Genomic DNA, 205,257 nt, shown 5'->3' on the forward strand with positions numbered 1-205,257 from the left:
TAGTTCAAATATAGCTTCGCCCGATCCTCGTCCAGGGTGTCCAGCGCGGCGAGCATGGCCTGCAGCGCCGGTCCGATCTCGGGCCGTTCGGCGTGCGCGGTGGCCGACAGGACGGCCAACTCGGGACAGGCACGCGCCCGCTCCGGATCGGTGATCAGCGGGATGCGACCTGGATGAACGGCCAGCGGAGTGATCGTCCCGCTGGGGCCCAGCTCGATCGCCTGCTCACACCAGCGGGCCACCGCAGGATCCGGGCAGATGACCATCAGGGCGGTAGGGCACTCCAGCCGGGCCCTGAGCACCGCTGAGTACACGGGCCAACTGAACCGCTTACGCGCGTCGCGGCGGTTCTGCACCTCGACGATCAGCGCAAGCTGCGCTCCTCCTGCCGTGTCGCGCAGCACCACGACAGAATCGGCGCGGAACTCCACCGGGGCCAGTTGAGTGCAGTCCACCGCCTCCACCGCGACGGTGGCGAATGAGGGCGGCTGGACACCGGCGGCGTCCCGCAGCAGTTCCACCGCGGTCATCGGCTGGTTGTGGATCAGCTCGATGGGCATCTCATGGTCGACTCCTGGCATGGAACGTAAAGTTACTTCATGTATTCGCTCAACTACAGAGAGTTCGCAGAATTTCGAGGAGTGGGACCCGGCGATCGGCGGAAAGGTGCCCGGCGGGCGTTACCGCGAGCAGCCCTCACCCACTAGGCTGACGGGACACCGGTGACCCCGCGCGGGAGAGTGTCCTGGCATCCTGTCAGGGCCCCTGAAGGAGCAAGCCCTCCCCGCGAACCTCTCAAGGCAAAGGACCGTGCGGGCCAGGTGTCCTCTGGAAAGCAGGCCTGCAGGCCTCGCCGAAGGTGAAAGTCCGGCAAAGGACGGGCGAAGCTCTCAGGCACCGATGACAGAGGGGGAGGATGCCCAATAGTCCGACGCAGCATCCGTCCTCCTGAGGTGCATCATGTCCCGGTCCACTCCGTTGCACGAGGTCCACGAGGCCCTCGGCGCCACCCTGACGGACTTCGCGGGCTGGCTCATGCCCCTGCGCTACGGCAGCGAGTCGGTCGAGCACAACGCGGTCCGCACGGCCGCCGGACTCTTCGACCTCTCCCACATGGGAGAGATCTTCGTCACCGGCCCCCAGGCGGGCGAGGCCCTCGACCACGCCCTCGTCGGCTGGCTCAGCGCGCTGGACACCGGGCGGGCCCGCTACACCATGATCGTCGACGGTGACGGTCACGTCCTCGACGACCTCATCGTCTACCGGCTCGCGCCCGAGGAGTTCCTCGTCGTCGCCAACGCCGCCAACTACCCCATGGTCGCGCGGGAGCTGACCGAGCGTGCCGGCGCGTACGACGCGCGGGTGGAGGACCGGTCCGAGTCCTTCGCGCTCGTCGCGGTCCAAGGCCCGAACAGCGCCGAGATCCTGGCCAAGCTCACCGAGGCCGACCTCGACGGGCTCAAGTACTACGCCGGCCTCCCCGCGACCGTCGCCGGGTTCGAGGCCCTGATCGCCCGCACGGGCTACACCGGCGAGGACGGCTTCGAGCTGTTCGTCCGCAACGAGGACGCCGTGCCGCTGTGGAACGCGCTGTCCGAGGCGGGCGCCGGGCTCGGGCTCCGCCCCGCCGGCCTGTCCGCCCGCGACACCCTCCGCCTCGAGGCGGGCATGCCCCTCTACGGCAACGAGCTGACCGCGGAGCAGACGCCGTTCGACGCCGGGCTCGGCCGGGTGGTGCGCCTGGACAAGCCGGGCGACTTCGTCGGCCGCGCGGCCCTCGCCGTACGCGCGGCCCAGGACCAGGAGGCCGGCCCCGGTGCGGACACCCGCCGCCTCGTCGGGCTCGTCGCGCGCGGACGCAGGGTCCCCCGGCACGGCTACCCCGTCACCCGTGACGGCGTGGTCGTGGGCGAGGTGACCAGCGGCGCGCCCTCGCAGTCGCTGGGAAAGCCGATCGCCATGGCGTACGTCTCGCGCGGCGCCGTGGAAGCGGGCGGCCTGGCCGTGGACATTCGTGGCAGTCATGAACCGGTCGACGTCGTTGACCTGCCTTTTTACAGGAGGAGCAAGTGAGCAGCATTCCCGAAGACCTGAGCTACACCAAGGAGCACGAGTGGGTGGCCGGGCTCGATGACGGCCGCACCGTGACGGTGGGCGTCACCGCGTACGCCGCCGAGCAGCTCGGCGACGTGGTCTACGTCCAGGTGCCCGAGGTCGGCGCCGCGGTCACCGCCGGAGACGCCGTGGGCGAGGTCGAGTCCACCAAGTCCGTGAGCGACATCTTCGCGCCGGTCACCGGTGAGATCGTGGAGGTCAACGCGGCCGTCGTCGACGACCCCTCGCTGGTCAACTCCGACCCGTACGGCGAGGGCTGGCTGTTCCGCGTGCAGATCGGCGAGGAGCCGGAGGACCTGCTCACCTCCGCCGAGTACACCTCGCTCACCACCGCCGAGTCCTGACCACTTCTTCCAAGGACGACGACCAGTGGCTATCAGCGTTTTCGACCTGTTCAAGGTGGGAATCGGGCCGTCCAGCTCGCACACGGGCGGCCCGATGGCCGCGGCGCACCGGTTCGCCCGCGGCCTGCACGCGGAGGGGCTGCTGGAGAAGGTCACCGAGGTCCGGGTGATCCTCTACGGGTCGCTCGGGCTGACGGGGAAGGGACACGGCAGCGACAAGGCCGTGCTGCTCGGCCTGTCCGGGGAGAAGCCGGAGCTCGTCGACGTCGACCGCGTCGACGGGATGCTCGAGGCCATGCGGTCGAGCGGCACCGTCCGGCTGTACGGCTCGCACGAGGTGCCCTTCGTGGTGGGCGACCACCTGGTGTTCGAGCGGAAGCTGTCGCTCCCCCACCACCCGAACGGCATGCGCTTCACGGCGTTCTCCGAGGGCACCGTCGTGCGGGAGAAGGTCTACTACTCGGTCGGCGGCGGGTTCGTGGTTGACGAGAACGCCACCGGCGCCGACCGGATCAAGCCGGACGACACGGTCCTGCCGTATCCGTTCACGACGGCCGCGGAGCTGCTCGCCCACTGCGCGGACACCGGCCTGTCGGTGTCCGGGCTGATGATGGAGAACGAGAAGGCCTTCGGCCGTACGCCGGAGGAGATCCGCCGGCAGTTGCTCCACCTGTGGTCGGTCATGGTCGAGTGCGTACGGCGGGGCACCCACAGCGAGGGCGTCCTGCCCGGCGGCCTGAAGGTCAAGCGCCGGGCGAACCAGCTCCACCGCAGGCTCCAGAGCGAGAACGACAGCGACCCCCTGCGCGCCATGGACTGGGTGACGCTGTTCGCCCTCGCCGTCAACGAGGAGAACGCGGCGGGCGGCCGGATCGTCACGGCCCCCACGAACGGCGCGGCGGGTATCATCCCGGCCGTCCTGTCGTACTACACGAGGTTCATCCCGGGGGCGGACGACGACGGGGTGGTCCGCTTCCTGCTGACCGCCGGAGCCATGGGCGTGCTGTTCAAGGAGAACGCCTCGATCTCCGGCGCCGAGGTGGGCTGCCAGGGCGAGGTCGGCTCGGCCTGCTCGATGGCGGCCGCGGGGCTCACCGAGGTGCTTGGCGGCACCCCCGAGCAGGTGGAGAACGCCGCCGAGATCGGCATCGAGCACAACCTGGGGCTGACCTGCGACCCGATCGGCGGCCTCGTGCAGATCCCCTGCATCGAGCGCAACGCGGTCGCCTCGATCAAGGCGATCGCCGCGGCCAGGATCGCGCTGCGGGGCGACGGCCGTCACTTCGTGGCGCTGGACAAGGCCATCAAGACCATGCGGGACACCGGCAGGGACATGCTCGACAAGTACAAGGAGACCTCACGCGGCGGCCTGGCCGTCAACGTGATCGAATGCTGAACGTCAGCGCCGGCGGACGTGAAGCCGAACGAGCGTGGGGATGTCCTCGCGGTCGACCGCCCCGCGCACGCGCGGGATCACCTCGCCTTCGAGGCGTCCGATCACCTCGTGCAGGTCGGCGCGGGGAAGCAGGGACACCAGAACGCGCATCCGCTTGTCGCGGACCAGCCTGACCTGGATCCTCCCGATGCCTTCTATGCCCTTCAGCGCGACGCCCAGCATCGCCGTCCCCGATCCCGAACGGCTCCCGCAGCGCCCCCACCCGAGGGCGACCGCGAGCCAGCGCGTGACGATCAGGGCGATCAGGATGGCGGTGGCCGCGGCCGGCGGCCGCGCCCAGGCGTTGTTCACGAAGAACGACAGGTCGATGATCCGTGCACCGAGGTGATCGGCCCGGGCGGCCAGCACGCCGACGCCCGCCGCCGCCATGACCAGCCCGACGATGCCGAGGCCGATCCGGTTCCCCATGTAGGCGCGCATCCTCAGCCTCTCCTCCTCCTGCGCAGCCGTACGACGACCTCGTGACGGCACTGCGCTCCGAGGCCGGAAAGCTGGTCCCCCACGGCCGCGCCGACCTCGCGCAGCAGTTCGCCCGCGCCCTTGGCCTCGGTGACGACCACGACCTCGATCTGGTCGCGCAACATCCGCACGCGGGCGCGCTGAACGCCCTCGACCGTCTGGGCCGCGACCGCGAGGGTCCTGCTCAGGCCGGCGCGGGTCAGTCCCATCACCAGAAGCGGGTCCTCGGACTCCAGGGGCACCAGGCGGGGCCGCCCGGGTAGTACGGCGAGGGCCAGCAGGCCCACACCGCAAACGATCATCATGGCGGCCGTGCCGGGGACGGCGGGATCCGCGAAGGTCGTCGACAGCAGGCGATGGAGCGGCGGCCACAGGACGGGCGAGCCGAAGATCGTCGCGATGATCTCGACGGCCAGCGCCCACGCGCCCACGGAGAGCACCGCGGCCACCACGATCCCCATGGGCGTGCGGCCGGGCCGCAGCGCCCGGACCGCGTTGCGGCGTACGGCACGGCGGCTGTCGCCCCTGGCCGACGCGCCCGCGAAGATCTCCTGCACGACGCTCATCAGACGGTCACCTCTGGCCAGCACAGCGTGCGATCCGATCTGTAGTCACCTGTTCAGGGGTACACGGCGGAAGGCGCCCGCGAGCCGATCACCCGCCATCTTGCGCGATCATGGCCACAGGGCATCGGAATCTTTGCCGCAGCGCCAGTTAACGTGAGCGGCACTCATTTAATTTGCGCCTATTCGTACTAGGCTGCGGACATGGACGACCGACAGCGTCTTGACCAGGCCACGTCGGGCCTGCACCCGCCCTTCGCGGTGGTCGACCTCGACGCGCTGCGGTCCAACGGCGCCGACATGGTCCGCCGGGCCAACGGCAAGCCGATCCGTGTCGCCAGCAAGTCGATTCGCAGCCGGGCGATCCTCGAACGCGTCCTCGCCATGGACGGCTTCGCCGGCATCATGGCGTTCACGCTTCCCGAGGCGCTCTGGCTCGTGTCCCGCGGCCTGCGCGACGTGCTCGTGGCGTATCCGTCCGTGGACACGGGCGCGCTGCGCGCGCTCGGCTCCGACCCCCAGGCCGCCGGAGAGGTCACCGTGATGGTCGACTCGCCGGACCACCTGGATCTGATCGAGAGCCTCCACCTTCCTCACCAGATCCGGATATGTCTTGATATGGACGCGGCGTTCGTCGCGTTCGGCGGGAAACTGCGCGTGGGCGCTCTCCGCTCCCCCGTCCGCGAGCCCGGCCAGGCGGCCAGGATCGCCGAGGACATCGCCGCCCGCCCGGGGATGCGCCTGGTGGGCCTCATGGCGTACGAGGCGCAGATCGCCGGGGTCGGCGACCGGGTCCCCGGCGCGTACGGGCGGGTCGTGCGGTGGATGCAGGCCAGATCCGGCCAGGAGCTCGCCGTCAGGCGCGGCAAGGTCGTCCAGGCGGTACAGCAGGTCACGGATCTGGAGTTCGTCAACGGCGGGGGCACGGGCAGCATCGAGCGGACGACGGCGGAGGACGCGATCACCGAGGTGGCGGCCGGCTCCGGCTTCTTCCATCCGCGGCTGTTCGACTTCTACCGGAGCTTCAGCGGGCGGCCGGCGGCGTTGTTCGCCCTGCCGGTGGTGCGCAAGCCGTCCCCGGGCGTCGCGACGGTGCTCGGCGGCGGTTATCCGGCCTCGGGCCCGTCAGGGGCGAACCGGTTACCCCACCCCCATCTGCCGGCCGGGCTGAGGTACGACTCCAACGAGGGGGCGGGCGAAGTCCAGACCCCTCTGGTCGGTGACGCGGCCTACGACCTGCGGATCGGCGACCGCGTCTGGTTCCGGCACGCCAAGGCCGGCGAGCTGTGCGAACGCTTCGCCGGCCTGCATCTGATCGAAGGCGACCGATTGGTCGAGGAAGTCCCCACCTATCGAGGAGAAGGCCAGACCTTCCTCTAGCCCCTCCCCCGCGTGATCATGCACAGGTTCGTGAGGATGCCGCGCGACCTGGCCCTTCTCTCTTCGTGATCATGCACAGATTCGGGCGCGACCCCTGCGACCAGCGCCGCGCCAGTTCGTGATCATGCAAAAGGGGTGGCACCCCCGCACGCCACCCCCCGCGCGGCAGCGGACGTGATTGCCTGATCACGAACGATGTCCTGCCAGGTCATCGGTCACGCCGAAGAATCCGTGCATGATCACAACTCGCGTTCGCCCAGGTCACGGCCTCAATCCACGAATCCGTGCATGATCACGCCCGGGGTTTGGGGTGGCCAGTGGGCCTCTCCACGAACCTGTGCATGATCACACCCAAGGTTGGGTGGGTCAGCGGGTGCGACGGCGCATGAGGATGATGGCGGCCCCCACGACGAGGACGGCGCCGATTCCGATCAGCACCGGGGCCATGGACTGCGCCGGTGCGTACCGTCCCTCCCCCTCCATCTCGGTGTCGGACCGCGTCGTCGGACCCCCAACGAGATCCCCGATCGACGACACCAGGTGCTCCGCGTTGGCCTTGACCTTGGCGACGCCGCGCTCGGCCACCCGTTTCGGGCTCACCCGGTCCGCGATGGCGTCGACCGTGCGAGCCAGTTCGGCCCGGGTGCGCTCGATCTCTCGTTCCAGCGCATCGGGATCGGTGTCAGCCATGCGATCCCCTCCTGTGGTTTCCGTAGGTGATCAGTCTGCCAGGTCCGGTACGCACCCCGCACAACGGCCGAACCGGTAGTTTGGTTGGCGCTTGTCCGCACAACGACGCGGGTCACCCTCACGGAGGTATCAATGAGCAGGCTCGAGGTCGGCGACGCCGCACCCGAATTCACCCTCGATGACGACCAGGGCAACGCGGTGTCGCTCACGTCGTTCCGTGGCAAGCGCGTCATCCTCTACTTCTACCCAGCGGCGATGACTCCAGGCTGCACCAAGCAGGCCTGCGACTTCCGCGACAATCTGGGCTCGCTGACCGCCCAGGGCTTCGTCGTCCTCGGTGTCTCCAAGGACAAGCCCGCCAAGCTCCAGCAGTTCCGCGAGCGCGACGGGCTCACGTTCCCGCTCCTGTCCGACGTCGATCTCGACGTGCACAAGGCGTACGACGCCTACGGCGAGAAGACGAACTACGGCAAGACGATCATGGGTGTCATCCGCTCGACCTTCGTCATCGACGCCGACGGCAAGATCGAGAAGGCGCTCTACAACGTGAAGGCGACCGGCCACGTCGCCCGGCTGGTCAAGGAGCTCGGCATCGCCTGACCCGTACGGTCACACCGCCTGAGGCCCCCGCAAAACGGGCGGCCTCCGGCGGTATCCAGCCTGTACGATGGGCGGCGCCTGCCTGTGATGTCACAGGGACCGCACCGCCGTTCACGGTGCGCAGAACAGACCAAGGGGCCGTAGTCCAACGGCAGAGACAGCGGCTTTAGGTGCCGTCCAGCGTGGGTTCGAATCCCACCGGCCCCACTGTGTGACCGGTGGACGCGGTCACGAACCCGGAGCGGCGCACTGCAGTCCCGCGTCGGTCCAGCGGCAGTTTTGCGGCAGATCGCCGGACTGCTGGTCCTGCCCGAAGCGCGGCCCGCCCTGGCCGTCTCGCGGGAACCGGCGCTGACCCTGGTCGGGGTCGGACCACACGACTCCGTAGCGCTGGTCGTGGAACCGGTGCCAGAGAGTGTCGCCGACCAGGACGACGCCCCCGCCGAACAGGGCTCCCACCACCGCGCAGACCACGCCGACGATCACGAGTCGGCCGGAGTCCGTGCGTCGCGGCCGAGGGGCGCCCGTGGGTCCCGTCGGCTGCGCCGGTGGACCAGGAACACCAGGCCCGCCGGCAACACCAGGCCCGCCGGGCCCCGGAGCGGGACGCCAGCCCGGAGCATTCCAGCCGGCGCCTCCGGGCCCGAACGCGTATCGCCGTGGGGATGATTGGCCGGCGGAGCCTACTCCGGGCCCTGCAGCAGGTCCGGAGCGTGACTCCGCCGTGGACTGGTGGGGAGCCGCCTCGGCAGGAAGCGGTGTGGTGCCCTCTCCCGGCCCCGGAACGCGCGACTCATCCTCAGCATCGCGCGGCCCTCCATGTTGATCCGCCATCACAGATCTCCTGTCCGCCCCGACCGAGGCGCTCCCGGGGATAATGATGGTCCTCATTTCGTAAAGGCGGCGTAAGGCCCGTCCTCGCATGTGCGACCTGAGTCGTACGCCCGGATCACTCCGAAGGCGGAACACCGCTGAGCAGCCACTACGTATGGTTGAAACCGTGTTCGGCAGACCACGCGCCTGGGCCCGGCGTCACCCCGTACTGATCGACTCCGTCACCATCTCACCGGTGGTCCTGTTCTGCCTGGCCACGGTCCCGAATTTCAGCGACGCCCAGTGGCTGGGCGGCTCCCGCGTCGGGATGCCGGCGGGGGTGTTCCTGACGCTCGCGCTCCTCGCGCCGCTCATGTTGCGCAGGAAGTACCCCCGCGAGGTGTTCGCGGCCGTCGCCCTGATGAGCTTCGGCCAATGGCTGGGCGGCCTGTCCGAGCTCCCGGCGAACATCGCCGTCCTGGTCGCGATGTACGGCGTGGCCGCCCGATGCACAGCCGCCTGGGCCGTCGCGGCCGGCCTGGTGGCCGAACTCGGGCTGGCGCTCGCGCAGACCCGTTACGGCCGGTTCGACCCGAACGCCTTCGCCTCCATGTCGGTGTTCGTCATCGCCATCTGGATCACCGGGATCTACGCGAACACCCGGCGGCGATACGTCGAGGGCCTGGTGGAGCGTGCCGAACGCGCGGAGCGAGAGCGGGACCAGCAGGCGCAGATCGCCGCGGCCGCCGAGCGCACCCGCATCGCCAGGGAGTTGCACGACGTCGTCGCGCACAACGTCAGCGTGATGGTCGTCCAGGCGGACGGCGCGGGCTACGCCATCGACAGCGACCCGGAGCAGGCCCGCCGTGCCGTACAGGCGATCTCGGCGACGGGGCGCACGGCGCTCGCGGAGATGCGCCGCCTGGTGGGGGTGCTCAGGCAGGAGGGGGACCACAGACAGGAGTACGCTCCGCAACCGGGCGTGGCACAACTCGGCGACCTGATCAAGCAGGTCGGCGACTCCGGGTTGCCGATCGACTTCACCGTCTCCGGGGTGCCGCAGGCGCTGCCGGAGGGAGAACAGCTGGTGATCTACCGGATCGTCCAGGAGGCGCTGACGAACACCCTCAAACACGGAGGCCCGGGTGCGCGCGCCATGGTCGACATGACGTACGGCAGGGGCGAGGTCCTGCTGCGGATCTCCGACGACGGCAGGGGCGCGGCCGCGATCGCGCCGGACGGCGGGCACGGACTGGTCGGCATGCGGGAGCGGGCGGCGATGTACGGCGGGAGCATCGACGCGGGCCCGAAGGTGGGCGGCGGCTTCCAGGTGCTCGCGCGGATCCCGACCGGAGTGACGGTATGACGGACAGGAAGCGGCGGCGATGATCCGAGTGATGCTGGTCGACGACCAGGAACTGGTGCGCACGGGATTCCGGATGGTGCTCGGGGCGCAACCCGACATCGAGGTCGTGGGCGAGGCCGCGGACGGCGCCTCGGCCGTCGAGATGTTGCGCACGCTCGAGGCCGACGTGGTGTTGATGGACGTCCGGATGCCCCGTATGGACGGCGTGGAGGCGGCCAGGCTCATCTGCGCGTCCCCCAGTTCGCCCAAGGTGCTCATGCTGACGACCTTCGACCTGGACGAGTACGCCTTCGAGGCCATCAAGGCGGGCGTCTCGGGCTTCCTGCTCAAGGACGTGCCGCCGCCCGAGCTGATCAGCGCCATCCGCTCCGTCAACGCCGGCGACGCGGTGATCGCCCCCAGCACGACCAGGCGCCTGCTCGACCGCGTCGCCGTGCACCTGCCGGTCGGCGAGGCGCTCAGACGGCAGGACGACACCCTGACGGCGCGGGAGCGTGAAGTCCTGTACCACGTGGCCCTGGGGCTGTCGAACGCGGAGATCGCCCAGCAGTTGCGCCTGGCGGAGGCGACGGTGAAGACCCACCTCGGCCGGATCCTGGCCAAACTGAGCCTGCGTGACCGTGCCCAGGCCGTCGTCTACGCGTACGAGAGCGGGCTCGTCACGCCGGATCGTACCCAGGGCTGACTCGGGACTACATCAGAAATCGCAGACGGGCCCTACGGACCCACGGCAAGCGGAACAGAAAGCCCTTCGCACGGCAGAGGTACGCGCATGATCACGTACCTAGGGTTTTCCGTATGACCACAATCACGAGTTTCCGGAGCGCCGTGACCGCGCAGGGGCTCACCAAGGTATACGGCTCAGGCGACGCGGCCGTGCACGCCCTACGCGGCATCGACGTCGAGTTCGCCACCCGGGCGTTCACCGCGATCATGGGCCCGTCGGGCTCCGGCAAGTCCACGCTGATGCACTGCCTCGCCGGGCTCGACTCGGTTACGGACGGCCACGTCTCCATCGGCGACGTCGAGATCACCCGGCTGAACGACAAGCGGCTCACGATGTTGCGGCGCGAACGTGTCGGCTTCATCTTCCAGGCGTTCAATCTGCTGCCCACCCTGACCGCCGAGCAGAACATCCTGCTGCCGCTGCAGATCGCCGGACGGCAGCCCGACCAGGCGCTGTTCGACCGTGTGATCGACACGGTCGGCCTCCGCGACCGGTTGCGGCACAAGCCGAGCCAGCTGTCCGGCGGCCAGCAGCAGCGCGTCGCCGTCGCCCGGGCGCTCATCAGCAAGCCTGAAGTGATCTTCGCGGACGAGCCGACGGGCAACCTCGACTCGCGCAGCGGCGCGGAGGTGTTGTCGTTCCTCCGCACGTCGGTGCGGGAGCTCGGGCAGACGATCGTGATGGTGACCCACGACCCGGTCGCCGCGTCGTACGCCGACAGGGTCGTGTTCCTCCGCGACGGCCTGCTGGTGCGCGAGCTCGAGCAGCCGACGCCGCAGACCGTGCTCGACACGCTCGTGGCGCTGGAGGCCTGAGCCGTGTTCAGGACCACCATCGCGGGCCTGCTGGCGCACCGGCTCCGGCTGCTGCTCACCTCGCTGGCCATCATCCTCGGCGTGGGCTTCATCGCCGGGACCTTCGTGCTCACCGACACGATCGACGCCGGCTTCAGCCAGTCCTTCACCGCCGCCGCCGACAAGATCGACGTCGCGGTCCTCGCGAAAGACGAGGAGAACCCGCTTCCCCCGAGCCTGCTCGCCAAGGTGGGATCAGTCGCCGGCGTCAAGGACGCGCAGCCCGTCGTGTCCGGCGAGGCGGCCCTCATCGGCAAGGACGGCAAGACCATCGGTGAACTCGTCACCGCCGGGGTGGCCTTCCCCTCGTACCGGATGGACCTGACCAGCGGCAGTGCGCCGGTGTCGGACGGCGAGGCCGTGGTCGACACGAACACGGCCAAGACGGAGGGCTTCCGGATCGGGGACACCATCGCCGTCCTCGACGACAAGAACGCCCGGCACGAGTTCCGGCTCGTCGGCACCTTCGACGTCGGCGTCGACCAGTCCCTCGCCGCCCGCGGCGCGGTCGCCTACACCCCCGCGACCGCGATGCGGATGACGGGAGCGAAGGGCTACGCCGAGATCGACGTCACCACCGCGGGCCCGTCCAGGGAGAGCCTCCGTACGGCGATCGCCGCGGTCGCGGGGTCCGGCGCCACGGTCCAGACCGGGGAGGAACTCGCCTCCGACCTGGCGGCCTCCAACGGCGCTAGCACCGAGTACCTGAAGATCGGCCTGCTGCTGTTCGGCGTCGTCGCCCTGCTGGTCGCGGGCCTGGTGATCTACAACACCTTCGGGATCCTGGTTGCCCAGCGCATGCGCGAGCTCGCGTTGCTGCGATGCATCGGGGCGACCCGGCGTCAGGTCTTCGGATCGATCGTGCTGGAGTCGACCATCGTCGGGCTGGTCTCGTCGGTCCTCGGCCTGGGCGCCGGGCTCGGCATGGGAGGGCTCGCCGTGTTCCTCCTGAACACCTTCAGCCCTGACGTGGAGGTCCCCACGGGCACCGTGACGCTGTCGCCGCAGACCATCGTCATCGGCCTGGCCACCGGTCTGATCATGACCGTGGTCGCGGCCCTGCTCCCGGCTCGCCAGGCCACCAAGGTCGCGCCCGTCGCCGCCCTGCGCACGCAGACCGAGGAGCACACCTTCCGCACCGGCGTCGTGCGGATCGTCTTCGCCGTGATTTTCGGGCTGGCCGCCGCGGGACTGACCTACATGGGCGTGACCGCGAAGCCGGACGAGTCGGCGCTCATGACCGTCATGGCCGGCGGCATACTGGCCTTCTTCTCCGTGCTGATCCTCGGGCCGGTGCTCGTCACACCACTGAGCGGGCTGGCGGGCTGGCTGCCCGGACGGCTGTTCGGGGTGCCGGGCCGTCTGGCCACGGAGAACTCACGACGCAACCCGAAGCGGTCGGCCACCACCACGATCGCCCTCACCATCGGCGTCACGCTGATGACGTTCATGGCCGTCCTCACCGCGACCATGCGGGCCACCGCCGACCAGGAGCTCGATTCGCAGTTCGTCGCCGACTACCGGGTCGCCGCGCAGACCGGCGACGTCCCCCACGCGGTCGCGGAGGCGCTGCGCGGACACCCGGAGCTGGCCACCGTCGCGGAGTTCAGGGAGGCCGAGGGCAGGCTCGACGACAAGGACTATCCCATCGGAACGGTGACGTCGTCGGTTCTCGAGTCCACCATGCGGCCGAAGGCGACGTCGGGCTCCACTGACGGCTTCAAGCCGGGGACGGTCATGATCGCCGACTACGTGGCCGAGCACCTCAAGATCAAGGTGGGCGACGACGTCAGAATCGGGACCGAGAAGGACGCCACCCCGCTTCGCGTGGTCGCCATCCTCGACTCGGAGTCGCTGCTGCCGTCGATCACCGTGCCGGAGCAGTTCTTCGCCGAGCGCTTCGGAAAGGTGGACGACAACCAGATCCTGATCATCGCGGCCGACGGCGCCGATCAGGACAAGGCGCGGGCGATCGTGGACAACGCGGCCCAGCCGTACCCGGCGGTGAAGGTCACCAGCTCCACCGAGATCCGCGATCAGTTCGACGACGCGATCGGCGGGATCCTGTCGGTCATCACCGGTCTGCTCGGCCTCGCGATCGTCATCTCGCTGCTGGGCATCGCGAACACGTTGTCGTTGTCGGTTCACGAACGGACGCGTGAGTCGGCGCTGCTGCGCGCCCTCGGCCTGAAGCGCGGGCAACTGCGGGGCATGCTCACGATCGAGGCGCTGATCCTCGGTCTCGTCGGCGCCCTCGTCGGCACCGTCCTCGGAATCGTCTACGGCTGGGCCGCGACGGAGACGATCGCGGAGTCGGTGAGCTTCCAGCTGCCCGTCGGACAGATCCTGTTGTTCATCGCGGCGTCCGGACTGGCGGGAGTGCTGGCGGCCGTGCTCCCCGCCCGGCGGGCCGCGCGCACGTCCATCGTGGGCTCCCTCGCGAGCGACTGAGCCGTCACCTGGCCGATCACCCGCAGGTGGTCACGAAGGCGGGAGGGCGGCGCGCCACTGCTCGGCCACATCGTCGGGGCCGAGCAGTGGCCGTATCGCGATCGCGCCCGTCGTCCCGTCGATGACGAGGCAGCCGCCCCCGACTGTCTCGGGGGGAACGCTCGGGTCCTCGGGCCTGTCGTCCGAAATCCAGGCGACGTAGCCGCCGTCGAAGGCGAGCAACTCCACCTCGGCGCAGCGATCTCCGAAATAGTCTTCCGCCAGTTCCCGCGCCTGATCGGGCGAGACCATCAAAGACGTTGCCCCTCCCGGTCGATGACCACGCAGAAGACCCCGGTGACGGCCTCGTACGGTGGTTCGACCGCCATGTGACCCCGCTGCGCGTCGATCCACAGGACCTCGTCCCGGCAGTTCACGGCGTTCCATGCGTGACTCCCACCGCCCGGCCAGCGGGTGATGAGCATCGCGCTCGCCCCGTGACCTCCGAAGACCAGCCGTTGCGCGATCGCCACGTAGGCGCGGCGGCCGTGCCCGACATATTCGAACCGATGGCCGAGCCACTGCTCGGCGCGGGCGACTCCCCCCGTCTCACCGGTCAGGAGCGGCTTTCCCCCCGCGTCGAACTCCGGGTGACGGCGTGCGGCCACGACAGGTTCGCCGTGCCAGGTCGACACGACGGCCAGCGCGCAGTCGACGGCGTTCGTCGACCTGAACGGGTCCTCCGACGGCCCTTCCGCGTTGATCAGGCGTATCCAGGTGCCCCGGGGGTCGGGAAATCGCCCGCTGACCGCGTGGACCAGGCTCTCCCGGGCGAGGATCTCCTCGGTTCCCGGCCTCGCCTCCGCCAGCCCTCCCGGCTTGCCGTACGGGCGCGTCGCCTCCAGCCGCGACGGCCTGCGGGGACCGTCGAACCAGTCAGGCCCGGGGTCGGTGCCCGCGCCGTTGCTGAATCGGGCGCCGCCCGATCCCCGCGCGAAGCCCTGCACTTGTGCGGCGCCCTGCTCCTGCCTGAGACCGTCCTGCTGAGGCGGTGACGCGCTTGCGGCCTGCACATCGGCCCGCGCCTCCACCGACGCCGCGGACTGTGCCGTGGTGTCCGCCGCCCCCTGCAGTATGGCGTGCGCCGCGGACTGAACCGGGAGCTGCACTGCGGCCTGAACCGGGGCCTGAACCGGGGACTCGACCGGGAACTGGGCAGGCGACTCGACCGGGGGGTGCACCGCGGCCTGGGCGTCGGCGTGCACCTCGGGCTGGTCGGGCTGAACCACGGGCTGAACCGAGGGTTGCGTCGCCGGCTGCGCTTCGGGCTGTGTGGCGGGCTGTGTCATCTGCTGCGTTTCGGGCTGTGCCACCTGCTGCGCTTCAGGCTGAGCAAAGGACTGTGCCGCGTGCCGTGCTTCAGGCTCAACCGAGGGCTGCGCCACGGACTGCGCTTCAGGTTGTGCCGCGGCCTCCGCTGCGGAAGGTGCGGCGGCCTGCGCTGTGGTGTGCGGCCCCGTCTGCCTGGCGGCCCCGTCGATCATCTCCCCGGCCGAATCGGCCGCGTGGACCTCCGGTTCCGTGGTGTCGGCGGCGCCGTCGACGTCCGGCGCTGAGCCGGTGACACCCTCGGTCACCTCCGTGACCACCGCGTCGCCCTCGCCCTGACCGTCGTTCGGGCCGTCGTTCCGGCTGTCGCAGCCGCCGTGTTCCGGCATCTCGTTCGAGCCGTTCGGCGTGCCGCCCAGCGGCGTGCCTGGCGTTGCCTTCACCCTGCCGTTGCGTGCGCCCTTCGCCAATCCGTTGAGCAAGCCGCTCAGCAGCCCGTTCGACGTGCCGTTGGACATGCCGTTGGACATGCCGTTGGACATGCCGTTGCACATCGCGTGCGACGTTCCGTTCGACGACCCGGCGGCGAGGCCGTTCATCAGGCCGGCCGCCGGGCTGTCCGCCATGGCGTTGGACGGACCGGTCACCGGACCGTTCGGCAGGGCCGTCGCGCGTGCCTGCGCGTGGCGGCTCTCCTGGCCTCGGCCGTCCACGCGGAGGTCGTCCGGGTGCCGGTCGTCCCGGTGCCGGTCGTCCCGGTGCCGGTCGTCCCGGTGCCGGTCGTCCGGGGACGCGGGAGTATCCGCGGCCTTCTCGTAATCACGCCACCTACGCCCGTCGGCGCTCACGATCGGGTTGTAGACGCCGGTCGGCAACCGCCACCGGGCATGCCTGCGAGCCATCTCCTGAGTCACGTGCTGCGGCCCCCTCCCTGACACGTAATCAGGGTGCCGATGCTAGAGGCGGCCTCACTCTCGTCACAGTGGCTTTCCCAAGTCCAGACGGATCGCCGACGGCCCTCACCGGGTTTCGCCCGAGTACGTCCAGGTTCAGCTGACCTGAATGCTGATGGCGTGGTGACCACTCGCCCCGTCGGGGGCGGGCGGCGCGTAGTCCGGCGTCTGCGTGTAACCGCTCGCGTCGGTCGCCCGCACCGCGATGACCCGCTCTCCCGGGGTAAGGGGCACCTCGATCGACCACTGCCTCCACGTGTCCGGGCCGTTCACCTCGGCGAGCTTCGCCTCACGCCATTCGCCCCCGTCGATCTGGACCTCGACCGCGGAGATCCCCTTGTGCTGGGCCCAGGCGACTCCGGCGATCGTGGTCGGGCCCGGGGGGACGACGTCGCCGTCTCGCGGGACGTCGATCCGGGACTGCGTCTTGATCGGGCCAAGCGGCGCCCAGCCCCGCGGCGTCCAGTAGGCCTCGTCCTCGTCGAACCGCGTCACCTTGATCTCGGTGATCCACTTGGTGGCGGACACGTATCCGTACAGCCCCGGGACGACCTGGCGGACGGGGAACCCGTGCGCGGCCGGCAGCACCTCCCCGTTCATCGCGACGGCGAGCAGCGCGTCCCTTCCGTCCATGACGACGTCGACGGGGGTGCCGCAGGTGAAACCGTCCTGCGAGACGCTCAGCAGCATGTCGGCCTGCGAGCTGATCCCCACGTCGCGGAGCACGTCGGCCAGTCGCGTGCCGAGCCAGCGGGCGTTGCCCACGTACGGCCCGCCGACGTCGTTGGACACGCAGGTCAGCGTGACGTCCGCCTCCATCAGCGGTCGCCTGAGCAGATCGTCGAAGGTGAGCTCGACCGGCTTGTCGACCAGCCCGTGAATCTTCAGCGTCCAGTCGGCGGGATCGACCGAGGGCACGACCAGGGCGGTGTCCACCCGGTAGAAGTCGCGGTTGGGCGTGACGAAGGGCGACAGGCCCCTGATGCGCAGATCCGCCCCCGCCGGGATCGCCTTGGCCGTGACCGCGGGCCGCGGCAGCGTCTTCGCGACGGTCCGCCTGGCGACGTCCACGTCCCTGGAGGACGCGAGAAGGCGCCCGCCGAACCCGGCGACTCCGGCGACTCCCACCCCGACGGCCACACCGGTCAGCAGACGCCGGCGGTCGAACGTGTAGAGGTCGTCACCCGCCCGCATCACCGGCGGCTTCTCGGCCGGCCGTGCGATCGGCTCGGCGCCGCCCGTTTCCCCCTCGTCCGCTGGACCGGCCTCGGCCTCGGGACCGGTCGTCCCCGCCGGCGTTCCCTCCGCGACCGGATACTCCTCCGGGAGGTCGTCCCAGCCGTCGCGCGCCACCCGGCGGAACAGCAGGGACAGCGCCCACGACCCGGCGCCCACGCCGAGCAGGGACGGCAGGATGTCGAACGGCCCAGAGTCGGGCCGGGTGGCCGCGGCCCCGGCGCCGATGAGGCCGAACACCAGCAGCCCCGTCATGCCGTACCCGATCCGCCGGCGGGAGAGCACGCCGAGGCCGGCGGCGATCAGCGCGAGCACCACGACGATGCCGGTGATCAGAACCAGCTTGTCGTTGGACCCGAAGTTCCTGATCGCCCAGTCCTTGAGCCCGGCCGGGGTCTGGTCGACCACCGCGCCGCCGACCGCGATCACCGGCGAGGCGCTCGCGTTGGTCAGTCCGGCCGCAAGCTGGGCCACGCCGAGTGCGACCGCTCCCGCGACGACCCCGATCACGGCCGCCACCCACCGAGGCAGGCGAGAGCCGCCGTCGTCCATCTTCACAGGGGAACGCTACGCCCCGCCCGCGCCGGCAGGTCTTACGGGTGGATTACAGAACGATCGACTCGATGACCGGCACGAGCGCCCGGAAGGCCCGGCCCCGGTGGCTGATCGCGTCCTTCTCCCCGGCGGACATCTCCGCGGTGGTACGGCTCTCGCCGTCCGGAACGAAGATCGGGTCATAGCCGAAGCCGTTGGCGCCCCTCGGCTCACGGATGACGTGGCCGTGCATGGCACCCTCGACCACGTGCTCCTCGCCCGAAGGCAGCGCGAGCGCGGCCGTACAGGCGAAGTGCCCCTGGCGGCGGCCGTCGGGGACGTCCGAGATCTGCGCCAGGAGCAGCCGCAGGTTGGCGAGGTCGTCCCCGTGGGAGCCCGACCAGCGGGCGGAGAAGATCCCCGGCATGCCGTTCAGCGCGTCTACGCAGAGCCCGGAGTCGTCGGCGATCGCGGGCAACCCGCTCTCGGACGCGACGGCGTGCGCCTTGAGCAGCGCGTTCTCGGCGAACGTCAGCCCTGTCTCGGCCACGTCCGCGATGTGCGGGAAGTCCTCGAGCCCTACGAGCTCGATCTGCAGGCCGGACTCCTCCAGGATCCTGCGCAGCTCCACGATCTTGCCGGCGTTCCTGGTCGCCAGGACCACCTTGTTCATCCCGCCGCCGCTCACTCGCTCGCCGCTCACTCGCTCGCCTTCGCGAGCGCCTCGGCCTGGAGGCGGGTCAGCTCGGCGCATCCGCCGGCGGCCAGGTCGAGCAGGCCGTTCAGCATCGCCCGGTCGAAGGGCGCGCCCTCGGCGGTGCCCTGCACCTCGACGAAGTCGCCGCCGCCGGTCATCACCACGTTCATGTCGGTCTCGGCCTTGACGTCCTCGGTGTAGCAGAGGTCGAGCATGGGCTCCGTGCCGATGACGCCCACGGAGACCGCGGCGACCGACGTGACCAGCGGGTCTCCCGGGCACATCTTGCGCTTGCGCATCCAGGCGACGGCGTCGGCGAGCGCGACGTAGGCCCCGGTGATCGCGGCCGTCCGCGTTCCGCCGTCGGCCTGCAACACGTCGCAGTCGAGGATGACCGAGTTCTCCCCCAGCGCCTTGTAGTCGACGCAGGCCCGCAACGAGCGGCCGATCAGGCGTGAGATCTCGTGGGTCCGGCCGCCGATCTTGCCGCGGACCGACTCACGGTCTCCCCGCGTGTTGGTCGCGCGGGGCAACATCGCGTATTCGGCCGTCACCCAGCCGAGGCCGCTGCCCTTGCGCCATCGGGGCACTCCGGGCTCCACGGAGGCGGCGCACAGCACCCGTGTGCCGCCGAACTCGACGAGCACGGAACCCTCGGCGTGGGCGAGCCAGTTCCGGGTGATGGTCACGGGGCGAAGCTGATCGGGACGACGTCCGTCTGAACGAGCCATAGGGGTCACCCTAGGTCATAGACGGCGCCGCTCCGAGCCAGCTCCGTCGGACCGGCGAAACCGCCGCGCGACGCGTCGGCCAGCACCCTCTCCTGGTCGTTCCAGGGGACGAGGTGGGTGAGGACGAGGCTGCGCGCCTCGGCGCGGGCGGCGTGCTCGGCCGCCTGCCGTCCGCTGAGATGCAGGCCGGGCTTGAGATCGGGGCCGTCGATGAAGGAGGCCTCGCACAGCAGCACGTCGACGCCGCGAGCCAGCTGGACGAGCTCGGCGGACTCGCCGGTGTCGGCGGAGTAGGCCACCGATCTGCCGCCGTAGGTGACGCGGAAGCCGTAGGTCTCGACCGGATGGTTCATCAGCGCGGCGGTGACCTCGAAGGGACCGATCTCCCGCGTACCGGGCGAGAGCCGCGCGAAGTCGAAGGACTTCTCCATGACCGGCTCGTCGGGCATGGCATAGGCCGCGTTGAGCCGCTGGGACGCCGCCGCCGGAGCGTGGACGGGCACCCTCGGCAGCGGCCCGTCGGGCGAGTAGGTGCGCACGACGTGGTAGGAGCACATGTCCAGGCAGTGGTCCGCGTGCAGGTGCGACAGGCAGATCGCGTCGACGTCGTAGAGCCCCAGATGGCGCTGCAGCGCGCCGAGGGAGCCGTTGCCGAAGTCGAGGAGCAGCCGGAAGCCCTCGGCCTCCAGCAGATAGCACGACGAAGGGCTGTCCGGGCCGGGGAAGCTGCCCGAGCACCCGATGATCGTCAACTTCACGCCGACCTCCCCATGTCGGACTCGTCCCCGACCGGCGCGAGCTCGACCGCCTGGATCTCCGGGCCGAGGAACCGCTGACCCAGCTCCTCGAACAGGACGGTGTCGCCCGTGGCCGCGAAGCGATGACGGGGTTCGCCCGCCCCGTTGGCGAGTCCCCGGTCGTGCAGGACACGGTAGACGTCCTTGGCGGTCTCCTCGGCGCTCGACACGAGGGTGACCGCGTCTCCCGCCACATAGGACAGGGCGCCTGTGAGCAGCGGGTAGTGCGTGCAGCCCAGGATGAGGGTGTCGCATCCCGCGTCCTGGATGGGTTTCAGATACCCGCGGATGACGTCGATGAGCTCATCGCTCATCGTCTCGCCCCGCTCGACGAACTCCACGAGGAGCGGAGCCGCGACCCCCACGAGTTCGACGTGCGGCGCGGCGGCGAAGGCGTCGTGGTAGGCCATCGATTCGATCGTGGCCCGCGTGCCGATCACGCCGACTCTGCCGTTCCTGGTGGCCCGCACGGCCCGTCGGGTGGCGGGCTGGATCACCTCGACGACCGGCACCCGGTATCGCTCCCTGGCGTCCCTGAGCACGGCGGCGGTGGCGCTGTTGCAGGCGATCACCAGCATCTTCACATCGTGCTCGACCAGGTGGTCCATGACCTCGAGCGCATACCGCCGGACTTCGGCGATGCTCTTCGGCCCGTACGGCTGCCGCGCCGTGTCGGCCACGTAGAAGATCGATTCGTGGGGCAGTTGGTCGAGGATGGACCGGGCGACGGTCAGTCCGCCGACGCCGCTGTCGAAAATCCCGATCGCCCCGCTGTTGTCCGGCACGCTTCCCAAGGTTAGGGGATCATGCACGGCCACTCACGGTAAGAATCCTCACAACCCCCGATCCCTTGGCGTGATCATGCAGAGATTCGGCGGCGCCACCGCCGACCTGCGACTCCCCCGCCCGTGATCATGCACAGGTTCGAGAAAAGCGTCTCGACCAGCGGAAACGCACATCGTGATCATGTGCAGGTTCGAGAAAATCGCCCGGACCAGCGGAAACACCCGCCGTGATCATGCACCGAGGCGCGAATCCCGCACGGAGGGGGTCAGCCTCGTCCGACCCGCGCGAGCTGGCGAGACTGGGCCACGAGGCGGCCGGCCGAGTCCCACACCTCGACGTCCTCGTCGAACCAGCCTTCGCTGATCAGCCTTCCGCTGCCCAGCAGGGTCAGCCACCCGGGGGCGGGAAGCGCGCGCAGATGCCACGTCAGCTCCACCGTGGGCGCCCACCCCCTCGCTCCCGCCGAGAACACCACCGGCGGCAGCGCGTCGACGGCGAGGGCGAGCACGAACGGGTCGGGGTCCTGCGGCTCGGCCAGCCGGAAATAGGCCCGCGACTCCGGCCGTCCCGTCGGCTCTCCAGCGAGCCATCCGATGGTCGGCGGATCGAATCGCAACTCCATCTGCGCGTTCAGGTTCATGTTCGATTCCGGCTTGGGATCCGGAAGTTGCACACATTCGGACAAATCAGGCATGCGATTGGCGGGCTCGCCCGTCCATTCCGGGGTGGCGGCCGGGTCCAGCGTCGCCGTCGTCACCAGGGTGTCGATGAAAGGCCTGCCGTCCTGCACCAGCGTCGCCCGGGTCATCGTGGCCGTCCTGCCCGACTTGAGGCGTTCGATCTTCACCGTGGCCGGTCCTGGGCTCGCGGCCCGCAGAAACTGGGCACTCGTCGACACCGGATGCTCATGCGGCGACTCGTCCACCACGGCACGCAGGACGGCCGCCAGCAGGTACCCGCCGTTCAGCGGCCCGCCGATCGAATAGCCGCCGTCGAGACACACGTCATAAGTCGCGTCGTCGACCCGGATCGCCTGCGTCGCCTCATCGAACTTGGTCACAACGCTCCTCGCACGAAAGCCTCAACCGAACCTTGTTCTAGTGAGTACTTTAGCGGAGGTCCACGCCTTGTCACGAATATGTGACGCAATCAACTTATTGACCGGCTTTTCTCTATTTGACCGGCATAATTACGTAGATCATCTAAAAGTACATACGGGGCGTGAACTATGTCTGCCGATACTCCTCCGGGCGCTTCATTCCCGGAGAATCCGGACCCTGACCGGACCATCGAACACCGGACGCCGCAACCATGGCAGGCGGCCACGAACGATGCGCACACCCAGCAGTTGCCGTACGGCGCGGCCGAGGAACTCGGGTTCAACGTTCCGGGCGGGACCGAAGACGCTCCGGCCAAGCGCGGCCGCGGCTGGCTGATCGCGGCCATCTCGGCCCTGTTCGTCCTCATACTCGGAGGCGGCGGCGTTTGGGCGTTCTCGCAGCTGAACGGTGGGGGAACGCAGCCGCAGGACGTGCTGCCCGGCAACGCCATCGCCTACCTCCGGCTGGACCTCGACCCCGCGGCCAACCAGAAGGTGGCCCTGCTGGCCATCGGCAGGAAGTTCCCGGGGATCAGGGACTCCCTCAGCGACGACGACCCGCGCAAGGCCCTCTTCGAGGCCATCAAGGGCGACTCCCCCGACCTGGCGAAGGTCGACTACGCCAAGGACGTCGAGCCGTGGCTCGGCGACCGTGCCGGCCTGGCCGTACTGCCTCCCGCAGGGGACGGCAAAGATCCCGACATCGCGGTTGCCGTACAAGTGAAGGACGAGGCCGCGGCGCGGGACGGCATCGCCAAACTCGGCGCCGAGGACGAGTTCGGGCTCGCGTTCCGCGACGGTTACGCGATCCTGGCCAAGACGCAGGCGGCGGCCGACGGGTACGCCAAGGCGGCGACGCTGGCGCAGAACGCCGAGTTCGGCGGTGACACCGCTGCCGTCGGCGAGCCCGGCGTGATGTCGTTCTGGATGAATCTCGGCAAGCTGGCCGCCATGTCGGGCGCCGAGGCCCAAGGCCTCAACGCGTCGACGCTGGAGTCGATCAAGGACACGCGCTTCGCCGGCGCCCTCCGGTTCGACGACGACTACGCCGAACTGGCGGCGATCACCAGGGGCGGACAGCCCACCCAGATCGACGCGCAGCCGGTCAAGATCGCGGAGCTGCCCGCCTCGACCGTGGGCGCCGTGTCGTTGTCGGGCCTCGGAGACGGCTTCGCCAAGCAGTGGCCGACGATCCAGCAGGCGGCCCAGGCGAACCCCGACGGCCAGGTCTTCACCAAGAGCCTCGAGCAGTTCCAGCAGCTCTACGGCCTCTCGATCCCGGACGACGTCGTCACGCTGCTCGGCAAGAGCCTCACGATCGCGCTCGACCAGGAGGGATTGGACGGGCAGCAGCCGAACGTCGGCGCGGTCCTCACGACAGACCCGGTCAAGGCGCAGGGGATCGTGACCAAGCTGGAGGGGATCCTCGCCGGCTCCGGCGCCCCGCTGCGACTCGCCACGAAGCCCGGCGACGGGCAGCTCGTGGTGGCCAGCTCACCGGAGTACGCGGACAAACTGAGCACGAAGGGCACCCTCGGTGACAGCGAGTCCTTCAAGCTGGCCGTCCCCGAGGCCGACAAGGCGACCTACGCCATGTACGTCGACCTCGACAAGCTCGAGCCGCTCTACCTCGGCGGCATGAAGGACGACGAGAAGGCCAACGTGCAGGTGCTTCGCGCGGCCGGGCTGAGCGGGAGCTACGCGGGGAGCACGGAGATGACCCTGCGCGTCCTGTTCAACTGATCGTCCGGCTGACGTTCAGCCGACCCGGAAAGCCCGCGACCCCGGTATGTGATCCGATCACATACCGGGGTCGTCCGTTTTCGTGAGCCTGTGCATGATCACGAACAACGTAAGCGCAGGCCGGCGCCCACTTTGCCGAATCCGCGCATGATCACGCCCGGTGAAAGGCCAGGTCAAGAGCCGTTTCACCGAAGGTGTGCATGATCACGCCCAGAGTTGGCCGTCGAGGCGGTCTTCCGCCTCGTCGAGAGTGCCCTCGTAGGCCCCGGTGGACAGGTACTTCCAGCCCCCGTCGGCGACGATGAAGACGATGTCCGCCCGCTCCCCCGCCTGTACGGCCTTGCGCGCCAGCCCGAGCGCGGCGTGCAGCGCACACCCCGTCGAGATGCCCGCGAAGATGCCCTCGACGGCCAGCAGTTCCCGGGTCCGGCGCAGCGCGTCGGCCGACGTCACCGAGTAACGGGTGGTCAGCACGGTCTCGTCGTAAAGCTCGGGGATGAAGCCCTCGTCCACGTTGCGAAGGCCGTAGACCAGCTCGCCGTACCGCGGCTCGGCGGCGACGATCTGCACCCCGGGGGCGTGCTCGCGCAGGTAGCGCCCGACGCCCATCAACGTGCCCGTGGTGCCGAGCCCGGCCACGAAGTGGGTCACCGTCGGCAGGTCCTCGAGGACCTCCGGGCCGGTGGTCTCGTAGTGGGACCGCCAGTTCGCCGGGTTGCCGTACTGGTAGAGCATCACCCAGTCGGGATGCTCCGCGGCCAGGCCCTTGGCGACCCGGACGGCCTCGTTAGACCCCCCCGCCGCCGGCGAGGAGATGATCTCCGCGCCGTACATGCGCAGGAGCTGCCGGCGCTCCTCCGAGGTGTTCTCCGGCATGACGCAGATGAGCCGGTAGCCCTTGAGCCGGGCCGACATCGCGAGGGAGATGCCGGTGTTGCCCGACGTGGGCTCGAGAATCGTGCACCCGGGCGTGAGCAGGCCGTCCTTCTCCGCCTGCTCGATCATCCAGAGGGCGGGACGGTCCTTGATCGACCCGGTGGGGTTCCGGTCCTCGAGCTTGGCCCAGATCCGCACGTCGTCGGACGGCGAGAGCCGGGGCAACCCGACGAGCGGCGTGCGCCCCACCGAGTCGATCAGCGAGTCGAAGCGCATCGCACGCGGCCTCTAGCGAGCGCCGCCGGCGACGGCGGGCAGCACCGTCACGGTGTCGCCGTCGGCGACCGGCGTGCCGAGCCCGCCGAGGAAGCGGACGTCCTCGTCGTTCAGGTAGACGTTGACGAAGCGGCGCAGGCCGGCGTCGTCCACCAGGCGCTCTCTGAGGCCCGGGTGGCGTGCCTCCAGGTCGCCGATCAGATCGGCGAGCGTGGCGCCCGTGGCGTCCACGGCCTTGGCGCCGCCCGTGTAGCTACGCAGGATGGTCGGAATGCGAACCTCGATGGCCATCGCGGCTCAGTCTCCTTGATCAGTGGTCGTCGTCATGATGCTGGACACCCACCTGATTGGAACATGGTCAGGCGGGACGGGATTCCGTCCCTGGGACGGAGATTGTCAGCGACAGTCGTAGACGACGACGGAGGGGGTGTGCGCGAAGAGAAACCTCTGCAGGGCAGCGAGGGACGACGCGGTGCGGATGTCGTCACGAGGCATGGGAGAAGTCTATCCGTAGGCCTCGACGATCTTCACGTCCTCCTCGGTCACGACGCCGTCGAGGATCCGGTAGGAGCGGAACTGCGGCTCCTCGGAGGCAGTGGAGACCAGGACGTAGTGGGCGTCCGGCTCGGAGGCGTAGCTGACGTCCGTACGCGAGGGGTAGGCCTCGGTCGCGGTGTGCGAGTGGTAGATCACCACCGGCACCTCGTCGCGGTCGTCCATGTCGCGCCAGACCCGGAACTGCTCGTGGGAGTCGAACCGGTAGAAGGTCGGGGAACGCTCGGCGTTCTCCATCCGGATGAACCGCTCGGGGCGGTCGGACCCCTCCGGCCCGGCCACGACCCCGCAGGCCTCGTCCGGGTGGTCCTCGCGCGCGTGAGCGACGATGGCGTCGACCAGCTCACGTGAAATCGTCAGCATGCGGGAAAACTACCAAAGGGCCCGGACAAGGGTGTCCTGCAGGTAGGTCAGCCAGTCGTAGGTCACGAACGCCGGATAACGCGGGTCGTCCTCGGACATGCCCGCGATCTCCTCGTGGACCTCCTCGGTCACCTCGAGCCGGACGCCGAGCGCGAGGCGCACGTCGTTGATCGCTCGCAGCCAGGCCTGGGCCTGCTCGGCGGTGAGCTGCACCGTCCCCGGCTCCACCGTCTCCAGCAGGGTCGCGGCGTCGGCCCGCTTGCCGTCGCGCAGCGTCGCCTCTGTGTACCGGCGGAACTCCCCCGCCGCCTTGTCGTCCTCCGCGTACGCCGCGGGGAACAGCCGGGCCAGCACCGGATCGGACGGCGCCTCCGCGGATCCGATGCCCAGGGCCCGCTCGATGGGGTCGTCGCCCGTCTCCCCCGGCTCAACCAGGTCGAGGATCTGGGAGACCAATGCGACGAGCAGGGAGACCTCGCCGGCGTCGAGCCTCACGGACACGCCCTTGCCCGATGCCCTGAAACCCGTGCTCATCGGCCCGGCTCCCGCCCGTTCGAATCGCCTGTCACGTCAGGAGTCCTGCTGCACGGTGGCCCACAGGCCGTAGGAGTGCAGGATCTGGACGTCCCGCTCCATCTCTTCGCGGGCGCCGCTGGCGACCACGGCCCTGCCCTTGTGGTGGACGTCCATCATCAGCTTCTCCGCCTTCTCCCGCGGGTAGCCGAACACCGCTTGAAAGACGTATGTGACATATGACATTAAATTGACCGGGTCGTTCCAGACGATCGTCAGCCAGGGCACGTCAGGCCGCACGTCCGACGACGGACGCTCGACCTCGGCCGGAGCGGTGCTACCCACAGGACCATCCTGCACCACGCCGGTCGTAGTCTTCGACACGTGCGGACGACCGTGGGCTCTGCCCTGCTGACCGATCAGTACGAGCTGACGATGCTCCAGGCCGCCCTTGCCGATGGCGCGGCGCATCGGCGGGCGGTCTTCGAGGTGTTCGCCCGGCGGCTGCCCGGAGGGCGCCGATACGGGGTGGTTTCCGGGATGGGACGCTTCCTCGACACGCTGGAGGAGTTCCGGTTCGAGGAATCCGATCTCGACTTCCTCCGCTCGGCGCGCATCGTCGACGAGCCGACTCTGGCGTTTCTCGCCGATTACCGGTTCTCCGGAAATGTGTACGGCTATCGCGAGGGCGAGGCCTACTTCCCCGGTTCGCCGATCATGGTGGTGGAGAGCACGTTCGCCGAGGCGGTGCTCCTGGAGACCGTCGTCCTGTCGATCCTCAACCACGACTGCGCGATCGCGTCCGCCGCTTCGCGGATGGCCCACGCGGCCGGCGACCGGCCGCTGATCGAGATGGGCTCCCGCCGCACCCACGAGCTCGCCGCCGTCGCCGCGGCCAGATCGGCCTATCTGTGCGGCTTCGGGTCGACCTCCAACCTCCGGGCGGGCCAGATGTACGGCGTGCCGACGGCGGGAACCGCGGCCCACGCGTTCATCCTGCTCCACGACTCGGAGGAGGACGCCTTCCGCGCCCAGCTCCAGTCCCTCGGGTTGGGCACGACCCTGCTGGTCGACACCTACGACGTGGCGAAGGCCGTACGCACCGCCGTGGAGCTCGCGGGATCCGACCTCGGCGCCGTCCGGATCGACTCGGGCGACCTGGCGGCGGCGGCCCTGGACGTGCGTCGGGCGCTCGACGCCTACGGTGCGGAGAACACCAGGATCATCGTGACCGGCGACCTGGACGAGTTCTCGATCGCCGCCCTGGCCGCCGCTCCGGTCGACGGATACGGCGTGGGCACCGCCCTGGTAACCGGATCCGGCTGCCCGACGGCCAATCTCGTCTACAAGCTGGTCGCCCGGGAGGACGCCTCCGGCAGGCTGCAGCCGGTCGCCAAGCGGTCCGTCGGCAAGCCGAGCAAGGGTGGCCGCAAGTGGGCCTACCGGGCGACGGCCGCGGGCACGGCCACCGCGGAGATCGTCACGTGTGCGCCGGCCGAGTCCGGCGGGCGCCCGCTGCTGGCCGAGCTGGTCAGGGAGGGCAAAGTGGTCGGCCGGGAGCCCCTGGAGGCCGCCCGCGATCGGCATCGTGCCACGCTGGCCGAGCTGCCTCTCGCCGCCCACAGCCTCTCGCCCGGCGACCCCGCCGTCCCCACTGTCTTCAACTGATCACATCGAGGCCGGCGCGTGATCGTTCGCGCCGGCGCCCCTCCCTCGTCGTGAGGAGACCGAATGAGAACCGCGCTCGTCGTCGTGGACGTCCAGAACGACTTCTGCGAGGGCGGCAGCCTCGCCGTCAACGGCGGGGCCGAGGTGGCCGCCGCGATCACCCGGCACACGCGGGAACACGCGTACGACCACGTCGTGGCCACCGGCGACCGGCACATCGACCCGGGAAGCCACTTCTCCGCCAAGCCCGACTACGTGGGCACCTGGCCGGCCCACTGCGTCGCGGGCACCCCAGGAGCCGACTTCCATCCCGCCTTCGACACCGCGGTCGTGGAGGCGGTCTTCAGCAAGGGAGCACACGAGGGCGCCTACAGCGGGTTCGAGGGCACCGACCCGTCAGGCGTGGGCCTGCGCGAATGGCTCACCCGGCACGACGTGGAGGCCCTGGACGTCGTCGGGATCGCCACCGATCACTGTGTCAGGGCGACCGCGCTCGACGGCGTGCGCGACGGCTTCACCGTGCGGGTCCTGCTCGACCTGACGGCCGGAGTCGCCCGCGACACTACCGAACGGGCCCTGAGGGAGCTCTCAGAGGCCGGAGTGGAGCTCGTCGGCTCGCCTGTGGTGCGGCCTTGACCGCCGGCTGCACCGTCGGCCGCGCGGGATCGCCTCCGCTCCCCTGACCGGCCCAGACGTCCCACGCCCCGCCGACACTCCGGTAATGGGACCTTCAATGCCTTCACCACGATGCGTCATGGGTGTATTACGGAGAGCGACGTCTCCTCGTGATTGGCATCCTCGATGTTCGCGTTCGTGCTCGGCCTGTCCTGGCTCATCCTGACCCCGGTGTGCGTCTGGCTGCTCTTCGGCCGCGGCCACCGCGGGCCCGCCCGTGCGGCGGCCGCTCTCACCCTCGCGGGGTTGCAGGGGGGAACGCTGCTCATGGGTTTCCTCGAGGAGCCTCCCCCGTCGCTGGTGACGGTGCCGCTCGCCCGCCCGGCCGGCTCCCCGTCCCATGCCGTCTCTCGTGACTCCGCCGCCACGCCCCGGCCGTCGCACAGCGCAGGTTCCTGCCCCGTCCGCGCGCTCGCCCCCGAGTCCGTACGGCTCACGCGAAGCGGGACCGATGTCGACGGCATGACGGTCTACTGGGACGCCGCCCCCCATGAGTGCGGGACGGCCTCGGTGGCCCTGCGGCCCGTCGGCCGGCGATTGCGGATCTGGCTGGAGGAGGGCGCTGCCGACCACCACAAGGGGGCGCGTACGCTCCCCGTCACCGTGGCGGACGGCCAGGCGTCGCTGGACCTGCCGCTCAGCCCGCCGCTGCGCCTGCGCACGCACTACGTGGCCATCGACGCCCGGACCGGCCATCGCATCCCGCTGAAGCCCGGGACAGCCGCGCCGGCCGGGGCATGACAGACAGCCGGACATGTCAGACGGCCGGACCTAGCGGCGGCCAGGCATGACGGCAGCCGTTGGACCGCCGGTCCCATGCGACTGCGGCGGCCGGGCCCTGCGCGGGCCCGGCCCACGGCTCACTTGCGCTGGGTGGCCCACTTGCGGATCATCGCGATGCGTTCGCGAATCTGCTCCGCGGAGGCCTGGGCGATCGCCGGCCCCCCACAGGACCGGCGCAGCTCGGCGTGGATCACGCCGTGCGGCTGACCGGTGCGATGGTTCCACGCCCCCACAAGCCCGTTGAGCTCCTTGCGCAGCTCGTGCATGAGCTCATGCGGGGCGAGCGCGGGTTCGGAATCTTCTGCGGGCTTCACCTTGCGCTTGGCCGCCTGCTGGTCGGCCTGCCGCTTGCGCAGCAGTGACGCGACCTGGTCCGGCTCCAGCAGCCCGGGAAGGCCGATGAAGTCCTCCTCCTCCGGAGAGCCCGGCGCCGCGGCGGTCCCGAACTCGCCGCCGTCGAACAGGACCCGGTCGAAGGTGGCCGACGCCTCCAGCGTCTGGAAGGGCAGCTCGTCCCCCAGCGCGTCAGGTTGCTTCTTCTCCTGTTGTGCCTGCTCGAGGAGCAGGTCGTCGAGCCCGTCCTCGTCGCGGCGGCGGCCCAGCACGTGATCGCGCTCGGCCTCCATCTCGGAGGCGAGGCCCATGAGGAGGGGCACCGAGGGCAGGAAGACCGAGGCGGTCTCCCCACGTTTGCGCGCCCGGACGAATCGGCCCACCGCCTGGGCGAAGAACAGCGGGGTCGAAATGCTCGTGGCGTAGACGCCCACGGCGAGCCGCGGGATGTCGACGCCCTCGGAGACCATCCGGACCGCGACCAGCCAGCGCGCCTCGGAGCCGGCGAAGTCCTTGATCTTCTTGGATGCGCCTGGGTCGTCGGAGAGCACGACCTGGGCGCCTTCTCCGGTGACGGTCCTGATGTGCCGGGCGTAGGCGCGGGCCGACTCGTGATCGGACGCGATGACCAGGCCGCCCGCGTCGGGCATGCCGCGCCTTACCTCGGTGAGCCGCCGGTCGGCCGCATGGATGACCTGACGGATCCAGTCGCCCTTGGGATCGAGCGCGGCCCGCCAGGCCTGGGAGAGCTGGTCCTTGGTGAGGGGGGTGCCGAGCGTGGCCGTGATCTCGTCACCGGCCCGCGTGCGCCACTTCATCTCGCCCGAGTAGGCCAGGAAGATGACGGGCCGGACGACGCCGTCGGCCAGGGCGGGACCGTACCCGTAGGAGTAGTCGGAGGCACTCCGCATGGCGCCCTCGGCGTCCTCGACGTAGGACACGAAGGGGATCGGGCTGTCGTCGGACCGGAAAGGCGTGCCGGTCAGGCCCAGCCGCCGGGTCGCGGGCTCGAACGCCTCCCGGACGCCGTCGCCCCACGACTTGGCGTCGCCCGCGTGGTGGATCTCGTCGAAGATGACGAGCGTCTTGCGCGCCTCCGTGCGCGCCCGGTGGAGGGCGGGATGCATCGAGACCTGCGCGTAGGTGATGGCGACGCCGATGTAGTCGCGCGAGGTCGCGCCCTGGCTGTTCTTGAACTCGGGGTCGATGCCGATGCCGACCCTGGCCGCGGCGTCGGCCCACTGCCGCTTCAGGTGCTCGGTGGGCGTGACGATCGTGACGGCCTTGATGATCCCGCGGGTGAGCAGCTCGCTGGCGATCCGCAGCGCGTACGTCGTCTTGCCGGCTCCCGGCGTCGCGACCGTGAGGAAGTCTCTCGGCTCACGTTGGAGGTAGAGGTCGAAGGCCTCCTGCTGCCAGGCACGCAGCTTGGTGGCGGTGCCCCAGGCGGCGCGATCAGGGTAGGAGGGGGAGAGATGGGACGCGGCCGAAACGCTCAACGACGCCTCCCCGCGCTCAGGACAATGATGTTTCTATCGGTTCGCTCCCTCACAGTGACCTCAGGGTAGTGGGACCCACCGACAAGACGTGCCGAGCCGACGAGATTCGAGCCACCTCCCGCCTCCTGTGGTATGGGCATCCGCGCAGATCAGTGCACGCCCGCCATGACCGTCTCGATGTCCGCACGTGAGCGGGGATCGTCGGGGTGGGCGAGGCCGAGCAGCACGGTGCTCTTGCCGTCCGGACGGGTGAGCAAGGTCACTCTCATGAAGGCCGGCTGGTTCACGACGTCCCGATACTCCGCCCGGACCGCCCGCGTGTGGCCGGGCCGTCCGCCGATCGTGACGTCGCGGTCGTCGACCACCGTGACCTCGTCGCCGTGGAGCAGCAGCTTGGCGTAGAGGTCGCTCAGATCGCGGACCGCCGGGGCGAGGCCGGCCGGGTCCACGTGAACCTCCGGCCTGGCCATGACCGTCGCCAGGTCGCCCCGGGCGGCCACCGAGGTGAAGCCGGTCACCGGCGCGACCATGCCCTCGCTCCACTCGGACGGCAGCGAGTAGGAGACCCCCGCCAGTGGGTCGGCGACCATCGTCGGAGGCGCGGCCTCGCCACGACTGAGGATCACGAACACCGCCGCGGCGATGACGGCGGCGGCCGCGGCCACTGCGGCCCCCGCGACGAGAAGGCGGTGGAGCCACCGTGGAAGGCGGCGCGGCGGTTCGACGGGCGTGCCGTACCAGACGGCCGAAGGCGGGAGGTCGTCGTCAGGCGCGGGTTCGGCCCCGCCGGACGCAGACGCGGAACCCCCGGCCACGGGTACGGCGCCGCCGGACGCGGGCGCGGGGCCTCCGGGCGCGGGTCCGGGCGTGTGCGCGTCGTCGGCGGGCGGCCAGACACGGCGCGTCCACTGATCGTTCACGAGGCCTCCCGGAGCCGGGCCCGTGTGCGACCGATCCGGCGAACCGCAGATCGATCACGAGCGACCCGCGTCGCCATGAGCACTGCTGTGGCAGTTACTCACAGACAGGGTGGCACGTCAACGAAAATCCGGGCATTGCTATCGGATCTAGGCAAGCGAGACAGCCGGCCGGCGATACAGATCCCACATCTGGCGCATCCGCGCCGCCTGACCCGCGGTGAAGTTGGTCATGCAGCGATCCTGCGCGTAGTCCATGAAGTTGTGCACGGGATCCTGGCCCGGCTCGGTGCAGGTGTCCTTGCCGGCCGGGCAGCCGGTGGTCGGGTACGCCTCGGGCGGGGTGTCGTCGACCGAGTCCCCCGGGGCGGCGCAGCCGTTCTCGAAGGTGTGCAGCAGGCCGAGCCAGTGGCCGATCTCGTGGACGGCGGTGAACCCCTTGTCGAAGTCGCGCAACGGGCCTCCCGGCACGCTGCGCCAGTCGATGACCACGCCGTCCAGGGCCGGCTCGCCCTGGTACCAGTAGGGGTAGGTCGCGTACCCGAGGACGAGCTCCCCGAGCTGCGCGATGTAGAGGTTGAGCGTCTCGGGGCCGCCGACCCGCAGCTTGGTCTTGATGGCCGCCTCGTTGCCCAGCGGGTCGCGGAACCACTCCTTGCTGACCGTGTGGGTGATGCCGGCGAGCACGAAGCGCACCCCGGTGTCGACCCCGCCGAGCCTGCCCCCGTAAGCGGCGTTGAGTGTGTCCACCTGGCGCCGTACACCGGCGTCCGGCAGGCCGAGCGCACCGTCCTTGATCACGTGCACCCACAACGGCACGTTGATCTCGCCGGTGACCGGCACCCGGCGGCGCTCACCGGACTCCGCGAGCCGCCGCCGCACGTCGGCGGACATCCGCGCGATCTCCTCCGGCCCCGGCTCGCGCGGCTCGACCGCGTGCGTGAGGCCCCCGAGCCCGGGCCGCAGGGCCATGTCTCGAGAGGACTCCACGTCTCGAGCGGGCTCCGCGACCTCGCACTCAGCCGCAGACCAGGCCTCGGCCCGCTGCGGCCGACTGTCGGCGCGGGCTCCGGCCAGGGGACCGCCACCCAGCGTGAACAGGCATGCCATGAGGACGGCTGTCGCACACCGGGCCATCCGCTCCCCCGATCTTGCTGGTCAGGAGCTTGACGTTAGCCGTCCCGGGGGCGATCACTTCGCTTCGACACTCAGTCGTCGGAAGGTTTGCCCTTCGGCAGTCCCTCGTAGATCTCCTTGCATTCCGGACAGACCGGATACTTCTTGGGATCCCGGCTGGGCACCCACACCTTGCCGCAGAGAGCCCGGACCGGTGCGCCCGTCACATAGCTCTCGGTGATCTTGTTCTTGTCGGCGTAGTGCGAGAAGCGCTCGTGGTCGCCGTCGCCGTGCGACACGCGCGGCGTGACATCGCTCTCGGGAAGAATTTTCGTGCTGGTCACGAATACCGAGTCTACTGAGCGGAATGAGGCCTGACGCCGGGCCCGCGGCGGCGATCCGGTGACGGCTTCGCGGAGATCCCTGCGCGGCGCCTGCGCGTGCGGACCCGGAAACGAATGCGGCTCCCTCCCCTGACGGGGTGGGAGCCGCGCACGGAGATGATGCCGTCAGCCCACGTGGACGGGGGCGCCCTCCGTCTTGCGCCCCGCCCTGACGAACAGCGCCAGGATCGCGGCGATCACGGCCACGACCGTGCTCACGACGAAGCCGAGGTGCAGTCCGTCCATGAACGACAGGTGCGAGGCGTTGGTGATGACGCTCGCGACCGGCCCGGTGAGCCCGGGAGGTGCCATGCCGACCGACGCGAGCGACTTGAGGCCCTCCAGCTGGTCGGGAGGCAGGCCCGCGGCCGCCTGACCGAGATAGCCGGGCAGGACGCTCGACACCTTGGCCGCCACGATGGCGCCGAGCACGGCCGTGCCCAGGGCGCCGCCGACCTGCATCGCGGAGTTCTGCACGCCGCCCGCGACACCGCTGAGCTCCTCGGGCGCGTTGCCCACGATGATCTCAGTGGCTCCCACGAACACCGGGGACAGGCCGAAGGCCAGCAGCACGAAGGGGATCGCGCTGTCCATGAACTGCGCCTCGACGCTGAGCCGCGACATCAGGAACATGGCGAAGGCCGTGATCAGCATGCCGCCCGCGATGGTGACGCGGGGTCCCAGCTTGCCGATGAGGATTCCGGCGATGGGGGAGGCGACGATCATGCCGGCGCTCATGGGCAACATCCGCAGGCCCGACTCGAGCGGGGTGAGCCCGTGCACGCCCTGGAAGAAGAACGTGAGGAAGAACATCGCCCCGAACATCGAGAACGCCATAAGGATCATCAGGCCGGTGCCGATGGAGACCGAGACGTTGCGGAACAGGCTGAGCGGCAGCAGGGGCTCGTTCGCGCGCGCCTGCCAGAACAGGAACACCGCGCCGACGACGACGGCCGCCGCGAGGAAGGCGATGGTCCGAGCGTCGCCCCAGCCCCACTCGGGCGCCTTGATGATGGACCAGACCAGCGAGAACATCGCGATCGACAGGAGCACCACACCGAGCCAGTCGATCCTGGACAGCGTCTTCACCCTGCCGTTCCTGAGGACCCACAGGCCGAACGCCATCGCCGCCACGCCGACGGGCACGTTGATGAAGAAGACCGACTGCCAGCTCACGCGCTCGACGAGCAGGCCGCCGACGATCGGGCCGCCCGCGCTGGACAGGCCGATGATGGCGCCCCAGGCGCCCATCGCCATGTTCAGCCGCTCACCGGGGAAGGCGAGCCGCAGGAGGGCGAGCGCGGCCGGCTGGAGCAGCGCGCCGAACAGGCCCTGCAGGACGCGGAAGGCGATCAGCATCCCGATCGAGGAGGTCAGGCCGATCGCCAGCGAGGTCAGGGCGAATCCCGCGACGCCGATGAGGAATATCCTCTTGTGGCCGAACAGGTCGCCGAGCTTTCCTGCGGTGATGAGGAAGACCGCCAGCGCGAGCAGGTAGCCACTGGTGATCCATTGCAGGTCCGACAGCGACGCCCCGAGTTCGACGCCGATGACCGGGTTAGCGATCGCGACGACCGTGCCGTCGAGCATCACCATGATGACGCCGAGCGAGACGGCGAGCAGCGTCAGCCACGGATGGGCCTCTCCATCGCCGTCACGCGTATCTGGTGGTACGGCTACTGCTTGAGCCATGAATGGGTCCCCCTTGGAAAGGCCGAGGATCTAGTCTCAGGCAACAGGCGTAATTTATGTCACCTCATGACAGATGACAAATCGTTTTATCCGACATACGGTGACATCTGACAGCATGTGAACTACCAGTTTCGAGCAGGTGACAACCGTGGGTCTGCGCGAGCGCAAGAAGGTGCAGACGCGAAACGCCCTGATCGACGCGGCTCTCGAGCTCTTCCTCACGCGGGGCTACGAGGCCACGACGATCGACCAGATCGCGGCACGTGTCGACGTGTCGCCCCGCACGTTCTTCCGGTACTTCTCCTCGAAGGAGGACGTCGCGCTGTCCGCGCCCGCCGACAGCCAGGACATCTTCCTGGCCGCGCTCGCGGCCCGCCCGGAGACCGAGTCTCCGTACACGGCGCTCAGCCAGGCGATGCGCACCATGGTCGCCACGCTGCGGGGCAAGGAGCCCGAGGACGCCGCACGGTTCATGAAGGCGCGGCAACTCGTGGAGGAGACGCCGGCGCTGCTGGCCGGCCAGATGCGCCTGCTCATGGAGAACGAGCAGCGGCTCGTCGCCGAGGTCGCCCGCAGACAGGGAACGGATTCCGGAGACCTGCTGCCGCAGTTCGTCGTCTCGGTCTTCACCGGCCTCGGAATGATCTGCTATCACAGCGGGACGCAGGGGCTCGACGTGATGGCCGAGCGCCTCGACGACGTGCTGACGCTGGCCGACCGGTCCCTGCGGCCGGGCTGGGACCTGGCGACGGCGGACACCTCGCCCTCCGCGACGGACTGAGCCGAGCGATTGAGTCGAGAAGCCGAGCCGGCCGACTGAGCCGATCGACTCGGTCGTCCGGCCGAGAGCCTCAGTTCAGCTGGGGGTCCTCGGGGAACGTGGCGACGAGGGCGAGATCACCCTGCTGCCGCCGCAGCACGGACCGCCACAGCGTGCCCGGATCGGAGTTGAAGGTGTCGCCCGGCTCCGAGTCCACGACGTACCAGGCGCCTTCCTCCAGCTCCGCCTCCAGTTGACCGCCCGTCCAGCCCGCGTACCCGGCGAAGATCCGCATCTGCGAGATCTCCCCCGCCAGGATCTCGGGCGGCGCGTCGAGGTCGACCGTGCCCAGGCGGGACGTCGTGGACCTGCCCTGCAGTTGCAACCTCCGCCAGCCAAGCGGCTCCTCGCCGCTCAGCACGGCCGCCAGGGCGAGTGCGCTGTCGGTCTGTACCGGCCCTCCCTCGAAGAGCACCGGCGGGCCGGAGACCAGGGGGTCCCACGAGGGAAGGACCTGCGTCACCGCGACCTCGCTCGGCCTGTTGATGACCACCCCGAGCGTGCCGCCGTCGTCGTCGTGCTCCAGGACGAGGACGACACTTCGCCGGAAGTTGGGGTCCTCGAGCAGAGGCGTCGCCACGAGCAGCCGGCCGACGTAGATCGCTTCCGCCATACCTCCCATCATGAAGGAGGAATGCCGATTAGTGCACGCCACCCCCGATTCCACCTCGGACGTCACCGACCGTACGGCGGGGGTCGCCACCGGTGGCCGGCGATCAGGCCTCGGTGAACCCCCGCGCCTTGCCGCCGGCCGACTCGCGCACGGCCGCCGCGACCGCGTTGGCCACGTCCGGGTGGAAGACGCTGGGGATGATGTAGTTCGGTCCGAGCTCCTCGCTGGTCACGACCGCGGCGAGCGCCTTGGCCGCCGCCAGCAGCATCTCCTGGGTGACACCGTTGGCCTGCGCGTCGAGCAGCCCGCGGAAGACCCCGGGGAAGGACAGGACGTTGTTGATCTGGTTCGGGTAGTCGGACCGGCCGGTGGCCACCACGGCCGCGTGCTCGCGGGCGTCGTCGGGCGACACCTCAGGCTCGGGGTTGGCCAGCGCGAAGACCACCGCGCCCTCCGCCATCGCGGCGATGTCGTCGGCGTTGAGGATGCCCGGCGCCGACACCCCGATGAAGACGTCGGCGCCCTTGACCGCGCCGCGCAGGTCGCCCGCGTATCCGTCCGCGTTGGTGTGCTCGGCGATCCAGCGCAGCGAGTCGTCCAGGTCGTCGCGCCCGAGATGGACCGCGCCCAGGTAGTCGCACACGACCACGTTGCGGGCACCCGCGGCCAGCAGCAGCCGGAGCACGGCGGTGCCGGCCGCGCCCGCGCCCGCCAGCGCGATCCGGACGTCCTCGATCTCCTTGCGCACGACCTTCAGCGCGTTCGTCAGGGCCGCGAGCACCACGATCGCGGTGCCGTGCTGGTCATCGTGGAAGACGGGGATGTCGAGCAGTTCGCGCAGCCTGCGCTCCACCTCGAAGCAGCGCGGCGCCGAGATGTCCTCGAGGTTGATGCCGCCGAACCCCGGAGCGATCACCTGGACGGTCCGCACGATCTCGTCGACGTCCTGGGTGTCGAGGCAGATCGGCCAGGCGTCGATGCCGGCGAAGCGCTTGAACAGCGCGGCCTTGCCCTCCATCACCGGGAGCGCGGCGGCCGGGCCGATGTTGCCGAGGCCGAGGACGGCCGAGCCGTCGGTGACGACCGCGACGGAGTTGCGTTTGATCGTCAGGCGGCGGGCGTCCTCCGGGTTGCGCGCGATGGCCAGGCTGACGCGCGCCACACCCGGCGTGTACGCCATGGACAGCTCGTCGCGGTTGCGCAGCGGGACCTTCGACTGCATCTCGATCTTGCCGCCGAGGTGCATGAGGAACGTGCGGTCGGACACCTTGTGGATGGTGACCCCTTCGACCGCGCCCAGGCTGTCCACGATCGCCTGGGCGTGATCGGTGTCCTTCGCGGCGCAGGTGACGTCGATGCGAAGCTTCTCGTGGCCGGCGTTGGTCACGTCGAGGGCGGTCACCACCCCGCCGGCGTTCTCCACCGCGTGGGTGAGCAGGCTCACGGCCTTGCCCCCCGCAGGAACCTCAAGACGAACGGTGATCGAGTAGGAAACGCTCGGCACGGTGGCCACGGCAATCCGCTCCTTTGCGGGGGTGTCTCCTTGCCGTACGCGCTCGGTGCGGGCGTGTCGCCGGCTTGCCCGGCTGCCGCATCCGGCTCGACGGCATCGTGGATGTATTCCATCGTGCCATCCCCCGAAGGGTGATTCAGCCCACAGAGGAGGCTGCGGCCACGATGAGCTCCACGCACACGGACACCGGGATGACGGTGCTGTCCAGAACCATGTGGTACAGCCCGGGGTCGGCGGGGTCGCACCGGTAGAACTGCCGGACGTACGCCTTCCGCACCCGGTCGTTGTCGTTGACGATCCGCTTGGCCTCCTGCTCCGGGATGCCGGAGTACGCGGCCGTCTGCAGCACACGCCGCCGCAGCGGGCCGTCCAGCCGTACGTGGAGGGCGCCCGGATGATCGGCGAGCACGATCGCGCCGGCCCGCCCGAGGATCACGCCGCCGTGGACCCGGGCGGTCTCACGGATGACCCGCTCCGTGCGGGCCGCGAACTCGTCCGGCGTCAGCGGCATCCCCGCGGGGACGTAGAGCTCCACTCCCCCGAGAGTCACCGTCGGCAGCCGCATCATGCCGGTCAGGAGCCTGCCGAGGCCGCTCTCCGCCCGGTCGTCGTGCGCCAGCGCCTCCTCGAGCGTCACGCCGAGCTCACGGGCGACGGCGTCGGGGATGGCCCGGTCGACGAAAGGCACGCCCAGGCGCTCGGCCACCGCCGGCCCGATGACGCTGCCGCCCGTGCCGTACGTCGCGGAGATGGTGACGACTCGCACGTCCCTCCTCCTCTGCCCGCGCGGCGGGCGGGCGACCTGTCAGGCGGGCCCTCGGAACGCGGGGCGTCAGAACAGCGCGTTGGCGAGGTTCCGCCGCGCCTTGGAGACCGAAGGGTCCTCTGCGGGCAGCGCGTCGAACAGGGCGAGCAGGTGACGCCTGGCCTTGTCACGGTCGGCGCCGCTCGTGCGCCGGACGAGCGCGACGAGCCGGTCGAAGGCGTCGTCCACCTTTCCGTCGAGCGTCTCGAGATCGGCCGCCTGGATGTGCGCGTCGACGTCCGCGGGGTCTGCGGAAGCCCGGCGGATGACGTCGGCCGCGTCGAGGTCCTGGGTCCGGCGCAACAGGCCCACCCCGGCGAGGCCGATCCTGGCGGCCTCGTCGTCCGGCGACTTCGCCCGCAGGCGCTCGTAGGCCACGGCCGCCGCGTCGAGATCGCCCTTGTCCATGGCCTCGTCGGCGGCGAGGAGATCGGGGTCGATCCGCTCGGGCTCGCCCTCCTCCTGCGCCGGGGCGGGCTCGGCCAGCTCGACGCCGAGCTGCTCGAAGACCTGCGCCAGCGCCTGCCTCAGCTGCGACTCCGGCAGCGGCCCCTCGAAGAGCGGCATGAGCTGACCCTGCACCGCCAGGTAGACGGTGGGGATCGCCCGCATCCGCAGAGCCTGGGCGAGGTCGGGGCTGGCCTCCACGTCGACGCGGGCGAGCAGCCACGCTCCGCCTGCCTCCGCGGCCAGCTTCTCCAGCGTGTAGCTGAACTGCTGAACCTGTTCCGCCCGCGGCACCGTCGCCTCGATGATCACCGGGACGCTCATCGAGCGCTCCACGACATCGGCGTTGAAGGTGGCCGAGGTCGCCTCGATCACGTCCGTGGTCGCTCCTGGCCCTTCGGCCTCGCGCCGTGCCTGCGCTTCCAGAGCCTGCTTGCGCGCACCGAGGTCCACGGCGCCGTACAGGGATCCGGGTCGAGAGAAGTCCGCTGCCATACCCCCAATCCTGCCGTACGCGCGTGCCTGATCCGTGCCAACCCCGTCTCCTGGGCCTCTCATCCGGACAGCGGGGGTGTCCCCCCTGCACCGCGGTCAGCCGACCGGGCGCTGGATCGGCTGCCTCTCGGTCCGGTAGATGAGGGTGGTCTCCAGGTGGACGATCTCGGGGCGCACCAGGATCCGCTCGAGGATCATGCGGTGGAGGTGGTCGGCGTCGGGCACCGCGACGTGCACCAGAAAGTCCTCGGCCCCCGCCACGTGGAACAGCGCGATGGTCTCGGGGAGGCCGAGCACGAAGGCCCGCAGCGGGTCGACGAGCTGGCTGGTGTGCGGCCGGACGCGCAACGCGAGCAGGGCCTGGAGGGGCCGTCCCAGAGCCTTGGTGTCCACCTCGGCGCGGAAACCGGTGATCAGCCCTCGCCTGCGCAGGCCGCGCACCCGTTCCAGCGCCGTGGAGGGCGCGACGCCCACCCGTTCCGCGAGGTCCTTGTTGGGCAGGCGCGCGTCGTTCTGCAACTCCTCCAGAATGGCCCGGTCGATCGAATCCAGTTCGATGCTCATGGACAATCTCGCTTCTGAATTCGGCGCCTATGGCGTTCAGTCGTCCGAAGTGGTCATCATCCTGCCATGCAGCCGAACATGACGTGGGACGTGAAGGAGTTCACCCGGGCCGCCGAGGTCACTGTGGACGAACTGGCCGCCTATGTGGACCAGAGCCAGCGGGGCACGGCACCGGTGCTGCGCCGCCGCCCGCCCCGCGAACTGGCGGACGAGCTGGAGTTGGCGCGGTGGATCAGCGAAGGAGGCATGACGCCCGACGACTTCCGGCGCTTCCTCGGCGTCTATCTGCGCGAGGGCACCCGGCTGCACCACTCGGCCTACCTCGGCCACCAGAGCGCCGTTCCCGACTTCCCCGCCGCGCTGGCCGACTTCGTCCACGGCGCCACCAACAACCCGATGGCGATCTACGAGATGGGCGCGTCGGCCGCGACGGTCGAGTTCGAGGTGGTCCGCTGGATGCTCGCCAAGGTCGGATTCGGCGCCGGAGGCGGCGGCGTGCTCACGCATGGGGGCTCCCTGGCCAACCTGACCGCGATGCTCGCCGCACGCGCCGCCGCAGCGCCGGACGCCTGGACCGAGGGCGTCCCGAGAGACCTCGTCCTGCTGGCGGCCCCGTCTGCGCACTACTCGATCACCCGTGCCGCCGCGATCCTCGGCCTGGGCGAGCGCGCGGTCGTGCCGCTGGAGGTGGACGGCCTCGGCAGGATCGACGCCGCCCGCCTGCCGGCCGTACTGGACGGGGTGCGCCGGTCGGGACGGCGCCCGATGGCCCTGGTCGCCGGCGCGTGCGCCACCGGCACCGGCCTGTACGACGATCTGCGGGCGATCGGGGAATTCTGCGCGGTGAACGACGTCTGGTACCACGTCGACGGCGCGCACGGGGCCTCGGCCCTGCTCAGCGACGCGCACCGGCATCTGCTCGACGGAATCGAGCTGGCCGACTCGGTGATCTGGGACGCCCACAAGATGTTGCGGACCTCGAGCCTGGCGGCCGCCGTGCTCGTGCGCAGGGAACCCGACCTGGACGCGGCCTTCCAGCAGCAGGCCAGTTACCTGTTCTACGGCGACCAGGGGTTCGACCTGGCCGGCAGGGCCGTCGAGTGCACCAAGGCCGAGCTCGGCCTGAAGATCTTCCTCAACCTCGCGTGGCGGGGCGAGCGGGGCATGGGCGAGTACGTGGCCCGGCAGTACGAGACGGCCCACCGGTTCTGGGAACTGGCCAGGAACCGGCCCGGTTTCGAGTTCCCCTACGAGCCGGAGAGCAACATCGTCTGCTTCCGGTACGGCACGGCCGACCAGGCCGCCATCCGTGAACGGCTGATGGACGACGGCACGTTCCACCTCACCTCAGCCGAGATCGGCGGCGTCCGCCACCTCCGGGTGACCGTGATGGCCCCCGCCACCGACGACCGAACCCTGGATTCCCTCCTCCACCACGTCACCACCCTCCCCTCGGCGTGACCAACCCCCTTCCCCGCGACCGCACCCCCTTCCGCGTGATCATGCACAGATTCGGCGAGGCGGTCGCCGACCTGCGCCGCCACCGCCCGTGATCATGCACAGGCTCGCGGACGTGACCCGTGACCTGGCCCGACCCAGTTGGTGATCATGCACGGATTCGCTCGCATGCCGTACAACCTCGCGAAACCTTCCTCGCGATCATGCACAAGTTCGCGGACATGCCGCCCGACCTGCAGGAATCCCTCCCGCGATCATGCAATCGACACGACCGTGCATGGTCACGAAGTCGAGCCCTGCAGGCCAGACGGTCATTCACAGAAGCCGTGCATGATCACGAACCGGGGAACCGCAGGCCGGCCGCGCAATGCACGAACCTGTGCATGATCACGGGAGGGGTTCGGGCAGCCCATCGCGCAGATCCCCGCACCTGTGCATGATCACAAACATGGTTCGCCCAGCTCACGAAGCACGTCCGCGAGCCTGTGCATGATCACGGGCCGGGGGGCGGGGGTTAGAAGCGGGCGGGTTCTGAGTAGGTGCCCCATTCGTCGCGGAGGGCGTCGCAGATCTCCCCCAACGTCGCCTCGGCCCGGGCGGCCTCCAGCATGGGAGGGATCATGTTCTCGCTCGTCCGCGCGGCGGCGACCAGCCTCGCCAGAGCCGCGTCTACGGCGGCCTGGTCCCTGGCGGCCCGGCGCGCGGCCAGGACCCGCCGCTGCTCGACCTCGACCTCGTGACTGATCCGGAGGATCTCCAGGGGTTCCTCGACCGTCGCGGTGTGGCAGTTCACCCCGACGATCCGCTTGTCCCCCTTCTCCAGCTTCCGCTGGTAGTCGAAGGCCGCCTCGGCGATCTCGGACATGAACCAGCCGTCCTCGATTCCCCGGAGGATTCCCGAGGTCATCGTCCCGTCGGATCCCATCTCGCGGATTCTCGTGAAGATGTCCTCCGCCTCGGCCTCCAGCCTGTCGGTCAGCGCCTCGACGTACCAGGAGCCGCCCAGGGGGTCGACGACGTTGACGACCTCGGTCTCCTCCATGATGACCTGCTGCGTCCTGAGCGCGATCTCGGCGGCCTTCGCCGACGGCAGGGCGAGCACCTCGTCCAGGGCGTTGGTGTGCAGGGAGTTGGTCCCGCCGAGCACCGCCGCCAGCGCCTCCACGGCCGTCCTGACGATGTTGTTGTCCGGCTGCTGCGCCGTCAGCGAGACGCCCGCGGTCTGGGTGTGGAAGCGCAGCCACTGGGCCTTCTCGGTCCGCGCGCCGTACACATCGCGCATCCAGCGCGCCCAGATCCGCCGGGCGGCCCTGAACTTGGCGATCTCCTCGAAGAAGTCGATGTGCGCGTCGAAGAAGAACGACAGGCCCGGCGCGAAGGCGTCGACGTCGAGCCCGCGGGACAGGCCGAGTTCGACGTAGCCGAACCCGTCCGCCAGGGTGAAGGCGAGCTCCTGAGCGGCCGTGGACCCGGCCTCCCGGATGTGGTAGCCGGAGACCGACAACGGCTTGTACGCGGGGATCTCGGCGGCGCAGAACTCCATGAGGTCGCCGATCAGGCGCAGATGGGGCTCGGGGGCGAACAGCCACTCCTTCTGCGCGATGTACTCCTTGAAGATGTCCGTCTGGAGGGTCCCGTTCAGCTTGCCCGTCGGGACGCCCTGCCTCTCGGCCGCGACGACGTACATGCAGAAGATCGGTACGGCCGGCCCGCTGATGGTCATCGAGGTGGTGACCTCGCCGAGCGGGATGCCGTCGAACAGCTGGTCCATGTCGAGCGCCGAGTCGATGGCGACGCCGCAGTGCCCCACCTCTCCGAGGGAGTGCGCGTCGTCGGAGTCGCGGCCCATCAGCGTCGGCATGTCGAAGGCGACCGACAGGCCTCCCCCGCCGGCGCCGAGGATCATCTTGTAGCGCTCGTTGGTCTGCTGGGCGTTGCCGAACCCGGCGAACTGCCGGATCGTCCACGGCCGTCCCCGGTAGCCCGTCGGGTGGAGGCCCCGGGTGAACGGGAACTCGCCGGGCCAGCCGATGCGCGCGAACCGAGGATCACTGGTTGTGGGTCCGTAAACGGGGTCGACCTCCAGGCCGGAAAGGGTGCGGAACTCCCCCGCCCGCTTGTATGCGGCGTCGTACCGCGCCTGCCAGCGGGCCCGGCCGGCCTCGATGTCGGCGTCGCGCGCGTCCTTCGGGTCCATACGACCTCCAAAGTGTCGGATCCCAAAGAAATACTAGGACGTCCTACTACCCATCTCCAACGCCACGGCACCTCCATACGGAGCGTGACCTGACCATTCCATTTCGCATGCCGTCATGTCACACGTTGGTCGCAAATTCCAACGGATCTTTGACAAACAGGTGAAATCTTCAACCATGGTCAGGGCCCTCTCAAAGTCCACACGGAGGTGGATGTGAAGCGCGTCATAGTCGTCGTCGCAGCGACCGCGGTCGTCGCGACGACCTTGACGGCCCCGGCACAGGCGGTCGAAACCACGCGATCCGCTGCCGCGGCCCAAAAGGCCACGACCGAATACGTCGTTCTGTACAAGGAAGGCGCCAGCGCCGCACAAGCCCAGAATACGATCGAGGCGGCGGGCGGCAAGCTCGTCAAGGTCAACTCCGAGGTCGGCGTCGCCACGGTCAGCACCACCAACGCCGGCTTCGTCGGTGCGATCAAGAACAACGCGGCCATCGGTGGCGTCGCGCGCAACCGCACGATCGGCAGCGTGCCCGCCGACTCGGCGGCAGCGCGGAAGGTCGCCCAGACCAGGGCGGTCGAGCGGGAGGGCCGCGGTCACGGCTCCTCGGGCGACCGGCACAAGAGCACCAAGGACGAGCCGCTGTCCGACCTGCAGTGGGACATGAAGCAGATCCAGGCGGACAAGGCTCACAAGTACGAGCAGGGCGACAAGGGCGTCCTCGTCGGCGTCCTGGACACGGGCATCGACGCCTCACACCCCGACATCGCCCCGAACTTCAACAAGAAGCTGAGCAGGAACTTCACCGTCGACCTCCCGGCGGACGCCAACGGCACCGTGATCGACGGCCCGTGCGCGAGCGACCCGGACGGCTCCTGCAACGACCCCAACGACGTGGACGAGGACGGGCACGGCACGCACGTCGCCTCCTCGATCGCCTCGCCGATCAACGGCCTCGGCACTTCGGGCGTCGCGCCCAAGGTCTCCCTGGTCAACCTGCGGGCCGGTCAGGACTCGGGCTACTTCTTCGTCCAGCCCACCATCGACGCCCTCACGTACGCGGGCGACGTCGGCGTCGACGTGGTCAACATGAGCTACTACATCGACCCGTGGCTGTTCAACTGCGCCAACAACCCCGCCGACTCGCCCGACGAGCAGTTGGAGCAGCGGACGATCGTCTCGGCGGTCCAGCGGGCGCTGAACTACGCGCACAACCGCGGCGTCACCCTGATCTCGGCGGCGGGCAACGGCGCGACCGACTACACCAAGACGATCAGCGACGCCTCCAGCCCGGACTTCGCGTCCTTCCCCGGCCAGGCGGCGCGCACCCGTACGATCCCGCCGAGCTGCGTCTCCATGCCGAGTGAGGGCCAGCACGTGATCTCGGTGTCGTCGACCGGCATCAGCACCCGCAAGTCGTACTACTCCGACTACGGCAACGGCTACATCGACGTGGCCTCGCCCGGCGGCGACGCCTACGACACCCCCGGCAACACCCGGGACATCACCAAGGCGACCCTGTCGGCCTACCCCAAGTCCCTCGCCGTCGCCAACGGCGAGATCGACGCGAACGGGAACCCGACGGTCGACTACGTGGTCAAGGACTGCAAGGGCAAGGTCTGCGCCTACTACCAGTACCTCCAGGGCACCTCGATGGCCTCCCCCCGGGCGGTCGGCGTCGCGGCTCTGATCGTCAGCAAGTACGGCCACCGCGACCACCGGCACGGCGGCCTGACGCTCGACCCTGACGTCGTCGAGAAGGTCCTCAAGGGAACCGCCACGGAGAAGGCCTGCCCCAAGCCTGCGGCCTTCACCTACACCCGGATCCTCCCGACCGGGCAGACCGTGACCGCCACTCACACCTGTGAGGGCACGCTGGACAACAACGGCTTCTACGGCAGGGGCATCGTCAACGCCCTCCACGCCGTGGGCCGCTAAAGGCACGATCTCCGCACGACACTCGACGGCCACCGCTCCCCAGCGGTGGCCGTCCCCGTTTCAGGACGTCTTCCGGCGTGTGACAACGGCTCCGCTCAGGCGGCGGTGTCGACGTCGGGAAGCCGCTGCGAGGCGATGCCCAGGAGCAGTTCGGCGGCGCCGGCCGGTCGGCTGCCCCGCGCCCATACCGCGCGCAGCCGCCGATTCAGGTTCACCCCGGCCACCGGAACCTCCCGTACGCGGCCCTCGGCGAGGTCCTCCCGCACAGTGATCACGCTGAGCACCGCCGGTCCGACGCCCGCGGCCACCGCCGCACGCATCGCCGCGTTCGAATCCAGAACCATCAACGGCCGCGCCGGTTCGACGTCGATGCCGGCGAGGATGCGCTCCAGCGTCTCCCGGGTGCCGGATCCCGGCTCGCGGACGATGAGCGGTGTGCGGGCGAGCTCGGCCGGCTCGATCGGCCGGCGTCGCCGCACCCACGGATGATCCGGCGCGACCACGACGACCAGCCGGTCGGCGCCCACCTGCCGGGAGCAGAGTCCCGGCGGAACCGTGGGCGCCTCGATGAACCCGACGCCGATCTGGCCGCCGGCGGCCAACGCGGCCGCCTGCTCGGAGTTGGTCACCCTGAGGCTGACGCGGACGTCCGGCGACCGCTGCCGCAGAGCGCCGATCCACCGTGGCACGAAGTGCTCAGCCAGCGTCATGCTGGAGGCCAGCCGCAGGTCGTCGTCCTGGTCGGCGCGCAGCGCGGCCACCCCGGCCATCAGCGATTCCATCTCGGACAACACCCGGTCGGACCACTGGCACACCGCCTTGCCCTCCGTGGTGAGCGCCGAACCGCGGCTGCTCCGGTCCACCAGCGTCAGGCCCAGCCGCCGCTCCAGCATGGTCAGCCGCTTGCTCGCGGCCGGCTGGCTGATTCTCATCCGCTCGGCGGCCTGCCCGAGGCTGCCCAACTCCGCCACGAGGGTCAACAGCCGGAGGCTCTCCAAATCCGGCGGCGTCCCGCCCATAACCGCAGATTATTACGTCATTCCGGATTGACGGGTACCGGCCTGAAGCATCCCTGGCCAGGATCGTCGTGATGGCCTGTCCACCGGTTCCATACCGGGCGTGAGACCTGCGCCGACCGCCTCCTGTAGAGGCGGAACAGGGTCGACGAATATCCGGATCCAGGAAAAGCCGACTGCCGCCATCGATATCGGGCCCCTCGACGGCCACTTTCTTCCCGGCTGAACCATTCATAGAAAGCGAGCGACATGTCCCACCACCTCGATTCACCGATCGCCCGCAAGGACCCGCGCCTGGACATCACCGATCTCTACGTCTTCCGAGGAGAGCGCGGCACCGTCTTCGTGACGAACCACAGTCACTCGCTCGCCGGTGACGACGTCCCCCGGGGCCTGCATCCGGAGGGCACGTACGAGTTCAAGATCGACGTGGGCGGCGATGCCGTCGAGGATCTGACCTACCGCTTCACCTTCGGCGATCGCGACGAACAGGGAACGCAGGCGTACCAGGTGCGACGCCTCGCCGGCCCCGAGGCGCGCGACGCCTCCGCCGCCGGGACGCCGATCGCCCAGGGCCGTACCGGTGAGACCGTGGACCTCGACGGCGGCGGCCGGGCATGGGTGGGCGAGGCCGGTGACCCGTTCTGGATCGAGCCTGACGTCCTGCACGCGGTCGGCAAGGCGTTCCACGAAGGCACCACGGTCGATCTCTCCGGCTGGGACCCCGCGGAGGCGAAGAACGCGTTCGCCGGGCACACGGTCTACTCGATCGTGCTGGAGATCGCCGACGAGGAACTGCTGCCGGCGGCAGGACCGGACCGCAGGGTGGGCGTGTGGGGCCTGGCGTCCCTCGCCACAGACGCGGGAGGTCGGCGGCCGGTCAACCGGGCCGGCCTACCCATGATCCATCCGCTGTTCACCCAGTTCGACGAGGACCTCGGCGACAGGCTGAACACCAACCTGCCGGCCGAGGATCTGGAGATCCACGGCGCCACGGTCGCCGCCATGGTGTCCGGCGTGGTGCGGGCGTACGGCACCGCCGAGGATCCGGAGGACTACGCGCGGGCCGTCGTCTACAAGATCTTCCCCAATGTCCTGCCCTACACCATCGGCACCCCCGCGTCCTTCGGGTTCGCCGGGTGGAACGGCCGCTCACTCACCGACAACGCACCGGACGTCATGTTCTCCTTCGCCTGCGACATCCCGGTGACCATCGGCATCACCAGGCGGTCCGTCACGTCCGAGCCGACGCGAACCTTCCCCTACGTGCCGCCGGCGCCCTGACTCAGCCCCGCTGAGGGCGAACACGGACCCAGCCGTCACGCGAGGGGCGCCGCCCTGCCTGGACAAGGTCGGGTACGGAGCCCAGCCGTCACACGAGGGGCGCGGCCGGGATCTGGACTGAGGAGTGAGCGGGGAGCGAGGAACGAGCGACCCCGAACGACGAGGGAAGACCCGGCCTAAAGGGCGCCCCGAGCACGCGCGAGCGAAGCGAGCGCAATCAAATACAGCGAGCGCAATCAAACGCTGAAGTCGCCGGCCGCGACTCGGAGCGTCTTCAGCAGGTCGAACATCTCGCCAAGCTCGTCGTCGCCGTACATGCCCATGCCGAAGCCGGCCTCCATGAGGTCGGCGGTCGCCCGGGTCACCGCGTCGCGGCCCGCGTCGGTGATGTGGGCGAGGACGCCGCGGCCGTCCTTGGGGTTGCGCATCCGCTTGACCAGGCCGGCCTTCTCCAGCCGGTCGACGGTGTTCGTCACGCTGGTCGGGTGGACCATGAGACGTTCGCCGATCTTGGACAGGGGCAGGGCGCCCGCGCGGCTGAACGTGAGCAGCACCAGTGCCTCATAGCGGGCGAAGGTCAGGTCGTACGGCTTCAGCAGCGTGTCCAGCTGCGCCAGCAGGATCTGGTGGGCTCGCATGATCGACGTCACGGCGGCCATGGCGGACGACGGGCCGAACTTCTCGCGCCAGGTCTCCGCGGCGCGCTCGATCGGGTCGAACGGCAGGTTCAGCGGCCGGGAACCGCTGACCGGGAGCTGGCTTGAACTGGGCGGAAGGGACACAGCGATATACGGTATCGCGACGGCTTTCGTGATCGGCCCGCGCACGTAGCGTAACTGAATTCATTCCTTGACCCCAGAACTCCCTCCCTCAGGGTCACGCTCCGTTATGGTTGCCACGTCAAAAGGTGAGGCGGCGGCAAACCCGGTGGCCCGGGGAGCCCGGTCTGCTAGCGCAGGCTGTGGCGAGGCCGATGGAAGACCAGCGCCGGGGGGAACGGCGCGGTCCCACGCCCCGCTCACACAGGCACGGGGGGTGCTTGATGGGCAGCATGCCTGTCCCGGCGCGTAGCGCGCGCCGTATATCGACGAAGGCGTGGCCGGGGGCCGCGCTGGACCGTGGGTAACCACAGAGGCGTTTCACGCGAGGAGCTCAAGCACGGCACGGTCGTCACGGTGACCGTGTTGCTGGCGCTCGGGCTCGTCGTCGCGTGGAGCGCCTTGATACCCGGCTTCATGAGCTGGGACGACATCGTGATGGCGGTCATCGGCTCGCTCCGGCTCACGGGCCCGGTGGCCGCGGCTTTCGCGGCGTGGGTGGCGGTGCGCAAGCATCGCGCCAGCAGCGGCAAGGCCGTCACTCCGTGGCGGGCCGTCAAGGCCCCGCTCGCGATCCTCGTCGTCGTGACCGGCTCGTTCGCCACCACGGTCCTGGTGCTCGGGCTGCGTGCCGGTCTGGGCGAGCAACCGGGACGCCTGGTGCCCAGCGGCCTGGCGATGTGCGTCGCCTCGCTGGCTCTTTATGTGGTCGTGGGCTGGATCGTCGGCTGGTTGCTCCCCCTCATCGCCACGCCGGCGATCGCGGGTCTCGGCACCTATGTGCTGTTCACCTGGCTGGCCGGCAATTTCACCTGGGCCGACAGGCTCGCGCCCTCGACGCGGGAGCCGTACGACCTGTTCGAGGGGATGAGCACGACCGCGTTCACCGACCAGACGTTGTGGCTGCTCGGCCTGAGTACCGCGTTGCTGCTCGGCTGGGTGGCGCTCGTCACCGGGCGGATGCTCGCGCTCGCCGCCGCGGTGATCGCCGTCATGGCCGCGGGGACGGGTGCCGCCCGGCTGGTCACCGAGCCCCAGACCGTGGCGGCGAGCGAGCGCCTGGTCTACAGCTGCCAGGAGTGGCCGATCACGGTGTGTGTGCATCCCGCGATGCGTGCGGGTCTCACCGAGCTGGTGAGCTCGTTCACGACGATCGCGGCCAGGCTGGCGGGGACTCCGGCGGCGTTCAACCGGGTCGAGCAGCACTCCCCCGATGACGGCGACCAGGCGTACCCCGGGGTGGCCTTCATCCACATCGACGACCTGAACGACGGGTACGCCGACCGCGCCGCGGGCGAGTTCCTCGACCGGCTGGCCAAGCCGTGCCCGGGGACGGTGACCGCGGGCTATCGGGCGATCGTGATCTCGTGGCTCCGCAACGAGCCCCTCTCGGCGGGGCCGCTGCCCGAGCATCGGTACGCCGCGGTGTGGTTCTCCGAGCTGACCGAGACCCAGCGGCGCGACTGGCTGCGCATGTTCTATTCGGACTTCGTCTCGTGCGGGCTGCAGAGCAGGCACTTCGGCGGCGGCGCGAGGCAGGCGGACCCGAACATGACCGGGTACCCGGTCCACGACGACGCCCACTTCGCGCCCGTGTACCCCGTCGCGCCCAGCCCCGGCGGCTACCCGTCCCTTGCGCCCGTCGTGCCCTCGCCGTCCGGGCCGGCCGGGCAGGTCCCCGGCGGCGTACCCGCTCCGGTCGGAATCCCCGGAACGGGTACGGGGACGACGCCCGGGCCGGTCCCGGGATCCGGCGGCGGCACGGGGCAGGGCACCGGGCCGGACGGCGGAGCGGGCTCCGGAACCGGCGGCGGCGCCTCTCCCGAGCCCGGAGCCTCCCAGGGCCCGGGAACCGGCTCCGGGACCGTTCCCGACGCTCCAGGCAGCCCCGGCCCGGAGCAGGACCCGCCCCGGCGTGACGGCGGCGAGACGACGGGCACCCAGCCCGGCGAGGGCACGGGCACGGAGGGGGCCGGCCGGGATGGGGGCCAGGATTCGCGCCGGGGCACCGACTTCCGCCCGGGCCAGGAGCGCCTCCCGGGTGACCGCACCGCGCTGTCACCCGTGGGCGCCTCGGACGGCTTTCGCGGGCACCGCCATCATCACGATTTCCAGTGGTGAACCGGCCGTGCCAACCGTTTCCCAGGCGACCCAGGCGGCGATCACGTGGATGTGAGATCGGGAGAATAAGGGGAAGATGTCCTCCCGTGGACCGTCAGACCCGACCCCTCCCCACGCCGGACACCGACGAACCCGTCCCCCGGCGCCCACGTAGAGGCTGGCGACTGCTCGCCGGCTTCCTTTTCGTCATCCTCCTGGTCGTCGTGGGTGCACGCCTGACCTGGTCGTGGCTGAACCCGCTCGGGGAGGAGACCATCGACCGCAGCAGCCCGGTGCTGCTGAAGTCGATCCAGAATCTCAGCCGATACGAGGCCGCCACGGGCAACTTCCAGGTCATCGTGGACCTGGAGAAGGACGCCAACTTCCTGCCCGACGCCATAAAGGGAACCAGGACGCTGTTCGTGGGCGTGGGCGGTGTGGACGCCTACGTCGACTTCTCCGGGCTCTCCAAGGACGCGATCACCGTCTCTCCCGACGGCAAGACCGTGACAGTACGGCTGCCGCACGCCCAGTTGGAGAAACCGAACCTGGACAACCAGAAGTCCTATGTGTTCGCCCAGCAACGGGGCCTGTTCGACCGGGTGTCGGACTTCCTGTCCGCCTCGCCGGCGAACCAGCAGGAGCTGTACGTGCTGGCCGAGCAGAAGATCGCCGAGACCGCGGCCTCGAGCGACCTGCGCAACCGGGCCGACCAGAACACCAAGGCGACGCTGGAGGGCATGCTGAAGGCCCTCGGCTTCACGACCGTGGTCATCGAGTACAGCGGCGAGCCGTGACCCCCATGACCCCCCGGGCTCCGCGGGTCCCCTCCCCCGTCCGCGGGGAGGGGGACCACCCGGCCTGAGGGGGTCAGCCGAGCGCGGCGATGAGGTCGTCCGCGGCGGAGTAGGGATCGACGGCGCCCGCGAGCAGGCGCTCGGCGAGCCCGTCGAGCCGGTCCGTGTGCGGATCGGCGAGCCGGGACCTTATCTGCGCGAGCGCGATGGCCTCGATCTCGTCTCTGGCGCGGGCCAGCCTCCGGCGGCGGAACTCTCCTGACTCCTCCAGGTGGGCGGCGTGCTTGTCGAGGGCGGCGAGCAACTCCTCGGCGCCCTCGCCCTTCGCCGCCACCGTGGGCACGATGGGCGGCCGCCACGGCGCGGTCGCGAGCGCGACCATGTTCCGCAGGTCGCGCAGCGTCGCCTGGAGGCCGTCGCGGTCGGCCTTGTTGACGACGAACACGTCGGCGACCTCGAGGATCCCCGCCTTCGCCGCCTGGATGCCGTCGCCCATCCCCGGAGCCAGCAGCACGAGCGTCGTGTCGGCCAGGCGGGCGACGTCGACCTCGGCCTGGCCGACTCCCACGGTCTCGACGAGGATGACGTCGCATCCTGCCGCGTCGAGGACGCGCAGCGCCTGCGGCGTCGCCCACGCCAGCCCGCCGAGGTGCCCTCTGCTGGCCATGCTGCGGATGAAGACGTCGGGGTCGGTCGCGTGCTCCTGCATCCGGACGCGGTCGCCGAGCAGCGCGCCGCCGGTGAAGGGGCTCGAGGGGTCGACGGCGAGCACGCCGACCCGGCTGCCGCGGGCGCGGAAGGCCCGGATGAGCATGCCCGTCGTCGTCGACTTCCCGACGCCGGGCGCGCCCGTCAGGCCGATCACCCTCGCGCTGTACGGCTTGCGCGTCCCGGTCGCGAGCTCGGCCATGACCTCGCGGAGCGTCGCGGCACGTTCGGGTGCCCTCACGGCGTTCTCGACCAGGGAGAGCAGCCTGGCCACCGCGCGCGGCCGGCCGCGTCGCGCGTCGGCGGCGAGCTCGCGGACGTCCACGGTCAGCTTCCGTCGCGACCGGAGGGGACCCGGATGATCAGGGCGTCGCCCTGGCCTCCGCCGCCGCACAGGCCCGCGGCGCCCAGGCCGCCGCCGCGGCGCCTGAGCTCGTGCGCGAGCGTCAGCACGATGCGCGCGCCGGAGGCGCCGATCGGGTGGCCCAGGGCGATGCCGCCGCCGTTGACGTTGACCTTGTCGAGCGGGATGTCCAGTTCCTTCGCCGACTGGAGCACCACCTGGGCGAACGCCTCGTTGATCTCGACCAGGTCGAGATCGCCCGTCGTCACCCCCTGCTTGCCGAGAGCCTGCTTGATCGCGTTGGCGGGCTGGGACTGGAGCGAGTTGTCCGGTCCGGCCACGTTCCCGTGCGCGCCGATCTCGGCGAGCCAGTCGAGACCGAGCTCCTCGGCCCGGGTACGGGACATGACCACGACGGCCACGGCGCCGTCGGAGATCTGCGAGGCCGACCCCGCGGTGATCGTGCCGTCCTTCGTGAACGCTGGGCGCAGCCGGGACAGGCCCTCCACGGTGGTGTCGGGGCGGATGCCCTCGTCCGCGGAGAACAGGACCGGATCTCCCTTCCGCTGCGGCAGGGAGACGGGGACGATCTCGTCGTCGAACAGGCCGTTCTTGGTCGCCTGGGCGGCGAGCTGATGCGACCGGGCGGAGAACTCGTCCTGCTCCTGGCGTGTCAGGCCGAGCCGCGCGTTGTGGTGCTCGGTCGACTCCCCCATCGCGACCTGGTCGTAGGCGTCGGTGAGGCCGTCGTGCGCCATCGAGTCGACGATGGCCGCGTCGCCGTACTTCACGCCCTTGCGCAGACCCGGCAGCAGGTGGGGCGCGTTGGTCATCGACTCCATGCCGCCGGCGACGACGATGTCGAACTCCCCCGCCCGGATGAGCTGGTCGGCCAAGGCGATGGCGTCGAGGCCCGACAGGCACACCTTGTTGATGGTGAGCGAGGGGACCGTCATGGGTATGCCCGCCTTCACGGCGGCCTGCCGCGAAGGAATCTGACCGGCCCCGGCCTGGAGAACCTGCCCCATGATCACGTACTGCACCTGGTCGGGAGCCACCCCCGCACGCGACAGGGCGGCTTCGATGGCGATGCCGCCGAGGTCGGCGGCGGAAAGGTCGGCGAGCGAGCCCAGGAGCCTTCCGGTGGGCGTGCGAGCTCCGGCGACGATGACGGAACCAGACATTCGAGGGGCCTCCATCACGAGATCAGGGCGACGGTGCCACCATACCCAGCAGGCACCGGTCGACTGCGAGAGCGCCCACCGCCGAACGACACACGAAACGGAGTCCGGAAATGCTGCTCAGGATCGATCATGTGGGAATCGCCTGCCACAATCTGAGCGAGAAGATCGAATTCTACGAGTCGGTGTTCGGCCTGACCGTCGTGAGCCGGGAGATCAACGAGGAGCAGGGCGTCCGGGAGGCCATGCTGCATGTGGCGGACGGCGATCAGGGCGCCTCCTACGTGCAACTGCTGGAGCCGCTCCACCCCGACACCGCGGTGGGCAAGTTCCTGGCCAAGCGCGGAGAGGGTGTGCACCATGTGGGATACGGAGTGACCGACATCACCAAAGCCCTCGAGGAAATCTCCGCGAAAGGTGTTCGTTTGGTCGACGAAAGGCCGCGGCACGGATCGATGGGGGCCTCCATCGCCTTTCTCCACCCGAAAGACATCGGAGGGGTGCTCACCGAACTGGTGGAGACATCCCGCCGTTGATCCAAACGTAAGAAACGTTCATACGTAACAAGTAGCGCAGAAAGTCGGAGAGGGCCGCCAAGGCAGCGGTGGCGGAGTACGCTGGCGTACCACCGGAGGTGGATGCCCGTGGGCTCCCCGCCTCGGATGTCCGAACCCCCCGTCCGGCCCGTGTAGCCGTCTCGACAACCAGGATCGAGCCTCATGCAGTCCGACATCGACGCCCAGCTCAATAATTTCTTCGAAGACGCCCCTTCTCGGGAATTCGACGTGGTGCTCAGGGGCTATGACCGGCACCAGGTCCACGACCACTTGAAGACGCTCGACACCGAGCTGCGTCAGGCGAGGGAGCAGGTTTCAGGTCTGCAGCGCGACCTGTCCGACTCGCAGCGGCAGCTACAGGAGCAGGAGCGCCCGACCTACTCCGGCCTCGGCGCCCGCATCGAGCAGTTGCTGCGCCTTGCCGAGGAGCAGGCCACCGAGCTCGTGCAGGCGGCCAGGTCCGAGGCGAACGAGATCAAGGCCGCGGCGCGGGTGGACGCAGCCGACCTGCGCGCCGCCGCGGAGAACGAGGCCGCCGAGAAGCGTGCCCTCGCCAACCGCGAGGCCGAGGACATGCGGGGCAACGCCGAGCGCGACGCCGAGGAGATCCGCTCCACCGCCAAGCGCGAGTCCGACGAGCTGACCTCCACGACCGAGCGTGAGGTCGCCAAGCTGCGCGCCACCGCCGACCACGAGGTCGCGGAGAAGCGCGCCGACGCCGAGCGTGAGATCGCCAAGCTGCGCACCACGACCGAGCGTGAGGTCGCCCAGCTCCGCGCGTCCACCAAGCGTGAGCGCGACGAGGTGCTGACCACGGCCAAGCGCCAGGCCGACGAGATGCGCGCCCAGGCGCAGCGTGTGCTCGAGGAGTCCGAGGCCAAGCGGGCCCAGGACGAGGCCGAGTTCGAGATCCAGCTCGCCGCCCGCCGCGAGGACGCCGAGCGGCAGGAGGCCGAGCGGCACGCCACCGCCCAGGCCAACACGCAGAAGCTGGTCGCCGAGGCCGAGCAGCGGGCCGCGACCGCCGAGCAGCGGGCCACCAAGGCCACGCAGCAGGCCGACCAGACCCGCCGCGAGGCGGACACGCACGCCAAGCAGCTGCTGGCGAACGCCCGCAAGAACGCCGACCAGCTCGTCGCCGAGGCGAAGTCGAGCGCCGACTCGATCGTCACCGACGCCAAGAACGAGGCGGAGCGGACGCGGACCTCGATGCAGCGGCAGGTCGACGAGCTCACGCGTCAGCGCGACAGCATCACCAGCCACCTCGCCCAGCTGCGCCAGCTGCTCGGCGGCGCGGCGCTGCCGGGCATGGAGCCCGAGCCCGCTCCGGTCGCGGCTGCTCCGCCGAAGCCGGCCCTGTCGGCCGCGCCCCCGGTCAGCGAGAAGCCGGCCGCGCCGGCGCCCAAGCCGGTCGAGCCCGCCCCCAAGGCGGACGACGACGCCGAATGGTGGCAGGAGTAAAGGTCGGCGCTTTCGGGGAGTAGGCGACGGCTATCACGAAAGGGGCCCGGCGGGATCGTTCCCGCCGGGCCCCTTTCGTGTGCACACCAGTCGGCCTGGCTCCCCGCGGCCGAGCGCCACGCTCAGCGGAGCGACCGGACGAACTCCGCGACGACCGCGTTGAAGGCCTCAGGCTGTTCGATCGCGGACAGGTGCCCGGCCTTCTCTATGACCGTCAGCTTCGCCTCTGGGACGGCCTGAGCCATCGCCTCGGCGTCGGAGGGCGGGGACAGCTCGTCCTCGTCGCCCACGACGACCAGGACCGGCACGTTCAGGGCTCGCAGCGTCTCGAAGGAGTCCGGCCGCCCGGCCATCGCACGCTGGGCCCAGGCCACCGCCCGCGGCGGGGCCGCCTGCACCAGGCCGCGGACCCGTCCGACGACCATGCCCCTGCGCTGTTTGGTGGTCGTGCCGAGCAGGGTCGGCAGGACGTCCTCCAGCAGCACTCCCGCGCCGCCGTTGAGCACCGCGGCGGCGATCCTCTCCCGGTTGGCCCGAGCGGCCTCGGTGTCCGCGCTCGCCTTCGTGTCGGCGAATATCGCGCCCGTCAGCCGGTCAGGATGACGACGGCACAGGGCCATCGTGACGTAACCGCCCATCGACAGGCCGCCGACGACCGCCCGGTCGATGCCTTCGTCGTCGAGCAGCCGGACCACGTCGTCGGCCATCGCGTCGACGGAGGGGTCCTCCTCACCCAGGACGGAACCGCCGAAGCCGCGAAGATCCGGGGTTATCACCCGGCATTCGGAGGCCAGTGCCTCCCGCTGCGCGAGCCACATCGCCGATGAGAGCGGGAAGGCGTGGAGCAGCACGAGGGGGATGCCCCTCCCAGCTGATCGCGAGTAAAGCTGCATCACGTCAAGGTAACCCGCGATCGGCCGCTTGCCATCCTCCCCGCACCGAATCACCCTCAGTGCGATCAGAATCCGGCGGGGAAGTCCGGCGAATCAGACGGCGGTGGGGAGCGGGGCCGCCGACGGGTTGACGCGCTTGACGATCTCGTTCAGCACGATCCGGACGTACGGCTCGCCGACCCACAGGTGCTTGGCGCCCTCGACCCCGACGACCTCGGCCTGGGGAACGCGGCTGAAGCGCTGCTCGGCCTCCTCTGGACGCAGGTAGTCGTCGAACTCGGGCACCAGCGCGACCAGGGGCCGGCCGAATTCCGCCCAGGCGTCGAGGTCGGCGTCTGTGGCCCGGCGGAGCGGGGGCGACAAGAGGATCGCCCCCTGGACGAGGGGGTCACGCCCCCATTTCAGGGCCAACTCGGTGCCGAACGACCAGCCGACCAGCCAGGGACGCGGCAGGTCGTGGAAGTCCGCGTACTCCAGCGCCGCGGCCACGTCGAACCGCTCGCCCTCCCCCTCGTCGAACGCCCCCTGGGACGTGCCGCGATCGGAGGTCGTCCCGCGGGTGTTGAAGCGCAGAACGGCCAGGTCGGCGAGGGCCGGCAGCCGATAGGACGCCTTACGCAGGACGTGGCTGTCCATCATGCCGCCGTGCGTCGGAAGGGGGTGCAGGCATATCAGGGTGGCGGCGGGCGAGCCGCCCTCCGGCAGCGCGAGTTCTCCCACCAGCGTCAGACCGTCGGCCGTGTTCAGCTCGATGTCCTCCCGCTTGGCGGGCAGGACCGTCGACGCCCTGATGTCCATCCCAACCCCTCCAGCGTGATCATGCACAAGTTCTCCCACAGTATCCCCGACCACCCATTCCTCCCGCCGTGATCATGCACAGCCTCGGCGCCGTCCCGCCTGACCTGGCCACCCACCCTCCGTGATCATGCACGGATTCGGAGACATCCCCGCCGACCAGGGCGTATGCCGTACGTGATCATGCACGTGCCTTCAATAGCGATTGCGCCCGGGACCTCGATTCGCCCGGTTCCTCCAGCAGGCCGTGTGCCAGTGCCGCCGCTCCTCCTCGCCTCCGGGCCAGGCGGGCCAGCTCACGATGTGCGGCACGCCGGACCGGATCTCCTGCTCGCAGCCGGGACACCGGTAGGCCTTACCGAGGGCCGGGCCGGACACGTTCCGCACCACCCAGTCGCCGTCCGGCGCGGTCTCCACCCGGTCCACGCCGGGCACCGACTCGATCGGCCGTCCGGCCCCACGGCCGTCGGGGCGCTCGAACGGCCCGCGGCGGCGGGCACGACGGGGGCTCAAGGCGACAGTCCTCCTCGGGGGGGCGGGTCCTGCGAGAGATCACCTGACACACGACAAAACGGCATATCCCCCCACATTGTTTCAGGCCCCCGGTCAGCGCGCGTACGAGCGGAATCCCGGCACGCCGGCCGTCACGAGCTGGTCGAGCAGCGGAGCCGGGGCGAACGACGGCTCTCTGTACTCGGCGTAGAGCGCGCGCAGGCCGTCCCTGACCCTCTCCAGCCCGATGGCGTCGAGCATCTCGAACGGCCCGGCGGGATGACCGCAGCCCAGCCTCATCGCGTCGTCGATCTCCGCCGCCGTCGCATAGCCCGAGTCCAGCATGCGGACCGCGTCGTTGAGATAGGGGTACAGCAGCGCGTCGACGACCATCTCGGCCCGGTCACCGCACCGCACCGGCGTTCGCGTGAGCACGGTCACCAGATCCTGTACGGCTACCGCGACCTCCTCGGACGTCAGGACGGTCGAGGCCACCTCGGCCACCCGGTCCCCGACCAGATGCAGGCCGACGAGCCGTTCGGGATGCGGGAGCCGTACGGCGAGTTCGACGACGGGCCGGTCGGAGAGCGCGACGACCACGTCGGCGTCGGCCACCGGAGTGAGATCGGATCTCTCCGCGACCGTCGCCTTGAACCCGGCGGCGTCGAGGTCGGCGACCAGGCGGGCCACCTCGGGCCCGCTGCCGACGATGCCCACCATCGACACCGGGGCCCTGGGGCCGGACTCCGGCACCGTGGGCGTGCCGTCGGCGTAGGAGTAGAAGCCCCGTCCCGTCTTCCGGCCGAGCAACCCCGCCGTGACGAACTCGCGCAACACGGGGGCCGGCGCGTGGCGGCGGTCCCTGCTCTCGCGGAACAACACCTCACACACCTCGTACGACGTGTCGAGACCGATGAGGTCCAGCAGCGCGAAGGGGCCCATGGGCAGGCCGAGGCCCAGCTTCATCGCCGCGTCGATGTCGTCGCGGGAGGCGAGTCCCGATTCGAGCAGGCCGCACGCGTGGTTGAGATAGCCGAGCAGCAGCCGGTTGACCACGAACCCCGCCCGGTCCCCGACCGTCACGGGGGTCTTGCCGAGCCGCCTGGCGAGGCCGGCGATCTCGCCGGCGAGGCCCTCCCCGGTCACGACGGTGCTGATCACCTCGACCAGCCTCATGACCGGCGCCGGGTTGAAGAAGTGCATGCCGACCACCTGCGCGGGGCGGGAGGTGGTGGCGGCGATGGCGGTCACGGAGAGGGAGGAGGTGTTGGTGGCGAGCACGGCGGACGGCTTGCAGACGCGGTCGAGATCCGCGAACAGCCCCCGCTTGAACTCCATGATCTCGGGGATCGCCTCGACGACGAGGTCGGCGTCCGCCAGGTCCTCCCGGGACGTGGTGACGGTGATCCGGCCGAGGAGGGCGGACTGCTGCTCGGCGGTCATCCTGTCCCTCGCGACGGCCCTGGCCGTGGAGGTCTCCAGGTGCCCGCGGCCCCTCTCGAGGGCCGCCTCGTCCGCCTCGACGCCGATCACGCTCATCTCCGCACGGGCGAACACCTCCGCGATGCCCGCACCCATGGTCCCGAGCCCGACCACACCGACCGTCTCGAACGTCCGAGTCATGCAGCCAGTTTCCCAGAGTGCCTCGTCACGGCCTCAGGCCCGGTAGGGTTGGCGCCCATGCGGCTGGTCATCGCGCGGTGCAGCGTCGACTACGTGGGACGGCTGACGGCCCATCTTCCGATGGCGCCGCGGCTCATCCTGATCAAGGCGGACAGTTCGGTGTCCATTCATGCGGACGACCGGGCCTTCAAGCCACTCAACTGGATGAATCCGCCGTGCAAGATCCGCGAGGAGGACATCGACGGATCGCTCACGTGGTCGGTGATCCACGGCAAGACCGGCGAGAAGCTCGTGCTGACGATCGAGGAGATCCTCCACGACTCGAGTCACGAGCTCGGCATCGATCCCGGCCTGCAGAAGGACGGCGTCGAGGCCCATCTCCAGGAGTTGCTGGCCGAGCACATCACCACGCTCGGGGACGGCTGGACGCTGGTGCGCCGCGAGTACATGACGGCGATCGGCCCGGTCGACATCCTCTGCCGCGACCACCTCGGCGGCAGCGTCGCCGTCGAGATCAAACGCCGCGGCGACATCGACGGCGTCGAGCAGCTCACCCGTTATCTGGAACTGCTCAACCGGGATCCCCGGCTGGCGCCGGTCAAGGGCATCTTCGCCGCCCAGGAGATCAAGCCCCAGGCCAGGGTGCTCGCGGCGGACCGGGGCATCGACTGCGTCATCCTCGACTACGACGGCCTTCGGGGCATCGAACCGGAGAACCCCACTCTCTTCTGAACGCCCGGCCGGAGGGGTTATCGTTGGGGCGGCGTCGATCCAACGCCCAACCTCCTTCGACCCTCCCCGGCAGGGCCGCCTCGTGGAGCAAAGGGGACTCGCTCCTCGGATCGCTGGTCATTCACCCGCCACAGGGTTCCTCGCCGGGGGTCGAGCCTGTGTGGTGCCGAGGGTCCGATGACAGCGAACAAGCACTTCAAGCGTCGTGTCCGAGAACGCGCCCGCCGTACGGGCGAGTCCTACACCGCTGCTCTGAGGAACCTTCGGCGCATCGACGCCGAGGAGCGGCAGATGGAATGGCAGCGCATCGAGAAGGCCGAGTACGGCTATGCCGTGCACGTCCCGGACGACTGGGACGAGCGGCCGCCCAACCTGAAGAACAGCCCCTGGGAGACCGCCCGCTTCGGGCAGCCGTCCGACCGCAGGCACAGCATGATCGTCTTTCGGGGGCCGGGACGGCCCGGCATGACCCCGGCCGACGTCGCCGAGCTCGTCCAGGGCACCCTGGCGGCCTCCGGCTTCGGCGACTTCGTCATCTCTGACGCCGACCTGTCCGGGCGGCGGGCCGCCCGGCTCGACTGCGCCAGGCACGACGCGGGCCGGGTGTGGGCGGTCCGCGAGTACTTCGTCGTCGATGACGGGGTGCGTTTCTGCCTGGGCCTCGGGTCGTCCGTGCCGGACGAGGACGACGCCCTGTTCACGGCCATGGCGGAACGGTTCGAGATCCTCGGCGCCTGACCGTCCTCAGCTCCCGGCCGGCGGCTCCCTCGCCTGCCGGGAGCGCCTTCCCTCGTACGGAGGAGTGGCGATTCATCCTCTTTGGGGGTGACGGGACGGCCGTAGATCAACCAATCTGTAGGCATGACACACGCCATTCAGGTGCGCGGGCTGACGAAGCGCTACAGCGGCGTCGAGGCGGTCGCCGGAATCGACCTGGAGATCGAACAGGGCGAGGTGTTCGCCATCCTCGGTCCCAACGGAGCGGGCAAGTCCACGACGGTCGAGATCCTCGAGGGCTACCGCAAGCGGGACTCCGGAGAGGTGAGCGTGCTCGGCGCCGACCCCGGACGGCCCACCCGGCAATGGCGCTCCCGGATCGGCATCGTCCTGCAGACGAACGAGGACGCCCCCGAACTGACCGTCCGCGAGATCATGCGGCTGTACGCGACGTACTATCCGTCGCCCCGCGACCCGGACGACGTCATCGAGATGGTGGGGCTCACAGAGAGCGCCCACAAGCGTGTCCGTCAACTCTCCGGCGGCCAGCGGCGACGGGTCGACGTGGCGCTCGGCGTCGTCGGCAGACCTGAGTTGCTGTTCCTCGACGAGCCGACCACGGGTTTCGACCCCGAGTCCCGGCGGCGCTTCTGGGACCTGATCTCGGGCCTGGCGCACGACGGCACCACGATCGTGCTGACCACCCACTACCTCGAGGAGGCCGAGACGCTGGCCGACCGCGTCGCGGTGATCGCCCAGGGGAAGATCGTCGCATTGGGCGATCCGGCGACCCTGGGCGGCCGGGCGACGGCCAAGGCCCGGGTGAGCTGGGCGGGCGGCTCGACAGAGACGGACACCCCGACGAAGACCGTGCTGGAGCTCAGTGAGCGCTTCGAGGGCGAGATCCCCGAACTCGCCGTCGTACGCCCGTCGCTGGAGGACATCTACCTCCGCCTGATCGAGCCCTCCTGATCCGGCCCGTCGACCGCCGGCACGGGCCGGCGAACGGACATCATCCCCACCACGCGATCGAGGCCCCCCATGGCTGAAACAGTCGAAACCACTGGCACGCCCCCTGCAGCCGTCGTCTCCGCACCGATGCCGTCTACCGTCAGGGTGGGCGTCGCCAGGGCGGTCGTGGAGACGAAGATGTTCTTCCGGGAGAAGGACGCGGTCGTGTTCACGTTCGCCTTCCCGATCGTCCTGCTCGTCCTGTTCGGCTCCATCTTCGCCGGAGATCTGGAAGGCACCGGCGTCACCGTCTCCCAGCTCTACACGGCGGGCCTGATCGGCGCGGGCGTCATGGGCGCCGGCTTCCAGAGCCTCGGGATCGGCATCGCGACCGAGCGTCAGGACGGCACGCTCAAGCGACTGGCGGGCACGCCGATGCCGCCCAGCGCCTATTTCTTCGGCAAGGTCCTCGTCGTTCTGATCATCGCGCTCCTCGAAGTGGTCATCCTCCTGGCCATCGGCGTCACGATGTACGACCTCGACCTGCCCTCCGAGGTATCGAAGTGGGTGACGTTCACCTGGGTGTTCGTGCTGGGCGTCTCGGGCTCGGCGCTGCTCGGCATCGCGGCCAGCAGCCTGCCGAGGTCGGCCAAGAGCGCCGCCGCCGTGATCAGCATGCCCTTCGTGGTCCTGCAGTTCATCTCCGGGGTGTTCATCCCCTTCACGGCGATGCCCCCGTGGCTGACGAACATCGCGTCGGTCTTCCCGCTCAAGTGGATGTGCCAGGGCTTCCGCTCGGTCTTCCTCGGTGACGGCGGAGCCGCCCTGGAAGCGGCCAAGTCCTACGAACTGGATCGTGTCGCCCTGGTCCTCACCGCCTGGCTGATCGGAGGCGTCGTGTTGTGCCTGACGACGTTCCGCTGGAAGAACCGCCGCGACGGTTGATCGCGAGCGCCGGGCCCACCTGACCCGCCCGATGAAGGCCACCACGATGTGTGGTCGGGGCGACGCGGACCGGTCACGACAGAGTGACCGGTTTATCCGGATGTCAAGCCTTCTGGCCTCCTCGGCATATACGGAAAGTGCCCGTTTCATGGCACTTCCGCATAAAGGATCTTGCCTTCATAATGGGGGATTCCGGGGGGTATGACGGCGCGAGGTGGAACATTGACGGGACGTGACTACCGCGGCATGTCCGCCGCGGAGCGGCTCGCCGACCGTAGGGAACGGCTGATATCGGCGGCCTACACCCTCTTCGCCCACCCGGGGTTCCACGCCACGACCATCGAGAAGCTGTGCACCACCGCGCGCATCTCCAACCGGGCCTTCTACGAGTGCTTCTCCAGCCGCGAAGATCTGATGCACGCGGTCTACTACCGCTGCGTGGAGGAGACACTCACCTCGGTCAACCAGGCCATCGACAAGGCCCCGCCGACGTTGGACGAGCGGATCGTCGCCGGCATCGCCGAGTACGTCAGATTCGTCACCAGGGACGTCCGGCGTGCCCGTGTCATGCACCTGGAGGTGCGCCGGGCCGGAAACGTCCTGACCGCCGCCCGCCAGCACACGGTGAAGGCGTTCTCGGAGATCATCGAAGGGGTGGTCCAGGACGTGCCGCGGCGCCACCCCCTCGACACGCACCTGCTGGCCCTCGGCCTGATCGGAGCGATCACGGAGTTGCTGATCGAGTGGGTGCTCGCCGACCCCGCCCCGCCCACCGACAAGGTGATCGACGCCGCCGTGCACATCTTCCGCTGCGCCTTTGCCGCGTGAGCGATCCCGGCGTGGACCTGGTTACGCTGAACCACATGACGCGAGCCGATGACGACAAGCCGGTCGTGCTGTCGAAGATCTACACCCGGACGGGTGACGACGGGACGACCACTCTCGGCGACATGAGCCGGACCAGCAAGACCGACCCTCGCCTCGCCGCCTACGCCGACGTCGAGGAGGCCAACGCCGCCATCGGCGTCGCCATCTCCGTCGGCGCCGCCTTCCCCGGCGTCCGCGGCCTCCCGGACGACGTCGTCATGGTCCTGACCCGGGTGCAGAACGAACTCTTCGACGTGGGGGCCGACCTCTGCACGCCGGTGACGGAGAACCCGGAGTTCCCCCCGCTGCGCGTGGAGGAGACCTACATCGCGTGGCTGGAGGAGCAGTGCGACCGGTTCAACGCGTCGCTGAAGCCGTTGCGCAGTTTCGTCCTGCCCGGAGGCGCCCCCGCCACCGCGTTCCTCCACGTCGCCCGCACGGTCGTACGGCGTGCGGAACGGACGACCTGGTCGGCGCTCGAGGCGCACGACGACGTCAACCCGCTGGCCGCCAAGTACCTGAACCGGCTCTCCGACCTGCTGTTCATCCTCTGCCGGTTCGTCGCGGCCGGCGACGAGATCCTCTGGAAGCCCGGGGGCAGCGTTTGATTACTGTGTTTGATTGCGCTCGCTCCGCTCGCGCGTGCTCCGGGCGCCCTGCTTACTTGCCTCGCCTCCGGCTCGGCGGGCTCGGGGCGCCCTAGAGGCGGCGTCTTCCCTCGTCGTTCGGGGTCGCTCGTTCCTCGCTCCCCGCTCACTCCTCAGTCCAGACACCGCCGCGCCCCTCGCGTGACGGTCGCGCACCGCAGGTCAGTCTCCGTTCACTCGTGACGTCCAGGGGCACGAGCAAGGACGCGGGAACCCATGTCGACCATGAGCAACATGGAACGCGAGGGACGCGGCCGGGATCTGGACTGAGGAACGCCCGCAGCGAGGAACGAGTGAGGACGTGACGAGGGTTGCGTTCATGGCGCGCCTCCGGCACGACCCAGCGGCCTAAAGGGCGCCCCGAGCCCGCCGAGCCGAAGGCGAGGCAATCAAGCGCAGAGCCATTTATACGGCGTCGAGGTGGGCGCTGGGTGGGGCCGACTCCAGCCAGGCGAGGAAGCCGGTCAGCGCGTCCTCACTCATGGCGAGCGAGAGCGGACCCCGTTCGGCTGAGCACACGACCGCCCAGTACCCGGCCGGGCCTTCGCCGGACGCCAGCCGCCTTCTGCTGGAAACAGTGAGGCCGCGCCTCGCAATCGCGTGGCGCGGCCTCAGTCGCAGTCCGATGAAGGGGATCCAGTGGAGTTCTCCCCCGACGTAGCGGGCTACTCCGATTTGCCAGGCCCGGTCCCCCAGGCGTACTCGACAGACGACACTGCCCCGGCTCCGAGCCAGGGCGATGCCGCGAAACAGCAGGAGTGCGGCCACAGCACAGACGCTCACAAGAATCGTCAGCGCCGCCATCGCCGCCCCCCTTACAAGATCAGACCTCTTCGCCGGCCGCACGCAGCCGGGCGGCGGCACGCTTGGCTTCCAGCCGTGCGTCCGCGTCTTCCTGATCGGCCTCGATCGACGCCTGAGCACGCTGCAGGGCGTCCTTGGCGGCCGCGACATCGACCTCCGAGCCCAGCTCGGCGGCCTCCGCCAGCACCGACACGTCGTTGTCCGCGACGGAGAGGAAGCCACCGTGCACGGCCGCGACGAGGTCGGACTCGCTGTCGCGCTTGACGCGGAGCACCCCGCCCTCGACGAGGACGCCGAGAACCGGAGCGTGTCCCGGCATAATACCGATCTCGCCGTCGACGGTCTTGGCAATCACCATGTCGGCTTCGCCCGACCAGATTTCACGTTCCGGCGATACGACGCCTACGCGAAGCTTTGCCACTTCTCAGCTCCTCCTTCCAAGGAGACACGAGACGCCGGTACGGCAGGCCGTACCGGCGTCCCGGGCGACTAGCGCTCGAGTTCCTTCGCCTTGGCGATGGCCTGCTCGATGCCGCCGACCATGAAGAACGCCTGCTCGGGCAGGTGGTCGTACTCACCCGCGCACAGGCCCTTGAAGGAGGCGATGGTCTCGTCCAGCGGGACGAACTCGCCGGGCTGCCCGGTGAACGCCTCGGCGGCGTACATCGGGTGGGACAGGAAACGCTCGATCCGGCGGGCCCGCTGAACGGTGACCTTGTCCTCTTCGGAGAGCTCGTCGATACCGAGGATCGCGATGATGTCCTGCAGTTCCTTGTACTTCTGCAGGATCCGCTTGGTCTCCTGGGCCACCGCGTAGTGCTCCTCCCCGATGACCACGGGGTCGAGGATGCGCGAGGAGGAGTCGAGCGGGTCCACCGCGGGGTAGATGCCCTTCTCCGAGATGGGCCGCGAGAGCACGGTCTGCGCGTCGAGGTGCGCGAACGCGTTGTGCGGCGCCGGGTCGGTGATGTCGTCGGCGGGAACGTAGATCGCCTGCATCGAGGTGATCGAGTGTCCACGCGTCGAGGTGATGCGCTCCTGCAGCACACCCATCTCGTCGGCCAGGGTGGGCTGGTAACCCACCGCGGACGGCATGCGGCCGAGGAGGGTGGAGACCTCCGAGCCCGCCTGGGTGAACCGGAAGATGTTGTCGATGAACAGAAGCACGTCCTGCTTCTGCACGTCGCGGAAGTACTCCGCCATCGTCAGCGCGGACAGCGCGACGCGAAGACGCGTGCCCGGAGGCTCGTCCATCTGGCCGAAGACGAGCGCGGTGTCCTTGAGGACGTTCGCCTCCTCCATCTCCAGCCAGAGGTCGTTGCCCTCACGGGTACGCTCGCCGACGCCCGCGAACACCGAGGTGCCCGAGAACTTCAGCGCGACTCGGCGGATCATCTCCTGGATGAGGACGGTCTTGCCGACGCCCGCGCCGCCGAACAGGCCGATCTTGCCACCCTTGACGTACGGCGTGAGCAGGTCGATGACCTTGATGCCCGTGGGCAGCATCTCCGTACGCGCCTCGAGCTGGTCGAACGGCGGCGACGGACGGTGGATGCCCCACTTCTCGTTGACCTCGAGCGAGGCCTTGGGCACGTCGAGCGGCTCGCCCAGGGCGTTCCACACGTGGCCCTTGACGATGTCGCCCACCGGCACCGAGATCGGCGCCCCGGTGTCGGTGACGGCCGCGCCGCGCACGACGCCGTCGGTCGGCTGCATCGAGATGGCCCGGACCATGTTGTCGCCCAGGTGCTGGGCGACCTCGAGGGTCAGGGTCTTGGTCTCCTCGCCGAGGGTGACGTCAACGGTGAGGGCGTTGTAGATGTCCGGCATGTCTTCGACGGAGAACTCCACGTCGACGACAGGACCGGTGACGCGGGCGACACGGCCCACGCTGGTCTCAACAGTCTGTGCGGTCATATCACTCTTTCCCCGCTGCGGCGTCAGCGAGCGCGTTCGCGCCACCGACGATCTCGCTGATTTCCTGGGTGATCTCGGCCTGGCGAGCCTGGTTCATCTGGCGGGTGAACACGGAGATGAGCTCGTTGGCGTTGTCGGTCGCGGACTTCATCGCCCGGCGCCGGGCGGCGTGCTCGGAGGCAGCCGACTGGAGCAGCGCGTTGAAGATCCGCGATTCGATGTAGCGCGGCAGAAGGGAGTCGAGCACGTCACCAGCCGTGGGCTCGAACTCGTAGTACGGCATCACGGTCTCCGGCGTCGCCTCGGTCTCCTCGACCTCCAGCGGCAGGATCCGCTTGACGACGACCTCCTGCGTCAACATCGAGACGAACTCGGTGTAGACGACGTGGATCTCGTCGATGCCGTCGGCCTCCTTGAAGGAGGAGATGAGCGCGTCGGCGATCTCCTTGGCGTGGCCGTACGACGGGTTGTCGGAGAACCCGTCCCACTCGCCGGACATCTCGCGGCTGCGGAACCGGTGCCACGTGATGCCCTTGCGGCCCACCACGAAGGGCTTCACCTCGAGGCCGCGCCCGGACAGGTGCGCCTTCAGCGCCTCCGCCTCACGCAGCACGTTGGCGTTGAAGCCGCCGCAGAACCCCCGGTCACTCGTCACGATGAGCACGCCGGCCGTGGCCGGCTGCTCCTTCGCGACGGTCAGCGGGTGGTCCACGCTGGAGGTGTTCGACAGGACCGCCGACACCGCATGCGTGATCTCACGCTCGTACGGCACGGCCGCGTGCATCCGCTGCTGCGCCTTGACGATGCGCGACGAGGCGATCAGCTCCTGCGCGCGGGTGATCTTCGCCGTGGACTTGACCGACTTGATCCTCCGCCGCAGCAGTCTCAGCTGGGCACCCATACGCTACTTCTTCTCGGTCGGGCGGACGTGCTTGACGATCTTCTCCTGACGAACCTCGTCCGCCGCGAGCGCCTCAACCGGGACGTCCTTGACCAGGAGCTCGCCGCTCGAGGTCGTGAAGCCCTTCTTGAACTCGCCGATCGCGTCCTTGAGCGTCGTGACCGTGTCGTCGGACAGGTCCTTCGTCTCACGGATGCCGTCGAGCACACCCTTGTGCTGGCTGGACAGGTAGTCGATGAACTCGGTCTCGAAGCGCCGGATGTCCTCGATCGGCACGTCGTCGAGCTCGCCGGTCGTGCCGGACCACACCGAGACGACCTGCTTCTCGACGGCGAACGGGCTGTACTGAGCCTGCTTGAGCAGCTCGACCAGCCGGCTGCCCCGCTCCAGCTGAGCGCGGGACGCCGCGTCCAGGTCGGAGGCGAAGGCCGCGAAGGCCTCGAGGTCGCGGTACTGCGACAGCGACAGACGCAGCGTGCCGGCGACCTTGCGCATCGCCTTGATCTGCGCCGAACCACCGACTCGGGAAACCGAGACACCGACGTTGATGGCGGGGCGGACGCCCGCGTTGAACAGGTCGGTCTCCAGGAAGCACTGACCGTCGGTGATGGAGATCACGTTGGTCGGGATGAACGCGGAGACGTCGTTGCCCTTCGTCTCGACGATCGGCAGACCGGTCATGGACCCGCCGCCCATGTCGTCGGAGAGCTTGGCGCAGCGCTCCAGCAGACGCGAGTGCAAGTAGAAGACGTCACCGGGGAACGCCTCACGGCCCGGCGGGCGGCGCAGCAGCAGGGACACCGAACGGTAGGCGTCCGCCTGCTTCGTGAGGTCGTCGAAGATGATGAGCACGTGCTTGCCCTGGTACATCCAGTGCTGCCCGATGGCGGAACCGGTGTAGGGGGCGACGTACTTGAAGCCGGCCGGGTCGGACGCGGGGGCGGCGACGATGGTGGTGTACTCCATCGCCCCCTGCTCCTCGAGGCGACCCTTGACCTGCGCGATCGTGGAACCCTTCTGGCCGACCGCGACGTAGATGCAGCGGACCTGCTTCTCCGGGTCGCCGGAGAGCCAGTTCTCCTTCTGGTTCAGGATGGTGTCCACGGCGATCGCGGTCTTGCCGGTGCCGCGGTCACCGATGATCAGCTGACGCTGACCGCGGCCGATCGGCGTCATGGCGTCGATCGCCTTGAGGCCGGTCTGCAGCGGCTGCTTCACGGGCTGGCGCTGGACCACGGAGGGGGCCTGCAGCTCGAGGGCACGACGGCCCTCGGCCTCGATGGCGCCCTTGCCGTCCAGCGGGTTGCCCAGGGGGTCGACGACGCGCCCCAGGAAGTTGTCACCGACGGGGACCGACAGGATCTCGCCGGTGCGGCGAACCTGCTGCCCCTCCTCGATCTTGCTGAAGTCACCCAGGACGACCACACCGATGTCCCGGACGTCCAGGTTCAGCGCCAGGCCACGCGTGCCGTCCTCGAACTCGACCAGCTCGTTGGCCATCGCCGAGGGCAGGCCGGAGACATGGGCGATGCCGTCGCCTGCGTCGGCGACGGTCCCGATCTCCTCGCGCGCGGCACCTTCCGGCTCGTACGCCTGGACGAAGCGCTCAAGCGCGTCCCGGATCTCGTCCGGCCGGATCGTAAGCTCCGCCATCTCTCTTTCGTCTCCCTATTCGCCTCAGCCGGCCAACCGGCGGCGGACTTCTTCGATACGTCCAGCGATGGTGGTGTCGATGAGGTCGTCTCCGATCTTGACGGAGAACCCTCCGAGCACCTCCGGGTCCACCTCGACGTTCAGGTGGACGTCGCGCCCGTACGTGGCTCGCAACGAGGCGGCGAGCCGCTGCTTTTGCGCCTCGGACAGCGGGACGGCACTGCGAACGACGCCGACCAGGCGCTCGCGCGTCCTGGCGACGATCCAGCCGAACTCCTCCAGGCCCGTCTCCAGGCTACGTCCCCGCGGGTGCACGACCAGTTGCGTCACCAGACGGAGAGTGGAGGGCGCGACCTTGCCGCCGATGAGACCGGCGAGCAGCTCCTGCTTGCGCTCCCCCGGGATCGCGGCGTCGACCAGCGCGCGCCGCAGCTCGGGGTTGGCCGACAGGATCCGCCCGAAGCGGAACAGTTCGTCCTCGACGTCGTCGAGCTTGCCCGCCGACTCGGCCTCGGCCGCGGCGGCGGTGACACCGACACGCTCGACGGCGTCTGCCACGTCGCCGGACCGCGACCACTTGGCGCGGACCGCGGCGACGGCGACCTCAAGAGCGGCCTCGACGACCTTCCCCTGGAGCAGGCCACGGACGGCCTGCTCCTTCTGCTCGGCGGGACGCGCCGGGTCGGAGAGGTTCCGCCGGAGCCCGTGCTCCCGATCGAGCAGATCGGCGACGGCGAACAGCTCCTCGGCCAGTCCGCCGAGGTCGGCGGACGCCGCGACGGCGTTGAACCGCTCCTCGACCTCCGCCAACGCGGTCCTGCTCAGACCCCTCATCTGTCACTCACCGCTTCTCGTCCGGCCACGCCGGAGACGCGCTCCGACGAGGCGAAGCACACCGAACCGGCTCGGCCCGACATCAGCGGACCGCTTCCGGACGGGCCTCGAGCTCCTCGAGGAACCGGTCGATCGTGCGGCGCTGACGGGCCTCGTCCTCCAGCGACTCACCGACGATGCGGCCGGCGAGTTCGACCGACAACCGGCCGATCTCGGCACGCAGCTGGGCGACCGCGTGCTGGCGGTCGGCCTCGATCTGCGCGTGGGCGGCCTCGACAAGGCGGCGTGCCTCGGCCTGGGCCTCCTCACGGAGCTCGGCCTTGATCTGGGCGCCCTGCTCGCGCGCCTCTTCACGCAGCCGGGCCGCCTCCTGGCGGGCCTCCGCCAGCTGGGTCCGGTACTGCTCCAGGGTCTGCTGAGCTTCGGCCTGAAGGTCCTCCGCCTTCTTGATCCCGCCCTCGATCACCTCGGTCCGCTCAGCCAGTGTCTTCTGGATGCGCGGGGTGAGGATCTTGCCGACGACGAGGAAGACGACGAGGAAGGCGAAGCTGCCGACGACCAGCTCGGCGGCATGCGGAAGCAGCGGGTTCTGCGCTTCCTCAGCCGCTAGGAGCGAAGCTGCCAAAGTCATGGGTGCAGCCTTCCGTCAGAGTGTTACGTCAGCCGTAGATGAAGGGCGCGACGAGGCCGATGAGGGCCAGCGCCTCGGTCAGAACGAAGCCCAGCAGCATGTTCTGCCGGATGAGGCCGTACGCCTCGGGCTGGCGCGCGATGGCCTGCACGCCCTGACCGAAGATGATGCCCACGCCGATGCCGGGGCCGATGGCGGCAAGACCGTAACCGATGGCGCCGATGTTGCCGGAGACCTCAGCGAGAACGCTCATTGCTGTTTTCCTTTACTGGTCGGCCGGTGAGTCCTTCACCGGTCTGGACTACGTCAGTGTGGGTTCTCAGTGATCCGAGTGCAGCGAGCCGCCGATGTACATCGCGGCGAGCAACGTGAACAGGAACGCCTGCAGGAACTGGATGAACATCTCGAAGCCGGTCATGGCGATGGTCATGACCACGCCCAGGACGCCGAGCCCGGCGCCGAGGGGGGTGAGCTTCTCGAAGAGGAACCAGAATCCGACGGTGCTGAAGAAGGCCAGGATGAGGTGGCCGGCGAACATGTTCGCGAAGAGTCGGACGGCGTGCGTGAACGGCGCGATGATCAGGTTCGACATGAACTCGATCGGGGCCAGCAGCACGTAGATCGGCTTGGGCAGTCCCGGCGGGAACATCATGTTCTTGAAGTAGCCGCCCAGGCCCTGGTGCTTGATGCCGAGGTAGATCTTGATCACGTAGATCGTGGCGGCGAACACCGCGGGGAACGCGATGTGCGACGCGATCGGGATCTGGATCAGCGGGATGACGCCGAAGAAGTTCCACAGCAGGATGAGGAAGAACAGGCTGAGGAGCAGCGGCATCCAGCGCTCGGCGTCCTTGCCGAGGAACGGCCTGGCCACCTCGTCACGGACGAACTCGTAGCCCTTCTCGCCGATGTTCTGCATGCCCCGGGGCACGAGCTTCGGCTTGGCGAAGGCGCTCCAGGCGAAGGCGCACACCAGGAGGGCGCCGACGACGGCGAACACCGCCGGCTTGGTCAGCCAGTCGGGCGCTCCGGCGTACAGCGGGGGGAAGTCGAAGATCGACGGCCCCGGTGCCTGGAAGTCGTCGGCAAGGACAATTGAGGGGGTCACGTGACCACCTCGATTACCTGCTCGGACTGATTCGTCCGAGTCATGCCATGGTTGTTCGTCCGCTCGCTACGCTCGCGCACGGGCGTTCCCTTCAACGTGATTGATCAACAGAAGAGCGTGGGAAGCCGGCAGCTTTCAGCGGCCGTACTTCAGGTACACGAGGTAGACCCCGAGCACCGCGCCGAGAATGACACCTATGGGGATGAACGCGTGCACATCGGTCCACCGGCTCAGCAACCAGCCGAGGCCGCCCCATACCAGGATCCCTGACAGCACGTAGCTGGGGATCGACCAGGCGGCGTCGGCGAAGTCGCGGCCGTCGCTCTCGGGCGTGCGCTCCTGTTCGCTCATCGCGCGCACGACGATAGCAGGAGGCGGGGGGACTAGTCATATCGGGCTGACCCGCAAGCTTGATCATCTCGGGCCCCGGCCGGGAACCTCGGCTCCGGGCTCGACGTACAGCAATTTCAGCTTCATGAATCCGCGCATCTCACCGATGGTCCACGTCAGCGTGCACGCGATGACGCTGAGAGCGAACACCCGGGAGTTGAACGCGGTGGTTCCCTCGAAGGCCGTCAGCATCGCCATGATCGCAAGCACCTTGACCACGTATCCCACGACCGCCGCGGCCATCATGGCCATGGGTGAGACCCGGCCGGCCCAGGAGACCACGATCAGACCGACGGTGAAGAAGACCGCGACCAGAGCAAGCCCGATGCCGGCGCCCAGCGCCCCCTTGACTCCGGTCAGGATCGCCGCCAGAACGAGGGCGACGAGACCTACCACGAGGGTCGGCACGGCGGCGCCCTTGAGCACGCGCACGTCGTTGGCCTGCATCGGAACTCCATGGTCGATTGTCAAACGAGCGATTGCTACCTATAAGGACGCGATAAGGTGCGTCCTGTTAGTGAAAGCTATCACAAGCTCCGCGCCGCTGCCTTTACCAGCCCTTTCAGGAGACTGTGCCAGTGGTCACGTTGGCCGGGCGGGCAGGCGGCTGAGCAGGTGACTGGTGCTGAGCCGGAGGCTGGTTCGGAATCCGGGGCCTGCCCGCGACCAGCACGTCCGCCGGAGGCGAGATCCGGGACTGGTTGGGGATCCGGCCCCCGGACTGCGGATAGGGATGGGCCCGGACCGGCCCCGCCGGCTCGGCCGCGTCCGCGACGACGGGGACGAGCGGGACCACGATCTGCGTGGCCGCCTTCCGCTGGCGGAACTCCTCCCGCTGGCGCCGCCACCGGGGCAGCCCCATCAGCACGAGCACGCCGACCGCGAACAAGATCGTGAGCGGGAACACGATGAGCGGGACGCCGCCGATCGACAGGCCGACGATGGTGGAGGCGAACAGGAACGTCCACGCGTACATGATCAGAACGCTGCGGCGCTGCGAGTGCCCGATGTCGAGCAGCCGGTGGTGCAGGTGGCCGCGGTCGGGCGCGAAGGGCGACCGGCCGGCGGAGGTGCGGCGGACGACCGCGAGGATCAGGTCCGTCAGGGGCAGCACCATCACCGCGACCGGCAGGATCAGCGGCAGCATGACGGGGAACTTGTTGATCCCGACCGCTTGCGGCTCGACCGACGAGGTGATGGTGATCAGCGACGTCGCCAGGAGCAGGCCGATCAGCATCGACCCGGTGTCACCCATGAATATCTTGGCCGGGTTGAAGTTGTGCGGCAGGAAGCCCAGGCACATCCCGATCAGGATGGCGGCGATCGCGGCCGTCATGTTGATCCGGGAGCCGCCGCTCATCTGGGAGAGCGCGATGGAGTAGGCGAAGGTGGCCATGGCGGCGATGCCCACGATGCCGGCCGCCAGGCCGTCGAGGCCGTCGACGAAGTTCACGGCGTTGATGACGATGACCACGATCATGATCGTGATGACCGTGCGGAGCGTGGTGTCCAGGCCGGTGGATCCCCCGAGGAACTGGGGAAGCGGAAGCCACGGGAGGTACATGCCGAAATACACGAGCAGGCCGCCGGCCCCGATCTGACCGCCGAGCTTGACCAGCGAGTCCATCCCCAGCCAGTCGTCCAGGAATCCGGTGACGACGATCAGTCCGCCTGCCGCGAGCAGGGCCGTGGTCGTCTGCCCGTTCAGGCCGTGGGCGAAGGCGTCGCCGACGTAGGGCAGATGGTTGGCCATCAGCAGCCCCGCGACCAGCCCGCCGAACATCGCCAGGCCGCCCAGCCGCGGTGTCGGCACCTTGTGCACGTCTCGTTCTCGCACTTCAGGGGCCGCGCCGATGCGCACGGCGAAGACTCTGACCGGGGGCACGAGCAGGAAGGTGACCGCTGCCGCCACGAGCGCCAAGAGGAGATATTCGCGCACGGACCTAGTTTCCTGTATGGGCGAACCGTATGTGACGAGAAATCAGCACAGACCGCCTCATTCCTCACGGGGATATGTCGGATGTGTGGCGGTCAACACCTTTACCCGTTGGAGCACCGACGTTACCGCACCGGAGTCGAGGACGGCGCGGGCGACGAGAGACGCGATCTCTTTCATTTCGCCTACGCCCATCCCCTGGGTGGTCACGCACGGCGTGCCGATCCTGATCCCCGAGGTCACGGTGGGCGGCTCGGGGTCGTAGGGGATCACGTTGCGGTTGAGCGTGATCCCGGCGAGCGCGCAGCGGCGCTCGGCCTCGGCACCGCTCACCCCCAGGTCACGCAGGTCGATGAGGGCGAGATGGGTGTCCGTGCCGCCGGACACCGGCCGCATCCCCTCGGCCGCGAGCCCCTCGGTCAGCGCGGCCGCGTTCTCGACGGTCCTGGCCGCGTAGCGCTTGAATTCCGGCCGCAGCGCCTCGCCGAAGGCCACCGCCTTGGCCGCGATCACGTGCATGAGCGGCCCGCCCTGCGTGAACGGGAACACCGCGCGGTCGATCCGCTCCGCCAGCTCCTCCGTGCAGAGCAGCCCGCCTCCGCGCGGCCCGCGAAGCGTCTTGTGGGTCGTGAAGGTCACGACGTCCGCGTACGGCACGGCGGACGGGACCGCCTCCCCCGCCATCAGGCCGATCGTGTGAGCGGCGTCGACGAACAGCCACGCGCCGATCTCGTCGGCGATCCCGCGGAACACCGAATAGTCGATCAGCCGGGGATACGACGTGGCGCCACAGATGATCATCTTGGGGTTGTGCCGGATCGCAAGCTCGCGGACCTCGTCGTGGTCGATGAGCTCCGTGTCGCGGCGCACGCCGTAGGAGACGACATCGAACCACCGGCCGGAGAAGTTGACGTGGGAACCGTGCGTGAGGTGCCCGCCGTGCTGGAGTGCCATCGCCAGGACCGTGTCCCCCGGCTGGAGCAGCGCCGCGTACGCCGCGAGGTTCGCCGAGGCGCCGCTGTGTGGCTGGACGTTGGCGTGATCGGCCTTGAACAGCGCCTTCGCCCGGTCGACGGCCAGGGTCTCGGCCCGGTCGACCACCTCGCACCCGCCGTAGTACCTGCGACCCGGATAGCCCTCGGCGTACTTGTCCGTGAGGGTCGACCCGAGCGCCGCCATCACCGCGCCGGAGGTGAGGTTCTCACTCGCGATCAGTTGGAGACCGCCGCGCAGTCTGTCCACCTCGTCCAGCAGGACCTGGGCGATCTCTGGATCCTCCCGCGCCAGCTGGGAGAAATCCGGCCCGTAGAACGGCTCCGACTTGTCCATTGAAATCCGCCCGCATACCGGGGACGACACTCCTCTCAATGTAGACCCCGCGTCGCCGCCGGGCCCTCGACGAGCGGTCCTTTGCCCAAGCTGTAGGCAAGGGAGATCAGGAGAATGCGTGTGGAGCCCCCGCTCCGCCTGGGACCCAGCGGGGGGTGTCGGCGGCCTCGTCGCTGATCGCGATGAGCACCGCCTGGCGGTACATGCCCAATCGGCCGCGCCATTCGGCCAGGTCGCGGACGTAACGCTCCGCGACGGGCGCGTCCCAGACGTCCCTGCTCCTGGCCTGCTCGTACGGCCGGTCCAGCGCGCCCGTCAGCCGGTCCATCAGCGGGACCACCTGCAGCCACAGGTCGACGAGTCGCTGGTACTCCGGGTTGAAGACCCACGCGGTCGGCTGGCCGCCGGGGCTGAGCAGGTCGGTCCCCGACGGGGCAGGCGGCAGTTCGCCGGGCTGTAGCGGAACGGGTGCGGGCGGGTCGACATACGTCACGATCGCGCCTCCCATGCGCTCTGGCCCACGGGCGCCTTCACAGCCTGCCGTCCCAGGGACGTCCCTGCCCGTCCGCCGGTCCAGGAGAGCGGTGGCGGCCGCCTCCGTAGGAGCCTCCCTGCCCCTCCTGCCCGTACGGCTCCGGCCGGGAGTGCCTTCCAGTCGGCTGGAGCGGGTCGCCGGGCTGCTCCGCCTGAGCTCCGGCGCATCCCTCCGGCAGGGGTCGGTCACCGTGGGACGCGGCCGTCCCCGGCGCCCACCGGCCGCCCTCCGGAGGCGTCGCTTCTGGCAAGGTCACGCCCGGGATCTGGAACGGCGCGGTCTCGCGGCGGCGGTCGACCACGACCCACAACGTGTCGTCACCCGACCGGCCGGTGGGATAGGAGACCACGTCGACGGGCTGGACCGCGGACGGAAGCGGGATGTCCTGCCAGATCCCGGCGGCGGCCGACATCCGGGGATCCGCTCCCGCCGGGGCCGGCCGGCCGAGGTCCCCCGGAACGTCCAGCGCGCCGTCGGGCACAGGTGAGCCCAGCACCAGGTACGGCTCACGCGTGGCGGCCGGAGGCCGTGCGGCGGCCGAGGGGTCGAACGCGGCGGCCGCTCCCAGGTCCGCCACCGCCGCCGCGTCCGCTGCGACCGCCCCGGACCGGGGATCGGCGGGATAGGGCGCGCCGGGCCCTCCGGGCGTTCCCGCCCGATCCGGCGAGACGGGCCTGTGGAAGCGAGGGTCGTGGGTCGCGTCACCGTGTGGGGACCTGCCCGGGCCTGTATGGGGCCTACGGCGGTGTTTCCCAGGATCTGAGACACGACCATGCGGGGTGCCGCTCAAGCCGCTCTGAGCGCCGTCGTGCTCGCCAGGCCGGGAATCCTGGGGCAGGCAGCCTCCGGGCTTCGCCTCCCCCGGCTTGGCGTCACCCGGCTTCAGGTCTCCCGGCTTCAGGTCTCCCGGCTTCAGGTCTCCCGGCTTGGCTTCGCCGGGCTTCAAATCTCCCGGCTTGGAATCGACCGGTTTCTGGTCTCCCGGCTTGGAGTCACCCGGCTTCGCATCCCCTGGCTGCGCACCGCCGCGGACGCCGTCACCTGGGGACCCCAGCCTCGTGGGGTCGCGCTTCGGCTTCGGCCTGGCCGGCTCCCGTCCGGCCGGAGGACGCGTGACATGCCCGGAGCCCGGGCCCCTGTCCTTCGCACTCTCCTTCTCACGGGGGCCGTCATCGGTGACGACCCGCCGCGGCGCGGGCGTGGAGACGACCGTCATCAGGGACTCGTGGCCGCCCTGCCGCCGCTGTCTCTCTTGCTTCTCGAGGAGCGCCAGACGGTCGGTGACGTCCTTCACCATCCCCCTGCACGCGTCGGCCACCTCCGACGGATGGTGCGTGGCCTGAACGGCGACACCGGCTCCGCGGGTCAGCTGCGCGATCCGCGCGTCGAGCGTGTCCAGCCGCTTCGCGGCCCGCTGGAGACCTGCCAGCATCTCGCGGACGAGCTTCGGATCCATCCCATCGAGCTTGGCCATGGGCATGCCTCCGCAGAGATATCGGCAGAGATATCGGCGCACCTCACGGTAGCCCGGAAGGACCCCTCACCCCATGGTCGATAGCCAGACGGCATGATTCGCCCGCGGAACGGCTCCCTCGGGGAGCACGGCGTAAAGGCGGGGTGCCCCCCGCCTTCCGTCCCATGAACTGAACGCTCAGTCCTCTGTGGCGAGATATCCGACGACGCCGCGGAGCTTGTCCGCCGGGATCGCCCCCTTGCGGAGAATCCGGGGCACCGCGGTGGTGAGGTCGAGGATCGTCGACGGCACGTTGTCCGCACACGGTCCGCCGTCGAGATAGACGGAGACCGAGTCGCCGAGTTGCTCCTCGGCCTCGGCGGCGGTGGTCGCAGGCGGGGCGCCCGACCGGTTCGCGCTGGAGACCGCCATCGGCCCTGTCTCCTTCAGGAGGTCGAGGGCGACGGGGTGCAGCGGCATGCGGACGGCGACCGTCCCCTTGGTGTCGCCGAGGTCCCACGACAACGACCGGTTGGCCCGCAGGATGAGCGTCAACGGGCCGGGCCAGAAGGCGTCGGCGAGATCCTGACCGTAGGTGCCGAGGCTCTCCACCAGGGCGTTCGCCGCCCGGACGGTGCCGACGAGCACGGGAACGGGCATGTCCCTTCCGCGTCCCTTGGCCTCCAGGAGGGCGTTCACCGCGGAATGGGTGAAGGCGTCGGCGCCGATGCCGTAGACGGTGTCGGTGGGCATGACCACGAGCTCGCCCCGCCGTACGACCGAGGCGGCGTCGATCAGCCCCGAGACCCGTTCACCCTGATTGGCACAGTCATACCGTCGACTCACATGCCTATCCTGCCACGTGCCACGCCCCACTCCTTCCCCGGCGATCACATCCGGGGAGGATCGGGTCAGTCCTGGTTGAGGCGGGCGGTGACGAAGCGGTCGCGGCCGGTCAGGTCCTGGCGGAGCCGGACGTCGCGCCAGCCGTTGTCCTCGGAGAACAGCCAGTACACCGAGTTCCCCTGCTCGTCGGCGTGCTCGACCGCCACGAAGCCCCCCGGCCGCAGCAGCCGCCTGGCCGTCCGCTCGACTGCCCTGACCTCGTCGAGGCCGTCGTCTCCCGATCCGTACAGAGCACGGGACGGGTCGTAGTCGCGCACCTCGGGATCACGCGGGACCGCGCCCGGCGGGATGTACGGCGGATTGGAGATCACCAGGTCGACCCGCCCGTCGAGCTCGGGCAGGCAGTCGGCGAGGTCCTCAGGGTGGAGCGAGGTCCTGCCCTGGCCGTGCTCGAGGATGTTCTTCTTGGCCCAGACGTACGCCACGGGGTCGATCTCGACGGCGTGCACCTGCGCGAGCGCGACCTCCTGGGCGATCGACAGCGCGATCGCCCCCGATCCGGTGCCGAGATCGACGACGATCGGCGAGGTGACGTCCATCTCCCGCAGGCGGTCGATGGCCCAGCCCGCCACGACCTCGGTCTCCGGCCGGGGCACGAAGACCCCCGGGCCGACCTCGAGCGACAGGTAACGGAAGTAGGCGCGGCCGGTGATGTGCTGGAGCGGCTCCCTGGCCTCCCTGCGGGCGATGCCCTCCCAGAAGAGCGCGTCGAAGTCCGCGTCCTTCACCATGTGCAGCTTCCCCCGCGACACACCGTGCACGAAAGCCGCGATCTCCTCGGCGTCAGTGCGCGGTGACGGAACGCCCGCCTCGGCGAGCCGGGCGGTGGCGTGGGCGATCTCGTCGAACAGGAAGGTCATGGTCTCTTACGGCGTGGGCTCACGGGCGGGTGGGAACGAGACGCCTTACGACGAATGAGCGGCGAGCTTCTCCGACAGTTCGGCGTCCAGCAATGCCTGTATCACCGCGTCGAGCTCGCCGTCCAGCACTTGGTCGAGGTTGTACGCCTTGAAGCCGACTCGATGATCGGAGATGCGGTTCTCCGGGAAGTTGTAGGTCCTGATGCGCTCGGACCGGTCGACCGTGCGCACCTGGGACTTGCGTTCCGCCATGGCGGCGGCCTCGGCCTCCTCCTGGGCCATGGCGAGCAGCCGGGCGCGCAGGATGCGCAGCGCCGACTCCTTGTTCTGGAGCTGGCTCTTCTCGTTCTGGCAGGAGACGACCACACCGGTCGGCAGGTGCGTGATCCGGACGGCGGAGTCGGTGGTGTTGACGCTCTGACCACCGGGTCCGCTGGACCTGAAGACGTCGATCCGCAGGTCGTTCGCGTCGATCTGGACGTCGACGTCCTCGGCCTCGGGGTAGACGAGCACCCCGGCGGCCGACGTGTGGATGCGGCCCTGCGACTCGGTCACCGGCACCCGCTGGACTCGATGGACGCCGCCCTCGAACTTGAGCCGGGACCAGACGCCCTCCCTGCCCTTGATCGCGACCGTGACGTCCTTGTAGCCCCCCAGATCGGAGTGCTGGGCGTCGATGACCTCGGTCTTGTATCCGGCCCGTTCCGCGTACCTCAGGTACATCCGCAGGAGGTCCCCGGCGAACAGCGCGGACTCCTGCCCGCCCTCACCCGCCTTGATCTCCATGATGATGTCCTTGTCGTCGTTCGGGTCGCGCGGGACGAGGAGGTGGGTCAGCTTCTCCTCCAGAACCGGGATGCGGCTCTCGAGCTCGGCGGCCTCCTCCGCGAAGGCCGGGTCCTCAGCCGCCAGCTCACGGGCCGCGGTCAGGTCCTCCCGGACGCCCTCGAGCTCGCGGTAGGTCGCCACGATGGGAGTCAGGACCGCGTAGCGCTTCCCGTACGTCCTGGCCTTCGCCTGGTCGGCGTGCACGGCGGGATCGGCGAGCCGCTGCTCCAGGTCCGCGTACTCACTGATGATCTCATCGAGGTTCACCGCACACTCCTTCACTCAGAAAATCGCCCGTAATCGCCAAGGACGCCGGCTCCGGCGCACTCATGATCGACAGAGCGCGCCCGAACCGGCGTCCTGAAAGAGCTACTTGCTCTGAGCCTTCTTCCCGAACCGGGCCTCGAACCGCGCCACCCGGCCACCGGTGTCCAGGATCTTCTGCTTGCCCGTGTAGAACGGGTGGCAGGCCGAGCAGACGTCGGCGTGGATCACGCCGCTCTTCGCGGTGCTGCGCGTGGTGAAGGAGTTCCCGCAGGCGCACGTCACCTGGGTGAGCACGTACTCGGGGTGGATGTCGGGCTTCATGTCTGTTTCCTAACGCTCAGTGCGGTCGCCGGGTCGCTTCTGCCGTCGGACGGCTTGCGCGCATCGGCACACTCATGTGCGCGCGGCGGGAACCGGTACCGCTGCGGTTCGGGTTCCAGTGTGCCAGATCCTGCAACCTTCCCAGGCCATCGGCTATTCCTCGCGCACTTGCCTGTCATGACGACGCCCTGGGCGGCGGGCCGCCCAGGGCGTCGATCATGTGAGAACTAGTCGCGGTCGTTGCTGACCGTGGTCTTCTGGACCTGGAGCAGGAACTCGGCGTTCGACTTGGTCTCCTTCATCTTCTCGAGAAGGAGTTCCAGAGCCTGCTGCATGTCCAGGGCGTGCAGCACCCGCCGCAGCTTCCAGACGATCGACAGCTCGTCCTTGGCCATCAGGATCTCCTCCTTGCGGGTGCCGGACGCGTCGACGTCCACCGCGGGGAAGATGCGCTTGTCGGCCAGGGACCGGTTGAGCTTGAGCTCCATGTTGCCGGTGCCCTTGAACTCCTCGAAGATGACCTCGTCCATCTTGGACCCGGTCTCGACGAGGGCGGTGGCGAGGATCGTCAGCGAGCCGCCGTTCTCGATGTTGCGGGCGGCGCCGAAGAACCGCTTCGGCGGGTAGAGCGCCGTGGAGTCGACACCACCGGACAGGATGCGGCCGCTCGCGGGAGCCGCGAGGTTGTAGGCGCGGCCCAGACGGGTGATCGAGTCGAGCAGGACGACCACGTCGTGGCCGAGCTCGACCAGGCGCTTGGCCCGCTCGATGGCGAGTTCGGCGACCGTGGTGTGGTCCTCGGCCGGGCGGTCGAAGGTCGAGTGGATGACCTCGCCCTTGACCGACCGCTGCATGTCGGTGACCTCTTCAGGACGCTCGTCGACGAGAACGACCATCAGGTGGCACTCGGGGTTGTTGCGGGTGATCGCGTTGGCGATCGACTGCAGCACCATCGTCTTACCGGCCTTCGGCGGCGAGACGATCAGACCACGCTGGCCCTTGCCGATCGGCGAGACGAGATCGATGATCCGGGTGGTCAGGACGTTCGGCTCGGTCTCCAGGCGCAGGCGCTCCTGCGGGTAGAGCGGCGTCAGCTTGTTGAAGTCGGGCCGCTGCCGTGCCTGCTCGGGGTCCATTCCGTTGACCGTGTCGAGCCGGACGAGCGCGTTGAACTTCTCGCGCCGCTCCCCGTCACGCGGCTGACGGACCGCGCCGGTGACGACGTCACCCTTGCGAAGGCCGTTGCGGCGGATCTGGGCGAGCGAGACGTAGACGTCGTTGGATCCCGGCAGGTAGCCGCTCGTCCGAACGAACGCGTAGTTGTCGAGGATGTCGAGGATTCCCGCGATCGGGATCAGGACGTCGTCCTCGCTGATCACAGGCTCGTTGCCGTCGAAACGGTCGCGCCCGCGGCGGTTGCGCTCGCGGAAACGCCCACGGCGGCCACGGGGGTCGTCGCCCTGCTGGTCACCGCGGTCACCGCGGTCCCCACGGCTCTGGTCGCCGCGGTCCCCACGGGTCTGGTCGCCACGCTCTCCGCGGCCCTGCTGGTCACGACCGGGCTGGTCGCCACGACCCTGCTGGTCGCGGTCACGACCACGGCCCTGGCCTTCACCGGCGTCCGCGGCGCGCTGGTCGCCACGCCCGTCGCGGCCGTCACGGCCGTCACGGTCGCCTCTGCGGTCGCCGCGCTCCCCGCGGTCCCGGTTGCGACGCTCACGGCGGTCGCCCCGCTCGCCACGACCCTCACGGACCTCGCCCTGGGCGGCGTCGGCCTGCGGGTCGGCGGCGGAGGCCGCGTTCAGAGTCTCGGCCGGAGCGATGGCGGCCGGAGCGCTGTCCACGCGCTCCGCCGGCACCCGGTCCTCACGCGCCACGACGGCGGGAGCGGCCCCGAGGTCACCGGCCGGAGCCGCGGCGGGCTCGGCGGCGGACGCGGTGGAGCGGGAACGTTCCCGGCGACCGCGAGTGGGACGCTCGGCCGTGGCGGCGGTCTCCGCCGGCGCCTTGGCCTCGGCGGCGGTCTCCCCCGAGCCGCCCTGCTTCTCCTGGATGGCTGCGATGAGCTGGCTCTTTCGCATCCTGCCCGTCCCGCTGATGCCGAGACCGCTGGCCATGGCCTGCAGTTCGGGAAGCACCATGCCTGCCAGGCCGGTGCCGGAGCGACGACGCTGTCGGGCCGGGGCGGTGCTGGGGGTGTCGCCGGCGGCCTGGCCGTCGGAGAGGAGTTCGGTGGTGTCGCTCAACTAAAGGTCCTTCCCAGGGGTCGGGCGCCAGACTTTTGCGTCCATGCGTCCCGGTGGTGCGACCCGGCGGGACAGACCGGGTCGGAAATTCGCGAATCTCATGTGTCCATGACCCTCGGGACTCGCGAGCGGTAGGTGCCCGGGGATCAGCCCCCGGGTCGTAGCCACCGACCAGGTGTCTTGGTGGAACGAACTCGCATGTCTCCGAGAAGGCCGCCTCTGGTCACGCCACCCGAAGGTGTGCCGACTGGAGGAAACGGTTTCAGGGAAATCGCCCTGCCCGCGTCGAAGGACGCGAAGCGAAGTGCAGCGATGTGCGAATGACAAGCACGCACCCAACACGGGGGCACCTGGTGCGGCTATCAGCCGCACATCACCAGCGCGCACAGCTATTCCCTGAAGGTCGAAGAGGCATCAGCGTGTCTCGGGAAACAGAACGCCCGCACCAACCGTGTCGACGTTCATTGGCTGGATTAGCCACTCCGTACCCACTTCTGACGCGATCAAATCCTGCGTATCCCGTGTCGCAAACACAAGGACTGTCGGGCCCGCTCCCGAGACCACGGCGGGCAGGCCCGCCGCTCGGAGCCGGCGCACCAGATCCGCGGTCCGCGGCATCGCGGGCGCCCGGTAATCCTGGTGCAGCCGATCCTCGGTGGCGGCCATGAGCAGGCCGGGCTCCGGCGTCTGTGTCAACGCCGCGACCAGCAGCGCCGCCCGTCCCGCGTTCGCCGCCGCGTCGGAGTGCGGGACGTCCTTCGGAAGCAGCCCCCTGGCCTCCTCGGTGGACAGGCGGAAACCGGGGATCAGCGCCACGGGCCGCACATCCTCGTGCGGTTTCAGTTTGACCATATGCGCAGGTCCGAGGTGATCCGACCAGGCGATCGTCAGACCGCCGGCCAGGCAGGGGGCCACGTTGTCCGGATGGCCTTCGAGCTCCGTTGCGAGTGCGAACACGTCGGCGTCCGTCAGCTCGCCGGGCCCCGTCGCCCCCGCGTCTCGCGGGCCCGCCGTACCGGCGAGGGCCCGGGCCGCGAGGATTCCCGCGCAGATCGCGGCCGAGGAGGACCCGAGGCCGCGGGCGTGCGGGATGCGGTTGAGACAGCGGAGCCGGATTCCCGCAGGCTGGACGGCGCCCATGCGGTCGAACGCGACGCGCATCGCCCTGACGATGAGGTGACCCTCACCCAGGTCCAGTTCGTCTGCGCCCTCACCCTCGACCTGGACGTGCACGCCCGCGTCGGCGAGCAGCGTCGCCTCGACCGCGTCGTGCAGGTCGAGCGCGAGACCGAGGCTGTCGAAGCCGGGACCGAGATTGGCGCTGGTCGCCGGGACGCGAACGACGACGCCGGGGCGGTCGTTGTCAGTTGTCATTCATCACCTGAACCCGCTGTGCATGATCACGAACAATATCCTGGCTGGCCGGACCGACATTTCGCGAATCCGCGCACGATCACGCCCGATTCGCGCAGGGCGTACGGCGCGACCACTCTGATGACGGGCGTCAGGCCAGCTCGAGAGCGGAAGCGGCCGCGAAGGCGTCGACGGGGATCGTCACCGGCGCCGGCGCACCGGAGATCGCCCAGTCGGGGTCCTTGAGCCCGTTGCCGGTCACCGTGCACACCACGCGCTGCCCGGGAACGAGCATCCCCTGCTCGTTGGCCTGCAGCAGGCCCGCCACGCTCGCGGCCGAGGCGAGCTCCACGAACACGCCCTCCTCCTGGGCCAGAAGCTTGTAGGCGGCGGCGATCTGGCGGTCGGTGACGGACTGGATGGCCCCGCTCGACTCGTCGCGCGCGGCCTCGGCGAGCCGCCACGACGCCGGGTTGCCGATCCTGATGGCGGTGGCGATCGTGTGCGGATGCGTGACCGGGGCTCCGATGACCAGGGGCGCCGCGCCGCTGGCCTGGAATCCCAGCATTCTGGGCCGCTTGGTGGCGATGCCCTCTTCCGCGTACTCCTTGTAGCCCATCCAGTAGGCCGAGATGTTGCCCGCGTTGCCTACGGGGATGCAGTGCACGTCCGGCGCGTCGCCGAGTTCGTCCACGATCTCGAAGGCGGCGGTCTTCTGGCCTTGGAGCCGGTGCGGATTGACCGAGTTCACCAGGGCGATCGGATAGTTCTCCGCCAGCTTCCTGGTCATCTCCAGGCAGTCGTCGAACGAGCCCTCCACCTGGAGCAGCTTGGCGCCGTGCACCAGGGCCTGGGCCAGCTTGCCCATCGCGATCTTCCCGCGCGGAACCAGGACGGCGCAGGTCAGGCCGGCCCGTACGGCGTAGGCGGCGGCGGAGGCGCTGGTGTTGCCCGTCGAGGCGCAGATGACCGCCTTGGCGCCCTCCTCGAGCGCCTTGCTGATCGCCACGGTCATGCCGCGGTCCTTGAAGCTGCCCGTCGGGTTGAGACCCTCGACCTTGAGATGGACGTCGCATCCGGTCAGCTGGGAGACGCGCCGGGCCGGCACGAGAGGCGTTCCGCCCTCGAAGAGGGTGACCACCGGCGTCGTCTCCGACACCGGAAGCCGGTCACGGTACTCCTCGATGAGGCCACGCCAAGCCCTGGACATGATTACTCCCTTCACGCGCCGCATACGCGTGCAACCTGGGGTATTGGCCACCGAGTCTACGGGCTTCCGCTCGCCATGTGGGAAGAATTGTCCAAGTACTGGACAGGGCCGGAACCGCCCAGGTCTCTCCACCACACTCAGCGGGTGAGGCCCCAGGAGCGCCGCTCCATGAATCGACGGCCGCGCCCGCCACCGCCCCCGGGAGCGACATCGCCGTCATCAAGGGCCTTGCGCCGGGCACTCAGAGTCGATACATGGCCAAAGTCCCGTTGTGCGCCGCCTCGCCCGAAAAGGTGGGCTTTGCCGTTATTCGCCGCACATTCCTGGTTCCAGTTTGCCAGGCGAGGTCGAGATCAGGCCCCGGGCCCTCGTAGATCATTAGGGTGACCGCGCGATGAGGGGTCGCGCCATCGACGTACCGGCGGGAGCCGGCGGGGAAATCGGCCCGCCGGCTCCCGCCGCCGCCCTACTCCTGTCCGTCACCCGCCTGCTTGCCGTGCGACTGGTCACGAAGCAGGCTCCGAATACGGCGGAGGCCGCTTCGCGTGATGCGAGTGAGGCCATGGCCCTGCTTGAGCGCGGTGACCTGCTTGCGCAGGGCACCGACCTCGCGGCGAAGCTGCACCGCCTGGGTCCGCCAGCGCTTCGCCTCTTCACGGGCCTCGGTGACCTTGCCCTTGAGCCCTTCGGCCTCCTTGGTCAGCCTGGCCAGTTCCTTGGTCAGCCTGGCCACCTCACCCTGCAGAACCGATCTTTCCTGCTGCTGGCGATAGGTGGTCCTGCGATCGTCCGGGACAGTCGCGTCGACCGCCGGTAGCAGTCCGTAGGACTCCGGGTCCACCCACATCGACCCGTAGATCTCGGTCACGACCCCGTCGAGATCCTCCCCGTCCTCCGCCAGCATCTCGGCACGGGCGAAGGCCGCCGTCCGCTCCATGCGGGCGGCGACGATCCCGTCCGGCTGCTCGGCCAGGAAAACGGACACCAGGCCGAGGCCGCGCTCCGTCATCAGATCGGTCAGCTGGGCCAGGCCGTCCTCACCGGGGACCCAGCCCGAGGGCAGGCGCAGCACGAAAGGCGCCAGGCCCGGGCGTCCGCCGAGTCGCACCCGGGGTTCGGCGGCGTAGTGGCGGCGAACCAGCGCGAGGTCGCCGGGCGGCGTACCGCGCTCGTCTTCCAGTTCGTCCCACGGTCCCCTCAGGACGACCGACACGTCGGGGATCGTCCCCGCCAGGACAGCGTCGACCACCGTCCGGACGTCCTCGTAGGAGGCGCCGGTCACGTCCGTCTCCACCTCGACGTACGGCACGAGCCACTGCCGGTTCGGATGGGTCCGCAGCGAACGGTGGTGCGGGACGTGGTCGGGAACGGACTCCTGGCCGTCACGCCCGCCGGACGTCTCCTGCCGCCTCGTTGAGGACCCCAGGCGATAGGCCGTGGCGACGGGCTCGGGAACGAACACCGCTCCGGCCTCGGACAGCCGGTATCCCATCGCGGTGTCCAGGCCCAGGACGAATCCTCCGTCCGCTGAGCCGACAGCCTTGAGCAACATGGCGTCGACCGACGTCGACTCCCCCGTATAGAGCCGGAAGGCGTCGTGCGCGGCCGAACGAAGACCGTCGGTGCGCTCGACCAGGTCCACCACCCACGCGTCCGGTTCCGCGGGCTCGAACAACTTCGCCCGGTCGCCCGCCATGGCCACCTCGGGCGGCGCGGGCGACGCCGCCGTGGAGCGCAGGTCACCTGTGACGGCGAGGTAGGGGGCGAGGTGGTGCCAGCGCATGTGCGCCTCGATCGCCACCCGGTCCAGCACCACGTCGGAGTCGAGCCAGTGGACGACGTCGCCCCTGGCGGCCCGCAGCCCCGCGTCGCGCGCGCCGGCCAGGCCCCGGGTCTCACAGACGATCAGCCGGGTGTTCACATGGCGGATCTCCGGCAGGCGCACCGGCGGCTCGCTGCCGTCGCCGACGACGACGACCTCGACCAGTTCGGCCGGATAGCTCTGATCGGCCAGACCCGCGAGCGTGAGGTCGAGCTTCTCCTGACCGTCGCAGGCGGGAACGACGACACTCACCCGCATGTCGGGCGTCCACGCACCGATCTCGGGCGGCGTGAGGACCGAGTAGTCGTTCCCACGGATCCGGGGAATCACAGGAGTCACTCGCGGCGGCACAGCGGGCGCACCGGGGAGTCTCGGGAGGCGGTTCACGAACCCTCCAGGATCCGAGTCGGACGGAATCCGCGCCACTGATTGGCCGAGCCTCGGATGAACTCGGAGAGCGGTGGCTGCCAGGTGTGCTGTGCTGTCGCGGACCGCCGGACCAGAAGGCCCATCCCGTGGGTCCGGTAGATGGTGCCGCCTGCCGCCTCGACCGCCCGGAGCAACCGGGTGTCACCCCCTTGGGGCACCGGCTGGAAACCGCCGATCTCCTGGAATGTGGCACGCTCCAGCATCAGGGTCGCGCCCGACACGAGGTCGGCCATGATCTCCGTGCGCCAGCGGCCCCTGCGGACCGTGATGTCCAGCGGTTCGAGGTAGTAGTACTCGGTGGGCATGCCGACCACGTCGGCCCCCGAATACTCCTTGGCGAGCAGCAGGTCCGACAGATGGTCCGGGCTGTACCAGTCGTCGTCATCCCATTTCGCGATGTAGCGGCCACTGGCCCGCTCGACCGCGGCGTTGATCACATCGCCGAACACGGTCTCTCTCCCGAGCTCCACGACCTGGATCGGGAAGGGGAAGTCCCGTGCCTCCTGCCGTACGACCTCTGCGGGAAAGCCGTGAGCGGCGTAGACGACTTCCATGTCGACATGCCGCTGGCGGGCCAGCTGCGCCAGCGTGAAGGCCGTCAGCGCCGGCCTTCTGCTCGCCGCGATGACGCTGACCAGGCCGCGTTCACTCGTGTTGATCGAGCGCAGGAGCCCGTGGCGGCGCAGCCGCAGGCTGTGCTCTTCTCGCCGGAGGTCGGCCAGCGACGCGCCGGTGCTGTCGATCTCAGGCTCGAGCCATCGGGTGTCGGTGACGAGGTCCCTCAGCTCCGGATCGATCCAGTCGGGCGCCGCGGCCGAGTGCACCGGCACTCCGGCCGCTGCGAGCTGGTGAATGACGTCCAAGGAGGCGATGGAATGGGGCCATTCAATTCGAACTCCCCGAAGATCACGCAAACCGGCCACGTTCTCCTCGGTGAGCCCATCGGGGACGGGCGTTCCGGCGATGACCCACCGGCTCCCGTCCCAGCGGGCCTCCGCCATGTCCGCGCTCGGGGCGCGGACGAAGCCCTTAGGGCTGATCATGAAACCTCCACCGTCCATCACCTGCATGGCGCTCAATAAGAACCGCATTCTGGCATAGCGGGTCCAACCACACCCCGCCGACAACATGCACGAAACAGCGCGAACTCGTAGGGGTCGCGGGGCGGCCACGCAAGCCTGAAGGGTTGGGCGCTGCCGCTCGACCCTCCAGAGGGCCGCCGCCGCAGCGGAGGAGGTGCCGGTGTCGCTCATGGCGACACAGATGTCCACGCCGCCAGGCGATTTACCGATTTCCCCTAGCTTCTCCCGCTCGTCTCCGCAGGCACTACCATTCCGGGGCATCCGGACACAGCAAGATCCGCCCCGGGAAGCACCGGGGGCGGCGAGGCCTCGGGGGGACGGAGAGACAGATGCTCGGGAAGATCCGATCAAGCCGGCTCAGAGCGCTGCTGGGAGTGGGCGGCCTGCTGGGAGCGAGCGGGATCGGCTGGGCCGCGCACGGAATGACGAGTCCCCCGCCGTCACCGGTCCCCCAGATCACGGCACACACCCCGGCGAAGCCCGTCACAGTCGTCACACTGGGATTCGACGACGCGTATGCCGATCAGATGCAGGCGCTGCCGCTCCTGCGTGAGAAGCGGTTGTCCGCCACCTTCTACGTCATCAGCGGCGTGATCGGCCGAAAGGGGGTCATGACGTGGAAGCAGGTCGCCCAGGTGGCCGCGGCCGGCCACGAGATCGGCGGGCACACCGTCGACCACCACCGGCTGAAGGGCCTGAGCGTGGCGCGACTCCGCCATGAGATCTGCGACGACCGCGTCACCCTCTTCAAGAAGGGCTACAAGCCGGTCTCGTTCGCCTACCCGCTGGGATCGTACGACGACAACGCCGCGGCGACCGTCCTCAAGTGCGGGTACAACAACGGGCGACTGACCAGCGGTCTCTACGGCAAGGGACCGTTCAGCGAGACCCTCCCGCCGGCGAACCCCTCCTTGATCAGGACGCGCAGCGCCGGCACCGCACCCGAGGACGTGGTCGCGAACATCGAGGCCGGCATCAAGGATGCGCAGGCGCACGGCGGCGGCTGGTACAACATCGTCCTTCACCACATCTGCGACACCTGCCGCACGGACTCGATCTCGCGTGCCGACTTCATCAAGCTGCTGGCGTGGTTGCGCCAGAGCGTCGACGACGGCTCGATCATGATGCGGACGGCGGGGCAGGTCGTGGGCGGCCCGGTGCGCCCGCCGATCAGCGCGGCTGCGCTGACGGCGCAGAGCGCGCACTAGCGGACGGCGGGGCACGTCGCGCCGAACCGCCCGCGCACGTCCGGCACGCCGACGGGCACGGCCGGCCGGCCTCTGACGGCAGGCACGTTCCCCACGTCATCGAAGATCGGAAATCGACGCCAAGACGGCCTGATCATCGACTCGACGAGGAGAATTCGCGGACGCTAAGGTTGCCGTACCATTCGCCCGTTTTCGGCGTAATGGAGGACTTATACGTCGAGATTTCGCCGTCTGGCGCGTTTCGACCTCGCCACTTCAGGGGCCATAAAATGCAGATCGACGCAGTGTCGCGGGAGAGTGCTCTAACGATCTCCATAACTCCCGACGCCGAGGATCCGATCGCGGTCGACGGCAAACCCAAGCTGAGCCGCCGGTCGATGACCGCCCAGCTCCCCGAGGGTTGGTCGCTCGACTCGATCCACCCGGATCTGCTGGCCCTGGTCGCCCTGCTCACCGTCCGGCCGTGGATCCACAGCCGCCTCCAGCTGACCTGGGCGGTCAGCGCGCATTTCGCCGACACCCTCCGGCGAACGATGAAGATCGAAGTGGGCCCGGTGTCGGCCGAAGTGCAACCTCGCAACCACCCTCTGCGCGGCGTGCCCGGCCTGGCGTTCAGCGGAGGGGTCGACTCGATGGCCGCCGCGGCGGTCATGCCGTCCAACACGATCTTCTACTTCAACGAGCGGACCAACCCGCCGGGAAGCGGCCCGTCGCTCTACAACATGCGTCCCGCCCTGCACGCGTGCGCGGGCATGGCCGCGATGGGCCGCACGGTCCGCCGCGTGCCCTGCAACGTGGAACACGTGCGCAACCCGCTCGGCGTCCCCGTCGATCTCGCCAACTCCATCCCGGCCATCCTCATGGCCGACGTCGACAACCTCGACGCCATCGGCTGGGGGACGATCGCGGAGTCCTCGTACCGGACCGGCTCCCACGGCTGGATCGACTACGCCAAGCGGGACATCTTCACGAACTGGTGCGCGGTCTTCGATGCGGCGGGCCTGTACTTCTTCAACGCCGTCGCCGGGGTGAGCGAGGTCGGGACGAGCACGATCGTGCGATCGTCTCCCGGCGGGGAACTGGCACAGTCGTGCATCCGCGGCGAGATCGGCCTGCCGTGCACCAAATGCTGGAAGTGCGTCAGGAAGACGCTGGTGGACTCCGCGATCATCGGTGCGTGGCCTTCGGAAAGGTGGCTTCTTGAGTCGCTGCCCTCCCCCGAGCCCATGCGGTTCCTGACCAAGATCCCGATCAAGCATGAGTGCGTCCTGACGTTCGCCCTCGGCCGCTACAAGGGCTCCGCGCCGCAGTTGCGCGCCCTGAAGTCGCGTGTACGCGCCGACAAGCTGGACGTGGAGTGGCTCAGCAGGCACTACATCCCCGCCCTGGACCTGGTCCCCCATCACTACCGGATCGGTGTGCGCGCCTCAATCGAGAAGTACCTGCCGCCCATGACCGCTGCGGACGAGGCCGCGTTCCGCGGCTGGACGATGGACGAGGTCGAGAACTCGCCGTCCTTCGTGGAGCTGGCCGCCAATTTCGAGAACCTCACGAAGTCGGCCGCCGAAGCGCACAAGAAGAAGGCGAAGGCCTGAGCAACCGGGAGGAGCGCTTCCCGGGAAAGAGAACGGGTGACACCCCGCTGGGGGTGTCACCCGTTTACTTAGGGCCGGTCACTTCCTTGAGCCGGTCACTGACGTGGCGGCTGCGGCTCACGAAGGAGGCCGTGGAGGCGGCGCGTGAGACGCCCGATGCCACGGGCGCGCTTGAGCGCGTTCACCTGCTTCTTGAGGCTACCGATCTCGCGGCGGAACTCGACCGCGGTGGAACGCCACCGCTTCGACTCGTCCCGCCACTCTGCGACCTTGCTCTTGAGCAGCTCGTTTTCCTTGATGAGGCGCTGCGCCTCCGCGTTGGAGGGATTGGACACCTCGCCCCGTGCGCGGTAGGCGGTCCGGCGTTCGACCGGGCGCTTCGCCTCGGCGGTCGGCAGGAATTCGAAGGTCTCCCTGAACACCTGCATCGACCCGAAGACGTCGCCCACGATCGCGTCGAGGTCCTCGCCCTCCCTCGCCATCATCCGGGCGCGGGCGAAGGCGGCGGTGCGCTCGAGGCGGGCCATGACGCCCCCCTCCAGCAACCCGGACAGCAGCACCGACAGCAGGCCGAGCGGGCGCTCCACCATCAAGTGGAGCAGCTCGGCCAGGGTGTCCTCGCCGGGGACCCAGCCCGCGGGCAGGCGAAGGACATACGGCGCCCGGCCGGAGCGTCCGCCGATCTGCACCCTCGAGTCGTAGGCGTAGTGGCCACGGATGAGCATCAGGTCGAGGCGGGGATCCTTGAGCGGCGAACGGCGCTCGGGTTCACGATCGAGCTCCTCCCACGGGCCCAGCAGGACCACCGACACGTCCGGAACCGTGCTCCCGAGGATGCCGTCGACGGAGGCGCGGACGTCCTCGTAGGAGGCGTCGGTCGCGTCGATCTCCACCTCGACGTACGGCACGTCCCACTGCCGGTTCGGATGGGTTCGCAACCACCGGTAGTGCGGGACACGGTCGACGATGAACGCCTGACTGACCCGGCTGATCGAGGTGCCCTCGCGCATCCGCATCGTCGGCCCCAGGTGGTAGCCGATGGACCGGGGCTCGGGGATGAAGACCGCTCCGGCCTCGAAGAGGCGGTAGCCCATCTCGGTGTCCTGGCCGAGGATCAGCCCCTCGTCCATGGGACCGGCCGCCTTGATCAACCTGGCGTTGACCGACGTGGAGCCCCCGACGTGCAGCCGGAACGCGCCGTGGTCGGAGGACCGGAGTTTGTCGGTGCTGTCGACGAGTTTCACGATCCACGCGTGCGGCTCGGTGGGCTCGAACAACTTCGCCCGGTCGTCGATCGCGATCACGTCCGCCGGGACCGGCAGCTCCACCGTCGTGAACCGCAGGTAGCTGGTGACCGACAGGTACGGCGCGAGGTGGTGCCAGCGCATGTGCGCCTCGATCGCCACCCGGTCCAGCACCACGTCGGAGTCGAGCCAGTGGATGACGTCGCCCGTGGCGGCCCGCAGACCCGCGTTGCGCGCGTTGGCCCTGCCCGGGGTCGCACAGACGATCAACCGGGTGTTCGGATGGCGGATCTCCGGCAGGCGAAGCGGCGGCTCGCTGCCGTTGTCGACGACGATGACCTCGATCAGGTGCGCCGGGTAGCTCTGGTCGGCCAGGCCCGCCAGCGTCAGGTCGAGCTTCTCGTGACCGTTGTAGGCGGGAACGATCACGCTCACCCGCATGCTGGGCGTCCACTCACCGATCTCGGGCGGCGTGAGGGCCGAGTAGTCGTTCCAGCGGACCCTGGGAATCGCAGGAGTCGCATTCGACGCCGCAGCCGGGCTCATGGCCGGCTCGCCGGGAGGTAGCGGGGGGCGATTCACGAACCCTCCAGGATTCGAGTCGGGCGGATACCGCGTAGCCGATCGGCCGAGCACCGGTCCCGGGCGGCCTGTGCGACCCCGGCTTCCGCGACCGCCGTCTCCGCGCTCCACGCGCGGAGGAAGCCCATGGGGCCGGTCATGCCACCTCCACTGTGCACCACTGTCGAAATGCGGCTAACGAGAACCGCATTCTGGCACAGCACAGACAGAAAGCGCTCTTCGCCCCATTTGTCAGCGAATTGCTACGGAGTGTCGTCTCCCTCGACGCGCATGACGCTGGCCACCGCGCGCACGATGTCGAGATCCTGGAGGTCTTCGATCGTCGCCGACAGGGCGGCGTCATTGGCCCGATGGGTCACCAGGACGAGTTGGGCGTCGTCGCCCCTGCCCTCCTGCCGCACCGTCTGGATCGAGACGTCGTGGGTCGAGAAGACCTCGGCGACCTGGGCGAGCACACCGGGCTTGTCCGCCACGTCCAGGGAGACGTGGTAGCGCGTGATGGTGTCTCCCATCGGATGGACCTTCAGGTCGGCGTACGTCGACTCCTCGGGCCCGCGGGTCCCCGCGATGCGGTTGCGCGCGACCGCCACGATGTCACCGAGGACCGCGGAGGCCGTGGGAGCCCCGCCGGCGCCCGCGCCGTAGAACATCAGCCTGCCCGCGGACTGGGCCTCCACGAACACCGCGTTGTACGCCTCCCGGACGCCCGCGAGGGGATGCGTCCTCGGGATCATCGCGGGGTGCACCCGGACGCCGATCGAGCCGCCGTCGTCGGAGCGCGCGCAGATGGCCAGGAGCTTGATGACGTATCCCATGCCCTTGGCCGAGGCCACGTCGGCGGCGGTGATCTCCGTGATGCCCTCACGGTGCACGTCCGCGGCCGTCACGCGGCTGTGGAAGCCGATGCCCGCGAGGATGGCGGCCTTGGCCGCGGCGTCGAAGCCCTCCACGTCGGCGGTCGGGTCCGCCTCCGCGTACCCGAGCGCCTGGGCCTCCTCGAGGGCGTCGGTGAACGAGGCCCCCGTGGAGTCCATCTTGTCGAGGATGTAGTTGGTCGTGCCGTTCACGATGCCGAGCACACGGTGGACGTGGTCGCCGGCCATCGACTCGCGCAGCGGGCGCAGCAGCGGGATCGCCCCCGCGACGCTCGCCTCGAAGTACAGGTCGGCGCCGTTCTCCCTGGCCGCGGCGTGGATGGTCGCGCCGTCCTCGGCCAGCAGGGCCTTGTTGGCGGTCACCACGGACTTGCCGTGGGACATCGCGGCGAGGATCAGCGATCTGGCCGGCTCGATCCCGCCGATCACCTCGACGACGATGTCGACGTCGTCGCGGGTCACCAGCGCTTCGGCGTCGGTCGTGAGCAGCGCGGGGTCGATCTCCGTGTCCCGCCTGCGGCCCAGCCGCCGCACGGCGACGCCCGCCAGTTCCAGGGGGGCGCCGATCCGCGCGGCCAGGTCGTCGGCCTGCTCGCCCAGCAGCCGCACGACCTGCGATCCGACGACACCACAACCCAGCAGCGCCACCCTCAGCGCCGGTTTGCCGTCAGTCACGAGCCCTCCTCGTCTCGCCGCCGCGTGGTCCCGCGCCGATTCCGGTCACAGCTGCCCCCGCAACAGATCTTCCTCGGTCTCCCCGCGCACGATCACACGGGACCGGCCCCCCGACACCGCGACCACCGCGGGCTTCGGTAGGTAGTTGTAGTTGTTCGCGAGCGAGCGGCAGTAGGCGCCGGTGGCCGCCACCGCGACCAGGTCGCCCGGCGCGATGTCCTGAGGCATCCACAGGTCACGGACGATCATGTCGCCGCTCTCGCAGTGCTTGCCGACCAGGCGGGACAACATCGGCCCGGCCGCGGTGCCGCGCGAGGCGAGGACGGCCGTGTAGTCCGCGCCGTAGAGCGCCGTCCTGATGTTGTCGCTCATTCCGCCGTCGACGCTGACGTAGGTGCGCAGCCCCTCGACGTCCTTGACCGTGCCGACCTCGTAGAGCGTCACACCGGCGAGGCCGGCGATCGCGCGGCCAGGCTCGACCGTCAACCTGGGCACGGGCAGCCCCGCCGCCTGGCAGGTCTTGCTGACGATCTCCTGCAGGCTGTCGGCGATGACCTTGATGTCCGGCGCCTCGTCGCCCTCGACGTAGGGGATGCCGTAGCCGCCGCCCAGGTCGAGCTCCGGCAGGATCACTCCGTGCTCGTCCCTGATGTCGACGAGCAAGGCGGCCAGGCGCCGGGCCGCGACCTCGAAACCCGCGGTGTCGGTGATCTGCGATCCGATGTGCGAGTGCAGGCCGACGAGCTCGAGCTGCGGCAGGGCGAGGATGCGCCGGACGGCCTCCGCGGCCGCCCCGCTGCTCAGCGACAGGCCGAACTTCTGGTCGTCGTGTGCGGTCGCGATGAACTCGTGGGTGTGCGCCTCCACGCCCACCGTCACCCGGATCATGGCCTTGGGCCGCCGGCCGTGCCGTTCCGCGAGGTAGCCGAGCCGGGCGATCTCCTCGAAGGAGTCGACCACGATGTGGCCCACGCCCACCTCGACGGCGCGATCGAGCTCGGCGAGCGACTTGTTGTTGCCGTGCATCGTGATGCGCTCGGGCGGGAACCCGACGCTGAGCGCGACCGCGAGCTCGCCGGCGCTGCACACGTCGAGGCCCAGGCCCTCCTGGTCGATCCAGCGCGCGACCTCGCGGCACAGGAACGCCTTGCCCGCGTAGTGGACGTCGCCGTCGTGGAAGGCGGCCCTGTGGTCGCGGCAACGGGAGCGGAAATCCTCTTCGTCGATCACGTAGAGAGGCGTGCCGTACTCTTTCGCCAGGTCCCGGACGTCCACACCGCCGATCGTGATCACACCGCCGGTGCGGCCGGACGTTCGCGGCCAGATCGCGGGGTCGAGGGCGTTGAGGTCGGCCGGCGCGTGCGGAGGACGCTCCTCAGGCAGCACCTCGGCATGCCTGTCACCGGCGGGATGGGCGAATCGACTCACCCGAACGAGGCTATCCGACCCCGCCGCCCCTATGAGACGGGCGCCCATGTGGCGAGACAGACTCACGGGACGCTCCAGGAGCATCCATCACAATTTGCTCGGCAGCTCACCGTAAAGATCCCGCAGGACGGCCTGGACGGCTCTCGCCAGCCAGAACCGGGCGGTGTGCACCTCTTCCGCGGGGCGGTCGCCGGCCGGGACGGCGGGAGCGTGTTCGTGCGCGTCGTGATAGGTCAGGGCCAGCCGCTCACCATAGGCCTCCCACGCCGGCTCGCGGCCAGCCGTACGGCTGGGCAGTTCGGCGAGGACGCGCAGCACGGCCCGGTCCCGGGGATCGTCCAGCGCCTCGGGGCGGAAGCTCTCCCCGGGGACGCCCAGGTCACGGGCCCACCTCAGTACGGCGGCCGCGCGCGCGTGCGCGAACCGGACGACGAAGCCCGGGTTCTCCCACGTCCTGGGGAGGTCCGGCAGACCGGGAAGGGGGATGCGCGGGATTCCCGGGGATCCGGCCGTCACGATCTCGCGGGCGATCTCACCGGGGACGGCCAGCACGATCTCCAGGAAGGCGTTGGGCCGGATCCGCACACCGGCGACGCCGGCCTGCCCGCACAGCCGCTCGGCGATCTCCTCGGCGGCGTCCCGCGGCGGGCGTCCCCGGGCGGCCTTGAGCGCGGCCGCGGAGACGACGACGGCCTCGTGGTCCCACGACCCCTGAGGCACGGGCGGCGCCCCCAGAAGCGGGCCGAGCCGGGCGGGTGTCACGCCGCTCACCCTAGGCCTCGTGAGTCGCCGCGGCACATTCCCGCGATCGCACCCGGTGATCATTCGAAAGCAGGTAAAAAGTTCCCCTTACCAGGAAGTAAGCAATTACGGTCAGACGTTAAGCAGTGGTAGGTTTGAGTCAAATAAGGCCAAACAAGACGGCGTGAGCTTCAAGGCTCGGGCGTGATCTGGCCGCACGCCCCATTCTTTTCCTCAAGTGAGACCAGATGAACGCTGCTTCGACATGCCCGGAGCCGGCTGTGCCGGCGTCCGCGTCCGAAATGGCCGGCGACCTGACGCCGGACACCCAGATCATCATGACCGGAGATCTCATGCCGGTGGAAGAAATCACGGAATACACGGAGCAGGACCCGCACTGGTACAAGCAGGCGGTCTTCTACGAAGTGCTGGTTCGCGGTTTCAAGGACTCCAACGGAGACGGGACCGGCGATCTGCGGGGGCTGATCGAGAAACTCGACTACCTCCAGTGGCTGGGAATCGACTGCATCTGGCTGCTTCCGCTGTACGACTCGCCCCTGCGCGACGGCGGCTACGACATCGCCGACTACTTCAAGGTCCTCCCGGAGTTCGGCGACCTGGGCGACTTCGTCGAGTTGATCGAGCAGGCGCACGCGCGCGGCCTGCGGGTCATCACCGACCTGGTCATGAACCACACCAGCGACAGGCACCCGTGGTTCCAGGCGTCCCGGCAGGACCCCGAGGGTCCTTACGGCGACTTCTACGTCTGGTCCGACGACCCCACGAAGTACGGCGACGCGCCGGTCATCTTCATCGGGGCAGAGGAGTCGAACTGGACCTACGACCCGGTTCGCGGCCAGTACTACTGGCACCGGTTCTTCCACCACCAGCCGGACCTGAACTACGACAACCCGGCCGTCCAGGACGCGATGATGGCGGTCATCCGGTTCTGGCTCGACCTCGGCGTCGACGGCTTCCGGCTCGACGCCGTGCCGTACCTCTTCGAGCGTGAGGGCACGTCGTGCTCCGGCCTGCCCGAGACGCACGAGTACCTGCGGAAGGTCCGGGCGGAGGTCGACCGGCTCTACCCCGACCGCGTCCTGCTCGCCGAGGCGAACGGCTGGCCCGAGGACGTGGTCGAGTACTTCGGCGACCCCACGACCGGCGGCGACGAGTGCCACATGGCGTTCCACTTCCCGCTGATGCCGCGCATCTTCATGGCGGTGCGCCGGCAGAGCAGGGAGCCGATCTCGGAGATCATGTCCCGCACGCCGAAGCTGCCCGAGAGCGGTCAGTGGGGCATCTTCCTGCGCAACCACGACGAGCTGACGCTCGAGAGCGTGACGGAGGAAGAGCGCGACTACATGCACGCCGAGTACGCCAAGGATCCGCGGATGCGGGCCTACCTCGGCATCCGGCGCAGGCTCGCCCCTCTGCTCGACAACGACAGGGACCAGATCGAGCTGTTCATCGCACTGCTGCTCAGCATGCCGGGATCGCCGGTCATGTACTACGGCGACGAGATCGGCATGGGCGACAACATCTGGCTGGAGGACCGCGACGCGGTCCGCACGCCGATGCAGTGGAGCCCCGACCGCAACGCCGGCTTCTCCAAGGCCGACCCCGGACGGCTCTACCTGCCGGCCGTCATGGACCCGGTCTACGGGTTCCAGACCGTGAACGTCGAAGCCCAGCTGAAGAGCGAGTCGTCGCTGCTCCACTTCACCCGGCGGATGTTGCAGATCCGGCGCGAGCACCCCATCTTCGGCACCGGCGGATACACCGAGCTGTGGTCGTCGAACCCCAGCGTGCTGGCGTACATCCGGGAGGAGGGCGACGACCGGGTCCTGTGCGTCAACAACCTGTCCAGGTTCGCGCAGCCGGTCGAGCTCGACCTTCGCCGCTTCGCCGGCATGACGCCGGTCGAATGCCGGGGCGGCGTGCCGTTCCCCGCCATCGGCGAACTGCCCTACCTGCTCACCCTCCCGCCGCACGGTTTCTACTGGCTGTCCATCCAGCAGGAGTCCTGAGCCGGTCGTCCCGAGGTTCCGGCGGTCCGTGCGGTTTCGGCGGGCCGCACGTTTTTCAGCGGTGCTGTGCGTTTTCGGCGGGCCGAGCGTTTTCGGCGGGCCGAGCGTTTTCGGCGGGCCGAGCGTTTTCAGCGGGCGGTGACGGGCACCTGTGCCCGCGCCGCCCGCCGCGCGGGGATCAGGGCGACCAGCAGCGTCGCCCCGATCGCGACGAGCAGGGCCCCGGCGAGCATCCCCGGCGTGGGAGCCCGGCCGATTCCCGCCCCCACCCCGCTCCCGCGGCCCTCCAGGTCGATCAGGCCCTTCGACAGGAACGCGCCCGCGGCTCCGCCGAGCACCACACCGGCCATCGCGACGAGCCCGGTGCCCGTCACCAGGGTGGCCATGACCTGCCGCGGGGTCAGGCCCATCGCCTTCAGCACGGCCAGGTCGAGCAGGTGATCGCGCAGGCCGAGAGCGCTCGCCGTCAACAGGTTCGCCAGTCCGATCAGAGCCAGGACGGCGACCAGCGCCACGATGATGACGCGGATGACCGACAGCCGGTCGGCCGGGTTGACCGCCTGGTCCACTTCGAGTGCCTGCGACTGCAACCGCGCGCGCACCTCGGCGGCGTCGGCGCCCGGTCGCAGAACCAGGCTGTAGAACTGCGGCGGCCTGGCGTCCTTGGCCGCCAGGCTGTCGACGCCGAACGAGAGCACCTCGCCGTCCTGTTCCGGCTCGATCACCCTGCCGACGATCTTGACGATGAGCGGCGTGCCCCCGATGGTCATGCGGACCCGGTCGCCGATGCGCAGCCCGAGCAGGTCGAGCAGGCCCTGCCCGGCCACGGCCTCGCCGCGGTCCCGGAACATCCTGCCCTCCACCACCGGGAACGGGTACGGGTCGGAGGACAGGCCGAGCGCGCGGGTGCGCACCGTCCTCGTCTGCCAGGGTACGAGGGCGTCCAGCTCCACCCCCGGATAGGCGGTCACGACGTCGGGGTCGGCCATCACGCGGACGAGCGCCTCGCTCGCCGTCAGGTCGCCCGGCCGTACGGACAGGGCTGCGGCCTGGCCCACCTGCTCCGGATGGCGGCTGAACCCGTCGAGAGTGGCCCAGCAGCCCAGCCCGATCGTGATCATCATCATGGGGATGGCCACGCCGGTCAGCGTGAGGACGGCGGAAGCGGGACGGGTGAAGGCGTCCCTCGCCCCGAGGACCAGGGCGGGCGGGAGCCGTACGAGGAGGGCGACCCTGGCCAGCCGCGACAGGCGGCCGTGCGGAGGCGCCGCGGGGGCCGCGGGGATGGGCGGCGTCGCACCGCCCCGCCAGGCGGGCAGCCAGACCGCGACCAGCACCACCAGCGCCGTGCCCGCCGCGATCGCGACGAACGGGCCGGACGACAGCGGCACGACCACGGTGTCGGAGAGCGCGTAGGCCGTGATGACGCGTCCGGCGACGAGTCCGAGCGCGATGCCGAGCAACCCCAGCGTGCCGTGCTCGGCGACGAGCATGCGGGTCACCTGTTCCCGGGTGAACCCGAGCGACTTCAGCGTGGCGATGTCGCGGAGCTGGGTGAGCACCCGGCCGCCGGTGGCGTTGGCGACGGCGAGGGCGGCGGCGACCAGCCCGGCCAGGCCGAACAGGGCGAGCAGCAGGCCGAGCAGCCGGTTGTCGAGCTCCATGGAGGCCCGGACCTCACGCCAGGTGGAGACCCGCTGGACCTGGTTGCGCAGCGTGATGACGGCCTGCTGCACGACGATGTCGGTGTAGCCGGCGTCGGCCAGCCGAAGGCCCGTCACGGTCTCGGTGCGGCCGGGCGCGGGTTCGACCATGGTGAGTGTCGAGGAGAGGGTCCAGGCGAGCCCCGGAGTCCACTCGGGATAGAAGCCCTGGTCGCCGCTCTCGGCCAGGCCCGCCACGGTCAGCGTGTGCGTGGCGCCGTTCAGTCCGGTGACGGGGAACGGGCTGCCGGGGTGGAGCCCCAGCGCTTTGGCGAACGACTGCTCGACCACGACGCCGTCGGGGTGAAGCGCGTCGAGCCAGCGCCCTTCCCGCAGGAGCGGCCGGGCGACGGAGGGGAGGGCCGCCGTCGTCTCCTGGAGGGCGATCGGGACCTTCCTGCCGTGGTCCGCGAGCGTGGCCGGAGCGCTGCGGTAGGGCCCGGCGACGTCGGTGACCCCGCCCAGCGCCCGGAGCGCAGGGACGTTGGGTGCGCCCTTGGTGTGGATCCAGACGTGGGCGCCCCGGCCTCGCTCGAACAGCCCCCGCCACGGGTTGGTGCCGTCCTCGAGCAGGGTGGCCGCCGTGATGAGGGCGGTGACGATCCCCGCGACCGCGATGACGGTGAGCAGAGCCTGCCCCCGGCGCGCCCGGAGGTCGGCCCGCACCCACCTGACCTCAGCCCGCACGCCCACCCCCGTGATCACGCCCACCCCCGTGACCACGCCCACTCCCGTGATCATGCACGGATTCGCGGAGCGCGGCCTGACCTGCGCCGACCCATGCCGTGATCATGCACGGGCTCGTGATCATGCCGTCCGAGCTGCGGCGTCGCTGTTCGTGATCATGCACGTTGCTCATCCATGCAGCTCGACGATGTCGCCCGCCGTACCGCCTGGACGGCGCTGGAGCCTGGCGATGGGCGCGTCGTCGACGATCTGGCCGTCGAGGAGGCTGACGACGCGGTCCGCCATGCTCGCGACCCTGGCGTCATGGGTGACGAGCACGATCGTCTGCCCCTGCCGATGGACCTTGCCCAGCAGCTTGAGGACGTCGCGGGTGTTGCGGCTGTCGAGATTGCCGGTCGGTTCGTCGGCGAGGAGCAGGCGCGGCTGGTTGGCGAGCGCCCGGGCGAGCGCGACGCGTTGCTGCTCGCCGCCGGAGAGCTGGCCGGGCGCGGCGCCCGCCCGTTCCTCGAGGCCGAGTTCCGCCAGCAGGTATTCACGCCGCTCCCTAGCGTGCTTCGGCGACGCCCCGCCGAGAAGGGCGGGCAACTCCACGTTGTCGGCCACGGTCATGTTGGTGACCAGATTGAAGAACTGGAAGACGAATCCGACCTTCTGCCGCCTGAGCACCGCCCAGCCGCTCTCCGAGAGCGTGTCGGCCCGCTTGCCGTCCAGCCAGATCTCGCCGCTGGTCCGGGTCTCCAGCCCGCCGAGCATGTGGACGAAGGTGGATTTTCCCGACCCGGACGGGCCCATGATCGCGACGAACTCCCCCGGTTCGACGACGAGATCGACCCCGCGTACGGCCGGCACCGGCAGGCCGCCGGTCTGGTAGATCTTCACGAGGCCGGTCGCCCTGATCACGGGGGTGCTGGTCACCGCGGGCCACATCCCTGCATGATCACGAACGGCGTCGCCGCAGGTCGTACGGAATGATCGCGAATCTGTGCATGATCACGGCATGAGTCGGCGCAGGTCAGGCGGCGATCCGCGAATCCGTGCATGATCACGGCAGGAGCGCGGGGCGGGGCGGGGAGTGGGGGGTGGGGGCGCATCAGGTCAGGTCCTCCTGGCAACGTTCGAGCCAGTCCAGGTCGGCTTGGAGGTGGAGCATGGCGCCCTCGATGAGCAGGCGGGCGACGCGGTTCCCCGGGTCCGTGCGCTCGGCCAGTTCGCCGAGGTCTCGCATCAACGACAAATAATGCCTGCGCTGCCGGTTGACCAGCGCCATCCGGTCGGCGATGCCGGTCAGCGGGGCCAGCACCAGCTTCATGAAGAACTCGTCCCGCACGCGCGGGCCTTCGGTGGGTTCGTCGACCCAGGCCTCCAGCGCCTCGCGGCCGGCGGCGGTGAGGTAGTAGACCTTCTTGTTGGGCCGGTTCGACTGCTCGACGTCGACGGCCCGGACGAACCCGTCCTTCTCCAGACGCCCCAGCGTCACGTAGATCTGGCCGATGTTGGGTGAGGGATATGCGCTGCCGAACGTCACCTCGAGCGCCTGTTTGAGCTCGTACCCGTGGGCAGGTTCCTTTGCCAGGAGTGCCAGCAACGGCAGCCGCACGCGCCCACCTCCACGCCAGTCGAGATGCCAAGTCGAGATGCCAAGTCGAGATGCCAGTCGAGATGTCGCCGCGAAGCCCCCGGGCGACCGCCGAAGCAGTTACCGGAGCGTTACGGATCCAGCCGTTGACTCCCACATTATCGCTATGCATAACATGCATGCATCTACCTAACACGTATGTAACTACGACTTAATCCGGAGGTCACGTGGTCCGCCGAGCCGCCGCACTCCTGACCGCCGTACTGGTGGCCGGATGCGCAGGGCTGGGCGACTCCGCGGGCCGGACGTCGGAGGGCACGAGCGGGACGGGTCCGATCACCTTCGCCACGGGCCGCGACACCACCGCCTATCTTCGCCCGCTGCTCGACCGCTGGAACCAGACCCATCCGTCCGAGCCGGTGACGCTGCTGGAGCTCCCCGAGGCGGCCGACGAGCAGCGCGCTCAGATGGTGGCCAATCTCCAGGCCCACAGCGACGTCTACGACGTGCTCGGGCTCGACGTGGTGTGGACGGCGGAGTTCGCCGACGCCGGGTGGATCGTGCCGCTCGACCGGAGCGTGGTCCCGCTGGACAAGATGCTCAAGGGGGTCGCGGACACCGCGATCTACCGCGACAAGCTCTGGGCCGCGCCGTACACGAGCAACGCCGGGCTGCTCTATTACCGCTCCGACCTGCTCAAGAAGGAGCACCTCAAGCCGCCCACGACATGGGCCGAGCTGCGCGACGAGGCCTCCCGCCTGAGCGCCAAGTACCACATAGGTGGATATGCCGGACAGCTCCTTCCGTACGAGGGGCTGACCGTCAACTTCACGGAAGCCGTCCAGTCCGCCGGCGGCCAGATCCTCAGCCCCGACGCGCGCCGGGTGACGATGGACCTCGGCGCCGCGCGCACCGCGCTCGACTTCCTGGTCGGCGGCGTCGAAGAGGGCTGGATCCCGCAGGAGGCGCTCACCTACAAGGAAGAGGAGTCCCGGCTCGCGTTCCAGGAGGGCAGGCTGGTCTTCGCCCGCAACTGGCCACACGCGTACGGCCCGGCGACCCATTCCGCCCTCGCGGGCAAGTTCTCGGTGACCAGGCTGCCCGGGCTGACCGGTCCGGGGTCCAGCTCACTGGGTGGGCTCAACCTCGCGATCAGCGCCTATTCCAAGCGGCAGAAGACGGCTCTCGACTTCATCCGCTACTTCACGGGCCCGGAGATCCAGCGCCTGGTCCTGACCGAGGGCTCCTTCCCTCCGGTCTGGGCCGAGCTCTACGACGATCCCGCCCTGATCAAGCGCTTCCCCTACCTGCCCGTGCTGAAGGAGGCGATCCTCACCGCCCGCCCCCGGCCGGTTACCCCCAACTACAACCAGGTCAGCCTGGTGATCTCCAGCGCCGTGTCCGGCGCGCTCAACCTCAGCAAACCCGTCGACGAAACCGTCGCCGATCTCAAGCAGCAGCTCGGCGAGGTCGTCCAGCCCGGAGGATAGATCATGCGCAAACTCCCCCTGACGGTGGCGGTGCTCGCCCTCGCGGCGGCCGCGTGTGGCGGCAACACCACCCCAGAACCCGCGCAGAGCAGCGGTGCCCCCGCCGCCAAGCCGCTCGCAGGCGTCAAGATCGAGGTCGCCGCCAAGTGGACCGGCGACGAGCAGGCCAACTTCGAGAAGGTCCTCAAGGCGTTCCAGGACAAGACGGGCGCCACCGTCACCTACGCCTCGACGGGCGAGGACACCGGCGCCTACCTGGGCCCGCGCATCCAGGGCGGCAACCCGCCGGACGTCGCGATCCTGCCCCAGCCGGGCCTCGTTCAGCAGTACGCCGACCAGAACGCGCTCAAGCCGCTGGCCCCCGAGGTGCAGGCGCAGATCGACCAGAACTACACGCCGTACTGGAAGGAGCTCGGCTCGGCCAGCGGCCAGGTCTACGGCGTGCTCGTCAAGGCGGCGCACAAGTCGCTCATCTGGTACCGCCAGACCGCCTTCGACGACGCCGGCGCCCAGCCGGCGGAGACGTGGGACGACCTGATCGGCAAGACCGCGCAGACGCTGGCGGACTCGGGCACCCCGCCGTTCGCGATGTGCGCCGCCTCCGGCTGGACGCTGACCGACCTGTTCGAGAACGTCTACCTGTCCTCGGCCGGTCCGGAGAACTACGACAAGCTCGCCAAGCACGAGATCCCGTGGACCGACCCCTCGGTCACCACCGCGCTGGAGAAGATGGCGCAGATCTTCGGCAAGCAGGAGTTCATGCTCGGCGGCTCGTCCGGCGCGCTGCAGACCGACTTCCCGACCTGCGTGACCCAGACGTACGCCCAGAAGAAGGCCGCCATGGTCATCGAGGCCGACTTCGTGGCCGCGTCGCTGGGCCAGACCGGCGCCCAGGTCGGCCAGGAGGCGAAGATCATGCCGTTCCCGAAGGCCGGTGACACCGCTCCCGTCGTCCTCGGCGGCGACGTCGCGGTGGTGATGAAGGACTCCAAGGGCGCGCAGGCGCTGGTGGAGTACCTGGCGTCCAAGGAGGGCGGCGAGGTCTGGGCCAAGCAGCCCGGTTACCTTTCGCCCAACCGCAACGTCTCCCCCGACAACTACCCGGACGACCTCACCAAGCAGCTGGCGCAGACGATCATCTCCGCCGGTGAGTCGGTCCGGTACGACATGTCGGACCTCGCGCCCAGCGCGTTCGGCGGCACGGACGGCAAGGGCGAGTGGAAGGACCTGCAGGACTTCCTGCGCAACCCCTCCGACGTCAAGGGCGCCCAGGCCAAGCTCGAGGCGGACGCCGCCAAGGCGTTCACGGAGTAGGGAGACGCGGCCGTGACCGAACGGTTGGACGGCCCGCAGGCCCCCGGCGGCGACATCCCTGCCGCCGGGGCCACCTCCGGCCCGATAGAGACCCGATCCGCGCCGGCTGCGGCCGCGCGCGTGGACAGCAGCACCCCCCGTCGGCTCGGACCCTCCCCCAGGATGGCGGCGCTCTTCCTGCTGCCCGCCGTCCTGCTCCTCGCCGCGTGGGTGGTCTACCCGATCATCTACTCGATCTTCAGGAGCCTGTACGACTCCGCCGGGAACCGCTTCGTCGGCCTGGGGAACTACGGCTCGATCTTCACGGACTCCGCCACGCTGACCACGATCAGGAACAACGTGATCTGGGTCGTGGTGGCGCCGCTGATCGTCACCGTGCTCGGCCTCATGTTCGCGGTGCTGACCGAGCGCATCCGCTGGGCGACGGCGTTCAAGCTCATCCTGTTCATGCCGATGGCCGTCTCCCTCCTCGCGGCCGGAGTGATCTTCCGTCTCGTCTACGAGCAGGACCCCGACAAGGGCGTGGCCAACGCGGTGATCACCGTCGTGCACGACACGTTCTCCTCCAGCGCCGGGTATCCGGGCGCGCGGCCGCGTGAGAACGACCAGGCGCCCGCGGCCGTACAGAACGGCGCCGTGGTGACCAAGCAGCAGGTCCAGGACGGCCAGCCGGTGCTCCTCCCGCTGGTCGGTCTTCCTCCCGACGTCGTCAAGGACGCCGCTCCCGCGAAGGCGGCTCCGGCCGGAGGTCTGAGCGGCACGGTCTGGCTCGACGTCGTCCGGGGCGGCGGCGGCACGCTCAACCAGATCGACCCGCAGGAGAAGGGCCTGGCCGGGATCACGGTCGAGGCGGTCTCCGGCGGTGTGGTCAAGGGCACCACCGAGACGACCGCCGACGGCGGCTTCCACTTCACCGGTCTGCCCGCGGGCTCCTATCTCGTACGGCTCCCGCAGTCGAACTTCCAGGCGCCCTTCAACGGGATCACCTGGCTCGGCCCCGGCCTGATCACGCCCGCGATCATCGGCGCGTACATCTGGGTGTGGGCCGGCTTCGCCATGGTGCTGATCGCGGCCGGGCTGTCGGCGATCCCCCGCGACGCCCTCGAGGCGGCCCGGATCGACGGCGCGACCGAGTGGCAGGTGTTCCGGCGGATCACCGTGCCCCTGCTCTCCCCGGTCCTGCTCGTCGTCTTCGTCACGATGGTCATCAACGTGCTGAAGGTGTTCGACCTGGTGTTCATCATCGCGCCGGGGTCGGTGCAACCACAGGCCAACGTGATCGCGCTCGAGATGTGGCGGGTCTCGTTCGGCGGCGGCGGCAACCAGGGCATGGGCAGCGCCCTCGCCATCTTCCTGCTGGTGCTGGTCCTCCCGTTCATGATCTTCAACATCCGCCGGTTCAGGAGGGACGAGCGATGACAACCCTGACCGAACCGGGGTCCGCCCAGCGGATCGAGCGCGGTCTCCTCGGGCGCGTGGCCGACCGCGTCGGCGGCGGCGTGGTGCAGGTCGTCCTCGTCCTGGTGGCGGTGTTCTGGCTCGTGCCGACGCTGGGCCTGCTCGTGGTGTCGCTGCGCGGCGAGGCCCAGAACAACGCCTCCGGCTGGTGGACCCTGTTCACCAAACCCGCCGAGATCACCTTCCAGAACTACTCGAGCCTGCTGGCGGCCGGCTTCAGCTCGTCGTTCTGGAACACCGTGCTCATCACGGTCCCCGCGACGGTGCTGGTCATCGGCATCGCGGCGATGGCGGCCTACGCCTTCGCCTGGATCGAGTTCCCCGGCAGGGACGCGGTGTTCCTCGTCGTCATCGCCCTGCTGGTGGTGCCGGTCCAGATCGCGCTCATCCCGATCGCCAAGCTGTACGGATTTCTCGGGATATTCGGCTCGATTACAGGAGTCGTGCTGTTCCACGTGGCGTTCGGCCTGCCGTTCGCCATCTTCCTGCTGCGCAACTTCTTCGTGGGCATCCCCCGGGAGCTGCTTGAGGCGGCCAGGATGGACGGCGCGCAGGAGTGGCGGATCTTCGCGACCGTGGTGTTCCCGCTGGCCAAGCCCGCGATCGCGTCGCTCGGCATCTTCCAGTTCCTCTGGGTCTGGAACGACCTGCTCGTCGCCCTGGTCTTCGCCGACACCGAGAACCAGCCGATGACCAAGGCACTGCAATCTCAGATGCGACAGTTCGGGACCAACGTGGACATCCTCGCGCCAGGTGCGTTCCTGTCGCTCATCATCCCGCTCGTCCTGTTCTTCGGCTTCCAGCGGTATTTCGTCCAAGGGCTGCTCGCGGGCTCCGTGAAATAGCCCCTCATCATGACCGCACGGAAAGGGCCCGGATGCGCGCTTCACGGGGGGAAAAGCGCGCATCCGGGCTAGGCCCCATTCTGTACGGCTAGAGCCGCTGATGTCACCGCATTGACAAGTTTGTCCTCGATCTCATGCCAACTCCTGATATTTCGCCGAGTTCCTGCCATGTCGTAGTGGTGATGCGTACAGGGGCCGGCATGACCCCGGACATCGGATGCCCGCTTCACGGGGGTAAGCGGGCATCCGATCTTTTGTCTCCGGCGGCATCGGCACCCGCGAAAGCCGATAGAGTTCGCGACCATGGCAGGGCGTCCGTTGCACGAAGTAGTGGAAGCCGGATGGGCCACGGCCCTCGAACCCGTCGCCGAGCGGATCTCCGCAATGGGCGACTTCCTCCGGCAGGAGATAGCGGAAGGTCGGCAGTACCTTCCAGCGGGGGCGAACGTCCTCCGCGCGTTCCAGCAGCCTCTCGGCGAGGTCCGCGTGCTGATCGTGGGGCAGGATCCCTATCCCACGCCCGGCCACCCGGTCGGCCTGAGCTTCTCGGTGGCGCCCGATGTCCGGCCGATCCCCGCGAGCCTGGTCAACATCTACAAGGAGTACATGGCCGACCTCGGCTATCCCCCGCCGACCAACGGCGACCTCACTCCGTGGACCGAGCAGGGCGTGTTCCTGCTCAACAGAGTCCTGACGGTGATGCCGGGCAAGCCCGCCTCCCATCGGGGCAAGGGCTGGGAGGAGGTCACCGAGCAGGCCATCAAGACGCTCGCCGCCCGCGGCGGCCCGCTCGTGGCGATCCTGTGGGGCCGTGACGCCCGTAATCTCCGGCCGATGCTCGGTCAGGTGCCGTGCATCGAGTCGGCCCACCCGAGTCCCCTGTCCGCGCGCAGCGGCTTCTTCGGCTCCCGGCCGTTCAGCAGGGCGAACGAGTTGCTCGCCGAACAGGGCGCCCCGCCCGTCGAGTGGAAACTGCCCTGACCGGCTGCCGATAGGATCCCGACCATGAGCGATACAACGGACACGGGACGCTACCTGCGTCTCACCGTCGACCTCGTCGTCGAGGTCATGGACGTGGGCGCCCTGCAGGCGGCGGCTCTCGCGGAGATCCGCGACCCCGAGACGGAACTTGAGCAGGACGAGCGTCAAGAGCAGATCGATCTGGTCAACACCGATGACACCGGCGCGGCGGCCCTTCAGTGGCTGATCGAGCCGGATCATGTTCTTGGTCTGGTCGAGCACCTCAGCGACATCGAGCCGCGAGAGGCCATGCTCGGTGTCGAGCCGTCGGACGGCGTCCTCGAGGACGAGGGCGACGAGGACGACCACCACGACCACGACGGTCACCAGCACTGACCCGCCCGCCAGGGCTCACACAGGTTCGAGGCGGTGGAGGGGTCCGGCCGGGAGCTCGACGACGATCGGGTCTCCGGGCCGCACCTCACCGCCATCGACGACGATCCCCATGATCCCGGCCTTCCTGACCAGGCCTCCGTCCTCGTCCCGGTCCAGAACCGCCTTCAACAGCCCGTTCTGGAAGCCGTCGAGCTGCAGGCAGGGATTGCGCAGGCCGGTGATCTCCACCACAGCCGTTTCACCCAGATGAAGCCGCGCGCCCACGGGCAGCCCGAGAAGGTCGAGCCCGCGCGTCGTGACGTTCTCCCCCATGTCCCCCGCCCGTACGGCGAAGCCCGCCGCGCGCAGTTCGTCGTGCAGCTCCTCGTGGATCAGATGCACCTGCCGCAGATTGGGCTGACCGGGGTCGCGGGCCACCCGTGATCGGTGTTTGACCGTGACCCCCATGTGGGCGTCGCCCTCCACCCCGAGGCCGGCCAGCAGCCGGATGACGTCCTGGTCGGGTTTGCTGAAGGTGTGAGTCCCACTGAGGCTCACCGCCGCCACCACCGCACTGCGTGCCATCCGCTCCTCCTCGTTGCGAGACGAGCATCATCTCCCTCACGGCCCCGGGCTCGCGAACGGCTCACATCCACGGGACGTACGGCACGGCGGGAAAGTGCCGCACGCTCGCATCTCCGGCCGTCCGTGGCTTCACCACGGGCGTCATGCGACGCGGAGCGCGGGCGTACGGCTCAGCCATTCGCTCACGGTCCCCTCGAAGCCCTCCGGAGGGCCCACCCTCAGGCACGACCTGTCGGCCGCGTCGCGCGTCAGCCGTACGTGGAACGGCTCGCGCCCGAGTTCCGGAGAGCCGGAGAAGACGGCGAAGTCGGTGCCGTCCAGCCGCAGGTGATCACCGATCGTGCGGCACCGGGAGCCGGGGTCACCGCCGAGCCAGGAGAGATGACCGGCGAGCAGCCGGTGCGCGACGGTGCGGAGCACGTTGACCGTGCACAGGCGGTGGGCGCAGGCCGCGCCGTCCAGCATGACCTCCGGGAGCCCGAACCGCGCGAGGCCACGCGTCGTCACCCGCAGGCACGTGCAGACATCGGTGCCGTCCGGATCCCACGGCGGGCACGAGCGGTCGTCGTCGAGGTCGACGGTCCAGCCGAGCCAGTCGTCACCCAGGCGGAAGTCCTGACGTTCGCCCGGGCAGGCGGCGCAGTGGTAGACGGCGGAACCGGTCAGCCTGTCCACGATCACCCCGCGGTAGGCCTCCGCCACACCGCGCGCCGCGGCGCGGGCGACCTGGGCGGCCTCCGGCTGCGCCTCGACCGGCGCGGTGCTGGAGACCACGACATGATGGCGGGCTCTGGAGACCCGTCTCAGGTCGTCGTCCTTGATGCCCGTTCGCCGCCAGAGTGAGCGGTCGGCCCTAACGGCCTCCAGTTCCAGCCGCGGCGTGCCGAGCACTTCCATCGCTTTGCGCCGGTGCGGCTTCCCCATGCGCCACGGGACGATCGACGACAGCTCCACAGGCGCACGGTCCACGGTCACGACGAACACCGACGTCGTCTCCGCCGGAACGGAATAGGTGATCTGCATGGGTCCTCCTGGGGAATCTCGGAAGCCCCAAGATGGACGACCCGCCGGGTCCGCCTCCCGCCAGAAATCGGTTCTGTGGAAAACACCGGTTGTCCACAGGCGACCACGCCCGTGGGTGGCTCCGCGACAACGCCGGCCACCTCCCGTGCATGATCACGAACAGGATGACGCCAGGTCGAGCGGCATGATCGCGAATGTGCGCATGATCACAACATGGGAAAGCGCAGGTCAGGCGGTGCTTCGCCGAACCTGTGCATGATCACGCCGGGGGTGGGGCAGGTCAGGCGGTGCTTCGCCGAACCTGTGCATGATCACGCCGGGAGGTGGGTGAAGGGGGCGGCGTAGACGAAACGGCCGCGGATCGACGGGTGGTAGGCGGAGAGCGGGCGGACCTGGAAGTGCGGGGCCCACTCGGCGACCGGCGGGACGATCCCGTAGTCCTCCGCGAGCCCGAAGCCGAACCGCGGGTAGTAGGCGGGATGGCCGAGCAGCACCACCATGGGCTCCCCGAGCGCGTCGGCCGCTCCGAGCACGGCGTGCATGAGGGCGTGGCCCACTCCCTGGCGTTGGACGCGCGGGAGCACGCCCAGGGGCCCGAGACCCAGGACGGGCGTTCCGTCGACGTGGGCCCGCGAGCACACCACGTGCCCCACGACGTCGCCCTCCTGCCCGGCGGCGACGAACGACAGAGCGGGCAGCCACGCGTCGCAGGCGCGCAACGCGTCCACCAGGTCCGCCTCGACGACCGGGTCGCCGGGAGCCGTCATCGGGGCGAACGCCGCGGTGTGCACCGCGCGAACGGACTCGGCGTCGGCCGCCGTCTCACGTCTGATCAGCACCGGTTCAGACTGCTCGGGCCGGCCCGGCCCGTCAATCGATTAAACGGGGGTCACGTCTGCACGATGGCCAGCGACTGGGCGGGGAGGTAGACGTCGCCCTCCATCAACCGGATGGCCTCGTCGGACGCGAGCAGGATCCGCTTGGCGCCGGGCGAGAGCCGTACGGGCACGGGGAGGCCGCCGAAGTTGGCCAGGACGCGCAGCGAGCCACGTTCCATGACCAGGAAGTGCCGGTCCTCGTCGTGGCGGATCTTCACCCGGTCGAGCCGGGGATCGGCGAGCTCGGGGTAGGTCTTGCGCAGCGCGACCAGGTCGCGGTACCAGCCGAGCAGCGAGACGGCACCGTCCTCGGAGAGTTCGTCCCAGTCCAGTTTCGAACGCAGGAAGGTCGACTCCTCCTGGGGGTCGGGGGCCTTCCAGTCGTAGCCGAACTTCTCGAACTCGATCCGGCGTCGCTCTCCCTCGTTCGCGGCCAGCGAGGGCTCGAAGTGGTCGGTGAAGAAGTAGAAGGGCGTCCTCGCCCCCCACTCCTCGCCCATGAAGAGCATCGGCGTGAACGGCGAGGCCAGCAGCAGCCCGGAGGCGAGCCAGAGCTGCTCGGGCTCCATCCGGTCCCCCAGGGGCCGGTTGCCGATCTGGTCGTGGTTCTGGACGCAGCACACGAACCGGTAGCCCGGGACTCCCGCCGCCGACCGGCCGTGGCTGCGGCCGCGGAAGCTCGAGTAGGTGCCGTCGTGGAAGTATCCGCGGGTGAGCACCTTGGCCAGCGCCGACAACGGGCCGAAGTCCGCGTAGTAGGCCTGGGTCTCCCCCGTGACGGCGGAGTGCAGCGCATGGTGGACGTCGTCGTTCCAGGTCGCGTTGAGGCCGAAGCCGCCGGACTCGCGGGGCGCCACCAGGCGGGGGTCGTTCAGGTCCGACTCGGCGATCAGCGTCAGCGGCCGGCCCAGGCTGGTCGACAACGCCTCCACCTCGGCGGACAGCTCCTCCAGGAAGTGGGTCGCGCGTGAGTCGTGCAGCGCGTGCACGGCGTCGAGGCGCAACCCGTCGATGTGGTAGTCGCCGAGCCACTGCAGGGCGTTCTCGATGAAGTAGCGCCGTACCTCGTCCGAGCCCGACCCGTCGAGGTTGACCGCGTCGCCCCAGTAGGAGCCCTTGAAGTCGTGGAAGTACGGCCCGAACTTGGCGAGGTAGTTCCCCGAAGGCCCCAAATGGTTGTAGACGACGTCGAGGATCACGCCGAGCCCCGCGCGGTGGCACGCGTCGACCAGCATCTTGAGCCCGTCGGGCCCGCCGTACTCCTCGTTCACGGCGTAGAGGTCGACCCCGTCGTACCCCCAGTTGCGGCGGCCGGGCACGGGCGCGACCGGCATGATCTCGATGAAGTCGACGCCCAGGTCCACGAGATGGCGGAGCCTGTCGATCACACCGCGGAAGGTGCCCTCGGGGGTGAACGTGCCGACGTGCAGTTCGTAGATGACCGACCCCCGCAGGTCGCGGCCGCGCCAGTCCTGGTCGCCCCAGGTGAACCTCGCGTGGTCGCAGACCCGGCTCGGCCCCTCGACGCCGTACGGCTGCCGCCGGGTCCTCGGGTCGGGGTAGGGCCCGCCGCCGTCGACGTGGAAGGCGTAGTCGGTGCCGTGCTCGTCTCCGGAAGCGGTCCACCATCCACCGTCTCCCGGCGACATCTCGTGCCTGGTCCCCCCGAACTCGACCTCGACGCGTGCCGCTTGGGGCGCCCAGACCTCGTACATGCCCCTCCAGGTGTCGGGGCGGCCGCGAGGCCGCCGTCCAGCAAGAGTCTCCCGGCCGGGATTCACCGTTCCAGGATCGCGACCGGGTATCGGGACAGCAGGTGCCCCAGGGGGATCCGGCCGGTGTGCAGACGCCCTGTGAGCAGATCACGCCAGTCGCCCGGCGGCAACATGAGGGTGTCGGACCCCCAGCCGCCCCGCCGTTCGAGCCCGGCGGGCAGCCGGGTCGCCACGGCCACCGCCCGGTCTCCGCGGGCGAAGGCCACCGCGTGCTCCCCCGCCTCGACCGGTTCGTACGGCAGAGCCGGGTCGAGCCGCCTCCTCAGGTTCAGCGCGGTGGTGGTGACCAGCATCTTCTGGCCGTCCCAGCTGTCGTCGGGCCGGCGCAGGAGCGCACGCCGCCTCTCGAAGTCGACCGGCCGCCGGTTGTCCGGGTCGACCAGCGAGAAGTCGGTGATCTCCGTGCCCTGGTAGACGTCCGGGATGCCCGGCATCATCAGCTGAACGAGCTTCTGCCCGAGCGAGTTGATCCTGGCGTACCGGTCCACCACGGCGGTGAAGGCCGCGACGGAGGCGCCGCAGACCTCGACGGCCCGCTCCGCGAACTCCCTGATCCCCGCCTCGTACGCCGGGTCGCGGTTCTGCCACGAGATGGCGGTCTTGGCCTCGCGGGCGGCCTTGAGCAGGTAGCCGGTGAACCGCTCGGTGGTGATGGGCCACGACGCCATGAGCGTCTGCCAGGCGAGGTAGTCGAGCCGTGGGTCGAACGCCACGGACGAGGCCCACGAGTCGACGGCGCGGGACCATTCGCCCGGCATCTCCGACAACACGGCCAGTCTGGCCCGGACGTCCTCCGACCGCTTGGTGTCGTGGGTCGACAGCGTGGTCATCGTCGCGGGGGGCAGGCTCGCGCAGAACGCGTGGAACTCCCCGGAAGAAACGCCGAACCTGTCGGGTTCGCCGCCCACCTCGTTGAGCGCGGCGAGGGGATACCAGCGGTAGAGCGCGGTGTCCTCGACGCCCTTGGCCATGACGGGGCCGCAGGTCTGCTGGAACCTGGTCACCGCCTCCGCCGGGCCGTACAGGACGAGGTTGGCCGTCTTCTCGACGGCGTCGGGGTCGGCGTGCGCGGCCGCGCGCGCCGCCGCCGACTGGACGATCGCGACCGACTCGGCGGGCGGCTGCTCGCCGGGGTCCACGTACGCCCGGTAGACGGGCATCGCGGCCAGCAACTCGACGGCGGCGTCGCGCAGGCCGGGATCGCCGAGCGCCGTCACCAGCCGGTCGACCTCGCCCCGGAAGAACAGATCGATGACGTGCTTCTTCGCCTCGTGGCGGACCGACTCATAGGACGCGGACACACCGGTGTGCCGGGTGAAGGTCCGCACCAGCGTGTCCCGGCCTGCGGGGTCGACGAACAGCCGCGTGACCATGTTGAGCGCGTCATAGCCCGTGGTGCCGTCGCACGGCCAGTCGCCTGGCAGCCGCTCGTCGTCGATGAGGATCTTCTCCACCCACAGCGGGCCCGGCACACGCGGGCGGAGCCGCTCCAGATAGCCGCGCGGATCGGCCAGGCCGTCGGGGTGGTCGACCCGCAGTCCCTCGATGACGCCCTCGTCGACGAGCGACGACATCAGGGCGTGGGTGGCCTCGAAGACCTCGGGGTCCTCCACTCTCAGGCCGATCAGCGAGGAGACGTCGAAGAACCGCCGGTACCCGGGGCTCTCCCGCCAGTTCACGAGCCGGTAGTGCTGGGCCTCCAGCAACTCGGGCAGCGGGAGGTGCTCGGTGCCCGGCCGGATCGGGAACTCGTGCTCGTGGTAGCGCAGCACGGAGCCGTCGGCCACCAGTCCGCCCGGCTCGTCGCCGAGGACGGGGAGGTCGACGGGCCACAGGACGTCGAACCACCGTGCGTACGGAGAGTCCGGGCCGTCCCGCAGGGCCGCCCAGAGCGGGGCGTTGCCGGACTCGGGCTGCGGCACGGTCATGTGGTTGGGCACGATGTCGGCGATCAGCGGCAGGCCCGACGCGGCGAGGTCGCGCAGGGCGCCCATTCCCCCGAACTCGGCGCGGACGCTGCCGTGGTCCACGACGTCGTAACCGTGCTGGGAAGCGGGAACCGCCTGCAGGATGGGCGACAGATAGAGCCGGCCCACTCCCAGCTCCGTGAGATACCCCGTCAGCCGGGCCACCTCCCGGAAACCGAGATCAGGTGTGAGCTGCACACGGTAGGTCGAAGTCACGGCACCGCCCTTCCATGAGTCCCGGGGCATGTCCCATAGTGCCCGCCGCCGGGACGCCCCGCCACAAACGCGTCAGGCCCGTCGCAGGACCCGCACGGACCTTCCCGCCACGGGGACGCCCTCGCCCGCACGGCACATGCGCGACTCCATCGCGCTCGGCATGGCCGTGTCGAGCTCCGTCGCCCAGATCTCCCCGTAGTCCTTGGGGATCGTGAACCTGATGACCTCGTAGTGCGCGTTGAACAGCAGCAGGAACGAGTCGTCGGTGATGGGCCTGCCGCGCCGGTCAGGCTCGGTGATCGCGTCGCCGTTGAGGAACACCGCCAGCGCCTTGGCGTAGCCGTTGTGCCAGTCGGCGTCGGCCATCTCGGTCCCCGACGGGGTGAGCCACGCGATGTCGCTGAGCTCGTCGTGGGATCCCCGCTCGGGCCTGCCGTAGAAGAAGCGGCGGCGGCGGAAGACCGGGTGGCTGTGGCGCAGCCGGGCGAGCCTGCGGGTGAAGTCCAGCAGTTGCCTGCTCTCCCCCTTCCTGACCCCGGCCCCCGGCCTCGTCCCCGGATCGGTCACGGCCGACCAGTCCACCCAGCTGATCTCGTTGTCCTGGCAGTAGGCGTTGTTGTTGCCCTTCTGGGTGCGCCCCAGCTCGTCTCCGTGCGACAACATCGGCACGCCCTGGGACAGGAACAGCGTCGCAAGGAAGTTGCGCTTCTGCCGTTCGCGCAGCTGCGCCACCGGGCCGGTCGCCGGGCCCTCGACCCCGCAGTTCCAGGAGCGGTTGTCGTCGGCGCCGTCGCGGTTGTCCTCCCCGTTGGCCTCGTTGTGCTTGACGTCGTACGACACGAGGTCCTGGAGGGTGAAGCCGTCGTGGCAGGTGACGAAGTTGATCGAGGCGGCGGGCCGGCGGCTGTCGTCCTGGTAGAGGTCGCTCGAGCCGGTCAGCCGCGAGGCGAACTCGGGCAGAGCGGCGGGTTCGCCCCGCCACAGGTCGCGGATCGTGTCGCGGTAACGGCCGTTCCACTCCGTCCAGCGGGCGGGGAAGTTGCCCACCTGGTAGCCGCCCGGACCCACGTCCCACGGTTCTGCGATGAGCTTGACCTGCGACAACACCGGGTCCTGCTGGACCAGGTCGAAGAACGCGCTCAGCCGGTCGACGTCGTGCAACTCCCGGGCCAGTGAGGACGCGAGGTCGAAGCGGAAGCCGTCCACGTGCATGTCGCTGACCCAGTAGCGCAACGAGTCCATGATCAGCTGCAGGGCGTGCGGGCTGCGCATCAGCAGGCTGTTGCCCGTGCCCGTCGTGTCCATGTAGTACCTGTGGTCGTCCTCGACCAGCCGGTAGTAGTTGGCGTTGTCTATCCCCCGCATCGACAGGGTCGGGCCCAGGTGGTTGCCCTCGGCCGTGTGGTTGTAGACGACGTCGAGGATCACCTCGATGCCGGCCTCGTGCAGGGCCTTCACCATGGCCTTGAACTCCAGCACCTGCCCGCCGCGCTCGCCCGAGCTCGAATAGGCGTTGTGCGGCGCGAAGAAGCCGACCGTGTTGTAGCCCCAGTAGTTGGACAGGCCGCGCTTCTGCAGGACGTCGTCGGTCACGAACTGGTGGACCGGCATCAGCTCGATGGCGGTGACACCGAGGCCCGTGAGGTGGTCGATGATCTCGGGGTGGCCCAGGGCGGCGTACGTCCCCCGGATCGACTCGGGGATCTTGGGGTGGTTGATCGTCAGCCCCCGGACGTGGGCCTCGTAGATCACCGTGTCGTGGTACGGCGTGGCCGGCGGCCGGTCGTGACCCCAGCCGAAGAAGGGATTGATCACGATCGAGCGCGGCATGAAGGGCGCGGAGTCGCTGTCGTCACGGCTGTCGGGCTCGCCGAAGCGGTAGCCGTACACGGCCTGGTCCCAGCGGACCGAACCCTCGACCGCCTTGGCGTACGGGTCGAGCAGAAGCTTGGCCGGATTGCAGCGCAGCCCCTCCGACGGCTTGTACGGCCCGTTCACGCGGTAGCCGTACCGCTGACCGGGGCCGACCCCCGGCAGGTAGCAGTGGTAGACGAACCCCTCGACCTCGGTGAGCGGGACCCTCTCCTCACCGCCCTCCTCGTCGAACAGGCACAGGTCGACGCTCTCCGCCACCTCGGTGAACAGCGCGAAGTTCGTTCCCGCGCCGTCGTACGTGGCCCCGAGAGGATAGGGGTCCCCCGGCCAGATCTCCCTCACGCGGCCTCCTCGCCGTTCGTTCACAACACATCGTGCCTGCCCGCAGGAGGCTCTGACAGTCTCTCCGCGTTAACGTCGCGTATGGGGACGGGTGAAAGTACCTCTGTCGGTGGGCGTGTCAGTGGGCCCGTCAGTGGGCCCGGCCGCGGCGCAGCAGGCGCCGGGGACGTGACTCGGCGGGCCTGCTCTCGGTCCGGAGCCACAGGTTCACGCACACGCCGCCGAGGGCCGAGGGCTCGATCCTGACGTTGCCCCCGGTCGACTCGGCGAGGCGGCGGACGATGTCGAGGCCCAGGCCGGTCGAGCCTGCGCCGCTCTGGCCACGCCGCAGGGCGCCCTGCGGGTCGGCGATCCCGGGGCCCGCGTCGGCGACCAGGATGCCGGCGATGCCGCTGCCCTGGTGGAGGGTGACGCGGAACCCCGTCCCCTGCGGCGTGTGCCTGAAGACGTTGCCGAGGAGCGCGTCGACCGCCGCGCCGAGGTCCGCCGCGGCCACCGGCACCCTGCTCGGCACGTCCGCCCCGACCAGTTCCCAGCGGCGCTCCTGGTCCTCGGCCAGGGCCGACCAGAAGGCGAGCCGCTCCCTGAGCACCTCGGCCGCGTCGCACCCGCTCTGGATCGGCCGGGTCGGCCGGCGCGCGGCCTCGATGATCTCGTCGACGGCTCGTTCCAGCCGGTCGACGGCGAGCCTGCTCTGCTCCGCCTCCTGGCCGACGCCCCCGACGTTGAGCCGCAGCGCCGTCAGGGGTGTGCGCAGCCGATGGGACAGGTCGGCCGCCATCTCCCGCTCCGCCGACAGGAGCCCGGCCACCTGGTCGGCCATCGTGTTGAACGCCCTGCCGAGCGCGACCAGTTCGGGCGGCCCGTCCGGCGTGACGCGCACGGACAGGTCACCGGAGCCGAAGGACGCCGCCGCATCGCCCAGCCGGCGCGCCGACCGCACCACCCGGGCTCCGAGCCGGTCGCCGACCGCCACAGAACCCGCGACCAGGGCGACGGCGACGCCGGTCAACGCGGTCCACGACGTCGCCACTCCCCGCGTCACGTCCTGCTCCGGCGCGTAGACCTCGATGACCACCCGGCGTCCGCCTGCGAGGGCGACGGGCTTGAGCAGCGCGTATCCACCGGCCACCGGGACCGTCCTCGCCCGCTCGCCCGCCCTGGCGACCTCGGCCGCGGCGACCCGCGAGAAGCCGACGGTCCTGCCGGGCAGGTGCACGGCGAGCCGCTCCGCCCCCGCCGGCGTGCTGGCCAGCGCCCTCTGCAGCGCCCCCGCGTCGTCGGTGACCGCCAGCACGGGGACGATCGTGGTGGCCTGCCGTTCGGCCTCGGCGATCGCGCGGGTCTCCGCGATCTCCTTGACCGCCATGGCGAGCGGGATGAGGAACGCCAACGCGACCATCGCGGTCACGGCGACGGCGACGAGGGCGATGCTCCGCCTCACCTCGGGCCCCTCACTCGGGACCCGCGGGCGGCGGGCTGAGCCGCACCCCGACCCCGCGGACCGTGTGAAGGTAACGCGGCTGTGAAGCGCTCTCGCCGAGTTTGCGCCGCAACCAGGACAGGTGGACGTCGATCGTCTGGTCGTCGCCGTAGGACTGCCGCCACACCTCGGCGAGCAACTCCTTCCTCGACACCACGCTGCCGGGCCGGGCGCACAGGTAGGCCAGCAGGTCGAACTCCCGGCGGGTGAGATCGAGGGGAACGCCGTCCAGGCCGGCCTCCCGCCGGTCGGAGTCGACGGTCAGGCCTCCCACGCGCAGCACGGCCGTCGCGGATCCCGGCCTGGCCCGCCGCAACACCGCCTCGAGCCGCGCGTTGAGGTGGTCGCCGGAGAAGGGCTTGACCAGGTAGTCGTCGGCCCCGTCCCGGAGCAGCCGCACGATCTCGGCCTCGTCGTCGCGGGCCGTCGCCACGATGACGGGCACGTCGGAGATGGCCCGCAACATCTTGAGCGCCTCGGCGCCGTCGAGATCGGGCAGCCCCAGGTCGAGGATCACCACGTCGGGCGCGAAGTGGGCGATCTCCCGCAGGGCGTCCAGCGCGCGGCCCGCGCTGCGGACCGCGTGGCTGCGACCGGTCAGGTCGCGAATGATCGCGGAACGGACGAACTCATCGTCCTCCACCAGCAGAACGGTCGCCATGGGCCAGAAACGTACACGTACGCGAGGTAATCACGTCCGTGTTCGCCTATCCGATATCTGTTTTGTCCTGTTATTTCGTTTGTAAGACTCGGATGAAGGTGAATATCCCCCACTCGGAATGGCGAGGGCCGCTAGAGTGAGCGCCCGATGAAACGGGCCCTCGGTTACCTGCTCGCCTGGTGCGGGGCGACCGTGCTCGCCGTCGGGATCTCCTGGCTCGGCGTGCGCGACGTCCTGCGCAACACGCTCATGGATGAGCCGCCGCTCGCTCCGGTGGCGGCCGGGGAGGTGGGCGGCACCTCGCGCCCCATGCCCTCCGCCGTGCGCCCTGCCCATTCCGATCGGCCCGCCACGCCGCGCCCCACCCCCTCCGCCGTACGGCGTCCGCCCTCGCCGTCCCCGCGCGTCACCTCTACACCCGGCCCCAACTCGAGCCCGAAGAGCCGGCCGGAGGAGACCCTGCGGACGTTCACGCTCAAGGGCGGCCGTGCGACCATCGCTGTCACCGCCCACGACTGCCGGATGGTGACAGCGACGCCCAACGACGGCTACCGGCTCGGGGTGTGGGAGACCTCGACCTGGATCCGGGTCGCCTTCCTCCAGGAGCCCCACGAGTCGTCGGCGTTCTGCACCTGGAACGGCACGCCGCCCCGGCTCGAGACGTACGAGAACTGACCCCGGCCCTCGGGGGCGCCACGGCTGACCTGCGGTGCCGGCCGCGACGACTGTCCCTCCGGACATGCACCCCCATCGAGCCGTAACCGGGATCTTGCCGTCCAGGTTGCACACTGTTGACCAAACCGGATAGGTCATACCCCCATGACCGGATTCAAGAAATTCCTCGTGCGCGGCAACCTGGTCGAGCTCGCCGTCGCGGTCGTCATCGGCGCCGCGTTCAGCGGCCTGGTCGAGGCCCTGGTCGCGGACATCATCACCCCGCTCATCGGCGCGGTGACGGGCGGGCACCAGCCCAACTTCGCCGACTACACCTTCACCGTCAACGGCGCCAAGTTCCAGTACGGCGACTTCGTCAACCACGCCCTGTCGTTCCTCATCGTGGCCGCCGTCATCTACTGGCTTGTCGTGCTGCCCATGACCCGCCTGCTCGGCCTCCTCACCCGGGACAAAGCCGTCACCGAGAAGCAGTGCCCCGAGTGCCTGAGCGACATCCCCGTCGCCGCGCGTCGCTGCGCGTTCTGCACCGCGGTGCTCGTCGGCCCCGCCGGCTCCCCCGCCCCCGCCCACGGCAGGCACTCCGCCTGATCCGCACATACGGCCGCCGCGCCATCGCGAGCAGGCGAGCCGAGCACCCCCTTGTGCGCTATTTGCGCATGGCCCGCCGCGCCCACACGGTGGGTGCGGACGTCCATTCACGTTCCCCGTGCTCGGCTCGCCTGACCACGTCGACGATCGCGAGCGAGGCCCGGTCAGGGTGCCGCATCACTCGCACGTCACTCGCGAGCCAGCATGAGGCGGCGATGAGGTCGCGGGCCCTCTCCAGATCGCCCGGGCTCGTCCCCGCGCGGCACCAGATCCACAACCGCTCCCCGAACGGCTCGGGCTTCGTGTGCACGATGATCGGCAGCTTGCCCTTACGTGTGACGATCAGCGCCTCAGCGCACGCCCTGCGCACCCGATGCGGTGTCACCACGCACCAGAACCGCGCCTCGACCTCCCGGCGCGCCTGCGGAAGCACGACGGCCACCAGGCAGATCACCGCCGTCCCGGCGATCGTCGGCGCCATGCCGATCGCCCGCCAGAGCACGGCCACCAGCGCGGGGACTCCGATCAGCAGGGCCGCCTCATACCGCCACCTCCAGAGGACTGTGAACGGCCCCGGACGGGCGACGGGGACCACCGCGCTCTCCACGAACCGCGCGACCAGCCGGTTGTGACGCCGGAGTCCGTGCCTCACCGCCGCCCCCCTTGGCGAGGTTGTTCACCCCGCAGGTCGAGCAGGTTGAGACGTCCCTCGCCGGCGCAGGTGCGGCAGGGTCCCTGGCGTCTTTCCCCTCGCCCGCCGCACGCGGTGCAGGGGACCAGAACGTCGAATCTGCGGTCCCGATATACGCGTTTGCACCAGCACCGGTGTGTTTCCCAGTCCTGAGTGAACGCGAAGCAGTCGACCTCAGCGAACAAGGCGTCGCCGAACGCATAGGCGGCAGTGATCACGTGGATCCACAACCGCCTCCATGGTGGATGCCGAACACCTATCTGAGTGGATTTCATTTGTCACCCCTCGACGTGGACCACTCCCCTTGTACTCGTTGGTACCCCTTGATGAGCTTGACGACAACCGCCAATGGCAATTGCCAGAGGAATGTACCTACATCGCCACCCGCAGCCACGGGACCTCAGGCCGGGAATCGCGTGAGTGGCGACTCGTCCAGCCCGCGGCGGTGGGACATGGCCCCGGCGGAGTCACATGTGCAGCACTGTCACAAGCAGCCCCGTGCACATCCCACGTTTAGGTCACGAGTTGGCTAGATACCCGTACCTAGCGCTGCAATTCGGGCACGATCCATACCGGCAAAGTGTTGTTGCAAACACCGATGGCAAATACCGAAGGGGGTTGCCATCGGAGCACTCGTATGATGACCTGACCGCAGCTACGCTCCGTGATCAGATGCGCGCAGGTGGTCACCGACACTTCTGAAGGGAGTGGGTCTCGTGGCAGACACCAACCCGACACTGCGCCGTCGTCAGCTTGCGACCCAGTTGCGCGAAATGCGCCTGGGCGCCGGGATGACGATCGACGAGGTCGCCCAGCAGTTGATGGTCTCCACAGCCAAGATCAGCAGACTGGAGACCGGCCAGCGCGGTGCCAGCCTTCGAGACGTACGTGATCTCTGCAATCTTTACGGCACGACCGACCCGACCGAGGTGGAGACGTTACTGACGGCCGCACGCGAGGCCCGGCAGCCCGGACTGCGCGCGGAGTTCGCCGACCTCGGACAGGACGCTGTTTATCTGTACTTCGCGCTGGAGTCGGAAGTCACATCCATCGTCGATTTCCAGACCAGCCACGTCCCCGGCCTGCTTCAAACAGACGACTACGCGCGCGCACTGATTCGCGGAGTTCTCCCGCATATCACTCACGACGTCCTCGACAATCGGGTCGAAGTTCGCATGAAGCGCCAGCAGCGACTCGTCGGAGAGAATCCGCCGCGCTATTGGGCCGTGATCGACGAAGCGCTTCTCCACCGCAGAGTCGGCGGCGTCGACGTCATGAGAAGGCAACTGGACCATCTCATCGAGATGGCAGAGCTGCCACACGTGACAATACAGATGATCCCCTTTGATGTCGGTCCATACATGGGGCTCAACAGCGCATTCGTGCTTTTACAGAACTCCGACCTGAAGATCGTCTTTCTCGAAGGCCTGACCTCGGTGGACTACATCGAGAAACAGACAGAGCTCCAGATCTACCAGGAAGCCGTAGAGCACCTGCGGGCGGTGGCCCTGGACCCACAAGCTTCGATCACCCGTATCGCCGAATTAAGAGACAAGTACGGGATCGAGGGCTCAGACAAGAAGCGCTAACACCAAGAGGGGACAATGTCGTCATCAACTCTCGGACCGGACTGGACGACCGCCAGTCGATGCGGTTCTAGTAACTGCGTGGAGGTCGCCGCCTTCGCACAGGGAACGATATCGATGCGAGACAACAAGCAGAAGAACAGCCCCGTTCTCGAGTTTTCCCGAGAGGAATGGAGAGCATTCATCGCCGCCGTGAAGACGGGTGATTTCGAACGCGGCCAATCATAGATCATGATTTCAGGGGACGGATGTGACCGCATCCGTCCCCTGAGCCATTTGTCACCAACCGACGCTCCGATCCCAGAAGTGTCAGTATTGCCAACAATGGCGCCTTCGTTACCAATCGGTTAGAATCGTGCTGGTGCGGAGCTCTCAAGCTGACCGATGGGGAGGGCGCGCATGACGGCGCGACCTGTGTTCCAGAACGTGACCTGGCACTCAAGTTGTGGATCTGGGAACTGTGTTGAAGTGGCCCGAGACAACGACTGGATCGGCGTTCGCGACAGCAAATCCGGTACCGATGGCCCCGTGCTCGTCTTCACCGTCGAAGAATGGCAGGCGTTTCTCAACGCGGCAGAGGCAGGACAGTTTCGTCTGGACGCGCTCTGACCTCCCCGACCGCGCCTGTGCGGCGGGAGTCCCCAGCCCCGCGTGGGCGGCTCTTGGCAAATGGATACGGGAGGCGGGCTGTGGCCCGCCTCCCGTAGCTGATAACGGTGTCCGAGGACATGTCTCCGACCTGGAGAAGCGTTCCCGGGAGACCACCGCCGGTCGCGTCTAGGCGGTCATGACCAGGGGGACGGCGCCGGCGGGGCGACGACCGGCGGGCGGTCGTCGCAGGTGATGGTGTTCGGCAGCTCCCACGGGGCGAACCACGGGCCGGTGGTGCCGCCGCCGTCGTTGCCGCCGAGGTCCACCAGGGAGAACTCCGAACCGGTGGGCGGGAAGTTGAACGACCCGCAGTTGTTCACGCCGACCGCGCCGACGTTGCGGGCGTCCACGTTCTCGAAGGTCGCCGACCCCTTCACGCGGGCGCTGACCACCGAGGTGCCCGTGCCGTCGACCCTGATGTCCTTGAAGTGGACGTTCGTGATCGAATACAGGTCCTTCACGCCGAAGTCGCTGACCAGCATGATCGCGTTGTAGGTGTTGTCGAGGAAATGGTCCCCGACGACCTGGACGTCCGCGTCGATGTTCTTCTCGAGCGCGTAGAACCAGATCGCGCCGAGGCCGATGTTCCAGTTCAGCTCGTACGTGCCGGCGCGGACCGTCGTGTTGTCAGTGATCCGCAGGTGCCCGGCGAACGCCTCGGCGCCGAAGCGGGAACCGGCCTGGATGGCGCTGCCCTCCCGGATCGGGTCCGCGATCAGGTTGTTCGACACCGTGGTGTCCGTGCCGCCGTAGATGGCGATGCCGTTCGCGAGGACCGGCGTCTGGACGGTGTTGTGGTCGAAGGTGTTGCGGGCGTTGGAGACCTTCTCCGACCACATGGCGAGCGCGTCGTCACCCGTGTTGCGGACGAAGTTGTTCTTCGCCACGGAATCGGTGACGCCGGTGTGGAAGTTGAGGCCGTCGGCGATCTGGTCGACGATGACGTTGTTCGCGACCTTCACGTTCTTCATCGGGCCGTCGAACCACACGCCCACCTTGGTGTGGTGGATGTAGAGGCCGTCGATGGTCGAGTCGCTCATCGCGCCGCCGACGCCGTTCACCTGGTCGGTGTCGATGCGCTCGCGGACGTCACCCTCGATCGCGAAGCCGGACAGGTGGACGTTCCTGCTGCCGCCGGCGGACGCGTCCTTGCCGTAGAAGCCGACCCCGGTGTGCACCGAGCCGTCGGGGGCCGGCGTGCTGAGCGCGACCTCCCGGCCCTTGATGATCGTGTACCAGTTGCCGGCGCCCTCGATCGTCACGTCGTCGACGACGATGTGCCGGTTCACCTGGTAGGTGCCCGGCGGGATGTAGACCTTCAGGTGGGTGCGCTTCGCGAAGGCGACGGCCTTGTCGAACGCGCCGGCGGAGTCACGCCTGCCGGACGGGTCGGCGCCGAACGCCAGCACGTTCGCCGCGACGAGGTTGACCTTCGGCGCGCCGACGAGCTGCGAGTCGAGCAGGTCGACGACCGTCCACGCGGCCTTGGCGCCCTTGGGGACCGACAGCCGCACCTTGTCGCCCGCGCGGTGCTTCTTGCCGAGGAGCAGGCGCTGCTCGTCGTAGAAGTGGCTCGGGCGGAACGGCTTGGTGATCGTCGGCGTCGGCGTCGTGGCGTTGGGGACGCAGGCGCACTCCGTGATCCACCAGTCGGGGTGCAGCAGGTCGGCGTTCGGGTCGTTCGAGAACGGATACTGGTTGTACAGCCACGCGTACTGAGACGTGAGCGTCATGGTGGTGCGGTTCTTGCCGTTCACCGTGACGTCGAGCGGCGAGGTGATGCCGCCGCCCCCCGGCGCGTCGGGGATGCTGTACCGCACGGTGATCGCGTTGGCCGCGCTCGGCAGGGTGAACTCGACGTACTGACCGGGCGTGAGCCTGACCGCCTTACGGCCGGACGCCTCCGAGGGCAGCGTGTACGCGGTGCGGTCCGGCCCGATGACCGAGCCGTTCGTCGCGGCGTTCTCCGCCTCCTGCTCGGCGAAGTCGACGCTCGCGCCCCGGCCCGCCACGAGCGACGGGGCGAGGGCGGCACGCGTCACGACGGGAGAGGCCGAGGTGGAGGCGGAGGCGGGGGCCGACAGCGCTACGAGGCCGGTGGCCGCGAGGGCCCCCGATAAGAGCGACGCGGATAAGCGGGATCTGAGCATGGGGGGTGTGACCTACCTTCAGGAGGAAAGCCAGGCGGTGGTGTCGGTGGGCAGAAGATCACCGTCAAGGGGTCCGCTCGTCAGCAGGATCGACTCGTGCGGCGGGAGCCGTACCGGCTGGGAGCCGAGGTTGACCACGCAGATCAGGCCGGAGTCGCGAGTGAAGGCCAGGACGCCGTCCCCCAGGGGCAGCCAGGCCATCACCCCGTCTCCGAGCCGCTCGCGGCGGATGCCCAGAGCAGCGCGGTAGAGCGACAACATCGATTCGGGATCGGCGAGCTGGGTTTCGACCGTCATCGTGTTCCAGCCCGCGGGTTGCGGCAGCCAGGGCGCGCCCGTGCTGAAGCCGAACGGCGACTCGCCGCCCGACCACGGCAGCGGAACCCGGCAACCGTCGCGACCCGGGTCGGTGTGCCCCGACCGGGCCCAGATCGGGTCTTCCCGCAGTTCGTCCGGGATGTCCTCGACCTCCCACAGGCCGAGTTCCTCGCCCTGGTAGACGTAGACGCTGCCGGGCAGGGCCATCGCGAGGAGGGCGGCCGCCCGCGCGCGCCGGGTGCCGAGCTCGAAGTCGGACGGCATGCCGTGCTTGCGGTCGCCGTGGTCGAAGGACGTGTCCGCCCGGCCGAACCGGGTCGCGGGCCGGGTGACGTCGTGGTTCGACAACACCCAGGTCGCCGGCGCGCTGATCGGCACGTGAGTGGCCAGCGTCATGTCGATGACGTCACGCAGCGCGTCCGGCTCCCAGGGGCTCGCGAGGAAGGCGAAGTTGAACGCGGTGTGCATCTCGTCGGGACGCAGGTAGAGGGCGAACCGCTCCTGGTCGGGCAGCCACACCTCGCCGATCAGAACCCGGTTCCCGTACTCGTCGGCGATCCGGCGCCACTCGCGGTAGATCTCGTGGACGCCGTCGTGGTCGGTGTAGGACTCCTCGACGCTGTCGAGGTCCTTGACGAGCACGGCCGCCGAGTCGATGCGGATGCCGTCGACGCCGCGGTCGAACCAGAACCGCAGCACGTCGAGGAACTCCTCGCGCACCGCGGGGTTGTTCCAGTTGAAGTCGGGCTGCTCGGGCGCGAACAGGTGCAGGTACCACTCGCCGTCGGGGACCTGGGTCCACGCCGGCCCACCGAAGATCGACTTCCAGCCGTTGGGCGGGCCGTCGCCGTTCCCCGGACGGAACCAGAACCGCTCCCGGGCCTCCGAACCGGGACCGGCCTCCAGCGCCTCCTGGAACCAGACCATCTGGTCGGAGCCGTGGTTGGGGACAACGTCGACGATGGTGCGGATGCCGAGTTCGTGCGCCTCCTCGATGAGCTTCTCCGCCTCGGCCAGGGTTCCGAAGACCGGCTCGATGTTCCGGTAGTCGGCCACGTCGTAGCCGCCGTCGGCCATGGGCGACGGATACCACGGGTTCAGCCAGATGGCGTCCACGCCGAGCTTGGAGAGGTACGGGAGACGTGCCCGCAGCCCTGCCAGGTCACCTGTTCCGTCGCCGTTGCCGTCGGCGAAACTGCGCAGGTAGACCTGATAGATCGAGGCACCCCTCCACCATCCGTCGGGATTGCGAATCGTCCCCGGGGACGTGTTGGCGGGCATGCTGAAGACAGCTCCTTACGGTGAAGGGCCTCAGCCCTTGAGGCTTCCGGCGGTGAGACCGGCCATGATGTGGCGCTGGAAGATGAAGAAGACGACGATGGTCGGAATGCTCGCGATCACCAGTGAGGCGACGAGCACGTTCTGCGGCATCTGCGAGGACAGCGAGGCGATGCCGATGCTGATGGACATCCTGTCGCTGTCCGGCAGGACCAGCAGCGGCCAGACGAAGTCCCGCCAGACGTTCACCACGGTGAGGATGGAGACCACGCCGAGGATCGGGCGCGAGATCGGGATCACCACCGACCACAGGACGCGGCCGGGCGACGCGCCGTCGATCTCGGCGGCCTCCAGCAGTTCTCTGGGGATCGAGTCGAAGAAGCGCTTGAGCAGGAAGACGTTGAAGCCGTTCGCCGCGGCCGGCAACCAGATCGCCCACGGGGTGTTGAGCAGGTCCCAGTGGAAGAACGGCACGTCCTTCACGGTGAGGTAGGCGGGCAGCATGATGACCAGCGGCGGGATCATCAGCGTCGACAACATCAGGGCCAGGACGACCTTGCCGAGCACCGGGCGGAGCTTGGACAGGGCGTAGGCCGCGGAGACGTCGAACGCGATGGTCAGCAGCCAGGCGCCGCCCGCGTAGAGGGCGGTGTTGCCGAGCAGCCGGCCCAGCTCCAGCAGATCCCACGCCTGCAGGTAGCCGTCCAGCGAGAAGTGCTCAGGCAGGAAGGTCGGCGGGATGGAGTTGAGCTCCTCCGTCGACTTCATCGCGCCGGTGATCATCCAGTAGAGCGGGAAGACGAACGCGGCGGTGAAGCTGACGACCACGATCACCAGCACGATCCAGTAGATGATCCGGCCGTGGGTCGTGTTGAGCTGGTGCGGCGAGACGGCGGTGCGGAACTGCGTGTTGATCGGCTTGCGCGGTCGCCGTTGCCGGCGCCCGCCGCGCTCATCCCACCCGGGAGAGGACGGCGCGTCCGCGGAACGGCCGGGAGTCACGGTGGCGTTGGACATGGTCGCTCCCCTCACACCGTGTTGTCGCGCGAGACGCGCAGGTAGATGGCGGAGAACACCATGAGCACGAGCATCAGCATGAGTCCGAGGGCGTTGCCTGCGTTCAGGCTGCCGAAGTTGAAGGCGTACTGATACATGAGATAGACGACGGTGACCGTCGAGTTCTCCGGGCCGCCGCCGGTGAGCAGATAGGGCTCGATGAAGACCTGCATGGTCGCGACGATCTGCAGCAGCAGCATCACCAGCAGGATGAGCTTGGTCTGCGGGATCGTGATGTGCCTGATCCGCTTGAAGAGGCCGGCGCCGTCCAGCTCGGCGGCCTCGTACAGTTCACTGGGGATGGTCTGCAGGGCGGCGAGATAGATCAGGGTGCCGCTGCCCATGTTCATCCAGGTTGAGACGATGACCAGCGAGATCAGCGCGGTGCTCGTCGAGTTGAGCCACTGGAGCCCCGGCAGGTGGAAGAAGCCGAGGACCTGGTTGAACAGCCCGTAGTCGGGGTTGTAGAACCACTGGAACAGCAGGACGCCCACCGCGGGCGGCAACATCACCGGCAGGTAGACGACGAAGCGCAGGTAGGCGCGCGCGTGCCGTAGTTCGTTGAGGACGAGCGCGGTGATGAAGGGGATCACGTAGCCGCAGAGCAGTGCGAGCAGCGTGAACATCGCTGTGTTGATCCACGCGGGCGCGAAGGCCGGGTCGCTGAAGACGGTGCGGAAGTTCTTCAGCCCCACCCATTCGGGTGCGTCCACGAAGTTCGTCTTCTGGAAGCTGAGGATGACCTGCCGGACCATCGGATACCAGGAGAAGAACGCGAAACAGATCAGAGCGCCGCAGAGGAATCCGTAGGCGGTCAGATTGCGTCGCACGGCTCGCCGCAGCTTCGTGGGCTGCCGCCGCCTGCGGTTCGCTACCGGGAGACTCGCTGTGGTCATCGTTGTGTTTCCGATCTCGACGTGCCAGCCGGGGCGCCGGCCGTGGCCTGGTGACGGCCACTACCGGCGCCCCGGATTATCGGACGGTCAGCTCTTCGAGGCGAGCATGGAGTTGACCTTCGCCTCGGCGTCGGACAGGAGCTGGTCGACGTTGGCGTCCTTCCTGGTGAGCACGGCCGACATCGGGGTGTCGAGAATCGCGTAGATCTCCTGGGCGTACGGCCCCGGCTCCGGCTTCGGCGAGATGCCCTTGGAGCCTTCGACCCATCCCGCGAACTGGGCGGCGTCGATGTTGGCGTTGGCCGCGCGCAGGTCGGTGACCGCCTTGCCCGACGCGGTGTCCGCGCCGTACAGGTCGGGGTAGGGCTGACCGACGGTCAGGTCCTGGCTCTTGGCCCGCACGTAGTCGAGCTGGCCCTTGCCCGGGGTGAGGAACTTGTACTCGATCCACTTGAGGCCGGCCCTGATCTGGTCCGGGGTGGCCTTCGGGTTGATCATGTAGCCGGCGCCGCCGTTGAGCAGGGCCTTGGCCTCGGGCTGGGCGGTGACGGCGTAGTTCTCGAACTTGCCGCCGAAGTCGTTGCGGAGCGAGATGAGCACGTCGGGCGCGCCCAGCATCATGCCCATCTTGCCGCCGGCCATGGCCTTCATGAGGGCCGGCCACTCGATGTACAGCTGGGAGCCCATGCTGTTGTCGGTCCACCGCATCTGCTGGAGGTTCTGCAGGACGGCCTTGCCTTCGGGGGTGTTGAAGGCGGCCTTCTTGCCGTCGTCGCTGATGACCGAACCGCCGCGGCCGTAGAGGGAGGCGGTGAAGTGCCAGCCGCCGGTGTTGCCGCCGCTGTACTCGCCGTACCCGACGTAGCCGGGGCCGAGCGCGGCGATCTGCTTGGCGGCGGCCTGAACCTCGGCCCAGGTCTTGGGCGGGTTGTTCGGGTCGAGGCCGGCCTTGGTGAAGACGTCCTTGTTGTAGACCAGGCCCATGCCGTAGCCGTCGGTCGGCAGACCGTAGACCTTGCCGTCCTTCTTGAACAGGTCGAGCGAGCTGTTGTAGTCAGGGAACGTCTTCAGCTCGTTGACGTAGGAGGAGATGTCGGCGGCCTGCCCGCTCTCGATGAGGCGGCCCACGTTGGGGAAGTTGACGTAGAAGACCGTCTCGAGTTCGCCGCTGGCCAGCTTCGGCTCGAAGGTCTTCGGGTCGTAGCAGGGGAAGGCGTCGGTGACCTTGGAGATCGTGATGTTCGGGTACAGCTTCTGGAAGCCCGCGACGTCCTCTTCGAAGGTCGCGCGCTCCGCCTTGTTCGTCTTCGGCGGCTCACAGTTGACGCTGATCGACACCGGCGCGTTGGGGTTGGCGGACGGCGCAGCGGACTGGCCGGCGTCACCGCCTCCGTCGCTGCTGCTGCCACAGCCCGCCGCCGCCAGGGCCAGGCCCGCGGCCAGAAGTATCGAAAGCTTGCGGGGTTTCATGATTGTTCCCTCCTGGAACGGCGCACCACGGACCCGTCTTGGAGTTCGCTGTCTCGGGGGCATGGGGGGCGCCTCCGATCCAGCTCGGTTGCGAGAAACATACAGAGCCATGCAGAACGCAGCAATACTCTGGCATTCATGATGCAAAAAAGTGACAGTGATTCCGGCGAAACCGCGCCGCACGATCGCCGTCACACCGCGTGACATGACGGAGCCCCTGGACACACGGGGTCCAGGGGCTCGGAGGGGCGATCTCTACTCGGCCTCGGCGGCCGGGCGCCGGGGCGATCCCCCGGCCGCGGCGGGGATCGACACGGGCGACGCGGACGACGCCGTCGACGCGGGCCGCGCGGCCGCGGAGCCCGTCATGACCGGCGAACCGGGCTGCTTCGCACGCGGCGCGGGCGCGGTCGAGGACCGGACCACCAGTTCGGGTTCGAAGAGCAGCTCGTTCGCCGGAACGATGGCGGCGTCGATCTGCGCCACCAGCAGTTCGACGGCCGCCCTGCCCATGGCGTCGATCGGCTGACGGACCGTGGTCAGGGGCGGGTCGATGCAGTTCATCAGGGCCGAGTCGTCGTAGCCGATGACTGAGAAGTCCTCGGGTACGGCGAGGCCCGCGCGGCGGGCCGCCCGGATGGCGCCGAGGGCCAGGACGTCGCTCGCGCAGATCACCCCGGTGACTCCGGCCCGGATGAGCCTGGCCGCACCCGCGTGGCCGCCCTCGACCGAGAACATGGTGTGCTCGACGTGGCCGGCCGGCAGGTCGAGGTCGTTGGCCTCGGCGAACGCACGATAGGCGGCCAGCTTGAGCCGCGAGGGTTCGTGGTCGGGGGCGCCGAGGAGCATGCCGATCCTGCGATGCCCGAGAGCGAACAGGTGACCGAGCGCCATCTCGGCGGCCGCCGCGTCGTCGCAGGACACCTGGGGGAATCCCAGGTGCTCGACGGCCGCGTTGACCAGCACCGCGGGGAGCTTGCGATCCAGCACCCGCTCGTAGTGGTCGTGGGGCGCGTCGCCCTGGGCGTACTGCCCGCCGGCGAAGACGATGCCCGAGACGTGCTGCTGGAGGAGCAGGTCGACGTAGTCCGACTCCGAGACCCCGCCGACCGTCCGGGTGCACAACACCGCGGTGAACCCCTGCTGCGCGAGGGCGCCGCCGACGATCTCGGCGAAGGCGGGGAAGATCGGGTTCTGCAGCTCGGGAAGGACCAGGCCCACCAGGCGGCCCCTGTCACCGCGCAACTGGGTCGGCCGCTCGTATCCGAGCACGTCGAGCGCGGTCAGCACGGCCTCACGAGTGGTCTCGGAGACGCCGGGCTTGCCGTTGAGCACACGGCTCACGGTCGCCTCGCTCACGCCGACCTTCTTGGCCACTTCCGCAAGCCGTCGAGTCATAGGCGCAACTATACGACAAATAGCGCAAGCACTTTCATGGGCTTGCGCAGCCGGTCAGGACGCCTCACCGGCAGTCAGGGAAATTTGACCTGCGGCGGACCGTTCCATCTGGCCGTTCACCTGCGCTTAGTTCATCGACTTAACTGTGGCGTGATATTGCGACTTATCGTCGAAATATTGCAGTTACGTGTTCGCGAACCTAATGTGTGGGCCACCTCACATGTTGCAGAGGTGCGACGGCTCAGCGTCCCCGTCGTCCCTCGCGGATCTTCATGCAGAAAGGGTCGCTCATGAAACGATCCGGAGTCGCCGCGGCAGCGGTGGCCGGGGCGCTGATCGCCCTCGGGAGCGTGGTCACGCTCCCGGGCACCTCGTCGGCGGCCGTGTCGCCGTCACCCTTCTCCGTTCCCGGACGCGGCGCGACCGTGCCCTTCACCGAGATCGAGGCCGAGGCGGCCGCGACGAACGGTGAAGTCATCGGATCCGACCGGGTGTACACGCGCCTGCCGTCGGAGGCCTCCGGACGCCGCGCCGTACGGCTCGACGCGGCGGGCGAGTACGTCGAGTTCACCCTGCCCAAGGCCGCCAACGCGATGACGGTGCGCTACAGCGTCCCGGACAACGCGGCCGGCACGGGCATCACCGCGCCCGTCGACCTGCGCGTCAACGGGACCAAGCTGAAGGACCTGTCGCTCACCTCGAAGTACGGCTGGTACTACGGCGGCTACCCGTTCGGCAACCAGCCGGGCAACCAGCCCCACCACTTCTACGACGAGACCCGCACCCTGTTCGGCTCCACCCTGGCGGCCGGCACCAAGGTCAGGATCCAGGTGGCGTCCACCGCGGCCTCCCCCTGGTTCGTGGTCGACCTCGCCGACTTCGAGCTGGCGCCCGACCCGATCCCGCAGCCCGCGGGATCCCTCAACGTCGACGACTTCGGCGCCGTCAGGAACGGCGCGACCGACTCCACCGCCGCGTTCCAGGCGGCCGTCGACGCAGGAAAGGCGCAGGGCAAGGCCGTCTACATCCCCGCGGGCACCTACACGTTGTGGGACCACGTGGTCGTGGACGGCGTGACACTCCGCGGGGCCGGCCCCTGGTACAGCGTGCTCACCGGCCGCAACCCCACCCAGCGCAACCGCGCCGCCGGCATCTACGGCAAGTACGTCAGCGGCGGCGGCTACACCGGCCCCGTCCGGTCCCACGAGGCGGGCGGCCCGAGCAGGAACGTCACCCTCCGCGACTTCGCCATCATCGGCGAGATCACCGAGCGGGTGGACGAGGACCAGGTGAACGCCCTCGGCGGCGCGATGACGGACTCCACGGTGGACAACCTCTGGATCCAGCACACCAAGGTCGGGGCCTGGATGGACGGCCCCATGAACAACTTCACGATCAAGAACAGCCGCATCATCGACCAGACCGCCGACGGGGTGAACTTCCACACCGGCGTCACGAACTCGACGGTGACCAACACCTTCGTCCGCAACACCGGCGACGACGGCCTGGCCATGTGGCCCGATCGCGTCGCCAACGTCAACAACTCGTTCACCTTCAACACCGTGGTCGCACCGGTCCTCGCCAACAACATCGTCACGTACGGCGGCAGGGACATAAAGATCACCGACAACGTGGTGAGCGACACGGTCACCAACGGCGGCGGCATCCACATCGCCAACCGGTATCCGGGCGTCAACTCCGGTCAGGGCACCGCGGTCGCCGGCACGATCACCGCCGCCCGCAACACCCTGATCCGGGCCGGCAACAGCGACTACAACTGGAACTTCGGCGTCGGCGCCATCTGGTTCGACGGGCTCAACGAACCCGTCAACGCGACCATCAACGTGACCGACACCGACATCATCGACAGCTCGTACGAGGCCATCCAGTTCATCGAGGGCAGCACCAGCACCGTCAACTTCAGCAACGTGAAGATCGACGGCACCGGCACGTACATGATCCAGGCGCAGTCAGGGGCGTCGGCCACGTTCACCAACGTGACGGCCGCCCACATCGGCGCGGGCACCGCGATCCACAACTGCGTGGGCACCGCGTTCTCCCCCGTGTACGGCACGGGCAACTCCGGCTGGAGCACGTCCTCGACCACGTGCACCGGTCAGTGGCCCGCACCGAACTACATCTACGACGGCACCGGCACGCCGCCGCCCGACACCCCCACCCCCACGCCGCCGGTGACCCCGACCCCGACCCCCACGCCGACCCCCACGCCGACTCCGCCCACCTGTTCCGTCGGGACCGGCGACCTGGCCCGGGGCAAGCCCGCCACCGCGACCAGCAGCACCCAGTCGTTCGGCCCCGCGAACGCCGTGGACGGCGACGCGAGCAGCTACTGGGAGTCGGCCAACAACGCCTTCCCGCAGTCGATCACCGTCGACCTGTGCGGCGTCGCGTCCGTGAACCGGGTCGCGCTGAAGCTGCCGCCGAGCTCCGCGTGGGCCACCCGCACCCAGACGCTGTCCGTCCTGGGCAGCACCGACGGTTCGAACTTCACCACGTTGTCCGCGTCGGCGGGACGCACCTTCGACCCCGCGAGCGGCAACACCGTGAACATCTCGTTCACCACGGCGGCCGTCCGCCACGTCCGCATCACCGTCACGGGCAACACGGGCTGGCCGGCCGGGCAGCTGTCCGCGCTCGAGGTCTACGGGTCCGGATCGACCCCGCCGCCGGTGACGCCGACTCCCACACCCACGCCCACCCCGACGCCCACACCTCCGGCCGGGGGGAACCTGGCGGGAGGCAGGCCCATCACTGCGAGCACCCACGCCGACGTCTACGTGCCCGGCAACGCGAACGACCGCAACGCGAACACCTACTGGGAGTCGGCCAACAACGCCTTCCCCCAGACGCTGACCGTCGACCTCGGCTCCACGACCAGCGTCGGCAGGGTCGTGCTCAAGCTTCCGCCGAGCTCCGCGTGGGCCACCCGCACCCAGACGCTGTCCCTTCAGGGCAGCACCGACGGCTCGTCGTACAGCACGATCGCGGGATCCGCCGGCTACACGTTCGATCCCGCCGGCGGCAACACCGCGACGATCACCTTCCCGGCGGCCGGCAGGCGCTACCTGCGGCTGAACATCACCGGCAACACCGGCTGGCCCGCCGGCCAGATCTCCGAGTTCGAGGCGTACGCCTCGTAGTCGGAACGGAAGCCCGTTGAAGGAGTGGACGCCTCCTTCGACGGGAGGCCCGGAGAAGGAGTGGACGCCTCCTTCTCCGGGTTCCGTTCTTGCCGTACGGATTCCATTCTCATCCGGATTCGCCCGAACGCTCAGACCGCGAGGGCTCCCATTCGTCCCGTCGAGGACCGGACGACGAGCTCGGGCTCGAAGAGAAGCTCCCCGGTCGCGACGGCGGCGCCGTCGATCTGGCTGACCAGCAGCTCGACGACCGCCCTGCCCATCGCCTCGATCGGCTGGCGCACGGTGGTGAGCGGCGGGTCGACGCAGTTCATCAGCGCCGAGTCGTCGTACCCGATGACCGAGACGTCGGCGGGCACCCGCAGCCCCTCACGCCTGGCCGCCCTGATGGCGCCGAGCGCGAGCGGGTCGCTTCCGCAGATGATGCCGGTGACCTGCTGCCGCAGCAGCTTCACCGCGGCGGCGTGACCGCCCTCCAGCGAGTGCATGGTGTGCTCGACCCGCTCGCCGCCCTGCGCGCGGAACGCGTCCAGCTTGCGGATCGACGGCATGTGATCCGGCGGCCCCACGATCAGGCCGATGCGCTCGTGGCCCAGCGCGCGCAGGTGCCCCAGAGACTGCTCGACCGCGATCGTGTCGTCGCAGGAGACGCGCGGGAACTCCCAGTGGTCGGCCGCCGCGTTGACCATGACCGTCGGAAGGCGCCGGTCGATCAGCCGGAGGTAGTGGTCGTGGACCACGCCCGACTGCGTGTAGAGCCCACCGGCGAAGACCACGCCGGAAACCTGCTGCTGGAGGAGCAGGTCGACGTAGTCGGCCTCGGAGACCCCGCCGACGGTGCGCGTGCACAACACCGGTGTGAAGCCCTGCTGGGCGAGTGCGCCACCGACGACCTCGGCGAAGGCCGGGAAGATCGGGTTCTGCAACTCGGGCAGTACGAGTCCGACGAGCCGGGCGCGCTCTCCGCGCAGCTGGGTCGGCCGCTCGTATCCGAGCACGTCGAGGGCGGTCAGCACCGCTTCGCGGGTGGCCTCGGAGACTCCGGCCTTGCCGTTGAGGACACGGCTGACCGTGGCCTCGCTGACTCCTACTTTTTTCGCAACTTCAGCAAGCCGTCGCGTCATGAGCGCAAGCATACGACGGCCGATGCCGTACCTTTGCGATCACTTGCGTTGTCAACCCCGCGTAAACGGCGATGTGCCCGCCGTACGGCGGGGCCGGGCGAGGCGCCGGGGGCCCGGATCGGACGTCAGTAGTCCAGCCCCCAGTCGTGCGGGCCCAGCACATAGGCCCCTCCTCTGCGCACGAGCCTGCCTCCCCGGGTCAGCGCCTCCAGCCCGCTCCGCACGGACTCCTCGGGCAGCCCCGTCATCGCGGCGACGGTTTCGACCGTCGCCGTCCGCCCGTCCACGTCCATCGAGGCGACGGCCTCGTAGACGCCGATCTCGGTGGCGGACATCTCCTGTACGTCGCCCAATCGCTCGTTGTCACCCATTGCGCGCCCTCGCTCCACTGCGCAGTCTTCCGGCGTCGATGTGACGGTCGGGGAAACGATGGAGGTACTCACCCTCGAGTTCCCGCGTCCGGGAGGTGTGGTGCTCGAGGGCGTCGTCAGAGCCGTGGAGCAGCGTGTCGGTCCGGGTGTCGTGCAGGCTTCGCAGCTCGCGGAACAGGTCGTCATCGGCGAGTTGCCGCGGATCGACTCCCATGGTCATGGACGTCCTCCCTCATCTGCCGCCCGACTCGCGGCGGCGACCCCGGCCACCGCCCCATGCCGGTTTCCTGCCCTGCCAAATTGGACCCATTCATCCGATTTGACGACCTTTATTGGGAAAAGAACATCCAAAAATGGCGTACGGCTTGCGCCCTGTAGGCGCAAGCCGTACGGGATCGAATCCCAGAGGGGTCAGGACAGGTCGAACTCGCCGCCCTTCACGCCGTCAACGAAGGCGTCCCACTCCCCTGCAGTGAACATCAGTTTCGGCCCTTCGGGGTTCTTAGAGTCGCGCACGGCGACCCCTTGGCTCAGGAGAGCCACTTCGACACACTGGTTGCCCACGGTGTTGGAACGGGCCGCCTTGCGCCAGACCGCACCGGCAAGGTCGTGCGCCGGATGAATGCCCTTCATCGTCCTGTCATCTCCTTCTCGACCGAATCGATCTTCTCCAGGGACTTCTCCGGGCCGAGCGCGGCGGCGCGAAGATGATCGAAGACCTGGACATACCTGCGGACCTCTTCCTGGCTCTCCAGGTAGAGCTCGCCGCCCATGTTCTCCAGGAACACCACGTCGGAGTCCTCGGGGTCGGGGAAGGTGAGGATCGCCAGTGAACTGCCCATGCCGAGGTAGGCGCCCGCCTCGAAGGGCAGCACCTGGAGGGTGACGTTCGGCTGGACGGCGGTCTCCGACAGCCGGCGCAGTTGCTCGGCCATGACGGGCGGACCCCCGACGGGCCGCCGGAGCGCGGCCTCGTCGAGGACGACCCACAGATCCAGACCATCGGGAACGGTGAGGCGCCGTTGCCGCTCCATGCGGACCGTGATCCGCCGTTCGATCTCCGCCGGGTCCTTCACCAGTGCGGCCCCCACGACCGCACGGGCGTAGGACTCGGTCTCCAGCAGCCCGGGGACGAGCAGCGGCTCGTAGTTGCGGACCGAGGCGGCCTCCGCCTCGAGCCCGACGTACGGCCCGGGGAGGACATCCCCGAACGCGTGCCACCAGCCGCGCCGTCCGGCCTCCCGAGCGAGCTCGAGAAGCACCTGCCGTTCCGTGCCGCGGACATCGTAGAGATCGAGCAGATCCCGAATGGTCCGGCCCTGGGGCCGGGTGTGTCCGGTCTCGATCCGGTACACCGTGGAACCCGCCACACCGAGGCGGCTCGCCACGTCCTCTCTGCTGAGCCCCGACTCACCCCGCAGGCGCGTCAGCTCACCGGCGAGCCGGCGAAGCCGGACCGATGGGCTGCGTCCTACCCCCATGAGACGACATCTCCCTACGAAAGGAACTTTGCAATAGTGCATTCGCAGTATTGCGTGACGGAATTCCAAAGTGCAGGATGAATGCAGTCTGGCACGGACCGCACTTCCGCATTGGCTGACGGGTACACAGGGAGTTATCACAGGATGACAATTCTCAACCTCCCGGGGAGAACCGCGATCTCGCGCCCCTTCTCAGGAGACCCGTCACAGGCGGGAGCGGCCCGGCGCTTCGTCGCGGGCCGCCTCGGAGACGGTCATCCCTGCCGGGACGACGCGATCCAGCTGATCGGCGAGCTCGTCGCGGAGTGCCTGCGGCACGCCGCCGCGTGCAGGAGCAGGCCGGGCTACGCGGTGGCCGTGCGGTCCACCCCCGAGTCCGCCCAGGTGACGCTCGCGACGCAGGCCTGCGGCTGCTGGACCTCGCCCGCGCGCACGCCCGGCCGTGGCGTGCACCTCGTCGACCTGTTCACCGAGCGCTGGGGCGTCTCCGCCACCCGCACGGGAGTCTCGGTGTGGTTCGAGCTCGGCCCCGCGAACTCGCGGAACGTTCAGGGGCAGCCGGTCGACGCCCAGGCCAGGTATTCGATCTAGGTGATTCGGGCCGCCCGATGATTCTCCGGCCCGCTGGCGGGTAGTCGGGCGCCATATCGTGCAACGAAAGGGACGATATGGCGCAGATCAGCACCGACATCCCCGCGCGGCTCGATCGCCTGCCCTGGGCTCGCTGGCACTGGCTCGTCCTGGCCGGCCTGGGAACGGTGTGGGTCCTCGACGGGCTCGAGGTCACCATCGTGGGGGTCATCGGCCCGCGGATCACCCAGGCGAACAGCGGGCTCGGGCTGACCGACAGCCAGGTGGGGCTCGCAGCCGGCGTCTACGTCGCCGGAGCCTGCCTGGGCGCCCTCCTCTTCGGCCACCTGACCGACATGTTCGGCCGCAAGAAGCTCTTCCTCGTCACCCTCGCCGTCTACCTCGTCGCCACCGTCGCGACGGCGTTCTCCACCGAGGCCTGGTACTTCTACCTGTGCCGGTTCTTCACCGGCGCCGGCATCGGCGGCGAGTACGCCGCGATCAACTCGGCGATCGACGAGCTGATCCCCGCACGCGTGCGGGGCACGGTCGACCTGGTCGTCAACGGCTCCTTCTGGCTCGGCACCGCCGTCGGCGCGGCGATCGCCGTCCCGCTGCTCGATCCTGGCGTGCTCCCCGCCGACGTGGGCTGGCGGGTGCTGTTCGGTCTCGGCGCGGTGCTGGGGATCGGCATCCTGCTGATCCGGAGGATGGTGCCGGAGAGCCCTCGCTGGCTGACCATCCACGGACGCGAGCGGGAGGCCGAGGACATCGTCGGCGACATCGAAAGACAGGTCAGGGAGGACAGCGGCCAGGCGCTGGAGCCGCCCGCCGGGCAGATCAGGATCACCCAGCGGACGCACACCCCGCTGACCGAGGTGGCCGCCACGTTGCTGCGCCGCTACCCGAGGCGGACGGTCGTCGGGCTCGCGCTCTTCATCGGGCAGGCCTTCCTCTACAACGCGGTCTTCTTCACCTACGCGCTCGTGCTCGCCACGTTCTTCGACGTCCCCGACGTGAGCACGCCCTGGTACCTGATCCCCGTGGCCATCGGCAACTTCCTCGGGCCGGTCCTGCTCGGCAGGTTCTTCGACTCGGTCGGCCGGCGCGCGCTGATCTCGGGCTCCTACATCCTGTCGGGCCTGCTCCTGCTGGGTACGGCGGCGCTCTTCCACGCCGGGGTCCTCTCCGCGGGGACGCTGACGGCCTGCTGGCTGGCGGTGTTCTTCTTCGCCTCCGCGGGAGCGAGCTCGGCCTATCTGACGGTCTCGGAGATCTTCCCGATGGAGACCAGGGCCCTGGCGATCGCGCTGTTCTACGCGGTCGGGACGGGGCTGGGCGGCATCATCGGCCCCATCCTGTTCGGCCGCCTCGTGGAGAGCGGATCCGTGGACAACGTCGCGCTGGGGTACGTGACCGGGGCCCTGCTGATGATGGCCGCGGGCGCGGTCGAGTGGTTCTTGGGGGTGGAGGCGGCCAGGCGGTCGCTCGAGGACATCGCCCAGCCCTTGAGCGTCCAGGAGGAGCGGGTGGCGGGATGACCGCCCACCGGGTGGGTATCACCCTGTCTGATGCCGTAAATGTCGATATGTCATAAATTCGGGGGAATTATGGCTGAGGCACCGAAGAAGAAGCACGCCAAGTCCACGGCGAAGGCGAAGAAGACGGCCATCAAGGAGGCCCGCTCGGTCAAGCAGGCCAAGAAGGACAGACGTACCGAAGCCGAAGGCGAGTGACCGGCGATCCCGGCCGGCGCCGGAGTGCCCGCGAGCCAGGCTCGCGGGCACTCCGCGTATCGGCGGCGGACAGCCCCGGCTCGCCGACCTGACCGCGGACGCCGGCGTCGAGACCGTCCACCTAGGAGAACGCGGCGGCCGTCCTGGAGCTATGACATTTGTCCTGATAAATAGGTGATCACCCCTACTGCTTTGATTGGGACACTTCAGGCAGAGTTGAGCATGTGGAAACCACGACCCTCCGCCCCCCTCAGCACCGGGTGAGCCCCATCGCCCGGTGGTACTGGGCCGCGCACGCCGCCGTCGGCTGGCTGATCCTCGTCGCCGTCCAGGTCGTCTGGCTGATCGCCGACGGCGACGACATCCCTCTTCGCGTGGCCGGGCTCGTCGCCACCGTGGTCCTGGCGACGGCGCATGTCGTCGTCATGCCGGTGTGGCGTTATCGCGTCCACCGGTGGGAGGCCACCCCCGAGGCCGTCTACACCCAGTCGGGCTGGTTCAAGCAGGAATGGCGGATCGCCCCCGTTTCCAGAATCCAGACCGTCGACAGCGCCCGGGGACCTCTCGAGCAGCTGTTCCGGCTGGCCAACGTCACCGTCACGACGGCTTCCGCCGCGGGTCCCGTCCGCATCAGCGGGCTGGATCGCGAGACCGCGCAACGGCTCGTCGACGAACTCACCGCCAAGGCCCAAGCGACCGCCGGTGATGCCACGTGACGACCGCGACGGTCACCGACTGGCGGCGGCTGAGCGTCCGGATGCTGGTGATCCACCCCATCCAGGAGGTCGTCCGGGCCGCGCCTGCCCTGCTCGGCCTCCTCGTGGCCGGATCGAGCAGCGGCGGCCACGGCCCCCTGTGGAGCCTGGTGGGCGTGGCGGTCACGGTCCTGCTCGGCACGATGCGCTGGTTCACGACCACCTATCGCATCACGCCCGAGCACGTGCAGGTGCGCAAGGGCCTGCTCCACCGCAAGGTGCTGACCGTGCCCCTCGACCGGGTCCGCACGGTCGACGTGACCTCCAACATCCTGCATCGCGTGCTCGGGCTGGCCCGGGTCGAGGTGGGCACCGGCCGCTCCGACAGGAAGGGCGGCGGTGAACTCAAGCTCGACGCGCTCGCCGCCGCCGAGGCCGCCCACCTGCGCGTGGAGCTCCTGCACCGCGAGAACCGCACGGCCGCCCCGGCCGAGGGCACTGCCGTGGACCCCGCCACGGGCGCCCCCGCCGCACCGGTCGCCGTCCCGTGGCAGGCCGGCGTCGAGACGGAGCTCGCGGCCCTGCGGCCCGGCTGGATCCGGTTCGGGCCCTTCACGCTCTCCGGTCTCATCACCGTGGGCATCATCGCCGGTTTCGTCTCCCGGCTCGCGTCCGAGGGCAACGTGAACCTGGGGCAGATCACTCCCGTCAAGTCCACTCTGGGCTGGTTCGGGTCCCTCTCCCTGCCGCTGGAGATCGCGACCGCCGTCGTCGTGCTGACCGTGTTCGTCGCGATCGCCTCGACGCTGGGCTACGTCCTCGCCTTCTGGGGATTTCGGCTGACCCGCCACTCCAGTGGAACGCTGCACGTCAACCGTGGTCTCATCACCACGAGGGCGACCACCATCGAGGAGCGGCGCCTGCGCGGCCTCGAGTTCAGCGAGCCCCTGTTGCTGCGTGCCGTACGGGGAGCGCGCCTGATCGCCGTGACGACCGGGCTGCGCGTCGGCCAGGGGGCCCAGCGGGGCGGCTCGATGCTCCTGCCGCCCGCTCCCCGGCGCGAGGCGGAGTCCGTCGCGGTGCGGGTGCTCGGCGGCGACGCCGTCACGGTCTCCGGGCCGCTGACGCCGCACGGACCGGCGGCCCGGCGGCGCAGGTTCACCCGGGCCCTCGGCGTGGTCGTCTCGTGGACCGTGGTCTGCCTCGCGTTGTGGGAGTGGTCGGACCTGCCCGCCTGGACCTGGGTGGCCGGTCTCGCCCTGCTGCCGGTCACCGCGCTGATCGCGGCGGACCGCTACCGGAGCCTCGGCCACGCGCTCGTGGCCGGTCACCTGATCACCCGGTGGGGCTCCCTCGTGCGCAGGCGCGTGGCCCTGGAGTACGACGGGATCATCGGCTGGAACATCGAGCGCTCGTTCTTCCAGCGCCGCGCCGGGCTCGTCACGCTGACCGCCACCACCGCGGCCGGCCGCCAGGGGTATCGCGTGCAGGACGTCACGCTCGCCGAGGCGATCCGGCTCGCGTCCGCCGGCTCACCCGGACTGCTCGACCCCTTCGTGTCAGAGGGAACGCCGAGGCCGGAGCCACACGTCTCCGGCGGGCCGCCGGACCTGGCGCGACCCGTCGTCTCCGGCTGAACGTCACATAGCATGACGGCGCCGCCCATCTCCGGACCTGGCAGGAGGGCTCCGGAGCCTGCGGGACGGCACCGGCGTTGGAGGTGCCCGATGACTCGTTACGGCCCGATGTTCGGCCCCGACATCACCTTTCTCGGGGTCGGCCGCTGCGACCTGGAGGACGCGGAGACCTACGCCGGGGCGGACGTCGTCATCGTCGGGGCGCCCTTCGACGGCGGGACGTCACACCGTCCGGGCGCGCGGTTCGGGCCGAGCGCCATCCGGCAGGCCTGCTACCTCCCGCACGACGGGTCCCGGCCGAGCCTCGCCCTCCGCGTGGACGCGCTCCAGGATCTCCGGGTGCTCGACGCCGGCGACGTCGAGACCTACGCCGGCGACATCGAGGGCAGCCTGCGCGCGATCGAGGAGGCGGTCACCCGCGTCTCCGCCTCGGGCGCGATCCCCGTCGTGCTCGGCGGCGATCACACGGTGGCCCTGCCCGACGCCACCGGCGTGGCCCGCCACCACGGCTTCGGCCGGATCTCCATGCTGCACTTCGACGCCCACGCGGACACCGGCGACGTCGAGTTCGGGCACCTGCACGGCCACGGCCAGCCCATGCGCCGTCTGATCGAGTCCGGAGCGATCCGCGGCGACCGGTTCCTCCAGATCGGCCTGCGCGGCTACTGGCCCGGCCCCGACATCCTCGACTGGATGGCCGGGCAGAAGATGCGCTCCTACGAGATGAGCGAGATCGTCGCCCGCGGCCTGGACACGTGCCTCACCGAGGCGTACGGCATCGCGCTCGACGACTGCGACGGCGTCTACCTGTCCGTCGACGTCGACGTCTGCGATCCCGGGCACGCCCCGGGCACCGGCACGCCCGAGCCGGGCGGCCTGTCCGCACGCCAACTGCTCGACGCCGTGCGGCGGACCTGTTACGAACTGCCGGTCGTGGGCGTGGAGATCGTCGAGGTCGCCCCGCCGTACGACCACGCGGAGATCACGGCCTACCTGGGGAACCGTGTCGTCCTCGAGGCCCTGTCCGCCATCGCCCGCCGGCGCAGGGACGCCGCGGACGGAACCCGCTGGGACCCCGCGCGCCCTCTGCTCGACGGCCGCTGACTCGCCCGGAAGCGGTTGATTTACCGGAATCCGTGCCGCACACTACTCGCATGATCGGCGACCGGCTGATCACGCTACGTCGATCTGCGCGACGTGCGTAGGGGTGTGCACCGGGGGCGGGTGGCGCTCCTGGCCGTCGTCGTCTCCTCCATGATGCTGAGCGTGCTCGGCCGGCTCTGGCACCTCCAGATCGTCGACGGCGCGTACTACGCGAGGGCGGCGGCGGACTCACGCGTCCGCACGGAGTCCCTGCCCGCGCCCGCCGGCCTCGTCCTCGCCGCCGACGGCAGCCCGCTGAGCTCCGGCGCCCTCGTCGGGCAGGGACTTGAGACCTGGTACCGCGCCGAACTGGCCGGCCGTGCGGGCGTGCGCCAACTGGCCGTCGACAGCAGGGGGACGGTCACCGGAGTCATGGGCGAGAGCGCGGCCCTTCCGGGCAGCACGCTCACGACCAGCATCGACCCGCGGATCCAGCGCCTGGCCGAGCAGACGCTCGCGTCGGGCGCCGCGAAGACGGGGCGGGCCATCGGCGGCGCGGTGGTCGTGCTCGAGGCCTCGACCGGACGTGTGGCCGCTCTCGCCGGCCATGCGGGCCGGGAGACCGCCGCCCGGCACGGCGGCGCCGCGGAGGTGGACACCGGCGGCCTTCCCTCGTCCGGGGCCCTGGTCGCGCGGCGCCCGCCCGGGTCCGCGCGGGTGATCACCTCACCTGCGGCGGCGACCGCGTTCGGCTTCGGCCGGCCGACCGGGATCGACCTGCCGAACGAGGCGGCCGGCGCCGTCCCGGACCCCGCGCGGCATCCGGATCGGCCGTCGGCGTCCGGCCAGGACGAGGTCCTGGTCACGCCGCTCCAGCTCGCCAGGGCCTACGCGGCCGCCGTCAACGGCGGGACGCTCTTCAGCCCCCGGCTGGCCACGGCCCTGGTGCGGCCCGACGGCACGGTGGCGCGCACGGTGGTCCCGCCCGTCGACGGCCGCGTGGCGGTCTCCCCCGAGACCCTGCGCGGCGTACGGCACGCCCTGTCCGTGAACCTGTCCGTGAACCTGTCTGCGAGCCGGTCTTCTGACGGGACCCTCGACGCGTACGGCGGGCCCGGCGCGTCCTGGTCGGCGTGCTACGTCCCCGCCGGACGCTCCCGGTATGTCGTGGTCGTGATGGTGCCGTGGTCCGGACGCGACACGGCCGGGACGGCGGCGCGCGCGATGCGGGAGGGCATCCCTCGCCTCGCCGACGCCTCCACCGGGACATGAACGTCCCCGGGCCGCGCTCGCAGGCGTGGTGGGCGCCGTTCGCCCCGCGCACGCCCCTGGACGCGGGGCTGCTGCTCCCGGCGGGCGCCCTCGCGGCGATCGGCCTGCTGCTCCTGAGCTCGGCCACCCGGACCGACCCCGGCTCGGCCCTCGTCCAGCGGCAGGGGCTCAGCGTCTGTCTCGGGCTTGCCCTCATGTGGGTCGTCTCCCGGGCGGAGCCGAAGGTCCTGAGGGCGTACGTCCCGGCCGTCTACCTGCTCGGGCTGGCCGCCCTGGTCGCGGTGCTGACCCCGCTGGGCCGCACGGTCAACGGCTCGCAGGCGTGGATCGCGCTCGGGCCCGGGCTGGGATTCCAGCCCTCCGAGTTCGCCAAGGTCTCGACGATCCTCACGCTGGCCGGCGTGCTGGGCGGGCGCGACGACGGCGGACGGCCAGGCGGCCGGGCCGTGCTCCTCGCCCTCACGCTGGCGGCTCCTCCGGTGATCCTGATCGCCCTGGAGCCCGACTTCGGCACGGCGCTCGTCTTCTGCGCCGTGACGATCGGCATGATCACGGTGTCCGGGGCGCGGATGCGCTGGCTCGCCGGGATCGCCGCGCTGAGCGCTCTCGGCCTGGCCCTGATGTGGCGGCTGGACCTCGTCCGGCCCTACCAGCTGCGGCGGCTGTCGGTGCTGTTCCATCCCGAGGCCGATCCCCTGGGCTCGGGCTATCACGCCGCACAGTCGCGCATCGCGGTCGGCTCGGGCGAGGTGTTCGGTACCGGCCTGTTCCGGGGCGGGCAGACCGCCGGCCGCTTCGTCCCCGAGCAGCACACCGACTTCATCTTCACGGTGGCCGGCGAGGAGCTCGGTTTCCTCGGGACCGCGTCCATCGTGCTGCTGGTGACCCTGCTGCTGTGGCGCGGCCTGTGGATCACGGCCGTCAGCCCGTCGTCGTATGGCACGGTGCTGGCCGGCGGAGTGGTCTGCTGGCTGGCGTTCCAGTCCTTCGTGAACCTGGGGATGACACTCGGCATCGTGCCGATCACAGGTCTGCCGCTCCCTTTCGTCTCGTACGGAGGCTCCGCCGTGATCGCGGCGTTGGCGGCCGTCGGCCTGCTGGACGCCGTCAAGCGGGCTCGCGAACCCGTGCCGTAGGGCAGGCTTGGGGGAATGCGGAGCAAGCTGGGCGGCAGGGTGGCGGAGGCGGCGGAGATCGCGCTGGCGACCCGGAAACTTGTGACGGCCCTCGACGTTCTGACCGGCCTGCGCTGGCTGCGCGGCCGCGACGTGGACACCTGGCGGCAGGGACGGGCGGCCGACCTGGAACGGCTGGCGGCCGTCGACGCCTCGCGCATGGCGGAGGCGATCGAGCACCTGCGGGAGTGGGCGGTCGGCGGTGGCCTGGTCCCCGGCGAGGCCGCCTACATCTCCGCGGGCAGGGACCGGCGGCCGCTGCGCTTCACGGCTTCGGGCAGCGACGAGCTTGAGCGCTCGTTCCGCGTCCAGTGGGTGTCACCGGAAATGAGCGAGGCGGCCCGCCGTCGTCTCGAGGAACGGCAGAACCGCGCGCCGGACCTGGTGGCCGTCGCGCCGGTCGAATCGTGGACCTGCGCCGGCTGCGGGGCGACGACGCGTGTGGACGCGGCGCCCGCCGGCGAGCGGGCGGCGGACCCGGCCGGATTCATGATCACGGAATCGGACCGGCCGTACTGCCTGACCTGTTCGGACATGGACCACTTGTTCTTCCTCCCCTCGGGCGACGCCGCGCTCAGCCGCCGGGCCAAGAAGGGCAGCGGCCTGTCGGCCGTCGTCGTCCGGTTCAACCGCCGGCGCAAGCGCTACGAGCGGCTCGGAATCCTGGTCGAGGAGGCGGCGCTCGCGTCGGCCGAGGAGCAGTGCCTCGCCGACGAGGAGGTGCGGCTCCGCCGCCGCGAGCGCGACCGGGAACGGCGTGTGGGCGAGGACGTGACGTTCCAGGCGGCCATGGCCGCGGAGATCCTCCGCCTGTTCCCCGGCTGCCCGCCCGATCGCGCGGAGTCCGTGGCCGGCCACGCCGGGCAGCGCGGAAGCGGCAGGGTCGGCAGGACGGCGGCCGCCCGGGTCCTCGACGAGAACGCGATCACGCTCGCGGTGGTCGCGAGCGTGCGCCACCTGGACACCGACTACGACCGCCTGCTGATGTCCGGCGTCCCCCGGATGGAGGCGCGTGACCGGATCCGTTCCCGCGTCGAGGAGGTCCTGACGGACTGGCGGAGCGCTCCGCGGCGCTGACCACCGGATCCGGCGGTTCCGATCGGGCGGGTCGGATCGGAACGGCCGGCTCAGCGGACGCGGCCGACCATCCTCGCGTACATCCGGCCGGGACTCGGGACCGACGACTGGTCGAGAAAGCCCGGCAACATGGGCAGGTCGACCGCGAAGGGCTGCAGCCGCTGGTAGAGCGTGTAGGCGTCCGGCGGCCGGTCGTCCGGGTGCTTCTCCAGGAGTTCGGCGATCAGCCGGTCCAGTTCGGCAGGCACGCCCGAAATCCGCGGCGGGCGCTCCTTCACCTGCTTGTCGAACACCGCGTACTCGGTGGGCCCGGTGAACAGCTGCCTTCCCGTGAGCATCTCGTGCAGGACGCAGCCGAGCGCGTAGAGGTCGCTCTTCGGGTCGGCCACCCCGCGCTCGATCTGCTCCGGCGACATGTACGCCGGAGTGCCGAGGATCTGGCCGACCCGGGTGAACTGGGCGGAGTCGCCCTCACGAAGCATCGCGAGCCCGAAGTCGAGCACCTTGACGCTGCCGTCCGGGCAGAGCATGAGGTTGGTCGGCTTGAGGTCGCGGTGGCAGATGGACAGCGCGTGCGCGGCGGTGAGCACCGCACAGGCCTGGGCGGCGATCGCCGCGGCCCAGGGGACGGGCAGCGGGCCGTGCTCGCTGACGAGATCGGCGACCGTCACGCCCTCGATGAACTGCATGACCTGGAAGAGCCGCTGCTCGTGGGTCCCGAAGTCGTAGAGCACCGGGGCGCCCGGGTGGTCGAGCCGCGCGAGGATCCGCGCCTCCCGGATGAAACGCCGCTCCAGTTCGTCGTCGGGCCCGCCGGGCAGGCGGAGGAACTTGACCGCCACCCTCCGGTCGAGCCGCCGGTCGTGTCCTCCGTAGACGGCTCCCATGCCGCCCTGGCCCAGGGGCAGGTCGTCAAGCTCGTACCGGTCGCCGATGACCATGCACCCTCCAGTCGGCCTTTCCGGGGGCAAAGCTACACCTTTCAACTACCCGGCCGGAGGTGCCCCGCGGCGAGCCCCTCCACCCCGAGCCGCACGAGCGCCTCCCCCGCCGCGGCCGCCTCCCGCAGGCCGTCCTCCAGGTCGAGGAGCCGCCGGAACGCCTGGCCGTACCGGTTCTGCTCGGCGAGGGACAGGCGCGGGACCCGCGCCCTCCGCGCGTCGACCCGGCTGGAACCGAGGTGCGGCCGCCCCGCGGTGGCGAACCGGAGGAATCCGGCGAGGAACTCCGGGTCGATCCGCGTCGGGTCCACCCGCAAGAGGGTGAGCTGAGGCCCCAGCACCGCTCCTCCTCCGCCCATCACCCGGGCCGTGGTCGCCGAGCTCACCACGTCGCCCTCCGCGATCGTCACCAGGTCGTCCTCGGGCGCCGCCGTACCCGTGGGCGGGCCGCCGCCGGCCAGGTCGTCGGTGGTGAGCACCGCGAGGGCGCCCTCCTCCGGGCCCTCGGTGTCCGCCGCCTTCAGGGTCGAGTGGCGCACGGTCACCAGCCCGGCCCTGACCAGCTCGGCCAGCGTCGCGGGCGGCGAGTCCCATCCCGCCGCGTCGCCGGGCACGTCCAGATCGCCCAGGCCTCCGGCCGCCGCGGCCACCAGCGCCGCGGACGCGTCCCTGAACCGGTCGCGGGCGGCGGGGAAGCCGCTGGCGTCGCCGGGCGAGGACAGGTGCCGCGCGGGGCTGAGGTCCACCTCGTCGTCGAGGAGCTCGACGATCCCGACCGTACGGCTCTCGCCCGGCGGCTCGGCCCCGGCCGATTGGGCCGCCCAGGCGGCCTCCACGGCCGTCAGGTCGTCGCCCGCCGCCGCCAGCAGCACGGTCGCGGGCTGCCGCTCTCCGGGCCGGGGACGACGGAGCAACCACAGGTCGGGGCCGCCCGCGCCCAGGGAGAAGACGGCGCGCACGGCGCCGGCGCGCAGCATGTTGGCCCGGATGCGCCTGCCCGACCGGCGGCTCGCGGCGGCCGCGGGCATCAGGACGGCCACCAGGCCGCCCGGCCGGACATGGGCGAGGCAGTGCTGCACCCAGGCAAGCTCGGACTCACCGCGCGGCGGCATGCCGTAGGTCCAGCGGGGATCGCCGACCAGGTCCTCGTGTCCCCACGCCCGCTCGTTGAACGGCGGATCGCAGACGACGGCGTCGGCGAGGGCTCCGGGGAAGCCGTCATCCCTGAGGGAGTCCCCCGCGACGACCCGCGCGTGCTCCCCGCGCAGCAGCAGCCGCAGCGTGGCGAGCAGGGCGACCGTCTCCCCCGCGTCCTGGCCCAGAAGCTCTGAGGTGCGACGGGGCCCCCGGGGCTCGTGAGTCTCGTGCACGGCTTCGCCCGGTGACATGGCGCCGGGGCCGGGCAGCGTGGGATCCTGGCTCCGCGGCCGGGCTTCCTGGCCGGGCAGGGAGGGGTTCCCCGGCGCGACAGGCTCGTCCACCGGCTCACCGCCGGGCGGCGCGGTGTCGCTCTTTCCCCGCCGTGCCTCCTTGACCGCGAGGAGAATGGTGCCCATGCCGCAGGCCGGGTCGAGTACCGATCCCCCCTCGGAGCAGGCCAGCCGGGCCATCAGCTCCGCCACGTCCGTCCGCGTGACCGAGAGCCGGCGGCTGTGCGCCTCCACGTAACGCTCGCAGAGCAGCTCGAACGCCCCGGCGGGCCCTCGTTCGGCGGCCAGTTCGGCGAGCGGGCCGAGCAGCCCGGCGTCCGGCGCCCAGATCCCCGGGAAATTCTCCGTCCGGCCGTCCCCGTGGCCCGGCGCCGCGGGCCTGACCGGCAGGTCGGGGGTCGCGGCGGCCACGGCCTCCGCCGGCCGCCTGGCCAGGTCCGAGCCTTCGGCCAGCCGGCGCGCACCGTCCGGCTCCCTGAGCGTGTAGAGCAGGAACGCCCCCGCCTGGCCGAGCAGGTCTCCCAGGTGCAGGTCGTCGGCCGACGACCTGAGCCGCTGCCATACCCTGTCGACGACGGACACCTCGAACGTCTTGCCGTTCCGCCTGAGCCAGGCCTCGACCTCGGGCAGGGAGAACAGCGGGCTGGAGGTCGTCCCGCCGACGGGCTCGGGGAAGTCGTCGTAACGGCGGCGCCAGTTGCTCACCGCGGCCCGTCCGACGTCGGCCATCCGTGCGATGTCACCCGCGTTAACCGTCGCATCGAGGCTCATGCGGCCCAGAATATCTACGCTTGTGAAGTGATTCAACCAATGATTTACTCGAAACCATGACGCACAACCGCATTCGGTTTGCCGCTGGATCGGACATCGGGCGGTCCAGGACCAAGAACGAGGACTCGGTGTACGCGAGCGAGCACCTGCTCGCCATAGCCGACGGCATGGGCGGCCACGGCCACGGGGACGTCGCCAGCGCCGCGGCGATCGAGGCGCTGTCCGCCGTCGACGACGGCACGCCGCCCGGGGATCTCATCACCACGCTGGAGGGCGGCGTGCGTGAGGCGGCCCGCAGGCTCAGCGAGCTGGCCGAGCACGATCCCACTCTGGAGCGGATGGGGACCACGATCACCGCGATGTTGTGGGACGGCGAGAGCCGGTTCGCCGTCGCGCACGTCGGGGACTCCCGGGCGTACATGTTGCGGGACGGCGGGCTGTACCAGATCACCCGCGACCACACCTTGGTGCAGTCGCTGGTCGACGACGGCCACATGAGTCCCGATCAGGCCGCCAAGCACCCGAACCGGTCACTGCTGCTGCGGGCGCTGGAGACGAGCGGCCTGGCCGATCCCGACCTGTCCCTGCGCGACGCGCATCCGGGAGACCGGTACCTGCTCTGCTCGGACGGGTTGACCGCCGTGCTGGAGCCGGAGACTCTTCACCAGGTGCTGACCGCGGTCGACGAGCCCGCCGAGGCCGTCCGCCGCCTGATCGAGCTCGCCAACGAGGGCGGCGGGCCCGACAACATCACCTGCATCGTCGCCGACATCGCGTTCGACACGGCCCACGAAACGGCCCACGAAACGGCATTCGACGCGGCCCACGACAACCAGAACGGCGACGACTCTCAGCCCTCGTGACGATCCCGCGCCGTACGGCCGGCCCCCTGTGCGGCCGTACGAGCGAGTCGCGCCCCTGTGACCACGGTGCCGTCTTTGCTTCAGTTTTGTCGATGGCCCGTTACTTTCAGTAATCAGTGCGGAATATCACCGCATTGAGGGGATCTCGCCGAATCGGGGCTCGATCACCGGGCGAAGGGATGTGGGCATGCTCGGCACCTGGGCGTCAGAGAGGAAGACCACGCGGTCGGGCTGGCTGGACTTCGCCGCCGTCCTGACCGTACTGGTGGGCGTCTACAACGTGATCGAGGGCCTGACGGCGCTGGTCCGGCCCGAGTACTTCCTGGTGACGACAGAGAAGATCCTGGTCTTCGACTTCACGGCATGGGGATGGATCATCCTGCTCCTGGGCCTCGTCCAGGTGGCCGTGGGCCTGGGCATCGCCGTCGGCCGGATGTGGGCGAGAGCCGCCGGGATCGCCCTCGCGTTCCTCATCGCCATCGTGCACCTGGCATTCCTGTCGGCCTACCCCATGTGGTCGATCGTCTCCATCGCGCTGTGCGTGCTCGTCATCTACGGCCTGATCGTGGCCCCCAGGAACGCCACAGGCTGACAGCGCACCCCGGCCCGCACCGCTCAGGCGTTGCGGGCGCGGAAGGCCGCGGTCTTGACACGGTTCTGGCAGGCGGTCGAGCAGAACCTGCGCGTCCCGTTCCGTGAGGTGTCGACGTAGACGCGGTCGCAGTGCGGCGCCGTGCAGACGCCGAGCCTGTCGTACAGTTCGCCGCCGAGGACGACGGCGAGCGCCGTCGCGCAACTCGCCGCCCAGTCGCCCGCCCGGGTCCCGCCGGCGCCGTGGAAGTGCAGATGCCAGGGCTCGCCATCGTGGCGGTCGAGGTGCGGGCGGGCGTCCGTCTCCTTCAGCAGCTGGTTGACCTGCGACGCGGCCGCGTCGGCGTCGCCGCGAGCCACGGCCTCGAAGACCACACGCAGCCTCGCCGCCACGCCGGCGAGCTCGTCCGCCTCGCCGGGGGTCGCCTCGGCGTAACGCCGCCCGCCGGCCCGGAGGCCCTCCGTGGCGGCGGCCGCCCGCTCGTCCACACCGGGGGCCGGATACGGCCGGCCACGCATCTCGCCGGGGGTCAGCGCGTTGACCAGCCCGACGGTGACGGCCACCACTCCATCTGTGTGACTGTTGAAGTTCACTTGACCAGTTACCAATTCTCCGTCTAAGTTGTGACTGCCAAAAGCATATAAGACAGTTACAAGGAGAACGGCATGCCGACCTTCGACGTGGCACGTGAGTGGATCGACCGCTGGGACCGCCAGCAGGAGGGTTACCTTCCCGACCGGGAGGAGAGGTTCACCGCGCTGATCGACGCGGTCGAGGTGGGGGCCGGGCGGCCCGACCCGCTGGTGATCGACCTCGGCTGCGGCCCCGGCTCCCTGTCGGCCCGGCTGCTCCACCGCCTTCCCCGTGCCACCGTCGTCGCCGTGGACACCGACCCGCTGCTGCTCTCGCTCGGCCGGGCACGGTACGGCGACGTCGCCGGGTTGCGTTTCGCCGACCTCGACCTGCGGACGCCGGGATGGTCGGCGGGCCTCGGGCTCGACCGCCCCGCGGACGCCGCCGTGAGCACGACGGCGCTGCACTGGCTGCCGGAACACCACCTGCGCGCGGCGTACAGGGAACTCGGCGGCGTCCTGCGGCCCGGCGGCCTGTTCCTCAACGGCGACCACCTCGGCGTCGGCGACACTACGCCCGGCATCGGCGGGCTCGAGGTCGCGGTGCACCGGATGGAGGAGCGGCGGCGCTTCGCGGAGGGACGCCCGGAGGACTGGCGGCAGTGGTGGGACGCGATCGCCGCCGATCCCGCGCTGGCGGACGTCAACGCCGTCCGCGACAGCCGCACCTCCGCGTCGAACCACGACGGGACGGAGACGGGGCACCTGTCCACCCACGTGAACGCGCTGCGGGACGCGGGCTTCGGCGAGATCGGCACATTGTGGCAGCGCGGCGACGACCGCCTGCTGTGCGCGATCCGGTCCTGACCCGTTCCCGGCCGTTTGCGGCCGGGCACCGAGGGGAGACGGCAGCTATGACTGCGGTGGTCCTCACGGTCAACGCGGGCTCCTCGAGCCTGCGCCTGCATCTGATCCGCGACGGCCGGGTCCTGCGCGTCGAACACAGCGAGCACAGCCCCGACCCCGCACAGGCGGAGCGCACGATCACGGAGTTCCTCGGCCGCACGGACGATCACGAAGGCGGCTGGGTGACCGTGGGGGTCGTCGGGCACCGGCTCGTGCACGGCGGCGACGCCGTGGTCGCCCCGACCGTCGTCGACGACGGCGTGCTGCGGGCGGTGCGCGGCTTCGCCGACCTGGCGCCGTTGCACGTGCCGCCCGCGCTGGCCCTTGTCGACGCGGCCAGGCGCGCGCTCCCGTCGGTGCCGCACGTGTTGTGCCCGGACACGGCGTTCCACGCGAACCTTCCTGTCGCGGCGGCGACGTACCCCCTCCCCGCCGAGTGGCGCCGGCGGTACGGCCTGCGCAGGTTCGGCTTCCACGGGCTCTCCTACGCCCACGCCACCAGGAGGGCGGCCGACCTGCTCGGCCGTCCGGCCGGGGAACTGCACCTGGTGGCCGCCCATCTCGGCGGAGGGTCGTCGGTGTGCGCGGTCCGGGAGGGACGCAGTGTGGACACCTCCATGGGCTTCACGCCGCTGGAGGGCGTCCCGATGAGCAAACGGTCGGGCAGCGTCGACCCGGGCATGCTGCTGTGGCTTCTGTCGGACTCGCGGCTTTCGCTCGACGAGCTCAGCGACGGGCTGGAGCACGCGTCCGGGTTGCTCGGACTGTCCGACGGGCTCTCGGGTGACACCCGCGAACTGGTCGCCTCCCCCGAGCCGGCCGCCGCGCTGGCGCTGGAGGTGTTCGCCCACCGGGTGGCACGGGAGATCGCCGCAGCCGCGACCGGCCTGGACCGGCTCGACGCCCTGGTCTTCACCGGTGAGATCGGCTGGGACCAGCCCGAGGTGCGCGACGACGTGTGCCGCAGGCTGGCGCTGCTCGGGCTCGAGCCTCCGGTCCGCGGGAACCTCGAGGCCGACGGGTTCGTCAGCGCGCCGGGCGCACGTGTGCCCGTCGTGGTGGTGGAGACCCGCGAGGAACTGCAGGTCGCACGGGAGGCCCTGGCCGCCGTCAACTCGTAGAATCCGCAGACATGCGCCTTTTCACCGTTGATTCGTTCAGCGACCGGCCCTTCCACGGCAATCCCGCCGGTGTGTGCCTCCTCGACGCCCCGGTGCCGGACGAGTGGATGCAGGCCGTCGCCGCCGAGATGCGCCACTCCGAGACGGCCTTCGTCCTCGACCAGGACGGCGGGCCCCGCTCGCTGCGCTGGTTCACGCCCGCGGTCGAGGTCGAGCTGTGCGGGCACGCCACCCTCGCGACGGCGCACGTCCTGTACTCCCTCGGCGCCTCGGGACGCCTGGAGTTCTCCACGCTGAGCGGCGTCCTGACCACCGACCGGGGCGGGGACGGCCTCATCACCATGGACTTCCCCGCCTCGCGGGCGGAGCAGGCCGCGGCTCCCGAGGGCCTGCTGGAGTCACTCGGCGTGAAGCCCGTCTGGGTCGGCCGCAGCCGGTTCGACTTCCTGGTGGAGGTCGAGGACGCCGACACCGTGCGGTCGCTGGCCCCGGACCTCGACCGGCTGAGCACGGTCGAGACCCGGGGGGTCATGGTGACGGCCCCCTCCGACCACGCGGGCGCCGACTTCGTTTCCCGCTTCTTCGGTCCCGGCGTGGGGGTCCCGGAGGACCCGGTCACGGGATCCGCGCACTGCGTTCTCTCGCCGTACTGGTCGGAGCGGCTCGGGCGCGACACCCTCGTCGGCGAGCAGTTGTCCGAGCGGGGCGGAACCGTGCGGACCACCCTGCGCGGTGACCGGGTCGAGCTGGCCGGCCACGCGGTGACCATCTGGTCCGGCCACCTCACCACCCCCTCGCCGTGATCATGCACGGATTCGGCGGCGCTCCCACCGGCCTGCGCGAACACCACGCGTGATCATGCACAGGTTCGGCGATCACGGCGCCGACCTGGCCGGTCGCCCTTCGTGATCATGCACGGGCCGCCGTGCTCAGCCCCGCCTCGATGTGGTTCACCGCCGTGATCGCGCCGTAGGCCAGCAGCCGCACCAGGTCGGCGTCCCCGTCCGGAGTGGCGGTCCGGGTGACGGACCGCCACGCGGCCACGTCCGCGTCGGCGATCCGGTACGGCGCGACCGCGGCGAGCAGGGCCAGCCGGGCGGCGGGACGGTCGGCCTCGGGCAGGTGGGCCGTCTGCCCGGACGGCCATCCGCCCGCGAGCGGCGGATGCGCGCCGTCCCACTCCTTGACCTGGGTCTCGACGACCTGCCGGGCCTCGGCGCTGAGAAGCGCCCCGCCTCTCCCCGCGGCCGCGCGCAGGGCGGCGAGCGCGGCGGCGATCGCCGTACCGCTCGATGAGCCCGCCGTCCATGCCGGTGCCGGGCCGCCCCAGAGGCTGGAGCCGTCCGCGGCGGCCGAGCCGTCCCACGCACCCGAACCGTCCGGCAGGCCGGAGCCGTCGGACGGACCCGGACCCATCGGTATGCGGAGCAGCGGCATCCGGAGCAGCGGCAGGCTCCGGCCCCGCTCCTGGCGCCGCCGCGTCGTGCGGGCCACGGCACGCCCGCCTGCGCGCCGCACTACGCGCCACCGCTGGACGCCACCGGGAAGCAGGTCATCGGTCAGGAGTGCCGACACCATGCGGTTGATGAAGTGGAAGGTCAGCGCGGTCCCGATGTGCTCGGCCGCGAGGCCGGCGGGGAAGGGGGGCTCCTCATGGAGGGCCTCGTGGGGCGTGCGCGTGGCCATGCCCCAGGCGAGCAACCGCGCGTGCCGCGGGTCGGCGGGCGTTCCGCCCCGCGCGACCGTCTCCGCGAGCTCGTGGGCGCCGGTCGCGTGCAGCAGCATCGTGTGCGCGTCGACGCAGAAGGGGCATCGGTTGGCCAGCGACACCGCGACGGCGACGACCTCCTTGTCCGTCCTGGAGGCGTCACCGGCGACCAGCGACTCGCGCAGCATGGCCCAGGTCGCCGCCAGCAGATCGGGCGCCGGCGACAGTGTCATGAACAGCGGCATCCGGGCGAGGCCGAAGTCATCGGCGAGCTGGCGGTAGACCTCGCCGACCTGGCCGGTCGCCGTCTCTGTCGATGTCGGGGTGACGTAGCGGAACGGTGTGGGCATTCGAGGTGCCTCCGATGCTGTGGTGCGGCGCGCGTCGGACTACGGTTCGCCCGCGGCGTGGCGGCGACGGCGACGCGCCCTGTCCTGATCGATGCTGGTCGCCGGGCCGTCTTATGTCGTCGTACGGGGGGAGGCCGTGGATGTCACTCCCCCACGGTCTCCGGCGGGAGGACGTACTCCACGGGAAGTAGCTCCGGATCGGTCCCGTGGGGGGAGGACCGAGGCCCCGGAAGCGGATTATCGTGCCACCATGGACGGTGATCACGGATTGCGTGCCCTTGCCCCGGACATCGGGCTCGCCGTCGGCGTGGGGGCGCTGCTGGCGGTCGGCGGCGTGATCATTCCCTCGCCGACGGCCACCGCGCCGGGGCCGCTCGGGTATGCCGCCATCGTCGTGGGAGCCGCAGGCCTCGCCTTCTGCCGCCGTGCTCCGCTCGCGGCTCTCGCCGTCACCACGGTCGGCATGCTCACCTATCTCGTGCAGTGGGGAGCGACCACGTCGGCAGCCTTCCCGGTGCTGGTCACAGTGTGCTTCGCCGCGATGGCCGGCCACCGCGTGCCGGCCGTCGTCGCCAGCGTGATCCACCTGGCAGGCAGTCTGGCGGTCGCGCTGTCGGCCACCCCGGCGCCGGGAGTGGCGCCGCCGCTGCCCCGCGACATCGCCGACCGGACGGGCCTGCTCCTCGGCTGGTTCGTGGCCGCCAACGTGATCGGCGTGGTCTCCCGGCACCGCCGGGCGTACCTGCAGCAGGTGGAGCAGCGGGCGATCGAGGCCGAGCGGACGCGCGAGGAGACCGCGCTGCGCCGGGCCGGGGAGGAACGCCTCCGGATAGCCCGCGAACTGCACGACTCGCTCACCCACAGCATCTCCATCATCAAGGTCCAGTCGGGCGTGGCCGTACACCTCGCGCGCAAGCGCGGCGAGGACGTGCCCGACGCGCTGGTCGCCATCCAGGAGGCCAGCGGCGAGGCGATGCGCGAACTACGCGCGACGCTCGAGGTGCTGCGCGTCCCAGGCGACGAGACCGCGGGGGGCGGGGTGGACCGGCTCCCCGATCTGACCGAGCGCACCCGGGCGACCGGGGTGCCCACCGACCTCGAGGTCACCGGGACCCCTCGCCCGTTGCCCGCCGACGTCGACCGCGCGGTCTACCGCATCGTCCAGGAGTCCCTCACCAACATCGCCCGTCACGCGGGCCCGGCGACGGCCCGCGTCCACGTGCTCTATTCGCCGGACGCGCTGACCGTCCAGATCGACGACGACGGAAGTGCGCAGCCGGGCGACGCCCCCACGCCCGGCTTCGGGCTGACCGGCATGCGCGAACGGGTCGCCGCGCTCGGCGGGACGCTCAAGGCGGAGCCCCGCGCGGAGGGAGGCTTCACCGTCCGCGCGGAGATCCCGCTGAACGGAACACGGACCGGCGTGGAGCCCTCCGGCGCGCCGACTCCCGTCGCAGGACTCGCCGGCCTTGCCGGCGCGCAACGCTTCGGCCGGGAACGCGACGGCACGCGCCCGGAGGCGCCGCTGGCGGAGGGGACGGCGTGAACCACGTGGACCGCGCGATCCGCGTGCTGCTCGTGGACGACCAGGCGCTCATCCGGGCCGGGTTCCGCGCGCTTCTGGACGCCGAGGACGACATCGAGGTGGTCGGCGAGGCCCGCGACGGCCGACAGGGCGTGGCGATGGCGCAGGAGCACCTGCCGGACGTCGCCCTGGTGGACGTCCAGATGCCCGGGATGGACGGCATCGAGACCACCCGCAGAATCGCCGCCGACCCCCGTCTGGAAGGCGTGCACGTGGTGATCCTCACCAACTACGGCCTGGACGAGTACGTCTTCCAGGCTCTGCGCGCGGGAGCGAGCGGGTTCCTGCTCAAGGACACCGAGCCCGCTGAGTTGCTGCGAGCGGTCCGGGTCGCCGCACTCGGCGAGGCGCTCCTGTCCCCCTCCGTCACGCGGACGCTCATCAGCGAGTACGTCTCACGCCCACCGGACGACATCCGGCCGTCGACCCTGGAGGTCCTCACCAGGCGCGAGCGCGAGGTCGTGGCGCTGGTCGCCCGCGGGCTCACCAACGACGACATCGCCGGGCGCATGGTGATCAGCCCGTACACCGCCAAGACCCACGTCAGCAGGGCCATGATCAAGCTCGGGGCGCGCGACCGGGCGCAGCTCGTCGTCTTCGCCTACGAGTCCGGCCTGGTCACCGCGCGGGACCCGGGCTGACGGGGTCCGCAAGCAGGTCCTCGAGTACGCGGGCGAGGGCGGCGACTCCGGCCAGGCAGTCGGGCCGCTCGGCGTGCTCCTCCGGCGAGTGCGAGACACCCGTCGGATTGCGCACGAACAGCATGGCCGTGGGAACGGCTGAGGCGAGGATGCCCGCGTCGTGACCCGCGCCCGTGGGCAGGACGGGAACTCCGCCGAGCAGCCCCGCCAGGCGGTCGCGGAGCGGGCCGTCGAAGTCCACCACCGGCGTGTACGACTCGCGGACGACCTCCGCCCCCGACGCACGGGTGATCTCCGCAACGAGCGCCTCGAGGACGGCGGGGTCGGCGGCCCTGGAATCCAGCCACGCGGTGACCCGCGACGGGATGGCGTTGGTGCCGTTGGGCTCTACCGCGACCTTCCCGAAGGTGGCGAGCGCGCCTGCGCTCAGCGCCCGTTCCCGTGCGTCCAGGACGGCGGCGGCGAAGGCCGGCATCGGGTCGCGGCGATCCTCCATGCGCGTCGTGCCCGCGTGGTTGGCCTGCCCGTGGAAGTCGAACCGCCAGCGTCCGTGCGGCCAGATCGCCGAGGCGACCCCGATCGGGGCGTCGCCGAGGTTCCTGCCCTGCTCCACGTGGAGCTCCACGAAGGCCGCGATCTTCGACAGCCTTTCCTCGTCGCGCCCGAGCGCCGAGGGGTCGCGGCCCGCCTTCTCCATGGCGGCCGCCAGACTCATCCCGCCGTCGTCGGTGAGGGCGCGCGCCCGGTCCGCGTCGAGGACGCCGGTCATGAGCCGCGAACCGACGCACGCGACGCCGAATCTGGCGCCCTCCTCGTCGCCGAAGTTGACGATCCCGAGCGGACGCGATCCGGCCGCGCCGGTCTCACGGAGGAGGTCGAGCGCGGCGAAGGCCGACACCACGCCGAGGGGGCCGTCGAAGGCTCCCCCGTCCGGCACCGAGTCGAGATGCGAGCCCGTGACGATCGCCCCGCCGGCGGCCGGGTCCGCCGACCAGGCCCACTGGTTGCCGTTCCCGTCGACCTCGTAGGCGAGCCCCCGGGCTCGCGCCTGCTCCTCGAACCAGGCGCGGCACTCGGCGTCCGCGGCCGTCCACGCGTGACGGCGGTAGCCGCCGCTCCGGCTGTGCCGTCCCACCGGGAGCAGCTCCGCCCACATGCGGGCGAAGCCCTCCTCGGCCTGTGCGGCGGCCCGCTCCGGGTCGATCACTCGCCCTCGCTCATCGGGATCCGCACGCCGCGCTCGCCGGCGACCTCGGTCGCGCGGTCGTAGCCGGCGTCCACGTGCCGGATGACGCCCATCCCCGGGTCGTTGGTCAGGACCCGCCTGATCTTCTCCCCGGCGAGAGCCGTACCGTCGGCGACCGTGACCTGGCCCGCGTGGATGGACCGGCCGATGCCGACGCCGCCGCCGTGGTGGATGGACACCCACGACGCGCCCGACGCGACGTTGACCATCGCGTTGAGCAGCGGCCAGTCGGCGATCGCGTCGGAGCCGTCGAGCATGGCCTCGGTCTCCCGGTACGGCGAGGCCACGCTGCCGGCGTCGAGATGGTCGCGGCCGATCACGATGGGCGCCTGGAGCTCACCCGAGGCGACCATGTCGTTGAACCGTTCGCCGGCCCGGTCACGCTCGCCGTACCCCAGCCAGCAGATCCGCGCGGGAAGCCCCTGGAAGGCGACCCGCTCGCCCGCCATCCGGATCCAGCGGGCCAGCGCCTCGTTCTCGGGGAAGAGCTCAAGGATCGCCCGGTCGGTCTTCGCGATGTCCGCCGGCTCTCCCGACAGGGCGGCCCAGCGGAACGGGCCCTTGCCCTCGCAGAACAGCGGCCGGATGTAGGCGGGCACGAAACCGGGGAAGTCGAAGGCCCTGCCGTACCCCGCGAGCTGGGCCTCACCGCGGATCGAGTTGCCGTAGTCGAAGACCTCGGCCCCCGCGTCCTGGAAGCCGACCATGGCCTCGACATGCCTGGCCATCGACGCGCGGGCCCGTTCAGTGAAGCCCTCGGGGTCCTTGGCCGCCTCGGCGGCCATGTCCTCGAACGCCACCCCGACAGGCAGGTAGCTCAGCGGGTCGTGCGCCGACGTCTGGTCGGTCACGATGTCGATCTCCGCGCCCCGGGCGAGCAGCTCGGGTACGGCATCCGCCGCGTTGGCCTCGACCCCGATCGACAAGGGGCGGCGCGCGTCCCGCGCCTCGTAGGCCAGGCGCAGGGCCTCGTCGAGGTTCTCCGCCCGGACGTCGAGGTAGCGGTGCTCGATCCGCCGGTCGATCGAACGCGGATCGCAGTCGACGCAGATCGCCACGCCGCCGTTCATCGTGACCGCGAGCGGCTGGGCGCCGCCCATGCCGCCGAGCCCGGCGGTGAGCGTGATCGTGCCGGCCAGCGACCCGCCGAACCTCTTGGCGGCCACGGCCGCGAAGGTCTCGTAGGTGCCCTGGAGGATGCCCTGCGTGCCGATGTAGATCCACGACCCCGCGGTCATCTGGCCGTACATGGTCAGGCCGAGCTGCTCGAGCCGCCTGAACTCGGGCCAGGTCGCCCAGTCGCCGACCAGGTTGGAGTTCGCGAGGAGCACCCGCGGCGCCCACTCGTGGGTGGTCATCACGCCCACGGGACGGCCGGACTGCACGAGGAGCGTCTCGTCGGCGCGCAGCGTGCCGAGGGTCCGGACGATCGCGTCGAACGACCGCCAGTCACGGGCGGCCCTGCCGGTCCCCCCGTAGACGACGAGCTTGTCCGGATGCTCGGCGACCTCGGGATCGAGGTTGTTCATCAACATCCGCAGGGCGGCCTCCTGCTGCCATCCCCGGGTGTTCAGCGACGTGCCCCGCGGTGCCCGTACCGGGCGCGGACCGCTCTGCTCCATCTTCACGACCTCCTCGACGGCCGTCGGCCGCGGCCGACACGTTCGTTCCTATCCAAGCATCAGCGGAGCGGCTTCAGACGCCCTCGGCCAGCCATTCCTGCACCTGCCTGCGCGCGTGGTGCACCCGGGACTTCACGGTGCCCAGCGGGATCTCCAGCCGCTCGACGATCTCGGAATACTCCAACTCGCCGATGTCGCGGTAGACCAGCGGGGCCACCAGGTGCGGGCTCACCCGCTCGAGCCGTTCGAGTGCCTCCAGCAGGTCGAGCCGTGAGCCGGCGATCACGCTGGTCGTGCGCGGGTCGGGACGGAGGTTCTCCTCGTCGGTGATGTGCTCCTCCTCGGCCCGTCTCTTCAGCTCCCGGTACTTCTGGCGCGAGCAGTTCGCGATCACGGTGTACAGCCAGGTGGAGAACTTGCTGCGCCCCTCGAAAGTGTGGATCTTGCGCGCCACCTGGAGCAGCACGTCCTGCGCGGCCTCCTCCGCGTCCTCCCGGTACGGCAGGAAGCGGGCACAGCGCCGTACGACGTCGGGCTGGATGCGCCGGAGTAGAAGATCGAGAGACTCGGGGTCCCCCGCGGCGGCCTGCGCGGCGAGGGGGTCGATCTCCGATGCGGGCGGCACGGGGGCGGCTCCTTCTGTGACTCCTGCGACGACTTCTGCGACGACTTCTGCGACGTCGTTCACCCGTTCGGACGGCTCTCCCGGCGGTCCCGCCGCCGGTAACCGGGTGGCTCGTCGGGGGTGGGCGGACGACCCGGGCATGATATACGGCATGCCCCCTCCCCTGCAGATAGGCCGTTACCGGCTCGAACGACGTCTGGGCTCCGGCGCGTTCGCCACCGTGTGGCTGGCCCACGACGATCTGCTGGAAGCGCCGGTGGCGGTCAAGGTCATGGCGGAGAACTGGGCGTACCGGATGGACATCCGGGAGCGGTTCCTCTCCGAGGCCCGGCTGCTGCGCCGGGCCTCGTCCAGCAGCGTGGTGCAGGTCTTCGACATCGGCCAGCTTCCCGACGAGCGGCCCTACTTCGTGATGGAGCACGCGGACCGCGGCACACTCGAGGACCGGCTGTCCCACGGCCCGATGCCCGTGGCGGAGGCGGTGCGGCTGGCGGCGGAGACCGCTCACGGGGTGGCCGCACTCCACGAGGCGGGGATCCTGCACCGGGACATCAAGCCGTCGAACGTGCTGATCACGAGCGCGGCGGGCGGCCGCGAACGGGTGCTGGTGGCCGATCTCGGCCTCGCCAAGAGCCTCGCACACGCCTCGGGCCTCACCATGGCCGCCGGGTCGGCGGGTTACATGGCGCCCGAACAGGCGGAGCCGACCGCGGGCATCGACGAACGGGCCGACGTGTACGGCCTGGGAGCACTCGCCTACCACCTGGTCACGGGGAGCGTCCCCGGTTCCCCGGGAAAGGTCGTCCCCGCCGGTGACCTGCGCCCCGACCTGCCGGAAGGCGTACGGCGCGCCATCCAGCGGGCCATGGAGCCCGACAGGGAGGACCGATGGCCGACCGCGGCGAGCTTCGCCGCGGAGCTCGAGAAGGGGCTCGACAAGGCGCACGACAAGGCGCACGACAAGGGGCTCAGCGAGCCGGTGAGCGCGCCCGCCGACGAGCCGGGCCGCGCCCCCGGCGACAGCCTTAGCGACGGGCGGTCCCAAGGGCGGTCCGACGAACGGCAGACGGAACAGCCGGATGATCCTCCGGCCGGGTCGCCGAGACGGCGTGCACGCCGGACTCCGCTGGTCGCCGCGCTCACCGCCGCCGTGCTGGTGCTCGCCGGGTCGGGTGTCGCCGCCTACCTGATCTCCTCCCGGTCGGCGCCGGACGTGGTGGAGGTGAGCGACGCCACCAAGCGGATCAGGGTGCAGGTTCCCGCGGCGTGGGGCCGCCAGGTGGTCACCGCGGGCTGGAATCCGGGGAGCCTGGGCCTGACGAACGCACACGAGCCCGGCCTCGCCGTGGCGAATGATCTGAGCGGCTGGCCGGACCTGAATTCCCAGGTCGACGGCGTGTTCGTCGGTCTCACCGACCAGTCCGCCCTGCCCGGGCGAGTGAACATGATCACCCACGACGGCTGCAGGTACGACAGCGACCGGGCGTACGACGGGGGCGGGTGGAAAGGTGAGATCCGGCGCTGGGTCGGCTGCGCGTCCGGCAGCCTCGAAGAGATCCACCTGACGCGGGCGGGCGGGGGCACGACCCAGGTGTACGTGCAGATCCGCCAGCAGGGCGACACGGATGCGACCGACCGGATTCTGCGCACCCTCGAGGTCGAGGACTGACGCGGTGATCGGCGAGAACTTTTCCCGCCCACGTGCCCATCTCACCCGGTGAAGAAGAGTTCGCACAGGACCCAGGAAATGAGGAAGACGTGGCTGACCATCGGGAAACACGCGTCCGTCGGCGTGTGGGGTCGATGCTCCCGAGCGCGGGCGTGCCGCGAGCCCTGTTGTACACGGTGACGGCGGCCGCCTCCATCGCCGTTCTGGCCGGCTGCACGAGCGTCATCAACACCCCGGGCGCGCAGAGCCCGCAGACTCTCCCGGGGACGGCCCAGCCCGTGGACGTGGATCCCACAGACGACGCCCCCGCCACGCCGGAGACACCGTCCACACCCGAGCAGCCCTCCACGCCGAGCGCCGACCCGTCTCGGCCGCCGAAGCCGGGGATCGGCGCCTGCGCAACGGACCAACTCAAGATCACCATGAAGGCGCCGGACGCGGGCGCCGGGTCGGTGAACGTCGCGCTGATCTTCACCAACGCCTCCAAGCTCCCCTGCACCCTCAGCGGCTACCCCGGCGTCTCGTACGTCGCGGAGAAGGGGGTCCAGTCGGGCAACGCCGCAGGGCGCAGCGGTGAGCGCGCGACCACCGTGACGCTCAAGCCCGGCGGCGCGGCGGTCGCACTGCTGCGCGACAGCAACGGAGCGGGCGGGTACGACCCCAAGGAGTGCATGCTCGCCCCCGCCCTGGGCCTGCGGATCTACCCGCCGAACCAGAAGGTCGCGGCGTTCCTCTCCTGGAAGACCTCGCACTGCACCGGCAAGACCATCAACTCCCTGACGGTCGGGCCCGTCGTGGGCTGAAATCGGTTGGTCTCCCGCGACGGGACCTGGCAGTGTGACGAGGGTGTCGAAGATCGTGAGACTCCCCCGTTCCGTCGATGAGGCGATGGCCGCCGAGCGGGCCGGCGAGAGGCTGCGTTACGTGTTCTTCTGGGGACACCGGCCCGCTCCCGGCGCAAGCGCCGGAGCCGGGTGCCTCAGCCAGTGGTGGTCCGCCGACTTCACCGAGGACGGGCACGTCTTCCGGTCGGCCGAGCACTACATGATGGCCCACAAGGCCTGGCTGTTCGGCGACGACGAGACGGCGTCCGCGATCCTCGCGGCGGACCATCCGGCCGAGGCGCAGAAGCTGGGCCGTACGGTCCGCGGGTTCGACGACGCGACGTGGGCCGCGCACCGGTTCGGGATCGTGACGCGGGGCAACATCGCCAAGTTCGGCCAGCACGCCGAGCTGGGCACGTTCCTGCTCGGCACGCGCAGCCGGGTCCTGGTGGAGGCCAGCCCGCGCGACCGGATCTGGGGCATCGGGCTCGGCGCGGGAAACGAGCTGGCGGCCTCCCCCGCCACCTGGCGGGGCCTGAACCTGCTCGGCTTCGCCCTGATGGACGCCCGGGACGCCCTCGAGCCCCCGACCTGACAATCAGCCAAGCCAGTCGATTCTGATGATGTGGACCAAGCGCTGCTCGTCCAGGATGAGAGAGACGGCCGATCCGAGCCCGCCGAACATGTAGGTGAGGATGTTGGCCTTCGGATTGTCGGGATTGAGTGGGCGGCCGCCCCAAGGGTCCGTCTCCAGAACGGCGCGCAGTTCCAGGAACGTATTGATCGCCGTCACCGGTAGGGCCTCGGCCTGCTGCTGAGCAACAGGATCGAGGTCAACGGAGTACACCTACTCTCCCGCCTCGGTCCTGCGGCGCAGACGTGCTTCGAACGCGTCGTCCCAGGGAACCCCGCCGACTGGCTCGCCGCCCTCCGCTCGACGCTGGAGATCCTCAGCCTGCTCAACCATGTTCGCGTAGGCGACCGGATCCGCCTTCAGCACAGCCTGCCGCCACCAGGACTCCACACAGTCATGGAGCGGAGTCAGATCCAGTTCGTCTCCGGCCCTTCGAAGAGCCTCGCGGTACTCCCGGTCGAACGCGTCCAGATCTTCCGCGGGCAGGGCGGCACGAATGGCACGGGGGCTGCGATCGTCACGAAGCGACGCACGGATCCGTGCGGGTGAGCGCCTGTGGTGTTCATGGGGTTGTGCCGTCATGACCGACTCCTCTCCCTCGGCTTGAGGATACCGAGGCCGGCTCTCACGACGCGGGCAACGAAAGCCGATCCGTGGATGACTTTCCACCTCGCGAGACGCACGGTCAGATACGGGCATTGGGCTGGGGCGAACACAGGCGCTTACCTAGATTTGGGGTGTGACCGCCGAAAACGTGTACGAGGAGCTCCGTCACCTGGTTGATCGGCTTTCGCCGGATCAGGCCCGTCGCCTGCTACGTCTGGCGAAAACTAATCCTGAGTTTGCTGAGCAGGAGACCCGAAACCCAGTTCGCCGCAGAAGGTTGTCGATCGCCGGTATCGGCGCTTCCGGCGACGGGCACCTGTCAGAACGGGGCGAACGGTTCAATCCATTGTGACTGGCACGCTCGGCTGACCTCGCTCTTCGATCCTCGGTGGTCAGCCGGGGAGACGGATGAACGACGGGGGGACGTGTTCCACCAGCCACACGCCGTTGTCGCTGCGGTAGAAGACGTGCCCGGCGGCGCGCATCGAGCCCGAATCGACCGTCAGGACGACCGGCCTTCCTCGCCGGGCGCCGACGCGGGTGGCGGTCTCGCGATCAGGCGACAGGTGCACGTTGTGCCGGTTCATCGGACGCAGCCCCTCGTCTCTGATCGACGGCAGGGCCGAGGCCACCGTGCCGTGGTACAGATGCGCGGGCGGTTCGAGAGGCGGCAGGTCCAGGTCGACGGGCACCGAGTGCCCCTGGTTCGCGCGGATCCTGCCGTCCACGACCGAGTACCGCTGCTTGTCGTTGTTCGCGACCACCTCGGCCAGTTCGGCCGCCGAGACCGGGAACCCGTGTGCGGCGACCGCCCTCAGGAGATCGTCCACGTCCACCCAGCCGTTCCGGTCCAGCGTGAGGCCGATGCGCTCCGGCTGGTGGCGCAGGTGCTTGGAGAGATACTTCGAGACCTTCTTCAGTCGTTGTTCGTCCATCAGCCCGAAGTGTGCCGCACGCCTCGCACGCCGCGCACCGGATTATCCGGGCAACCGTCCTTCGTCTCAGGTCAGGCGTTCGCCGCCGTCGCGGGCTCCTGCGGGTGCACGAGCAGCATGAACGTCCGGGCGTACGACAGGCCGTCCTGCTTCCTGGGCCAGTCCAGCCCGGCCAGGGCGAGCGACGCGCCTTCGTGGACGCCGCCGTTGACTCGAACCTCCGCGGTCTCGCGACCGGCCCTGCCGCCGAAGAACACCTTGACCCCGATCAGGGAGCCGCGATCCAGCGCGTCGTGCAAGGCGGGGGCGAGCCTGGGGAGCAGCGGATTGTCGATCAGCCAGTGCTGTACGACGTCATGGCCCTCGCCTGCGCCCCATCCCGAGATGCCACCGTGGATGGTGTGCCAGCCGGGGAACCCGTCCGGGTCGTCCGCGGGAAAGTGCGCAGCGAAGGAACCGTCGCGCCTGAGCAGTTCCAGCAGGGCGGCTCCGGTCGTGCCGAGCCACATCTCGATGGCCCGGTCCACCGCCTCCTCCACCGTGGATCCGAACCCTGTCGTGCAGTCGGATATCGACGTCTCCACGGGACGGTCCAGGTTGAAGACGAAGTTCAGATCGAGGTGCTTGGCCGAACCTGTGTGATCCTCCCCGAGGAAGATCCCCAGCGTGCCCGGGCCCTTGATCATGCTTCCCCTGGCGGCCCAGGGGTCGCCTGTCGCGGCCGAGAGGCGTCGCGCCAGCTTGTCCAGCACGACCTCGTCGGGCAACCGCACATCGTCCATTCGAGAGTCACCTTGCTTCTCGACCGACCATCCACCCCGATTAGGGCGCATCCGGATTATTCGGCATATCCGGTCTGCTCCGCAGGGCATTTTCCGGCAGGGGCAACGGCGGTGCCGCCGGGAGGTCGACTCCCGGCGGCACCTGTCACCGTACGGCCGTCAGAGGGCTACGGGTTCTGGACGATGGTGAACGTGGACGTGGTGTTCTTGATGTTCTGAGCGTTGTTGCTCATCTGGAGGTTGTTGAAGGTCGCGGAGCCGACCGCCGGCCCCTGGCCCGACTCCGGCATCTCGTTGACCCAGATGCCGAATCCGGACTTGGCGTCGAAGGCGTCGCCGCTCTTCTGCGCACCGGTGATCGACACGTTCGTGAAGATCGTGTCCTTGACCGGATTCTGGGGCTGTCCACCCACATAGTTCGTCTGGAACATGATGCCGCTGTAGGTCGGGTCCACGATGTCCACGTTGCTCACGCGGATGCCCTGGAACACCTTCGAAGCGGAGAAGATCCAGATTCCGGGGAAGGTCTGCGCGCCCCAGAAGTGACCGCCCCCGCGGACGATCGAGATGTTGTCGAACACGGTGGGCGGGCTGGCGCCGAACCCGTTCATCGGGTACCCGAAGTCGAGCGAGCTGATCGTGATGCCCGAGTAGGTCAGGGTGTCGGCGATGTAGATGTTCTTGAACGTGTTGGCGTAGCCGCCGTAGACCGCGACACCGGCCGCGCGCCACGGCAGGATCGCCGTCAGGTTCTCGTACACGTTGTTCTTCTCGTCGGCGCCGCCGGCGTCGATGGCCGAGAACAGCGCGAAGCTGTCGTCACCCGTCGAACGCGCCTCGTTGTTGCTCACGAGGTTGTCCGTGCTGCCGTTGGTCATGTTGATGCCGTCCGCGAACAGGTCACGGATCCGGGAGTTCTTGATCGTGATGTTGTCGGTGTTGGCGCCCCAGTACATGCACATCTGATGCTCCACCCAGATGTTGTCGATCGTCATGTTGGAGACGTTGGCGAAGTTGAACAGCTTGCCCGGGCCGTCGACCCGGCTGGTCCAGTTGCCGAAGGAGGCGAAGCCGGAGAACGACGAGCCGTTCGCCGACGACTGCGCGTCGAAGCCGACGTCGGTGTTCTCCTGACCGGACGGCGAGTTGAACCGGGTGTACCAGGGGCCCGCTCCGACGACCTTGATGGCCTTGCCGTACACGTTGAACTTGCCTGTCGTCTGGTACTCGCCCGGGGGCAGGTAGACGCCGACCAGGTTGGCGTCCTGGCGGGCCCGGTCGAGGGCGTTCTGCACGTCCTGCTGGCCGAAACCGGTCGGCACGGCGTACTTGGCGGAGTCGGGGTTGGCGATCGGCGACACCTGCTCGAGGTTGATGAAGTCGATCGCGTAGTTGGTGGTGTTGGCGGCGTCCTTCTGCAGTCTGATCTTGCTTCCGGCCGGGACGGTGGTCCCGAGCATCACGTTGGCCTCGTCGTAGATGTGCCGGGGGCTGCCCGCGCCGGGCGAGTTGCCGGGGCCGGTCTCGTTGCCGTACAGCCAGGCGTAGTGGGACGTCAGGTTGACGGGCTTGAGGAAGGTGCCGTTGACGTAGATGTTCAGCGTCGAGTTGATGCCGCCGCCGCCCGAGGCGTCCGGGATGGAGAAGCGGGTGACCAGCGTGTTGGTCGAGGCCTTGGTGGTGAACTCGACGTAGCTGCCCGTCGAGTTCAGCGTGACGGCCCTGCGGCCGGACGCCTCGCCCGCGAAGGTGCCGATGTCCCTGCTCGGGCCGACCACCTGCGCGCCGCCGCCGACGACGCCGTCCTCGGCCTCGTAGCTGTCGTACGGCATGTTCGCGCCGCGGCCGACGAAGAACGGCACCGAGCTGGTGTTGTTGCCCTGCTTGACCGGGAGCTCGTTGGCGTCGTTGGCGATGACGGTCTTGACGGTGTACTTGCCGTTGGCGGCCGTCCAGGTCCCGAGGTTGACGGGGTTCGTGGTCGCGCCCGCGGCGATCGCGCCGCTGTAGGAGCCGGTCAGCGTTCTGACGACGGTGCCCGAGTCGTTGGTGACCGTGACGGTGATGCCGTGGGCGCCGCTCGCGGAGGCCACCGTGCCCTGGTTCCTGATCGCCACGGAGAAGGTGACGACGTTGCCGCTCGCCGGGTTGCTGGGGGTCCAGCTCGCCGTCCCGACGAGGTCGGAGCTGTCGACGGGCCTGACGACCACCGAGGTCGAGCTCGCGAAGGAGTTGTTGGTCTCGTTCTGCTCGATGACGCTGTTGGCCTCGTCGACCTTGGCGCTCAGCGCGTACGTGCCGGCGTCACGGGGACCGATGTTCGCGGTGACCGTGGTACTGGCCCCGGCGGCGAGTGCGCCGACGGAGGCCGTGCCGACCTTCGTGGTGCCGAAGTAGAAGTTGACGTCCGAGACTCCGGAGGCCGCGGTGCCCGCGTTCCTGACGGTGGCCGACAGCGTGACGGAGTCGGTCTCGACCGGGGACGTCGGAGCCGAGGTCAGCCCGGTGATGGTGAGGTCGGGGTTGGGTGCCGGGGTGCCGAAGACCTGGAACTCGGCGACCTGCCCGGCCGGAGCTCCGGTGTTCGAGGTGATCCGCAACTGCACGTCGGCGACCCGGCCGGAGACCGGGATCGTCACCGTGTTACCCGAGGCCGGGTTGAACACATACGGCGCCGCGGCGACCAGACTGGTGAAACCGGACGCGCTCTGCTCACGGCCGAGAACCTGGATGGTCTGGGTGCGGGTGCCCCACGCGCTGTCGGGGTTGAGCTTGACCACGACCCGGTTGACGTCGGCGTTGGCGCCGAGCTGGACGGCCAGCGTGCTCGGGTAGGAACCGCTCGCGCCCTCCCAGTACGTGGCCAGGTTGTCGTCGACGGCGTTGGCCGGCACGAACGTGAAGACCGAACCGGACGCGGTGACGGGCTTGCCCACGGCGAGGTTGGAGCCGCCGCCCCCGCCGCTGCCGGTGCGGGTGACGGTGTTGCTGTCGGCCGACTGCTTACCGGAGGCGTCCTTGGCCCGCACCGTGTAGGACACCGTGGCCGTGGCGGGCTGGCTGTCGGTGTAGGTCAGCACGTTGCCCGCGACACTGGCGCGCAGCGCGTTGTTGGCGTACACGTCATACCCGGTCACGCCCACGTCGTCGGTGGAAGCCCCCCAGGTCAGGCGGATCTGACCGGAGGCGGGCTCGGTGAAGGCCAGGTTCGACGGCGCACTCGGCGCCTGGGTGTCACCGGTCACCGGCCCGTACACCTCGAACTCGGAGATCTGACCGGCCGGCCATCCGGTGTTGCCGGTGATGTTCACCCGGACGTACCGGGCGGTCGTCGCGGTGAAGTTGATCGTCACCGTGTTACCGGTCGCCGGGTTGAAGGTGTAGCCGGCCGAACCCACCGTCGTGGTCGACGGCGGACTGGCCGTCCCGGTCAGCACCGACAACGTCTGCGTCCTGGTCTGCCACGCGCTGGGTGCGGGAACCTTCAGCACCACCTGGTTCACGCTGACGGCCGACCCGAGGTCCACCTGGATCCACTGCGGGAACGCGTTGTTCGCGCTCTCCCAATAGGTGTTCTGGTTGCCGTCGTTGGCGTTGCCCGCCTGGTAGACGTCCGCGAAACTGCTCGCCGTGACGGCCTTGCCGGCCGCCAGATTCGGACCCGCGGCCGAGGCCGGCAACACCGGACCCGCCAAAACGAGCAGACCGGCCGCGAGCAACGCCGCGACCAGCCGTAACCCTGATTTCTTGCTTCTCATCGCGTTTCTCTATCTCTCGTCTGGAACGACAGGGAGTGGCGGGGAGACCGCGATCTCCACGCGCGACGCACGCGGCCGAGCCGGTCAGCGTGACTCCAGGGGGCGCCGAACGCCCGCCGGCGGCTGTGAGCTGGCGGGGAGCGTGCGGGCACTGCCAATGCCGACATCACCGAAGGCCTCTCCGTGGATGGGCCGGGGCGGATGCACGGACGCAGTGCTTTCCTGCCGCAAGTTGCGAAAGATTGCAGAGAAACTAACAGGGCTTTGATGGGATCTTGCACCGGACTGGCCAAATGTTACATACGTGCTACGACGGCGTCAACGGCTCGACAAGACCGATGTCAGCACGACTCGACAAAAGAGAAAGGGCCACGTCGGGAGCCGTGTCATCGGTCGCCCTCATTGACGCGTGCCGGCCCGGATACGGGGCGCGCCGAGTGCGCCCATGCCGAATTCGCCGCCCGCTCGCACGCGGCGCATCGGATTCGCCTTCTTCGCTCTTTCGGGCGAAAAAGCTTTTATCGGCTAATTGGTCCGTCCGAATTCCGGTGGTGGCCCTTCATGGCCTGACGCCGCCCAGGCCATCACGTCCTCGATGTGCCAGAGCATCGCCTCGGCGACGTCCCCCCAGCCGGTGTCCTCGTGCCACGCCAGGGTGAGCAGCGCTCCGGAGACCCGGTGCTGGACCGTGAGGATGTACCGCGAGCCGCCGGGCCGGGGCGGCGAGAACCGGACGACCCCCTGGTGGGCCGGATCCCCGAAGGCGAAGCTGTCCCTGCCCCACGACCGGCTGTTGGCCGCGCTTCCGACGAGCGCGTTGTCGACGTAGTTGAACCGGGCGGAACTCGCGCCGGTGCCGCGCAGACCTCCGAGCACGTCGGCTTCGAGCGGCCGCGCCACACCGGGGTCGAAGTTGGCGAAACGATGGCCCTGCAGCAGGCGGGCGGCGCACACGGCGAGCCTGTCCCGGTAGGCGCCCTCGCGCGGGCCTGGCACGACGACCGGCACGGGCATCACGGCCTTGCGCACCGAACCCTGGACGGCCGCGGAGAGCCGGTTGGCGGACAGGGCGAAGACCCCTGCGGCGGGAGCCTGCTCCGCCTCGCAGACCGCGGCCCCGAAGGCGAGGAGATATCCGGTCGAGACCGGCGTCCCCGCCGCCTTGGCGACGGCCTCCGCGGCCTGCGCCACCCGGCGCGAGGCCAGCCGGCAGGTGTGCAGAACAGGGTGATCGTCGCGTTTCGCGGTCTTCGGGGTCCAGTCTCCGAGCGCGTCCCTGAGTGTGACCAGTTGCCGCCGCCAGTGGGTGCGGGCCCGCTCCTGGTGGCGCTCGCCGGCGGCCCCCTGCTCCCAAAGGGCGGTGTCGAGGGGTTGCTCGACGTCCTCCATCGGGCCGCCGAACGGCTCATGCCCCTTGGCCCTCGCCCGGAGCGCCCGTTCGAGGTCGCGGCAGAGCACGCGCATGCCCCAGCCGTCCACGGCGGAGTGGTCGACGACCACGCCGATGCGCCGGACACGGCCCCCCGCGGTCAGCAGGACGAACAGGACGGGCCACTGCGCGTGCAACCGGAACGAGGTCCGCACGGCCGCCTGGAACGCCCCACCGCCGGGGTCCGCGTGGTCGCCGGGTTCGTCGGGCGTCACGCGGATCACCGCGGCCAGGCCCTCTCCGACCGAGCAGACGTCCTGCCGGCTGGTTCGCACGATGTGCGTACGCAGGCCCTCGTGCCGGGTGAGCAGGTCGGCTACGGCCGCCGTGACGTCTCCCTGGGCGAGGTCGTGACCCGGCAGGATCGCGCTGAAGTTGGCCTCGAACGACCACTCGCTGTCGGAGTCGGCGCCGAGGTCCTCGAACCATTCACGCTGGGCCCAGTTGAGGCGCCCACCTCGTTCAACGGTGATTGACATGTCGCCCTCCCCGCTCGCAAGCGATGGGAGATTACTATCGGGATATTGCAGGGATGTATATAACCATGTCAGTCTTTCCACGAGATTATTGCGGTTTGCGCAACTGATATTGCGGCATGCCGTCGGCGATCTCGCTCGAAATGCCATTTCGCGGCTGCTCAGAGCCCCTGCCGCGCCGCCGTGCCCAGGACGGGGGTCCTGGCCAGATCGGGGAGCCTGCCATTCACGACATGAGCACGACATGAGAGAGCCCCAGACTCAGGCGAACGGGGTGGCGGACGCCGCCGAACGGGGAGAAGATCTTGTCGAGCAGGTGCGCCGGATCTGGGAGGAGGTCCTGGGGATCTCCCCCATCGCCACCGACGACGACCTCTTCGACCTAGGAGGCCACTCGCTGACCATCACCCAGATCATCGCGAGGATGCGCAAGCGGCTCGGTGTCGAGGTGCCCCTGGACGTCTTCTTCGACGAGCCCACCATCGCGGGCGTGGTCGATGCGGTCAGGAACGGCTGACCCGGAGCCTGGGCGGACCGCCCGGACATGACGCGTCACCTCACCCCCAGGTTCGACATCACCCACAGGTTCGAGTCCACCGGCACGCTCAGGTTCACCGGCACGCTCAGGGAGGCGTTGCGATGACCGGGTTGACCCTCGCCCAGGAACGGCTGTGGATCCTCCACCGCCTCGATCCCGACGACGCCTCCTACAACCTGCCGATGATGTTGCGGGTCCGGGGCGCGCTGAACACCGAGGCGCTCGAGCGCGCGCTCGACGTCGTCCTCGACAGGCACGAGATGTTGCGCTGCCGATTCGCCGAGCACGGCGGCACGCCGGTGCGGATGCCGACGAGCCCGGCCCGGGTCGAGCTCGTCAACTGTGCGGACGTCGAGGAGGCCCGCGCGTACACGGGGGCCATGGCGGGCCGGCCCTTCGACCTCGAACGCGGGCCGATGATCCGCGTCGCCCTGCTCACGCTCGCCCCGGACGACCACGTCCTGGCCCTCGTCGTGCACCACATCGTGGCGGACGGCTGGTCGCTCCAGGTCCTGAGACGGGACATCTCCGACGTGTACGCCGCGTTCGACGCGGGCAAGCCGTCGCCGCTCGCGCCGCTGCCGATGAGCTACGAGGACCACGTGTGCCGCCGGCGTGAGAACGCGGGCGACGAGGCCGGGACGGCGTACTGGGTCTCGGCGCTGGCCGGCTCCCAGCCGCTGGAACTGCCCACCGACCGCCCGCGGCCGCCGGTGCGCTCGGGCCGGGGCGACCACATCGACTTCGAGGTGCCCGGCGACCTGCTCGACCGGCTCGAGCGGGTCGCCCGCGCGGAGCGCTGCACCCTCTTCATGGTGCTCCTGGCGGCCTTCCAGGTGCTGCTCTCCCGGCACAGCGGCCGGCAGGACATCTGCGTCGGCACCCCGACGAGCGGCAGGGACCTCGTCGAGGCGGAGCCGATGGTCGGATACTTCGCGCAGATGCTGGTGCTGCGCGGCGACCTCGACGGCGACCCGACGTTCCGCGACCTGGTGCGGGCGACGCGCGGCCGGGTCCTCGGCGCCCTCACCCACGCCGACGTCCCGCTGGAACAGATCCTCACCGAGCTCCAGGTCGAACGCGATCCGAGCCGGACGCCGCTCTTCCAGGCGATGTTCAACTTCCTGCGCGAGGAGCACGAGGGGCCGGGGCTCGGCGACGCCCGCGTCGAGCCCTTCGACCATCCCTTCTCGCAGTCCAGGACCGACATCTCGCTGGACATCGTCCAGAAGCCGTCGGGCACCTCGGCGATGCTCACCTTCGACGACGCGCTGTTCACGCGGGCGGGCGTCGAACGCATGCGCAGGCACCTGCTCACACTGCTCGCCGACATCGCCGACCGTCCCGGCGTCAGAATCGGCGAACTGGCGCTGATCGACGACGAGGAACGGGCCGACCTGCTCGACCGGTGGAACGACACCGAGGTCCCGTCCGCGCCTGTGCCGGTGCTCGAACGGTTCGCCGCGCAGGTCGCCCGCACACCCACCGCGGTCGCGGTCGCCTGTGCGGGGGTCGAGCTCACCTACGCCGAGCTGGACGCGCGCTCCCGCCGGATCGCGGCGTTGCTCGCCGGGACCGGACTCCGCGGCGGGCTGGTCGCCGTCTGCCTGCGCCGCTCCGCAGACATGATCGCGGCGCTGTTCGCCGTATGGCGGGCGGGCGCGGCCTACCTGCCGATCGACCCCGAGCATCCGCGCAACCGGATCGCTCTCGTCCTGGACGACTCGCGGGCCGCCCGCGTGCTCACGGATCGCGAGCTTTCCCCGCTGTTCCCCGAAGACCGCGTGCTGCTCGTCGAGGACGCCGCCGATCGTGAGGAGGCCGACGCCGACGCGCAGGAACCGGCCGATCCCGAGCAGGCCGCCTACGTGCTCTACACCTCGGGCTCGACCGGGCGCCCCAAGGGAGTGGCGGTGCCGCACCGCGCTCTTGCGCGCTTCCTGGACGCGATGACCGCGATCCTCGGCGAGCAGGAGGACCGCACGTGGCTCGCGCTCACATCGCTGTCCTTCGACATCTCCGCGCTGGAGATCTTCCTGCCGCTGACGCGCGGCGGACGCGTGGAGATCGCCCCCGACCATCTGCTGCGCGACGGCCCGGCGCTGACCCGGCTGATCGGCGCGGCGGGCGTCACGAACGTCCAGGCCACGCCGTCCGGGTGGCGCATGCTCACCGGGGCCGGGCTGCGCGACACCCGGCTGGACGCGCTCGTCGGCGGCGAGGCGCTGCCCCTCCCCCTCGCCGCCGACCTGCGCGCGCGGGTGCGCAGGCTCGTCAACATGTACGGCCCGACCGAGACCACGATCTGGTCGTCGTTCTGGGAGGTGCCTGAGCACCCTGAGGAGGTCACGATCGGCGGCCCGATCGCGGGCACCCGGCTGCACGTGCTGGACGACCGGCGCGTGCTCGCGCCCGTCGGCGTGCCGGGCGAGCTGTGCATCGCGGGCGACGGAGTGGCCCTCGGCTACCTGGGCCGTCCGTCGCTCACCGCCGAGCGGTTCGTGCCCGACCCGTACGGGCCGCCCGGCTCCCGCCTCTATCGCACGGGCGACAGGGTCAGGCGGCTGCCCGACGGCCGGGTCGTCTTCCTCGGCCGCGACGACGGCCAGGTGAAGCTGCGCGGCCACCGGGTGGAACTGGGCGAGATCGAGGCCGTCCTCGAGGCGCATCCGGGAGTCCGCGCCGCCGCCGTCGTCGTCAGGAACGACGCGCTGGTGGCGTTCGTGGTGGGCGACGCCCCCGATCTGGCCGCCCACGCCGCGGCGGCGCTGCCGCCGTACATGGTCCCGGCGGTGGTCGTCGACATGGACGCCCTGCCGCTCACGCCGAACGGCAAGGTGGACCGGCTCGCCCTCCCCTCGGCGGTCGAGGTCCGTCCCGCGGCCGCGCCCGTGCGCACCCCGCCACGCACGTGGGCGGAGCGGCGGGTCGCCGCCGTGTTCGCCGAGGTGCTGGGGGTCGGGGAGGTCGGCGTGGAAGACGACTTCTTCGCGCTCGGCGGCCATTCGCTGCTGGCCGCCAAGGTCGTCGCCCGGATGGACGCCGTGCCGATCCGCGAGCTGTTCGACCACCCGACGGTCGCCGGATTCGCCGCCAGGCTCGCCGGCGGCGCGGGCCCGGCGCCGCTCCGGCGCAGGCCGGACGGAGCGGTGGTCCCGCTGTCGCGCGCGCAGGAACGCCTCTGGTTCCTGCAGCGGCTGGATCCCGGCGACGCGTCCTACAACATGTACAACGTCTGGCGGCTGCGCGGCCGGCTCGACGCCGGAGCCTTCGAGGGCGCGCTGCGTGATCTGACGGCCCGGCACGAGACGCTCCGCACCCGCTATCCGGAAGCGGACGGCACGCCGGTCACGGACGTCCTGCCCGAGGCGGGACCCGACGTCGAGCACATCGACGTCACCTCCGCGGCCGAGGCCAGGCGGCTCGTGGCCGAGCGCACCAACGCCTCCTTCGACCTGGCCGCCGCGCCGCCCTTCCGGGTGAGCCTGCTGCGGCTCGCCGAGGACGATCACGTCGTGTGCCTGGTCCTCCACCACATCGCGGGAGACGGCTGGTCGCTGAACGTCCTCAGAGAGGAGCTGGAGCGCCTCTACGCCGCCCGGCGTGACGGCGTCGCCGCCGATCTCGACGAGCCGCCGATCCAGTTCGGCGACGTCGTGTACGGCCTCTCCGGCCAGGACGACGGCGCGGACCTCGCCTACTGGCGCGAACGGCTGGCCGATCCGCCGACGCTCGAACTGCCCACCGACCGTCCCCGCGCGGCCGTTCCCGCGCACCGGGGAGCCTTCCACGGCGCACGCCTGGCCGCCGGGCCGGCCGCCGCCCTGGAACGGGTGGCCGGGGAGCACCGCGCGACGTTGTTCATGGTCCTGCTCGCGGCCTTCCAGGTCATGCTCGCCGGTCACACCGGCAAGCGTGATCTGCTGGTCGGCTCCACCTTCGCGGGCCGGGACAGGGTCGAGCTGGAACGGCTGGTCGGCTACTTCGCCAACACGCTCGTGCTGCGCGGCGACCTGACGGGTGACCCCTCCTTCGCCGACCTGCTCGCCCGCACCCGCGACACCGTGCTGGAGGCGATGGCCCACCAGCGGCTGCCGTACGAGGAGCTCGCGGCCGAGTCCGGCGGCGGGGCACGCGGCCCGCACCTGGACGCGATGTTCCGGACCATGCTCATCCTGCACAGCCAGGACGAGACCGAGATCACCGGCGCCTTCGCCGATCTGGACCTGGAGTTCTTCGACTCCGGCTACCGGCAGGCCAAGTTCGACCTCATGCTGGAGGCGTGGCGCGACGGCGAGGGGCTGATCCTCTCCTTCGGCTATGACAGCGATCTGTTCGATCCCGGGACGATCTCGCTGCTGGCCGAACGGTTCACCCTCCTGTGTGAGGCCGTCGCCGCCGACCACCGCCGTCCCGTCTCCCTCCTGCCGCTGCTGACTCCGGCCGACGCGGCGCTGCTCGCCGGGTTCGAGGCCCAGGAGAGCCGCGTCACCGCGGGCCCGACGGTCCCCGAGCTGATCGAGGCGGCGACGGCGGCGACGCCCGACGCGGTGGCGTTGAGCTGCGGCGACGAGGCGGTGACCTACGCGATGCTCGACCGCAGGGTCGACGCGCTCGCCGCCCGCCTCCGCGCCGGGGGCGTGGGCCGGGAGAGCGTCGTCGGGGTCTGCCTCGATCGCTCCTGCGACGCCGTCGTGAGCCTGCTCGCCGTCTGGCGGGCGGGCGGCGCGTACCTGCCGATCGACCCCGCCCTTCCCGCGGGGCGGATCGACTGGATGCTGGCCGACAGCGGCGCCGCGCTCGTGATCACCCGGCATGAGGGGCTGTCGGGCGAGATCCCGGTGCTCGTCCCCGGCCCGGTGGAGGACGGCGCAGTGGAGGACGGCCGGGCCGGGGACCGCCCGGCGGGCGGTGGCACGCGCCCGGCGCCCTCCGACGCGGCCTACGTGATCTACACCTCGGGCTCGACGGGACTGCCCAAGGGCGTGGTGGTGGAGCACGCCGCCCTCGCCGCGCGGGTGGAGTGGATGCGGGCCGACTACGGGCCCGGCCCCGGCGACCGCGTTGTCCAGTTCGCCTCGCTCGGCTTCGACACCCACGCCGAGGAGATCCACCCCGCCCTCGCGTCGGGCGCGACGGTCGAACTGCTCCCCGACGGCGCGCTCAGCCTGCCCGAACTGCTCGCGGGACCCCGAGGACGCGAGGTCACCGTGCTCGACCTGCCGACGGCGTACTGGCACCGCCTGGTGGACCAGATCGACGACATCGCCTGGCCGGGCCGCCTGCGGCTGGTGATCCTCGGTGGAGAGCAGGTCCACGCCTCGGCGGTGGCGCGATGGCGGGAGCGCTTCGGCGACCGCGTGCGGCTCGTCAACACCTACGGGCCGACCGAGGCCACGATCATCGCCACCGCTGCCGATCTCGGGGCCGCGGACGCCTCTCCCGCCGGCGGACGCCCCCCGATCGGCGTGCCGATCGCCGGAGCCCGCGCGGCCGTCGTGGACGAGCACGGGCGGCGGGTGCCGCCCGGCGCACCCGGGGAGCTGCTGCTCGGCGGAGCCGGGCTCGCCCGCGGCTACCTCGGCCGTCCCGGCCTGACCGCGGAGAAGTTCGTGTCCGGCCCTGACGGCGGGCGCTGCTACCGCACCGGGGATCTCGTCCGCTGGCGCGACGACGGGCGGCTGGAGTTCATCGGCCGGGCCGACGACCAGCTGAAGGTGCGCGGCTTCCGCATCGAACCCGGTGAGATCGAAGCCCGCCTGGCCGCCCTTCCCGACGCCGGCGAGGCCGCGGTGACCGCCCACGACGGCGCCCTCGTCGCGTACGTCACGGGGACGGCCGACCCGGCCGTGCTCCAGCGGCATCTGGCCGAGACGCTCCCGCCGTACATGGTGCCGGACGTCTGGGTGCGGCTCGGCGAGTTGCCCATGACCCCGAACGGGAAGGTCGACCGGTGCGCGCTGCCCCCGCCGGACGCTCCGGCGGAGCGGCCGTTCGTCGCGCCGGAGACCGACGCCGAGTGCCTGGTCGCCGAGGTCTGGGAGGAGGTCCTGCGCGTCGACCGGGTCGGCGTGCACGACGACTTCTTCGCGCTCGGCGGCCATTCGCTGCTCGCCGTCCAGGTCGCGGCCCGCCTTCGCGCCGCCGCGGAGGTGGACGTTCCCATCCGTGAGCTCTTCGCCCATCGCACGGTGGCCGCCCTGGCCGTGGTGGTCGAGGAGCTCGTCATGCGAGAGCTGTCCGAGCTCAGCGACGACGAGGCCGCCCGGCTCCTCGAGACGGAGGCCTGATGACTGTCGAGGATTCCCGCAGGGCCCTCGCGGCGCGACGACTGCGCCGCAGAGCGGCAACGCTGACCGTGCCGCCGCGCCCGCCGGAGGTGGAGCCGCCGCTGTCGTTCGCGCAGGAACGGCTGTGGTTCATGGAGCAGTACACGCCGGGCAGCCGCGCCTACGTCATCCCGGTCGCCCGGCGGTTCCGCCGCGAGCTCGACGCCGAACGCCTGGCGGACGCGCTGCGTCAGGTGGTCGAGCGGCACGAGACGCTGCGCACGCGCTTCCCCGCGACCGCCGACGGCGCTCCCGCCATCGAGATCGTCCCGCCCGGCAGTGCCGATCTCACAGCCGATCTCACAGCCGATCCCACCGCCGATCCCACCGCCGGGTTCACCGTCGAGCTCGCCGTGGCCGAGGCGGACGACGAGGAGGCCGCCCGCGCGCTGGTGGACGAGCTCCAGTCACGCCCGTTCGACCTGGCCGCCGGCCTGCCGATCCGCGCCCTTCTCGTACGGCTCGCGCCCGACGACCACGTCCTCGGGCTCGCGGTCCACCACATCGCGGCGGACGGCTGGTCGGTCAACATCCTCCTCGGCGAGCTCATGGCGCTGTACGAAGGCCGGCCGGTGCCCGACCTGAAGGTCCAGTACGGCGACTACGCCCTGTGGCAGCGGGGCCTGCCGGAGACGGGCCTCGAGCACTGGCGCGAGCGCCTGGCCGGAGTGGAGGCGCTCGCGCTGCCCACCGACCGGCCGAGGCCGCCGGAGGTCACGTACGGCGGCGCGAGCCACCCCGTGCGCATCGACGCCGACCTGGCGCGCGGGCTGCGGAGCCTCGGCGAGGACCACGGCGCGTCCCTCTACATGGTGCTGCTCGCCGGTTTCTCCGCGCTGCTCGGGAGGTACGCCGGCCAGGACGACGTGACCGTCGGCTCCCCCGTCGCGGGCAGGCCGGCAGCCGAGCTGGAGAGCCTCGTCGGCTGCTTCGTGAACATGCTGGTCATGCGGTCGGACCTGTCGGGCGACCCGTCGTTCGCCGACTTGCTGCTCCGCGTGCGGGAGACCGCGCTCGACGCGTTCACCCACCAGGACGTGCCCTTCGAGCAGCTCGTCTCGGCGCTCAACGTGACGAGGGACGTGTCGAGGTCGCCCCTCTTCCAGGTCATCCTCGCCGTGCAGAACTACGACGCGGCGGGCGCGGACGCCGAGGGATTCGACCTGAAGTCATGGGCGACCCGCTTCGATCTGGAGCTCTACGTCTCCGACAACGGCGCCGAACTGTCCGGATCCTTCATCTACAACACCGACCTGTTCGACGCGGCCACGATCGACCGGCTCTGCCGCCATCTCACGACGTTGCTCCGGGCCGCCGTCGACGATCCGGCGAAGCCGCTGTCCGCCCTGGATCTTCTCGACTCGGGCGAGCGGGCCACGCTCGACTCGTGGAACGCCACCGATGCGGACCTCGGGGAGCCCGCGACGCTCCTCGACCTGGTCGAGGCCCAGGTCGCCCGCACTCCCGGCGCGCCCGCCGTGACGTTCGAGGGCGTCACACTCTCGTACGCCGAGATCGACGAGCGGGCCGAGCGTGTCGCGGCGACCCTTCGGGCGCACGGCGTCGCCCCCGGCTCGCGGGTCGGCGTGTGCGCCGAGCGGTCGCCCGAGCTCGTCGCCGCTCTGCTGGGGGTGTTGAAGGCCGGAGCCGCCTACGTGCCGCTCGACCCCGAGTATCCGGCCGATCGGCTGGCCTTCATGGCGGCGGACGGCGCCCTGTCCGCCGTCCTGACCTTCGGCGCGTCCGAGGGCCTCGACGCCCTCGAGGGCGTGCTGACCGGCTGCCCGCTGCTCCCTCTCGACGACACCGGCGAGAGCCCCTCCGTGGAGTCCGCGTGGCGGGCGGGGCCGTCCGACGCCGCATACGTGATCTACACCTCCGGGTCGACCGGCAAGCCGAAGGGCGTGCCGAACACGCACCAGGGCATCGCCAACCGGTTGCGGTGGATGCAGGAGAGGTTCCGCCTGACACCTGGCGACGTCGTGCTGCAGAAGACGCCGGCCGGCTTCGACGTCTCCGTGTGGGAGTTCTTCTGGCCCCTGATGACGGGCGCGCGGCTGGTCCTCGCCCGGCCTGGCGGGCACAAGGACGCGGCCTACCTGCGCGACCTGATCGCCGCCGAGGGCGTCACCACGGTGCACTTCGTGCCGTCGATGCTGGCGATGTTCCTGGCAGAGGAGGGCGTCGCCGCGTGCCGCACGCTCGAACGGATCGTCTGCTCCGGTGAGGAGTTGCCCGCCGACCTCGCCCGCCGCTGCGTCGAGACGCTGCCCGCCGAGCTGCACAACCTGTACGGCCCCACCGAGGCCGCCGTCGACGTCTCGGCCTGGCACTGCACGGCGGAGACGCTGCGGGACCTGGCCAGGGTGCCGATCGGCGCGCCGGTCGCCAACACCACGCTGCACGTCCTCGGGCCGGGCATGCGGCGGGTCCCCGTCGGGATGCCGGGTGAGCTGCACATCGGCGGCGTGCAGGTGTCGCTCGGCTACCTCGGCAGGCCCGGTCTGACCGCGGAGCGGTTCGTCCCCGACCCCTTCGGCGAGCCGGGATCCCGCCTGTACCGCACGGGCGACCAGGCCCGCTGGCGTCCGGACGGCACGCTGGAGTTCCTCGGCCGGCTGGACACCCAGGTGAAGCTGCGCGGACTGCGGATCGAGCTCGGCGAGATCGAGGCCGTGCTCCGCGAGCAGCCGGGCGTGGCCGACGCTGCCGTCATCGTGCGCGAGGACCGTCCGGGAGACCAGCGGCTGGTCGCCTACGTCGTCGGCTCGGCCCCGGACCGGGCCGTCCTGAAGCGGGTGCTGCCCGACTACATGGTCCCCACCGCGTTCGTCGAGCTCGACCTGCTGCCGCTGTCGCCCAACGGCAAGCTCGACAGGGGCGCGCTGCCCGCGCCGGCGCGGCCGGCGGGCGCGAGTTCGGCGCCTCCGTCCACGCCCACCGAACTGGCGGTGGCGGCGATCTGGACGGAGATCCTCGACCTCGACCAGGTGGGCGCCGACGACGACTTCTTCGATCTCGGCGGCCACTCCCTGCTGGCCACCCAGCTCGTCACGCGGCTGCGCCGTACTGCGGCCGAGACGGGTGGCGGCGCGGTGAGCGTCATGGACGTCTTCAAGAACCCCACGGTCCGCGAGCTGGCCGCGCTCATCGACACGCCCGCCGACCAGCGGGCGCCCCGCGGGCTGCTGCACGAGCTCACGCCGCGCCGTACGGCCGAGCTGAGCTTCGTCTGCGTGCCGTACGGCGGCGGAAGCGCGGTGGTGTACCAGCCGCTGGCCGACGCCCTCCCGGACCGTTACTCGCTCTGGGCGGTCGCGATCCCCGGACATGACGTCGGGCTCGACGAGGAGCATCTGCCCTTCGAGGAACTCGCCGCCCGCTGCGTGGCCGAGATCCAGGAGAAGGTGCGCGGCCCGATCGCCCTGTACGGCCACTGCGGCGTGGGGTCGGCGCTGATCATCGACATCGCCCGCCGGCTGGAGCAGGCCGGGCGGACGGCCGAGGTCGTCTACATCGGGGCGATGTTCCCGTTCGCCCGTCCCAAGGGACGGGTCGCCGCCACCCTGTCCAAGATCGCCAGGATGGAGGCGCTGCGCGGAGACCGCGGCTACGCGAACTGGCTCACCGGTCTGGGCGTGGACCTGAGCGACCTGGACCCCGCGCAGGCCCGCTCGATCATCCAGAACATGCGCGAGGACTCCACGGCGGCCGAGGACTACTACACGCGCCTGTTCGACGAGGGCACCGAGCGCCTGCGCGCGCCGATCGTCACCGTCGCCGGGAGCAAGGACCCGACGACGGACTACTACCAGGAGCGCTATCGCGAGTGGCACTTCCTGACCGACACCTCCGCCGTGGTGGTGCTCGAGGAGGCAGGCCACTTCTTCCTGAAGTACCGTGCGGCCGAACTCGCCGAGATCGTCACGCTCCCGTTGCTCACCGAGCGGCCGCCCGTGCGCGACACCTGGCATCTGCACGAGGTGTCCCGCGGCGACATGACCGAGGGGACCGTCTCCCACGGCCGCGGCGCCGGGCCCGAGCCCAGCATGCGCAGGTTCGCCGCGGTGGCCACCGGGCAGCTGGTGTCCATCACCGGTTCGGCTCTCACCGAGTTCGCCATTCCGATCTGGATCTATCTGACCACCGGCTCGGTCGCGCGCTTCGCCCTGTTCACCGTCCTGGGGCTGGTCCCCGGCCTGGTGGTGGCGCCGCTCGCCGGGGCGATCGTCGACCGGTACGACCGGCGCAAGGTGATGCTCGGGGGCGACATCGCGGCGGGCGGAGTGCAACTCCTGGTCGGGTTGCTGGCCTGGACCGGCAATCTGCAGATCTGGCATCTCTATCCGTCGATCGTGTTCCTCTCGCTCGCGCTCACGTTCCAGCGGCTCGCCTACGGCTCGGCCATCCCGCAACTGGTCCCGAAGCGCTATCTCGGCCACGCCACGGGCATCGGCCAGCTCGGCGGAGGGCTCGCCCAGCTCCTCACTCCCCTGCTCGCCGTCGGCCTGCTCTCGGCCATCGGGCTGGGCGGGATCCTCGTGCTCGACGTCGCCAGCTACGTGATCGCCATCACGCTCGTCGTGTTCGTGCGGTTCCCGACCTCGATGGCCTGGCGGCGCAAGGAGACGCTCACCGCCGAGATAGCGAACGGCTTCCGCTACGTCTGGGGAAACCGCGACTTCCGCAAGATGCTGGCGTTCTTCGCGGTCCTCAACCTCCCGCTGTCCCCCCTGTTCCTGATGATCTCGCCGCTGGTGCTCTCCTTCGCCACGCTCAGCGAGGTCGGCAAGGTCTCCTTCCTCTCCGGGCTGGGGGTGACGCTCGGCGGTCTGACGATGTCGATGTGGGGCGGGCCCCGCCATCTCCGCATGCGGGGCGTCCTGCTGTCGACGCTCGTGCTCGCCGTCTTCTGCTTCGTCACCGGCCTGCGGGCCGAGCTGTGGGTGGTCGCGGCCGGCGCCTTCGGCATGGCGTTGTGGCTCACGTTGCTCAACGGCATCTACACCACGATCGTGCAGGTCAAGGTGCCGCAGCGGTTGCACGGCCGGGTCTTCGCCCTGAACACGATGATCGCCTGGTCCACTCTGCCCGTCGGCTTCGGTCTCATCGCCCCGTACGGCACGGACCTGTTCGAGCCACTGCTTGCGCCGGGAGGCGCGCTCGCGCCCACGGTCGGCGCGGTCATCGGGACGGGCGAGGGACGCGGCATCGGGTTCATGTATCTGCTGTTCGCCCTGCTGATGGCGGTGATCGCGCTGGTGGCGCTGCGCTGGCTGGCCGGGTTCGACGACCGGGTCCCCGACGCCGTCGCCGACGACCTCATCGGACTCGAGAGCGTCAGCGCGGCCAATGCGAACGCGACCGCGGAGACGGCCGCTCGCGGCGGCGCCTCCCGCCCGGTTTCCCGCCCCTCCGACGCGTCACTCGTGAGCGTCCGATCCCGAGGAGAGAGATGAACCATCGCGTCGTCGTCAATCGCGACGGCCAGTACTCGGTCTGGCCGTCGGAGACGGACCTGCCCTCCGGATGGGCCGCCGAGGGGCCCGCCGGATCGCGACAGGAGTGCCTGGACCGGATCGACACGATCTGGACCGACATGCGCCCCTACCGGAGCCGGCTGCGCGAGTGGCTGGCGACCGCGCTGGAGAAGGCGTCCGACGGGCGGCTGACGGCCGCCGAGGTGTTGGGAGCGCACACGTCGCTCGTCGCGATGGGCGTCACGTCGCTCACCATGGTGCGCCTGATCGACGCGATCGAGACGGAGTTCGACGTCACCGTGGACATGGAGCAGCCGGCCGCACTGGAGGACCTCACGTCCCTGACCGACCACCTCGCCGAGTTGCGGCTGTCGTCCCGTACGGGCGACTCCTGATCCGGGCCTGATTCACTCCTGATGCACTCCTGGTCCAGGCCTCGTCCCGGCCAGATGCAGGCCTGATACAAGGCCTGATACAAGGCCTGATACAAGGCCTGATACAAGGCCTGATCCACGCACGGGAGCCGGTCGCCGGCCGTCGGCGCGGCTTCCCGGTGACGCTTCGGTACTGGAACGTTCCGGCTTGAACGTGGTCGAATGGCACAGCACGACCGAGCCACCCATACCTTCGCGATAATGTGCCGCAATGACATATTTTTTCCTCTTATGTCTGATACTCGCCCCTTTTGTATTTCTGTTGCTGGCCTTTCGGCTCGCCTGGCGTGCCGTCCGTGCTTTCAAACGGCGGAGGCTGCCCGGACCGACGCATGACTCGTCGCTGAAGGCCGCCATCGAGGTGGGCGCGATGTCGGTGATAGGCGCCGGCCTGTGCTGGACGGCGGGCGTGGGATCCGGTTTCTACCTTCTCGACCCCGGCGAGATCTGCGACGTCTCACGGCTCTCCGTCCCGGTGACGAGTCCGGACGCCGTCACCATCGAGGAGCACCTGTCCCTCCCCGTACGGGAGACCTGTGTGTGGGCGGGAGGCATCCACTTCGAACTGGTGCCCTCGTGGGTGAATCCGATGATCGTCGTGTTCCTCGCCGCGCTGGCCCTCAGCCTGGTGGTGTGTGTGGCCGGGCTCGTGACGCGCCGTCGGCGCCGGCGGGCCGTAATGAACTGAACAGATGAAAGCTGAACGTGGACGAGCCGAGCGCGGCCGCCAGGAGGGTGGTCAGCCGGTGACGTCGCGCTGGAGCAGCAGGGTGTCGATCCAGCGGCCGTGCTTGCGGCCGACCTCCTTCAACCGCCCCACGTCGCTGAATCCGAAGGCGCGGTGCAGCCCTGCCGACGTGGGGTCGCCGGTGTCCGCGATGACCGCGACGACCTGGCGCACGTCCGCCTTCTCGCATTCCTCGAGCAGTGCGCCGAGCAGCGCACGCCCCAGACCCCGGCCGGTCCAGCCGGGAGCGAGATAGATGCTGTCCTCGACCGTGTGCCGATAGGCCGGCTTCGGCCGCCAGGGCCCCGCGTAGGCGTATCCGACGACCTGTCCCTCCACCTCGCCGACCAGGAACGGCAGCCGCCGGTCCGTCAGGTCGTCGAGCCGCCCGCGCCAGTCGGACGGCGTCGGCGGGGTCTCCTCGAAGGTGGCGACGGTGTCCGCGACGTAATGCGCGAATATCGCGGCGACGGCGTCGAGGTCGCCGGCGCCGGCCGGACGGATGTGCGCCGGCGAAGAAGACGCCGCCCTGTCACCTTGCATGCCGCCGGCCTTTCACGAGCAGGGAACCTTTACTCCTTACTCCGCTTACTCCTTAGTCCGCGACCCGGATGCCGAGGGTCTCGGCGAGCATCGGCGCCAGCTCCATCAGCTGGCCGCCGCTGATCGTCGCGCCGGCCAGCGAGTCGTACCCGTCCTTCATGCCCAGGCCGGCGGCCCCGGTCAAGTCGACCTTGCTCATCTTGGCCTTGCCGAACCGCGTGCCCTCGAGCAGCGAACCGGGGAAGGTCACCTGATCGAGCGTCGCCCCCGCGAAGTCGACCTCGGTCATCCGGCAGTTCACGAACGACACCTCACGCAGCGTCGCGCCGCGGAAGTTGACCGAGTCGAGCTTGCAGTCGTGGAAGACCACGCGCGTCACCTCGGCCCCGAAGAGCTGGATCCCCGCGAGCGCGCTCGCGATCATCTCGGCGTCCAGCCAGGTGGTCTCCCCGAGGTCGGCGCCCACCCATCTCACGCTGTGCATCCACACGTCGCTGAACCGCGCCCGCCGGTAGCGGCCGCCTGTGAAGACCGCTCCGGAGAACGCGCACTCGATGAACCGGGCGTCGCCCGCGTCCGGTTCGTCGAAGGCGTTCCCGTCGAACAGGGCGGTGTCGTAGTCACCGGAGGCGACCAGGCCACCCGGGTGCGGTTCGAGATGCGCCGCGAACGGCAGGTCGGCCCGTTCCCGTGGTCGTGACATGACCCACCTCCGTGCGGTCGACGAGGACGTGGACCGAGCGTAGTGATCGGCCATGCCGGAGGCGAACGCGGGCTCGGCCCCGCCGGTCACTGGGCGGCTTGCACGTTCTCCACGATGGCCTTGGTCAGCTTCACACCCCCGGCGCCCTTGTCCTTGCCGCTGGAGCTGTACAGCGTGGTCACCACGGTGTTGCCCACCCGCGCGGCGACGAGCGTGGCGCCGCCCTGCCAGGCCGGGGAGGTCTGGACCGCCTTGACGGCCTCGTCGCCGACGCCCGGGACGGTGGATCTCACGAGCTTCACCGTCGCCGTCGTCCCGTCGGACTTGTCGGTGAAGGATGCGCACTGGCCGAAGGCCTTCTTGAGCGCCGCCATCACCTTCTTGGCGTCTTCGCCCTTGAAGGTGTCGATCTCCTGCGCGAACTGACCGGTCTGACCGGGGCCGAGGTAGTCGTTCTGCGCGAAGCCCGCGCCCTCGATGCCCGAGGCCCGGATCCAGGCGGTCTGCAGGAGGATCCCGCACACCTTGTCGCGCGGCACGGTATCGGTAGACCCCTCCGTGAGGGTGTCGCCGGAGTTGCGCGCACCGTCGCTGTTGAGCTTGAAGCCCTTCGGCATCGCGTCGGCGGAAAGGAGCATCGGGTTCAACTCGGTGCCCGTCAGGACTTTCGGGGCCGGGGCCTCGACCGGGGCCTTGGCCGGGGTCTCGGTGCCGGCGCTGCCCCCGCAACCGCCGGCGGCGAGAACGACCAGGCCCGCGGCGGCCATGATCGCGCCCGCCCTGAGGGGGGTGTCGGCGAAAGTCTTCATTTCGGATTCTCCAGACGTAACGACCGCCGTTGACGACATCAACTAGGCGCATGGATCGTTGCTATGGTTGCCCAGCCAAGCAGATGTGCATTCGATTTACAACTCTCGTGATTGTTCCTTCAATGTGCACTTCCGGGTAAGCTTCCCCACATCCGGGGCAATCCGGATGAAGTGGGATGCGGCGGGCCGTCGTAGCGGAGAGGGGCCGAGCGTGCAGGACGAAGCGACGGTGAGTGCCACGGACATCGCCCGGCTCGCGGGAGTCGGCCGGGCGGCGGTGAGCAACTGGCGTCGCAGGCACCCCGACTTCCCGCAGCCCGTCGGCGGCACCCCCATCAGTCCCGTCTTCGCCCTGCCCGAGGTCGAGTCCTGGCTTCGCGACCAGGGCAAACTCCGCGAGCTTCCCGTCGAGGAGTGGGCCTGGCAGCAGTTGCGCGCGGAGGCCGGCGACGATCTGCAGCTGGGCGGAGTGCTCGCCAGAGCGGGAGAGGCCCTCGTGCGGGACCACTCCGGCGGGACCGTTTCCACTTCGCCCGCCGTTCCGACTCCATCCGCTGTTCCGAGCCCGTCCGCCGTGCCGAGCCCGTCCACCGTGCAGAGCTCGCCCGCGGCGACTGCGGCCAACAGGAGCGGCGCGGCCGAGGCGGTGGCCGATCTGGCGGCCGAGTGGGGCGCCTCACCGGCGTTCGAGTTCCTCCTCGGCCGTTACTGGGAGGCCCAGGGGCGTCGCGCCTCCGCCACTCCCCCGGAGCTCGCCGCCCTGATGGCCGCGCTCGCGGGTGACGCCGAGACCGTCCTCGACCCCGCCTGCGGCACCGGCGAACTACTCGTCGCCGCCGCCGAGCGCGGCTCCGCGCGACGCCTGCTCGGGCAGGACGCCGACTCGGAAACGGCGGCGCTGGCCACCGTACGGCTGGCCCTGCGATACGGCACCGCCGCCGGGACCTCTATCGGGACCACCGTCAGGACCGGGGACTCCCTGCGCGCCGATGCCCTCCCCGGCGTGACGGCCGACGCGGTGCTGTGCGATCCGCCCTTCCACGTGCGGACGTGGGGACACGAGGAACTGACCGCGGATCCGCGCTGGGAGTACGGACTGCCTCCCCGGCTGGAACCCGAACTGGCCTGGGTGCAGCACGCGCTTGCGCATGTGGCTCCCGGCGGGCGGGCCGTGGTCCTGATGCCCGCGGTGGCGGCAGGACGCAGGTCGGGCCGCAGGATCCGGGCCCAGCTGCTGCGCTCGGGGGCTCTGCGCGCCGTCATAGCGCTTTCCGCTCTTCAGCACGTGTGGGTGCTGCGGCGCCCGGAAGGGGGAACGCCCACCACCCTCCTCATGATCGATGACGCCGATCGCGAGACGATCGTCGCCACCTGGGAGGCGTACCGCGACGACCCGGACCACGACAGGCCGGGAGTCAGCAGGGCCGTGCCCATCATCGACCTCCTCGACGAGGACGTGGACCTCACCCCGGGCCCCCACCTGTCCGTCACGGGATCGGAGCGGACGGCGGAGCGGTTCCTGGAGACCCACGAACGCCTGACCGCCCTGCTGGCAAGGCTCGGCGGGCTGCTGCCGGCCGTACGTCCGTCTGCGGACCGGGGGGAGTCGCCGTCCGTCCTGGTCGCCGAGCTCGCCCGGATCGGCCATCTCACCATCCATCAGGCGCCGTCGCGAAGGGACTCGGACGAGGGCGGTGCCGACGGGCTGCCGTTACTCACCGTGGAGGACGTCATCGAGGGGCGGCCCGCGTCCGCCCGGATGTCCCCCTCCGACGGGCGCTGGATCGCCACGCGGGCCGGTGACGTCGTGATCGCGGCGACCGCCCACCGTTTCGCCGCCCGGGTCGTCGAGGCCGACGGAGCCCTGCTCGGACCGCAACTGTCCCTGCTGCGGATCGACCCGGAGCGGCTCGACCCGTACTTCCTCGCCGGCGTGCTCGGCAGTTCCGCGAACGCGCGCACGTCGACCGTTCAGACGACGGGAACCGCCGGCCGTGTGGACATCCGGCGCGCGCGGGCACCCCGCCTGCCGATCGAAGAGCAGCGCCGCTACGGCGTCGCGTTCCGCCGGATGGCGGAGTTCGAGTCGGCGCTGCGCGCCACGGTCTCCCTCGGAGAGCAGATGGCCCACCTCCTGGCCGACGGGACGGCCGACGGGACTCTCGTCCCGGCACCGGGCGAGGTCCCCGCCGCCTGGCCCGTGATCTAGAGGCACGTGATCCGGGGGCCCTCTATGGACGGCTCTCGACGGCGGCGTGAACCGGGGAAGACATCGCCTCGGATCGCGATACCGTCTGTGCAGGCTTCGGGTGATTCGCCCGTACGCGCGCCTCGGCGGCCGCGACCAAGCCGGGCTGGACGATGCCTCTGCGACGAGGAGAGAACGTGGGGCGCCACACGGTTCTGGCCGGACGCTACGAGCTGCTGAGCCCGCTCGGCCGGGGCGGCATGGGCCAGGTCTGGGAAGGACAGGACCAGCGGCTCGGACGGCGGGTAGCGGTCAAGCTCCTCACCCGTGAAGTGCTGGCTGACCGCGCGGAGCCGAACGATCTGGTCCGCAGGTTCGCCCGTGAGGCCGCCGTCATGGCGGGTCTGCAGCATCCAGGGGTGCCCGCCGTGTACGACGCGGGGACCTACGACGGCGGGCTCTTCCTCGTCCTGGAGCTGGTCGACGGCTGCACGCTCGGCGACCTCATCGCGGAGCAGGGGCCGCTCCCCGTCGCCTGGGCGGCCGGCATCGCGGCCCAGATGGCGGCGGTGCTCACCTCGGCGCACGAACGCCGGTTCGTCCACAGGGACGTGAAGCCGCAGAACGTCATGCTCACCCGGGACGGGACCGTCAAGGTCCTCGACTTCGGCGTGGCCGCCCTGCTCGACCAGGCCGAGATGTTGCGGATCACGAGCACGGGAGAGACCATCGGCACCCTCGCCTACATGGCGCCCGAGCAGCTGCACAGCCGGGACACGACCCCGCGCACGGACCTCTACGCCCTGGGCTGCGTGCTCTACGAGATGCTCGCGGGCGCGCCGATGTTCGAGGCGACCTCGCCGGGCGCCCTCATCCACAAGCATCTCTCGCAGACCCCGGCACCCCTGCTCCGCGAGGACGTGCACCCGGAGTTGGAGAGGCTGGTGATGCAACTGCTGGAGAAGGAGCCCGAACAGCGGCCCGCGGACGCGAGGGAGACCTACGACCGGCTCCTGCCGTACGTGACGACGGGCCCGGGGCCGCTCGGTGACGTCGATCCGGTCCAGAACGGGCAGAGCGGCATGCACCTCTACTCCCGCGTCCTCGTCCGGCTCTCCTCTCCGGCGGGCGCCGCGCCGACCGGCCACGCGGCGGGCGAGACGCCGGGCGAGCACTGGGCGCCGCACGCCGGGAACGCGTACGGCGCGGTTCCGCCCAGCACGGGGGACGCCGGTTTCCGGTGGCCGCGGCCGGACGCAGTCCCTTCGGCTCCCCGGTACGGGCGCGCCGGAAGGGCCACGCACGACCCGTACGGCACGGGAGCGCCACAACACGCGACCGAGCCGCGAGCACCCCGCGGCGCCGTCTGGACGTTCACGCACAGTCTGTGGATCGCCCCGACCCTGCTGTTCGGCGTGGGCGCCTGGTTGTCGTTCGCGTACATCGCGGCCCGGCACCGCCGGCCGTCCTGGCTGATCGCCGCGCTCACCTATCTCGCCCTGGCGATCGTCTCGATCGCGCTCATCGGATCCGCACCCGAACTGGGGAACCCGCATGAGGCCGACCCCCCGCAGGTCACGATCGGCGTGGTGCTGATCCTCCTGCTGTGGCCGGCGGGATTCGTCCACGCACTCTGGATCAACGCGACCACCCGGTTGCCGCTGCGCGCCCGCATGGAGGACGAGCTGCGACAGCGCTGATCGGAGGGCTGATCGGAGGGCTGATAAGCGGCTCGGGGTCCTAGGGCTCGGACTTGTCGGGCTCACCCGGTGGCCGGTGCTCCGCAGCGATGCCGATGCGGCGGGGCTCGGCCGGGTGAGACTCCACGCCGTGGTAGGTCGCACTCCCCAGTCGGATGATCGTCTCTGCGGGCTGTCCCGTGTCCTCCTGTGCCTGCAGCCGTTCGAGGTCGGCGGCCGGGACCAGCGCCACGATGGGCTTTCCGTGCCGGGTCATGACGATGCGCTCCCCGCCATACGCGACACGGTTCACCAGCTCGGCGAAGACGGCGCGAGCTTGCGTGACAGGGATCTCTTCCTCCATCGCTCCAACATAGCAGTCCGTATGTAATGTACGTTCTGTATATTCTGTACAGAACGGAGCTGCTCATGATCCGCCCTGCCAGCCGCCCTGCCAGCCGCCATGTCCTGCCGGAGGTCGTTGAAAGGACCAGTCACGGCACGATCGTGATGGATCCCTACTCGAAACTCCTGGCAGGAAGGATCATCTTTCTCGGCACCCCGATCGACGACACCAGCGCCAACGACGTGATGGCACAGATGCTCTATCTCGACTACGACAACCCCGAGCGGGACATTTCGCTTTACATCAACTCCCCCGGCGGCTCGTTCACCGCGATGATGGCGATCTACGACACCATGCAGCTCGTCGCCGCGGACGTGGAGACCGTCTGCATGGGTCAGGCCGCCTCTGCCGCCGCCGTCCTGCTGGCGGCCGGAACCCCCGGCAAGCGGTTGGCCCTGCCACGCTCGCGCGTCCTCATTCACCAGCCCTCCAGCGAGGGGCAGGGGCAGTTCAGCGACCTGGAGATCCACGCTCGGGAGATCTTGCGAGCGCGGGCGCTGACGGAAACACTGCTCGCCGAGCACACAGGACAGAGCGAGGAGCGTGTCCGGCGTGACATCGAGCGGGACAAGATCCTTAACGCGAACGAGGCCATCGCCTACGGCATCGTCGACGCGATGGTCGACTCCCGCAAGAAGGTCCCGATCTGGTGAGGCGCCGGCGACCGGGCATTACGCGCCGGGCGCGTAATGCCCGGCTCCGTGCGGGATCACCTCGAGGCCGATGAGAAAAGGGCGGGACTCCATCAAAGTGGAGACCCGCCCATTTCTTCGCCATTCGCCTTGATCAACCAACTAGTCGATCAAGAGTGTGTGCCCCCTGCAAGATTCGAACTTGCGCTCCCGGCTCCGGAGGCCGGTGCTCTATCCCCTGAGCTAAGGGGGCTCAACAACGTGACAAGGTTACCAGCACTTGCGGGCGATCTCACCACGATAGGACGCCCTGACGGGCTCGCCCACATTCAGATCCTCAAAACGGCACGTGAACCCCCGCTCAGGGGTTAGCTTTGCGGCCGTGGGTGAGCTTATGGGGCGAGTGCTGGTCGTGGATGACGACGAGGTCATCCGGCAGCTGATCGCGGTCAACCTGACCTTGGAAGGGTTCGAGGTCGAGACCGCATATGACGGGCAGGACTGCATCGACCGTGTACACGACGTCGATCCTGACGTCATCACCCTCGACGTCATGATGCCGCGCCTCGACGGGTGGGAGACCGCGACCAGGCTGCGGACCGACCAGAGCACCCGCCACATCAAGGTCGTCCTCATCACGGCCCGCGCGCAGGAGGACGACCGACGGCGAGGCCTCGGCATCGGCGTCGACGCCTATCTCACCAAGCCGTTCGATCCGGCCGAGCTGATCGAACTCGTCCGCGACCTCGCCAAGGGCACCGGCCCGGAGTGACCGACCCGGAGTGACCGACCCGGAGTGACCGACCCGGAGTGACCGACCCGGAGTGACCGACCCGGAGTGACCGACCCGGGGCCGAGCAAGCCGGAATGACAGCGTAGGCCTGAGCGGGTCGCATTCCGGCAATCAGCGCTTTAGATGCCTTTACCGGCAATACTGTGAATAAGGCGATTAACAGGGTAAGCCCGGAACAAAGGGACAACGGCAGCCGACCATCGCATTTCGGCGGCTGACCTCGATCCCGATTTCTTCGCACGCCCTTCGAGTCAGAGACGGCTCACCTGGGCGGAGCCCGTGCCGGCTCCGCACACGTATCCGAACATCTCCGATCGCCTCGATCTGATCACCTCTGTTCATCTCGCACACCTCGGCGATCTCGACAGTTCGACACTTCGACGCCTCGATGCATCCGGCGCACCTCGCCGCTTCCTGCTACGCCCCTGTGAACCTCACCGCGTCCGACGTGGCTCTGAACGGCCCTGAACGGCTCCGAACACGGCTCTGAACACGGCTCTGAACGGTCCTGAACAGCTCTGAGCACGAAACGCAACAGGTCGGCGGCGTACACGGCGGTGGCCGTGAGCCGGTGACCGAACCCAGCGACGGGGAGGGAATCTCGATGCCTGAGCCCGGAATCCGCCCACCTGAGTTCCCCGGCAGACGGCCCACGCGACGGAAAGCGTCGCACAAGCTCATCCTCGGAGTCGGCACGGCTCTCGTCGTCGCCACGGGCGTGGGAGTGGCGGCCGCGGGCAACCTGTCGAGCCAGTCGAGCCAGGCCCAGCCGACTCCCAGCCCGTCCGACATGGAGACGGGAGGGCCGGTAAGCCCGCCTCAGACGTCTCCCGGCGCGCCCACATCCGGGCCCCAGCAGCAGATGCAGGGCCCGTTCAACGCCATCCACGGCCAACTCGTGGTCCCGAAGCAGGGGGGCGGCTACCAGACCGTCACCACGCAGACCGGCGTCGTGACGTCGATCCAGCAGAACTCGGTATCGGTCAAGAGCGAGGACGGCTTCGCCCGCACCTACACGATCGACGCCAACACCCGCATCTGCGCCGGCCGCGACGGACTGACCGGGGTCAAATCGGGACACAAGGTCTGGGTGATCAGCGCCGCTCAGGGCAACACCTCCACGGCGATGTTGCTCGCGGACCTGACCCAGCCCCCGTGGCCGCCGTGGGCCGGTGGCGCGGTGACGTCGCCGCAGCCCACCGCGCCCGTGCCGTCCGGTTACGAATCCGGGCCGCCGACGGTGTCTCCGGCGCCGGGTGAGTCCGAGCCGGTCGAGCCCACGGAGGAGCCGACCGACTGACGCCACCGGGCACCTGGAATGGAGCGGCCTGCGCGGGGAGGATGAGTACCCGCGCAGGTCGCTTCGTTCCTGATGATCCCCTGTGCCGATTCCGACGTCACTGCCGCCCCACTGATTTCCATGGCACGCCGCTCTCCGGCTGGTACGGCATGCCGGAGTGCGGCGGTAGCCCGGACGGGGCAGCCGGGCGGGACGACCGGGTCGGCGGGCGTCGGCGGGCGTCGGCGGGCGGAAACGCTCTCAGTCCCACTGAGGGAGCCCGTGTCCACTCCAGATCGACAGATTGAAAATCTTTCCGCAAGGTTTGGGAGCGCTCCCCCTCACTCACCGCCGTCTCAAGCGGATGCCCTCCGGGCGGACCAAGCCTGACGTGCACGTTCATCCCGGCGGGCGCCCCGCAGGCTCACCCGGGGAGACCCCGGCCGGCCGGGATGAGCGGACCGCGAGGGGCGCCGCACGGTCTGCGGGTCCTCGGCACCGGCCTTCTCCGGGCTCCATCGTCGTGACCATCTCGTAGGGTCACTCCAGGAGAATCTCAGGCGGGCCCCAGGTTCCGGCACGAACGTCGGGATCGACGGGCACCGCCGTCGGGACGCGTTGGCGCGTTCCCGGGGGGACGCGCTCAGTGGCATGCGGGAGGTCATCACATGCAGCGGTCGACAGGGGGGCGCATGAAGCGGCCGACTCTGGAGGCGGTCGCCGCGCGGGCGGGGGTGTCCCGTGCCACGGTCTCCCGGGTCGTCAACGGCCAGACGACCGTCACCCCGCAGATCCGAGATGTGGTGATGCGGGCGATCGACGAGCTGGGCTACGTGCCCAACTCGGCGGCGCGCAGTCTCGTGACCCAGCGGACCGACTCGATCGCCCTGGTCGTCTCCGAGCCGTCGACCCGGGTCTTCTCCGACGACCCGATGTTCTCCACGGTCATCAGGGCGGCCAGCATCGAACTCGAGGCCTCCGACCGGCAGGTCGTGCTGATGCTCGCCGGATCCCCTGAGAGTCACTCCAGGATCGAGCGCTACATCGCCAGCGGCCACGTCGACGGGGTCATGCTGATCTCCATGCACGGTGCCGACCCCCTCCCCGCCGCCATCGCGCGCATGGGGGTGCCCGCCGTCTCCTACGGCCGGCCCGCCGTCCCCGTGGCGCTCCCCTACGTCGACAACGACAACATCGGCGGCGCGGAGAAGGCCGTACGGCACCTGCTCGACCGGGGTCGCAGGCGCATCGCCACCATCGCCGGGCCGCAGGACATGATCGGCGGGCAGGACCGGCTGACCGGGTACCGCAACGCGCTGCGCGACTCCGACCGCCGCTCCATCGTGGCGGTCGGGGACTTCACCCGTGAGTCCGGCGCCATCGCGATGCGGCAACTGCTCGAGGACGACCCGAACCTGGACGCCGTGTTCATCGGCAACGACCTCATGGCGATCGGCGCCCTGCAGTCGTTGCGCCTGTCCGGCCGGCGCGTTCCCGACGACGTCGCGGTGGTCGGCTTCGACGACATCGAGGCCGCCCGTTACACCGAACCGCCGCTGACGACGATCAGACACCCGATCATCGAGCAGGCGAACGCGATGGTGCGGCTGCTGCTCGCCCTGTTCCAGGGCGGGCCGGCGGACCCGGTGATCCTGCCGACCGAACTCGTGATCCGCGAGTCGGCCTGAGTGGATCCCGCCCGGGTCCGAACGGCCTGGCGGCGGCGTCATCGATGGCTGCCCGGGACGGCCGGCCTGGACTGCAGGCCCGGACCGCCGGCCTGGACCGCTAGGCGAGAGCCGCCGGGATGTGGTCGAGCACCTCGAGTGAGGCCAGGCCGTACGCGTGGAAGTCGACGGCCTGCGCCCCGGCCGCCCGGGCCGCGCGGACCTTGGCGGCCAGGCGGTCCGCGGAGTCGCTGTCGGGTACGCCCGGCCTGAGCACGGCGCGCAGTTCGCGGTCGTTGCTGATCGACCGCTGGTAAGCGCCGATGTCGTCCGCGACCCGGGCCGCGTCCCTGGCGTAGGCGGGCACCGCGAACGACGGCACGAGGTCGCCCAGGGCGACCACGTCCACGCCGATCTGCCACGCGTCGTGTGCCGCGAGCCCCGCCGACGGAAGGCCGTCCGCGTGTCCCTTCAGCGCGCCCGTGGCGTCCACGAACGTGAGCTTCGAGCCCTCGTCGGTGACGGCGGCCGAGACCTCCGCCACCAGCGACGTCACGCTCTCCGACCTCGCCCTGGCGTAGGCGACCACCTCGGGGCCCGCGTACGCGGTCAGGGCCGCCCGGGTCACCTCGCCCTGCGCGGGCGGATCCCCGCCCAGGACGCCCGCGACGATCCGGGCGCACTCCTCGCGGGCGACCTCGCCGTTCACGCCGAGGTCCACCGCGCGCCGCATGCAGTGCCGGCAGAAGCACAATCCGAACAGGAAGGCGTCCATCGGCCCGAGGGGTACGAAGCTCCGCTCGTGGTGGTAGCCGTGCGCGAACGCGCCGAAGTGCAGCGACTCCGCCACGACGCTGTCCACGCCCAGGCGGGCGACCGAGCGTGCGAGCGCCACCGCGTACAGCCGGGCGTCGGGGTGGGACGGGCACAGGTCGGCAGGCGATCCCCGGTCGCCGAAGCAGTTCTGCACGGTGACGTCGAGGTTCGCCGAGCCGAGTGCCGAGTTGTGCAGGAGGACCGTCCAGCCGTGGAACCTCAGGCCGCGTTCGGTGCACGCCCGGCGGATCTCGGTCAGCGGCTCCTCCTGGGCGCCTTCCTGCACCGGGGGAACCAGCCGCAGCCCGTCGAAGACGTCCTCCGGCGGGAGGAAGTGCACGCCGTCGTGCCGGACCGTCAGCCTGGTCGCGCCGTGAGGCGTGACGTCCCTCGCCTGGTGATAGGCCGCGGCGATGGTCACGCCTCCCACGCCGTAGGACGAGACGCGGTCCAGGACCTTGTCCACGCCCTCCCCGCGGAAGTCCTCGACGAAGGCGTAAAGAGAGCTCTCCATCCTCATCGACCCCTTCTGCGCGGCGCTTGCTTACCGGCCCTTGTATGCGACGAAGTCGATCTCGACGAGGATGTCCATCAGATCCGAGCCGACCGTCGTCCGGACCGGATACGGCTGGGTGAAGTAGGACTTGTAGATCTCGTTGTAGGCCGCGAAGTCCTGCTTGAGGTTCTGCAGGTGGACCGTCGCCTTCACGACGTCGTCGAAGCCCAGCCCGTGCGCCTCGAGCACGGCGCCGAGGTTCCGCATGGTGCGGTGGGTCTGAGCGGCCACGTCGTCGCCGACGACCTCCCCGGTCTGCGGGTCGAGCGGGCCCATCCCCGAGGTGTAGACGAAATCGCCGACGACGAGACCCTGCGAGTACGCCCCGACCGGCGCAGCGCCCTCGGCCGTACGGATCTCCTGCTTGCCACCCATGTTCACAACTCCTAGAAGTACGTCTTGATCAAATCAATCACGACATAGTCGTCGTCGACCACCGGGATGACCCGCCACTTGTCGAAGGCGGTGCAGGGATGCGAGATGCCGAACGACACCAGGTCTCCCGGCCGCAGCCCCACCCCAGGCGCGATCGACAGGTAGGCGTGCTGGTCCTGAACCTTCTCGACCCGCATCCCGTCCGGCACGCCGGTCCGGAACGACTCGTCGCCGGAGGCCGGCCGTACGGCGTGGACGAACGGCAGGTCGAGGTCGTAGGGGACGTCCCGCTTCCCCATGCCGACGAGCGCGAGACCCGGCTCCGGCACCGACAGCACCTGCGCCCACACCTCCAGGGCGGCGTGGAGCTCGCCCTCGAGCACGGCTCCCGCCACCTCGGAGCCGCCGCGGTTGTACGGCGTGCGTTCCCGGTAGAAGCCCTCGTCGTGGGCCACGTAGGCACCGCTTCGCAGGACGACGAGCGCGCCCGGTCCCGAGTCGGCGCGCGCGAGCGGGGCGAGTTCATCGGCGACGAGGTCGAACCACGCGCTCCCGCCGGCGGAGACCACCATCCGGCCCTCCACGAGAGGGGCGACCGCCTTCGCCGCCTCCGCGAACTCGCGCAGGAACGCCCGGACCTCCTTCTCGCCCGGCTGGGTGCCTTCGTAGCAGGCCGCTCCGGCGAGCTCCACGCCGCGGGCCTCCCGGGCCGCCTCGGCCACCCTGAGCAGCTCCGGCAGGCCACGGCAGCCGGTGCGGCCGCCCTGATGGCCGAGTTCGACCAGGACGCGGAACGGCACGTCGCCGGCGTACCTGTCGAGGAGTCGCACGCCCTCCACGGAGTCGACGAAGCAGAGGAACTCGAAATGTCCCAGCTCTCCCGCCAGCCAGCGCAGCGCGCCCTCGTCGAAGATCTCGTTGGCGAGCAGCACACGCGGCACGCCGACGCGGCGGTAGACCAGCACCTGCGAGGCGGTGGCCGCGCTGATGCCCCACGCGCCGGCGTCCAGTTGTGCCTGGAAGAGCGACGGCGCCATGGTCGTCTTGCCGTGCGGAGCGAGGGCCAGGCCACGCTCGCGGACGAAGCCGGCGAGAGTGGCGATGTTGTGGTCCAGAGCCGAGCGTCTCGCGACCATGATCGGCCACGTGAACGAGCCGTCGAACAACGAACGTCCCGCTGCGGCGAACTCCCCCGCCGCGACGGAGCCTTCGGGTTGCAGGAACCCTCGCGTCTGCCAGTCGACGACCGCGTCAGCCGTCTCCAGGCGACCGACGACGTTCACATCGCCCCCTGTCGGTCATCCCGGTTCCGCCCCTCAGGTTTTCCTGGTGCGGACCGCTCCGGTGGATCGTACTCGACCGTCCGGCCGGTGCCCGATCCGAAGGAGCCAGGACCCCTGCCGTACGGCTGCAGCGGCCCGCCTCCGATCTCAGGCCGGGCTGAGCGCGCGGCCCGGGGTCGCCCCGGTGAGCAGACCGTCACGGAGGACGGGAACCCCGGAGACCAGCACGTCGTCGATGCCGACGGCGACCGCGCGCGGGTTCTCGTAGGTCGCGGTGTCGGCGACGCTCAGCGGATCGACGACGATCAGATCGGCGGCCTGGCCCCGCCGTACCAGACCCCGGTCTGGCAGCCCGAAACGGCGTGCGGGGTGTGACGCCAGATGGACGGCCGCCTGCTCCCACGTGAGGTCGCCGAGTTCACGGACATGCCGGCCGAGATAGCGCGCGAAGGCGCCGAAGCCGCGCGGGTGCGGGTGGCCGCCCACGTAGATGCCGTCCGATCCGCCCGTGTGGCCCGGGTCCTTGAGGATCTCGCGCACGGACCGCTCGCCCTCCGGGCCTTCGTCCGCGCGGGCCGCGACACAACCCGCCTCGAGGCGGGTCTCGATCAACAGCGTCCGGCAGAATTCCGCGGGCTCCATGCCCTGCCTCGCCGCGGCGTCCGGAAGGGTCATCCCCTCCGCCCACTCGAATCCCGGCGCATGGGACAAGGTGATCCGGGGCCACAGGTCCCCGAGCCCGGCCCACTCGCGTGCCAGCCGTACATGCTCGGTGCGCAGCAGGGAGACAGCCTGGTCCGTGTCCGCCGCCGGAACCCACGAGGGAAGCGCGACCATCGCGAGGATGGTACTGCTCCGCAGGTAGGGGTAGCTGTCGAAGCTGATGTCCACCCCCTGCCCGCGTGCGTCCTCCAGCAGAGCCAGGAGCGTCGAGGCGGGGCCGTGGTAGTGCGACACGTGTACGGCGGCCCCCGAACGTTCGGCGATCGCGACGACCTCGGCCATCCCCGTCGGGGCGGAGATTCCGTAACCGCGCATGTGCGTCACGTACGGCAACGCCCCGAGGGCCTGACAGAGGTGGGCCAGCTCGCCGACGTCCGCGTAGCGGCCGGGCACGTACTCGAGCCCCGTCGACAGTCCCACCGCGCCCTGGGAGAGGCCCGTCTCGACCGCCTCTCGCATCACCCGCAACTCGTCGGGGTCGGCGGCCCGCTCCGCCGGTCCCATGGCGTCGAAGCGGATCGTTCCGTGGGGCAGGAGGTATGCGGTGTTCAGCGCCGTCGACCGGTCGTAGCCCGCCAGCAGTTCCGCCACGCTGACCGGACCGTCGACTCCCGGATGCGCGCCGTTGACGGCCGCGAAGTAACGCCTCGCGTAGTCGAGCGCGGCCATCGACCTCGTCGGCGCGAACGACAGACCGTCCTGACCCAGCACGAAGGTGGTCACGCCCTGGCGCAGGGCGGCGAGCTGGATCTCCTTGTCGAAGACGACCGCGTCGCCGTGGGCATGGCAGTCGACCAGGCCGGGAAGCACGTACCGGCCCGTGGCGTCGATGACCGTCGTGGCCTCGGCCTCTCCCAGCCTTCCGATCGCCGATATACGTCCGTCGACGACGCCGACATCCGCTCTGAGGGCCGGCGCGCCGGTCCCGTCGACAATCCGGCCACCTGTGATCAGGACATCGAAGGTCACGAGTTCGATTGAATCACTGACCGGCGCGTGCGGGTTTGTCGGCACCGGCTGACTGCGCGCCGCGGCAGTGCGGGCTCCCCTGCGCGGGGGGTGCCGGCTCCGTGCGGTGCGCGCGGTGCCGGCTCCGTGCGGTGCGCGCGGTGCCGGCTTCGTGCGCGAGGGCGCTGACTCTGTGCGTGTGCGTGGTACCGACCACAGGCGGGACACGCCGCGTCCGGCACGCCTCGTCGATGCCAGCCGAAAGCTTCCGCAACTGATCGGCCCGCCGACGAGCGGAGATCAGCGGGACGAGGCTTCGCCGGCATCAAGCATGGCCGGCCGATCAGCCCGATGGACCCGATGGGCCTGATGGGCTTGATGGGCTTGATGTCGCGCCCTTGGGCGACCCGGTCGAGCCGTCTGAGGTGTCTCCCCGATCTGGGCGTGGCCGCCTGTACCGACGGCCGGTGTAGGCGTAGGCCCAGCGGTCTTTGCCATCGCGGCGGCGTTGGTAGCGGTCGGGGTGGCGGTAGCGGTCGCGGTTGTGGAACTGGCAGGCCGGGCCGAGCATGCGCAGGTCGGTACGGCCC

The 205,257-nt window shown here is 69.9% G+C and carries 182 protein-coding genes, 2 tRNA genes, 1 pseudogene and 2 riboswitches; of the genes and pseudogenes, 74 read left to right on the forward strand and 111 right to left on the reverse strand.

Features of this window, described 5'->3' with window-relative positions; genetic code table 11:
- A pseudogene (locus Pka01_RS24170) lies at positions 1 to 560 on the reverse strand (hypothetical protein); the annotation flags it as partial.
- 163 nt (positions 561 to 723) lie between these two features.
- Positions 724 to 821, forward strand: a riboswitch (glycine riboswitch).
- Positions 822 to 917: riboswitch (glycine riboswitch) on the forward strand.
- A 43-nt stretch (positions 918 to 960) separates the two neighbouring features.
- On the opposite strand from Pka01_RS24170, the gene gcvT reads away from it, so the two are divergent.
- Genes gcvT through Pka01_RS24185 form a run of 3 tightly spaced genes read left to right on the forward strand, consistent with a single transcriptional unit; the run spans position 961 to position 3,855 of the window.
- Entirely contained in the window at positions 961 to 2,073 is a 1,113-nt protein-coding gene (gene gcvT, locus Pka01_RS24175) for a glycine cleavage system aminomethyltransferase GcvT (protein WP_203885152.1), read from the forward strand.
- The gene (gene gcvH, locus Pka01_RS24180; protein WP_203885153.1) at positions 2,070 to 2,459 is read left to right on the forward strand and encodes a glycine cleavage system protein GcvH; all 390 of its coding nucleotides are present in this window, start codon (positions 2,070 to 2,072) and stop codon (positions 2,457 to 2,459) included. Before gcvT ends, gcvH begins: the two co-directional genes overlap by 4 nt.
- A gap of 25 nt (positions 2,460 to 2,484) precedes the next feature.
- Positions 2,485 to 3,855, forward strand: a complete 1,371-nt coding sequence (locus Pka01_RS24185; protein WP_203885154.1) for an L-serine ammonia-lyase — start codon at positions 2,485 to 2,487, stop codon at positions 3,853 to 3,855.
- A 3-nt stretch (positions 3,856 to 3,858) separates the two neighbouring features.
- Here Pka01_RS24185 and Pka01_RS24190 read toward each other — a convergent pair whose 3' ends face one another.
- On the reverse strand, positions 3,859 to 4,335 hold the full coding sequence (locus Pka01_RS24190) for a hypothetical protein (RefSeq protein WP_203885155.1): 477 nt from the start codon (positions 4,333 to 4,335) through the stop codon (positions 3,859 to 3,861).
- Positions 4,336 to 4,337: 2 nt separating this feature from the next.
- Entirely contained in the window at positions 4,338 to 4,940 is a 603-nt protein-coding gene (locus Pka01_RS24195; protein ID WP_203885156.1) for a DUF6286 domain-containing protein, read from the reverse strand.
- 201 nt (positions 4,941 to 5,141) lie between these two features.
- On the opposite strand from Pka01_RS24195, the gene Pka01_RS24200 reads away from it, so the two are divergent.
- Positions 5,142 to 6,317, forward strand: coding sequence for an amino acid deaminase/aldolase (locus tag Pka01_RS24200; protein ID WP_203885157.1), 1,176 nt, complete (start codon positions 5,142 to 5,144; stop codon positions 6,315 to 6,317).
- A 366-nt stretch (positions 6,318 to 6,683) separates the two neighbouring features.
- Here the strand turns inward: Pka01_RS24200 and Pka01_RS24205 are convergent, their stop codons facing one another.
- A complete protein-coding gene (locus Pka01_RS24205; protein ID WP_203885158.1) occupies positions 6,684 to 7,007 on the reverse strand; it encodes a DUF3618 domain-containing protein in 324 nt (107 codons plus the stop codon).
- A gap of 132 nt (positions 7,008 to 7,139) precedes the next feature.
- Between Pka01_RS24205 and bcp the strand changes: the two genes are divergently transcribed.
- Together bcp and Pka01_RS24215 are read left to right on the forward strand one after the other, a co-directional pair.
- Positions 7,140 to 7,607 carry a thioredoxin-dependent thiol peroxidase gene (gene bcp / locus Pka01_RS24210; protein WP_203885159.1) on the forward strand — a complete coding sequence of 156 codons (468 nt, stop codon included), beginning with the start codon at positions 7,140 to 7,142 and terminating at the stop codon, positions 7,605 to 7,607.
- Between the two features lie 134 nt (positions 7,608 to 7,741).
- Positions 7,742 to 7,814, forward strand: a tRNA-Leu gene (locus tag Pka01_RS24215).
- A 21-nt stretch (positions 7,815 to 7,835) separates the two neighbouring features.
- Here Pka01_RS24215 and Pka01_RS24220 read toward each other — a convergent pair.
- A complete protein-coding gene (locus Pka01_RS24220; RefSeq protein ID WP_203885160.1) occupies positions 7,836 to 8,093 on the reverse strand; it encodes a hypothetical protein in 258 nt (85 codons plus the stop codon).
- Positions 8,094 to 8,607: 514 nt separating this feature from the next.
- On the opposite strand from Pka01_RS24220, the gene Pka01_RS24225 reads away from it, so the two are divergent.
- The 4 genes from Pka01_RS24225 to Pka01_RS24240 all read left to right on the forward strand — a co-directional run bounded on the left by Pka01_RS24225 (position 8,608) and on the right by Pka01_RS24240 (position 13,818).
- Complete coding sequence (locus Pka01_RS24225; protein WP_239115257.1) at positions 8,608 to 9,786, forward strand: sensor histidine kinase; 1,179 nt, start codon at positions 8,608 to 8,610, stop codon at positions 9,784 to 9,786.
- Between the two features lie 19 nt (positions 9,787 to 9,805).
- On the forward strand, positions 9,806 to 10,471 hold the full coding sequence (locus Pka01_RS24230; protein WP_203885162.1) for a response regulator: 666 nt from the start codon (positions 9,806 to 9,808) through the stop codon (positions 10,469 to 10,471).
- A gap of 113 nt (positions 10,472 to 10,584) precedes the next feature.
- The gene (locus Pka01_RS24235; protein WP_203885163.1) at positions 10,585 to 11,328 is read left to right on the forward strand and encodes an ABC transporter ATP-binding protein; all 744 of its coding nucleotides are present in this window, start codon (positions 10,585 to 10,587) and stop codon (positions 11,326 to 11,328) included.
- Between the two features lie 3 nt (positions 11,329 to 11,331).
- Positions 11,332 to 13,818, forward strand: a complete 2,487-nt coding sequence (locus tag Pka01_RS24240) for an ABC transporter permease (protein WP_203885164.1) — start codon at positions 11,332 to 11,334, stop codon at positions 13,816 to 13,818.
- Positions 13,819 to 13,848: 30 nt separating this feature from the next.
- Here the strand turns inward: Pka01_RS24240 and Pka01_RS24245 are convergent, their stop codons facing one another.
- The 8 genes from Pka01_RS24245 to Pka01_RS24280 form a co-directional block, all read right to left on the reverse strand.
- On the reverse strand, positions 13,849 to 14,109 hold the full coding sequence (locus Pka01_RS24245) for an SUKH-4 family immunity protein (protein ID WP_203885165.1): 261 nt from the start codon (positions 14,107 to 14,109) through the stop codon (positions 13,849 to 13,851).
- Complete coding sequence (locus Pka01_RS40885; protein ID WP_239115258.1) at positions 14,109 to 16,028, reverse strand: toxin glutamine deamidase domain-containing protein; 1,920 nt, start codon at positions 16,026 to 16,028, stop codon at positions 14,109 to 14,111. The genes Pka01_RS24245 and Pka01_RS40885 overlap by 1 nt, the downstream gene beginning before the upstream one ends.
- Positions 16,029 to 16,175: 147 nt before the next feature.
- Complete coding sequence (locus tag Pka01_RS24255; RefSeq protein ID WP_203885312.1) at positions 16,176 to 17,867, reverse strand: molybdopterin-dependent oxidoreductase; 1,692 nt, start codon at positions 17,865 to 17,867, stop codon at positions 16,176 to 16,178.
- Positions 17,868 to 17,919: 52 nt separating this feature from the next.
- Complete coding sequence (gene rdgB, locus Pka01_RS24260) at positions 17,920 to 18,522, reverse strand: RdgB/HAM1 family non-canonical purine NTP pyrophosphatase (protein WP_203885313.1); 603 nt, start codon at positions 18,520 to 18,522, stop codon at positions 17,920 to 17,922.
- Positions 18,523 to 18,548: 26 nt separating this feature from the next.
- The gene (rph, locus tag Pka01_RS24265; RefSeq protein WP_203885166.1) at positions 18,549 to 19,277 is read right to left on the reverse strand and encodes a ribonuclease PH; all 729 of its coding nucleotides are present in this window, start codon (positions 19,275 to 19,277) and stop codon (positions 18,549 to 18,551) included.
- Between the two features lie 5 nt (positions 19,278 to 19,282).
- Positions 19,283 to 20,035, reverse strand: coding sequence for an MBL fold metallo-hydrolase (locus Pka01_RS24270; RefSeq protein ID WP_203885167.1), 753 nt, complete (start codon positions 20,033 to 20,035; stop codon positions 19,283 to 19,285).
- Positions 20,032 to 20,859, reverse strand: a complete 828-nt coding sequence (gene murI, locus Pka01_RS24275; RefSeq protein ID WP_239115259.1) for a glutamate racemase — start codon at positions 20,857 to 20,859, stop codon at positions 20,032 to 20,034. Before murI ends, Pka01_RS24270 begins: the two co-directional genes overlap by 4 nt.
- A 266-nt stretch (positions 20,860 to 21,125) precedes the next feature.
- Complete coding sequence (locus Pka01_RS24280; protein ID WP_203885168.1) at positions 21,126 to 21,920, reverse strand: thioesterase family protein; 795 nt, start codon at positions 21,918 to 21,920, stop codon at positions 21,126 to 21,128.
- A gap of 168 nt (positions 21,921 to 22,088) precedes the next feature.
- On the opposite strand from Pka01_RS24280, the gene Pka01_RS24285 reads away from it, so the two are divergent.
- The gene (locus Pka01_RS24285) at positions 22,089 to 23,702 is read left to right on the forward strand and encodes a DUF3352 domain-containing protein (protein WP_203885169.1); all 1,614 of its coding nucleotides are present in this window, start codon (positions 22,089 to 22,091) and stop codon (positions 23,700 to 23,702) included.
- Positions 23,703 to 23,906: 204 nt separating this feature from the next.
- Here the strand turns inward: Pka01_RS24285 and Pka01_RS24290 are convergent, their stop codons facing one another.
- The 5 genes from Pka01_RS24290 to clpS all read right to left on the reverse strand — a co-directional run bounded on the left by Pka01_RS24290 (position 23,907) and on the right by clpS (position 26,630).
- Positions 23,907 to 24,854 (reverse strand): PLP-dependent cysteine synthase family protein, encoded by a 948-nt coding sequence (locus tag Pka01_RS24290; RefSeq protein WP_203885170.1) that lies wholly within the window; start codon positions 24,852 to 24,854, stop codon positions 23,907 to 23,909.
- Between the two features lie 12 nt (positions 24,855 to 24,866).
- Positions 24,867 to 25,145, reverse strand: coding sequence for a MoaD/ThiS family protein (locus Pka01_RS24295; RefSeq protein WP_203885171.1), 279 nt, complete (start codon positions 25,143 to 25,145; stop codon positions 24,867 to 24,869).
- 213 nt (positions 25,146 to 25,358) lie between these two features.
- On the reverse strand, positions 25,359 to 25,772 hold the full coding sequence (locus tag Pka01_RS24300) for a M67 family metallopeptidase (RefSeq protein ID WP_203885172.1): 414 nt from the start codon (positions 25,770 to 25,772) through the stop codon (positions 25,359 to 25,361).
- Positions 25,773 to 25,781: 9 nt separating this feature from the next.
- Positions 25,782 to 26,306 (reverse strand): DUF2017 domain-containing protein, encoded by a 525-nt coding sequence (locus Pka01_RS24305; protein ID WP_203885173.1) that lies wholly within the window; start codon positions 26,304 to 26,306, stop codon positions 25,782 to 25,784.
- A gap of 36 nt (positions 26,307 to 26,342) precedes the next feature.
- Positions 26,343 to 26,630 (reverse strand): ATP-dependent Clp protease adapter ClpS, encoded by a 288-nt coding sequence (gene clpS, locus Pka01_RS24310; protein WP_203885174.1) that lies wholly within the window; start codon positions 26,628 to 26,630, stop codon positions 26,343 to 26,345.
- A 39-nt stretch (positions 26,631 to 26,669) separates the two neighbouring features.
- Here clpS and Pka01_RS24315 point away from each other — a divergent pair, with 39 nt between their 5' ends.
- From Pka01_RS24315 to Pka01_RS24325, 3 genes are all read left to right on the forward strand, one after another.
- Positions 26,670 to 27,953, forward strand: a complete 1,284-nt coding sequence (locus Pka01_RS24315) for a nicotinate phosphoribosyltransferase (RefSeq protein WP_203885175.1) — start codon at positions 26,670 to 26,672, stop codon at positions 27,951 to 27,953.
- Between the two features lie 63 nt (positions 27,954 to 28,016).
- The gene (locus tag Pka01_RS24320) at positions 28,017 to 28,589 is read left to right on the forward strand and encodes an isochorismatase family protein (RefSeq protein WP_203885176.1); all 573 of its coding nucleotides are present in this window, start codon (positions 28,017 to 28,019) and stop codon (positions 28,587 to 28,589) included.
- A 165-nt stretch (positions 28,590 to 28,754) separates the two neighbouring features.
- Positions 28,755 to 29,369, forward strand: a complete 615-nt coding sequence (locus Pka01_RS24325) for a hypothetical protein (protein WP_203885177.1) — start codon at positions 28,755 to 28,757, stop codon at positions 29,367 to 29,369.
- A gap of 119 nt (positions 29,370 to 29,488) precedes the next feature.
- Here Pka01_RS24325 and Pka01_RS24330 read toward each other — a convergent pair whose 3' ends face one another.
- The 5 genes from Pka01_RS24330 to Pka01_RS24350 form a co-directional block, all read right to left on the reverse strand.
- Positions 29,489 to 31,243, reverse strand: coding sequence for a DEAD/DEAH box helicase (locus Pka01_RS24330; protein WP_203885178.1), 1,755 nt, complete (start codon positions 31,241 to 31,243; stop codon positions 29,489 to 29,491).
- A gap of 149 nt (positions 31,244 to 31,392) precedes the next feature.
- Positions 31,393 to 32,163 (reverse strand): hypothetical protein, encoded by a 771-nt coding sequence (locus Pka01_RS24335; RefSeq protein WP_203885179.1) that lies wholly within the window; start codon positions 32,161 to 32,163, stop codon positions 31,393 to 31,395.
- A 147-nt stretch (positions 32,164 to 32,310) separates the two neighbouring features.
- On the reverse strand, positions 32,311 to 33,150 hold the full coding sequence (locus Pka01_RS24340) for a zinc metalloprotease (RefSeq protein WP_203885180.1): 840 nt from the start codon (positions 33,148 to 33,150) through the stop codon (positions 32,311 to 32,313).
- Positions 33,151 to 33,368: 218 nt separating this feature from the next.
- Positions 33,369 to 33,620, reverse strand: coding sequence for a DUF3039 domain-containing protein (locus tag Pka01_RS24345; protein ID WP_203885181.1), 252 nt, complete (start codon positions 33,618 to 33,620; stop codon positions 33,369 to 33,371).
- Between the two features lie 165 nt (positions 33,621 to 33,785).
- On the reverse strand, positions 33,786 to 35,351 hold the full coding sequence (locus Pka01_RS24350) for a DHA2 family efflux MFS transporter permease subunit (protein ID WP_203885182.1): 1,566 nt from the start codon (positions 35,349 to 35,351) through the stop codon (positions 33,786 to 33,788).
- Positions 35,352 to 35,490: 139 nt separating this feature from the next.
- Here Pka01_RS24350 and Pka01_RS24355 point away from each other — a divergent pair, with 139 nt between their 5' ends.
- Entirely contained in the window at positions 35,491 to 36,132 is a 642-nt protein-coding gene (locus Pka01_RS24355; RefSeq protein ID WP_203885183.1) for a TetR family transcriptional regulator, read from the forward strand.
- A 70-nt stretch (positions 36,133 to 36,202) separates the two neighbouring features.
- Here Pka01_RS24355 and Pka01_RS24360 read toward each other — a convergent pair whose 3' ends face one another.
- From Pka01_RS24360 to Pka01_RS24380, 5 genes are all read right to left on the reverse strand, one after another.
- Positions 36,203 to 36,784, reverse strand: a complete 582-nt coding sequence (locus Pka01_RS24360) for a YqgE/AlgH family protein (protein WP_203885184.1) — start codon at positions 36,782 to 36,784, stop codon at positions 36,203 to 36,205.
- Positions 36,785 to 36,887: 103 nt separating this feature from the next.
- Positions 36,888 to 38,297 (reverse strand): NAD-dependent malic enzyme, encoded by a 1,410-nt coding sequence (locus Pka01_RS24365; RefSeq protein ID WP_203885185.1) that lies wholly within the window; start codon positions 38,295 to 38,297, stop codon positions 36,888 to 36,890.
- Between the two features lie 136 nt (positions 38,298 to 38,433).
- Entirely contained in the window at positions 38,434 to 39,063 is a 630-nt protein-coding gene (locus tag Pka01_RS24370) for a cytidylate kinase-like family protein (RefSeq protein ID WP_203885186.1), read from the reverse strand.
- Positions 39,064 to 39,129: 66 nt separating this feature from the next.
- Entirely contained in the window at positions 39,130 to 40,044 is a 915-nt protein-coding gene (locus tag Pka01_RS24375) for a tetratricopeptide repeat protein (RefSeq protein WP_203885187.1), read from the reverse strand.
- 96 nt (positions 40,045 to 40,140) lie between these two features.
- Positions 40,141 to 40,608: an Lrp/AsnC family transcriptional regulator gene (locus Pka01_RS24380; RefSeq protein WP_239115260.1), complete on the reverse strand. Its 468-nt coding sequence runs from the start codon at positions 40,606 to 40,608 to the stop codon at positions 40,141 to 40,143.
- 66 nt (positions 40,609 to 40,674) lie between these two features.
- Here Pka01_RS24380 and Pka01_RS24385 point away from each other — a divergent pair, with 66 nt between their 5' ends.
- A complete protein-coding gene (locus tag Pka01_RS24385) occupies positions 40,675 to 42,069 on the forward strand; it encodes a pyridoxal phosphate-dependent decarboxylase family protein (protein WP_203885188.1) in 1,395 nt (464 codons plus the stop codon).
- 511 nt (positions 42,070 to 42,580) lie between these two features.
- On the opposite strand, the gene icmA is transcribed toward Pka01_RS24385, so the two are convergent.
- Positions 42,581 to 44,263: a coenzyme B12-dependent isobutyryl-CoA mutase large subunit gene (gene icmA / locus Pka01_RS24390; protein ID WP_203885189.1), complete on the reverse strand. Its 1,683-nt coding sequence runs from the start codon at positions 44,261 to 44,263 to the stop codon at positions 42,581 to 42,583.
- Between the two features lie 213 nt (positions 44,264 to 44,476).
- Between icmA and Pka01_RS24395 the strand changes: the two genes are divergently transcribed.
- A complete protein-coding gene (locus Pka01_RS24395; protein WP_239115261.1) occupies positions 44,477 to 46,201 on the forward strand; it encodes a S8 family serine peptidase in 1,725 nt (574 codons plus the stop codon).
- A gap of 95 nt (positions 46,202 to 46,296) precedes the next feature.
- Here the strand turns inward: Pka01_RS24395 and Pka01_RS24400 are convergent, their stop codons facing one another.
- Entirely contained in the window at positions 46,297 to 47,220 is a 924-nt protein-coding gene (locus Pka01_RS24400; protein WP_203885190.1) for a LysR family transcriptional regulator, read from the reverse strand.
- Positions 47,221 to 47,466: 246 nt separating this feature from the next.
- Between Pka01_RS24400 and Pka01_RS24405 the strand changes: the two genes are divergently transcribed.
- Positions 47,467 to 48,501 (forward strand): DUF4331 family protein, encoded by a 1,035-nt coding sequence (locus Pka01_RS24405; protein ID WP_203885191.1) that lies wholly within the window; start codon positions 47,467 to 47,469, stop codon positions 48,499 to 48,501.
- Between the two features lie 236 nt (positions 48,502 to 48,737).
- Here Pka01_RS24405 and Pka01_RS24410 read toward each other — a convergent pair whose 3' ends face one another.
- Positions 48,738 to 49,283: a MarR family winged helix-turn-helix transcriptional regulator gene (locus Pka01_RS24410; RefSeq protein ID WP_373318184.1), complete on the reverse strand. Its 546-nt coding sequence runs from the start codon at positions 49,281 to 49,283 to the stop codon at positions 48,738 to 48,740.
- A gap of 336 nt (positions 49,284 to 49,619) precedes the next feature.
- On the opposite strand from Pka01_RS24410, the gene Pka01_RS24415 reads away from it, so the two are divergent.
- Positions 49,620 to 51,440, forward strand: a complete 1,821-nt coding sequence (locus Pka01_RS24415; protein ID WP_203885192.1) for a hypothetical protein — start codon at positions 49,620 to 49,622, stop codon at positions 51,438 to 51,440.
- Positions 51,441 to 51,526: 86 nt separating this feature from the next.
- Entirely contained in the window at positions 51,527 to 52,216 is a 690-nt protein-coding gene (locus Pka01_RS24420; RefSeq protein WP_203885193.1) for a DUF4230 domain-containing protein, read from the forward strand.
- A gap of 73 nt (positions 52,217 to 52,289) precedes the next feature.
- Here the strand turns inward: Pka01_RS24420 and meaB are convergent, their stop codons facing one another.
- Together meaB and Pka01_RS24430 are read right to left on the reverse strand one after the other, a co-directional pair.
- A complete protein-coding gene (gene meaB / locus Pka01_RS24425; RefSeq protein ID WP_203885194.1) occupies positions 52,290 to 53,249 on the reverse strand; it encodes a methylmalonyl Co-A mutase-associated GTPase MeaB in 960 nt (319 codons plus the stop codon).
- A 2-nt stretch (positions 53,250 to 53,251) separates the two neighbouring features.
- Positions 53,252 to 54,451, reverse strand: a complete 1,200-nt coding sequence (locus Pka01_RS24430) for an acetyl-CoA C-acetyltransferase (protein ID WP_203885195.1) — start codon at positions 54,449 to 54,451, stop codon at positions 53,252 to 53,254.
- A gap of 110 nt (positions 54,452 to 54,561) precedes the next feature.
- On the opposite strand from Pka01_RS24430, the gene mce reads away from it, so the two are divergent.
- Entirely contained in the window at positions 54,562 to 54,984 is a 423-nt protein-coding gene (gene mce, locus Pka01_RS24435) for a methylmalonyl-CoA epimerase (protein WP_203885196.1), read from the forward strand.
- A 183-nt stretch (positions 54,985 to 55,167) separates the two neighbouring features.
- Positions 55,168 to 56,466: a DivIVA domain-containing protein gene (locus Pka01_RS24440; RefSeq protein ID WP_203885197.1), complete on the forward strand. Its 1,299-nt coding sequence runs from the start codon at positions 55,168 to 55,170 to the stop codon at positions 56,464 to 56,466.
- A 122-nt stretch (positions 56,467 to 56,588) separates the two neighbouring features.
- Here Pka01_RS24440 and Pka01_RS24445 read toward each other — a convergent pair whose 3' ends face one another.
- The 4 genes from Pka01_RS24445 to Pka01_RS24460 all read right to left on the reverse strand — a co-directional run bounded on the left by Pka01_RS24445 (position 56,589) and on the right by Pka01_RS24460 (position 60,269).
- Entirely contained in the window at positions 56,589 to 57,359 is a 771-nt protein-coding gene (locus tag Pka01_RS24445; protein WP_203885198.1) for an alpha/beta fold hydrolase, read from the reverse strand.
- Positions 57,360 to 57,452: 93 nt separating this feature from the next.
- Positions 57,453 to 58,157 carry an alpha/beta hydrolase gene (locus tag Pka01_RS24450; RefSeq protein ID WP_203885199.1) on the reverse strand — a complete coding sequence of 235 codons (705 nt, stop codon included), beginning with the start codon at positions 58,155 to 58,157 and terminating at the stop codon, positions 57,453 to 57,455.
- Positions 58,158 to 58,349: 192 nt separating this feature from the next.
- Positions 58,350 to 58,667 (reverse strand): Rv1322 family protein, encoded by a 318-nt coding sequence (locus Pka01_RS24455; RefSeq protein WP_203885200.1) that lies wholly within the window; start codon positions 58,665 to 58,667, stop codon positions 58,350 to 58,352.
- A 93-nt stretch (positions 58,668 to 58,760) separates the two neighbouring features.
- Positions 58,761 to 60,269: a 3-hydroxyacyl-CoA dehydrogenase family protein gene (locus Pka01_RS24460; protein WP_203885201.1), complete on the reverse strand. Its 1,509-nt coding sequence runs from the start codon at positions 60,267 to 60,269 to the stop codon at positions 58,761 to 58,763.
- Positions 60,270 to 60,326: 57 nt separating this feature from the next.
- On the opposite strand from Pka01_RS24460, the gene nucS reads away from it, so the two are divergent.
- From nucS to Pka01_RS24490, 6 genes are all read left to right on the forward strand, one after another.
- A complete protein-coding gene (gene nucS / locus Pka01_RS24465; RefSeq protein WP_203885202.1) occupies positions 60,327 to 61,001 on the forward strand; it encodes an endonuclease NucS in 675 nt (224 codons plus the stop codon).
- Between the two features lie 177 nt (positions 61,002 to 61,178).
- A complete protein-coding gene (locus Pka01_RS24470) occupies positions 61,179 to 61,739 on the forward strand; it encodes a hypothetical protein (RefSeq protein ID WP_203885203.1) in 561 nt (186 codons plus the stop codon).
- 123 nt (positions 61,740 to 61,862) lie between these two features.
- Entirely contained in the window at positions 61,863 to 62,690 is an 828-nt protein-coding gene (locus Pka01_RS24475; RefSeq protein ID WP_203885204.1) for an ABC transporter ATP-binding protein, read from the forward strand.
- Positions 62,691 to 62,816: 126 nt separating this feature from the next.
- Positions 62,817 to 63,614 carry an ABC transporter permease gene (locus tag Pka01_RS24480; protein ID WP_239115262.1) on the forward strand — a complete coding sequence of 266 codons (798 nt, stop codon included), beginning with the start codon at positions 62,817 to 62,819 and terminating at the stop codon, positions 63,612 to 63,614.
- Between the two features lie 222 nt (positions 63,615 to 63,836).
- Positions 63,837 to 64,442: a TetR/AcrR family transcriptional regulator gene (locus Pka01_RS24485; protein WP_239115263.1), complete on the forward strand. Its 606-nt coding sequence runs from the start codon at positions 63,837 to 63,839 to the stop codon at positions 64,440 to 64,442.
- 35 nt (positions 64,443 to 64,477) lie between these two features.
- Positions 64,478 to 65,089 (forward strand): cob(I)yrinic acid a,c-diamide adenosyltransferase, encoded by a 612-nt coding sequence (locus Pka01_RS24490; protein WP_203885206.1) that lies wholly within the window; start codon positions 64,478 to 64,480, stop codon positions 65,087 to 65,089.
- Between the two features lie 444 nt (positions 65,090 to 65,533).
- On the opposite strand, the gene Pka01_RS24495 is transcribed toward Pka01_RS24490, so the two are convergent.
- The 24 genes from Pka01_RS24495 to Pka01_RS24610 all read right to left on the reverse strand — a co-directional run bounded on the left by Pka01_RS24495 (position 65,534) and on the right by Pka01_RS24610 (position 89,904).
- Complete coding sequence (locus tag Pka01_RS24495) at positions 65,534 to 65,932, reverse strand: DUF2550 domain-containing protein (protein WP_203885207.1); 399 nt, start codon at positions 65,930 to 65,932, stop codon at positions 65,534 to 65,536.
- A 19-nt stretch (positions 65,933 to 65,951) separates the two neighbouring features.
- Complete coding sequence (locus Pka01_RS24500; RefSeq protein WP_203885208.1) at positions 65,952 to 66,353, reverse strand: F0F1 ATP synthase subunit epsilon; 402 nt, start codon at positions 66,351 to 66,353, stop codon at positions 65,952 to 65,954.
- A 68-nt stretch (positions 66,354 to 66,421) separates the two neighbouring features.
- Positions 66,422 to 67,849, reverse strand: coding sequence for a F0F1 ATP synthase subunit beta (atpD, locus tag Pka01_RS24505; RefSeq protein WP_203885209.1), 1,428 nt, complete (start codon positions 67,847 to 67,849; stop codon positions 66,422 to 66,424).
- Between the two features lies 1 nt (position 67,850).
- Complete coding sequence (locus tag Pka01_RS24510; RefSeq protein WP_203885210.1) at positions 67,851 to 68,750, reverse strand: F0F1 ATP synthase subunit gamma; 900 nt, start codon at positions 68,748 to 68,750, stop codon at positions 67,851 to 67,853.
- A 3-nt stretch (positions 68,751 to 68,753) separates the two neighbouring features.
- A complete protein-coding gene (gene atpA / locus Pka01_RS24515; RefSeq protein WP_203885211.1) occupies positions 68,754 to 70,403 on the reverse strand; it encodes a F0F1 ATP synthase subunit alpha in 1,650 nt (549 codons plus the stop codon).
- Positions 70,404 to 70,427: 24 nt separating this feature from the next.
- The gene (locus Pka01_RS24520) at positions 70,428 to 71,237 is read right to left on the reverse strand and encodes a F0F1 ATP synthase subunit delta (protein WP_203885212.1); all 810 of its coding nucleotides are present in this window, start codon (positions 71,235 to 71,237) and stop codon (positions 70,428 to 70,430) included.
- An 82-nt stretch (positions 71,238 to 71,319) separates the two neighbouring features.
- Positions 71,320 to 71,868: a F0F1 ATP synthase subunit B gene (locus Pka01_RS24525; RefSeq protein WP_203885213.1), complete on the reverse strand. Its 549-nt coding sequence runs from the start codon at positions 71,866 to 71,868 to the stop codon at positions 71,320 to 71,322.
- 28 nt (positions 71,869 to 71,896) lie between these two features.
- Positions 71,897 to 72,121: an ATP synthase F0 subunit C gene (atpE, locus tag Pka01_RS24530; RefSeq protein ID WP_061296843.1), complete on the reverse strand. Its 225-nt coding sequence runs from the start codon at positions 72,119 to 72,121 to the stop codon at positions 71,897 to 71,899.
- A gap of 66 nt (positions 72,122 to 72,187) precedes the next feature.
- On the reverse strand, positions 72,188 to 72,976 hold the full coding sequence (gene atpB / locus Pka01_RS24535; RefSeq protein WP_203885214.1) for a F0F1 ATP synthase subunit A: 789 nt from the start codon (positions 72,974 to 72,976) through the stop codon (positions 72,188 to 72,190).
- Between the two features lie 135 nt (positions 72,977 to 73,111).
- Positions 73,112 to 73,327 carry an AtpZ/AtpI family protein gene (locus tag Pka01_RS24540; protein ID WP_203885215.1) on the reverse strand — a complete coding sequence of 72 codons (216 nt, stop codon included), beginning with the start codon at positions 73,325 to 73,327 and terminating at the stop codon, positions 73,112 to 73,114.
- 63 nt (positions 73,328 to 73,390) lie between these two features.
- Positions 73,391 to 73,813 carry a Cg1360 family ATP-synthase-associated protein gene (locus Pka01_RS24545; protein WP_203885216.1) on the reverse strand — a complete coding sequence of 141 codons (423 nt, stop codon included), beginning with the start codon at positions 73,811 to 73,813 and terminating at the stop codon, positions 73,391 to 73,393.
- Between the two features lie 115 nt (positions 73,814 to 73,928).
- On the reverse strand, positions 73,929 to 75,305 hold the full coding sequence (locus Pka01_RS24550) for a glycosyltransferase family 4 protein (protein ID WP_203885217.1): 1,377 nt from the start codon (positions 75,303 to 75,305) through the stop codon (positions 73,929 to 73,931).
- 57 nt (positions 75,306 to 75,362) lie between these two features.
- Positions 75,363 to 76,631 carry a serine hydroxymethyltransferase gene (gene glyA, locus Pka01_RS24555; RefSeq protein WP_203885218.1) on the reverse strand — a complete coding sequence of 423 codons (1,269 nt, stop codon included), beginning with the start codon at positions 76,629 to 76,631 and terminating at the stop codon, positions 75,363 to 75,365.
- A gap of 106 nt (positions 76,632 to 76,737) precedes the next feature.
- Positions 76,738 to 77,124: a hypothetical protein gene (locus Pka01_RS24560; RefSeq protein WP_239115264.1), complete on the reverse strand. Its 387-nt coding sequence runs from the start codon at positions 77,122 to 77,124 to the stop codon at positions 76,738 to 76,740.
- Between the two features lie 37 nt (positions 77,125 to 77,161).
- The gene (locus Pka01_RS24565) at positions 77,162 to 78,640 is read right to left on the reverse strand and encodes a hypothetical protein (protein ID WP_203885220.1); all 1,479 of its coding nucleotides are present in this window, start codon (positions 78,638 to 78,640) and stop codon (positions 77,162 to 77,164) included.
- 177 nt (positions 78,641 to 78,817) lie between these two features.
- A complete protein-coding gene (locus Pka01_RS24570) occupies positions 78,818 to 79,465 on the reverse strand; it encodes an L-threonylcarbamoyladenylate synthase (RefSeq protein ID WP_203885221.1) in 648 nt (215 codons plus the stop codon).
- A gap of 65 nt (positions 79,466 to 79,530) precedes the next feature.
- Positions 79,531 to 80,385, reverse strand: a complete 855-nt coding sequence (gene prmC / locus Pka01_RS24575; RefSeq protein ID WP_203885222.1) for a peptide chain release factor N(5)-glutamine methyltransferase — start codon at positions 80,383 to 80,385, stop codon at positions 79,531 to 79,533.
- A gap of 45 nt (positions 80,386 to 80,430) precedes the next feature.
- On the reverse strand, positions 80,431 to 81,480 hold the full coding sequence (gene prfA, locus Pka01_RS24580) for a peptide chain release factor 1 (protein ID WP_203885223.1): 1,050 nt from the start codon (positions 81,478 to 81,480) through the stop codon (positions 80,431 to 80,433).
- A 102-nt stretch (positions 81,481 to 81,582) separates the two neighbouring features.
- Positions 81,583 to 81,801: a 50S ribosomal protein L31 gene (rpmE, locus tag Pka01_RS24585; RefSeq protein WP_203885224.1), complete on the reverse strand. Its 219-nt coding sequence runs from the start codon at positions 81,799 to 81,801 to the stop codon at positions 81,583 to 81,585.
- A gap of 227 nt (positions 81,802 to 82,028) precedes the next feature.
- A complete protein-coding gene (gene rho / locus Pka01_RS24590) occupies positions 82,029 to 84,047 on the reverse strand; it encodes a transcription termination factor Rho (protein WP_203885225.1) in 2,019 nt (672 codons plus the stop codon).
- 414 nt (positions 84,048 to 84,461) lie between these two features.
- A complete protein-coding gene (thrB, locus tag Pka01_RS24595) occupies positions 84,462 to 85,421 on the reverse strand; it encodes a homoserine kinase (RefSeq protein WP_203885226.1) in 960 nt (319 codons plus the stop codon).
- A gap of 130 nt (positions 85,422 to 85,551) precedes the next feature.
- Entirely contained in the window at positions 85,552 to 86,610 is a 1,059-nt protein-coding gene (gene thrC / locus Pka01_RS24600; protein ID WP_203885227.1) for a threonine synthase, read from the reverse strand.
- 466 nt (positions 86,611 to 87,076) lie between these two features.
- Positions 87,077 to 88,762, reverse strand: coding sequence for a glycosyltransferase family 2 protein (locus Pka01_RS24605; protein ID WP_203885228.1), 1,686 nt, complete (start codon positions 88,760 to 88,762; stop codon positions 87,077 to 87,079).
- A 53-nt stretch (positions 88,763 to 88,815) separates the two neighbouring features.
- Positions 88,816 to 89,904 (reverse strand): glycosyltransferase family 2 protein, encoded by a 1,089-nt coding sequence (locus tag Pka01_RS24610; protein WP_203885229.1) that lies wholly within the window; start codon positions 89,902 to 89,904, stop codon positions 88,816 to 88,818.
- Positions 89,905 to 90,272: 368 nt separating this feature from the next.
- Between Pka01_RS24610 and Pka01_RS24615 the strand changes: the two genes are divergently transcribed.
- Together Pka01_RS24615 and Pka01_RS24620 are read left to right on the forward strand one after the other, a co-directional pair.
- The gene (locus tag Pka01_RS24615; RefSeq protein ID WP_203885230.1) at positions 90,273 to 91,151 is read left to right on the forward strand and encodes a polysaccharide deacetylase family protein; all 879 of its coding nucleotides are present in this window, start codon (positions 90,273 to 90,275) and stop codon (positions 91,149 to 91,151) included.
- Positions 91,152 to 91,420: 269 nt separating this feature from the next.
- A complete protein-coding gene (locus Pka01_RS24620) occupies positions 91,421 to 92,746 on the forward strand; it encodes a DUF6395 domain-containing protein (RefSeq protein WP_203885231.1) in 1,326 nt (441 codons plus the stop codon).
- 95 nt (positions 92,747 to 92,841) lie between these two features.
- On the opposite strand, the gene Pka01_RS24625 is transcribed toward Pka01_RS24620, so the two are convergent.
- The 5 genes from Pka01_RS24625 to Pka01_RS24645 all read right to left on the reverse strand — a co-directional run bounded on the left by Pka01_RS24625 (position 92,842) and on the right by Pka01_RS24645 (position 98,312).
- The gene (locus tag Pka01_RS24625; protein WP_203885232.1) at positions 92,842 to 94,536 is read right to left on the reverse strand and encodes a glycosyltransferase family 2 protein; all 1,695 of its coding nucleotides are present in this window, start codon (positions 94,534 to 94,536) and stop codon (positions 92,842 to 92,844) included.
- Between the two features lie 32 nt (positions 94,537 to 94,568).
- Entirely contained in the window at positions 94,569 to 94,712 is a 144-nt protein-coding gene (locus Pka01_RS24630) for a hypothetical protein (RefSeq protein ID WP_203885233.1), read from the reverse strand.
- Between the two features lie 102 nt (positions 94,713 to 94,814).
- Complete coding sequence (locus tag Pka01_RS24635) at positions 94,815 to 96,122, reverse strand: homoserine dehydrogenase (RefSeq protein ID WP_239115265.1); 1,308 nt, start codon at positions 96,120 to 96,122, stop codon at positions 94,815 to 94,817.
- Positions 96,123 to 96,167: 45 nt separating this feature from the next.
- Positions 96,168 to 97,550: a diaminopimelate decarboxylase gene (lysA, locus tag Pka01_RS24640; RefSeq protein WP_203885234.1), complete on the reverse strand. Its 1,383-nt coding sequence runs from the start codon at positions 97,548 to 97,550 to the stop codon at positions 96,168 to 96,170.
- An 87-nt stretch (positions 97,551 to 97,637) separates the two neighbouring features.
- Positions 97,638 to 98,312: a DALR anticodon-binding domain-containing protein gene (locus Pka01_RS24645; protein ID WP_203885235.1), complete on the reverse strand. Its 675-nt coding sequence runs from the start codon at positions 98,310 to 98,312 to the stop codon at positions 97,638 to 97,640.
- Between the two features lie 317 nt (positions 98,313 to 98,629).
- Between Pka01_RS24645 and treS the strand changes: the two genes are divergently transcribed.
- Positions 98,630 to 100,321 (forward strand): maltose alpha-D-glucosyltransferase, encoded by a 1,692-nt coding sequence (treS, locus tag Pka01_RS24650; RefSeq protein WP_239115280.1) that lies wholly within the window; start codon positions 98,630 to 98,632, stop codon positions 100,319 to 100,321.
- A 128-nt stretch (positions 100,322 to 100,449) separates the two neighbouring features.
- Here the strand turns inward: treS and Pka01_RS24655 are convergent, their stop codons facing one another.
- From Pka01_RS24655 to Pka01_RS24665, 3 genes are all read right to left on the reverse strand, one after another.
- Positions 100,450 to 102,765 carry an ABC transporter permease gene (locus Pka01_RS24655; RefSeq protein WP_203885236.1) on the reverse strand — a complete coding sequence of 772 codons (2,316 nt, stop codon included), beginning with the start codon at positions 102,763 to 102,765 and terminating at the stop codon, positions 100,450 to 100,452.
- Positions 102,766 to 102,879: 114 nt separating this feature from the next.
- Positions 102,880 to 103,626 carry an ABC transporter ATP-binding protein gene (locus tag Pka01_RS24660; protein ID WP_239115266.1) on the reverse strand — a complete coding sequence of 249 codons (747 nt, stop codon included), beginning with the start codon at positions 103,624 to 103,626 and terminating at the stop codon, positions 102,880 to 102,882.
- Between the two features lie 175 nt (positions 103,627 to 103,801).
- Positions 103,802 to 104,308 carry a PadR family transcriptional regulator gene (locus tag Pka01_RS24665; protein WP_203885238.1) on the reverse strand — a complete coding sequence of 169 codons (507 nt, stop codon included), beginning with the start codon at positions 104,306 to 104,308 and terminating at the stop codon, positions 103,802 to 103,804.
- Positions 104,309 to 104,514: 206 nt separating this feature from the next.
- Between Pka01_RS24665 and Pka01_RS24670 the strand changes: the two genes are divergently transcribed.
- The 6 genes from Pka01_RS24670 (at position 104,515) to Pka01_RS24695 (ending at position 110,750) form a co-directional block, all read left to right on the forward strand.
- Entirely contained in the window at positions 104,515 to 105,777 is a 1,263-nt protein-coding gene (locus tag Pka01_RS24670; RefSeq protein WP_239115267.1) for an ABC transporter substrate-binding protein, read from the forward strand.
- Positions 105,778 to 105,780: 3 nt separating this feature from the next.
- Positions 105,781 to 107,091: an ABC transporter substrate-binding protein gene (locus Pka01_RS24675; RefSeq protein ID WP_203885239.1), complete on the forward strand. Its 1,311-nt coding sequence runs from the start codon at positions 105,781 to 105,783 to the stop codon at positions 107,089 to 107,091.
- 12 nt (positions 107,092 to 107,103) lie between these two features.
- Complete coding sequence (locus tag Pka01_RS24680) at positions 107,104 to 108,510, forward strand: ABC transporter permease (RefSeq protein ID WP_239115268.1); 1,407 nt, start codon at positions 107,104 to 107,106, stop codon at positions 108,508 to 108,510.
- The gene (locus Pka01_RS24685) at positions 108,507 to 109,394 is read left to right on the forward strand and encodes a carbohydrate ABC transporter permease (RefSeq protein WP_203885240.1); all 888 of its coding nucleotides are present in this window, start codon (positions 108,507 to 108,509) and stop codon (positions 109,392 to 109,394) included. The genes Pka01_RS24680 and Pka01_RS24685 overlap by 4 nt, the downstream gene beginning before the upstream one ends.
- Before the next feature lie 303 nt (positions 109,395 to 109,697).
- Positions 109,698 to 110,375 (forward strand): uracil-DNA glycosylase, encoded by a 678-nt coding sequence (locus Pka01_RS24690; RefSeq protein WP_203885241.1) that lies wholly within the window; start codon positions 109,698 to 109,700, stop codon positions 110,373 to 110,375.
- Positions 110,376 to 110,399: 24 nt separating this feature from the next.
- A complete protein-coding gene (locus Pka01_RS24695; RefSeq protein ID WP_203885242.1) occupies positions 110,400 to 110,750 on the forward strand; it encodes a hypothetical protein in 351 nt (116 codons plus the stop codon).
- 15 nt (positions 110,751 to 110,765) lie between these two features.
- On the opposite strand, the gene Pka01_RS24700 is transcribed toward Pka01_RS24695, so the two are convergent.
- The 8 genes from Pka01_RS24700 to Pka01_RS24735 all read right to left on the reverse strand — a co-directional run bounded on the left by Pka01_RS24700 (position 110,766) and on the right by Pka01_RS24735 (position 121,534).
- Positions 110,766 to 111,314: an MOSC domain-containing protein gene (locus tag Pka01_RS24700; RefSeq protein WP_203885243.1), complete on the reverse strand. Its 549-nt coding sequence runs from the start codon at positions 111,312 to 111,314 to the stop codon at positions 110,766 to 110,768.
- Positions 111,315 to 111,455: 141 nt separating this feature from the next.
- Positions 111,456 to 112,337 (reverse strand): hypothetical protein, encoded by an 882-nt coding sequence (locus tag Pka01_RS24705; protein ID WP_203885244.1) that lies wholly within the window; start codon positions 112,335 to 112,337, stop codon positions 111,456 to 111,458.
- Positions 112,338 to 112,648: 311 nt separating this feature from the next.
- Positions 112,649 to 113,176 carry a GNAT family N-acetyltransferase gene (locus Pka01_RS24710; RefSeq protein WP_203885245.1) on the reverse strand — a complete coding sequence of 176 codons (528 nt, stop codon included), beginning with the start codon at positions 113,174 to 113,176 and terminating at the stop codon, positions 112,649 to 112,651.
- Positions 113,177 to 113,226: 50 nt separating this feature from the next.
- Entirely contained in the window at positions 113,227 to 114,930 is a 1,704-nt protein-coding gene (gene treZ, locus Pka01_RS24715; protein ID WP_203885246.1) for a malto-oligosyltrehalose trehalohydrolase, read from the reverse strand.
- A gap of 62 nt (positions 114,931 to 114,992) precedes the next feature.
- Positions 114,993 to 117,173 (reverse strand): malto-oligosyltrehalose synthase, encoded by a 2,181-nt coding sequence (gene treY / locus Pka01_RS24720; RefSeq protein WP_239115269.1) that lies wholly within the window; start codon positions 117,171 to 117,173, stop codon positions 114,993 to 114,995.
- A gap of 72 nt (positions 117,174 to 117,245) precedes the next feature.
- Positions 117,246 to 119,390 carry a glycogen debranching protein GlgX gene (gene glgX, locus Pka01_RS24725; RefSeq protein WP_203885248.1) on the reverse strand — a complete coding sequence of 715 codons (2,145 nt, stop codon included), beginning with the start codon at positions 119,388 to 119,390 and terminating at the stop codon, positions 117,246 to 117,248.
- A gap of 130 nt (positions 119,391 to 119,520) precedes the next feature.
- On the reverse strand, positions 119,521 to 120,834 hold the full coding sequence (locus Pka01_RS24730) for an ATP-binding protein (protein WP_203885249.1): 1,314 nt from the start codon (positions 120,832 to 120,834) through the stop codon (positions 119,521 to 119,523).
- 10 nt (positions 120,835 to 120,844) lie between these two features.
- Positions 120,845 to 121,534: a response regulator transcription factor gene (locus tag Pka01_RS24735; RefSeq protein WP_203885250.1), complete on the reverse strand. Its 690-nt coding sequence runs from the start codon at positions 121,532 to 121,534 to the stop codon at positions 120,845 to 120,847.
- A 147-nt stretch (positions 121,535 to 121,681) separates the two neighbouring features.
- On the opposite strand from Pka01_RS24735, the gene Pka01_RS24740 reads away from it, so the two are divergent.
- Entirely contained in the window at positions 121,682 to 122,209 is a 528-nt protein-coding gene (locus tag Pka01_RS24740) for a hypothetical protein (RefSeq protein WP_203885251.1), read from the forward strand.
- Positions 122,210 to 122,353: 144 nt separating this feature from the next.
- Positions 122,354 to 122,797: a large conductance mechanosensitive channel protein MscL gene (gene mscL, locus Pka01_RS24745; protein ID WP_203885252.1), complete on the forward strand. Its 444-nt coding sequence runs from the start codon at positions 122,354 to 122,356 to the stop codon at positions 122,795 to 122,797.
- Between the two features lie 58 nt (positions 122,798 to 122,855).
- Here the strand turns inward: mscL and Pka01_RS24750 are convergent, their stop codons facing one another.
- Positions 122,856 to 123,449, reverse strand: a complete 594-nt coding sequence (locus Pka01_RS24750; RefSeq protein ID WP_203885253.1) for a hypothetical protein — start codon at positions 123,447 to 123,449, stop codon at positions 122,856 to 122,858.
- Between the two features lie 755 nt (positions 123,450 to 124,204).
- On the opposite strand from Pka01_RS24750, the gene Pka01_RS24755 reads away from it, so the two are divergent.
- From Pka01_RS24755 to Pka01_RS24765, 3 genes are all read left to right on the forward strand, one after another.
- Positions 124,205 to 125,077, forward strand: coding sequence for a helix-turn-helix domain-containing protein (locus Pka01_RS24755; RefSeq protein ID WP_203885254.1), 873 nt, complete (start codon positions 124,205 to 124,207; stop codon positions 125,075 to 125,077).
- 15 nt (positions 125,078 to 125,092) lie between these two features.
- Entirely contained in the window at positions 125,093 to 125,302 is a 210-nt protein-coding gene (locus Pka01_RS24760; protein WP_203885255.1) for a DUF397 domain-containing protein, read from the forward strand.
- 171 nt (positions 125,303 to 125,473) lie between these two features.
- Complete coding sequence (locus Pka01_RS24765) at positions 125,474 to 125,683, forward strand: DUF397 domain-containing protein (RefSeq protein WP_203885256.1); 210 nt, start codon at positions 125,474 to 125,476, stop codon at positions 125,681 to 125,683.
- A 176-nt stretch (positions 125,684 to 125,859) separates the two neighbouring features.
- Here Pka01_RS24765 and Pka01_RS24770 read toward each other — a convergent pair whose 3' ends face one another.
- The 6 genes from Pka01_RS24770 to Pka01_RS24795 form a co-directional block, all read right to left on the reverse strand.
- Positions 125,860 to 127,875: a glycosyl hydrolase family 28-related protein gene (locus Pka01_RS24770; protein ID WP_203885257.1), complete on the reverse strand. Its 2,016-nt coding sequence runs from the start codon at positions 127,873 to 127,875 to the stop codon at positions 125,860 to 125,862.
- A gap of 18 nt (positions 127,876 to 127,893) precedes the next feature.
- Positions 127,894 to 129,474, reverse strand: a complete 1,581-nt coding sequence (locus tag Pka01_RS24775; RefSeq protein ID WP_203885258.1) for a glycoside hydrolase family 13 protein — start codon at positions 129,472 to 129,474, stop codon at positions 127,894 to 127,896.
- A gap of 30 nt (positions 129,475 to 129,504) precedes the next feature.
- Complete coding sequence (locus Pka01_RS24780) at positions 129,505 to 130,488, reverse strand: carbohydrate ABC transporter permease (RefSeq protein ID WP_203885259.1); 984 nt, start codon at positions 130,486 to 130,488, stop codon at positions 129,505 to 129,507.
- 11 nt (positions 130,489 to 130,499) lie between these two features.
- On the reverse strand, positions 130,500 to 131,357 hold the full coding sequence (locus Pka01_RS24785; protein WP_239115270.1) for a carbohydrate ABC transporter permease: 858 nt from the start codon (positions 131,355 to 131,357) through the stop codon (positions 130,500 to 130,502).
- Positions 131,358 to 131,510: 153 nt separating this feature from the next.
- The gene (locus tag Pka01_RS24790; RefSeq protein ID WP_203885261.1) at positions 131,511 to 132,893 is read right to left on the reverse strand and encodes an extracellular solute-binding protein; all 1,383 of its coding nucleotides are present in this window, start codon (positions 132,891 to 132,893) and stop codon (positions 131,511 to 131,513) included.
- Positions 132,894 to 133,148: 255 nt separating this feature from the next.
- A complete protein-coding gene (locus tag Pka01_RS24795) occupies positions 133,149 to 134,291 on the reverse strand; it encodes a LacI family DNA-binding transcriptional regulator (protein ID WP_203885262.1) in 1,143 nt (380 codons plus the stop codon).
- Positions 134,292 to 134,581: 290 nt separating this feature from the next.
- Between Pka01_RS24795 and Pka01_RS24800 the strand changes: the two genes are divergently transcribed.
- Positions 134,582 to 137,452, forward strand: a complete 2,871-nt coding sequence (locus Pka01_RS24800) for a galactose-binding domain-containing protein (protein ID WP_203885263.1) — start codon at positions 134,582 to 134,584, stop codon at positions 137,450 to 137,452.
- A 131-nt stretch (positions 137,453 to 137,583) separates the two neighbouring features.
- Here Pka01_RS24800 and Pka01_RS24805 read toward each other — a convergent pair whose 3' ends face one another.
- The 5 genes from Pka01_RS24805 to Pka01_RS24825 form a co-directional block, all read right to left on the reverse strand.
- Positions 137,584 to 138,576 carry a LacI family DNA-binding transcriptional regulator gene (locus Pka01_RS24805; protein ID WP_203885264.1) on the reverse strand — a complete coding sequence of 331 codons (993 nt, stop codon included), beginning with the start codon at positions 138,574 to 138,576 and terminating at the stop codon, positions 137,584 to 137,586.
- A 125-nt stretch (positions 138,577 to 138,701) separates the two neighbouring features.
- Positions 138,702 to 138,947 (reverse strand): hypothetical protein, encoded by a 246-nt coding sequence (locus tag Pka01_RS24810; RefSeq protein WP_203885265.1) that lies wholly within the window; start codon positions 138,945 to 138,947, stop codon positions 138,702 to 138,704.
- Positions 138,940 to 139,167 carry a DUF6158 family protein gene (locus Pka01_RS24815; RefSeq protein ID WP_203885266.1) on the reverse strand — a complete coding sequence of 76 codons (228 nt, stop codon included), beginning with the start codon at positions 139,165 to 139,167 and terminating at the stop codon, positions 138,940 to 138,942. Before Pka01_RS24815 ends, Pka01_RS24810 begins: the two co-directional genes overlap by 8 nt.
- Before the next feature lie 191 nt (positions 139,168 to 139,358).
- A complete protein-coding gene (locus Pka01_RS24820) occupies positions 139,359 to 139,580 on the reverse strand; it encodes a DUF397 domain-containing protein (RefSeq protein WP_203885267.1) in 222 nt (73 codons plus the stop codon).
- Complete coding sequence (locus Pka01_RS24825) at positions 139,577 to 140,428, reverse strand: helix-turn-helix domain-containing protein (protein WP_203885268.1); 852 nt, start codon at positions 140,426 to 140,428, stop codon at positions 139,577 to 139,579. The genes Pka01_RS24820 and Pka01_RS24825 overlap by 4 nt, the downstream gene beginning before the upstream one ends.
- 144 nt (positions 140,429 to 140,572) lie before the next feature.
- On the opposite strand from Pka01_RS24825, the gene Pka01_RS24830 reads away from it, so the two are divergent.
- The 9 genes from Pka01_RS24830 to Pka01_RS24865 all read left to right on the forward strand — a co-directional run bounded on the left by Pka01_RS24830 (position 140,573) and on the right by Pka01_RS24865 (position 149,673).
- On the forward strand, positions 140,573 to 141,019 hold the full coding sequence (locus Pka01_RS24830) for an ATP-binding protein (protein WP_203885269.1): 447 nt from the start codon (positions 140,573 to 140,575) through the stop codon (positions 141,017 to 141,019).
- A 77-nt stretch (positions 141,020 to 141,096) separates the two neighbouring features.
- Complete coding sequence (locus Pka01_RS24835) at positions 141,097 to 142,539, forward strand: MFS transporter (RefSeq protein WP_203885270.1); 1,443 nt, start codon at positions 141,097 to 141,099, stop codon at positions 142,537 to 142,539.
- Between the two features lie 69 nt (positions 142,540 to 142,608).
- Positions 142,609 to 142,734, forward strand: a complete 126-nt coding sequence (locus Pka01_RS41340; RefSeq protein WP_275414504.1) for a hypothetical protein — start codon at positions 142,609 to 142,611, stop codon at positions 142,732 to 142,734.
- 224 nt (positions 142,735 to 142,958) lie between these two features.
- Entirely contained in the window at positions 142,959 to 143,450 is a 492-nt protein-coding gene (locus Pka01_RS40890; protein ID WP_239115271.1) for a PH domain-containing protein, read from the forward strand.
- Positions 143,447 to 145,066: a PH domain-containing protein gene (locus Pka01_RS24845; RefSeq protein WP_203885271.1), complete on the forward strand. Its 1,620-nt coding sequence runs from the start codon at positions 143,447 to 143,449 to the stop codon at positions 145,064 to 145,066. The genes Pka01_RS40890 and Pka01_RS24845 overlap by 4 nt, the downstream gene beginning before the upstream one ends.
- Before the next feature lie 90 nt (positions 145,067 to 145,156).
- Positions 145,157 to 146,170, forward strand: coding sequence for an agmatinase (gene speB, locus Pka01_RS24850; RefSeq protein ID WP_239115272.1), 1,014 nt, complete (start codon positions 145,157 to 145,159; stop codon positions 146,168 to 146,170).
- A 93-nt stretch (positions 146,171 to 146,263) separates the two neighbouring features.
- The gene (locus Pka01_RS24855) at positions 146,264 to 147,421 is read left to right on the forward strand and encodes a penicillin-binding transpeptidase domain-containing protein (RefSeq protein ID WP_203885272.1); all 1,158 of its coding nucleotides are present in this window, start codon (positions 146,264 to 146,266) and stop codon (positions 147,419 to 147,421) included.
- Positions 147,418 to 148,557, forward strand: coding sequence for a rod shape-determining protein RodA (gene rodA, locus Pka01_RS24860; RefSeq protein WP_203885273.1), 1,140 nt, complete (start codon positions 147,418 to 147,420; stop codon positions 148,555 to 148,557). The genes Pka01_RS24855 and rodA overlap by 4 nt, the downstream gene beginning before the upstream one ends.
- A 15-nt stretch (positions 148,558 to 148,572) precedes the next feature.
- Positions 148,573 to 149,673, forward strand: a complete 1,101-nt coding sequence (locus tag Pka01_RS24865) for a DUF2293 domain-containing protein (protein WP_203885274.1) — start codon at positions 148,573 to 148,575, stop codon at positions 149,671 to 149,673.
- A gap of 50 nt (positions 149,674 to 149,723) precedes the next feature.
- Here Pka01_RS24865 and Pka01_RS24870 read toward each other — a convergent pair whose 3' ends face one another.
- Positions 149,724 to 150,614 carry a serine/threonine-protein kinase gene (locus Pka01_RS24870; protein WP_203885275.1) on the reverse strand — a complete coding sequence of 297 codons (891 nt, stop codon included), beginning with the start codon at positions 150,612 to 150,614 and terminating at the stop codon, positions 149,724 to 149,726.
- Between the two features lie 41 nt (positions 150,615 to 150,655).
- The gene (locus Pka01_RS24875) at positions 150,656 to 152,815 is read right to left on the reverse strand and encodes an N-6 DNA methylase (RefSeq protein WP_239115273.1); all 2,160 of its coding nucleotides are present in this window, start codon (positions 152,813 to 152,815) and stop codon (positions 150,656 to 150,658) included.
- Between the two features lie 56 nt (positions 152,816 to 152,871).
- Here Pka01_RS24875 and Pka01_RS24880 point away from each other — a divergent pair, with 56 nt between their 5' ends.
- Both Pka01_RS24880 and Pka01_RS24885 read left to right on the forward strand, forming a co-directional pair.
- On the forward strand, positions 152,872 to 153,678 hold the full coding sequence (locus Pka01_RS24880; RefSeq protein ID WP_203885276.1) for a PP2C family protein-serine/threonine phosphatase: 807 nt from the start codon (positions 152,872 to 152,874) through the stop codon (positions 153,676 to 153,678).
- A gap of 187 nt (positions 153,679 to 153,865) precedes the next feature.
- Complete coding sequence (locus Pka01_RS24885; protein ID WP_203885277.1) at positions 153,866 to 154,270, forward strand: DUF7144 family membrane protein; 405 nt, start codon at positions 153,866 to 153,868, stop codon at positions 154,268 to 154,270.
- 23 nt (positions 154,271 to 154,293) lie between these two features.
- On the opposite strand, the gene Pka01_RS24890 is transcribed toward Pka01_RS24885, so the two are convergent.
- Positions 154,294 to 154,833, reverse strand: coding sequence for a CGNR zinc finger domain-containing protein (locus tag Pka01_RS24890; protein ID WP_308442275.1), 540 nt, complete (start codon positions 154,831 to 154,833; stop codon positions 154,294 to 154,296).
- Between the two features lie 102 nt (positions 154,834 to 154,935).
- Here Pka01_RS24890 and Pka01_RS24895 point away from each other — a divergent pair, with 102 nt between their 5' ends.
- From Pka01_RS24895 to Pka01_RS24905, 3 genes are read left to right on the forward strand one after another with little or no spacing between them, the layout of a single operon-like run.
- Complete coding sequence (locus Pka01_RS24895; protein ID WP_203885279.1) at positions 154,936 to 155,709, forward strand: class I SAM-dependent methyltransferase; 774 nt, start codon at positions 154,936 to 154,938, stop codon at positions 155,707 to 155,709.
- Between the two features lie 47 nt (positions 155,710 to 155,756).
- Positions 155,757 to 156,869: an acetate/propionate family kinase gene (locus Pka01_RS24900; protein WP_203885280.1), complete on the forward strand. Its 1,113-nt coding sequence runs from the start codon at positions 155,757 to 155,759 to the stop codon at positions 156,867 to 156,869.
- Between the two features lie 11 nt (positions 156,870 to 156,880).
- Complete coding sequence (locus Pka01_RS24905; RefSeq protein ID WP_203885281.1) at positions 156,881 to 157,672, forward strand: PhzF family phenazine biosynthesis protein; 792 nt, start codon at positions 156,881 to 156,883, stop codon at positions 157,670 to 157,672.
- Positions 157,673 to 157,778: 106 nt separating this feature from the next.
- Here the strand turns inward: Pka01_RS24905 and Pka01_RS24910 are convergent, their stop codons facing one another.
- Complete coding sequence (locus Pka01_RS24910) at positions 157,779 to 158,927, reverse strand: carboxymuconolactone decarboxylase family protein (protein WP_203885282.1); 1,149 nt, start codon at positions 158,925 to 158,927, stop codon at positions 157,779 to 157,781.
- Between the two features lie 250 nt (positions 158,928 to 159,177).
- Here Pka01_RS24910 and Pka01_RS24915 point away from each other — a divergent pair, with 250 nt between their 5' ends.
- Both Pka01_RS24915 and Pka01_RS24920 read left to right on the forward strand, forming a co-directional pair.
- Positions 159,178 to 160,473 (forward strand): sensor histidine kinase, encoded by a 1,296-nt coding sequence (locus Pka01_RS24915; protein WP_203885283.1) that lies wholly within the window; start codon positions 159,178 to 159,180, stop codon positions 160,471 to 160,473.
- Entirely contained in the window at positions 160,470 to 161,153 is a 684-nt protein-coding gene (locus tag Pka01_RS24920; RefSeq protein WP_239115274.1) for a response regulator, read from the forward strand. The genes Pka01_RS24915 and Pka01_RS24920 overlap by 4 nt, the downstream gene beginning before the upstream one ends.
- Here the strand turns inward: Pka01_RS24920 and Pka01_RS24925 are convergent.
- The 3 genes from Pka01_RS24925 to Pka01_RS24935 form a co-directional block, all read right to left on the reverse strand.
- A complete protein-coding gene (locus Pka01_RS24925) occupies positions 161,131 to 162,309 on the reverse strand; it encodes an allantoate amidohydrolase (RefSeq protein WP_203885326.1) in 1,179 nt (392 codons plus the stop codon). The two genes, Pka01_RS24920 and Pka01_RS24925, sit on opposite strands and share 23 nt — an antisense overlap.
- Positions 162,310 to 162,356: 47 nt before the next feature.
- Positions 162,357 to 164,021, reverse strand: coding sequence for a urocanate hydratase (gene hutU, locus Pka01_RS24930; RefSeq protein WP_203885284.1), 1,665 nt, complete (start codon positions 164,019 to 164,021; stop codon positions 162,357 to 162,359).
- 73 nt (positions 164,022 to 164,094) lie between these two features.
- Complete coding sequence (locus Pka01_RS24935) at positions 164,095 to 164,646, reverse strand: RNA polymerase sigma factor (RefSeq protein WP_239115275.1); 552 nt, start codon at positions 164,644 to 164,646, stop codon at positions 164,095 to 164,097.
- Positions 164,647 to 164,797: 151 nt separating this feature from the next.
- Between Pka01_RS24935 and Pka01_RS24940 the strand changes: the two genes are divergently transcribed.
- The 3 genes from Pka01_RS24940 (at position 164,798) to ybiA (ending at position 167,734) form a co-directional block, all read left to right on the forward strand.
- Positions 164,798 to 166,315 (forward strand): protein kinase domain-containing protein, encoded by a 1,518-nt coding sequence (locus tag Pka01_RS24940; RefSeq protein WP_203885285.1) that lies wholly within the window; start codon positions 164,798 to 164,800, stop codon positions 166,313 to 166,315.
- 89 nt (positions 166,316 to 166,404) lie between these two features.
- Positions 166,405 to 167,118 carry a DUF4232 domain-containing protein gene (locus Pka01_RS24945; RefSeq protein WP_203885286.1) on the forward strand — a complete coding sequence of 238 codons (714 nt, stop codon included), beginning with the start codon at positions 166,405 to 166,407 and terminating at the stop codon, positions 167,116 to 167,118.
- Between the two features lie 85 nt (positions 167,119 to 167,203).
- Positions 167,204 to 167,734 carry a riboflavin biosynthesis intermediates N-glycosidase gene (ybiA, locus tag Pka01_RS24950; protein ID WP_203885329.1) on the forward strand — a complete coding sequence of 177 codons (531 nt, stop codon included), beginning with the start codon at positions 167,204 to 167,206 and terminating at the stop codon, positions 167,732 to 167,734.
- A 3-nt stretch (positions 167,735 to 167,737) separates the two neighbouring features.
- Here ybiA and Pka01_RS24955 read toward each other — a convergent pair whose 3' ends face one another.
- On the reverse strand, positions 167,738 to 167,986 hold the full coding sequence (locus Pka01_RS24955; protein WP_203885287.1) for a hypothetical protein: 249 nt from the start codon (positions 167,984 to 167,986) through the stop codon (positions 167,738 to 167,740).
- Positions 167,987 to 168,355, reverse strand: a complete 369-nt coding sequence (locus Pka01_RS24960; RefSeq protein WP_203885288.1) for a DUF6247 family protein — start codon at positions 168,353 to 168,355, stop codon at positions 167,987 to 167,989. It abuts the gene before it with no gap.
- Between the two features lie 157 nt (positions 168,356 to 168,512).
- On the opposite strand from Pka01_RS24960, the gene Pka01_RS24965 reads away from it, so the two are divergent.
- Positions 168,513 to 168,731 carry a hypothetical protein gene (locus tag Pka01_RS24965; protein WP_203885289.1) on the forward strand — a complete coding sequence of 73 codons (219 nt, stop codon included), beginning with the start codon at positions 168,513 to 168,515 and terminating at the stop codon, positions 168,729 to 168,731.
- Positions 168,732 to 168,771: 40 nt separating this feature from the next.
- Here Pka01_RS24965 and Pka01_RS24970 read toward each other — a convergent pair whose 3' ends face one another.
- From Pka01_RS24970 to Pka01_RS24985, 4 genes are all read right to left on the reverse strand, one after another.
- On the reverse strand, positions 168,772 to 169,314 hold the full coding sequence (locus tag Pka01_RS24970; RefSeq protein ID WP_203885290.1) for an RNA 2'-phosphotransferase: 543 nt from the start codon (positions 169,312 to 169,314) through the stop codon (positions 168,772 to 168,774).
- Between the two features lie 71 nt (positions 169,315 to 169,385).
- Positions 169,386 to 170,096 (reverse strand): DUF6348 family protein, encoded by a 711-nt coding sequence (locus tag Pka01_RS24975; protein ID WP_203885291.1) that lies wholly within the window; start codon positions 170,094 to 170,096, stop codon positions 169,386 to 169,388.
- A gap of 167 nt (positions 170,097 to 170,263) precedes the next feature.
- Entirely contained in the window at positions 170,264 to 173,854 is a 3,591-nt protein-coding gene (locus Pka01_RS24980) for a galactose-binding domain-containing protein (protein ID WP_203885292.1), read from the reverse strand.
- Positions 173,855 to 174,379: 525 nt separating this feature from the next.
- Positions 174,380 to 175,762 carry a condensation domain-containing protein gene (locus Pka01_RS24985; protein WP_203885293.1) on the reverse strand — a complete coding sequence of 461 codons (1,383 nt, stop codon included), beginning with the start codon at positions 175,760 to 175,762 and terminating at the stop codon, positions 174,380 to 174,382.
- Between the two features lie 241 nt (positions 175,763 to 176,003).
- Between Pka01_RS24985 and Pka01_RS40895 the strand changes: the two genes are divergently transcribed.
- The 5 genes from Pka01_RS40895 (at position 176,004) to Pka01_RS25010 (ending at position 189,228) form a co-directional block, all read left to right on the forward strand.
- The gene (locus tag Pka01_RS40895; RefSeq protein WP_239115276.1) at positions 176,004 to 176,276 is read left to right on the forward strand and encodes a phosphopantetheine-binding protein; all 273 of its coding nucleotides are present in this window, start codon (positions 176,004 to 176,006) and stop codon (positions 176,274 to 176,276) included.
- A 122-nt stretch (positions 176,277 to 176,398) separates the two neighbouring features.
- Positions 176,399 to 182,587 carry a non-ribosomal peptide synthetase gene (locus Pka01_RS24995; RefSeq protein ID WP_203885295.1) on the forward strand — a complete coding sequence of 2,063 codons (6,189 nt, stop codon included), beginning with the start codon at positions 176,399 to 176,401 and terminating at the stop codon, positions 182,585 to 182,587.
- The gene (locus tag Pka01_RS25000; protein WP_203885296.1) at positions 182,587 to 188,085 is read left to right on the forward strand and encodes a non-ribosomal peptide synthetase/MFS transporter; all 5,499 of its coding nucleotides are present in this window, start codon (positions 182,587 to 182,589) and stop codon (positions 188,083 to 188,085) included. The genes Pka01_RS24995 and Pka01_RS25000 overlap by 1 nt, the downstream gene beginning before the upstream one ends.
- A complete protein-coding gene (locus tag Pka01_RS41345; RefSeq protein ID WP_203885297.1) occupies positions 188,082 to 188,501 on the forward strand; it encodes an MbtH family NRPS accessory protein in 420 nt (139 codons plus the stop codon). Before Pka01_RS25000 ends, Pka01_RS41345 begins: the two co-directional genes overlap by 4 nt.
- 409 nt (positions 188,502 to 188,910) lie before the next feature.
- The gene (locus Pka01_RS25010) at positions 188,911 to 189,228 is read left to right on the forward strand and encodes a hypothetical protein (protein WP_203885298.1); all 318 of its coding nucleotides are present in this window, start codon (positions 188,911 to 188,913) and stop codon (positions 189,226 to 189,228) included.
- Between the two features lie 51 nt (positions 189,229 to 189,279).
- Here the strand turns inward: Pka01_RS25010 and Pka01_RS25015 are convergent, their stop codons facing one another.
- The 3 genes from Pka01_RS25015 to Pka01_RS25025 all read right to left on the reverse strand — a co-directional run bounded on the left by Pka01_RS25015 (position 189,280) and on the right by Pka01_RS25025 (position 191,322).
- Positions 189,280 to 189,810, reverse strand: coding sequence for a GNAT family N-acetyltransferase (locus tag Pka01_RS25015; protein WP_203885299.1), 531 nt, complete (start codon positions 189,808 to 189,810; stop codon positions 189,280 to 189,282).
- A gap of 52 nt (positions 189,811 to 189,862) precedes the next feature.
- Positions 189,863 to 190,513 carry a pentapeptide repeat-containing protein gene (locus Pka01_RS25020; RefSeq protein ID WP_203885300.1) on the reverse strand — a complete coding sequence of 217 codons (651 nt, stop codon included), beginning with the start codon at positions 190,511 to 190,513 and terminating at the stop codon, positions 189,863 to 189,865.
- A gap of 86 nt (positions 190,514 to 190,599) precedes the next feature.
- Entirely contained in the window at positions 190,600 to 191,322 is a 723-nt protein-coding gene (locus Pka01_RS25025; RefSeq protein ID WP_203885301.1) for a hypothetical protein, read from the reverse strand.
- A gap of 211 nt (positions 191,323 to 191,533) precedes the next feature.
- Here Pka01_RS25025 and Pka01_RS25030 point away from each other — a divergent pair, with 211 nt between their 5' ends.
- Positions 191,534 to 193,531 (forward strand): N-6 DNA methylase, encoded by a 1,998-nt coding sequence (locus tag Pka01_RS25030; RefSeq protein ID WP_239115277.1) that lies wholly within the window; start codon positions 191,534 to 191,536, stop codon positions 193,529 to 193,531.
- 176 nt (positions 193,532 to 193,707) lie between these two features.
- Positions 193,708 to 195,210 carry a serine/threonine-protein kinase gene (locus Pka01_RS25035; RefSeq protein WP_203885303.1) on the forward strand — a complete coding sequence of 501 codons (1,503 nt, stop codon included), beginning with the start codon at positions 193,708 to 193,710 and terminating at the stop codon, positions 195,208 to 195,210.
- Between the two features lie 40 nt (positions 195,211 to 195,250).
- Here the strand turns inward: Pka01_RS25035 and Pka01_RS25040 are convergent, their stop codons facing one another.
- Positions 195,251 to 195,553: a type II toxin-antitoxin system Phd/YefM family antitoxin gene (locus Pka01_RS25040; RefSeq protein WP_203885304.1), complete on the reverse strand. Its 303-nt coding sequence runs from the start codon at positions 195,551 to 195,553 to the stop codon at positions 195,251 to 195,253.
- A 65-nt stretch (positions 195,554 to 195,618) separates the two neighbouring features.
- On the opposite strand from Pka01_RS25040, the gene Pka01_RS25045 reads away from it, so the two are divergent.
- Entirely contained in the window at positions 195,619 to 196,248 is a 630-nt protein-coding gene (locus Pka01_RS25045; RefSeq protein WP_203885305.1) for an ATP-dependent Clp protease proteolytic subunit, read from the forward strand.
- Between the two features lie 160 nt (positions 196,249 to 196,408).
- Here Pka01_RS25045 and Pka01_RS25050 read toward each other — a convergent pair.
- Positions 196,409 to 196,480: transfer RNA gene (locus Pka01_RS25050), tRNA-Arg, on the reverse strand.
- A gap of 141 nt (positions 196,481 to 196,621) precedes the next feature.
- On the opposite strand from Pka01_RS25050, the gene Pka01_RS25055 reads away from it, so the two are divergent.
- From Pka01_RS25055 to Pka01_RS25065, 3 genes are all read left to right on the forward strand, one after another.
- Entirely contained in the window at positions 196,622 to 196,999 is a 378-nt protein-coding gene (locus tag Pka01_RS25055) for a response regulator transcription factor (RefSeq protein WP_203885330.1), read from the forward strand.
- A 625-nt stretch (positions 197,000 to 197,624) separates the two neighbouring features.
- Positions 197,625 to 198,320: a hypothetical protein gene (locus tag Pka01_RS25060; RefSeq protein WP_203885306.1), complete on the forward strand. Its 696-nt coding sequence runs from the start codon at positions 197,625 to 197,627 to the stop codon at positions 198,318 to 198,320.
- 671 nt (positions 198,321 to 198,991) lie between these two features.
- Entirely contained in the window at positions 198,992 to 199,987 is a 996-nt protein-coding gene (locus tag Pka01_RS25065; protein WP_203885307.1) for a LacI family DNA-binding transcriptional regulator, read from the forward strand.
- Between the two features lie 100 nt (positions 199,988 to 200,087).
- Here Pka01_RS25065 and Pka01_RS25070 read toward each other — a convergent pair whose 3' ends face one another.
- From Pka01_RS25070 to Pka01_RS25085, 4 genes are all read right to left on the reverse strand, one after another.
- Positions 200,088 to 201,296 carry a hypothetical protein gene (locus tag Pka01_RS25070; RefSeq protein WP_203885308.1) on the reverse strand — a complete coding sequence of 403 codons (1,209 nt, stop codon included), beginning with the start codon at positions 201,294 to 201,296 and terminating at the stop codon, positions 200,088 to 200,090.
- A gap of 30 nt (positions 201,297 to 201,326) precedes the next feature.
- The gene (locus tag Pka01_RS25075) at positions 201,327 to 201,713 is read right to left on the reverse strand and encodes a Rid family detoxifying hydrolase (protein ID WP_203885309.1); all 387 of its coding nucleotides are present in this window, start codon (positions 201,711 to 201,713) and stop codon (positions 201,327 to 201,329) included.
- An 11-nt stretch (positions 201,714 to 201,724) separates the two neighbouring features.
- Entirely contained in the window at positions 201,725 to 202,996 is a 1,272-nt protein-coding gene (locus Pka01_RS25080; protein ID WP_239115278.1) for a type III PLP-dependent enzyme domain-containing protein, read from the reverse strand.
- A gap of 147 nt (positions 202,997 to 203,143) precedes the next feature.
- Positions 203,144 to 204,688, reverse strand: coding sequence for an N-acyl-D-amino-acid deacylase family protein (locus tag Pka01_RS25085; RefSeq protein WP_203885310.1), 1,545 nt, complete (start codon positions 204,686 to 204,688; stop codon positions 203,144 to 203,146).
- Between the last annotated feature and the right edge of the window lie 569 nt (positions 204,689 to 205,257).

Source organism: Planotetraspora kaengkrachanensis, from assembly GCF_016862895.1.
In the GTDB taxonomy this organism is placed as follows: domain Bacteria; phylum Actinomycetota; class Actinomycetes; order Streptosporangiales; family Streptosporangiaceae; genus Planotetraspora; species Planotetraspora kaengkrachanensis.

Coding starts and splice junctions, on each gene's coding strand:
- gcvT (WP_203885152.1), top strand. CDS start 961: ATGTCCCGGTCCACTCCGTTGCACGAGGTCCACGAGGCCCTCGGCGCC.
- Pka01_RS24190 (WP_203885155.1), bottom strand. CDS start 4,335: ATGCGCGCCTACATGGGGAACCGGATCGGCCTCGGCATCGTCGGGCTG.
- Pka01_RS24195 (WP_203885156.1), bottom strand. CDS start 4,940: ATGAGCGTCGTGCAGGAGATCTTCGCGGGCGCGTCGGCCAGGGGCGAC.
- Pka01_RS24200 (WP_203885157.1), top strand. CDS start 5,142: ATGGACGACCGACAGCGTCTTGACCAGGCCACGTCGGGCCTGCACCCG.
- Pka01_RS24205 (WP_203885158.1), bottom strand. CDS start 7,007: ATGGCTGACACCGATCCCGATGCGCTGGAACGAGAGATCGAGCGCACC.
- bcp (WP_203885159.1), top strand. CDS start 7,140: ATGAGCAGGCTCGAGGTCGGCGACGCCGCACCCGAATTCACCCTCGAT.
- Pka01_RS24230 (WP_203885162.1), top strand. CDS start 9,806: ATGATCCGAGTGATGCTGGTCGACGACCAGGAACTGGTGCGCACGGGA.
- Pka01_RS24235 (WP_203885163.1), top strand. CDS start 10,585: ATGACCACAATCACGAGTTTCCGGAGCGCCGTGACCGCGCAGGGGCTC.
- Pka01_RS24245 (WP_203885165.1), bottom strand. CDS start 14,109: ATGGTCTCGCCCGATCAGGCGCGGGAACTGGCGGAAGACTATTTCGGA.
- Pka01_RS40885 (WP_239115258.1), bottom strand. CDS start 16,028: ATGGCTCGCAGGCATGCCCGGTGGCGGTTGCCGACCGGCGTCTACAAC.
- Pka01_RS24255 (WP_203885312.1), bottom strand. CDS start 17,867: ATGGACGACGGCGGCTCTCGCCTGCCTCGGTGGGTGGCGGCCGTGATC.
- rdgB (WP_203885313.1), bottom strand. CDS start 18,522: ATGAACAAGGTGGTCCTGGCGACCAGGAACGCCGGCAAGATCGTGGAG.
- rph (WP_203885166.1), bottom strand. CDS start 19,277: ATGGCTCGTTCAGACGGACGTCGTCCCGATCAGCTTCGCCCCGTGACC.
- Pka01_RS24285 (WP_203885169.1), top strand. CDS start 22,089: ATGTCTGCCGATACTCCTCCGGGCGCTTCATTCCCGGAGAATCCGGAC.
- Pka01_RS24290 (WP_203885170.1), bottom strand. CDS start 24,854: ATGCGCTTCGACTCGCTGATCGACTCGGTGGGGCGCACGCCGCTCGTC.
- Pka01_RS24295 (WP_203885171.1), bottom strand. CDS start 25,145: ATGGCCATCGAGGTTCGCATTCCGACCATCCTGCGTAGCTACACGGGC.
- Pka01_RS24300 (WP_203885172.1), bottom strand. CDS start 25,772: ATGCTGACGATTTCACGTGAGCTGGTCGACGCCATCGTCGCTCACGCG.
- Pka01_RS24305 (WP_203885173.1), bottom strand. CDS start 26,306: ATGAGCACGGGTTTCAGGGCATCGGGCAAGGGCGTGTCCGTGAGGCTC.
- Pka01_RS24320 (WP_203885176.1), top strand. CDS start 28,017: ATGAGAACCGCGCTCGTCGTCGTGGACGTCCAGAACGACTTCTGCGAG.
- Pka01_RS24325 (WP_203885177.1), top strand. CDS start 28,755: ATGTTCGCGTTCGTGCTCGGCCTGTCCTGGCTCATCCTGACCCCGGTG.
- Pka01_RS24350 (WP_203885182.1), bottom strand. CDS start 35,351: ATGGCTCAAGCAGTAGCCGTACCACCAGATACGCGTGACGGCGATGGA.
- Pka01_RS24360 (WP_203885184.1), bottom strand. CDS start 36,784: ATGGCGGAAGCGATCTACGTCGGCCGGCTGCTCGTGGCGACGCCTCTG.
- Pka01_RS24375 (WP_203885187.1), bottom strand. CDS start 40,044: ATGGCAGCGGACTTCTCTCGACCCGGATCCCTGTACGGCGCCGTGGAC.
- Pka01_RS24380 (WP_239115260.1), bottom strand. CDS start 40,608: ATGAGCATCGAACTGGATTCGATCGACCGGGCCATTCTGGAGGAGTTG.
- Pka01_RS24385 (WP_203885188.1), top strand. CDS start 40,675: ATGCAGCCGAACATGACGTGGGACGTGAAGGAGTTCACCCGGGCCGCC.
- icmA (WP_203885189.1), bottom strand. CDS start 44,263: ATGGACCCGAAGGACGCGCGCGACGCCGACATCGAGGCCGGCCGGGCC.
- Pka01_RS24400 (WP_203885190.1), bottom strand. CDS start 47,220: ATGGGCGGGACGCCGCCGGATTTGGAGAGCCTCCGGCTGTTGACCCTC.
- Pka01_RS24405 (WP_203885191.1), top strand. CDS start 47,467: ATGTCCCACCACCTCGATTCACCGATCGCCCGCAAGGACCCGCGCCTG.
- Pka01_RS24430 (WP_203885195.1), bottom strand. CDS start 54,451: ATGTCTGGTTCCGTCATCGTCGCCGGAGCTCGCACGCCCACCGGAAGG.
- mce (WP_203885196.1), top strand. CDS start 54,562: ATGCTGCTCAGGATCGATCATGTGGGAATCGCCTGCCACAATCTGAGC.
- Pka01_RS24440 (WP_203885197.1), top strand. CDS start 55,168: ATGCAGTCCGACATCGACGCCCAGCTCAATAATTTCTTCGAAGACGCC.
- Pka01_RS24445 (WP_203885198.1), bottom strand. CDS start 57,359: ATGCAGCTTTACTCGCGATCAGCTGGGAGGGGCATCCCCCTCGTGCTG.
- Pka01_RS24450 (WP_203885199.1), bottom strand. CDS start 58,157: ATGGACATCAGGGCGTCGACGGTCCTGCCCGCCAAGCGGGAGGACATC.
- Pka01_RS24460 (WP_203885201.1), bottom strand. CDS start 60,269: ATGACTCGGACGTTCGAGACGGTCGGTGTGGTCGGGCTCGGGACCATG.
- nucS (WP_203885202.1), top strand. CDS start 60,327: ATGCGGCTGGTCATCGCGCGGTGCAGCGTCGACTACGTGGGACGGCTG.
- Pka01_RS24470 (WP_203885203.1), top strand. CDS start 61,179: ATGACAGCGAACAAGCACTTCAAGCGTCGTGTCCGAGAACGCGCCCGC.
- Pka01_RS24475 (WP_203885204.1), top strand. CDS start 61,863: ATGACACACGCCATTCAGGTGCGCGGGCTGACGAAGCGCTACAGCGGC.
- Pka01_RS24480 (WP_239115262.1), top strand. CDS start 62,817: ATGCCGTCTACCGTCAGGGTGGGCGTCGCCAGGGCGGTCGTGGAGACG.
- Pka01_RS24490 (WP_203885206.1), top strand. CDS start 64,478: ATGACGCGAGCCGATGACGACAAGCCGGTCGTGCTGTCGAAGATCTAC.
- Pka01_RS24495 (WP_203885207.1), bottom strand. CDS start 65,932: ATGGCGGCGCTGACGATTCTTGTGAGCGTCTGTGCTGTGGCCGCACTC.
- atpD (WP_203885209.1), bottom strand. CDS start 67,849: ATGACCGCACAGACTGTTGAGACCAGCGTGGGCCGTGTCGCCCGCGTC.
- Pka01_RS24510 (WP_203885210.1), bottom strand. CDS start 68,750: ATGGGTGCCCAGCTGAGACTGCTGCGGCGGAGGATCAAGTCGGTCAAG.
- atpA (WP_203885211.1), bottom strand. CDS start 70,403: ATGGCGGAGCTTACGATCCGGCCGGACGAGATCCGGGACGCGCTTGAG.
- Pka01_RS24520 (WP_203885212.1), bottom strand. CDS start 71,237: ATGAGGGGTCTGAGCAGGACCGCGTTGGCGGAGGTCGAGGAGCGGTTC.
- Pka01_RS24525 (WP_203885213.1), bottom strand. CDS start 71,868: ATGACTTTGGCAGCTTCGCTCCTAGCGGCTGAGGAAGCGCAGAACCCG.
- atpE (WP_061296843.1), bottom strand. CDS start 72,121: ATGAGCGTTCTCGCTGAGGTCTCCGGCAACATCGGCGCCATCGGTTAC.
- Pka01_RS24540 (WP_203885215.1), bottom strand. CDS start 73,327: ATGAGCGAACAGGAGCGCACGCCCGAGAGCGACGGCCGCGACTTCGCC.
- Pka01_RS24545 (WP_203885216.1), bottom strand. CDS start 73,813: ATGCAGGCCAACGACGTGCGCGTGCTCAAGGGCGCCGCCGTGCCGACC.
- glyA (WP_203885218.1), bottom strand. CDS start 76,631: ATGGACAAGTCGGAGCCGTTCTACGGGCCGGATTTCTCCCAGCTGGCG.
- Pka01_RS24565 (WP_203885220.1), bottom strand. CDS start 78,640: ATGGCCAAGCTCGATGGGATGGATCCGAAGCTCGTCCGCGAGATGCTG.
- prmC (WP_203885222.1), bottom strand. CDS start 80,385: ATGACCTTCCTGTTCGACGAGATCGCCCACGCCACCGCCCGGCTCGCC.
- rpmE (WP_203885224.1), bottom strand. CDS start 81,801: ATGAAGCCCGACATCCACCCCGAGTACGTGCTCACCCAGGTGACGTGC.
- thrB (WP_203885226.1), bottom strand. CDS start 85,421: ATGACAACTGACAACGACCGCCCCGGCGTCGTCGTTCGCGTCCCGGCG.
- thrC (WP_203885227.1), bottom strand. CDS start 86,610: ATGTCCAGGGCTTGGCGTGGCCTCATCGAGGAGTACCGTGACCGGCTT.
- Pka01_RS24610 (WP_203885229.1), bottom strand. CDS start 89,904: ATGATCAGCCCTAAGGGCTTCGTCCGCGCCCCGAGCGCGGACATGGCG.
- Pka01_RS24615 (WP_203885230.1), top strand. CDS start 90,273: ATGCTCGGGAAGATCCGATCAAGCCGGCTCAGAGCGCTGCTGGGAGTG.
- Pka01_RS24620 (WP_203885231.1), top strand. CDS start 91,421: ATGCAGATCGACGCAGTGTCGCGGGAGAGTGCTCTAACGATCTCCATA.
- Pka01_RS24625 (WP_203885232.1), bottom strand. CDS start 94,536: ATGAGCCCGGCTGCGGCGTCGAATGCGACTCCTGCGATTCCCAGGGTC.
- Pka01_RS24630 (WP_203885233.1), bottom strand. CDS start 94,712: ATGACCGGCCCCATGGGCTTCCTCCGCGCGTGGAGCGCGGAGACGGCG.
- treS (WP_239115280.1), top strand. CDS start 98,630: ATGACCGGAGATCTCATGCCGGTGGAAGAAATCACGGAATACACGGAG.
- Pka01_RS24655 (WP_203885236.1), bottom strand. CDS start 102,765: ATGATCACGGGAGTGGGCGTGGTCACGGGGGTGGGCGTGATCACGGGG.
- Pka01_RS24675 (WP_203885239.1), top strand. CDS start 105,781: ATGCGCAAACTCCCCCTGACGGTGGCGGTGCTCGCCCTCGCGGCGGCC.
- Pka01_RS24685 (WP_203885240.1), top strand. CDS start 108,507: ATGACAACCCTGACCGAACCGGGGTCCGCCCAGCGGATCGAGCGCGGT.
- Pka01_RS24690 (WP_203885241.1), top strand. CDS start 109,698: ATGGCAGGGCGTCCGTTGCACGAAGTAGTGGAAGCCGGATGGGCCACG.
- Pka01_RS24695 (WP_203885242.1), top strand. CDS start 110,400: ATGAGCGATACAACGGACACGGGACGCTACCTGCGTCTCACCGTCGAC.
- Pka01_RS24700 (WP_203885243.1), bottom strand. CDS start 111,314: ATGGCACGCAGTGCGGTGGTGGCGGCGGTGAGCCTCAGTGGGACTCAC.
- Pka01_RS24705 (WP_203885244.1), bottom strand. CDS start 112,337: ATGCAGATCACCTATTCCGTTCCGGCGGAGACGACGTCGGTGTTCGTC.
- treZ (WP_203885246.1), bottom strand. CDS start 114,930: ATGTACGAGGTCTGGGCGCCCCAAGCGGCACGCGTCGAGGTCGAGTTC.
- Pka01_RS24735 (WP_203885250.1), bottom strand. CDS start 121,534: ATGGCGACCGTTCTGCTGGTGGAGGACGATGAGTTCGTCCGTTCCGCG.
- Pka01_RS24740 (WP_203885251.1), top strand. CDS start 121,682: ATGAAACGGGCCCTCGGTTACCTGCTCGCCTGGTGCGGGGCGACCGTG.
- mscL (WP_203885252.1), top strand. CDS start 122,354: ATGACCGGATTCAAGAAATTCCTCGTGCGCGGCAACCTGGTCGAGCTC.
- Pka01_RS24760 (WP_203885255.1), top strand. CDS start 125,093: ATGTCGTCATCAACTCTCGGACCGGACTGGACGACCGCCAGTCGATGC.
- Pka01_RS24765 (WP_203885256.1), top strand. CDS start 125,474: ATGACGGCGCGACCTGTGTTCCAGAACGTGACCTGGCACTCAAGTTGT.
- Pka01_RS24770 (WP_203885257.1), bottom strand. CDS start 127,875: ATGCTCAGATCCCGCTTATCCGCGTCGCTCTTATCGGGGGCCCTCGCG.
- Pka01_RS24775 (WP_203885258.1), bottom strand. CDS start 129,474: ATGCCCGCCAACACGTCCCCGGGGACGATTCGCAATCCCGACGGATGG.
- Pka01_RS24780 (WP_203885259.1), bottom strand. CDS start 130,488: ATGTCCAACGCCACCGTGACTCCCGGCCGTTCCGCGGACGCGCCGTCC.
- Pka01_RS24790 (WP_203885261.1), bottom strand. CDS start 132,893: ATGAAACCCCGCAAGCTTTCGATACTTCTGGCCGCGGGCCTGGCCCTG.
- Pka01_RS24795 (WP_203885262.1), bottom strand. CDS start 134,291: ATGACTCGACGGCTTGCGGAAGTGGCCAAGAAGGTCGGCGTGAGCGAG.
- Pka01_RS24800 (WP_203885263.1), top strand. CDS start 134,582: ATGAAACGATCCGGAGTCGCCGCGGCAGCGGTGGCCGGGGCGCTGATC.
- Pka01_RS24805 (WP_203885264.1), bottom strand. CDS start 138,576: ATGACGCGACGGCTTGCTGAAGTTGCGAAAAAAGTAGGAGTCAGCGAG.
- Pka01_RS24810 (WP_203885265.1), bottom strand. CDS start 138,947: ATGGGTGACAACGAGCGATTGGGCGACGTACAGGAGATGTCCGCCACC.
- Pka01_RS24815 (WP_203885266.1), bottom strand. CDS start 139,167: ATGACCATGGGAGTCGATCCGCGGCAACTCGCCGATGACGACCTGTTC.
- Pka01_RS24820 (WP_203885267.1), bottom strand. CDS start 139,580: ATGAAGGGCATTCATCCGGCGCACGACCTTGCCGGTGCGGTCTGGCGC.
- Pka01_RS24825 (WP_203885268.1), bottom strand. CDS start 140,428: ATGGGGGTAGGACGCAGCCCATCGGTCCGGCTTCGCCGGCTCGCCGGT.
- Pka01_RS24830 (WP_203885269.1), top strand. CDS start 140,573: ATGACAATTCTCAACCTCCCGGGGAGAACCGCGATCTCGCGCCCCTTC.
- Pka01_RS24835 (WP_203885270.1), top strand. CDS start 141,097: ATGGCGCAGATCAGCACCGACATCCCCGCGCGGCTCGATCGCCTGCCC.
- Pka01_RS41340 (WP_275414504.1), top strand. CDS start 142,609: ATGGCTGAGGCACCGAAGAAGAAGCACGCCAAGTCCACGGCGAAGGCG.
- speB (WP_239115272.1), top strand. CDS start 145,157: ATGACTCGTTACGGCCCGATGTTCGGCCCCGACATCACCTTTCTCGGG.
- rodA (WP_203885273.1), top strand. CDS start 147,418: ATGAACGTCCCCGGGCCGCGCTCGCAGGCGTGGTGGGCGCCGTTCGCC.
- Pka01_RS24865 (WP_203885274.1), top strand. CDS start 148,573: ATGCGGAGCAAGCTGGGCGGCAGGGTGGCGGAGGCGGCGGAGATCGCG.
- Pka01_RS24870 (WP_203885275.1), bottom strand. CDS start 150,614: ATGGTCATCGGCGACCGGTACGAGCTTGACGACCTGCCCCTGGGCCAG.
- Pka01_RS24875 (WP_239115273.1), bottom strand. CDS start 152,815: ATGAGCCTCGATGCGACGGTTAACGCGGGTGACATCGCACGGATGGCC.
- Pka01_RS24880 (WP_203885276.1), top strand. CDS start 152,872: ATGACGCACAACCGCATTCGGTTTGCCGCTGGATCGGACATCGGGCGG.
- Pka01_RS24885 (WP_203885277.1), top strand. CDS start 153,866: ATGCTCGGCACCTGGGCGTCAGAGAGGAAGACCACGCGGTCGGGCTGG.
- Pka01_RS24895 (WP_203885279.1), top strand. CDS start 154,936: ATGCCGACCTTCGACGTGGCACGTGAGTGGATCGACCGCTGGGACCGC.
- Pka01_RS24900 (WP_203885280.1), top strand. CDS start 155,757: ATGACTGCGGTGGTCCTCACGGTCAACGCGGGCTCCTCGAGCCTGCGC.
- Pka01_RS24905 (WP_203885281.1), top strand. CDS start 156,881: ATGCGCCTTTTCACCGTTGATTCGTTCAGCGACCGGCCCTTCCACGGC.
- Pka01_RS24910 (WP_203885282.1), bottom strand. CDS start 158,927: ATGCCCACACCGTTCCGCTACGTCACCCCGACATCGACAGAGACGGCG.
- Pka01_RS24915 (WP_203885283.1), top strand. CDS start 159,178: ATGGACGGTGATCACGGATTGCGTGCCCTTGCCCCGGACATCGGGCTC.
- Pka01_RS24925 (WP_203885326.1), bottom strand. CDS start 162,309: ATGTGGGCGGAGCTGCTCCCGGTGGGACGGCACAGCCGGAGCGGCGGC.
- hutU (WP_203885284.1), bottom strand. CDS start 164,021: ATGGAGCAGAGCGGTCCGCGCCCGGTACGGGCACCGCGGGGCACGTCG.
- Pka01_RS24940 (WP_203885285.1), top strand. CDS start 164,798: ATGCCCCCTCCCCTGCAGATAGGCCGTTACCGGCTCGAACGACGTCTG.
- ybiA (WP_203885329.1), top strand. CDS start 167,204: ATGGCCGCCGAGCGGGCCGGCGAGAGGCTGCGTTACGTGTTCTTCTGG.
- Pka01_RS24960 (WP_203885288.1), bottom strand. CDS start 168,355: ATGACGGCACAACCCCATGAACACCACAGGCGCTCACCCGCACGGATC.
- Pka01_RS24970 (WP_203885290.1), bottom strand. CDS start 169,314: ATGGACGAACAACGACTGAAGAAGGTCTCGAAGTATCTCTCCAAGCAC.
- Pka01_RS24975 (WP_203885291.1), bottom strand. CDS start 170,096: ATGGACGATGTGCGGTTGCCCGACGAGGTCGTGCTGGACAAGCTGGCG.
- Pka01_RS24980 (WP_203885292.1), bottom strand. CDS start 173,854: ATGAGAAGCAAGAAATCAGGGTTACGGCTGGTCGCGGCGTTGCTCGCG.
- Pka01_RS24985 (WP_203885293.1), bottom strand. CDS start 175,762: ATGTCAATCACCGTTGAACGAGGTGGGCGCCTCAACTGGGCCCAGCGT.
- Pka01_RS40895 (WP_239115276.1), top strand. CDS start 176,004: ATGAGAGAGCCCCAGACTCAGGCGAACGGGGTGGCGGACGCCGCCGAA.
- Pka01_RS24995 (WP_203885295.1), top strand. CDS start 176,399: ATGACCGGGTTGACCCTCGCCCAGGAACGGCTGTGGATCCTCCACCGC.
- Pka01_RS25000 (WP_203885296.1), top strand. CDS start 182,587: ATGACTGTCGAGGATTCCCGCAGGGCCCTCGCGGCGCGACGACTGCGC.
- Pka01_RS41345 (WP_203885297.1), top strand. CDS start 188,082: ATGAACCATCGCGTCGTCGTCAATCGCGACGGCCAGTACTCGGTCTGG.
- Pka01_RS25010 (WP_203885298.1), top strand. CDS start 188,911: ATGTCGGTGATAGGCGCCGGCCTGTGCTGGACGGCGGGCGTGGGATCC.
- Pka01_RS25015 (WP_203885299.1), bottom strand. CDS start 189,810: ATGCAAGGTGACAGGGCGGCGTCTTCTTCGCCGGCGCACATCCGTCCG.
- Pka01_RS25020 (WP_203885300.1), bottom strand. CDS start 190,513: ATGTCACGACCACGGGAACGGGCCGACCTGCCGTTCGCGGCGCATCTC.
- Pka01_RS25025 (WP_203885301.1), bottom strand. CDS start 191,322: ATGAAGACTTTCGCCGACACCCCCCTCAGGGCGGGCGCGATCATGGCC.
- Pka01_RS25040 (WP_203885304.1), bottom strand. CDS start 195,553: ATGGAGGAAGAGATCCCTGTCACGCAAGCTCGCGCCGTCTTCGCCGAG.
- Pka01_RS25045 (WP_203885305.1), top strand. CDS start 195,619: ATGATCCGCCCTGCCAGCCGCCCTGCCAGCCGCCATGTCCTGCCGGAG.
- Pka01_RS25055 (WP_203885330.1), top strand. CDS start 196,622: ATGGGGCGAGTGCTGGTCGTGGATGACGACGAGGTCATCCGGCAGCTG.
- Pka01_RS25060 (WP_203885306.1), top strand. CDS start 197,625: ATGCCTGAGCCCGGAATCCGCCCACCTGAGTTCCCCGGCAGACGGCCC.
- Pka01_RS25065 (WP_203885307.1), top strand. CDS start 198,992: ATGAAGCGGCCGACTCTGGAGGCGGTCGCCGCGCGGGCGGGGGTGTCC.
- Pka01_RS25070 (WP_203885308.1), bottom strand. CDS start 201,296: ATGGAGAGCTCTCTTTACGCCTTCGTCGAGGACTTCCGCGGGGAGGGC.
- Pka01_RS25075 (WP_203885309.1), bottom strand. CDS start 201,713: ATGGGTGGCAAGCAGGAGATCCGTACGGCCGAGGGCGCTGCGCCGGTC.